This window comes from Chenggangzhangella methanolivorans (assembly GCF_019797865.1).
Classification (GTDB): Bacteria; Pseudomonadota; Alphaproteobacteria; order Rhizobiales; family Methylopilaceae; genus Methylopila; species Methylopila methanolivorans.
The window spans coordinates 2,986,556-3,212,704 of the sequence record NZ_CP081869.1 but is presented as its reverse complement, the minus strand read 5'-3'; the positions used below and the strand labels follow the sequence as shown (position 1 = coordinate 3,212,704).

At 69.3% G+C, this 226,149-nt stretch carries 179 protein-coding genes, 1 tRNA gene, 53 pseudogenes and 1 other annotated feature (2 of these 234 only partly in view); of the genes and pseudogenes, 115 read left to right on the top strand and 118 right to left on the bottom strand.

Translation table 11 applies throughout. From position 1 onward, the window contains the following. Positions 1–99, top strand: the final stretch of a protein-coding gene (locus K6K41_RS16830; protein ID WP_261401461.1) for a hypothetical protein. The gene continues 228 nt to the left of window position 1, outside the view; only the last 99 of its 327 coding nucleotides appear in the window; the start codon falls outside the window, past its left edge; it ends in the stop codon at positions 97–99. A gap of 159 nt (positions 100–258) precedes the next feature. Here K6K41_RS16830 and xoxF5 read toward each other — a convergent pair. Both xoxF5 and K6K41_RS16820 read right to left on the bottom strand, forming a co-directional pair. Continuing rightward, a pseudogene (gene xoxF5, locus K6K41_RS16825) lies at positions 259–2,018 on the bottom strand (lanthanide-dependent methanol dehydrogenase XoxF5). A 478-nt stretch (positions 2,019–2,496) separates the two neighbouring features. Continuing rightward, on the bottom strand, positions 2,497–3,606 hold the full coding sequence (locus K6K41_RS16820) for a calcium:cation antiporter (RefSeq protein WP_261401460.1): 1,110 nt from the start codon (positions 3,604–3,606) through the stop codon (positions 2,497–2,499). A 280-nt stretch (positions 3,607–3,886) separates the two neighbouring features. Between K6K41_RS16820 and K6K41_RS16815 the strand changes: the two genes are divergently transcribed. Beyond that, complete coding sequence (locus K6K41_RS16815; RefSeq protein ID WP_261401459.1) at positions 3,887–4,378, top strand: DUF6790 family protein; 492 nt, start codon at positions 3,887–3,889, stop codon at positions 4,376–4,378. A 19-nt stretch (positions 4,379–4,397) separates the two neighbouring features. Here the strand turns inward: K6K41_RS16815 and K6K41_RS16810 are convergent, their stop codons facing one another. The 4 genes and pseudogenes from K6K41_RS16810 to K6K41_RS30545 form a co-directional block, all read right to left on the bottom strand. Continuing rightward, the gene (locus K6K41_RS16810) at positions 4,398–5,459 is read right to left on the bottom strand and encodes an alpha/beta hydrolase (RefSeq protein ID WP_261401458.1); all 1,062 of its coding nucleotides are present in this window, start codon (positions 5,457–5,459) and stop codon (positions 4,398–4,400) included. 109 nt (positions 5,460–5,568) lie between these two features. Further along, on the bottom strand, positions 5,569–6,477 hold the full coding sequence (locus K6K41_RS16805; protein ID WP_261401457.1) for a LysR family transcriptional regulator: 909 nt from the start codon (positions 6,475–6,477) through the stop codon (positions 5,569–5,571). 37 nt (positions 6,478–6,514) lie between these two features. Next, positions 6,515–7,144 carry a substrate binding domain-containing protein gene (locus K6K41_RS16800; RefSeq protein WP_261401456.1) on the bottom strand — a complete coding sequence of 210 codons (630 nt, stop codon included), beginning with the start codon at positions 7,142–7,144 and terminating at the stop codon, positions 6,515–6,517. 160 nt (positions 7,145–7,304) lie between these two features. After that, a pseudogene (locus K6K41_RS30545) lies at positions 7,305–7,463 on the bottom strand (helix-turn-helix domain-containing protein); the annotation flags it as partial. Between the two features lie 129 nt (positions 7,464–7,592). Here K6K41_RS30545 and K6K41_RS16790 point away from each other — a divergent pair. The 15 genes and pseudogenes from K6K41_RS16790 to K6K41_RS16730 form a co-directional block, all read left to right on the top strand. After that, on the top strand, positions 7,593–8,051 hold the full coding sequence (locus K6K41_RS16790) for a hypothetical protein (RefSeq protein WP_261401454.1): 459 nt from the start codon (positions 7,593–7,595) through the stop codon (positions 8,049–8,051). Positions 8,052–8,233: 182 nt separating this feature from the next. Continuing rightward, positions 8,234–9,214 (top strand): HlyD family secretion protein, encoded by a 981-nt coding sequence (locus tag K6K41_RS30005; RefSeq protein ID WP_346433435.1) that lies wholly within the window; start codon positions 8,234–8,236, stop codon positions 9,212–9,214. Continuing rightward, positions 9,187–9,492, top strand: coding sequence for a hypothetical protein (locus K6K41_RS29565; protein WP_487308357.1), 306 nt, complete (start codon positions 9,187–9,189; stop codon positions 9,490–9,492). Before K6K41_RS30005 ends, K6K41_RS29565 begins: the two co-directional genes overlap by 28 nt. Beyond that, entirely contained in the window at positions 9,489–11,105 is a 1,617-nt protein-coding gene (locus tag K6K41_RS16780) for a DHA2 family efflux MFS transporter permease subunit (RefSeq protein WP_378145506.1), read from the top strand. The genes K6K41_RS29565 and K6K41_RS16780 overlap by 4 nt, the downstream gene beginning before the upstream one ends. Positions 11,106–11,149: 44 nt before the next feature. After that, positions 11,150–11,419: a hypothetical protein gene (locus K6K41_RS16775; RefSeq protein WP_261401453.1), complete on the top strand. Its 270-nt coding sequence runs from the start codon at positions 11,150–11,152 to the stop codon at positions 11,417–11,419. A 149-nt stretch (positions 11,420–11,568) separates the two neighbouring features. Next, positions 11,569–12,539, top strand: a pseudogene (locus K6K41_RS16770) (aliphatic sulfonate ABC transporter substrate-binding protein). A gap of 19 nt (positions 12,540–12,558) precedes the next feature. Then, positions 12,559–13,368: pseudogene (locus K6K41_RS16765) on the top strand (ABC transporter permease); the annotation flags it as partial. A 24-nt stretch (positions 13,369–13,392) separates the two neighbouring features. After that, positions 13,393–14,154, top strand: a complete 762-nt coding sequence (locus tag K6K41_RS16760) for an ABC transporter ATP-binding protein (RefSeq protein ID WP_261405763.1) — start codon at positions 13,393–13,395, stop codon at positions 14,152–14,154. A gap of 203 nt (positions 14,155–14,357) precedes the next feature. Further along, the gene (locus K6K41_RS16755) at positions 14,358–15,086 is read left to right on the top strand and encodes a response regulator (protein WP_261401452.1); all 729 of its coding nucleotides are present in this window, start codon (positions 14,358–14,360) and stop codon (positions 15,084–15,086) included. Between the two features lie 41 nt (positions 15,087–15,127). Continuing rightward, a pseudogene (locus K6K41_RS30540) lies at positions 15,128–15,328 on the top strand (hypothetical protein); the annotation flags it as partial. A gap of 121 nt (positions 15,329–15,449) precedes the next feature. Then, positions 15,450–16,013: pseudogene (locus K6K41_RS16750) on the top strand (TackOD1 domain-containing metal-binding protein); the annotation flags it as partial. Between the two features lie 20 nt (positions 16,014–16,033). Then, a pseudogene (locus tag K6K41_RS16745) lies at positions 16,034–16,369 on the top strand (PAS domain-containing protein); the annotation flags it as partial. Positions 16,370–16,527: 158 nt separating this feature from the next. Further along, complete coding sequence (locus tag K6K41_RS16740) at positions 16,528–18,798, top strand: PAS domain-containing hybrid sensor histidine kinase/response regulator (RefSeq protein WP_261401451.1); 2,271 nt, start codon at positions 16,528–16,530, stop codon at positions 18,796–18,798. 133 nt (positions 18,799–18,931) lie between these two features. After that, entirely contained in the window at positions 18,932–19,996 is a 1,065-nt protein-coding gene (locus K6K41_RS16735) for an MASE1 domain-containing protein (protein ID WP_261401450.1), read from the top strand. Beyond that, a pseudogene (locus K6K41_RS16730) lies at positions 19,953–20,840 on the top strand (sensor histidine kinase); the annotation flags it as partial. The gene K6K41_RS16735 and the pseudogene K6K41_RS16730, both read left to right, overlap by 44 nt. Positions 20,841–21,400: 560 nt before the next feature. Here the strand turns inward: K6K41_RS16730 and K6K41_RS16725 are convergent. The 13 genes from K6K41_RS16725 to K6K41_RS16665 form a co-directional block, all read right to left on the bottom strand. Beyond that, complete coding sequence (locus tag K6K41_RS16725; protein WP_261401449.1) at positions 21,401–22,054, bottom strand: response regulator; 654 nt, start codon at positions 22,052–22,054, stop codon at positions 21,401–21,403. Positions 22,055–22,173: 119 nt separating this feature from the next. Further along, a complete protein-coding gene (locus K6K41_RS16720; protein ID WP_261401448.1) occupies positions 22,174–23,277 on the bottom strand; it encodes a hypothetical protein in 1,104 nt (367 codons plus the stop codon). A gap of 198 nt (positions 23,278–23,475) precedes the next feature. Further along, positions 23,476–23,793, bottom strand: coding sequence for a hypothetical protein (locus K6K41_RS16715; RefSeq protein WP_261401447.1), 318 nt, complete (start codon positions 23,791–23,793; stop codon positions 23,476–23,478). Between the two features lie 154 nt (positions 23,794–23,947). Then, positions 23,948–25,057: a glycosyltransferase family protein gene (locus tag K6K41_RS16710; RefSeq protein ID WP_261401446.1), complete on the bottom strand. Its 1,110-nt coding sequence runs from the start codon at positions 25,055–25,057 to the stop codon at positions 23,948–23,950. A gap of 5 nt (positions 25,058–25,062) precedes the next feature. After that, on the bottom strand, positions 25,063–25,710 hold the full coding sequence (locus tag K6K41_RS16705) for a hypothetical protein (protein WP_261401445.1): 648 nt from the start codon (positions 25,708–25,710) through the stop codon (positions 25,063–25,065). Then, on the bottom strand, positions 25,707–26,159 hold the full coding sequence (locus K6K41_RS16700) for a hypothetical protein (protein ID WP_261401444.1): 453 nt from the start codon (positions 26,157–26,159) through the stop codon (positions 25,707–25,709). Before K6K41_RS16700 ends, K6K41_RS16705 begins: the two co-directional genes overlap by 4 nt. Positions 26,160–26,264: 105 nt before the next feature. Next, positions 26,265–26,735 carry a hypothetical protein gene (locus K6K41_RS16695; RefSeq protein ID WP_261401443.1) on the bottom strand — a complete coding sequence of 157 codons (471 nt, stop codon included), beginning with the start codon at positions 26,733–26,735 and terminating at the stop codon, positions 26,265–26,267. A 3-nt stretch (positions 26,736–26,738) separates the two neighbouring features. Then, a complete protein-coding gene (locus K6K41_RS16690) occupies positions 26,739–27,821 on the bottom strand; it encodes a GDP-mannose 4,6-dehydratase (RefSeq protein ID WP_261401442.1) in 1,083 nt (360 codons plus the stop codon). Positions 27,822–27,892: 71 nt separating this feature from the next. After that, on the bottom strand, positions 27,893–28,369 hold the full coding sequence (locus tag K6K41_RS16685) for a hypothetical protein (protein WP_261401441.1): 477 nt from the start codon (positions 28,367–28,369) through the stop codon (positions 27,893–27,895). Beyond that, a complete protein-coding gene (locus tag K6K41_RS16680) occupies positions 28,366–28,557 on the bottom strand; it encodes a hypothetical protein (RefSeq protein ID WP_261401440.1) in 192 nt (63 codons plus the stop codon). The genes K6K41_RS16685 and K6K41_RS16680 overlap by 4 nt, the downstream gene beginning before the upstream one ends. A gap of 212 nt (positions 28,558–28,769) precedes the next feature. After that, entirely contained in the window at positions 28,770–29,417 is a 648-nt protein-coding gene (locus K6K41_RS16675; protein ID WP_261401439.1) for a hypothetical protein, read from the bottom strand. Continuing rightward, entirely contained in the window at positions 29,414–30,424 is a 1,011-nt protein-coding gene (locus K6K41_RS16670) for a glycosyltransferase family protein (RefSeq protein ID WP_261401438.1), read from the bottom strand. The genes K6K41_RS16675 and K6K41_RS16670 overlap by 4 nt, the downstream gene beginning before the upstream one ends. Positions 30,425–30,519: 95 nt before the next feature. Then, a complete protein-coding gene (locus K6K41_RS16665; protein ID WP_261401437.1) occupies positions 30,520–32,772 on the bottom strand; it encodes an ICP22 family protein in 2,253 nt (750 codons plus the stop codon). Between the two features lie 375 nt (positions 32,773–33,147). Here K6K41_RS16665 and gyrA point away from each other — a divergent pair. Further along, positions 33,148–35,804: pseudogene (gene gyrA / locus K6K41_RS16660) on the top strand (DNA gyrase subunit A). Between the two features lie 70 nt (positions 35,805–35,874). On the opposite strand, the gene K6K41_RS16655 reads toward gyrA, so the two are convergent. The 4 genes from K6K41_RS16655 to K6K41_RS16640 form a co-directional block, all read right to left on the bottom strand. After that, positions 35,875–36,978: a GSCFA domain-containing protein gene (locus K6K41_RS16655; protein ID WP_261401436.1), complete on the bottom strand. Its 1,104-nt coding sequence runs from the start codon at positions 36,976–36,978 to the stop codon at positions 35,875–35,877. Further along, positions 36,978–37,712, bottom strand: a complete 735-nt coding sequence (locus K6K41_RS16650; RefSeq protein ID WP_261401435.1) for a hypothetical protein — start codon at positions 37,710–37,712, stop codon at positions 36,978–36,980. The genes K6K41_RS16655 and K6K41_RS16650 overlap by 1 nt, the downstream gene beginning before the upstream one ends. A gap of 164 nt (positions 37,713–37,876) precedes the next feature. After that, positions 37,877–38,416, bottom strand: a complete 540-nt coding sequence (locus K6K41_RS16645; RefSeq protein WP_261401434.1) for a disulfide bond formation protein B — start codon at positions 38,414–38,416, stop codon at positions 37,877–37,879. A gap of 17 nt (positions 38,417–38,433) precedes the next feature. Beyond that, positions 38,434–39,015, bottom strand: a complete 582-nt coding sequence (locus tag K6K41_RS16640; protein ID WP_261401433.1) for a YqaA family protein — start codon at positions 39,013–39,015, stop codon at positions 38,434–38,436. A gap of 168 nt (positions 39,016–39,183) precedes the next feature. On the opposite strand from K6K41_RS16640, the gene K6K41_RS16635 reads away from it, so the two are divergent. Then, a tRNA-Leu gene (locus tag K6K41_RS16635) sits at positions 39,184–39,268 on the top strand. A gap of 545 nt (positions 39,269–39,813) precedes the next feature. On the opposite strand, the pseudogene K6K41_RS29560 reads toward K6K41_RS16635, so the two are convergent. Continuing rightward, positions 39,814–40,482, bottom strand: a pseudogene (locus K6K41_RS29560) (MFS transporter); the annotation flags it as partial. A gap of 95 nt (positions 40,483–40,577) precedes the next feature. Between K6K41_RS29560 and K6K41_RS16625 the strand changes: the two are divergent. The 6 genes and pseudogenes from K6K41_RS16625 (at position 40,578) to K6K41_RS16600 (ending at position 45,248) form a co-directional block, all read left to right on the top strand. Then, positions 40,578–41,036, top strand: coding sequence for a winged helix-turn-helix transcriptional regulator (locus K6K41_RS16625; protein ID WP_261401432.1), 459 nt, complete (start codon positions 40,578–40,580; stop codon positions 41,034–41,036). 82 nt (positions 41,037–41,118) lie between these two features. Further along, positions 41,119–41,613, top strand: coding sequence for a DUF3016 domain-containing protein (locus tag K6K41_RS16620; protein ID WP_261401431.1), 495 nt, complete (start codon positions 41,119–41,121; stop codon positions 41,611–41,613). A gap of 148 nt (positions 41,614–41,761) precedes the next feature. Next, positions 41,762–42,718, top strand: a complete 957-nt coding sequence (bioB, locus tag K6K41_RS16615; protein WP_378146068.1) for a biotin synthase BioB — start codon at positions 41,762–41,764, stop codon at positions 42,716–42,718. A 163-nt stretch (positions 42,719–42,881) separates the two neighbouring features. After that, a pseudogene (locus K6K41_RS16610) lies at positions 42,882–44,016 on the top strand (8-amino-7-oxononanoate synthase). Beyond that, positions 44,013–44,639 (top strand): dethiobiotin synthase, encoded by a 627-nt coding sequence (gene bioD / locus K6K41_RS16605; RefSeq protein ID WP_261401429.1) that lies wholly within the window; start codon positions 44,013–44,015, stop codon positions 44,637–44,639. Before K6K41_RS16610 ends, bioD begins: the two are co-directional and overlap by 4 nt. Positions 44,640–44,729: 90 nt before the next feature. After that, positions 44,730–45,248: a hypothetical protein gene (locus tag K6K41_RS16600; RefSeq protein ID WP_261401428.1), complete on the top strand. Its 519-nt coding sequence runs from the start codon at positions 44,730–44,732 to the stop codon at positions 45,246–45,248. A 55-nt stretch (positions 45,249–45,303) separates the two neighbouring features. Here K6K41_RS16600 and K6K41_RS16595 read toward each other — a convergent pair whose 3' ends face one another. After that, positions 45,304–46,023: a phosphocholine cytidylyltransferase family protein gene (locus K6K41_RS16595; RefSeq protein WP_261401427.1), complete on the bottom strand. Its 720-nt coding sequence runs from the start codon at positions 46,021–46,023 to the stop codon at positions 45,304–45,306. 169 nt (positions 46,024–46,192) lie between these two features. Next, positions 46,193–46,884, bottom strand: a pseudogene (locus K6K41_RS16590) (glutathione S-transferase family protein). 167 nt (positions 46,885–47,051) lie between these two features. Between K6K41_RS16590 and K6K41_RS16585 the strand changes: the two are divergent. From K6K41_RS16585 to K6K41_RS30530, 7 genes and pseudogenes are all read left to right on the top strand, one after another. Then, positions 47,052–47,922: pseudogene (locus K6K41_RS16585) on the top strand (undecaprenyl-diphosphate phosphatase). A gap of 43 nt (positions 47,923–47,965) precedes the next feature. After that, the gene (locus K6K41_RS16580; RefSeq protein ID WP_261401426.1) at positions 47,966–48,283 is read left to right on the top strand and encodes an ATP-binding cassette domain-containing protein; all 318 of its coding nucleotides are present in this window, start codon (positions 47,966–47,968) and stop codon (positions 48,281–48,283) included. Next, positions 48,280–48,390 (top strand): annotated as a pseudogene (locus K6K41_RS30535) (hypothetical protein); the annotation flags it as partial. The gene K6K41_RS16580 and the pseudogene K6K41_RS30535, both read left to right, overlap by 4 nt. Positions 48,391–48,526: 136 nt before the next feature. Further along, the gene (locus tag K6K41_RS16575; protein WP_261401425.1) at positions 48,527–48,682 is read left to right on the top strand and encodes a hypothetical protein; all 156 of its coding nucleotides are present in this window, start codon (positions 48,527–48,529) and stop codon (positions 48,680–48,682) included. Continuing rightward, a complete protein-coding gene (locus K6K41_RS16570) occupies positions 48,679–49,032 on the top strand; it encodes a TOBE domain-containing protein (RefSeq protein WP_261401424.1) in 354 nt (117 codons plus the stop codon). The genes K6K41_RS16575 and K6K41_RS16570 overlap by 4 nt, the downstream gene beginning before the upstream one ends. Positions 49,033–49,454: 422 nt before the next feature. Beyond that, positions 49,455–50,108, top strand: a complete 654-nt coding sequence (locus K6K41_RS16565; protein WP_261401423.1) for a glycosyltransferase family 61 protein — start codon at positions 49,455–49,457, stop codon at positions 50,106–50,108. Next, the gene (locus tag K6K41_RS30530) at positions 50,050–50,526 is read left to right on the top strand and encodes a glycosyltransferase 61 family protein (RefSeq protein ID WP_428978529.1); all 477 of its coding nucleotides are present in this window, start codon (positions 50,050–50,052) and stop codon (positions 50,524–50,526) included. The genes K6K41_RS16565 and K6K41_RS30530 overlap by 59 nt, the downstream gene beginning before the upstream one ends. 77 nt (positions 50,527–50,603) lie before the next feature. Here K6K41_RS30530 and K6K41_RS16560 read toward each other — a convergent pair whose 3' ends face one another. Then, positions 50,604–51,293: a class I SAM-dependent methyltransferase gene (locus tag K6K41_RS16560; RefSeq protein WP_261401422.1), complete on the bottom strand. Its 690-nt coding sequence runs from the start codon at positions 51,291–51,293 to the stop codon at positions 50,604–50,606. A 153-nt stretch (positions 51,294–51,446) separates the two neighbouring features. On the opposite strand from K6K41_RS16560, the gene K6K41_RS16555 reads away from it, so the two are divergent. Then, a complete protein-coding gene (locus tag K6K41_RS16555; protein WP_261401421.1) occupies positions 51,447–52,508 on the top strand; it encodes a class I SAM-dependent methyltransferase in 1,062 nt (353 codons plus the stop codon). Positions 52,509–52,579: 71 nt separating this feature from the next. Here K6K41_RS16555 and K6K41_RS16550 read toward each other — a convergent pair whose 3' ends face one another. The 3 genes from K6K41_RS16550 to K6K41_RS16540 form a co-directional block, all read right to left on the bottom strand. After that, on the bottom strand, positions 52,580–53,137 hold the full coding sequence (locus tag K6K41_RS16550; protein ID WP_261401420.1) for an HNH endonuclease: 558 nt from the start codon (positions 53,135–53,137) through the stop codon (positions 52,580–52,582). Positions 53,138–53,203: 66 nt separating this feature from the next. Next, positions 53,204–53,887: an alpha/beta hydrolase gene (locus K6K41_RS16545; protein WP_378146070.1), complete on the bottom strand. Its 684-nt coding sequence runs from the start codon at positions 53,885–53,887 to the stop codon at positions 53,204–53,206. A 2-nt stretch (positions 53,888–53,889) separates the two neighbouring features. Beyond that, the gene (locus K6K41_RS16540) at positions 53,890–54,570 is read right to left on the bottom strand and encodes a DNA-3-methyladenine glycosylase family protein (RefSeq protein WP_261401418.1); all 681 of its coding nucleotides are present in this window, start codon (positions 54,568–54,570) and stop codon (positions 53,890–53,892) included. 174 nt (positions 54,571–54,744) lie between these two features. Between K6K41_RS16540 and K6K41_RS16535 the strand changes: the two genes are divergently transcribed. Further along, positions 54,745–56,022, top strand: coding sequence for an NAD(P)/FAD-dependent oxidoreductase (locus K6K41_RS16535; RefSeq protein ID WP_261401417.1), 1,278 nt, complete (start codon positions 54,745–54,747; stop codon positions 56,020–56,022). A gap of 11 nt (positions 56,023–56,033) precedes the next feature. Here K6K41_RS16535 and K6K41_RS16530 read toward each other — a convergent pair. After that, positions 56,034–57,672: pseudogene (locus K6K41_RS16530) on the bottom strand (DNA translocase FtsK); the annotation flags it as partial. On the opposite strand from K6K41_RS16530, the gene K6K41_RS16525 reads away from it, so the two are divergent. From K6K41_RS16525 to K6K41_RS30525, 4 genes and pseudogenes are all read left to right on the top strand, one after another. Beyond that, positions 57,589–57,894 (top strand): hypothetical protein, encoded by a 306-nt coding sequence (locus tag K6K41_RS16525; protein ID WP_261401416.1) that lies wholly within the window; start codon positions 57,589–57,591, stop codon positions 57,892–57,894. The pseudogene K6K41_RS16530 and the gene K6K41_RS16525 sit on opposite strands and share 84 nt — an antisense overlap. A gap of 23 nt (positions 57,895–57,917) precedes the next feature. Then, the gene (locus K6K41_RS16520) at positions 57,918–58,538 is read left to right on the top strand and encodes a hypothetical protein (protein ID WP_261401415.1); all 621 of its coding nucleotides are present in this window, start codon (positions 57,918–57,920) and stop codon (positions 58,536–58,538) included. A 681-nt stretch (positions 58,539–59,219) separates the two neighbouring features. Then, a pseudogene (locus K6K41_RS16515) lies at positions 59,220–60,299 on the top strand (DUF1800 domain-containing protein); the annotation flags it as partial. Continuing rightward, positions 60,296–61,548: pseudogene (locus tag K6K41_RS30525) on the top strand (DUF1501 domain-containing protein). The pseudogenes K6K41_RS16515 and K6K41_RS30525, both read left to right, overlap by 4 nt. A gap of 50 nt (positions 61,549–61,598) precedes the next feature. Here the strand turns inward: K6K41_RS30525 and K6K41_RS16505 are convergent. The 15 genes and pseudogenes from K6K41_RS16505 to K6K41_RS16435 all read right to left on the bottom strand — a co-directional run bounded on the left by K6K41_RS16505 (position 61,599) and on the right by K6K41_RS16435 (position 74,197). After that, positions 61,599–61,769, bottom strand: coding sequence for a hypothetical protein (locus K6K41_RS16505; protein ID WP_261401414.1), 171 nt, complete (start codon positions 61,767–61,769; stop codon positions 61,599–61,601). Between the two features lie 39 nt (positions 61,770–61,808). Continuing rightward, a pseudogene (locus K6K41_RS30520) lies at positions 61,809–61,877 on the bottom strand (hypothetical protein); the annotation flags it as partial. A 1,396-nt stretch (positions 61,878–63,273) separates the two neighbouring features. After that, positions 63,274–63,468, bottom strand: a complete 195-nt coding sequence (locus K6K41_RS16495; RefSeq protein ID WP_261401412.1) for a hypothetical protein — start codon at positions 63,466–63,468, stop codon at positions 63,274–63,276. A 94-nt stretch (positions 63,469–63,562) separates the two neighbouring features. After that, positions 63,563–64,443, bottom strand: a pseudogene (locus tag K6K41_RS16490) (3-hydroxybutyryl-CoA dehydrogenase). 153 nt (positions 64,444–64,596) lie between these two features. Beyond that, positions 64,597–65,541 (bottom strand): electron transfer flavoprotein subunit alpha/FixB family protein, encoded by a 945-nt coding sequence (locus tag K6K41_RS16485; protein WP_261401411.1) that lies wholly within the window; start codon positions 65,539–65,541, stop codon positions 64,597–64,599. Positions 65,542–65,725: 184 nt separating this feature from the next. Then, positions 65,726–66,475: an electron transfer flavoprotein subunit beta/FixA family protein gene (locus K6K41_RS16480; protein ID WP_261401410.1), complete on the bottom strand. Its 750-nt coding sequence runs from the start codon at positions 66,473–66,475 to the stop codon at positions 65,726–65,728. Between the two features lie 201 nt (positions 66,476–66,676). Beyond that, positions 66,677–67,168 carry a rhomboid family intramembrane serine protease gene (locus K6K41_RS16475; protein ID WP_261401409.1) on the bottom strand — a complete coding sequence of 164 codons (492 nt, stop codon included), beginning with the start codon at positions 67,166–67,168 and terminating at the stop codon, positions 66,677–66,679. Beyond that, positions 67,098–67,415, bottom strand: coding sequence for a rhomboid family intramembrane serine protease (locus K6K41_RS16470; RefSeq protein WP_261401408.1), 318 nt, complete (start codon positions 67,413–67,415; stop codon positions 67,098–67,100). Before K6K41_RS16470 ends, K6K41_RS16475 begins: the two co-directional genes overlap by 71 nt. Before the next feature lie 120 nt (positions 67,416–67,535). Continuing rightward, a complete protein-coding gene (locus K6K41_RS16465) occupies positions 67,536–68,099 on the bottom strand; it encodes a cob(I)yrinic acid a,c-diamide adenosyltransferase (RefSeq protein WP_261401407.1) in 564 nt (187 codons plus the stop codon). A gap of 10 nt (positions 68,100–68,109) precedes the next feature. Further along, positions 68,110–68,298, bottom strand: a pseudogene (locus K6K41_RS16460) (twin transmembrane helix small protein); the annotation flags it as partial. 39 nt (positions 68,299–68,337) lie between these two features. Beyond that, on the bottom strand, positions 68,338–68,646 hold the full coding sequence (locus tag K6K41_RS16455; protein WP_261405762.1) for a TspO/MBR family protein: 309 nt from the start codon (positions 68,644–68,646) through the stop codon (positions 68,338–68,340). Between the two features lie 382 nt (positions 68,647–69,028). Next, a pseudogene (gene sbmA, locus K6K41_RS16450) lies at positions 69,029–70,293 on the bottom strand (peptide antibiotic transporter SbmA). A 95-nt stretch (positions 70,294–70,388) separates the two neighbouring features. Beyond that, entirely contained in the window at positions 70,389–71,477 is a 1,089-nt protein-coding gene (locus K6K41_RS16445; protein ID WP_261401406.1) for a DUF1963 domain-containing protein, read from the bottom strand. Positions 71,478–71,519: 42 nt separating this feature from the next. Further along, complete coding sequence (locus tag K6K41_RS16440; protein WP_261401405.1) at positions 71,520–73,199, bottom strand: acyl-CoA dehydrogenase family protein; 1,680 nt, start codon at positions 73,197–73,199, stop codon at positions 71,520–71,522. Positions 73,200–73,258: 59 nt separating this feature from the next. Continuing rightward, complete coding sequence (locus tag K6K41_RS16435) at positions 73,259–74,197, bottom strand: DMT family transporter (RefSeq protein ID WP_261401404.1); 939 nt, start codon at positions 74,195–74,197, stop codon at positions 73,259–73,261. A 158-nt stretch (positions 74,198–74,355) separates the two neighbouring features. On the opposite strand from K6K41_RS16435, the pseudogene K6K41_RS16430 reads away from it, so the two are divergent. Both K6K41_RS16430 and K6K41_RS16425 read left to right on the top strand, forming a co-directional pair. Continuing rightward, positions 74,356–75,311, top strand: a pseudogene (locus K6K41_RS16430) (YihY/virulence factor BrkB family protein). Between the two features lie 121 nt (positions 75,312–75,432). Further along, positions 75,433–75,853 (top strand): annotated as a pseudogene (locus K6K41_RS16425) (OsmC family protein). Between the two features lie 72 nt (positions 75,854–75,925). On the opposite strand, the pseudogene K6K41_RS16420 reads toward K6K41_RS16425, so the two are convergent. Next, positions 75,926–76,353, bottom strand: a pseudogene (locus K6K41_RS16420) (L,D-transpeptidase); the annotation flags it as partial. Positions 76,354–77,067: 714 nt separating this feature from the next. Between K6K41_RS16420 and K6K41_RS16415 the strand changes: the two are divergent. Then, complete coding sequence (locus K6K41_RS16415) at positions 77,068–80,826, top strand: hypothetical protein (RefSeq protein ID WP_261401403.1); 3,759 nt, start codon at positions 77,068–77,070, stop codon at positions 80,824–80,826. Here the strand turns inward: K6K41_RS16415 and K6K41_RS16410 are convergent. Continuing rightward, positions 80,742–81,917 (bottom strand): EscU/YscU/HrcU family type III secretion system export apparatus switch protein, encoded by a 1,176-nt coding sequence (locus K6K41_RS16410; protein WP_261401402.1) that lies wholly within the window; start codon positions 81,915–81,917, stop codon positions 80,742–80,744. The genes K6K41_RS16415 and K6K41_RS16410 overlap by 85 nt on opposite strands. Before the next feature lie 144 nt (positions 81,918–82,061). Here K6K41_RS16410 and K6K41_RS16405 point away from each other — a divergent pair, with 144 nt between their 5' ends. Beyond that, positions 82,062–82,856 (top strand): tetratricopeptide repeat protein, encoded by a 795-nt coding sequence (locus tag K6K41_RS16405; RefSeq protein ID WP_261401401.1) that lies wholly within the window; start codon positions 82,062–82,064, stop codon positions 82,854–82,856. Positions 82,857–82,867: 11 nt separating this feature from the next. Here K6K41_RS16405 and K6K41_RS16400 read toward each other — a convergent pair whose 3' ends face one another. The 8 genes from K6K41_RS16400 to K6K41_RS16370 all read right to left on the bottom strand — a co-directional run bounded on the left by K6K41_RS16400 (position 82,868) and on the right by K6K41_RS16370 (position 89,024). Continuing rightward, on the bottom strand, positions 82,868–83,335 hold the full coding sequence (locus K6K41_RS16400; protein ID WP_261401400.1) for a hypothetical protein: 468 nt from the start codon (positions 83,333–83,335) through the stop codon (positions 82,868–82,870). 37 nt (positions 83,336–83,372) lie between these two features. Further along, positions 83,373–84,692 (bottom strand): type II and III secretion system protein family protein, encoded by a 1,320-nt coding sequence (locus tag K6K41_RS16395; protein WP_261401399.1) that lies wholly within the window; start codon positions 84,690–84,692, stop codon positions 83,373–83,375. 183 nt (positions 84,693–84,875) lie between these two features. Continuing rightward, on the bottom strand, positions 84,876–85,553 hold the full coding sequence (locus tag K6K41_RS29550; RefSeq protein ID WP_315855045.1) for an FHIPEP family type III secretion protein: 678 nt from the start codon (positions 85,551–85,553) through the stop codon (positions 84,876–84,878). Then, entirely contained in the window at positions 85,466–86,995 is a 1,530-nt protein-coding gene (locus K6K41_RS16390) for an FHIPEP family type III secretion protein (RefSeq protein WP_315855044.1), read from the bottom strand. The genes K6K41_RS29550 and K6K41_RS16390 overlap by 88 nt, the downstream gene beginning before the upstream one ends. After that, on the bottom strand, positions 86,992–87,372 hold the full coding sequence (gene sctY, locus K6K41_RS16385; protein ID WP_261401398.1) for a type III secretion apparatus assembly chaperone SctY: 381 nt from the start codon (positions 87,370–87,372) through the stop codon (positions 86,992–86,994). Before sctY ends, K6K41_RS16390 begins: the two co-directional genes overlap by 4 nt. Further along, positions 87,369–87,713, bottom strand: a complete 345-nt coding sequence (locus K6K41_RS16380; RefSeq protein WP_261401397.1) for a hypothetical protein — start codon at positions 87,711–87,713, stop codon at positions 87,369–87,371. Before K6K41_RS16380 ends, sctY begins: the two co-directional genes overlap by 4 nt. A gap of 87 nt (positions 87,714–87,800) precedes the next feature. Then, a complete protein-coding gene (locus K6K41_RS16375) occupies positions 87,801–88,694 on the bottom strand; it encodes a SctD/MshK family protein (protein WP_261401396.1) in 894 nt (297 codons plus the stop codon). Between the two features lie 153 nt (positions 88,695–88,847). Next, the gene (locus K6K41_RS16370) at positions 88,848–89,024 is read right to left on the bottom strand and encodes a hypothetical protein (protein WP_261401395.1); all 177 of its coding nucleotides are present in this window, start codon (positions 89,022–89,024) and stop codon (positions 88,848–88,850) included. A 407-nt stretch (positions 89,025–89,431) separates the two neighbouring features. Between K6K41_RS16370 and K6K41_RS16365 the strand changes: the two genes are divergently transcribed. From K6K41_RS16365 to K6K41_RS16270, 20 genes and pseudogenes are all read left to right on the top strand, one after another. Beyond that, positions 89,432–90,124: a type III secretion protein gene (locus tag K6K41_RS16365; RefSeq protein WP_261401394.1), complete on the top strand. Its 693-nt coding sequence runs from the start codon at positions 89,432–89,434 to the stop codon at positions 90,122–90,124. 1 nt (position 90,125) lies between these two features. Further along, positions 90,126–90,353 carry a hypothetical protein gene (locus K6K41_RS16360; protein ID WP_261401393.1) on the top strand — a complete coding sequence of 76 codons (228 nt, stop codon included), beginning with the start codon at positions 90,126–90,128 and terminating at the stop codon, positions 90,351–90,353. A gap of 191 nt (positions 90,354–90,544) precedes the next feature. Next, a complete protein-coding gene (locus K6K41_RS16355; RefSeq protein WP_261401392.1) occupies positions 90,545–90,856 on the top strand; it encodes a hypothetical protein in 312 nt (103 codons plus the stop codon). Positions 90,857–90,869: 13 nt separating this feature from the next. Next, positions 90,870–91,664 carry a type III secretion system inner membrane ring lipoprotein SctJ gene (gene sctJ, locus K6K41_RS16350; protein ID WP_261401391.1) on the top strand — a complete coding sequence of 265 codons (795 nt, stop codon included), beginning with the start codon at positions 90,870–90,872 and terminating at the stop codon, positions 91,662–91,664. Further along, on the top strand, positions 91,661–92,005 hold the full coding sequence (locus K6K41_RS16345) for a hypothetical protein (RefSeq protein ID WP_261401390.1): 345 nt from the start codon (positions 91,661–91,663) through the stop codon (positions 92,003–92,005). The genes sctJ and K6K41_RS16345 overlap by 4 nt, the downstream gene beginning before the upstream one ends. A 45-nt stretch (positions 92,006–92,050) precedes the next feature. Beyond that, a complete protein-coding gene (locus K6K41_RS16340; RefSeq protein ID WP_261401389.1) occupies positions 92,051–92,296 on the top strand; it encodes a hypothetical protein in 246 nt (81 codons plus the stop codon). Further along, positions 92,293–92,895, top strand: coding sequence for a FliH/SctL family protein (locus K6K41_RS16335; RefSeq protein ID WP_261401388.1), 603 nt, complete (start codon positions 92,293–92,295; stop codon positions 92,893–92,895). The genes K6K41_RS16340 and K6K41_RS16335 overlap by 4 nt, the downstream gene beginning before the upstream one ends. A gap of 89 nt (positions 92,896–92,984) precedes the next feature. Beyond that, positions 92,985–94,270 (top strand): annotated as a pseudogene (locus tag K6K41_RS16330) (FliI/YscN family ATPase). Next, entirely contained in the window at positions 94,267–94,743 is a 477-nt protein-coding gene (locus K6K41_RS16325; protein WP_261401387.1) for a type III secretion system stalk subunit SctO, read from the top strand. Before K6K41_RS16330 ends, K6K41_RS16325 begins: the two are co-directional and overlap by 4 nt. Continuing rightward, positions 94,740–95,789 (top strand): type III secretion system cytoplasmic ring protein SctQ, encoded by a 1,050-nt coding sequence (sctQ, locus tag K6K41_RS16320; protein WP_261401386.1) that lies wholly within the window; start codon positions 94,740–94,742, stop codon positions 95,787–95,789. The genes K6K41_RS16325 and sctQ overlap by 4 nt, the downstream gene beginning before the upstream one ends. Continuing rightward, a complete protein-coding gene (gene sctR, locus K6K41_RS16315; protein WP_261401385.1) occupies positions 95,782–96,441 on the top strand; it encodes a type III secretion system export apparatus subunit SctR in 660 nt (219 codons plus the stop codon). Before sctQ ends, sctR begins: the two co-directional genes overlap by 8 nt. Before the next feature lie 4 nt (positions 96,442–96,445). Continuing rightward, on the top strand, positions 96,446–96,715 hold the full coding sequence (locus K6K41_RS16310) for an EscS/YscS/HrcS family type III secretion system export apparatus protein (protein WP_261401384.1): 270 nt from the start codon (positions 96,446–96,448) through the stop codon (positions 96,713–96,715). 9 nt (positions 96,716–96,724) lie between these two features. Then, positions 96,725–97,534, top strand: a complete 810-nt coding sequence (gene sctT, locus K6K41_RS16305) for a type III secretion system export apparatus subunit SctT (RefSeq protein WP_261401383.1) — start codon at positions 96,725–96,727, stop codon at positions 97,532–97,534. Between the two features lie 127 nt (positions 97,535–97,661). Beyond that, positions 97,662–99,968: a hypothetical protein gene (locus K6K41_RS16300; RefSeq protein WP_261401382.1), complete on the top strand. Its 2,307-nt coding sequence runs from the start codon at positions 97,662–97,664 to the stop codon at positions 99,966–99,968. A 261-nt stretch (positions 99,969–100,229) separates the two neighbouring features. After that, positions 100,230–101,312 carry a putative sodium/potassium/calcium exchanger gene (locus tag K6K41_RS16295; protein ID WP_261401381.1) on the top strand — a complete coding sequence of 361 codons (1,083 nt, stop codon included), beginning with the start codon at positions 100,230–100,232 and terminating at the stop codon, positions 101,310–101,312. Then, a complete protein-coding gene (locus K6K41_RS16290) occupies positions 101,312–101,572 on the top strand; it encodes a hypothetical protein (RefSeq protein WP_261401380.1) in 261 nt (86 codons plus the stop codon). Before K6K41_RS16295 ends, K6K41_RS16290 begins: the two co-directional genes overlap by 1 nt. A gap of 462 nt (positions 101,573–102,034) precedes the next feature. Then, positions 102,035–103,432: a hypothetical protein gene (locus tag K6K41_RS16285; RefSeq protein ID WP_261401379.1), complete on the top strand. Its 1,398-nt coding sequence runs from the start codon at positions 102,035–102,037 to the stop codon at positions 103,430–103,432. A gap of 229 nt (positions 103,433–103,661) precedes the next feature. After that, positions 103,662–106,304, top strand: a complete 2,643-nt coding sequence (locus tag K6K41_RS16280) for a hypothetical protein (RefSeq protein WP_261401378.1) — start codon at positions 103,662–103,664, stop codon at positions 106,302–106,304. After that, on the top strand, positions 106,301–107,380 hold the full coding sequence (locus K6K41_RS16275) for a hypothetical protein (RefSeq protein ID WP_261401377.1): 1,080 nt from the start codon (positions 106,301–106,303) through the stop codon (positions 107,378–107,380). The genes K6K41_RS16280 and K6K41_RS16275 overlap by 4 nt, the downstream gene beginning before the upstream one ends. Before the next feature lie 177 nt (positions 107,381–107,557). Then, positions 107,558–110,461, top strand: a complete 2,904-nt coding sequence (locus K6K41_RS16270) for a hypothetical protein (RefSeq protein ID WP_261401376.1) — start codon at positions 107,558–107,560, stop codon at positions 110,459–110,461. Here K6K41_RS16270 and K6K41_RS16265 read toward each other — a convergent pair. The 15 genes and pseudogenes from K6K41_RS16265 to K6K41_RS16190 all read right to left on the bottom strand — a co-directional run bounded on the left by K6K41_RS16265 (position 110,412) and on the right by K6K41_RS16190 (position 123,764). Next, entirely contained in the window at positions 110,412–111,116 is a 705-nt protein-coding gene (locus tag K6K41_RS16265; protein ID WP_261401375.1) for a lytic transglycosylase domain-containing protein, read from the bottom strand. The genes K6K41_RS16270 and K6K41_RS16265 overlap by 50 nt on opposite strands. Positions 111,117–111,314: 198 nt before the next feature. Further along, positions 111,315–111,926, bottom strand: coding sequence for a LemA family protein (locus tag K6K41_RS16260; protein ID WP_261401374.1), 612 nt, complete (start codon positions 111,924–111,926; stop codon positions 111,315–111,317). A gap of 72 nt (positions 111,927–111,998) precedes the next feature. Then, positions 111,999–112,688: a tRNA (guanine(46)-N(7))-methyltransferase TrmB gene (gene trmB / locus K6K41_RS16255; protein WP_261401373.1), complete on the bottom strand. Its 690-nt coding sequence runs from the start codon at positions 112,686–112,688 to the stop codon at positions 111,999–112,001. 184 nt (positions 112,689–112,872) lie between these two features. Further along, the gene (gene metK, locus K6K41_RS16250) at positions 112,873–114,045 is read right to left on the bottom strand and encodes a methionine adenosyltransferase (RefSeq protein ID WP_261401372.1); all 1,173 of its coding nucleotides are present in this window, start codon (positions 114,043–114,045) and stop codon (positions 112,873–112,875) included. Positions 114,046–114,173: 128 nt separating this feature from the next. Next, positions 114,174–114,581, bottom strand: a complete 408-nt coding sequence (locus tag K6K41_RS16245; RefSeq protein WP_261401371.1) for a helix-turn-helix domain-containing protein — start codon at positions 114,579–114,581, stop codon at positions 114,174–114,176. A gap of 140 nt (positions 114,582–114,721) precedes the next feature. Continuing rightward, positions 114,722–116,312, bottom strand: a pseudogene (gene lnt, locus K6K41_RS30515) (apolipoprotein N-acyltransferase). A 26-nt stretch (positions 116,313–116,338) separates the two neighbouring features. After that, positions 116,339–116,668, bottom strand: coding sequence for an HlyC/CorC family transporter associated domain-containing protein (locus K6K41_RS16230; protein ID WP_261405760.1), 330 nt, complete (start codon positions 116,666–116,668; stop codon positions 116,339–116,341). Between the two features lie 79 nt (positions 116,669–116,747). Further along, positions 116,748–117,080 (bottom strand): annotated as a pseudogene (locus tag K6K41_RS16225) (CBS domain-containing protein); the annotation flags it as partial. 255 nt (positions 117,081–117,335) lie between these two features. Then, positions 117,336–117,683 (bottom strand): rRNA maturation RNase YbeY, encoded by a 348-nt coding sequence (ybeY, locus tag K6K41_RS16220; protein ID WP_315855230.1) that lies wholly within the window; start codon positions 117,681–117,683, stop codon positions 117,336–117,338. 186 nt (positions 117,684–117,869) lie between these two features. Beyond that, positions 117,870–118,828: pseudogene (locus K6K41_RS16215) on the bottom strand (PhoH family protein). Between the two features lie 152 nt (positions 118,829–118,980). Then, positions 118,981–120,322 (bottom strand): annotated as a pseudogene (miaB, locus tag K6K41_RS16210) (tRNA (N6-isopentenyl adenosine(37)-C2)-methylthiotransferase MiaB); the annotation flags it as partial. 311 nt (positions 120,323–120,633) lie between these two features. Beyond that, positions 120,634–121,961: pseudogene (gene mnmE, locus K6K41_RS16205) on the bottom strand (tRNA uridine-5-carboxymethylaminomethyl(34) synthesis GTPase MnmE). A 399-nt stretch (positions 121,962–122,360) separates the two neighbouring features. Further along, positions 122,361–123,083: a L,D-transpeptidase gene (locus K6K41_RS16200; protein ID WP_261401369.1), complete on the bottom strand. Its 723-nt coding sequence runs from the start codon at positions 123,081–123,083 to the stop codon at positions 122,361–122,363. 220 nt (positions 123,084–123,303) lie between these two features. Beyond that, positions 123,304–123,402 (bottom strand): annotated as a pseudogene (locus K6K41_RS16195) (peptidoglycan-binding domain-containing protein); the annotation flags it as partial. Then, on the bottom strand, positions 123,399–123,764 hold the full coding sequence (locus tag K6K41_RS16190) for a hypothetical protein (RefSeq protein WP_261401368.1): 366 nt from the start codon (positions 123,762–123,764) through the stop codon (positions 123,399–123,401). The pseudogene K6K41_RS16195 and the gene K6K41_RS16190, both read right to left, overlap by 4 nt. A gap of 438 nt (positions 123,765–124,202) precedes the next feature. Here K6K41_RS16190 and K6K41_RS16185 point away from each other — a divergent pair, with 438 nt between their 5' ends. Beyond that, a complete protein-coding gene (locus tag K6K41_RS16185; protein WP_261401367.1) occupies positions 124,203–124,853 on the top strand; it encodes a TetR/AcrR family transcriptional regulator in 651 nt (216 codons plus the stop codon). Here the strand turns inward: K6K41_RS16185 and K6K41_RS16180 are convergent. After that, the gene (locus K6K41_RS16180; protein ID WP_261401366.1) at positions 124,826–125,011 is read right to left on the bottom strand and encodes a hypothetical protein; all 186 of its coding nucleotides are present in this window, start codon (positions 125,009–125,011) and stop codon (positions 124,826–124,828) included. The two genes, K6K41_RS16185 and K6K41_RS16180, sit on opposite strands and share 28 nt — an antisense overlap. Here K6K41_RS16180 and K6K41_RS16175 point away from each other — a divergent pair. The 5 genes and pseudogenes from K6K41_RS16175 to K6K41_RS16155 all read left to right on the top strand — a co-directional run bounded on the left by K6K41_RS16175 (position 125,010) and on the right by K6K41_RS16155 (position 127,860). Continuing rightward, positions 125,010–125,543, top strand: coding sequence for an AbrB family transcriptional regulator (locus K6K41_RS16175; RefSeq protein WP_261401365.1), 534 nt, complete (start codon positions 125,010–125,012; stop codon positions 125,541–125,543). The two genes, K6K41_RS16180 and K6K41_RS16175, sit on opposite strands and share 2 nt — an antisense overlap. Beyond that, on the top strand, positions 125,543–125,860 hold the full coding sequence (locus K6K41_RS16170) for an AbrB family transcriptional regulator (protein WP_261401364.1): 318 nt from the start codon (positions 125,543–125,545) through the stop codon (positions 125,858–125,860). The genes K6K41_RS16175 and K6K41_RS16170 overlap by 1 nt, the downstream gene beginning before the upstream one ends. Continuing rightward, positions 125,799–125,993: pseudogene (locus tag K6K41_RS16165) on the top strand (AbrB family transcriptional regulator); the annotation flags it as partial. The gene K6K41_RS16170 and the pseudogene K6K41_RS16165, both read left to right, overlap by 62 nt. A gap of 138 nt (positions 125,994–126,131) precedes the next feature. Next, entirely contained in the window at positions 126,132–127,346 is a 1,215-nt protein-coding gene (gene rlmN / locus K6K41_RS16160) for a dual-specificity RNA methyltransferase RlmN (RefSeq protein ID WP_378145622.1), read from the top strand. 34 nt (positions 127,347–127,380) lie between these two features. Continuing rightward, complete coding sequence (locus K6K41_RS16155; RefSeq protein WP_261401363.1) at positions 127,381–127,860, top strand: hypothetical protein; 480 nt, start codon at positions 127,381–127,383, stop codon at positions 127,858–127,860. 403 nt (positions 127,861–128,263) lie between these two features. Here the strand turns inward: K6K41_RS16155 and rplS are convergent. Both rplS and trmD read right to left on the bottom strand, forming a co-directional pair. Continuing rightward, positions 128,264–128,676, bottom strand: a pseudogene (rplS, locus tag K6K41_RS16150) (50S ribosomal protein L19). Positions 128,677–128,754: 78 nt separating this feature from the next. After that, entirely contained in the window at positions 128,755–129,474 is a 720-nt protein-coding gene (gene trmD, locus K6K41_RS16145) for a tRNA (guanosine(37)-N1)-methyltransferase TrmD (RefSeq protein ID WP_261401362.1), read from the bottom strand. Between the two features lie 150 nt (positions 129,475–129,624). On the opposite strand from trmD, the pseudogene K6K41_RS16140 reads away from it, so the two are divergent. Together K6K41_RS16140 and hmuQ are read left to right on the top strand one after the other, a co-directional pair. Then, positions 129,625–130,131 (top strand): annotated as a pseudogene (locus K6K41_RS16140) (N-acetyltransferase family protein). 129 nt (positions 130,132–130,260) lie between these two features. After that, positions 130,261–130,590, top strand: a complete 330-nt coding sequence (gene hmuQ, locus K6K41_RS16135) for a heme-degrading protein HmuQ (RefSeq protein WP_261401361.1) — start codon at positions 130,261–130,263, stop codon at positions 130,588–130,590. 197 nt (positions 130,591–130,787) lie between these two features. On the opposite strand, the gene K6K41_RS16130 is transcribed toward hmuQ, so the two are convergent. Continuing rightward, on the bottom strand, positions 130,788–131,945 hold the full coding sequence (locus K6K41_RS16130; protein ID WP_261401360.1) for a winged helix-turn-helix domain-containing protein: 1,158 nt from the start codon (positions 131,943–131,945) through the stop codon (positions 130,788–130,790). Positions 131,946–132,036: 91 nt separating this feature from the next. Between K6K41_RS16130 and K6K41_RS16125 the strand changes: the two are divergent. Further along, a pseudogene (locus K6K41_RS16125) lies at positions 132,037–132,739 on the top strand (orotate phosphoribosyltransferase). Positions 132,740–133,075: 336 nt separating this feature from the next. Here K6K41_RS16125 and rmuC (K6K41_RS16120) read toward each other — a convergent pair. Together rmuC (K6K41_RS16120) and rmuC (K6K41_RS16115) are read right to left on the bottom strand one after the other, a co-directional pair. Further along, positions 133,076–133,549 carry a DNA recombination protein RmuC gene (rmuC, locus tag K6K41_RS16120; RefSeq protein WP_261401359.1) on the bottom strand — a complete coding sequence of 158 codons (474 nt, stop codon included), beginning with the start codon at positions 133,547–133,549 and terminating at the stop codon, positions 133,076–133,078. A gap of 97 nt (positions 133,550–133,646) precedes the next feature. Continuing rightward, positions 133,647–134,114, bottom strand: a pseudogene (gene rmuC, locus K6K41_RS16115) (DNA recombination protein RmuC); the annotation flags it as partial. A 196-nt stretch (positions 134,115–134,310) separates the two neighbouring features. On the opposite strand from rmuC (K6K41_RS16115), the gene def reads away from it, so the two are divergent. From def to truA, 3 genes are all read left to right on the top strand, one after another. Continuing rightward, positions 134,311–134,898: a peptide deformylase gene (gene def / locus K6K41_RS16110; RefSeq protein ID WP_261405758.1), complete on the top strand. Its 588-nt coding sequence runs from the start codon at positions 134,311–134,313 to the stop codon at positions 134,896–134,898. Positions 134,899–135,062: 164 nt separating this feature from the next. Further along, positions 135,063–135,980: a methionyl-tRNA formyltransferase gene (gene fmt / locus K6K41_RS16105; protein ID WP_261401358.1), complete on the top strand. Its 918-nt coding sequence runs from the start codon at positions 135,063–135,065 to the stop codon at positions 135,978–135,980. A gap of 188 nt (positions 135,981–136,168) precedes the next feature. After that, on the top strand, positions 136,169–136,930 hold the full coding sequence (gene truA / locus K6K41_RS16100) for a tRNA pseudouridine(38-40) synthase TruA (protein WP_261401357.1): 762 nt from the start codon (positions 136,169–136,171) through the stop codon (positions 136,928–136,930). Positions 136,931–136,946: 16 nt separating this feature from the next. On the opposite strand, the gene K6K41_RS16095 is transcribed toward truA, so the two are convergent. After that, positions 136,947–137,330 carry a RidA family protein gene (locus K6K41_RS16095; protein WP_261401356.1) on the bottom strand — a complete coding sequence of 128 codons (384 nt, stop codon included), beginning with the start codon at positions 137,328–137,330 and terminating at the stop codon, positions 136,947–136,949. A gap of 242 nt (positions 137,331–137,572) precedes the next feature. Continuing rightward, positions 137,573–138,178, bottom strand: a complete 606-nt coding sequence (gene leuD / locus K6K41_RS16090; RefSeq protein ID WP_261401355.1) for a 3-isopropylmalate dehydratase small subunit — start codon at positions 138,176–138,178, stop codon at positions 137,573–137,575. A 96-nt stretch (positions 138,179–138,274) separates the two neighbouring features. On the opposite strand from leuD, the gene K6K41_RS16085 reads away from it, so the two are divergent. Further along, positions 138,275–138,985 (top strand): hypothetical protein, encoded by a 711-nt coding sequence (locus K6K41_RS16085; RefSeq protein ID WP_261401354.1) that lies wholly within the window; start codon positions 138,275–138,277, stop codon positions 138,983–138,985. Positions 138,986–138,991: 6 nt separating this feature from the next. On the opposite strand, the gene grpE is transcribed toward K6K41_RS16085, so the two are convergent. The 6 genes from grpE to K6K41_RS16045 all read right to left on the bottom strand — a co-directional run bounded on the left by grpE (position 138,992) and on the right by K6K41_RS16045 (position 147,416). Beyond that, a complete protein-coding gene (gene grpE / locus K6K41_RS16080) occupies positions 138,992–139,651 on the bottom strand; it encodes a nucleotide exchange factor GrpE (protein WP_378146072.1) in 660 nt (219 codons plus the stop codon). 79 nt (positions 139,652–139,730) lie between these two features. Further along, the gene (pbpC, locus tag K6K41_RS16075; RefSeq protein WP_428978603.1) at positions 139,731–141,776 is read right to left on the bottom strand and encodes a penicillin-binding protein 1C; all 2,046 of its coding nucleotides are present in this window, start codon (positions 141,774–141,776) and stop codon (positions 139,731–139,733) included. Between the two features lie 438 nt (positions 141,777–142,214). Further along, positions 142,215–142,565 (bottom strand): alpha-2-macroglobulin family protein, encoded by a 351-nt coding sequence (locus tag K6K41_RS16070; RefSeq protein WP_261401352.1) that lies wholly within the window; start codon positions 142,563–142,565, stop codon positions 142,215–142,217. A gap of 1,880 nt (positions 142,566–144,445) precedes the next feature. After that, positions 144,446–144,697, bottom strand: a complete 252-nt coding sequence (locus K6K41_RS16065) for a hypothetical protein (protein ID WP_261401351.1) — start codon at positions 144,695–144,697, stop codon at positions 144,446–144,448. Further along, positions 144,694–145,980: an MG2 domain-containing protein gene (locus K6K41_RS30510; protein WP_428978528.1), complete on the bottom strand. Its 1,287-nt coding sequence runs from the start codon at positions 145,978–145,980 to the stop codon at positions 144,694–144,696. The genes K6K41_RS16065 and K6K41_RS30510 overlap by 4 nt, the downstream gene beginning before the upstream one ends. Beyond that, positions 145,977–147,416 carry an alpha-2-macroglobulin family protein gene (locus K6K41_RS16045; protein WP_261401350.1) on the bottom strand — a complete coding sequence of 480 codons (1,440 nt, stop codon included), beginning with the start codon at positions 147,414–147,416 and terminating at the stop codon, positions 145,977–145,979. Before K6K41_RS16045 ends, K6K41_RS30510 begins: the two co-directional genes overlap by 4 nt. A 149-nt stretch (positions 147,417–147,565) precedes the next feature. On the opposite strand from K6K41_RS16045, the gene K6K41_RS16040 reads away from it, so the two are divergent. From K6K41_RS16040 to K6K41_RS16030, 3 genes are read left to right on the top strand one after another with little or no spacing between them, the layout of a single operon-like run. Next, the gene (locus K6K41_RS16040) at positions 147,566–149,374 is read left to right on the top strand and encodes a hypothetical protein (RefSeq protein ID WP_261401349.1); all 1,809 of its coding nucleotides are present in this window, start codon (positions 147,566–147,568) and stop codon (positions 149,372–149,374) included. Between the two features lie 54 nt (positions 149,375–149,428). Beyond that, on the top strand, positions 149,429–149,590 hold the full coding sequence (locus K6K41_RS16035; RefSeq protein WP_261401348.1) for a hypothetical protein: 162 nt from the start codon (positions 149,429–149,431) through the stop codon (positions 149,588–149,590). Positions 149,591–149,638: 48 nt separating this feature from the next. Then, positions 149,639–150,262 carry a 2-hydroxychromene-2-carboxylate isomerase gene (locus tag K6K41_RS16030; RefSeq protein WP_261401347.1) on the top strand — a complete coding sequence of 208 codons (624 nt, stop codon included), beginning with the start codon at positions 149,639–149,641 and terminating at the stop codon, positions 150,260–150,262. A gap of 16 nt (positions 150,263–150,278) precedes the next feature. Here the strand turns inward: K6K41_RS16030 and K6K41_RS16025 are convergent, their stop codons facing one another. Beyond that, entirely contained in the window at positions 150,279–151,322 is a 1,044-nt protein-coding gene (locus tag K6K41_RS16025; RefSeq protein ID WP_261401346.1) for a fatty acid desaturase, read from the bottom strand. A gap of 366 nt (positions 151,323–151,688) precedes the next feature. On the opposite strand from K6K41_RS16025, the gene K6K41_RS16020 reads away from it, so the two are divergent. Further along, the gene (locus tag K6K41_RS16020) at positions 151,689–153,515 is read left to right on the top strand and encodes a monovalent cation:proton antiporter-2 (CPA2) family protein (RefSeq protein WP_487308375.1); all 1,827 of its coding nucleotides are present in this window, start codon (positions 151,689–151,691) and stop codon (positions 153,513–153,515) included. Positions 153,516–153,681: 166 nt separating this feature from the next. Continuing rightward, positions 153,682–153,737, top strand: a sequence feature (sul1 is cis-regulatory element that is thought to sense ions involved in sulfur or methionine metabolism; They are found in Alphaproteobacteria). A 71-nt stretch (positions 153,738–153,808) separates the two neighbouring features. Continuing rightward, positions 153,809–155,286, top strand: a pseudogene (locus tag K6K41_RS16015) (SulP family inorganic anion transporter). 21 nt (positions 155,287–155,307) lie between these two features. Here the strand turns inward: K6K41_RS16015 and apaG are convergent. After that, positions 155,308–155,739: a Co2+/Mg2+ efflux protein ApaG gene (gene apaG, locus K6K41_RS16010; protein WP_261401344.1), complete on the bottom strand. Its 432-nt coding sequence runs from the start codon at positions 155,737–155,739 to the stop codon at positions 155,308–155,310. Between the two features lie 274 nt (positions 155,740–156,013). Between apaG and K6K41_RS16005 the strand changes: the two genes are divergently transcribed. From K6K41_RS16005 to K6K41_RS15990, 4 genes are all read left to right on the top strand, one after another. After that, on the top strand, positions 156,014–157,147 hold the full coding sequence (locus K6K41_RS16005; RefSeq protein ID WP_261401343.1) for a TRAP transporter substrate-binding protein: 1,134 nt from the start codon (positions 156,014–156,016) through the stop codon (positions 157,145–157,147). Between the two features lie 176 nt (positions 157,148–157,323). Beyond that, positions 157,324–157,938, top strand: a complete 615-nt coding sequence (locus K6K41_RS16000; protein WP_261401342.1) for a TRAP transporter small permease subunit — start codon at positions 157,324–157,326, stop codon at positions 157,936–157,938. A 23-nt stretch (positions 157,939–157,961) separates the two neighbouring features. Further along, on the top strand, positions 157,962–159,278 hold the full coding sequence (locus K6K41_RS15995; RefSeq protein WP_261405756.1) for a TRAP transporter large permease: 1,317 nt from the start codon (positions 157,962–157,964) through the stop codon (positions 159,276–159,278). Positions 159,279–159,391: 113 nt separating this feature from the next. Further along, on the top strand, positions 159,392–159,574 hold the full coding sequence (locus K6K41_RS15990) for a hypothetical protein (protein WP_261401341.1): 183 nt from the start codon (positions 159,392–159,394) through the stop codon (positions 159,572–159,574). A gap of 76 nt (positions 159,575–159,650) precedes the next feature. On the opposite strand, the gene K6K41_RS15985 is transcribed toward K6K41_RS15990, so the two are convergent. The 4 genes from K6K41_RS15985 to K6K41_RS15970 form a co-directional block, all read right to left on the bottom strand. Further along, positions 159,651–160,640, bottom strand: coding sequence for an Hsp33 family molecular chaperone (locus K6K41_RS15985; RefSeq protein WP_261401340.1), 990 nt, complete (start codon positions 160,638–160,640; stop codon positions 159,651–159,653). A gap of 204 nt (positions 160,641–160,844) precedes the next feature. Further along, positions 160,845–161,405, bottom strand: a complete 561-nt coding sequence (locus K6K41_RS15980) for a 2'-5' RNA ligase family protein (protein ID WP_261401339.1) — start codon at positions 161,403–161,405, stop codon at positions 160,845–160,847. 207 nt (positions 161,406–161,612) lie between these two features. Beyond that, on the bottom strand, positions 161,613–162,545 hold the full coding sequence (argF, locus tag K6K41_RS15975) for an ornithine carbamoyltransferase (RefSeq protein ID WP_261401338.1): 933 nt from the start codon (positions 162,543–162,545) through the stop codon (positions 161,613–161,615). Further along, positions 162,542–163,714 carry an aspartate aminotransferase family protein gene (locus K6K41_RS15970; protein ID WP_261405755.1) on the bottom strand — a complete coding sequence of 391 codons (1,173 nt, stop codon included), beginning with the start codon at positions 163,712–163,714 and terminating at the stop codon, positions 162,542–162,544. The genes argF and K6K41_RS15970 overlap by 4 nt, the downstream gene beginning before the upstream one ends. A gap of 451 nt (positions 163,715–164,165) precedes the next feature. On the opposite strand from K6K41_RS15970, the pseudogene K6K41_RS15965 reads away from it, so the two are divergent. Next, positions 164,166–164,719, top strand: a pseudogene (locus K6K41_RS15965) (GcrA family cell cycle regulator). Between the two features lie 63 nt (positions 164,720–164,782). Here K6K41_RS15965 and zwf read toward each other — a convergent pair. Both zwf and K6K41_RS15955 read right to left on the bottom strand, forming a co-directional pair. Beyond that, positions 164,783–166,242 (bottom strand): annotated as a pseudogene (gene zwf, locus K6K41_RS15960) (glucose-6-phosphate dehydrogenase). Between the two features lie 113 nt (positions 166,243–166,355). Beyond that, positions 166,356–167,663: an MFS transporter gene (locus K6K41_RS15955; protein ID WP_261401337.1), complete on the bottom strand. Its 1,308-nt coding sequence runs from the start codon at positions 167,661–167,663 to the stop codon at positions 166,356–166,358. A 219-nt stretch (positions 167,664–167,882) separates the two neighbouring features. Between K6K41_RS15955 and cyoA the strand changes: the two genes are divergently transcribed. The 8 genes and pseudogenes from cyoA (at position 167,883) to K6K41_RS15915 (ending at position 174,742) form a co-directional block, all read left to right on the top strand. Then, positions 167,883–169,043, top strand: a complete 1,161-nt coding sequence (gene cyoA, locus K6K41_RS15950) for a ubiquinol oxidase subunit II (protein WP_261401336.1) — start codon at positions 167,883–167,885, stop codon at positions 169,041–169,043. 4 nt (positions 169,044–169,047) lie between these two features. Beyond that, positions 169,048–171,054, top strand: coding sequence for a cytochrome o ubiquinol oxidase subunit I (gene cyoB, locus K6K41_RS15945; RefSeq protein WP_261401335.1), 2,007 nt, complete (start codon positions 169,048–169,050; stop codon positions 171,052–171,054). Between the two features lie 4 nt (positions 171,055–171,058). Then, positions 171,059–171,706, top strand: a complete 648-nt coding sequence (cyoC, locus tag K6K41_RS15940; RefSeq protein ID WP_261401334.1) for a cytochrome o ubiquinol oxidase subunit III — start codon at positions 171,059–171,061, stop codon at positions 171,704–171,706. Continuing rightward, positions 171,706–172,146 (top strand): cytochrome o ubiquinol oxidase subunit IV, encoded by a 441-nt coding sequence (gene cyoD / locus K6K41_RS15935; RefSeq protein ID WP_261401333.1) that lies wholly within the window; start codon positions 171,706–171,708, stop codon positions 172,144–172,146. Before cyoC ends, cyoD begins: the two co-directional genes overlap by 1 nt. 85 nt (positions 172,147–172,231) lie before the next feature. Continuing rightward, positions 172,232–172,921, top strand: a complete 690-nt coding sequence (locus tag K6K41_RS15930) for an SURF1 family protein (RefSeq protein ID WP_261405754.1) — start codon at positions 172,232–172,234, stop codon at positions 172,919–172,921. Further along, positions 172,896–173,111 (top strand): hypothetical protein, encoded by a 216-nt coding sequence (locus K6K41_RS15925; RefSeq protein WP_261401332.1) that lies wholly within the window; start codon positions 172,896–172,898, stop codon positions 173,109–173,111. The genes K6K41_RS15930 and K6K41_RS15925 overlap by 26 nt, the downstream gene beginning before the upstream one ends. A gap of 258 nt (positions 173,112–173,369) precedes the next feature. Further along, positions 173,370–174,215: a sensor histidine kinase gene (locus K6K41_RS15920; RefSeq protein WP_261401331.1), complete on the top strand. Its 846-nt coding sequence runs from the start codon at positions 173,370–173,372 to the stop codon at positions 174,213–174,215. Further along, positions 174,205–174,742 (top strand): annotated as a pseudogene (locus K6K41_RS15915) (response regulator transcription factor). The gene K6K41_RS15920 and the pseudogene K6K41_RS15915 overlap by 11 nt, the downstream one beginning before the upstream one ends. Before the next feature lie 150 nt (positions 174,743–174,892). On the opposite strand, the pseudogene K6K41_RS15910 reads toward K6K41_RS15915, so the two are convergent. Continuing rightward, positions 174,893–176,359: pseudogene (locus K6K41_RS15910) on the bottom strand (helicase HerA domain-containing protein). A gap of 304 nt (positions 176,360–176,663) precedes the next feature. Between K6K41_RS15910 and K6K41_RS15905 the strand changes: the two are divergent. Then, a pseudogene (locus K6K41_RS15905) lies at positions 176,664–178,116 on the top strand (amino acid permease). Positions 178,117–178,226: 110 nt separating this feature from the next. On the opposite strand, the gene K6K41_RS15900 reads toward K6K41_RS15905, so the two are convergent. The 11 genes and pseudogenes from K6K41_RS15900 to rpmB all read right to left on the bottom strand — a co-directional run bounded on the left by K6K41_RS15900 (position 178,227) and on the right by rpmB (position 189,782). Next, the gene (locus K6K41_RS15900) at positions 178,227–179,204 is read right to left on the bottom strand and encodes an HpcH/HpaI aldolase/citrate lyase family protein (RefSeq protein ID WP_261401330.1); all 978 of its coding nucleotides are present in this window, start codon (positions 179,202–179,204) and stop codon (positions 178,227–178,229) included. 112 nt (positions 179,205–179,316) lie between these two features. Beyond that, positions 179,317–182,083, bottom strand: a pseudogene (locus K6K41_RS15895) (phosphoenolpyruvate carboxylase). Positions 182,084–182,204: 121 nt separating this feature from the next. Beyond that, complete coding sequence (gene sucD, locus K6K41_RS15890) at positions 182,205–183,104, bottom strand: succinate--CoA ligase subunit alpha (protein ID WP_261401329.1); 900 nt, start codon at positions 183,102–183,104, stop codon at positions 182,205–182,207. 21 nt (positions 183,105–183,125) lie between these two features. Beyond that, entirely contained in the window at positions 183,126–184,475 is a 1,350-nt protein-coding gene (gene sucC / locus K6K41_RS15885; RefSeq protein ID WP_261401328.1) for an ADP-forming succinate--CoA ligase subunit beta, read from the bottom strand. Further along, positions 184,447–185,073: pseudogene (fchA, locus tag K6K41_RS15880) on the bottom strand (methenyltetrahydrofolate cyclohydrolase). The gene sucC (K6K41_RS15885) and the pseudogene fchA overlap by 29 nt, the downstream one beginning before the upstream one ends. Then, positions 185,073–185,939: an NADP-dependent methylenetetrahydromethanopterin/methylenetetrahydrofolate dehydrogenase gene (locus K6K41_RS15875; RefSeq protein WP_261401327.1), complete on the bottom strand. Its 867-nt coding sequence runs from the start codon at positions 185,937–185,939 to the stop codon at positions 185,073–185,075. The pseudogene fchA and the gene K6K41_RS15875 overlap by 1 nt, the downstream one beginning before the upstream one ends. A 42-nt stretch (positions 185,940–185,981) precedes the next feature. Continuing rightward, a complete protein-coding gene (locus K6K41_RS15870) occupies positions 185,982–186,242 on the bottom strand; it encodes a hypothetical protein (RefSeq protein ID WP_261401326.1) in 261 nt (86 codons plus the stop codon). Next, on the bottom strand, positions 186,239–187,180 hold the full coding sequence (locus tag K6K41_RS15865; protein WP_261401325.1) for a D-2-hydroxyacid dehydrogenase: 942 nt from the start codon (positions 187,178–187,180) through the stop codon (positions 186,239–186,241). Before K6K41_RS15865 ends, K6K41_RS15870 begins: the two co-directional genes overlap by 4 nt. A 122-nt stretch (positions 187,181–187,302) precedes the next feature. After that, positions 187,303–188,512, bottom strand: a pseudogene (locus K6K41_RS15860) (aminotransferase class V-fold PLP-dependent enzyme). Between the two features lie 325 nt (positions 188,513–188,837). Next, positions 188,838–189,396: pseudogene (locus tag K6K41_RS15855) on the bottom strand (queuosine precursor transporter). A 74-nt stretch (positions 189,397–189,470) separates the two neighbouring features. After that, the gene (gene rpmB / locus K6K41_RS15850) at positions 189,471–189,782 is read right to left on the bottom strand and encodes a 50S ribosomal protein L28 (protein WP_261401324.1); all 312 of its coding nucleotides are present in this window, start codon (positions 189,780–189,782) and stop codon (positions 189,471–189,473) included. A 289-nt stretch (positions 189,783–190,071) separates the two neighbouring features. Here rpmB and K6K41_RS15845 point away from each other — a divergent pair, with 289 nt between their 5' ends. The 10 genes and pseudogenes from K6K41_RS15845 to K6K41_RS15800 all read left to right on the top strand — a co-directional run bounded on the left by K6K41_RS15845 (position 190,072) and on the right by K6K41_RS15800 (position 200,646). Next, positions 190,072–190,983, top strand: a complete 912-nt coding sequence (locus K6K41_RS15845; RefSeq protein ID WP_261401323.1) for a DUF3108 domain-containing protein — start codon at positions 190,072–190,074, stop codon at positions 190,981–190,983. A gap of 2 nt (positions 190,984–190,985) precedes the next feature. Continuing rightward, positions 190,986–191,318 (top strand): hypothetical protein, encoded by a 333-nt coding sequence (locus K6K41_RS15840; RefSeq protein WP_261401322.1) that lies wholly within the window; start codon positions 190,986–190,988, stop codon positions 191,316–191,318. Between the two features lie 223 nt (positions 191,319–191,541). Next, positions 191,542–195,009, top strand: coding sequence for a helicase-related protein (locus K6K41_RS15835; RefSeq protein WP_261401321.1), 3,468 nt, complete (start codon positions 191,542–191,544; stop codon positions 195,007–195,009). 82 nt (positions 195,010–195,091) lie between these two features. After that, entirely contained in the window at positions 195,092–195,415 is a 324-nt protein-coding gene (locus K6K41_RS15830; RefSeq protein WP_261401320.1) for an RNA-binding S4 domain-containing protein, read from the top strand. Between the two features lie 287 nt (positions 195,416–195,702). Further along, positions 195,703–196,389: a carbonic anhydrase gene (locus K6K41_RS15825; RefSeq protein ID WP_261401319.1), complete on the top strand. Its 687-nt coding sequence runs from the start codon at positions 195,703–195,705 to the stop codon at positions 196,387–196,389. Positions 196,390–196,489: 100 nt separating this feature from the next. After that, positions 196,490–197,002: pseudogene (locus tag K6K41_RS15820) on the top strand (SulP family inorganic anion transporter); the annotation flags it as partial. A 97-nt stretch (positions 197,003–197,099) separates the two neighbouring features. Next, positions 197,100–197,966, top strand: a complete 867-nt coding sequence (locus tag K6K41_RS15815; protein ID WP_315855043.1) for a SulP family inorganic anion transporter — start codon at positions 197,100–197,102, stop codon at positions 197,964–197,966. A 76-nt stretch (positions 197,967–198,042) separates the two neighbouring features. Next, positions 198,043–198,381, top strand: a complete 339-nt coding sequence (gene fdxA / locus K6K41_RS15810) for a ferredoxin FdxA (protein ID WP_261401317.1) — start codon at positions 198,043–198,045, stop codon at positions 198,379–198,381. Positions 198,382–198,713: 332 nt separating this feature from the next. After that, positions 198,714–199,301 carry a CarD family transcriptional regulator gene (locus K6K41_RS15805; protein WP_261401316.1) on the top strand — a complete coding sequence of 196 codons (588 nt, stop codon included), beginning with the start codon at positions 198,714–198,716 and terminating at the stop codon, positions 199,299–199,301. Between the two features lie 465 nt (positions 199,302–199,766). Further along, positions 199,767–200,646: pseudogene (locus K6K41_RS15800) on the top strand (RNA polymerase factor sigma-32). A 185-nt stretch (positions 200,647–200,831) separates the two neighbouring features. Here the strand turns inward: K6K41_RS15800 and K6K41_RS15795 are convergent. Then, positions 200,832–202,247, bottom strand: a complete 1,416-nt coding sequence (locus K6K41_RS15795) for a hypothetical protein (protein ID WP_261401315.1) — start codon at positions 202,245–202,247, stop codon at positions 200,832–200,834. An 81-nt stretch (positions 202,248–202,328) separates the two neighbouring features. Then, positions 202,329–203,621 carry an adenylosuccinate synthase gene (locus K6K41_RS15790; RefSeq protein ID WP_261401314.1) on the bottom strand — a complete coding sequence of 431 codons (1,293 nt, stop codon included), beginning with the start codon at positions 203,619–203,621 and terminating at the stop codon, positions 202,329–202,331. A gap of 221 nt (positions 203,622–203,842) precedes the next feature. Between K6K41_RS15790 and K6K41_RS15785 the strand changes: the two genes are divergently transcribed. From K6K41_RS15785 to K6K41_RS15765, 5 genes are all read left to right on the top strand, one after another. After that, positions 203,843–204,706: a VOC family protein gene (locus K6K41_RS15785; RefSeq protein ID WP_261401313.1), complete on the top strand. Its 864-nt coding sequence runs from the start codon at positions 203,843–203,845 to the stop codon at positions 204,704–204,706. Between the two features lie 260 nt (positions 204,707–204,966). Then, positions 204,967–205,176: a cold-shock protein gene (locus K6K41_RS15780; protein ID WP_261405753.1), complete on the top strand. Its 210-nt coding sequence runs from the start codon at positions 204,967–204,969 to the stop codon at positions 205,174–205,176. 119 nt (positions 205,177–205,295) lie between these two features. Then, a complete protein-coding gene (gene rpsU, locus K6K41_RS15775; protein ID WP_261401312.1) occupies positions 205,296–205,541 on the top strand; it encodes a 30S ribosomal protein S21 in 246 nt (81 codons plus the stop codon). A 47-nt stretch (positions 205,542–205,588) separates the two neighbouring features. Further along, a complete protein-coding gene (locus tag K6K41_RS15770) occupies positions 205,589–205,984 on the top strand; it encodes a VOC family protein (protein WP_261401311.1) in 396 nt (131 codons plus the stop codon). A gap of 74 nt (positions 205,985–206,058) precedes the next feature. Continuing rightward, positions 206,059–208,077 carry a hypothetical protein gene (locus K6K41_RS15765; RefSeq protein WP_261401310.1) on the top strand — a complete coding sequence of 673 codons (2,019 nt, stop codon included), beginning with the start codon at positions 206,059–206,061 and terminating at the stop codon, positions 208,075–208,077. On the opposite strand, the gene rpoH is transcribed toward K6K41_RS15765, so the two are convergent. Together rpoH and K6K41_RS15755 are read right to left on the bottom strand one after the other, a co-directional pair. After that, complete coding sequence (rpoH, locus tag K6K41_RS15760) at positions 207,971–208,858, bottom strand: RNA polymerase sigma factor RpoH (RefSeq protein WP_261405752.1); 888 nt, start codon at positions 208,856–208,858, stop codon at positions 207,971–207,973. The genes K6K41_RS15765 and rpoH overlap by 107 nt on opposite strands. 202 nt (positions 208,859–209,060) lie before the next feature. Then, entirely contained in the window at positions 209,061–210,062 is a 1,002-nt protein-coding gene (locus K6K41_RS15755; RefSeq protein ID WP_261401309.1) for an RluA family pseudouridine synthase, read from the bottom strand. Between K6K41_RS15755 and K6K41_RS15750 the strand changes: the two genes are divergently transcribed. The 6 genes and pseudogenes from K6K41_RS15750 to K6K41_RS15725 all read left to right on the top strand — a co-directional run bounded on the left by K6K41_RS15750 (position 210,061) and on the right by K6K41_RS15725 (position 216,297). Then, positions 210,061–210,447 (top strand): DUF6476 family protein, encoded by a 387-nt coding sequence (locus K6K41_RS15750; RefSeq protein ID WP_261401308.1) that lies wholly within the window; start codon positions 210,061–210,063, stop codon positions 210,445–210,447. The genes K6K41_RS15755 and K6K41_RS15750 overlap by 2 nt on opposite strands. Before the next feature lie 162 nt (positions 210,448–210,609). Next, positions 210,610–211,323, top strand: a complete 714-nt coding sequence (locus K6K41_RS15745) for a hypothetical protein (RefSeq protein ID WP_261401307.1) — start codon at positions 210,610–210,612, stop codon at positions 211,321–211,323. An 80-nt stretch (positions 211,324–211,403) separates the two neighbouring features. Beyond that, on the top strand, positions 211,404–212,054 hold the full coding sequence (locus K6K41_RS15740) for a hypothetical protein (protein ID WP_261401306.1): 651 nt from the start codon (positions 211,404–211,406) through the stop codon (positions 212,052–212,054). A 504-nt stretch (positions 212,055–212,558) separates the two neighbouring features. Beyond that, positions 212,559–213,887 carry an HlyD family secretion protein gene (locus K6K41_RS15735; RefSeq protein WP_261401305.1) on the top strand — a complete coding sequence of 443 codons (1,329 nt, stop codon included), beginning with the start codon at positions 212,559–212,561 and terminating at the stop codon, positions 213,885–213,887. Between the two features lie 42 nt (positions 213,888–213,929). Then, positions 213,930–215,568 (top strand): annotated as a pseudogene (locus K6K41_RS15730) (DHA2 family efflux MFS transporter permease subunit). Positions 215,569–215,799: 231 nt separating this feature from the next. After that, complete coding sequence (locus K6K41_RS15725) at positions 215,800–216,297, top strand: DUF2059 domain-containing protein (protein WP_261401304.1); 498 nt, start codon at positions 215,800–215,802, stop codon at positions 216,295–216,297. Between the two features lie 141 nt (positions 216,298–216,438). Here K6K41_RS15725 and lpdA read toward each other — a convergent pair. The 9 genes and pseudogenes from lpdA to sucC (K6K41_RS15680) all read right to left on the bottom strand — a co-directional run. Continuing rightward, positions 216,439–217,835 (bottom strand): annotated as a pseudogene (gene lpdA / locus K6K41_RS15720) (dihydrolipoyl dehydrogenase). Positions 217,836–217,894: 59 nt separating this feature from the next. Continuing rightward, positions 217,895–218,913 (bottom strand): annotated as a pseudogene (locus K6K41_RS15715) (DUF4241 domain-containing protein). A 189-nt stretch (positions 218,914–219,102) separates the two neighbouring features. Beyond that, positions 219,103–219,354, bottom strand: a complete 252-nt coding sequence (locus K6K41_RS15710) for a hypothetical protein (protein WP_261401302.1) — start codon at positions 219,352–219,354, stop codon at positions 219,103–219,105. A 32-nt stretch (positions 219,355–219,386) separates the two neighbouring features. Continuing rightward, positions 219,387–219,743, bottom strand: coding sequence for a hypothetical protein (locus tag K6K41_RS15705; protein WP_261401301.1), 357 nt, complete (start codon positions 219,741–219,743; stop codon positions 219,387–219,389). 16 nt (positions 219,744–219,759) lie between these two features. Then, positions 219,760–220,629 (bottom strand): annotated as a pseudogene (gene odhB / locus K6K41_RS15700) (2-oxoglutarate dehydrogenase complex dihydrolipoyllysine-residue succinyltransferase); the annotation flags it as partial. Positions 220,630–220,734: 105 nt separating this feature from the next. Next, positions 220,735–221,020: pseudogene (locus tag K6K41_RS30505) on the bottom strand (biotin/lipoyl-containing protein); the annotation flags it as partial. Between the two features lie 226 nt (positions 221,021–221,246). Continuing rightward, positions 221,247–224,198: a 2-oxoglutarate dehydrogenase E1 component gene (locus tag K6K41_RS15690; RefSeq protein WP_261401299.1), complete on the bottom strand. Its 2,952-nt coding sequence runs from the start codon at positions 224,196–224,198 to the stop codon at positions 221,247–221,249. 218 nt (positions 224,199–224,416) lie between these two features. Further along, positions 224,417–225,301 (bottom strand): succinate--CoA ligase subunit alpha, encoded by an 885-nt coding sequence (sucD, locus tag K6K41_RS15685; protein ID WP_261401298.1) that lies wholly within the window; start codon positions 225,299–225,301, stop codon positions 224,417–224,419. A gap of 15 nt (positions 225,302–225,316) precedes the next feature. Next, a protein-coding gene (gene sucC / locus K6K41_RS15680; protein ID WP_261401297.1) for an ADP-forming succinate--CoA ligase subunit beta crosses the window boundary here: on the bottom strand, positions 225,317–226,149 show its 3' portion. It continues 346 nt past the right edge of the window; only the last 833 of its 1,179 coding nucleotides appear in the window; its start codon lies off the right edge, out of view; the stop codon is at positions 225,317–225,319.

The following is a 226,149-nucleotide window of genomic DNA, read 5'->3' as shown; positions in this document are numbered from 1 at the left end:
CTCCAGCTCGAGCGCGTCTATTTCCTCGGCGCGCCGACGTTCGGGCCGTCCGACCCCGAGGACAAGGACGGCCAGGGATCGGGCGGCGACGAGCGCTGAGCGCTCGCGCCGACCGCGAGGGCGCGCGGGCGAAAGACCGACGACGCAAAAAGGCGGGCTCTCCACGAGCCCGCCTTTTCAAGTTCCGGCCCTGGGACGATGGAGCGGCCCCAGGGCGCAGCGGCGGCGAGCGGACCGGCCGCTCGCCGCCTGTAAGCGTCAGTCCGTCGGCAGCGTGAAGACGGTGAGCTGGCCGCCGAGAGCGGTGTACTGCGACAGGGCCGCATAGCCGCCGACCGCGCCGAGGCCGTCGGTGGAGTTGGTGAGGCCGGCCGCAAGGCCGATGCCCGCCCAGCCGCCGACGCCCGAGAGCACCGCGACGTACTGCTTGCCCTTGTGCTCGTAGGTCATGACGTTGCCGATGATGCCCGACGGGGTCTTGAACTTGTAGAGTTCCTTGCCCGACTTGGCGTCGACGGCCTTCAGGTAGCCTTCGAGCGTGCCGTAGAACACGATGCCGCCGGCGGTCGCGAGAGCGCCCGACCACACCGAGAACTGCTCCTTGTTCGACCAGACGATCTTACCCTTCTTGCCGTCCCAGGCGATGAAGTTGCCCATGCCGCCGTGCGAATTCGGGGCCGGGTACATCGACAGGGTCGCGCCGACGTAAGGCTGACCGGCGGTGTACGAGACGCGGAACGGCTCGTAGTCCATGCAGACGTGGTTGGTCGGCACGTAGAACAGCTCGGTCTCCGGCGAGTAGGCCGCAGGCTGCTGGTCCTTGGTGCCGAGCGCCGCCGGGCAGATGCCCTGGCTGTTGGTGTCTTCGCCGTTCTGCTCGGTCGAGTACTTGGCCACGACGAGCGGGCGGCCGTAGGTCTTGGACGACTTGTCCATGTCGACCTTGGTGGCCCAGTTCACGACCGGATCGAACTTCTCGGCGACCAGCAGCTCGCCCGTCGCGCGATCGAGCGTGTAGCCGAAGCCGTTACGATCGAAGTGCGTGAGAAGCGGGCGCTCCTTGCCGTCGATCTTCTGATCCGTGAGGATCATCTCGTTGACGCCGTCGAAGTCCCACTCGTCGTGGGGCGTCATCTGGTAGACCCACTTGGCGACGCCCGTGTCAGGGTCGCGGGCCCAGATCGTCATCGACCACTTGTTGTCGCCGGGGCGCTGCTTCGGGTTCCAGGTCGAGGGGTTGCCCGAGCCGTATAGATCAGGTTGAGCTTCGGGTCGTAGGAGTACCAGCCCCAGGTCGTGCCGCCGCCGATCTTCCACTGGTCGCCTTCCCAGCTCTTCAGCGACGAGTCCTTGCCGATCGGCTTGCCGTGCTCGGTCGTCTTCTCGGGATCGACCAGAAGGTCTGTGTCGGGGCCGACGGAGTAACCGCGCCACGCCTTCGAGCCGTCCTTGAGGTTGTAGGCCGTGACCGACCCCTGGACGCCGAACTCGCCGCCCGAGATGCCGACGATGACCTTGTCCTTCACGGGAAGAACGGTCGCAGTGTTGGTCTCGCCCTTCTTCGGGTCGCCGTTGACGACCGACCACTTCTTCTGGCCGGTCTTGGCGTCGAGCGCGACGACCGTCGTGTCGGCCTGGTGCAGGATGATCATGTTGTCGGCGTAAGCGAGACCGCGGTTGACGGTGTCGCAGCACATCACCGGGATGACGGTCGGATCCTGCTTCGGCTCGTATTTCCAGACGATCTTGCCGCCGTCGTCGAGGTTCAGCGCGAACACGTTGTTCGGGAACGGCGTGTGCACGTACATCATGTTGCCGATGACGAGCGGCGAGCCCTCATGGCCGCGCAGCACGCCGGTCGAGAAGGTCCAGGCGACCTGAAGCTTCTTGACGTTCTTGGCGTTGATCTGGTCGAGCTTGGAGAAGCGCGTGTTCGCGTAGTCGACCGTCTGCAGCGCCTGCTGCTTGGGATCCTTCGTGATTTCGAGAACGCTGTCATTGGCGAGGGCCGGAGCCATCGCCGCTGCGGCGGCGCTCGCGCCAAACGCCAATCCCAGGCTGATCGTCTTGAACCGGTTCACCGGCGACCTCCGATTTGCTTATTATTTTTCAAACCGCGATGGAACTTCTCGCGACGGCGCGACTATGAGGATGTCGAAATAAGAGGTCTACTGATTTATTTCTTATTATTCTTCAGATTCAACGAAAGGTCTATTAGACGTGAATAATAAGTTTTTGAGATTATACTGACCCGAGGGAACGGCGCCGGCGGCTACCGAGCCGGCGCAGCGCTCTCATCCGGCCGTCCGGCGCAGGAGAGCGGCTGCGGCTCGACTTGGCATTCGTCCGGCGCGACAGGCGCGGGCGCCCGCGGCGCGCTCGCGCAGGCGGAGAGCGACAGAACGCCGAGCGCGACGGCGAGGACGGCCGCAAGGCGAGACCGCGCAGGCGCGCGGGATCGGGCGAAGGCCGGGCGGCCGCCGTCTCCCACGGCCCTCACGGCACGACGATCAGCATGAGATAGGCCACGAACACGACGAGATGGACGAGGCCGGTCAGCACGATCGTGCGCCCGGTGCCGAAGCTGATGACGCTGACCGCGAGCGTCAGGAACAACAGCACGGAGTCGCCCTGCCCGAGCCCGAGCGTCAGTTCGCGGCCGGCGATCATGCTCACCACCGCGACCGTCGGGATCGTCAGGCCGATGGTGGCGCAGGCCGACCCCAGGGCGATGTTGATGCTGCGCTGAAGCTCGTTGCGCCACGCCGCGCGGATGGCCGAGACGCCCTCGGGAAGCAGCACCAGGGCTGCGATCAGCGCGCCGATGATCGCGTCCACCTGGCCGACCTGGAGCGCGACGAGCCCGTGCTCGACGCCCGAGGCGACGTGTTCGGCGAGCAGCACGACGCCGATCAGGCCGGCGAACAGCATCACGAGGCTGACGACGATGTTGGTCTGCCTGGCCGGATGGTGGGCGTGCTCCGGCCGGGCCACCAGATCCTCGACGAAGTCGTCGCGGTGGCCGATCGTCTGCGCGAACACGAAACCGGCGTAGAGCAGAACCGCGAGCACGCTGACGAAGCCGAGCTGGGCGGCCGAGAAAGTGCCGGGCGCGGTCGTCAGCGTGTAGTTCGGCAGCACGAGCGTAAGAATGCTGAGCGCCGCCAGCACCGACAGCAGTGCGCTGGTGCCCTGGCGCTTGAACTCCTGATGGCGGTGCCGCCAGCTGCCGAGCACGAGACAGGCGCCGACGAGACCGCTCGTCACGATCATCACCGTCGAGAACACCGACTCGCGGGCAAGCGTGGGGTTGTTCTTCCCCTGCAGCATCAGCGAGACGATGATCGAGACCTCGATGCTTGTGACCGCGACCGTCAGCAGCAGCGTGCCGTAAGGCTCGCCGATCCGGTGCGCGACGCTTTCGGCGTGGTGCAGCACCAGGAACACCGTGAAGAACAGCATCCCGGCGGCGAAGACGTAGACCAGGATCGTCAGCGGCAGCGAATGGACCGCGTCATGGAGGTCGAAGATCGCCAGCGCCGCGCCGACGAGCAAGGCGGCGACCGGCGCCCCGTAGAACATGGCCGACTGCGCGCGGGTGGTCATCGGCGATCCTGGACTGGCTTTTTCCGGAGAACTCGAAGGCGCTTCACGGGCGCCTGCGACCGTGAAGAGAACACCGAAACGTTACGCCCCGGTCACCAGCGCGCATCGCCGCGACGTCAAGTTGCATTCGCGCCGCTTCGGCCGCGCGCGACAGGCTGAAAATCGCGGATCCTGGGCCCTCGACCGGGGAATACGGGAGAAACGCTCTGGCCGCCCGTCGCGCGCCGCGGCAGGATGCCGATCCCTGCTCCAGACAGGTCCCGAACCCGGATCACTCGCGATGATCGCAGACGCGATACGCCTGGCCCTCTCGAACGTCCCGCTCCTGATGTTCGTCGCCGCCATCGTCCTCGCGCTCGCGCGGCGCGGGCCGGGCTCGACGGCCGAGCGCCTGCTCGCCTGGCTGCTGCTGCTCGCGGTCGGCATCGACTCGCTCTGGGCGGGCGTGTTCCACGTGTTCTTTCCCGAGGTCGCGCGCGCGGCGATCGGCTGGGGCGCGAGCCCATTCCAGTACGAGATCGGGGTGGCAGACATCGCGCTCGGGGTCGTGGCGATCGCGTCCTTCTGGCGGAGCCCGCCGTTCAAGAGCGCGGTCGCGCTCTACGCCATCGTCTTTTATGTCGGCGTCATCGTCGGCCATATCCGGGAGGCGGTCACGCATGACGACTTCGCGCCGGACAATTTCGGCCTGCTGCTCGCGCTGACCGCCTTGCGGGCGATCCTGCTCGTCGGGCTGCTGCTTGCGGTCAGGACGCGGCCCTCGGCGGCCTGACGGTTTCGACCCGAAGGCCTCACCGCCGCGCAGGCGTCGCCGGCGAGATCGAGGCCTGGGTCATGTCGAACAGGAAGGTCCCGGCCTTCGAGGCGAGGCTCGAGCGCGCGCCGAGCTGCGCCCTCAGCTTGGGATAGACAGCCGCCATCGCGGCGTAGCGGTCGTGGCCCAGCCCGCCGGCGTTGGGAGCCTCGGAGATGTCGATCACGCTGACGTCGTATTTTCGCGCGCCCGCCTGCACCCTCGGATCGTCGACGTCGGCGTTTCCGACGCGCCGCCGCTCGCCCGCGAGCGCGCTCGACAGCGACAGCGCGCCGTCGTCTTTCGAGGTCATGACCACGAGCGGCTTCTTAAGCCGGCCGACCGCCTCGAGCTGCTCGACGAACAGGTCGACGTCGATGTCGGGGGCCGCCATCACCACCTGGTCGAGCCGGTCGAGCGTCCGGCCGCGACCCGAAAGCCTCAAGGTGCGCAGCGACTCCATCACGAGGTTCGACCCCATGCTGTGGCTGAACACGATGACGCGGCCCGTCCGTTCGGCCGCAAGGCCGTCGAGCACGCGCGCGAGGCCGTCGCGCGACATGGTCGAGGCGTCCCGGTCGGCCACATAGCCGGTCGGCGAGGCGGCCGAGGGCCAGGCGAACAGCACCGCGGCTCCCGCCACATGGGAGTCGGCGGAGAGCTGCGCGCGACGGAAGAGCGACTCCTCGAAGGTGTAGTTGTAGCCGTGGACGAAGACGCCCGTGGCGCCCGTCCGCGAGCCGCGCGAGGCCGCCGCCGCCTCCCTGAAGAAGGTCGCCTCGTCGATCCGGCGCGCCTCCACCACCGCGAAGCTCTTCGCGGCGTCCGCGCGCGCGTCTCCGCCGGCGCTCTCCACGTCCCCCGGCTTGTGGCCGGGCGGAACCGAGACGACGTAGCGGGCGAAGGCGAGCTCGTGGGACCGGTCGGCGCCGAACGAGATCGGCGAGACAGGGTCCGGCTTGCGGGTGGTGGCGACGAGCACCGGAACGAGCCGCGCGCCGGCGAGCACGGCTGCGGCCGCGAGCGCCGCGATCCATCCTGCGATCAGACGTCCGCGCACGCCCCCCGGCATACGATCCCCCAACTCACCGCCGTTCGGGCCGCGACCCCGCGCGCCGGCGCCATCATGGCACAGCCGATCGACCGTTGAAGAAGTTTCGGCCCGCCCGTCAGGTCCGGGCGTCGACCTCGAAGCTCATGGCGGCCGCGGCGCGTATGAGCGCGCAGAAGGCCGTCACGGACCCCGGCGCGTCGTCGCGGGTCATGATGACGAAGCGCCGGTCGGCGGGCTCGGGCAGGCCGTGCCCCGCCGCGAGTTCGGCCACTCCGGGGGCGAGCTTCAGCGCCTGGGGCAGCGGCAGCACGCCGAGACCGGCCTGCAAGGCGCTCTCCGCGGTGGCGAGGCTGAAGGTCTCGACCGCGATCCGCCAGCTCCTGCCGGCCGCCGCCAGCGTCTCGATCGCGACGTTGCGCAGGAAGCCGGGGCCCGAGACGCCGGCATCCGCCGGCGGGACGATCAGCGGCACCGGATCGGCGACCGGCAGAGAAAGGCCGCGGCGCCCGAACCAGACGAGCTTCGCCGACCACAACGGCTCCGCCTCGGGAATGCGCGGATCGGCCACCAGCACGCAGGCGTCGACCCGCCCCTCCCTGAAATCGGAGACGCTGCGGTCGAACCCGACGCAGGAGATCCGCAGCTCCACCTCCGGATGTTCTTGCGCGAACAGCCACAGCACCGTGGGCAGCGCCGTCCGGCTGAAGTCCTCGGTGAGCGCGATCCGGATGATCTCCGTCCGCGCGCCGCCGCGCAGATGGCGGCGGAGATCCTCGGTCAGCGACACCATCGCGCGGACGTAGATCATGATCGCCTCGCCCTCGGGCGTGAGCGCGACGCCGCGCGAGGACCGCCGGAACACCGGACGCCCGATCCTCGCCTCGAGCCGCCGGATCTGCTGGCTGACCGCCGGCTGGCGCACGCCGAGCGCCGCGGCGGCCGCGCTGAAGCTGTTCGCCTCGGCGATCGCGAGCAGCGTGCGGATCTGGTCGCGCTCGATCAGCGGGCCGTCGTCAATCGGCATGGCCAGGGTCGGTCTCCGGGCGTGTTCCAGTCTTGCTTCAGGCGTCGCCGTTCTTCGCGCCGCTCGCCCTGGCGATGGTTGCGCGCAGGAAATCGAGGAAAACGCGGATGCGCGGGGGGAGATGCCTGCGGTTCGCGTAGCAGATGTAGAGCGAAATCTCGTCGCACCAGTAGTCCGGAAGGCAGGCGACCAGCCGGCCCTCGGCGATGTCCCTCTCGATGTCCCACTCGGCTTTCAGCCCGACGCCGCGCCCGGCCAGCACCCAGTCCTGCATCACCTCGGTGCTCGTCGTGGTCAGCCGGCCCTTCACATGGATCGTGCGGATCCTGCCGTTCTCGCGAAAGCTCCAGTGGTCGAACGGCTTGCCGTCGATGAAGAGCCGGATGCAGTCGTGGGCGAGGAGGTCGTCGGGAACCTTCGGCTCGCCGTGGCGCGCGATGTAGTCCGGCGAGGCGATCACCAGGCGGCGGCTGCGCAGGGCGCGCGTCACCACCATGTCGGCGCCGGTCGGCGGCAGCACGCCGAGCACGACGTCGACGCCGTCGCGCACCGGATCGAAGATCGCGTCGGCGAGCACCAGCTGGATCTCGATGTTCGGATAGCGCTCGCTGAAGGCCGCGACGACCTCGCTCAGCACGTTGCGGCCCCAGTGCAGCGGCGCCGTCACGCGCAGATGTCCGCCCGGACTGTCGAGGCCCTGAACGACCTCGGCCTCGGCGTCCCTCGATGTCGTCGATGATGCTGAGGCAGCGCTCGTGGAAGAGCGCGCCCTCCTCGGTCAGCTCGAACCGGCGCGTGGTGCGCGTCACCAGGCGGATGCCGAGGCGGCTTTCGAGCGCGCCGAGCCGCCGGCTCATCGCGGCGGGCGAGGTCTCGAGCTGGCGCGCCGCCGCCGACAGGTTTCCGGCCGCCACGATCGCCGCGAACAGACGGATGTCGCTCACCTCGTCGGTCACGGGCGCGGCCTCGTATGGGTTCGCCAGCATTACGCATGGCGCAAAGCTGCTTGTCGAGCCGCGCGCCTACTCCCTGGCGCGGCCGAAGCCCAAGTGAGGTTCAAGGAAACGAAAGGTCCCGCCCCGCGGCGCGGCCGACCGAAACGAAGGGAGCCGACCATGGCCCTGCTTCAGGTCCTCAGTCCCTGTCCCAAGACGCGCAACGCCCCGGCGGTCTTCCGCCCCTCCCCGCGCGGACGTCCCTGCGAGGCGGTCCGGCGCGCCTGCCGGCACGCGCAGGCGCCCGCGCCTTCGGTCGAGAGGCAGGGCGAAAGCGACCTGCTGCGGCGCCTGGCCGGTCCGGCCGTCGTCATCGTGGCGGCCCTCGCCGCCGTCTTCGCCGTCTGGGCCACGGTGCTGAAGCCGATCGAGGTCGCGGCCGACGCGCTCGGCGGGATGTTCGAAGTCGTCGCGCCGGACTCGCCCGAGACGCCGCAGCTTCGTCTCGCTCGCGCCGAGCGCGATTTCGGCGCCGCGACCTCGAAGGCGGCGCGCAGCTCTGCGGCGTCGGACCGCGCGGAGGCCGCGCGGCGGCTCACGCTGATGGAGGCGGCGAGGGACGCGGCGGCGCAGCCCTAAGCCCTCGGGCGAAGCGGGAGACAACGCGCTCGCGGGCGTTCGGTTCGTGCGCTCAGCGCAAAGGTGCTTCACGAGCCCGGCGCCTACAGGCCGGCGTGCGACGCAGCAGATGACGGCTCGCTGATTTCGTCGGGGCATGACGTTCGAGCGGGGATGGGATCACGCGAAGGAGGAGCATCGCCATGGACAGCGACCTCGAGACGCGCATCGACGACCGCCAAGGCAAGGACCTCCGTAAAGGAGGCAAGGACCTCCACAAGATCTTCGACGTGGAGCGCCCAGGCGACGAGACCCGGGCCGAGGCCTCGCCTCCGCCAAAGGACAAGAAAAGTCCCGACGCCGACCCGCGCCGGAGCGACGACGGCGGCGAGGCTCCCGAGCGGAGCGACGGCTCGCGGACCGGCAAGACCGGCGGCCTCTCGCGCGGCCGCAAGATCCTGCTGGGCTCCGCGGCCGCATTCGCGATCGCCGTGGTCGCGGCCGGCGGCGCGCTCTACTACGCGCACTATGTGGCGCCGTACGAGACCACCGACGACGCCTTCGTGGACGCGCGTTCGTTCTCGATCGCGCCCAAGGTCGCGGGCTACGTCGTCGGCGCGCCGGTGACCGACAACCAGCATGTCGAGGCCGGCCAGACGCTGTTCGACATCGACCGGCGCGACTACCAGATCGCGCTGGAGCAGGCCGAGGCGCAGGTGCAGTCGGCGCAGGCCGCGATCCAGAACTACGACGCCCAGATCGAGGCGCAGAAGGCGCAGGTCCAGGGCGCGCAGTCCTCGGTCGAGCAGGCCGAAGCGGCGCTGAAGTTCGCCCAGCAGGACGCAGACCGCTATTCCGACCTCGCCAAGAAGGGCTACGGCACGGTCCAGAACCAGCAGTCCACCACCTCGACGCTGCAGCAGCGCCAGGCGGCGGCCGACCAGGCGAAGTCCAGCCTCGCGGCGGCCACGAGCCAGATCAAGACGCTGCAGGCGAGCCGCGAGAGCGCGGTCGCCGATCTCGCCCGCGCCCGGGCCCAGCGCGACCAGGCCAAGCTCAATCTCGACTACACCCACGTGGCCGCGGCCCAGTCCGGCCGCCTCGTGCGGCTCACCGGCGCGAGGGCCAGTACGCGCAGGCCGGCCAGAGCCTTTCGATGTTCGTGCCCGACGAGATCTGGGTGACGGCGAACTTCAAGGAGACGCAGGTCGCCGACATGCGGCCCGGCCAGAAGGTCGACGTCGAGATCGACGCCTATCCGGGCCGCAAGGTCACCGGTCATGTCGACAGCGTGCAGCCGGGCTCGGGCACCGCCTTCAGCCTGCTGCCGGCCGAGAACGCCACCGGCAACTACGTGAAGGTGACGCAGCGCATCCCGGTCAAGATCGTCGTCGACGACTGGCCCAGGGACGTCGCGATCGGACCCGGCCTCTCCATCGTGCCGGCGGTGAGGGTGAGGTGAGCGACGTCGCAGCCGCCGACGGCGGCCGCGAGCCCGAAGCCGCGAAGGACGCGACGGTCGGGCTCGCCTCGTGGGCGATCGCGGGCGTGGTGGCGCTCGCGACCTTCATGGAGGTGCTCGACACCACCATCGCCAACGTCGCGCTTCGCTACATCTCCGGCGGTCTGGCGGTCGGGCCCGACGAGGCCTCCTGGGTCGTCACCAGCTATCTGGTGGCGAACGCGATCTCGCTCACCGGCTCGAGCTTCCTCGCCAAACGCTATGGCCGAAAGGCCTTCTTCATGGCGAGCGTGTCGCTGTTCACCGTCTCGTCGATCGCCTGCGGCTTCGCCTGGAGCCTCGAATCCCTGCTGCTGTTCCGCGTGCTTCAGGGGCTCGGCGGCGGCGGCATGGCGCCGCTCGCCCAGTCGATCCTCGCCGACGCCTTCCCGCCCGCCAAGCGCGGGCAGGCCTTCGCGCTCTATGGCATCGCCGTGGTGGTGGCGCCGGTGGTCGGCCCGACGCTCGGCGGCTGGCTCTCCGACAACGTCTCCTGGCACTGGTGCTTTCTCATCAACGGCCCGGTGGGCGTGATCGCGCTCGGCCTGATGTGGTGGCTGCTGGAAGATTCGAAGGCCGCGGTCGCGGAGCGCAAGCGCCTCAAGTCCGAAGGCGTGCGCTTCGACGTGGTCGGCTTCCTGCTGGTCGCGACCTTCCTCGGCGCGCTCGAGGTGGTGCTCGACGAAGGCCTCCGGGACGACTGGTTCGACTCGCGCTTCATCATCGCGTTCACGGCGATCGGCGCCGTCGCCTTCGTCGCCATGATCCCGTGGTGCCTGAGGGCCAAGAACCCGGCGGTCGACTTCCGCCTGCTCGCGACCCGCCAGTTCGCCTCCTGCTTCGTGGTGATGCTCGCGACCGGCGCGATCCTGATCGCCACCACCCAGTTCATCCCGCAGATCGTCCAGGAGCAGTACGGCTATACGGCGACGCTCGCGGGCCTCGTGCTCGCGCCCGGCGGCGTCGTGACCGTGATGGCGATGATCACGGCCGGCCGCGTGTCCTCGAAGGTCCAGCCCAAATGGATGATCGCGGCCGGCGGCGTGGCGATCGCCTACGGCATGTACAGCCTGACCTATCTCTACAACGACACGACCTACTGGTACTTCGTGGTGTCGCGCATCTTCGTCGGCGCCGGGCTGCCCTTCGTGTTCCTGTCGGTGACGGCGGCGTCCTACTACGGCATCCGCCCCGACCAGACCGACCAGGCCTCGGCGCTCATCAACATGGCGCGCAACGTCGGCGGCTCGATCGGGGTGTGCGTGGCGCAGAACACGCTGGCGCATCGCGAGCAGTTCCACCAGTCGCGGCTCGTGGAGCACGCCGACCCGTCGAACCCGGCCTATCAGGAGGCGCTGCGGCGCGCGACCGAGCTGTTTTCGACCCACGGCGACCCGGCCTCCGCGCAGAGCCGCGCCATGGGCTGGATCGCCGACCAGGTCCAGACCCAGGCGGCGCAATTCGCCTATATCGACGTGTTCTGGACGCTCGCCTTGATGGCGATCAGCGTCGCGCCGCTCGCGATGATCCTGAAGTCCGTGCCGCTCGGCGGCGCGCGGCCGGCGGCCCACTGAGCCGCGCTCCGTCGGCGAAACCGCAGGCGCCGCTCGGCCGGAAGGTGATCGGCGCCGTCAGGCTGATCTGCTTGTCCGGGACGCTCGCCGGAATGTCCGGAAGCCACCGCGAGGCGCGGCGCACGATCGCGCAGATAACGCTGCCGCTCACCGCCTGCGCGCTCGCGTCGACCGCCGGCAGCATCGCCGGCGACGCGAGCGCCAACGCCGCCGCCTTGATCTTCATCACGTCGGGCCTCGACTGCGAAAGCCGGCGCCGTCCGCCGGAGCCGTCGACGGGCGCCGCGCCGCCCCGGCCGGCGCTCGCAAGTTAATGATATCAAATTTATAGAATGAGTTGACTCAATCTGGCGTTCCAGTGGACAACAGGCGCCTCGCTGCGGCGCCGCATCGGCGCGGCCGTCGCAGATCGGCAGCCCAGATCCCATTGGCCAGAGCCATGGCTCATGATCGGAGTTCTCCAATGACCGCCTTCAGCCGGCGCGGCCTTCTCGCGGCCGCGGCGCTTCTCGCCTTCGGCCTGTTCGACACGGCGCGCGCGCAGCCCTCGGAGATCCGGCTCGACTGGCGACCTACAGCCCGGTGTCGATCGCGCTCAAGGAGAACGGCTTCCTCGAGAAGGCGCTGGAGGCCGACGGGATCAAGGTGCGCTGGGTGCAGTCGCTCGGCTCTAACAAGGCGCTCGAATTCCTCAACGCCGGCTCGCTCGACTTCGGCTCCTCGGCGTCCGCCGCGGCGCTCATCGCGCGCATCAACGGCAATCCGATCAAGTCGATCTACGTCTATTCCCGCGCCGAATGGACCGCGCTCGTCACCAAGCCCGACAGCGGATCGCGAGCGTCGTCCCGATCTCAAGGGCAAGCGCGTCGCGGTCACCCGCGGCACCGACCCGCACATCTTCCTCATCCGCGCGCTCGCCCGCGAAAAGCTCTCCGACAAGGACGTGAAGCTCGTGCTGCTCCAGCACGCCGACGGCGGCTCGCGCTCCAGCGCGGCGACGTCGACGCCTGGATGGGCCTCGACCCGATGATGGCCTCCGCCGAGCTGCAGGACGGCGCCAAGCTCGTCGTCCGCGATCCCTCGCTCAACAGCTGGGGGGCGCTCAACGTCCGCGAGGCCTTCGCGGCCGAGAACCCGGCGCTCGTCGACAAGGTTCTGGCGGCCTACGACCAGGCCCGCAAATGGTCGCTCGCCAATCCCAAGGAGCTCAACGCCCTGCTCGCCAAGGCCGCCAAGCTTCCCGAGGACGTCGTCGCCCTCCAGCTCGAGCGGACCAAGATCGCCTACACGCCGATCAGCGACGACGACGTCGCGGCGGTGACGGCCGCGGGCGAGGCGCTGTCGGCCGCCGGCGTGCTTCCGGCGACCGCCGACGCCGCCAAGGCGACCGGCGAGCTGATCGACCGCCGCTTCGACGCCAAGTTCGTCAACTGAGCCCGGAGGCCGACAGCCGATGAGCGACTTCGCCCTTTCGCCCGCCGGCCGAAGGCTCGGCCTCCCGGCCTGGCCGAAGGGCCTGAAGGCCTCTCACGCGCTGCTCGGCCTCGCGTTGCCCGTCGGGGCGGCGCTGCTCTGGGAGGCGCTGGTGCGTCTCGGCGTCTCGGACGGGCGGCTCGTCGCGCCGCCGAGCCGGATCGCCGAGACGCTCGTGGCGCTGTGGAAGAGCGGCGACCTTGCGCTGCACCTCTGGACCACCGGCTGGCGGGTCGCGATCGGCTTCGCCATCGGCGTCTTGGCCGGCACCGGCCTCGGCGCGCTCGCCGGGGCCTCGACGCTCGCGCGCAGGCTGATCGACCCGACGCTGCAGGGGCTGCGCTCGGTGCCCTCGCTCTCCTGGGTCCCGCTCTTCATCCTGTGGCTCGGCATCTTCGAACCGTCCAAGGTCGCGCTCATCGCCGTGGGGGTGTTCTTCCCCGTCTATCTCGGCGTGCTCGGCGCCATCGCCTCGGTCGACCGCAAGGTCATCGAGGTCGGCCGCATCTTCCGCCTGTCGCGGTTCGCGCTCGTGCGCCGCATCCTGCTGCCCGCGATCCTGCCCTCCTACGTGCTCGCGCTGCGCGCAGGGCTCGGGCTCGGCTGGATGTTCGTGGTCGCGGCCGAATTCATGGGCGCGTCCGAGGGGCTCGGCTATCTGCTGGTCGACGGGCAGCAGCTCGGCAAGCCTGACCAGATCGTGGCCTGCATCCTCGTCTTCGCGCTCGTCGGCAAGATCACCGACGGGCTCATCGTGGCCGCCACCGCGCCGCTGCTGCGCTGGCAGGACGTCGAGCGTCGGGAGACTGACGCGATGTCGCTGTCGATCCATGAGGTCAGCAAGAGTTTCGGGGGGCCGCTCGTCCTCTCCCGCGTGTCGCTGCCGGTCGAAAGGGGCGGCATCCTCGCCATCGTCGGCGGATCCGGCTGCGGCAAGAGCACCCTGCTGCGCCTCGTCGCCGGCCTCGACGCCCCGAGCGCCGGCGAGATCTGGCTCGACGGCGCGCGCGTCCTCGCCCCGCGCGAGGAGATCGGCCTCGTGTTCCAGGAGCCACGGCTGTTTCCCTGGCTCAACGTGCGCGACAATGTCGGCTTCGGCCTCGCGGACCGCCCGCCCTTCGAGCGCCACGACCTCGTGCATCAGGCGCTCGAACGCGTCGGGCTATCCGACCGCGCCGACGCCTGGCCGCGCGAGCTCTCCGGCGGGCAGGCTCAGCGCGTCGCGCTCGCCCGCGCCATCGTGGCGCGCCCGAAGGTGCTTCTGCTCGACGAGCCGTTCTCCGCCCTCGACGCCATCACCCGCGCCGACCTGCAGGACCATCTGCTCGAGCTCTGGCAGGCCTATGGGCTGACCGTGGTGCTCGTGACCCACGACGTCGACGAGGCCGCCTATCTCGCCGACGAGGTGGCGGTGCTCGCCGCGCGCCCGGGACGGCTTTCCGCCTCGATCAGGATTTCGGAGCCGCGGCCCCGCACGCGCCGCTCGCCGGGCCTCGAGGACGAGGCGCGCAAGATCGCCGCCGCGCTCGACGCCGCCATCCGCGACGGCGCGCGCAAGGCTTCCGCCGCCGGATGACGACGGCCTAGGCCATCATGGCCGCGAAGCGCGGCGCGGGCCTGTCGGAGCGCGAAACGAAGACGGTCGAGACGCTCGGCGGCTCCGCCGGCCGCGGAGCCGGCCAGACGGCCTAGACCGCCCCCGGACAACCCTCACGAAGCCGTTAACCATTCGTTAACCGGTTCGGCCGAACCGTCGCGTGCGATTGTTTGGGGCACGTGATGTCGCGTCGAATTCTTCTGGTCGAGGACGACGGCGTCACCGTCGACGTGGTCGCGGGCCTCCTGGCCGCGAAGGGCTTTGACGTGGACGTCGCGACCGACGGCGTCAGCGGCGTCGAGAAGCTCTGCAAGGGCGGCTACGCGCTCGCCCTCATCGACTATCACCTGCCCGAGATCGACGGCTACGCCTCGGCCCGCGTGATGGGCCAGATGCTCATCGAGAGCGAGCGCCCGAAGCTCGTCGCGCTCACCGCCGATCCCGCGAGCCTCAAGGCCCGCGGCGACGTCGCGGCCGTGTTCGACGCGTTGCTGCCGAAACCCTTCGAGCCGAAGAAGCTGCTCGCCCTCGTCGAGGAGCTGATCCGCGATCCCGGTCACGAGCTCGCGGTCGACGCCGCCCGGCAGGCCTGGATCGGCCTCGGCCTGTTCGACCGCCCGCGCGCCTTCGCGGTTCCGCCCGCCACGCCCGCCCAGGCGCTCGCGCTGCGCGACTATTTCGAGCTCGTCGACGACCTGCGCTCGGCCGAGGCCCTGCTCCTGCTCGACGCCGCGCGCGTCGACGCGCTCGCGGCCGTGCGCCGTCAGGGCGCGGCGCATCTCATTCCCGCCATCGACCTCACCGGCGCGCGCGCCGCGAGCTCGACGCCTCGTTCCGCCCCAACGATCCTGCCTCCTGGAGCGGCGTCGCCGACGCGCTGCGCGCCTTCTGCGCCCGCGCCGAGACGCTGACGGTCGCGGCCCGCTGCTCGGCCGAGGCTGATCTGCGCCTCATGGCCCAGCTCCACGTCTCGGGACGCGCGCTGGAGCCGACGCCCGATCCCGCCGAGCGGCTGCTGTTCGTCTACCAGGGCGGGCTTGGCGAGGCGGCGGTCAAGACCGCCGAGCGGCTCGTCGCCCGCGGGCTGATGGCGAAGAATTTCGCCGAGCGCTTCCATGTCTGCGAGGGCTGCGCCTCGCATCGCCTCAACGTGCGCGAGGAGTGCGGCTGCTGCCGCTCGCCCGACATGCGCGCCGTGAAGCTCCTGCGTCACCCACCGCTGCGGCGCGGTCGCGCACGAGGACGACTTCCGCGCCGGCGGCTGGTTCGCCTGCCCGAAGTGCGAGCAGATGCTCAAGCGCTATGGCGAAGATTATTCACGCGCCGGCGAGGCCCTGCGCTGCGGCGCCTGCGGGGCCGCGAACGGCGAGGCGGCGATCGGCTTCCTGTGCCTCGACTGCGGCGCGCACGCCGACTCCGCCGCCACGCCCACCGAGGACGTCCACGCCTATGCGCTGACGTCCGCCGGGACGCGCCTGCTGACGTCCGGCGACGCCGACGCCGCTGCGCCCCGCGCGGCGCGCGCCGCCGCGGTCCGCTTCGCCGAGAACGGTCGCAGCGCCGTGCTTGCGGAGCTGCGGTTCCGCACCGCCGAGCGCGTGATCGCGGCTCAGGGCTGGGACGCGTTCGAGACGCTGCGGCGGCTCTTCCTCGAAAACCTCGCGGTCGCGCTCGGCGAGGACGCGCGCCTGCTCGAGAGCGGCGAGGTCAGCTACCTGGTCGTGCCGGACATCGCTCCGGAGGACTTCGCCGCCGTGGAGGCCGCGCTGGTCGCCCGCTGCGCCAAGGGACCGGCGAGCGCGCTCGGGCCGCGAATCTCGATCCTCGAAGCCGCCTGAGGCGGGGAAGGCGTCGCGTCATGGGGCTGCTGTCCTCGCTTCTGTCGGGCCGCGCCGAACCCACGCCTCAGCCGACCGAGGCCGAGGCCCTGCTCGCCCTCGTCGAGCAGGTGGCGGAGGTCGGCCACTGGCGCGTCGAGCTGCCCTCGCGCGCGCTCGTCTGGTCGCCGGAGATCTTCCGGATCTATGGGCTCGAGCCGCGAGGAAGCGCCCCCGACATCGCGGACGCGATCGCCGCCTATCATCCCGACGACCGCGCCGAGGTCGCGCGCGTCATCGACCACGCCATCGAGACCGCGACCGCCTTCGACTTCGGGCTTCGGCTCTACCGGCCGGACGGCGAGCTGCGTCACGTCGTGTCGCGCGGCTTCTGCGAGGTCGACGGCGAGGGCCGCGTCGCGGCGCTGTTCGGCGTCATCATGGACGTCACGCGGCAGAAGCGCGCGCCGAGCAGATCGCGCGCGAAAGCGAGGCGCTCTACCGCCTGCTCGCGGACGCGGCGACCGACATCATCATGCGCTGCGACCTCGACACCACGCGGCGCTACGTCTCTCCGGCCGCCCGCGACGTGCTCGGCTACGACCCCGCCGAGCTCGTCGGCACCAGCCCGCTCGACGACGTCCATCCCGACGACCGCGTCCGCCTCGAGCGGATGTTCACCAAGCTGCAGGACGGCGAGGCGCGGACGGCCTCGATCCGCCATCGCGCCCGCCGCCGGAACTCCTACGTCTGGATCGAGGCCTCGTACCGGATAGTGTGCTGCGGCGCGGGCGGAAAGACGAGCTTCGTCGCGACCGTCCGCGACGTCTCGGAGGGCGTCGCGGCTCAGTCGGCGCTGCGCGACAGCGAGGCGCGCTTCCGCGTGCTCGCCGAAAACGCCAGCGAGCTGATCATCCTTGGCCATGACGACGGCCGCCTCTCCTACATCTCGCCGGCCTCAGAGCGCCTGCTCGGCTTCACGCCCGCCGAGCTCGGCGCGATGAGCCTCGCCGACTACGTCCATCCCGACGACATGGAGCAGTTGCTCGCCGCCACCGGCCGGCTCTCGCGCGGGGCGGCCGAAGTCTCGGTCGTCTATCGCGCGCTCCACAAGACGCGCGGCTGGATCTCGGTCGAGGGCGGCTTCCGCCGCATCCCGAGCGCGACCGGCGACGAGCCGACGATCGTGGCGACCTATCGCGACGTCTCCGGGCGCATGCGGCAGGACGAGGCGCTGCGCCACGCCAAGGACGCGGCCGAGACCGCCCGCGCCCAGGCCGAGGCGGCGAGCCGCGCCAAGAGCGACTTCCTCGCCTCGATGTCGCACGAGATCCGCACGCCGCTGAACGGCATCCTCGGCTACACCGACCTGCTGCTCGAGGAGGATGGCCTCGACGCCGGCCACATCCGTCTGGTCGAGCGCATCCAGAGCGCCGGCGCCGCGCTCCTGACGGTCGTCAACGACATCCTCGACTTCTCCGAGATCGAGAGCGGCAAGGTCGAGCTCGACCCGCGCTTCATGCTGGAGACCCTCGTCGACAACACGGTCTCGATCGTGCGCGGGCAGGCGACGCACAAGCGCCTCGCGCTCGAGGTCGAGGTCGATCCCGCCGCGCCGCGCGCGCTCATCGGCGACCAGGACCGGCTGAGGCAGGTGCTGCTGAACCTGCTCAACAACGCCGTGAAGTTCACCCCGTCGGGTTCGGTGACGCTGTCGGTCGAGCAGATCGGCGTCAGCTCCCGCGGCGCGCGCCTGCGCTTCGCCGTGACCGACACCGGCATCGGCATTCCGCACGAAAAGCGCGCGCGCCTGTTCGAGCGCTTCAGCCAGGTCGACGGCACCATCCGCCGCGAATTCGGCGGCAGCGGGCTTGGCCTCGCGATCTCCAAGACGCTGGTCGAGCTGATGGGCGGCGACATCGGGGTCGACAGCACGCCCGGCAAGGGATCGCGCTTCTGGCTCGAGGTCGCGCTGCCGGTGGCGGGCGAGGCCGAGCCGGCCGCCGCCGGCCGCGCGACGCTCTCGAAGAGCGAGAACCCCGCCCACATCCTGCTGGTCGAGGATCTGGAGCTCAACCAGGAGCTCGCGGTCGCGGTGCTGAAGAAGGCCGGCCACACGGTCGACGTCGTCTCCGACGGCGCGCAGGCCGTGCACGCCGTCCAGCACGGCCGTTACGACCTCGTGCTGATGGACGTGCACATGCCGGGCATGGACGGGCTCACCGCCACCGGCCTCATCCGCGCGCTCGACGGCCCCGTCCGGGCGATCCCGATCGTCGCGATGACGGCCAACGTCCTGCCCGAACAGATCGTGCGGTTCCGCGCCGCCGGCATGGACGACCACATCGGCAAGCCCTTCAAGCAGGCCGAGCTTTGCGCCGCGGTCGAGCGCTGGGCCGGCGCGATCGTCGAGGAGGACGCCGAACCGTCCGACGCTGGCCCCTCGGCCCCCGACCCGCTCGACTGGACGCAGTTCGGCGAGCTGACGAGCCTCCTAGGCGACGCCTCCGCGCGCGGCCTCCTCGCCAAGCTCGAGGTCGAGATCGGAACCCGGCTCGGCGACGCGAGCCTCGCGCGCGGCCGCGGCGACGCTTCGAGCCCGGCGCCTGCGCATGACGACCTCGCGAAGGACGGGCTCGCGGGCGACGCCCATGCGATCGTCTCGGCCGCGGGCCTCATCGGCTTCGGCGATCTCTCCCGCGCCTGCTCGGAGCTGGAGCGCGCCTGCCGCAACGCCGACCCGACCGAGAACGCCGTCGACGCGGTGCGGACCGAACGCGACCCGCGTCTTCGCGCGGCTGCGTGAGCTCGCCGCCGAACCGGGACTGTCGCGCCACGCCTCCGCCTCGAGCGCCGCAGCGTGACGCCGTTCGGGACCCGGTTTCCCGAACGCCTCGATCGCGCGGCGGCCGGCCGTCACGCTGGCGCTCGCCGCGCTGGTGGTGTTCGCCACGGCTTACGGCGGCATCGAGTTCACCCGCGGCACGGCGCGCGTCGCGGCGATCTGGCCCGCCAACGCCGCGCTGCTCGTCATCATGCTGAGCCTCGGCGCCGGCCGCGCGCGCATGCTGGGGCTTGCGGCCGCCGGCTATCTCGGTTTCGCGGCCGCGAACTTCGCTGCGGGCGACGGTCTCGCGATCTGCCTCGGCCTGCCGGTCGCAAACCTCGTCGAGGTGATGATCTGCCGCGCCGCGCTCATGCGCTTCGGCGACCATGACCTCACCCGCCCTCGCGCCTTCGCGATGTTCTGCGCGGTCGCGGCTGGCCCGGCGTCGCTCGCCTCGTCGCTGACGGCGGTCGCGCTCTTCGCCGTCGTCGCCCCGTCGACGGCGCTGTCCTCCTTGTTCTGGGACTGGTACGCGGCCGACGCGCTCGGCCTCGTGACCTTCACGCCGCTGTTCTGGTCGATCGCCACGCGCTCGGTCGAGATCTCCCGCAAGAGGCTGCCCGCAGCCGCGCTGACCGCGGCGGCGTTCTGCGCTTTGCTCGCCGCGATCTTCGTGCAGAGCACCTATCCGGTCCTGTTCCTCGTCTATCCGGCGCTCATCGTCGTCGCCTTTCAGTTCGGCTTCGGCGGCGCGGCGGTCGCGCTCGTCGTCACCGCGACGGTCGCGGTCGTCGCCACCTCGAACGGCCATGGGCCGCTGTCGCTGATGCGCGGCACGCTCAGGGAGCAGATCGCGATCCTGCAGATCTTCGTCGCGGTCAGCGCCGCGATGAGCCTTGCGGTCGCCTCCGTCCTCGCAGAACGCGAGAAGCTCAATCGGCAGCTCCGCGCCGCCAAGACCGCGGCCGAGGCCGCCGAGGACCGGCTGCGCGAGAGCGAGGCCCGCTACCGCCTGCTCGCCGAGAATTCGAGCGACGTGATCGCGCTGAGCGGCGCGGACGGACAAGTCGACTACGTCGCCTTCGGTCGCCGAGCTTCTCGGCTATCCGCCCGAGACCTTCGCGTCGCTCGGGCTCGGGGCGCTCCTGCATCCCCAGGAGCGGCAGGGCCTGCTTGAGAGCCTGCGGGAGCTCGGACCGGAGCGGCCGAACCTCACCAAGGTCCTGCGCCTGCGCGGCGCGGCCGGCGGCTGGCTCTGGGTCGAGGGCGCGTTCGCCTTCGTGCCGGACGCCCGCGGCGCGAAGACGCTCGCGGTTCTGCGCGACGTCGGGGAGCGCAAGGCCTACGAGGCTGAGCTCGAGGACGCCCGGCGCGCCGCCGAGGACGCGCTGCGGGTCCGGAGCGAATTCCTCGCCACCATGAGCCACGAGCTCCGCACCCCGCTCAACGGCATTCTGGGCTTTTCCGAACTGCTCATCGAAAGCGGCGAGCTGCGCTCGGCCGAAGGCCTGCGCTACGCCCGCCACGTCGAGACGTCGAGCCGCGCGCTGCTCGCGATCGTCAATGACCTGATGGACGTCTCGCGGCTCGAGGCCGGCGCCGTGGAGCTCGACCCTCAGCCGTTTTCGCTGCGCGAGCTCGTCGAGGGCTGCGCCGCGATGCTTCGGCGCGAGGCGGATCGCAAGGGGCTGGCGCTCGTCGTCGAGGTCGCCGACGACGCGCCCGACCGTCTCGTCGGCGACGACGCCCGGCTGCGCCAGGTGCTGATCAACCTGCTGTCGAACGCCGTGAAGTTCACCGACGCCGGTTCGGTGACCCTGCGCGCCTCCTGCGCGGCGGACGGCGAGGCCGCCGCCGTGCTCTGCGTCGTGGTCGAGGACACCGGCATCGGCGTGCCGGACGACAAGCGCGACCGCCTGTTCAAGCGCTTCAGCCAGGTCGACCAGACGACCTCGCGCCGCTACGGCGGCGCCGGCCTCGGCCTGTCGATCTGCAAGAGCCTCGCCGACCTGATGGGCGCCGACATTTCGCTGGCGAGCCGGGAGGGCGAAGGCAGCGTCTTCACGCTCTCGGTGCGGCTCGCGCTCGGCGCGCCCGAGCCCCTGCGCGGGACGACGCCCCGACTGGCGCTCGCCGCGGCGCCCTCGCGGCGCGGCCATGTCGCCGAGGCCCGGCCGGCCGAGCCTTCGGCGCGCACGCTCGCGGCGGACGATCCCGAGCTGCTGCACCAGCCGACGCTCGACGAGCTCGTGGCCTTTCTGGGCGACCCCCGGCGGGGCCTTCCTCGACCGCCTCTCCGACCAGATGTCCGCCGCCTTCCGCGCTCCGCCGCGCAGCCGCGAGAACCTGCCGGAGCTGCGCTACGAGGCCCTTGCGCTCGCCTCGACGTCCGGCATGCTGGGCTTCCACCGCCTTCAGGCCGCGTGCCTCTCGCTGGAGATCGCGATCGACCGCGGGCGCGGCGAGATCACGGCCGACGCGCTGCTCGCCTTCGCGCAGGCGCGGCTGGCGCGCGACGCCTCGGGACCGGCGCTCGCGGCGGCGCGCGCCGCGCCTCCGCTGCGCGCCGCAGGCTGAGTTCTCAGCCGGCCGCGCGGCGGTCGAGCCCGAACCGCGCCGCGGCCTCCACCGCCTCGCTCCGCCCGCCGACGCCGAGCGCGCGGAACAGTCCGGCGAGATGGATCTTCACCGTCCCGAGACCGAGCCCGAGCGCGCGGGCGATCTCTTTGTTGGACTGATTGTCGATGAGAAGCCGCAGCACGTCGTGCTGGCGTTCGGTGAGCGCGGGCGGGCGGCCAAGCGGCGCAAGGCCCCGCGCGGGCGTCAGTTCCGCGATCGAGGCCGGCAAGAAGATCCGCCCCGCGACGATCTCCGCGAGCGCCGCCTCCATCTCGCCAAGCGGCAGCGTCTTGGGCACATAGCCGTGGACCCCGGCCGCGAGCGCCGCCAGCATGTCCTCGCGCCGGATCGAGCCTGAGACCACCGCGGTCTTCATCGCCGGATGGGTTTCGCGCACCGCCTGCAGGCTGAAGGCGTCCTTGACCCCCGGCATGTCGAGGTCAAACAGCGCGAGCGCGACGCCCTCCTCTTCGCCGAGCCGTTCGAACGCCTCGTCGAGCGAGGCGGTCTCGACCACCCGCTCGAAGCCGAGCCGGCTCTTCAGCAGCGCCGAAAGCGCGGCGCGCGGAAGCTCGTGGTCATCGGCGATCACCGCGATGCGTGGCGCTCTCTCCAAGCCGTCCTCCGGGGGCGGCGAAGACCCTTGCGACCATCCCGATGCGGCCGGCGCGCCCTGACGCTCTGTAACACGAGAGGGGCCTGCGCGCTGTTCGTCGCCTAGGCGAGCGCCGTCGCTCAGACGGCCGCGAGAGGCTCGTCGATCGCGAGCCGCTCGCGCGGCTTGCGGCCCTGCGACCGGCCGACCGTGAGATAGTGCAGCAGCGGGTTCTCCACGCCGCCCTCGCCGCTCTCGAGATAGAAGGCGGGATCGAAATAGATGCTCGGCTTCAGCCCGTCCGGGGCGCCGTGGCGCAGATAGTGGAGCGCCGGATCCATCGCGAGCCGCGCCGCCTCGCGATGCTCCATCAGATACCAGACGGCGTCGAACAGGGGGCTGCTGCGGATGAGCTCAAGCGCGCGCGCCTCCTCCGGCGTGACGTCGGGTCCGCGGCGGGGCGCTTGCCGGACAGCCGTGGCCGCCGCGACCGTCCCGCCGAACAGCGGTCCCGCAAGCGCGACGTCGACGAAGACCGGCGCCGTTTCCGGAGCGCGCTCGCTGGCTCGCGCCGGAGCCTGAGGCGTCGTGGCAGGCCGCCGTTCGGCGCGCGCGACCGCCACGGCCTCCGCTTTTTCGTCCGAGAGCCTCATGACGAGCACGCCGGCGGCTTCGCCGAAGCGCACATAGTGCAGCAGCGGCGCGAGCCCGCGCTCGGCCGCGTCCGGATTGTCGTCGAGATACTGTTCGGCGTCGAAGGCGGCGGAGGGATGGAGCTGCTCGTCCAGCCCGTGGCGCACGTAGTAGAGCGCCGGATGCAGCCTGGATTTCCGCAGGTCCGAATAGGTCTTGCGGAAGAACTTCACGTCGAACAGCGGGCTCGCCACCAGCTGGGCCACGGCGCGGCGCTCTTCGCGGCGCAGCATGTCGGGGAAGCCTGCGCCGGCGAGATCGTCCTCGCCGATCGCCTTGCGGCCCGTCGCCTCGCCCTCGGTAAGGAAGTGGACCAGCGGGTTGTGGCCGGCCCGCGCGACGTCGATGTTGCTCGCCAGATACGCGGCGGACACGAAGCCGCGGCTCGGCGCGAGCCCGTTGCGCCCGCCGACGTTGAGAAAATGCTGGACGAAGTCGACCCTCTTCTTCGCCAGCAGATCAGGATCGACCTGCGTCGCGTACCAGCCCTCGTCGAAATAGGCGCTGTCCCGGACGAGCTCGTAATGCGGCGATTTCGGAGCGTTCTTCACAGACAGTCCATCCCCCGGAGCGCCGCCCTTGCGCGTCAGACCGAGACGACCTTCAGCACGTGGCCGCGCTCGGTGCCGTTCGGCACGCTGACGGTCCAGGTCTTGAAGTGCGGCAATGACTCTCGACGCTCCGGTCGAGCCTGCCCGTCGCGAAGTCGAGATAATAGCGGTTCGCGTCGCCGGGATACACCACTGCGCTCAGACCGGAAGGCGTGATGACCAGCCCGCCGATCGGGTTGTTGCCCTGGTGATGCGGCACCAGGCTGTCGACGTTGGGCGGATGACGACGTCGGGCAGGCACATGACCTCGACCGAGTTGGCGTCGTCCCATCCGCTCATCTTGAGCGGAGCCTTCTCCTTGGATCCGGCGAAACGGACCATCTTCAACTCGCCGCTCGGCAGCGCCGCCGCGAAGGCGACGAGCGTCTCGCCGCTGAAGCGAACAAGGCAGACGTCGCCCGCGGCCAACTCCCCGACCTCCTTTGCGAGGACGGGATTCTCAACGACCAAACTCATGGAACCGTCCCCTGAACACACTCTTCGCCGGACGCGCCCAGGCCGTCGCGCGGCCCGCCCGCCCCCCGGCCGTCTGGCGCGCCGCGTCAGCCTGAAGCCGGCGGTCAAACGCCTCTTCGCGCTTGCAGCATGGATAGAAGCCGATCCCCGCAACCTACGCAAGCACGGCGGCGACCTCGTCTGAGGGACGAGGAGCGGGACGCTCCTTCGACTTTTCCGCCGCCAGTTCGAAGATCTGCAGGATCTGGCGCTGGAGCAGGTCATGGCTGTAGTGCGAGGCGAGCTTCCGGCGCGCGCGGCCGACGACGTCCTGTCGCACGTCGTCGCGCAAGAGCCGCCTGATCGCGTCTCCCCATTCCGCCTCGCCTTCCGCGAGCAGCCCCGATCCGCCCGCGCAGGCCGAGGCGTAGACCGGCCCGTCCGAGGCCACGGTCGCGATGCCGGCGAAGCTGTACTCGACCCACTTGGTGTCGGCCTTGCAGTTGTTGAACACCGTGGGCTCGAGCGGCGCGAGGCCGACCCACCACCCAAGCGTGCAAAGCTTTGCGAGGAAGGCCGCGTAGTTCATGTGCGGCGCATGATGGCCGACGCGATCGCCGAACCGCGCGAGCTCCGGCGGGAACTTGATCGTCCCGTAGGTCTCGAAACGGAGCGTCGGGATCTCCTCCATCAGCCGCTCCAGAACCGGAACCACGAGCGCGAGATCGGCGGAGTGCCCCTCCGATCCCATGTAGCCGACGATCGGCGCGGCCGATGGCCGCGGCTCGCGCAACGCCGCAGGATCGACGCTGCAGTAGAGGTCGCCGGTGACCAGCGGCGCCTTGAGCCGATAGCCGGCGAAGGTTTCCGCAAGGCCATGGGTCGAGACGTAGATCACGTCCGCTGCGTCCATGTTGGACCGAAGCGCCGCCAACCGCTCGGGACGGGTATAGGCCTCGTATTTCTTCGGACCGATGTTGGTCGGCACGTTGAGCAGGTCGTCGTCGATGTGGAAGACGACCGGGATCCGGGCCTCGCGCGCGCGCTCGATCAGCGGCGCGCCGTCGGCGAGCGAGTAGCGCGACATCACGAGGATGTCGGGCCGGTAGTCCTCGTAGCGCCGGATCAGCGCCGCCTGGTCCTTGCCGTGCGCCTCGAAGGCGAGCGAGACCTCGCCGGCCGAGATCCGGTCCTGGAACGGCTGGAGAAAGCTGATGAGCTGCGTGGCTCCGACGGCGTCGGCCACGATGAAGATGCGGGTCGCCCCGTTGGTGATCTCGGCCATCGCGCTCACACCGCTCCGATCGGGCGCGCGCCCGCGGCGAAGCCCGCAGGCGCCGCATGCGGCCACGCCCCCCGCCGCCGCTCCGACGCCGAGGCCGCGGCGGCGTCGAGCGCCTCGCCGACGGAAGCCGCGCCGTCGTCCGGCGCGGACTCGAGCACCACGATGTCGGCGTCGCAACCGAGGAAGCGGGCGAAAGCCTTGTCGTCGGCGGTCAGGACGATCGCCAGATCCGCCGCGCCAAGGAGGAGGTCGAGGCTCGCCGCCCGTTCCGGAGCGTCGCCGAGCGCGGACGCCATGCCGGCTTCGAAGCGGCACACGAGAGCCGCGCCCGCGACCCGCGCGGCCCGCAGCGCCGCCGCCGCGACCTCGCCGCAGTCGGCGTCGCACGCCACCACCGCGAAGCCGCCGTCCTCGATCCGCGCCGCGAGATCCTCGCCAGCGCTCGCCTCGGAGTCGGCGGCGTAGCCGGCGGACGCCAGGACGCCGAGAAGCGCCTCCACGTCCTCGAAGGCGCCGACCACGAGCGCGGAACGTTCGGACGCGGACTCAGGTTCGTCGCCTGCGCGGAAGCTCGACAGCGCCGCAGTGGTCACCGGCGCGGCGTTCGCGAACAGCCGGGCGAAGCGGGCGTAGATCTCGTCCGGATCGATCACAATCTTGCGGCTTTCGAAAAAGCCCGCTGGCGCGACAGCGCCACCGTCGGCCGCATCGCGGCGTCGCGCGCGAAGGAGAGCCATTCCGGCAGGCTGCTGATCTCGACGAGGCCGGCGTAGTTGTCGACGTCCATTCCGCCGGACGGGTCCTGCCAGACGGCGGCCGGGACGCCCGCGAGCACGAAGTCCATCAGCACCGAGGAGGGCGCCGAGATCGCATAGTCGAAGTCGGTCAGGTCCATCGAGTAGATCGGCTGGTTCTGGATCACGACGTTGTCCGGCAGGTCGACGGCGTTTTTCAGCACGTACTGCCCGCCGGGGTGCGGCCTCAGATTGACGTCGATCCCATAGCCGCCGTAGTGGCGGCAGAACCGGGAGAAGAGGTCGAGAAAGATCACGTTGGTGTCGGCGCGCGCCTTGAGGCGCACCGAATGCAGGTTCTCGCACACGAGGCCGCCGGCGCCGGCCGGCGTGCGTGGCCCGCGAACGCCGCGTTCAGCACCGCGCTCGGGCCTGTGACGACGAGCTTGGACCGTTCCGATATCCGAGCGCAGTCAGCGTCTCGGGCTCTCGCACCAGCCGCACACGACGTCGGCCGCGAAGCGGATGTCGCGGCCGTGCGCGGCGTCATGCGCGCGGTTGTGCATGAAGCCGACGCACTCATAGCCGTGCTGCAGCGTGACCTTGAGGAAGCTCGACGGCGCGACGCGCAGCACGTTGTGGGTCTCGGCGTGCGCCGGAAGGTGGGACTCGCTCGCCGTGACGACGACGCCCGACTTGCCCTTCAGAACGGCGTAGGCGTCGAGCTCGCTCGCATAGACATGGACCGTCCCGTCGACCGCGGCCGCGATCAGCGCGACCTCGCGCGCCCAGGTCTTCTGCTTGTCGCGCTCCAGGAACTTGTCGGAGACGAGGAAGAGGATTTTGCGGCCGAACTCGCGCCGCGCCAGAAACGCCAGCGGCCGCAGGATATTGACGTCCTGCAGCAGGTTGAAGAGGAGGACGACGTGGGGCGTCGCGGCCATGGCTCAGATCCGCCCCGCGGCGCGCTCGACCTTCGCCCATTCGGCGAGCGCCGAAAGCCCTTCGGCGAGCGTGACCCGCGGCTCCCAGCCGAGCGTCTCGCGGGCCTTCGCGACGTCGCCGACCGCATAGCGCACGTCGCCGGGCCGGAACTTGCCGGAGATCCGGAGATCGTCAGGCGAGCGGCCCATGGCCTTCAGCAGGATCCTGGCGACGTCGACGATCTTGGCTTCCGAGCCGGTCCCGATGTTGATCGGGCCGTCGGGAACCGTCGCCGCCGCGCCCGCCGCCGCGAGCGCCGCCACCACGTCGTCGACGAACACGAAGTCGCGCGCGATATCGCCGTCCTCGTAGATCTCGAGGATCTTCCCGTCGAGGATCATCTTCGAAAATACCGACAGCACGCCCGTATAGGCGTTGTATAGGCTCTGGCCCGGCCCGTAGACGTTCTGAAACCGCAGCACGAAGACGCCGAGATCGGAGCCTTCGGCGCACTGCTTCAGCACATATTCCTGCATCAGCTTGGTGGAGGCGTAGACCGAGGCCGGCCGGGCCGGCAGCGCTTCGTCGGTCGGGCAAGGCTCGAGCGCCTGGCCGGCCTCGTCGGCCAGACCGAACCTGCCAGCCGCGAGATCGCCGGTCGATCGAGGCGGGGCGGAGACCACCCGCCCGTCCGCACCGCGCGCCGCGCCCTCGCCATAGACCGAGCGCGAGCTCGCCAGCACCACGCGCCGGGCTCGCGGCGCGAGCGCGCGCAGCGCTTCCACGAGATGGGTGCAGCCGAGCACGTTCACCGCGCAGTAGCGGGTCGGCTCGTCATAGGACTGGCCGGTGCCGGTCTCGGCGGCGAGATGGTAGACGACGTCCGGATCGGCCGCCCGGACGGCCTCGGACACGGCGGCCGGATCGCAGACGTCGCCCTTCCGGAACACGACGCTTTCGGGCCAGTCGGGGAGCTTCGGATCGGGCCCGTGGACCTGCGGATGCAGGTTGTCGAGCACGGTCACCCGGTCTCCGCGCGCCACGAGCGCGGCCGCGAGGCGAGACCCGATGAAGCCGGCTCCGCCGGTGATGAGCGCTGACGCCATGTTGTGCGACGGATCCTCTTAACTGACGCGGCGGCTGCGGCCGGCGAGACGGCGGTCAACCTGAAGCGGGGTCACGCGAGCGCCGGCTCCTCGCCGCCGTTCCGCGCCGCCGCGCGACGGCCGACGCCGGTCCACAGCGGCGAGACGAGTTCGGACACGGTGAGCCGCACCGGCCCGAAGAGTTCGGCGAGAAGATCGGCGACATAGGCCATGGTCGCGTCGTAGCGCATCGACGTCACGGCGAGCGAACGGCAGGCCGCGAGGTCTGAGGGATCGAACGGGCATGGCGTCGCGAGATCGCCGAGCCGGATCCGCAGGCTCGCGACGCCGAGCCGAGCCGGATCGAGGCCGAGCCGTTCCAGAGCCTCCGGCGCAAGCCTGGCCGCACCCGCCGGCGACAGCACGACCGCAGGATCGGCGCCGTCGTCGGCGACGAAACGCAGGTCGAACGGCAGACGCTGCTGGCTGAACGGGCTTGCGACGGACAAATGGCCGAGGCGCTGCGCGAGCGCATGGACCGGAGCCGGCGATTGCCGGCCATGGATCACGGCGGAAGGCTCGACGTCGCTGCGGCGGGCGCGGCCGGCCCAAGCGTCTCAAGGAATGCGGAGAGCCGGCCGGCCTCGACCTCCGCCTCGCCCCATTCGGCGAGCTTGCGGGCGAGCGCGCCGACCGTCTCGCGCCGGAGCGCGAGCGTTCCGGCCTCGAGATCGGAGATCAGCGCCCGCGTCTTCATAGACAAAGGGCTTGAGCTCTCCATAGAGCGGGTAGCCGGCCGAGAGCGCCTGCGCGCCGCCGGTCAGGGTGGTGACGGCCCGGTTCAGCGACTTCACGACGCTGAAGTTCTGGGCGCGCACCGGCAGGAAGCACAAGAGGCTGGAGGCGATCGACTCGGCCTCGAGCTCGGCGTCCACTCTTCGAGGTCGCAAGGCACGGGCAGCCGCGCGATCATCTCGAGGGCTCGACGTCGAGCGCCCGGCGGTTGGTGAGGATCGACACGCGCGGCCGGTAGCCCGCGCGCACGAAGTCGAGCAGCGCGCCGCTGAACGCGTGAAGGTCCGAAACGCCAAGCCGGAAATGCGGATTGTCGCCGATGCCGAACCAGGTGACGTCGATCCGCCGCGTCGACAGCGCGCGCTCCGCGTTCAGCTCCACGCGGCGCGCCACGGCCTCGGCGTCGAGGGCGATCGAGGCGTCGTGCATCACGTGGATCGGCAGCCTCGGCAGGATGCCCTTGAGCTTGTCGGCCATCAGCGGCGTCGAACACATCGCGAAGTCGAGCCGGGCCGCAAGCCCCCTCAGCCATTCGCGCAGATGGACGAAGCGGCTGTCGGCGACGTCGCTGTAGTAGTCGTCGAACACGTCGACGCCGACCCGCGCGCCGCGGCTGCGCAGGTCCTCGGCGAGCGCGACGGTGCGCGCGTCATGGCACTTGGAGAACACGAAGACGTCGGCGTCGCGCCCGCCCTGCCCCAGCGCCTCGATCGGCAGGAGCTCGAGCGCGTGGCCCGCCGCCTCGAGCCGCTCCGCGAGGCGGTGGTAGCGGATGCGCCCGCGGTCGCGAGCTGGCGCTCGTCGGGACGATCCGATCTTCATGACGCGAACTCCCGCACGACGGTCGCGTTGGCCGCGACGGCGGCCCGTTCCTTCGGCGAGACAGCGACCCTCACGGATGGCGGACGCTCCAGCCCTTCGCCGTAGCGCGCCACGCGGATCGTCGACACGCAGAGATTGCGCCGTCCGGCGAGCGTCTGGCGCAGCCCCCAGGCCGCCTCGCTTTCGTCGTCCGCCGGCGCCTCCGCCACGGCCTCGGCGCTCAGCACCGCGAAGTCGAGGACGTTCGCCGCCACCGGATAGACGGCGTTCGGGAAAGCCTGAAGGCTGTCGCAGGCGACGAGCGTGAGTTCGGTCTCGTCCGGCGCGCGGGCGGCTGCGGCGAAATAGCCGCCGCTCAGCGCCTCGATCGCGCCGACGCGCTTGGCCGCGTCCTCGTTGATCGCGACGCAGGCGGCCGAGGCGGTCCCGCCGGCCTCGGCAAGCGAGAGCAGGACCGCGAGCGTCGACGGATCGGGCGCGACGACGCCCGATTTCGCGACCAGCAGATAGGGCGCGCCGGTTTCGCGCGCGGCGGCGGAGACCTCAGCCCAGAACCCGCCTTCCGCCTCGCGCACGTCGGCGCGGCCAGGGAACGCCTTCTCGGCCGCGCGAGAGATTTCGTCCGCGTCGGCGGCGTCGTTCGTGAGCCTGATCGACACGCGGAAATCGGAGACGCCGGTCTGGCGAGACAGCGACTCGATCAGCCGCGTCGCCTCGGTCGTTCCGGCGCAGAACAGGATCGCGGCGAAGTCGGCCGACGTCCTGGCCGCCCGGATGGGCGCGTCGGGCGCGACAGGCCGGATCAGCGACGCGTCATGCGCCTTGACGAAGCGCCGGCGCCGGATCGCAAGCGTGGGACGGGGTCCCTCGACTTCCGCGTCGCCGTCTCCGAAAAGGACGGGGTAATCCAGCGGAACGCTCCGGCCCTGTGACGACAGGCAGCGGGCGTCGAGTTCGGGCGGGCGCACGAGCAGGCGCGCCTCGCCGGAGGGCGCGGCCGCGATCACGAAGGCGCCGCTTGCGCCGGCGGCTCCCGGCCCTCGAAGCCGCCGGGCGGCGAGCGCCGCAAGGCTCGGTATGGCGTCGGGCGGCAGACGCAGCGTCAGGCCCTGGCGAGCCCGGCCGCGCGGCGCGAGCGCCCGGCGCAGGTGATCCCGGATCGGATCGACGTCATCCTCGTCGTCGTCGAGCTCGACCGCGACGCCGAAGCGGCGGTCGAGCCAGCCGAGCAGCGCGTCCGAAAAGATCGGCTCGGCGCCGGTCCGGCGGGATCGACGAGGATCCGCGCGAGTGCGCCCGGCCCTTCGACCAGATCTGCGAACGCGGACTCGCTTGCGAGCGTCAGCCCCTCGACCGGATCCTGGCCTTGTCCGTCGGCGACGAGCTCGGCGTGATGAAGCCCGCCGCGCGCCAGCGACGGAAACGGCAGCAGGGCGAAGCCGACGATGCGGCCGCCCGGTTCCGACAGCGTCAGCAGGACCGGCTCGAGCGGCTCCAGCAGCGCGAGATCGAGGAGGCCGGGGCCGGCGGCGGGCAACAGGATCTCGCCGCAAAGCCTGAGCGCCGAGCGATCCCGGGGCGAGCCCTGGTAGCCGCGCGCGACGTGGCGCGATCCGTCGAAGCCCGCAAAGCCGCCGAAGCGAAGCCGCAAGGCGCCCGCGTCCACGAACCAGGCGTCGGACAGACGCGCCGGGCCGGACCGGAACGCCTGCGCGAACAGGCCGTCGCCGGAGCCGTCCGCGCCGACGCCGGTCTCGACCGGGTCGAGACCGGCGAGACGCGCATAGGCGGCGAGCGGCGCGAGCGAAACGCCGGCGGCCACCTGCCCGATGGGACGGCCCGCGAATGCGACGGCGTCGGGCAGACGTTCGGCTTGCGCGGCGCTGAGCCAGTCGACCGCCGGACCAGCGGCCGGACGCGAGGGCTCGGAAATGGACGCCGCGTCGGACGGCAGGCGCCCGGCGGGATCGGAGACGTCGAGCAAGGGCGAAGACGGGCGCCGGTCGCGGCGGCCTTCGGCGAGGAAATGCAGCACGGGATTGGCGCCCGCAGGCAGGGCCGGCCCCGCGCCGACATAGTATTCAGCGTCGAACAGCGCGCTCGGCCGCCGACGGCGGGGACCGCCGACCTGCAGATAATGCGCGGCCGGCGAGAGGCCCGAGCGGGCGACCTCCGGATAGCGCTTCACATACCAGGCGGCGTCGAACAGGCGCGTGCCAGCGAGCGCCGCGAGCGCTTCCTCGACCGGCATGTCGGCGCCGGCTTTTGCAGCCACGCGCACGTCGGCGGGAGCGGCCTTCGGAACGTCGACCGTGGGGACGGCGTCGGCGGGTTCGTCGACTCCCGGCGTCGGCGCGTCGGCCTCTGGCGCGAGCGGGGCCGCCGCTTCGGCCGCTGCGGGCTCGGTCGGTTCCGCGGCGGCGGGCTCGTCCGCTTTGGCAGGCGCGTCGAGCTCGGGCTCGTCCAGGCCCGGTTCTTCCGAACCCTCCTGTTCTGCGCCCAGCTCGTCCGCGTCATGGTCTTCGCTGGCGACGTCCACATCGACGTCGTCCGGCGTCTCCTCGGGCTCCGCGGCCGAAGGCGGCGCGTCGTCGACCAGCTCCGCAACGGAGCCGGTTTCAGTCTCAGCGACCGGGATTTCGTCCGACGGCTCGGAGACATCGGCGGCTTCGGTCGCAGCCTGCGGCTCTGCGTCATCGGCGGTCGACTGCCTGGCTCCAGAACGCGCGAAATGGACCAGCGGCGGCAGGCCGCTCTCGACCAGGTCCGGATTGTCCGCCGCATAGCGCGCGGCGTCGAAGTCGGCGCTCGGATTGGCGAGCGTCTCGAGGCCGTGGCGCACGTAGTGCAGCATCGGGTGCAGCCCCGAGCTACGCGCGTCCGGGTAGGTCTCGAGATAATAGGCCTCGTCGAAGCCGCCGCTGCGCGCGACCGCGGCGATCATGCGCTGGTCTCGGCGTCCGAGATTGGCGAGGCCGAGCCCCTCGAGATCCTGCCGGCGGATCGCGCGCTTGCCCGTGTCCTTGCCGGTTTTGAGGTAGTGCACCAGCGGATTGGCGCCGTTCCGGGCGACGTCGGGATAGAGCGCGAAATAGGCCGACGACACGAAGCGCGCGCTCGGCGACAGCCCGTTGGGCCCGCCCTCGACGAGAAAATGCCTCAGCGCCGAGCCGCCCTCGCCGAACTTCGGCTTGTAACGCTCGACATACCAGGCCTCGTCGAACAGTCCGCTGTCCTCGACCAGCCGCTCGTCCGCCTCGCTCGCAGTCGTCTTTTTCGCCACGCCCTGTCGCCACTCGCTCGCGACGCCCCGCCGCGGCATGCCGCCGCCGTCGCCCCGCGGCGCCGCAACCATGCGGCCGCGACAGTAGCGGGCGGCCTGCCGCGCCACACCTGCCGCCGCGTCGCGCCTGCTGCGCCGCGACATAAACCGGGTCGCGGCCTCCCGCGCGCCCGATTCGGCGCCGTCGCGTCCGATTCGGGGCAGAGAACCGAGACATCCCTGTGAAAAGCTGGGAGCTCCCTTGCAAGCCATTGAGATCGTTCGACGTTCCCGACCGCTCCGGCGACCGGCCCGCTGGCGTTCGACGCCAAGACGGTCTAGGGTCCGGGCCGATCTCAGATTGCTCTAGAAAGCGTGCCTCGACTTGGCTGATCCGAACGACCTGACCTCTGGCGGCCCCGCGGGCGCGAGCCTTCCGACGTTCGTCCCGTGTCGATCGCGGACGAGATGCGCCGCTCCTATCTCGACTACGCGATGTCGGTGATCGTCTCGCGCGCGCTTCCCGACGTGCGCGACGGCCTGAAGCCCGTGCACCGCCGCATCCTGTTCTCGATGAACGAGAACGGCTATTTCCCGGACCGGCCCTACCGCAAGTCCGCCCGCGTGGTCGGCGACGTCATCGGTAAGTACCACCCGCACGGCGACCAATCGATCTACGACGCGCTCGTGCGCATGGCGCAGACCTTCTCGATGCGCCTGCCGCTCGCCGACGGCCAGGGCAACTTCGGCTCGGTCGACGGCGATCCGCCCGCGGCGATGCGATACACCGAGATCCGCCTGGCCAAGCCCGCCATGGCGCTGCTCGACCACATCGACGAAGACACGGTCGACTTCCAGGACAACTACGACGGCTCCGAGCGCGAGCCGACGGTCCTGCCCGCGCAGTTCCCGAACCTTCTCGTCAACGGAGCCGGCGGCATCGCGGTCGGGATGGCGACCAACATCCCGCCGCACAATCTCGGCGAAGTGGTCGACGCCTGCGTGGCGCTCATCGAGCGTCCCGAAATGGAGCTCGAGGAGCTTCTCGATCGTGCCCGGCCCGGACTTCCCGACAGCCGGCCGCATTCTCGGCCGCGGCGGCATCCGCTCGGCCTATTCGACCGGCCGCGGCTCCGTAGTGATGCGCGCCAAGGTCGACGTCGAGGAGATCCGCAAGGATCGCGAGGCGCTGATCGTCACCGAGATTCCGTATCAGGTGAACAAGTCGCGCCTCATCGAGCACATCGCCGAACTCGTCCGCGAGAAGCGCGTCGAGGGCATAGGCGACCTGCGCGACGAGAGCGACCGCAAGGGCATGCGCATCGTGATCGAGCTCCGCCGCGAGGCGGTGGCCGACGTGGTGCTGAACCAGCTGTTCCGTTTCTCCGCGCTGCAGACCTCTTTCGGCTGCAACATGGTGGCGCTGACCGGCGGCCGTCCCGAGCTGATGACGCTCAAGGACATGCTCGTCGCCTTCATCGCGTTCCGCGAAGACGTCGTCTCCCGGCGCACCAAGTTCCGCCTCAACAAGGCGCGCGACCGCGCCCATGTGCTCGTCGGCCTCGCCATCGCGGTCGCCAACATCGACGAGGTCATCCGCCTCATCCGCACCGCGCCCGATCCCGCGACAGCGCGCGAAACGCCTGATGGAGCGCGACTGGCCGGCCGAGGACGTCGCCTCGCTCATCAAGCTGATCGACGACCCGCGCCACCGGATCAACGACGACGGCACCTACAAGCTCTCGATCGAGCAGGCGCGCGCGATCCTCGACCTGCGCCTGCAGCGTCTCACCGCGCTCGGCCGCGACGAGATCGGCGAGGAGCTCGACAAGCTCGCGGCCGAGATCGCCGATTATCTCGACATCCTGAGCAAGCGCGAGCGCGTGCAGGAGATCGTGCGCGCGGAGCTGCTCGACGCCAAGGCCCAGTTCGCGACGCCGCGCCGGACCGAGATCATCGAGTCCGAGGCCGACTTCGAAGACGAAGACCTGATCCAGCGCGAGGACATGGTCGTCACCTTCACGCATGGCGGCTACATCAAGCGCGTGCCGCTCGCGACCTACCGGGCCCAGCACCGCGGCGGCAAGGGCCGCTCCGGCATGGCGACGCGCGACGAGGACTTCGTCAGCCGCCTCTTCGTCGCCAACACCCACACGCCGGTGCTGTTCTTCTCCTCGCTCGGCCAGGTCTACAAGCTCAAGGTATGGAAGCTGCCGCTGTCGGCGCCCCAGGCGCGCGGCAAGGCGCTCATCAACCTGCTGCCGCTCGATCCGGGCGAGCGCATCACCACCATCATGCCGCTCGTCGAGAACGAGGCCGACTGGGCCAAGTACGACGTGATGTTCGCGACCTCGGGCGGCACCATCCGGCGCAACAAGCTCAGCGACTTCACCAATGTGAACCGCTCCGGCAAGATCGCGATGAAGCTTGAGGCCGGCGAATCCATCGTCGACGTGCAGATCGCGTCGGAAGACGACGACGTGCTGCTGACCACCTATCGCGGCCAGTGCATCCGTTTCCGCGTGACGGACGTGCGCGTGTTCAAGGGCCGCGATTCGGTCGGCGTGCGCGGCGTCACGCTCGGCGAGGACGACCGCGTCATCGCGCTCTCGATCCTGCGGCACTTCGAGGCGTCGCCTGACGAGCGCGTGGCGTATCTGAAGCGCGCCAACGCGGTGCGCCGCGGCCAGGGCGAGAGCGTCGCCGAGGACGCGACCGCGGACGCCGAGGCCGAAGCCGGCGCCGACATCGAGCTCGGCGCCGAGCGCTACGCGGCGATGTCGGAGGCCGAACAGCTCATTCTGACCATCTCCGAGAACGGCTACGGCAAGCGCTCGTCGTCCTTCGAGTACCGGGTCACCGGACGCGGCGGCAAGGGCATCGTGGCGATGGTGACCAACGACCGGAACGGCCCGCTGGTCGCCTCCTTCGCGACCGAGCATTCCGACCAGATCATGCTGGTGACGAACGCCGGCCAGACGATCCGCTGCCCGGTGGACAACATCCGCCTCGCAGGCCGCTCGACCCAGGGCGTGATCGTGTTCTCGACCGGCGACGGAGAGCGCGTCGTCTCGGTCGACCACATCGGCGAGGACGAGGCCGAAGAAGAGGCCGCGCCGGAGTGACGTGAAAAGGCCCGCCGGCGACGAGCGGGCCTTTTTGATTCTGGTCAGCGCGTTCCTTCGGCCTTCCGGCTCAGGTCTGGTCGAGCAATTGCTCGTCGCACAGCGCCTCGACCCATTGCGACGCGCTCGCATAGGCCGCGGCCGCTCCGGCGGCGGGCGCGAGTTGGGGCGCGGGCCTTTCCGACGGGATCGCCTCGACGCGGGACGCCTCGCTCTTCAGCGTCGCATGGGCCATGAAGACCTTCATGACATGGGCGACGCCCGCCTCGGTGACGTTGCGCAGATCCTCCGCGTAATAGGCGCCGCGGGCGCCTGGCCCCGTGATGATCTCGTAGGACGGAAAATACTGAACGTGCTCGTTTTCCTGCGCGAGCATCTCGGCCGCGACGCGCAGGACGGACTTCGAGTAGACGGTCGCCGACACGACGTTGCCGCCGGCCGCCGCGGTGGCGGCGAGCGGCACGGGCGAGACCGTCAGCATCACTCTGGCGCGCGGGTTCACCGACCGGAGCCCCTCGAGGAACTGGGACATGTCGGCGTGAACGTCGGCGAGGGTCTGGTTGTAGAACTCGTGGAGCGCCGGGTCGAACACGCCGCCCGAGACGCCGGGACAGATCGGAAAGACCGCCCCGTCGGCGCGCGAGCGCCAGCATTCGGTGAGGCCGAGCGTGAAGATCAGGACGTCGAGCTCGCTGAACATCCGCCGCACCGCGGACAGATGATAGGCGCGGTCGGCGCGCATCTCCGCCTCGTTCGCGAAGCCGCCCGGCTGGACCGTGGGGCGGAACGGATCGAGCGCGGAGCCGTCGCTCTCGATCCAGACGTCCTCCTGCGGCTCAAACGAACCATGGGCGCGACGAAACAGCTGGAGCAGCTGGCGGGCGGTGTAGACGTTGCCGAAGCGCGCCGAATAGACGCCGTACTGATGCGCGGCGGCGACCGGGCGCGGGGTCAGCGGATGGGCGTCCTCGGCGATGAAATAGTTGAGCCCGCTCGCGCTCAGATGCCGCGCGATATGCTGGGCGAAGCAGCTCCCCGACGTCGCCACCCGGGTTTCCGGACTGAGCTCGAGTTCGAAACGGCCGACCGGATCGATGTCGCCGGACGGCGCGTCGCGCACGGTCGCGTTCCAGAACGATTTCGCGGGCAGGCCGCGATAGGGATGCTCGCCCATCAGGCTCCTCGCGGGTGGCCGGCGATCTGGTCCAGCACGACGACGCCGTAGGCGGCGTTGGCGTGGGTGGCGTCGCGGCCATAATAGTCCCGCTTGAGAAAACCGGAAGGGTCCTTGGTGGCGTCCGGCGCCGGGACGAAGACGACGCCGATCTCGTCGCACAGGGCCTTGGTCATGCGCGACTGCAGCCGCCACAGCTTGCGCCGCAGCGCCGGCTTGCTCAGCCCGACGGTCGAGATGTCGAGCTTCTTGAAGTAGGTCTCGGCATGACTGAGGATGAAGGCGTCGTCGTCCTTGGGCGGCGGCGCTTCGAGATGGAGCACGGTCGCCTTTCCGCCGGCGAGCTTCTTGAGAAGCTTGCCGTCGCGCCCCCTCACGAAGCGCTCGAACGTCGCCTCCATGATCTTGACCGGGATCGCGCGCGCCTCGGGGTCGAGCGCCTCGTCGGGATCGCCGGGCTCGATGAAGTCGAAGGGTTCGGGATGCCGCATGAGGCCGAAGACGTTGAACTGATTGCCGCCGAGCACAGAGACGATCAGGTCGCCGGGTTGCGCCGCCGCCGCGATCTCCTCGAGCTCGCTCTCGGCGACGCCCTCGCGCAGAACGCCGTTCTTGATCTGCTGCAGGCGGTCGATCATCACCTCGCCGAGGTCCGCGCCGCCGCGCTTGGCGAAGCCGTCCTTGATCGCGATTGTGTGGCTGTCGCCGATGATCGTCGTTTTCGTGGTGCTCATTTCGTCGGCTGGTTCGTCAGCGCGGTCGATCGGGCCCGGAGCGAACCGTCTCGCCACAACCCAGGGAGGCGTTTGTCGTCATCAGATAAGCTGGGATCGACCAGCCGCGCAACGCCGCCCGGAAGCTGCGCGGGGTCAATGACTTCCGCGCCGAAGACGCCGCGTCAAGCCCCGCCTTGGGCGGCGCCCGGGCGTCGAGCGCCAAGAGCTGCGATCGCCGAGAGCGCCAGACAGATCAGAGCGTTCCAGCCCGCCAGCGAAATCCCCAGAATTCGGAACGCGGCGGCGTCGCACGGAACGATTCGGGTCGCGCGCATTTGATCGAGCAAACCGCCGGCGGCGGTCGGCGCGGCGTTCGCGCCCGCGCAGCTCGCAGGGCCCGGCCAGAACCCCCACTCGACCCCGGCGTGATAGGCGCTGAGGCCGGCTCCCGCGAGAAACAACAGGGCCGCAAGGGCGAGCGCGATCCGCGCGGGAGCCGGCGCGCCGCGCGTCGCGAGCAGCCAGGCGGCGAGCGCCAGCGGCGCGCCGAGATAATGCGGCCAGCGTCCCCACAGGCACAGCATGCAGGGCACGTAGCCGAAGCCGTGCTGCATCACGAGCGCTCCGCCGACGGTCGCGGCCGAGACGATCGCGACGACGAGCGCCGTGGCGGCGGGGGTCAGGCGGGTCGTCATGACGCCCGGCATGTCGGAATTCGGCATGGCTGTCGCGACCGCTGTCAGAACACGTATTTGACCAGCACGAAGCCGCCGACGATCACCACCAGCAACAGGATGGCGGAGAGTTCGAGCCGCTTCTCGATGAACTCGCGCACCGGCTCGCCGTAGCGCCTGAGCAGCCAGCCCACCGCGAGGAAGCGCAGGATCCGCGAGACGAGCGAGAGCGCGAAGAACAGCCAGATGTCGTATCCGGCGAAGCCCGACGTGATGCTGACGAGCTTGTAGGGAATGGGCGTCAGGCCCTTCAGAAGGATGATCCACAGACCCCACTGGGCGTAGGTGTCGCGGAACGCGTCCATCTTGTCGCCGTAGCCGTAGAGCTGGATGATCCACAGCCCCAGCGTGTCGTAGAGCAGCGCCCCGATGGCGTAGCCGACCATGCCGCCGAGCGTCGAGGCGAGCCCGCACATGATCGCGAGCCGATAGGCGCGCTCCGGACGCGCCAGCGTCATCGGCACGAGCAGGATGTCGGGCGGCAGGGGAAAGAACGAGGCTTCGGCGAACGAGACCCCGAAGAGCGCCGCGTCGGCCCTCGGACCCGCGGCGAGCGAGAGCGTCCAGTCGTACAGGCGTCGCAGCATGACTCAGACTTTCGGACGAACCGGCGCGAGCGGCCGCGCAAGATGCGGACGGGGGGAGACCAAGCGCCTTCCGCGCCGGAATGCAAGCCTGCGTCCGGGTCTTCGTCCGCGACATGGTCGCGAAGCCCTTTACGCAGCCGCGCCGGTCATGCGAATTCAGTCGCGCGTGCGGGTGTGGTGGAATTGGTAGACGCGCCGGACTCAAAATCCGGTTCCGCAAGGAGTGTCGGTTCGAGCCCGACCACCCGCACCATCTCTCTGCAGGCGGCTCCATGAGGCCGCGCTCCAGACGCAAAGCCCCGCAGCGCTGAAAGCCGCCCCGAGCCAGGCGACGCCCGTCCAGCCGGCGAGCGCGAAGACCGCAGTGGACGAGATCGCGCCGATACCGCTGCCGATCGAATAGAAGAGCATGTAGCCGCCGACGAGCCGGCTGTCGGCGGCCGGGAACGCCGCGACCATCAGGCTCTGATTCGTGACATGGACCGCCTGCACCGCGAAATCGAGCAGGACCACGCCCAGCGCGAACAGCGCGATCGAGCGGTCCAGAAAGCCTATGGGCAGCCAAGACAGGGCGAGCAGCGCCAACGCCGCGCCCGTGGTCGCTTGTCCGAAGCCGCGGTCGGCGAGCCGGCCGGCCTTCGCGGCGGCGAGCGCCCCGGCGAGGCCGGCGAAGCCGAACAGTCCGATCTCGGAATGGCTCAGCGAGAACGGCGGCGCGCCGAGCGGCAGCGCCATCGCGGTCCACAGGCAGCTGAAGCTTGCGAAGGCGAACAGCGCGATGAGGCCGCGGCTGCGCGGCAGCGGCTCGCGCAGGAACAGCGCGAGCGTCGATTTCAGGATTTCGCCATAGCTCTGCCGGGTCGCAGGCGGGCGACGCGGCAGCATGCGGGCGAGCAGCGCCGAAAGCGCGAGCATGAGGCCGGCCGAAACCAGATAGACCAGCCGCCAGCCGCCGAGATCCGCCAACGCGCCCGAGACGAAGCGGGCCGCCAGGATGCCCGTCACCACGCCGCTGGTGACGAGTCCGACGGCGCGCCCCTGTTCGCCGGGCGCCGCGAGCGCCGCCGCGAAGGCGACGAGCACCTGAACGACGACGGCGAGGAGCCCGACGAGGATCATCGCGCCGAGAAAGACCGGCGCGCTCGTGGCCGAACCCGCGACGAGCAGCGCGGCGGCGGACGCCATCGTCTGAACGATCACGAGCCGGCGACGATCAAGCCGGTCTCCAAGCGGCGCGACGAACAGGAGGCCCGCCGCATAGCCCGCCTGGGTGAGGGTCACGACCAGGCCGACGGTCGCAGGCTCGATCGCGAAGCTCTCCGCGATCGAGCCCAGCAGAGGCTGGGCGTAATAGACATTGGCGACCGCGACCCCGCAGGTCGCCGCGAGCAGGAGCAGCGTCGCGCGCGACGGGCCTTCGGCTTGTCGCCTGCGCGCGGCCCCGTCGGTCGAAAGAGCTCCGGCCATGTCCGTCCCCATTCCAGTCTCATAACGAGACCAGTTGCTGCGCGACAAGTCCAGTCTTATTTTGAGACTGAAATTGAACTCGAGGAGGGTCCGGGATGCGGCGCGTCAGTTTCGGGAGCGCGGACTGTCCGGTGGCGCGCGCCCTCGACGTGATCGGCGACTGGTGGTCGCTGCTGATTGTGAGAGACGCCTTCGACGGCGTCCGGCGCTTCGGCGCGTTCCAGAAAAACCTCGGCGTCGCCAAGGGAATGCTGGCGACCCGCCTTCAGGCGCTGGTGGAGGCCGGCGTGCTGGAGCTCGCGCCCGCCTCCGACGGCAGCGCCTACTCCGAATATGTGCTGACGGCGAAGGGCCGCGACCTGTTCGTCGTGGTCGCGGCGCTGCGGCAATGGGGGGAGGACCACCTGTTCGCCGCCGGCGAGCCGCGCTCGGCGCTCGTCGACGCGCGCGACGGCGCGCCGGTCGCCCGGCTCGAGGTCCGCGCGGCCGACGCGCGCCCCCTCGCCTTTGACGAGACCCGCGTCGAGAAGGCTCGGCCCGCAAAAGGAGCTTGAAGGGCCGTCGACGCGCGCCGAAATAAACGAGCGACTGAGGCGCGCGTCTGGCCGAGGCGCGCCATGATGCGAGGAACTCGCCATGAGGCGCATTCTGCTTGGGCTCGCCGCCGCGCTGGTCGCGGCCTCGCCTGCGGCGGCCGAGATCACCGTCCTCGCCCGACCGACCGGCGACGCCTCGTCGCTCGTCTGGCGCAGCGCCAGCGAACGCGAGGCGATGTACCGCCATCTTTCCCGCACGCTCATGCGGCTCGGCGAGCGCGACCTGCCGAAGAGCCAGAGGCTCGAGGTGAAAATCCTCGACGTGCGCCCGGCGGGCCAGTTCGAACCGTGGCGGGCCGGCGGCGCCGACAACGTCCGGATCATGCGCGACGTCACGCCGCCGAGCGTGAAGCTCAGCTACCGCCTCTCGGACGGCCGCCGCGTCATCGCTTCGGGCGAAGAGACGGTGACGGATATGAACTACCTCTGGGACGCCGCCGCCCGCTCCTCGCTCGGCTCGTTCCCCTACGAGACCGAGCTGATGCGCGACTGGTTCCGCGACCGCATCGTCAGGCTTAAGCCCGCGCGGGGCTGAGCGCGCCCTCCTCCTCCGCGTCCATCGGAGCGTTTCGCCCAGCCCGCTTTCCATGTATGCGGGTTGGTCATCGTCGGCGCCTGCCGGCGGCGAAACGACGGAACCGACCATGGCGTTTGCGGAACTGATCTCGACGGTGGAGCGCGCGATGACGCGCACGCACTGGACGCGCGAAGCCGCGAAGTCGCTCTACGCGCTGCCCTTCGCGGATCTGATGTTCGAGGCGCAGACCGTCCACCGCCGCCATTTCGATCCCAATCGCGTGCAGATGAGCCGGCTGCTGTCGATCAAGACCGGCGGCTGCGCGGAAGACTGCGGCTATTGCAGCCAGTCGGCCCGCATGCCCGGCGAAAAGCTCAAGGCCTCCAAGCTGATGGAGGTCGAACGGGTGATCGACGAGGCCCGCAAGGCGAGAGACGGCGGCGCGACGCGCTACTGCATGGGCGCGGCGTGGCGGAGCCCGAAGGACCGCGACATGGACATGGTCCTGGCCATGGTCGAGGGCGTCAAAGGCCTCGGCATGGAGACCTGCATGACGCTCGGCATGCTCACCCCCGAGCAGGCCCTCCAGCTCAAGGACGCCGGGCTCGACTATTACAACCACAACCTCGACACCTCGGAGCGCTATTACTCCGAGATCATCACCACGCGCACCTTCGCCGATCGGCTCGAGACGCTCGACAACGTGCGCTCGGCCGGCATGAAGGTGTGCGCAGGCGGCATCCTCGGCATGGGCGAGACGGTCGACGACCGCGTCGACATGCTGGTGACGCTCGCCAATCTCGACGAGGCGCCCGAGAGCGTGCCGATCAACATGCTGATCCCGATCCCCGGCACCAAGCTCGAGAACGCAGCGCCCATCGACCCGTTCGACTTCGTGCGCACCATCGCGCTCGCCCGCATCATGATGCCGACGAGCCATGTGCGCCTGTCGGCCGGCCGCACCGAGATGTCGGACGAGATGCAGGCGATGTGCTTCCTCGCCGGCGCGAACTCGATCTTCGTCGGCGAGACGCTCCTCACCGCCGACAATCCGGGCGAGGACCACGACGGCGCGCTGTTCCGCCGACTCGGCGTCGAGCCAGAGGCGCTCGGGGACGAGTGAAGCGGCGAAAGCCGACTGCGCGCTTCGAGACGCGCCTTCGGCGCTCCTCAGCATGAGGGATGTCGAGGGTGATGCAGCGCACAGGAAGACCTCATGCTGAGGAGCTTCGCGCAAGCGAAGCGTCTCCAAGCACGCAGTTCGTCTCTGCAGCGCGGACCTTCTGATGACCCGCCTCTCCCGCTTCGAGACCGCGCTCGAGGGCCTCTCCCGCAAGGATCGGCTGCGCGGCCTCGCGCCCCGCGAGGGCCTCGACTTCGCGTCCAACGACTATCTCGGCCTTGCGGCCTCCCCTCGCCTCGCCGAGGCCGTCCGCGAGGCGATCGGGCGCGGCGCTGTCGGGGCGGCAGGCTCGCGGCTCCTACGCGGCAACCATCCGGAGCACGAGGCGCTGGAGGCGGAGGCAGCCGCCTTCTTCGGCGCGGAGAAAGCGCTCTATTTCGGGGCGGGTTTCTCGGCCAACGTCGCTCTTATCCAGACGCTGCCCCAACGCGGCGACCTCGTCGTCCATGACGAGCTGATCCACGCCTCCGTCCATGACGGCCTGAAGGGCTGCCGCGCCGAGACCGTCGCCTTCGCGCACAACGACGCCGGCGCCGCCGAAGACGCGATCCGCGCCTTCCGGGAGCGCGGCGGGACGGGCGCGCCATGGATCGCGGCCGAGAGCCTCTATTCGATGGACGGCGACCGCGCGCCCGTCGCCGAGCTGATGGCGCTTGCGGAACGCAATGACGGCTTCCTGCTGCTCGACGAGGCGCACGCCACCGGCGTTCTGGGCGCCCGCGGGCGCGGCCTCGGGCGAGACCTTCGAGGGACGCGAGGCGCTCGTCTCGACCCACACCTGCGGTAAGGGGCTCGGCTGTTCGGGCGCGCTCGTGACGGGACCCGCGGCGATCGTCGACTTCCTCGTCAACCGCGCCCGCCCCTTCATCTACGCCACCGCGCCCTCCCCGCTCGCCGCCGCCGCCGTGCGCGAGGCGCTCCGCATGGTGGAGGACGAGCCGGCGCGCCGCGCGGCGCTCGCCCGCCGCGTCGCCATCGCCGAAGGCAAGCTCGCCGGGCTCGGCCTTCGAGGTTCTGGCTCGCACATCCAGCCCGTCATCCTCGGCCGCAACGCCCGGGCGCTGCGGGCGGCGCGCGCGGTCCGCGCCGCGGGCTTCGACTGCCGCGCGATCCGTCCGCCGACCGTGCCCGAGGGTACGGCGCGGCTCAGGATCTCGCTCACCCTCAACGTCGCCGAGGCCGACGTCGCCGCGCTGATCGACGCGATCGGCGCGCAGATCCAGGAGGAGGCCGCGTGAGCGCGATCGTCGTCACCGGGACCGACACCGGCATCGGCAAGACCGTGTTCGCCGCAGGGCTGACCGCCGCGCTCGGCGCGACCTACTGGAAGCCGGTCCAGTCGGGCCTCGAGGGCGAGACCGACAGCGAGACCGTGGCCCGGCTCGCGCGCCTTCCCCCGGAGCGCGTGCTGCCCGAAGCGTGGCGGCTGAGGACGCCCGCCTCGCCCCACCTCGCCGCCGAGATCGACGGCGTCGCGATCGACCCCGAGGCGCTCAATCCTCCCGCGGTCAACGGCCCGCTGGTGATCGAGGGCGCGGGCGGCCTGTTCGTGCCGCTGACGCGGGAGACGCTCACCATCGACGTGTTCGCGCGCTGGCGCCTGCCGGTCGTGCTCGTCGCCCGCACGGCGCTCGGGACCATCAACCACACGCTGCTGTCGCTCTCGGCGCTCAAGGCCCGTGGGATTCCCGTGCTGGGCGTCGCCTTCGTGGGCGAGGAGAACGTCGACTCCATCCGCGCGATCGCGACCTTTTCGGGCGCCAGGGTGCTGGGCCGGCTGCCGCCGCTCGCGCCTCTGTCGCCGCGCACGCTCGCCGAAGCCTTCGGCAAGGCGTTCCGCACGCGGGACTTCATCGCCTGACAACCCAAGATGGTACGTAGTCGCCCGAATGGCGACGAAACGGACTTTCATCCATCACGCGCTTGTCCTCTTCTCGGTCAGGAGCGTGCGATGCCGATTGGATCTCTTCGTTCAGCGGCTGCGGCCGCTTTGTGCCTCTGCGGGCTGGCCGCTTCCGCCGTCGCCGCGCCGGACGCGCCGCTTTCGGGACTGCCGATCCTGGTCGACGCGGCCGGCAAGGCGATCGGCCCCTATCTGCCCAACAATGCGGGCACGAATTCGGCGCTGATCTCGGTCGACAAGCGCATCCTCGCCGTTCCGGCCAACAATCTCGGCTTCTTCGAGGCGAGATACATCCTCTACTACAAGACCAAGAACTGCTCCGGCGAAGCGCTCATGAGCGCCAACACGCTGCCGCTCGCCGGCATGCAGAAGGGCGTCCTCTACTACCCTGCCGAAGAACGCGTCGAACCGAAGATCAAAAGCCGGAACGAGTTCGTCCCGAACATGGGCATGTCGCCCTGCGGTCTCATCCAGACCACCGGAGGATCGTTCGCGAAGGTGAAGACGCTGAAAGTCGACGAGCTCGGCTTCAAGGCGCCGTTCTCACTGAAGACGACGCTGCCCTGATCGAAAGACGGCGACCGGGCGCGGGCTCAGAGCCCGCGCTTGGCCCAGCCGTCGGTCATCGCCACCCGCGGTCGAGATCGGCGGGGAAGTCGAGCTCGCTCCATTCCTTGCCTTCGATCGAACGCACGCCGACGACCTCGCCGTGATAGCGGGCGATGCCGTCGATGGCGGACAGATACCAGCGCTTCAGCCCGTCCTCGGAGCGCAGCAGGCGCTCGATCTCGGCGACGAAGATCTTGGCGCCCTCATCGGTGAAGCGCAGGCATCCGATCGACTCGCCGGTGACGAGGTCGAGCGGCAGCGTCTTGCCGATCGCGAACAGCCGGCCGTCCTTGTCGCGCACCTTCATGTCGTCGCTGTCGTAGTCGCCCTTGCGGTCGATCGTCACCGTGATGGGCGCGACCGGCGGATCGGCCAGAACGGCCTTCGAGATCTCCGGCTCGATCAGCGTGTCGCCGTTCAAGATCAGGAACGGCTGCTTCATCTCGTGGCGCGCGATCCAGCAGCTCGCCAGATTGTCGGCGAGTTCGAAGAACGGGTTGTGGGTCGTGCGCAGGCTGACGCCCGACAGCTTGATGGCGTCGAGCGCCGCGTCGACCTTGGCGGCCTCGAAGCCCGTCACCACCACGATCTCGGTGACGCCGGCGGAGGCGAGCGAGCGAACCTGCCATTCGAGCAGCGGCTTGCCCGAGAACGGGATCAGACACTTCGGGGTCTCGGCGGTCAGCGGCAGAAGGCGGCGCCCCTGGCCGGCGCTGAGGATGATGGCTTTCACTTGGCTGTCCTCCGGATGTCCAGGCGGGCGCGAACTGCGGGCTTCGAGACGGCTCTCCGGGCTTCCTCGGCATGAGGACCGTTTGCGCATCCTCCACGCTCCTCATGCTGAGGAGCGCGCCGCAGGCGGGCGTCTCGACGCACGCAGTTCGCCTTCCCTGGAACCGACTTCAGAAATCAAGATCCGCGTAATGCGGCGCGGGGGCGGTGCCGGGAACGGTCTCGCCCAGCAGCGGACGGAAGGACGGACGCGACTTCACCCGCGCGTACCAGTTGCGCGCCGTCTCGTCCTCCTCCCAAGGCACGTCGCCGAGATAGTCGACGACGGAGAAATGGGCGGCGGCCGCGAGATCGGCGTAGGTCAGCCGGTCGCCCGCCAGCCAGCGGCGCTGGCGGATGAGGTAGCCGACATATTTGAGGTGGTAGCGGATGTTGGCGCGGCCGGCGCGGATGGCCGCCATCTCGGGCGCGCCGCCGCCGAGATTGGTCGGCATGAAGCGCTTGTAGATCTTCTCGGTGACGAGGTGGCTCGAGACCTCCTCGAAGAACTTGCGGTTGAACCAGTCGGTCAGCCGGCGGGTCTCGACGCGGTCGCGGGGCGAGTCCGGCAAGAGCCGCCGGTCGCCGAGCGCGAGGCCACGGGTCTCGTCGAGATATTCGGCGATCACGTCGGCGCCCGGCACGGAAGGCATCGAGGCCTCGACCAGCACCGGGGTGGAGCCCGCTGGGTTGAGCGTCAGGAACGGTTCGCGCCGCTCCCAGATCCGCTCTTCGACCAGATCCGCCTCGAGCCCGTATTCGCTCATGACGAGGCGCACAAAGCGCGAATGCGGGCAAGCGGGTGGTGGTAGAGGATCGCCATGGATGCCGGGGGGTCTCGCGGCGCTCGGAGAAAGTGTGGCCGGCGCGCGTCGCACGCGCGCGGAACGCCGCGGTTGAGATGGCGCGGCGCGGGCGCCCCGTATAGAACCGCACCGCCCGCGCGACAACACCGAATCGGCCGCGGGCCCTCGGGGGAGACGGGGCGCGATGGATCTGCACCAACTGTTGGAAGCCGCCCTGCTCGGCGTCGTCGAGGGGCTGACCGAGTTTCTGCCGGTCTCCTCCACCGGCCACATCCTGCTGCTCGGCCATTTCCTCGGCTTCGAGTCCGCCGGGAAATCCTTCGAGGTGCTGATCCAGCTCGGGGCGATCCTCGCGATTCTCGCGGTCTATTCCGGCAAGCTCATCAACATCGCGATCCGCCTGCCGCACGATCCGACGGCGCGGCGTTTCGTCATCGGCGTGCTGGTCGCCTTCCTGCCCGCGGCCGTCATCGGCGCGGCGCTGCACGGCTTCATCAAGACGGTGCTGTTCGAGAGCCCGATGACGATCTGCGTCGCGCTCATCGTCGGCGGCCTGGTGCTGCTGTGGGTCGACATGCGCCACCAGCCGCAGTCGATCCCGGTCGGCGCGACCGACGGCCCCGCGCATGGCTGGACAGGCGCCACAGGCGGCCGTCGCCTATGACGACGCGATGCAGTTTCCGCTGCGCATGTGCCTCGTCATCGGTTTCTGCCAGTGCCTCGCGATGATCCCGGGCGTCTCGCGCTCCGGCTCCACCATCGTCGGCGCGCTGCTGCTCGGCGCGAGCAAGCGCGCGGCGGCGGAGTTCTCGTTCTTCCTCGCCATGCCCACCATGGCGGGCGCGTTCGCCTACGATCTCTACAAGAACCGCGACACGCTGAAGTTCGACGACCTCGCGCTTGTCGGCGTCGGATTCGTGTGCGCCTTCATCGTCGCGCTCATCGTGGTGCGCTTCGCGCTCGACTTCATCTCGCGCCACGGCTTCGCGCCCTTCGCCTGGTGGCGGCTGATCGTCGGCGCGGCCGGCCTTGCGGGCCTCATGGTCTACGGGTGACGATGAGGTGAGGCCGCGTTCGGCCCGCTGGAGCCTTTGACGCTTGGCCGCGATCGTCGTCACCCACGTCACCCGAACCCTGAGAGGCGGCCGCAAGGCGCTCGACGACGTCTCGTTCGAGGTCCCGGCGGGGTCCTCCTGCGCGCTGATCGGCCCGGCGGGCTCCGGCAAGTCGACGCTCCTGCGCCTCATCGCGCGGCGCGAGAAGCCGGACGCCGGCGTGATCGAGATCGGCGAGGACGTCAGCCAGTCCTGGCGGATCGGACGGCCCGAGCTCGCCGAACTCGTCGATCCGGACGCGCTCGAGCCTGGACGCAATCTCTATGACAACATCGTCCGGGGCTCGGCGCCCGCGGCCTGAAGCGCAGGGACGCGCAAGAGGCCGCCCTGCGCGCAGCCGACGCCTTCGGCCTCGGCCCATCGCTCGCCCGCCGCGCAGGCCGAGTCTCCTCGGGCGAACGGGCGCGGACCGCGCTCGCGCGCGCCTTCGCGGCCCGGCCGGCGGCTTTGCTGTTCGACGAGCCGTTCCGCGGCCTCGACGCCGCCGAGCGCGCGGCGCTGCGCTTCAAGCTCGCGGCGCTGGCGCGAGACCGGCGCGGCCGCGGTGTTTTCGCTGCAGGACCAGGCCGAGGCGCTGGCGCTCGCCGACAGCCTCGTGCTGCTCGACGGCGGCCGGGTCGTCGCCGCGGGCGGCGCCGACGAGCTCTACGCCCGCCGCCGACGTCGGCCGCCGCGCGCCTTCTCGGGCCCTCGCCCATGAACCTGCTTCCCGTGCGCGCCGAGCGGACCGGCCTGTCGCTCGAGGACGGCACGCATCTTGGCGGCGCAAGCCTGCGGACCGGCTTCGTCTTCGCCGTTCTCGGCGTGCGGCCCGAGGATCTTTTCGCGCCGGGCGAGGGCTCTCTGCCCGCCGCCGCGACGTTTCCCGTCACGGTCGAACTCGCGGCGCGCGCGGGGCGCGAAACCCTCGTGCACGGGCGGGTCGGAGCGTTCCCGTTCCTCGCGCGGCTCACCGGGCCGGTCGATGTTCCGGCCGTCGGCCCTCTCACTCTCGGCGCCCGTCGCGAAAGCCTGCATCTCTTCGACGCGGCGACAGGCGCGCGGCTCTAAGGCGCCCATTGGCGGAAGGTCGCGGTTTTTGGAACAGCTATAAGCTCGTATCCTCGGCTGGCTTCGAAAGAGCAGAACGGTGACGTGCGATGGCATGGGAACCGAAGCCGGAAGTCGTCGAGGTGATGGCGCGCTGGCTCTATCGGAAAGAACATCCCGACGTTCTCGATTAGGAAGCGGACGAACAGGCGGCCGCGCCGAAGCGCCCGGCCTCAACCTCGAAAGACAAGGACGTGCGCACTGATTATGAGGCGCGCGCGCGGCAAATGCTGATCATCGCACGCTCAAACAGCGGCAGCGGCGGGTAGCTGCGGTGCCCCACAAAGGGGGCGGTGCTTTACTCACCGATCATCATCAGCCTATCAGTGACACTAGCAGGCCGGCGGCGCGCCTGCCTTTCGCGTTTTCTGGCGACCTGATCAATGAAGCTTTCGAATGAGTCTATTCGTAACAAAATAAATCGAGGCCAACTTTCCTTTATCGGCTTCGATCAGAAACGGCTTCATAAGCGACTTGAACGAACTCAGAACATCATTGGTCGACCGGAGCGCCGCACCCTTAATTTTGCGCTCGCAGCCAAGAATTCACAATGCCTGCATTCCGAGGATGGCGCACGCCTTGATTATACCGGACGAATAATCATACCGAGCGGATCACTTATTCCAGACGACACGAAAACGACTCTGTTTCGGAAGGCCTACGCTTACTCTCCGGAACGGATATCGACGGACACAGAGTTGGAGATTCACGAGCCGGTTGTTTTCGGCGGCGCTATGATCCATCATTTCGGTCACTTTCTAACCGACACGCTCTCGCGGCTTTGGATCCTTCGGGAACTTCCGCCCGAGATAAGAATTGTCTTTCTGACCCACGCCGGCCAGACGCTCGATTTCTTCCTGAAGCGCGCTTGGATACGCGATACGCTTTCAGCCTTCGGCATCAATCATGAAAGAATTATACTCGTTGATCGTCCAACTATATTTCGTAATATTATTGTTCCTCAACCTGCCATAGAACATGCATTCCGCATCTACAGCGCTTATACCACCTCCTACGAATGCTGCAGAGCGATTTGAGACAGCTTCCGCAAACGGACCGTATATCTACCTGTCTCGATCTATGCTCGCCTCCGATCCTCGCGGATGCCGATCCGACGAACAGGCGCTTGAGCAACGTTTGGCGGCGAACGGTTTCAAGATTCTTCACCCAGAGACCATGACAATCGCCGAACAGGTTTCAACCTTCAGGTCTGCTTCCGTCGTCGCCGGAATGATTGGCTCTGCATTTCACAACAGCCTATTTGTCGAAAACCCTAATCTACAGATAATATACCTCGCGGAAGAAAATATTTATGAACGATATCTTATCATAGACGGGGCGAAAATGTACAAATCCACTTATGTCAATTGCATACAAAGCGCTCGATTGGGATCCGAGCTAGTAAGAACTCTCGACGTCAATTCAGCATGTCACGAAATATTCGAGCGGATCTAAAAAACACAAAGTGAGATCCGCTCGCCGTTTACATGCACCTTCCGAGAGGCGTCGTCCCGAGTGGGCCGATAACCGTGTTAAAGCTTAGGCTTTACAGCCAGCCTCGGCTCGCCCCGATCCACGGAAGTCGACCTCCGATGACGGCCTCGCTCAAATACGACAATACTATCATAAACGTGGATCGAAATTGTATTCTTTGTAAACTGATCTACACCGCCCGAGTAATTATATCCGTTCAGCGCGTCGATCTTATTTTTGCAGTATTCGATAAAGGTGCCTGGAGCACGAAGCCCACCACCGTAGCGCTCTACGTAGCTCGTGTGCGTATCCTCGACTAAGTAAACGCCCTCTGGCGTCAAACGATTATATAAATGCTCGATGGTCACAACCTGATGATCATTGATATGACTTCCATCATCCAAAATAACGTCGAACGGGCCGAATTCCTCGCAAATCTCATCAAGAAACGCCGTGTCGGCTTGACTCCCGATCCTTACGTAAATCTGGTCCTCTTCAAACTCCTTGCATTTTTCGGCGATATCGACTCCCACGATCGTGGCGTACGGCCCAAGATATCGTTTCCACATCTGCAGGGAACCACCACGATTGACGCCAATCTCCAACATCGTAATCGACCTGTTCTGAAACCGGGCGACATGCCGCTCATATACGGGAATATACTGCGTCCATTTCTGAACACCGCGGCCTTCATGTGTCAAAAATTGCTCCCAAAGAGACATCGCTCTATAGATCCCCTCTGCTTCCACGGGAGATTATCAATATATCTGACGCCTGGCAACAACGAGACCTTTCGCCGCGCGCCTCTTAGAAGCGCGCGATCAAGACGTCGCTTGACAGTCGCGTCACTCTCCTGATGGATCGCTAATCACGGTCGTTCTGGCAAAATGCGGAGCCGTTGCATGAACTTGTTTGAGTTAATTCGCCGTAAGGATCGGAATGCGCTCGTCCGTGGCGAGGTCAAGGCCGTCACCAAGGCGCTGAACGGTCGCAAATGGTTTGGTGTATCCCTTGCCAGTGGAAGCGAAGTCCGAATTCCAAACGCCTCCCGGTTTTTTACTCTGCGGGGATGGCCTGATTTCTGTGGTTGGCATTCGCACGGGTCTTCATTGAGTCCTGATTTAGAGGTCGGTTTTGCTTTGCAGGGAACTGAGGCTTTGATCAGCTCGACCGAGATTCGCAGCGGAACAAGGCTTGTCCCGCTGTTCTTAAACTGGCCGAAGAGCGGGGAATTGGCTGTCGACCTTGTCATCCGCACGACCAAAGCCGAAGAGCCTTCCGACACGGTATTCGTGGCCACTAGCCGCGCCCTTTCACGGGACTGGCTTTACGCGCTCGCAAAAGGACGGGGCGTTGAAATCGGACCGGGACCAGTTCCGCAGATCCTGCCGGCTGACGACGTTCAAGTCTCCTATGTCGAACAGATGCCTCCGGCGGAATGGAGTCGGCTTTACAATCAAGGTGGCAAGTATCCGGAGAATCCAGAACTATGGGACTCATATGTTGTTGGCGATGCCTGCGATCTCCCAGTAGACGACAAATCTCTTAACTTCATTTTCGGTAGCCACGTTTTCGAACATCTTGCGAACCCATATGGGCATCTGCAACGCTGGCATCATAAGTTAAAGTCGGGCGGGCGCATTCTTTGCGTTATTCCCGACCTTTCCGGCACGAAAGACGCGGTGCAGAAGCCAAGTACGCCTGCCGAATGGGCGTCTGAATTCGAACGGGCGATCTGGGAGCCGACGATAGACCATTATGTCCGCCACATGCATCGTAAAGCAGACGATCCACGGCTTCAAAAAGCAATATCAGACAAAGAGTCGATCCATGTGCATTACTACACTAACAGCAATTGCCGTGAGCTGATGGATTGGGCCTGCGCCGAAGGCGGCTTTGCGAAATTTAGCCTCAACTGGACCGCGAACACCAAGGATTTTCACTTCATGCTCCAAAAGGCATGAGCTTAAATTCGACTGGCCAGCAGACTGTAGAACAGCCCTGGCTAGAGCCTGTCCTGCCCGAACGCCCGCCCTTACGGCTCGAGCTCGCTGTCCCAGTAGAGATAGTCGATCCAGCTGTCGTGGAGGTAGTTGGGCGGGAACAGCCGGCCGTTGCGGTGCAGGTCGTGCACCGTCGGCGGGAACGGCTCCTGGGCGGGATGCATGCCGCAGTCGGCCGGCATCTGGCCGCCCTTTTTCAGATTGCAGGGCGAGCAGGCCGCGACGACGTTCTCCCACGTGGTCAGGCCGCCCCTCGACCGGGGGATCACGTGGTCGAAGGTCAGATCCTCGCGCGTGCCGCAATACTGGCAGGAGAAGCGGTCGCGCAGGAAGACGTTGAAGCGGGTGAAGGCGGGATGGCGCGCCGGCTTCACGAAGGTCTTCAGGCACACGACGGACGGCAGCTTCATCTGGAAGCTCGGCGAGGAGACCCGCCGGTCGTAATGCGAGAGAACGTTCACCCGGTCGAGAAAGATGGCCTTGATGGCGTCCTGCCACGACCACAGCGACAAAGGGTAGTAGCTGAGCGGACGGTAGTCCGCGTTGAGCACCAAGGCCGGACACGCTTCAGGCGACACGACGACCGTCACCGCGCACTCCTCATCGGCGCGCCGGCGCATCGGCCTGCGCTTGAGGAATAATCTATCTGTTGTGCGTCAGCCTTGTGAAGATGCTCGAAGACTTGTCCTCCGCGGTTTGAGCGCGCTCGCCACGAAGGCCGCGCCCTGGCGCAAGCCCTCGCCGTCGATGCCGTGGCCGAGCCCCGGCGACAGATGCCACTCTACAGGAATTTCAGCCGCCGCAAGCCCGTCTGTCGCGGCGAACAGCGCATCGACCGGAATGACGTCGTCGCGCTCTCCGTGGATCAGCAGGATCGGCGGGCGGCAGGTCGCCTCCTCCTTCAGCGCCTCCGGGCTCACCAGCATGCCCGAGAAGCCGATGATGGCGGCGGGCGGCGCCTTGCGGCGCAAGCCGGCGTGCAGCGCCATCATGGCGCCCTGGCTGAAGCCGATCAGAACCAGGCGGTCGTCGGAGAGGCCGTGGCGGGCGAGCTCGGCGTCGAGGAAGGCGTCGAGCGTCGGGCGCGCGGCGATCACGCCGCGACGGCGCTCGTCGGGGTCGCGGAACGTCAGCGGAAACCACTGGCGTCCCGTCGGCGCGGCCATGCAGCGCTCGGGCGCGTGAGGAGACACGAAGGCGACGTCGGGCATCGCCCTGCGCCATTCCGCGCCGATCGCGATCAGGTCGTTGCCGTCCGCGCCGAAGCCATGGAGAAACACGACGAGCGCCTTCGGGACTCCGGAGGCGGGGGCGAGGCGCGGGCCGTCGATCGTCGGCAGGCTCATGTCGTCTCCTCGGCGCTTTCCGGCCGGTTGGGGGCTGGCGCGGCGTCCCTGCCGCCGCGCTTGCGCAGGTAATAGGCCCACAAGAGCTGCGCGGCCACTCCCCGTAAAGGCCGCCAGCGTTCGGCGATGCGTTCGGCTTGCGCGCGGTCGGGGCGCGCCTCCAGCGCGAACGCCTCTTTCATCGCCGCCTGAACGGCCACGTCGCCGCCCGGAAAGGCGTCGGCCCGGCCGTGGGCGAAAAGCAGGAACACGTCCGCCGTCCAGGGCCCGACGCCCGAAATCGCGACGAGGCGCGCCCGCGCCTCGTCCTCATCGAGTCGGCTGAGCGCCGCGATGTCGAGCCCGGCGTCGACCGCCGCGCAAAGCGCCCGAACCGTCCGGAGCTTGACCCGCGACAGGCCGGCGGCGCGGAACGTCTCGTCGGGCGCGGCGGAAAGGCTCGCATGGTCGATGACGCCGAGCGCCGCCTGCAGGCGGCCATGGATCGCGCGCGCGGCCGCGACCGAGATCAGCTGCGAATTGACGATCCAGACCAGCCCGGCGAGGTCGGCGGTCAGCGTGCGGAGCGGCGGCTCGGCGGCCTCCCGGCGCAGCGCGGCCATGCGCGGGTCGAGCGCGCAGAGCGCGTCGAGCGCTGCGTCGAGCTCAGGCTTTGTGAGAATCCGGTCGGTCGTCACGGCGACGCGACGCTAGCGCGCGCGCCCGACGAATTGAAGCCGCCAGCCTTGCGCAGCTTGGCGAACGAGGTCCGGCCGCCGACTCAAGCGGCGCGCAATTGGGCGCCCGGCGAGGTTCCCCGCGGCCGCCGCTCTGCTAGATCTGTCGGCGCCCCTCAGAACGCAAAGGCCCGAATGGCCGATTTCCTCCCCGCCCGCTCCTATTACGCAGCCGCCAATCCCGCCCCTGCTTCCCGGCCTCCGCTGGAAGGCGCCGTCCGCGCCGACGTCGCGATCATCGGCGCCGGCTTCACCGGTCTGTCCGCCGCGCTTCACCTCGCCGGGGCGGGGCTCAAGGCGGTGGTGCTCGAACAGGCGCGGATCGGCTGGGGCGCCTCAGGGCGCAACGGCGGGCAGCTTCACACCGGCCAGCGCCACGATCAGGACGAACTCGAACGCGTGGTCGGGCTCGACGACGCCCACAAGCTCTGGGACATGGCGGAGGACGCCAAAGCGCTGCTGCGCGGACTGATCGACCAGCACGACATCGCCTGCTCGCTCGAGACCGGGCTGATCCACGTAGATCATAAGCCGGCTTTTGTTCGCCATTCGCACGCCTACGCCGAGAAGCTCGCGCGCGACTACGACTACCCGCATGTGGAGCCGCTCTCGCGCGAGGAGCTTTATGAGCTGGTGAAGAGCGAGGGCTATCACGGCGGGTCGATCGACCGTCGCGGCGGGCATCTCGATCCGCTCGCCCTCGCCTACGGGCTCGCGCGCGCGGCGGAGACGGCGGGCGCGACGATCCACGAGGGCGCGCGCGTGAGGCGCCTGACGGGCGGCGCCCGGCCGACGCTCGAGACCGAGCGCGGCGAGGTTTCGGCCGAGGCCGTGCTGATCTGCACCGACGGGCTGCTCGAAGGGGTTGAGGCGACGGTCGAGTCCCACGTCATGCCGATCGCGAACCACATCGCGACCACGGCGCCGCTGGGCGAGCGCCTCAACGACGTGCTGGCGAGTCGCGCCGCGGTTTCCGACAGCCGCTTCGTGGTGCGCTATTTCCGGCCGACGCCCGACGGGCGGCTGCTGTTCGGCGGCGGCGAGACCTATTCGACGACCCTGCCGCCCGACGTCGCGCCGATCGTGCGCCGCCACCTGCTCGAGGTGTTTCCGCAGCTCGCCGACGTGCCCATCGAGCACGCCTGGGGCGGGGTGCTGGGCGTCACGCCGACGCGCCAGCCCTTCGTGCGCTCGGTCGCCAGGAACGTGTTCGCGGCGGCCGGGTACTCCGGCCAGGGCGTGCTGCTCGCGCCGATGTTCGGCCGGATCCTCGCGGAGGCCGTGCAGGGCCGGTTCGAGGGCTTCGACCTTCTGTCGCAGCTGCCGGTCCCGTCCTTCCCGGGCGGGACATGGCTCAGGAAGCCGATCCTGGTGGCCGCCATGAGCTATTTCGCGCTCAGGGACCGGCTGTAGAAACGAGACGCTTACCGCTCGCGGAAGATCTCGCGCTTGCCGGCGTGGTTCGCCGGTCCGACGATGCCTTCGTTCTCCATCCGCTCCATCAGCGAGGCGGCGCGGTTGTAGCCGATCTGCAGGCGGCGCTGGATGTAGGAGGTCGAGGCCTTCTTGTCGCGCAGCACGACCGCGACTGCCTGGTCGTAGAGGTCGCCCGACTCCTCGCCGAAGTCGCCGGCGTCGAACACCGCCGCGTCGTCGCCCTCCTCGGCGGCGCCCGCCGCCTCCTCTTCGTCGGCCGTGACGGCGTCGCAATATTCAGGGCGCCCTTGCGTCTTCAGGTGGTCCACCACCTTCTCGACCTCGGTGTCGGACACGAACGGCCCGTGGACGCGCACGATGCGGGCCGCCGCCGGCCATGTGCAGCATGTCGCCCTGACCGAGGAGCTGCTCGGCCCCCATCTCGCCGAGGATCGTGCGGCTGTCGATCTTGGACGTCACCTGGAAGGAGATGCGGGTCGGGAAGTTGGCCTTGATCGTGCCGGTGATGACGTCGACCGACGGGCGCTGGGTCGCCATCACGATGTGGATGCCGGCCGCGCGCGCCATCTGCGCCAGGCGCTGGATCGCGCCCTCGATCTCCTTGCCGGCCACCATCATCAGGTCGGCCATCTCGTCGACGATGATGACGATGTAGGGCAGCTGGGTGAGGTCCATGACCTCGTCCTCGAACACGCCCTGGCCGGTCTCGCGGTCAAAGCCCGTCTGCACCTGCCGCGTCACCGTCTCGCCGCGCGCCGTGGCTTCCGCCGCCCGGGCGTTGAAGCCGTCGATGTTGCGCACGCCGAGCTTCGACATCTTGCGATAGCGGTCCTCCATCTCGCGGACCGCCCATTTCAGCGCGATCACCGCCTTCTTCGGGTCGGTGACGACGGGCGTCAGCAGGTGGGGGATGCCCTCATAGACCGAGAGCTCCAGCATCTTCGGGTCGACCATGATGAGCCGGCACTTCTCCGGGGCGTGCCGGTAGAGCAGCGACAGGATCATGGTGTTGATCGCGACCGACTTGCCCGAGCCCGTGGTGCCGGCGACCAGCAGGTGAGGCATCTTGGCGAGATCGGCGATCACCGGCTCGCCGCCGATGGTCTTGCCGAGGCAGACCGGCAGCTTCATCGGCGAGGATTCGAAGCTCTGGTCCTCGAGCAGTTCGCGCAGGTAGACGGTCTCGCGCTTGGCGTTCGGCAGCTCGATGCCGATGACGTTGCGCCCCTCCACCACCGCGACGCGGGCCGCGGTCGCGCTCATCGAGCGGGCGATGTCGGAGGCGAGCGCGGTGACGCGAGACGACTTCACGCCGGGCGCCGGCTCGAGCTCGTAGAGCGTGACCACGGGGCCGGGATTGGCGTCGATGATCTCGCCGCGCACGCCGAAGTCGGCGAGCGTCTGCTGCAGCTTCACGGAGTTGCGCTCCAGCGCCTCCTCGGAGAGCTCGGGAGACGGCTCCTCGGTGGCGGCGGGCGTCAGGAGCTCGAGCGACGGCGGCTCGTACTCGAGCGTGACGGGCGGCCGGGCCGAGGCGACCGCGTGCTGGCGCACCGCCGGCTCGACGCGGTTCGCCGCGGGCGCGGACGGCTGGACATGGACGACCGGCGCCGGCTGCGGCGCGTCGACGTTCTGGCGCTGGCGCTCCGCGCGGGCGGCGGCGCGGGCTTCGGCCGCGAGCAGCGGCTTGCGGGCCGGGACGACAGGCGCAGGGACGACAGGCGCAAGGACCGGCGCGGGTTCGACGGCGACGGGCGCCGGCGCCGCGACCGGCGCGGGAGGCTCGACGCTCTGCGTCTGCGCCGCCCCAGCCGAAGGAGGCGCGATAAGTCACCGGCGCGAAGCTGACGAAGGGCTGGCCGAGCGAGCCCGTGAAGCGCGAGCCGACGATCTCGGCGAGCGGCTCCGGCTCGGGCGCGGGCGGCGCGAGCGGGACGTTGTCCTGGTCGACCGGCGAAACCGACAGCTCGCCCACATGGATCGTCTCGGCGAGGCGCTGGATGGTGAGCGGGGCCGGACGGCGCACGACGCGCGCGGCGCCTGGAAACGCCATGCCGGCGATCGCGTCGGCGGCCGCCTCGGGCTCGATCGGCTGCTCGTCCTCGGGCTCGCCCGCGACGCGGTTGCGGCCGCGCAGGATGCTGTCCGGGGTGCGGGTGAAGCGGGTGTTGGGGCCGCTTGCGAACGGCTTCAGCCAGCTCGGCGTCTCGCTCGGCTCCGGCAGCGCCGAGACCGGGCGCTCGACGGTGGCCGACAACGCCTCGTCCAAGCCCGCAAGCCCTGCGCGGCGGGCCTGGAGGACATGGTCGGGCGTGCGGACCGAGCGCACCTCGGACGACGCCGCGGGGCGGTTGGAGGGCTGGCCCCCGCGCGTCGCGTTCGAATCGTCGGAGGCGGGCGGACGGCCTGAAAAACGCATGATCGAAGAACCCCGGAGCCGGGCGGATCCGCCGCCCTGTCGCGCGCTCTCAGTAAGCCGCCGTCAGCGTTAACGAAGGGTGGAGCGGACCCGGTTTTCCCCACCTCAGGGTCCCCCTCGCCGGACCGCTCGACCGCGCGCGTTCGTGAACGCAGGGGCGGACCTCAGGGCGCGTTTGAAGGCGCAAGACCAAGGCTTCGGGCCACGATCGCGCGAGCGACGTCGCGGTCAGCGTCGAACGGGTCTAAACTCGGGAAACGTCGATCGACGCTGTCCCCCTCGAACCGGCGGAGCGCTCGCGCATGACGACCGACCCCCGCGACCTTTCGGCGCTCAACGCCTTCGCCCGCTTCGGCCTTGGACCGAAGCCCGGAGACCTGCGCCGCGTCGCCTCCGATCCGCGCGGCGCGGTGAAGGCTGAGCTGATGAGGCGCGACGTCGCGCTGCTCCCCGACCCCTATCTCGACTCGACCGAGGAGATCGCCCGCTCCTTCATCGAGCGGAAGACGCTGCGCCGCATGCGCAACGGCCGCGAGCTGAAGGGCCGCCGCGAGACGGTGGCCGAGATGATGCGCGCCGAAGGCCGGCTGCCCGCGGAGAAGCCCAAGCCCGTCAGGGCCTCGCCGGACGACGGCGGGATGGCCGGGAACGACATGGGCGGAAACGACATGGGCGGCGGCAAGAAAGGCGGCCGGCGCGACGACAAGGTAGAGCCCATGACCAACATCCCCGACCCCGCCAAGTCGCCGATGCCGGACGAGATCGACGCCCGGATCGTGCGGGCGCGCAACTGCGACATCGGCTTCGTGGAGCGCTGGTGTCGTTCTGGGGAGACCATTTCACCGTCTCGTCGAAGGGCGGCAAATATGTCGGCTGGCTCGGCGGCGCCTATGAGCGCGAGGCGATCCGCCCGCATGCGCTCGGCCGCTTCTCCGACCTGCTGCTCGCGGCGAGCCGTCACCCGGCGATGCTGATCTATCTCGACCTCGACGATTCGCGCGGGCCGAACAGTCCGGCCGGCGGCAAGAAGGGCAAAGGCTTCAACGAGAACCACGCCCGCGAGCTGCTGGAGCTCCACACCGTCGGGGTCGACGGCGGCTATACGCAGAAGGACGTCACCTCGCTCGCCTACGCCCTCACCGGCTGGCGGACGGTGCGGCGGCCGAAGGCGGAAAATCTCGGAGGCTACGAGTTCGACTCCGACGCCCACGAGCCCGGCGCGCAGACCGTGCTGGGCAAGTCCTATCCCGACACGGGCGCGGAGCAGGGCGCGGCGATCCTCGCAGACCTTGCGAGAAAGCCCGCCACCGCCCGCCACGTCGCGCGGCGCGTCGCGGTGGCGTTCGTCTCGGACGATCCGCCGCCGGGGCTCGTCGCCCGCCTCGAAAAAAGCTTCCGCGACACCGACGGCGACCTCAGGGAGCTCGCGCTCGCGCTGATCTCGTCCGACGAGGCCTGGAGCGCGCCTCGCACGAAGATGCGCTCGGCGAAGGAGTTCGTGTTCGCCTCCGCCCGCGCGCTCGAGCGGCCCGACACCAAGCTCCTGATCAAGGGCCTCCAGGCGCTCGGCCAGCCGATGTGGGGCGCGCCCTCGCCCAAGGGCTTCTCGATCTACGGACGGGACTGGATCGCCCCGGACGCGCAGACCAACCGGCTCGACCTCGCGGTCGACCTCGCCGAGGAGCACGGCCCCCGCATGGATCCGAACGCGCTCGCCGACGACCTTCTGGGCGACGTCATGAGCGACGAGACCAGGACCGCGGTGAAGCGGGCCGGCTCGCGCGAGCAGGCGCTCGCCCTTCTGTTGATGTCGCCCGAAATGCAGCGGAGATGAGCATGACCGACGCCTCCCGCCGCGCCGCCTTTCGCGACGCCCTCGCCTGCCCTGACCGCCGCGGCTTCCTGATCGGCGCGAGTTCGCTCACTGCCGCGCTGATGATGCCGAAGATCGCAAGCGCCGCCCGCGCGCGCGACCCGAGGCTCGTCGTCATCGTGCTGCGCGGCGCGATGGACGGGCTCTCCGCCGTGCCGCCTGTCGGCGACGCCGCCTATGAGGGTTTGCGGCCCGACATTTCGCTGAAGCTCGCGAGCCAGAAGGGCGCGGCGCTGCCCCTCGAAGGGCCGTTCGCGCTGAACGGCGCGATGACGCGCTTCCACGGGCTTTACAAGTCCGGCCAGGGCCTCGTGGTGCACGCGGCCGCGACCGGCTATCGCGACCGCTCGCATTTCGACGGGCAGGACGCGCTCGAGAACGGCACGTCGGCCGCCAAGGCCGTCGACACCGGCTGGCTCAACCGCGCGGTTGCGGCGATGCCTTCGGCCGGGCAGGTCAAGCCGATCCGCGGCCTCGGCATCGGGGCGAACGTGCCGCTGATCCTGCGCGGGCCCTCGCCTACCATGACCTGGGCCCCGCCCCGCCTCGACGCCGCCAAGGTCGACACGATCGATCGGCTCGCCGCGCTCTACGCCGCGCGCGACCCCGAACTCGCCAAGGCCTTCGAGGCGGGCGTCGAGACCGACCGCCTCGCGCTCGCCGGCATGGCGGACGACAAGTCGGCGCCGGGCCTCAGCCGCCTCCAGCAGAATTTCGTGGCGCTCGCGCAAGGCTGCGCGCGGCTGATGGCCGACGACGAGGGGCCGCGCGTCGCCGCGCTGTCGTTCGACGGATGGGACCCCACACCAAGGAGGGCGCGGCCACCGGCCGCCTCGCCGGCCTCCTCGGCGGCCTCGACGTCGCGATCGACACCCTGCGCACGGGCCTCAAGGACAAGTGGAAGGAGACCGCGGTCGTCGTGGTCACCGAGTTCGGCCGCACCGCCCATGAGAACGGCGCCGACGGCACCGACCATGGCACCGGCACCGCCGCCTTCCTCGCCGGCGGCGCGGTGAAGGGCGGACGGGTCATGGCCGACTGGCCGGGGCTGAAACCCAATGAGCTGTTCGAGAACCGCGACCTCGCGCCGACCACGGATCTGCGCGCCGTGCTGAAGGGCGTTCTGGCCGACCATCTCGGCGTGCCGGCCGGCGTGCTGACCGAAAAGGTGTTTCCGGGCAGCGAGACGGTCACGCCGGCCAAGGGCTGATCGCCTGACGGCCGGAGCGGCTGAGGCCGCTCCGCCTCGTCGCGCGAGCCTCAGTCCAGCGCCGCCGACTGGTCGGGAGCGCTTGCGGCCTTCTCCAGCTTCGCGACGCATTTCTTGGCGTTGGTCTCTTTCAGCGCCGGCAGGATGCGCGGCAGCGGCCCGATCGCGGTCGAGCGGTCGCCGCCCTGCTTGACGCCGCCCTTGATCAGCGCCTTGCGCATCGCGCTCGGGCTGAGCGGATCGAGCTTGCAGGCGAGGCGCACGCCCTGGATCGCGATCGCGGCTCCCGTGACGATCGGCGTCGCGCTCGAGGTCCCGCTGAAGCGCACGGTGTAGCGCTGCCGCTCGTCTGCAGGGTTGAACAGATCGCCATCCTGTGGTGACGACGTTCTGCCCCCAGCCCTGCACGTCGACGCGCGAGCCGTAGCTCGAGAACGACAGCCGCGAGCGGTCCGTGGAGGAGCCGGCTCCGACGATGATGGCGCCGGAGTCGCGCACGTTCCGGTCGAATTGGCCGGCGCATTCCGGCGCGTCGAGATTGACCGCGCCGTTGCCCGCGGCCGCCAGCACGATCACGCCGCGCGCAGTCAGCGTCGAGACGGCGTCGAACACCTCCTGGAGCGTCTCCAGCGGCCCGTAGCGGTTCTGGCTCGTCGGGTAGCCGCAGACCCAATATTGTTTGCTCGATGATCAGCACGTCGCCGCGTCGCAGCGTGCCGCCCGCCGCGACGATGGCGCGGGACGGCGAATAGTTCGACTCGACGGTGTTGGCCGGAGCCACATAGGCGGTCGCCTTCGGCGCGATCCCCGTGACGCCGTATTTGTTGTCCTTGCCCACGATCTCGCCGAGCACCGCGGTGCCGTGATTGGCGTCGTTGAAGGGATCGCGCGGGGTGTCGCCGCCGGTGATCACCCGATCGGCCGGGATCTCGAGATCCTCGTGGTCCAGCCGCCAGCTGTATTCGAGGTCGACGACCGGATTCCCTCGCCCTCGCCGCCCGGATACTTCTTCGACGACAGCGCGCCGACGCCGAGCTTGTTGTTCTTGAGGTAGCCCTGGTCCTTGAAGAATTTCGGCGTCTTGGGCGCGATGTCGACCGGCAGCGGCGCGGGGAACCGGCGCGGGGGCGGCGAACTCGACGAAGGGCAGCGCGTTCAGGCGATCGGCGACGGCGGCGGCGTCCGATCCGGCCGGCAGCGACAGCGTGAAATAGAGGTTGAGGTCGGCCATCTGGCGGCCGCTCTCAGCCTCCGCCTCGGCGCGCTGGCTGTCGAGCGTGGCCTCGGGCAGGGAGTGGAGCCGCTTGAGGTTCGCGTCTGAGACGCCGAGCGTCGCGAGCGCCGCCTTGAGCGCCGAGGCTTCGCCCGACGACAGACCCGAGAGGCCCGCGCTCTGGACGCGGAGCCGGCGGCCTTCGCGGAACTTGACGGTGACGCGGTCGCTCGCGCCCATGGCGCGCATCGACTGGTAGCTTTGCTTGGCGACCGGCGCGCGGGGCGCGAGCTCTGCGGCGACGCCCGGTCCCGCCGCGATCACGGCGAGCGCCATTGCGCCAAGCGTGGCGTGAAGCTTCATCGACGTCCCCGCCCCTATTCGCTCCGGTCGTCACGGACCGGAGCGGCAGCTTGACCTTGGCGTCCGCGCCGTCAACTCACGACACGCGGATGCGTAGTCTTACTTATGGGACAGAGGCGGCCGCAGAGCGCGGCCCAGGGGCCGGCAGGTCAGGCGAGCCGATCGACGGTCCCGCCGACGCCGGCCTGGTTCAGCGCCTTGGTGGTCTCGGCGGACTGCGTGACCATGTCGGCGATCATCTGCTGCTGCTGGTTCGCGATCTTGAGAGCCGCGATCTGGAAACCGTCGCGGGTCTGGCTGGCGTTGGATGCGACCGCGCTGGCGGCGAGGGACGAGATCTCCATGGGCGCTTGGCCTCCGGTTGGATCGGACGCCGCGACCATAACCGCCGCTTCTTAAGCTTTGGTCAATGTGATCGATCGATTGCGAGAGACCGGCCTAACGGGTCGGGACCGGGTGTTCGCCGCGATAATCGTAGAAGCCGCGCTGGGTCTTGCGGCCGAGCCAGCCGGCTTCGACATATTTCACCAGCAGCGGGCACGGCCGGTACTTCGGATCAGCCAGGCCCTCATGCAGCACCTGCATGACCGAGAGCAGCGTGTCGAGGCCGATGAAGTCGGCGAGCTGGAGCGGTCCCATCGGATGGTTGGCGCCGAGCCGCATCGCGGTGTCGATGGCGTCGACCGAGCCCACGCCCTCATAGAGCGTGTAGATCGCCTCGTTGATCATCGGCAGCAGGATGCGGTTGACCATGAAGGCCGGAAAGTCTTCGGAGACCGCGACCGTCTTGCCGAGCTTGTCGATCAGGTTCTTGGCGTAGTCGAAGGTCTCGTCTTCGGTCGCGATGCCGCGGATGAGCTCCACGAGCTGCATCAGAGGCACCGGATTCATGAAATGGATGCCGATGAAGCGCTCGGGCCGATCGGTCGAGGCGGCGAGCCGAGTGATCGAGATCGACGACGTGTTGGTCGCCAGCATCGTCTCGGGCTTCAGCAGCGGACAGAGCTCGGTGAAGATCTTGCGCTTCACCTGCTCGTTCTCGGTCGCGGCCTCGATCACGATCTCGCACTCGTCGAAACCCTTCAGGCCTCGACCGGATGGATGCGGCCGAGCGCGGCCTTGCGGTCCGCCTCGGTGATGGCGCCCTTGCCGGTCTGACGCTGCATGTTGCCGTCGATGATCTTCAGGCCGGCCTCGGCCTTCTCCATCGAGACGTCGCTCAGCACGATGTCGAGGCCGGCGAGCGAGCAGACATGCGCAATGCCGCTGCCCATCTGGCCGGCGCCGATCACGCCGATCTTGCGAATGTCGTCAGCCATGTCTTTCGCCATCTGCGGCCCGTGGGCCGCCTCCGTTGCATGCCAGTCGAAAATGAGCGCCGATCTTACGTACTGCGGCGCACAAAGCCAGCGCCGCCGGCCCTCACCCGACCAAAGTCGGCCCGCGAGCCAAGCCTGCGGGCCGTCCGCCGCTTACCTGCCGACCTTCTTGAGCTCTTCCTGCAGCTCCGGCACCGCCGTGAAGAGATCGGCCACGAGGCCGTAGTCGGCCACCTGGAAGATCGGGGCCTCCTCGTCCTTGTTGATCGCGACGATGACCTTGGAGTCCTTCATGCCGGCCAGATGCTGGATCGCGCCAGAGATGCCGAGCGCGACGTAAAGCTCCGGCGCCACGACCTTGCCGGTCTGGCCGACCTGCTGGTCGTTGGGCGCGTAGCCTGAGTCGACGGCGGCGCGCGAGGCCCCGATCGCGGCGCCGAGCTGGTCGGCGAGCGGCTCGATCACTTCCTTGAACTTTTCGGCCGACCCCATGGCGCGGCCGCCCGAGACGATGATCTTGGCCGATCCGAGCTCCGGACGGTCGGACTTGGTCAGCTCCTCGCCGACGAAGCTCGAGATTCCGGGATCAGCCGCCGCGGCGACGTCCTCGATCGAGGCCGAACCGCCCTCGCCGGTCGCCTGGAATGTGGAGGTGCGGACCGTCACCACCTTCTTGGGCTCGGAGCACTTCACCGTCTGGATGGCGTTGCCGGCGTAGACCGGGCGCTCGAAAGTGTCGGGCGACACGACCTTCTGGATGTCTGAGACCTGCATCACGTCGAGCTTGGCGGCGACGCGCGGCAGGATGTTCTTGCCCGTGGTGGAGGAGGAGGCGACCAGCGCGTCGTAGCCGTCCATCAGGCCGAGGATCAGCGCCGCGAAGGGCTCGGCGAGGCCGTGGGCGTACTGGTCGCCGGAGGCCACCAGCACCTTCTCGACGCCCTCGAGCTTGGCGGCGGCCTCGGCCGCCCCCTTCGGGCTCTTGCCGGCCACCAGAATGTGGACCGGGGTTCCGATCTCCTTGGCGGCGGTCAGCGCCTTCACGGTCGCGTCGCCGAGCGTGTCTTCGTGATGATCCGCGAGCAGCAGGGTCGCCATCACTTGGCTCCTTCGAGACATGTGGCCTGCATCGGCCGAGTGCGTGCTTCGAGACGCCGTCCAGCGGACGGCTCCTCAGCATGAGGGGCGTGGATGGATGGCAGGCTCACACCGTCCTGATGCTGAGGAGCCCGCGCGAGCGGGCGCCTCGAAGCACGCAGTCGGTCTGGCCCAGCCAGAGCCATCAGATCACTCCGGCTTCGTTCTTGAGCTTGCCCACGAGTTCGGCCACCGAGCCGACCTTCGCGCCGGCCTGGCGCTTGGGCGGCTCCTCGGTCTTCACGACCTGGAGGCGGGGGCTGAGGTCGACGCCGAGATCGGCCGCCGACTTCTCGTCGAGCGGCTTCTTCTTGGCCTTCATGATGTTGGGCAGCGAAGCGTAGCGCGGCTCGTTGAGGCGAAGGTCGGTCGTGACGATCGCGGGAAGATTGAGCTTCACGGTCTGCAGGCCGCCGTCGACTTCGCGCGTGACCGAAACGCTGTCGCCTTCCGGAGCGACCTTCGACGCGAAGGTGCCCTGCGGCCAGTCGAGCAGGGCGGCGAGCATCTGGCCCGTCTGGTTGCAGTCGTCGTCGATCGCCTGCTTGCCCATGACCACGAGGCCGGGCTGCTCCTCGGCGACGATCTTGGCGAGCGCCTTGGCGACGCCGAGCGGCTCGGTCGGGCCGTCGACCTTCACGAGGATCCCGCGGTCCGCGCCCATCGCGAGGCCGGTGCGGATGGTCTCCGCCGCCTGCGCCGGGCCGACAGAGACGACCACGACTTCCGTGGCCTTGCCCGCTTCCTTCAGGCGCAGAGCCTCTTCGACCGCGATCTCGTCGAACGGGTTCATGGACATCTTGACGTTGGCGAGCTCGACGCCCGAACCGTCGGATTTCACCCGGATCTTGACGTTGTAGTCGACCACTCGCTTGACGGGGACGAGAACCTTCATCGCGGCGTTCACCTCGGGAGACTGGCGTCGCGCGAGCCGGACAGGCGGGCGACGGGCGGGCGAATTGCGGGCGCCTGATAGATAGGCGGCCAAGCGCGGCGGACACTATTGTCCGGCCCCGACCTTCGTCAACGCCGAGTGTGCAGTGCGAAAAGGTCCGAAGGTCTTAGTCGAAAAGACGGATCGGCCGCCGGAAGGCGTTCAGGCGGGCTCCTGGCCCGTCCGCTCGCTGCGGCGCTGGATGCGGGCGCGCAGATCGTGATCGAACAGGCGCACGTCCGGGCGCTTCAGCGCCACGACCAGCACCGCGCCGGTGACGAAGCCGCCGACATGGGCCCACCACGCGACCTGGCTCTCGCCGGCGATCAGCGCGTTGCCGGCCTGGAACACGACCCAGGCCCCGATGATCCAGAAGGCGCGCAGCCTCAGGGGCAGGCGGTAGAACAGCAGCACCCAGACCTTCACCTGCGGGTGCAGCATCACATAGCCGGCGACCACGCCCGCCACGACGCCCGAGGCCCCGACCAGCGGGGCGTCGGGGTTCTGGGCCCCGACCGCATGGGCGATCCCCGCGCCGACCCCGCAGAGCAGCAGGAAGACGACGTAGCGGAGATGGCCGAGGTCATCCTCCACATTGTCGCCGAACACCCACAGGAACAGCATGTTGCCGGCAAGGTGCAGGAAAGCCGCCATGCAGGAACAGCGACGTCACGAGCGTCGTCCAGGCCGGCGCGACTTCGTAGCCCGCAGGCAGCACGGCGTCGCCGAACAGCACGCTCGGGATCAGTCCGAGCGAGACGACCGCGCCGGCCCGCTCCGGGCCGAACCAGCCGGACTGGAACACGACGTAGATCAGCGTGCAGGCGGCGAGGAAGCCATAGGTCACCCACGGCCGCTTGATGCGGCGCACGGGGGCGTCGTCCAGAATGGGGACGAACATCGGCGCTTCGTCTCGCTGGCGTGGGTCGCGCGCCCGCGCGCCCTTCTCAGACCAATGACTATGACGACCGGGCCGTGGAACTCCAAGGCCCCGCAGGACGACGCTGGAGCGATCGTTCGCTCAGCGTGTCTTTCCGGGCGCCCAAAGCACGTCGCCGGGGCCGAGATTGGCGACGCGCGCGGCGACGAACAGGAAATCGGAGAGCCGATTGACGTAACGCTTGGCCGCTCCCGACACCGGCTCGCGCTCGGCGAGCGCGGTGACGAGCCGCTCGGCCCGGCGCGCGATGGTGCGGGCGGCGTGGAGATGGGCGGCGAGCGGCGTTCCCGCCGGCAGCACGAAGGATTTCAGCGGCTCGAGCCGGGCGTTCAGCGCGTCGATGTCGGCCTCGAGCCGCGCCACCTGGCTGTCGACGATGCGCAGCGGCTCGTAGCCGAGGTCGCTGCCGTCATCGAGCGTCGCGAGGTCCGCGCCAAGGTCGAACAGCTCGTTCTGGACGCGCGCGAGGATCTCGTCGGTCTCGGGGTCGGCGTGGAGCCGCGCGAGGCCGATCGCGGCGTTGGTCTCGTCGACCGTTCCGAAGGCCTCGATGCGCAGGTCGTGCTTGGGCCGACGCGGGCCGACGGCGAGCCCCGTGGTGCCGTCGTCGCCGGTGCGGGTGTAGATCTTGTTGAGCTTCACCATCAGGGCCGGATCCCATCACGTAGAGGGTCGCCATGATCACGACGATGGCGACGAACTGCAGGATCACGCGCCAGCGCATCAGCTTCTGGGACGTGTTCTGGTCGCCGCCGCGCATCATGTTGATCAGGCCGAGGATCAGCACGATCGCCACCGCGCCGATCGCGATCGGCACCAGAATTCCCGACATCGCAGAAGCCATTGGCAGGATCCGAATGCGCCGGCCGCGCGGAAGGCCGCGTCAGCCGTTGAGACTGAGGATGGCGGCGTTCAGCACGGCCGCGAACGCCACCCAGGCTGCATAGGGGCAAAGCAGCGCCGCCGCGACCCCGTCGATCGGACGAAACGCGGCGATGGTCCAGAGAATCGATACGAGGAAGGGGACGATCTCGATCATCCCCAAGAGCGGCGACTGGGCGGCGAAGAAGGCGAACGACCAGCCGACGTTCAGCGCCAGCTGGACCGCGAAGGCGGCGAGCGCCCGCCGCCGCGCCGCGCCCTCGCCCAGCATCGCCACCCGCCAGAGCGCGAAGCCCATCAAGGCGAACAGGATCGACCAGGCGATCGGAAAGGCGGCGTTGGGCGGCGTGAACCAGGGTTGGCGAGCCCCTCATACCAGGGCGCGAGGTTCGGGACGGTGGCGATCGAGCCGAGCCGGGCGGCCAAGAAGCTGAGCGCGAGCGCGCCCAGCAGGACGAGCAGCGAGCGCGGAGACAGCGGAGGATGCGGGGCGCTGCGGGCGTGGTCATCGCGAAAATATAGGGCGGCGGTTCGCGTGCAGGGAGGCGGCCCTTGTTCCGGACGTGATCCGGGACAAGGAACCGATGCGCCTTCCAGACGTCGCTCAGACGGCCGCATCTTTCCTCGACCGGCGTCGGCTCTGGGTCCCGGATCAAGTCCGGGACAAGAGGGAGAGTTGGTCCCCTTTCCCCTCAGGTCGTGACGCCCTCGGCGGTCACCTCGGCCTCGGGGTTCTCCTTGTCCTGCTTCGGCGGCTCTTCGCCATAGATCATCGCCTCGAAGCCGCGCAGACGCTTGTAGACCGACATCAGCTCGACGATCGTGGTCCAGGAATTGACGAGATACTGGAACGAGTTGCTGACCTGATTGAAGGCGCCGGCGATCTGCTGGAAGATGCCGACGAGATCTTGCCCGCCACGATGGTCGGGGCCAGCGCGACATAGATCAAGATGTTGTCGGTCTGCAGATAGACCATGCGCGCGACGTTAAAATACATGTAGTGGAAATAGAGCGTGAAGTAGTTTGTTCGGACGTTGCTAAACAGCTCCTTCACGGTCGGCGGCTGCGCTCGGTCAGCATGGTCCTCGCCATAGACCAGCTCCTTGCGGTAGGCCGCCTCGACGCGCTGGTTACGGAATTCAAGGCCCGGCAGCTTGATGCCGACAAGCGCCAGCAGACCGGTGCCGAACGCCGCCCAGGCGATCGCGAGGAACACCAGCGGATAGGGAATGGCGCCGACGATCGGCAATTCGGAGACGTGGCTCGACAGGCCCGCCAGCACCGGCAGGAAGGCGATCAGCGTCATCACCGCGTCGATCAGGCTGACGCCGAGCGTCTCCATCTGGGTGGAGAAGCGCATCGTGTCTTCCTGCACGCGCTGCGAGGCGCCTTCGACGTTCCGCGCCTTCGGCCAGTGCGACATGTAGAAGTCGTTCATCGCGGTCCGCCAGCGGAAGATGTAGTGGCTGACGAAGAACCGCATGAGCACGTAGACCACCACCGCGACCAGCGCGATGCTCATGAACTGGTAGATGCCGGTGTAGAATTCCTCGATGCCGACGGGGCGGGTCTTGGCCATCGCGGCCTGGATCATGTCGAAGAACGGCCCGCGCCAGTCGTTGATCGCGACCGATACCTGCACCTGGAAATAGGTGACGAAGATGATCAGGGCCGAGCCGAGGATCGACCAGGCGGCCCAGGGGTGGGGCCGCAGCGTCATCCACGCTCCGGCGAAGATCGCGACGGCGACGGCGTAATAGACGTAGAACCAGAGGAACGGCCCGGTGACGAAGGTTCCGGGCCCGATGATCGGGGCTGCGTCCGGCGCGGGATAGGCGAAGATCGCCCGGCCCCACCCCTCGCCCCCCGCGTACCACGTCCCGATCGCGATCGCGGTCCAGATCGCGACCGAGAGGAAAAACGTCCGGGTCGGGTTGGGGAAGAAGGACTGGAACATCGAACGCGTCCGCCTCGTCTTTCGGAAAATCAGGCGCGAGCGTTAGACCCGGCGGCCCGGCTCCGCAAGTTACGGCCGGGTAAGGCGGAGCGACCTCAGTCCATCTGATAGGTCCAGCCGGACGCCTCGAAGCGGCGCGCCGCGAGGTCGTCGGCCCTGATCATGTGATAGGTCGTGCCGTCGCCCTTGCCGTCGGAGCCCATGCGGCGCGTGCCGCCGTAGAATTCGCCCGCATAGGCGAAGATCTGCCGCCAGTCCGTCTTGCCGGGCGTCGTGATCCTGACGCCGTCCATCTCGGTCTCGACGTCGCCCTGGATCGGGTGCGGCCAGCCGCCGAGCCGGTCGCCGAAATAGCTCGCCTGCGGCGGATTTTCTCCATGGCCCGAGAAGTCGGGCGCGGCGGGCGCATACTCGCCGTCGCCCGACTGGAACCAGTTCCAGATGCGGCTCCATTCCGGCCCGCCCTGGGGAAAGGCGAACTTCCAGTGGTGCGGCACGGAGAAGGCCGAGAACGGAACCAGCGTCTCGGCCATGTCGAGGGTGGCCCACGGCGTATCCTGCCCGAGGCCGTAGCTGCCGCAGAGGTCGACATGGGCCACAAGGCTCTCGGGCGGCGGCCGCCGCTTCAGCGCCTCGCGCGGGACGTCGTGCCAGAACAGCGCCGGGGTCTCGGCGAGGTCTGAGTCCGTGACGTCCTCGAAGACGCTGAGGAGGCCAGTGCGCGGGAGATCGGCGTCGAAGCCGGGTTCGGAGGCCATCGCCGCCAGATCGATCTGGCCGACGAAGGCGAGCGGGAACGGCTCGCCGAAGGCGCGGGCGCGCGCGTCTCCCGCCGTCTTGAGCCGGTCGATCTCTTCGCGCGGAATCCGCCGCTGATGGGGCTCGAGCGGGCCGTCGACCTGCTTCTCCCATTTCGCGGCCGTGTCGCGCGCGAAGTCGAGCGCCCGCCTCGCCCGCTCGGCGGCGTCCGGATAGGGCCCGCGCGTTGGCCAGGCGAAGCCGTCCGGCAGGTCGGGGACGCCGCCCATCTTGCTGGCGGCGACCGGCAGGCCGTCGTCCTGCGCCTGCACGCGCAGGAACAGGATCACGGGCTTGACGGAGCGCGCGATGGCGTCGGCGTAGGTCGGGAGCTTGGCCCGCCAGAGCGAGGCCTTCAGGTGTTCGACGGTCCGATAGGCGGTCATGGAGAACCGTCTAGCAGACCGCCGCCAGCGTCAAAATGACGATCAGGCGCCGCCTTCCAGCAGGCGGCGCGCGATGACGTGCGCCTGGATCTCGGCCGCGCCCTCGAAGATGTTGAGGATGCGGCTGTCGCAGAGCACGCGGCTGATTTGATATTCGAGCGCGAACCCGTTGCCGCCGTGGATCTGCAGCGCGTTGTCGGCCGCGGCCCACGCCACGCGGGCGGCCAGCAGCTTCGCCATGCCGGCCTCGAGGTCGCAGCGGTGATCCTTGTCCTTCTCGCGCGCGGCGAAATAGGTGATCTGGCGCGCGATCTGCACCTCGACCGCCATCATGGCGAGCTTGTCGGCGACGCGCGGGAAATCGGCGAGCGGCTTCTTGAACTGCACGCGCTCCTCGGCGTAGCGCAGGCCGATGTCGAGCGCCGACTGGGCGACGCCGACCGCGCGGGCGGCGGTCTGGATGCGGGCGCTCTCGAAGGTCTTCATGAGCTGCTTGAAGCCCTGGCCCTCGACGCCGCCGAGCAGGTTCTCGGCCGGCACCTCGAAGCCGTCGAAGCCGATCTCGAACTCCTTCATGCCGCGATAGCCGAGCACCTCGATCTCGCCGCCCGACATGCCCTTGGCCGGGAACGGATCCTCGTCGGTGCCGCGGGGCTTCTCGGCCAGCAGCATGGAGAGGCCGCGATGGCCGGGCTCGTTCGGATCGGTGCGCACGAGCAGCGTCATCAGGTCGGCGCGGACCGGATGGGTGATCCAGGTCTTGGCGCCGTTGACCCGATAGGTCTCGCCGTCGCGCACCGCGCGGGTCTTCAAGGACGCGAGGTCCGAGCCGGTGTTGGGTTCGGTGAAGACGGCGGTCGGCAGGATCGAGCCGTCGGCGAGCTTGGGCAGGTACTTCTGCTTCTGCTCCTCGGTGCCGCCGCCGATGATGAGTTCGGCCGCGATCTCCGAGCGGGTGCCGAGCGAGCCGACGCCGATATAGGCGCGCGAAAGCTCTTCGGAGACGACGCACATCGCCTCCTTGCCGAGGCCGAGGCCGCCGTATTCTTCTGGAATCGTCAGGCCGAAGACCCCGAGCTCGGAGAGCTTCTGAACGGTCTCGAGCGGGATGTAGCTGTTGGCGAGATGCCAGGCGTGGGCGTAGGGGATGACCTCGGCTTCCGCGAAACGGCGCATCTCGTCGCGGAACTGGCCGTGGGTCTCGTCGAGGCCTGAGTCGCCGAAGCCGAAGCGGCCGTCGGCCTTGCGCATCAGCTCCACGAGCGCGGCGCGCGCCTCGGGCGTTCCGCCGTCGGCGATGAGGTCGGCCGCCGCCTCGCCCAGGATCTCGGCCGGACGGCCGGGGGCGAGGCCGAGATCGCCCGCGCGGACGATTTCGCCCTGGTTCATCGGCACGCCGCCGATGAGCTGCGCGAGATATTCGGCGGCGCCGACGCGCAGCACCAGCTCCTCGATGTCGCCGTAGCGGCCTTCCTGGGCGAGGCGCTCGGACCAATGGTGCAGCTCGCGCAGCGCCATCCGGTAGGTCGCGAACCATGCGAGGCCGTGGCCCGCGCGCTGCTCGCGGTCGAGCGCGGCCGAATCGATCCGGCCGTCCTTGAGGACTTTCCGGCGGACCGCGTCGGTGGCTTCGCTCAGGAGTTTGTCCAGCGCCGGCAGCACCTGTTCGAGGCGGGCGGCCGGCGTTTCGGCCGCGGAGGCGGCGGCGGGCTGGGCGGTCATGAAGCAGTCTCCGGAGTCGCGCGCACGGCTCCGACTTCACGCGCATAACGCGCAATCGATCAGGCGGGCCGACGAAAAGTTTCGGCCGCATCCTCGTCATCCGGCGGGTTCGCCGCAATGCACCCTTCGGCGGACGCGGGCCGTCCGGTTCCGTTCGCGAGCACGACGCCGACCGCCGCGAGCGCCATGCCGGCGATCTGGATCACGCTCAGCGTCTCGCCGAACATCGCCCAGGCCTGCAGCGCCGCGACCGGCGGCACGAGATAGATCAGCGCCGCGACGCGCGACACCTCGCCGCGTTCGATCATGACGAGCATCAAGGTCACGGCCGCGATCGACAGCACCAGCACCGACCAGGCGAGCGCCCCGAAGGCTTCCGGCGTCGCGTCGAAGCGGAACTCGCCGAAAAGCGCGATGGCCGGAACGGTGACGATCAACGCCCCGACGCATTGCGCCGGCGCGAGCGCCTTCAGGTCCATGCCGGCGAGCGCGCGCTTCTGGTGCAGCGTCGCCGCCGTGACCGCCACCATCGCGAGCACGTTGACCGCGAGCGGAAGCCCGAGCGGAAGCCCGCCCGCGAGCTTCGGCGCGACCACGAGCGCGACGCCCGCGAAGCCGAGGCCGACGCCGCCCCAGCGCGCCGCGCTCAGCCGTTCGCCAACGAGCGGCCCTGCGGCCAGCGCCGTGAACAGCGGCTGGAGCGCGGCGATCAGCGCCGAGATCCCGGCCGGCACGCCGTGGGCGATCGCCCACCACACGCCCCCGAGATAGACGCCGTGCAGCATGACGCCGCTGAGCAACGCATGGCCCCAGAGCCTCAGGGTCGCGGGCCAGCGCGCGCCAAGCAGGAACGCCGCCGGAACGAACAGCGCGAGCGCGCCGAGATAGCGCAGCGCGAGGAACGCCAGCGGGTCGGCGTGCGGGACCGCGTATTTGCCGACGATCCAGCCGGTCGACCAGATCACGACGAACACGACGGCGATGAGGGGAACCTGCATGGGCGGTGCTCGAGACAATCGCCGGAGACGAACTGCGCGGGTTTGCGCCCGCGCGCGCGCCGACGCAACGCCTTCCGTGATGGCTCGATCAACGCGGCTCATGGATCGAGCCGCCCGCCGCCCAAAATCCGTGCGAGCGTCCGGACTCCTCCTTGGCCATGATCGCGCTACCTTTTCGCCACATGACGTCTCGGCCCTACGCCCTGTTCCGGAAGCTCATGCCGCTGACCTTCGACGTGCTGCGGCGCTTCGAGGCCCATTACGGCTGGGCGATCGCCGCGCATGTCGCGATGTCGGCGCTGCTCGCGATCTTCCCGTTCCTGATCTTCGTCACCGCGCTCGCGGCCTTCCTCGGCGCGGGCGACGCCTCGGCGTCGATCGTCCACCTCATCTTCGACACCTGGCCCTCGGGCGTCGCGGGGCCGCTCGCCGGCGAGGTCGACAAGGTGCTGAACACGCCGCGCGGCGGGGTGCTCACCGTCGGCGTGCTGCTGACGCTCTGGTCACGTCTTCGGCCGTGGAGTCGCTGCGGATCGCGCTCGGCCGCGCCTACGACTCGCCGACCTCGAAGCCCATCTGGCTGTCGCGGCTGCAGAGCATGTGGTTCGTGGCGCTCGGCGCCTTCGGCCTGGTGATGGTCGCGGTGTTCATCGTCGCCTGGCCGATCCTGTGGGGCGTCGCGCTCACCTACATCTCCAACTACTTCCCTGAATACGCCGCCCAGTTCGTCTCCTACGAATTCATCAGCGACGTCGCCCGTTACCTGCTGACCATCATCGTGGTGATGGGCGGGCTCACGCTGACCCATCTGTGGCTGCCCGGCGGACGGCGGACGATCGCGCAGGTCATGCCCGGGGTCGCCCTGACGGTCGGGTTCTGGATCCTGACGGCGACCGGCTTCTCGATCTACCTGTCGCATTTCGCCAACTACGCATCGACCTATGCCGGGCTGGCCGGCGTCATGACCGCGATCGTGTTCCTGAACGCGAGCGCCGCGATCTTCATTCTCGGCGCCGAGGTCAACGCGGCGGTGATGGCGCGCAGAAAGATCCGCGCTCAGGCCGGCGCCGAGGACGCGCTCTCGCATCTCGGCGCGGACATGAAGACCGCCTGAGCGCAAACCGGATTTCGCGCACTCGATTTTCCGGGGGCCTGACGCCCGCCCCGCGACGCCCTATGTCGCGGTCGAAGCCGCGACCGAGCGGCGCAACCAAGACTTCCGAGGAGACTGGCTCATGAAGCGCACCGGCAGCGCCGTCTGGAACGGCACCGTCAAGGAAGGATCGGGCAAGATCTCGACCGAAAGCGGCGCGCTTTCGGACCTCAATTATTCCTTCAAGAAGCGCTTCGGCGACGAGAAGGGCACCAACCCCGAAGAGCTGATCGGCGGCGCACGCCTCCTGCTTCTCCATGGCGTTCTCGCTGATGCTCGGCGAGGCGGGCTTTCCGCCGGACGAGATCAAGGCGTCGTCCGCGGTCTCGATCGAGCAGCAGGGCGGCGGCTTCACCATCACCACGATCGATCTCTCGGTCACCGCCAAGGTGCCGGGCATCGACGACGCCAAGTTTCAGGAGATCGCCAAGAAGGCCAAGGAAGGCTGCCCGGTCTCCAAGGTACTGAACGCGACGATCAACTTCGAGGCGTCGCTGGCGTAAGTCCGGGGCGATCGTTCGGCGCGCTCGTCCGACGATGCGGCGGGCGCGCCGGGCTGCGTCAAAGCAGGCGGCTTAGAGCACCACCACGCGCGCGCCGACCGGACGCGGTCGTAGAGGTCGATGACGTCCTCGTTGCGCATGCGGATGCAGCCCGACGACACCCGCTCGCCGATCGTCTCCGGCTCGTTCGAGCCGTGGATGCGGTAGAGCGTGTCGCCGAGATAAAGCGCCCGCGCCCCGAGCGGGTTTTCGGGTCCGCCCGCCATGTGGACCGGAAGGTCCGGCCGGCGCGCCAGCATGTCGGCCGGCGGACGCCAGTCCGGCCATTCGCGCTTGGCGGAGACGCGCTGGACGCCTTTCCACTCGAAGCCCTCGCGGCCGACTCCGACGCCATAACGGATCGCGCGGCCGCTCGCCCCGACAAGCGTCAGCGTGCGCGCCCTGGTGTCGACGATAACGGTGCCGGGCTTCTCGGCGCCCGCATAGGCGACCTCCTGGCGCGGCGTCTCGCGCACCTTCAGGCTGCGCTGCAACGCGACCGGCGTCAGGCGGTCCGCGCCGGGATGCGCGCGCACCCATTCGGGCGCGCGGACATAGACGCCCGAACGCGTGGAGCGTCCCTCGGTGGTCGCGCGGCGGCCGAGATGGCCGTCGCCCACGGGCCCGACATAGACCTCGTCGGGCGCGAGCCGCGGCGAGCGGTGGTGCCGGCCATAGAGGAAGTTCACGTAATCCGAGCCGATCGCCGCGTGGGTCTCGTCGTGGTCGACATGCTGGGGCGGCGCGTCGGCGTCGAGCGTGACGGGAAAGTCCCGCCGGTTGAGCTGATCGATCTGGGACGGCGTCGCGGGCGCGATCTCCGGCTTGCCGTCGCGCCAGCGCTCGGCGCGCGAGGTCCTCTCCTGCGCGAGAACGGGCGCTGCGGCCGAGGCGAGTGCGAGCGCGGCGACTGCGAGCGCGGCGACCTTCATTCCCGGCATCTCCCGAATCTCCCGCAAGGCGTTCACGACGCCAGACGTCCGACACTCTGCCACATATTGGCCTACCGCACAGTTTCGGCGAGGCGCCTGCGGCGCCGTTTCCGCCGAAGCCGTTGCCCGAAGGCCTCGTCGAAAGCCCGCGCCGATTAAGGGTTGTGGCCTCTGTCCCGGTCATGCAGAGTGCGAAGTGCGCGATCGATCACCAAGGTGTGAGCCTGAAGGGGAGACGCTGGCATGAACTTTCCGGTGGGAACTCCGGTCTACACCCCTCCGCCGCCTCCGCCGCGCACAGCAGAACAAAGACGCCTCGACCAGGCGATCGCGGCCGCCGCCGCAGACCGAAGCGCAGCCGGCGGATCCGGCGAGCTCGGGGTCGGCGAGATCCCGCATCCGATCCAGGTCGGCGACACCATGACCGGCGTGTCAACCACCTATGACTCCCCTCTGCCCGGCCTCATCGGGGCCAACCCGCAGGTGAGGGATCCCAACCTCATCTATCCGGACCAGGTGCTGTTCGTTCCGACCAGCGACGGGGAGGTCGTCGAACAGCGCACCGACGTCCAGGAGGCCGAACAGGCCGACGCCGCGGTCGAGTCCTACGAGGAGATACAGCGTGACCCGCAGTCGAGCCCGGGCGACCGCAAGATGGCGGCGATGGAGCTGCCGACGGCGCGCAGCAACGCCTCCGCGCGATGGACCGAGGTGCGCTCGGGCGTCGAGGAAGAGCTCCGCCATGTCGGGGCCGCCTCGACCTTTCCGGTCAACGACAAGGTGCAGGACGCGCTCGCCGACATTCGCGCTCGCGCGCCCGAAAGCGACGGCTTCCAGCGGGAGGTCGACGCCGCTTTCGAGACCGTTTCGGCCGAGTGGCGCGAGAACCGCACGACCGGAGACCAGCTCGAACAGCTCGTGGGCGACGCAAGGCGGCAGGACGAGGCCGTCCGCTCGCTCGAGGAGACGCTCGCCTCGCCGGACCTCGGGCCGGAGCGGCGCCTCTACCAGATGGAGCTCGGCGACGCCCGCTCGGCGGCGTCGCAAAACTGGGGCCTCGTCGAGGACGCGGTCGGTCGCGAGCTGACCCATGCGGGCGGCGCCGGCCTCTTCCCGGACGAGGCGGCGCGGCCGACGCTCGAGGCCCTGCGCGAGCTCTATCCGAACGACGCGCAGTTCCAGGAGCAGGTCACCGACGCGCGCGAGACGCTCGGCGAGGCGTGGCGCGCGGCCGGCACCACCACGCCGGAGCTCGCGGGGCTGGTCGAGAACTACCAGTCGGCCCGCAGCAACCTTCAGTCGCTGGAGGAGTTCGCCGCGAGCGGCGAACCGGGCGCGCGCAACATCGCCCGCGCCGACATTCCTGACGCCCAAAGCCAGCTGAGCACGACGCGCAGCGAACTCTCGCAGGAGATCCAGGGGACGCTGCGCACGCTCGGCGAGGGCAAGCCCTATCCGGAAGAGGCGATGCGCGCGACCTACGACCAGCTGCGCGCGCGCCTGCCGAACGACCCGGATGTCCGCGAGATCGCCGACGAGGCCTGGACGTCGGTCACGGAAGAATGGGCCCAGCAGGGCTGGACGCGCGAAACGCTCGGCGCGGTCATCGGCGAGTATGAGGATTACGCCGGCGCCCAGCGCTCCGTCGAGGCCGCGCAGGACGCCGGCCCCGCGGGCCGCGCCGACGTGCCCGAACTCCAGCGCATCGCAGGCGAGCGCCGCGGCGAGGCGGTGGACGAGGCGCGCGAGCAGATCCAGGCGGCCGCCGACGCCGTGCCGGAAGAGCAGAAGGAAGAGGCCGCCGTCGCGCGCGCCATGCTCCTGTCCAATCACGGGCCGCAGGACGAGGCCTATCAGCAGATCGTCGCCGACGCCGTCGACGAGGTGCTAGTGACGCCGCGGGTCGAGGCCGTCGAGGCGGCCTATGAGGAGGGCGGCGCTTCGGCGGCCGCGGCCGAACTCGCGGCCCAGACCGAGGCCGTCTCGCCCGAGACCGCGTCGCGGGTCGTGGAGGGCTCCTCGTCCACGATCGACCGCATCGCGCAGGACATCGGCGCCGGGACCGCCGACTATGACGGCGGCGTCGAGACCGGCCGGACCTATGCGGATCTCGCCATCGCGACCGACAAGGCCTCGCAGGCCGCGGACGGCCAGGAGGTCGTCGACGGCGTCGCGGAGGCGATCGCGGAGCACGTCCCCGACGAACTCATGGTGGGGTTCGACTATTCCGAGGGCGCGCGGCTCTCGGTGATGGAGGGCGGCGGGGCCGCGCTGTCGCTGTCGCTCGCCAACGCCTTCAAGGCCAAGGGGCAGAACGACAACGCGATGATGATGCTGGGCTCGGTCCAGGGCGGGCTGCGCGAGCTCCAGTATCAGTCCGAGGAGGCGGTCAAGGACTTCCAGGAGGCGACCGCCGTGCCGGTCCAGCTTCAGCGCGACTGGGGCGGGATCATGTCGCCGGAGCAGGCCGAGGCCGCGATGGCGGGCTATGTCGAGCAGAACCCCGAGGTGCTCGAGGACTTCAACCGCACCTATGGGCGGCTTGAGGAGCTGGGCTACGCCGCCGAGCGCACCATGCTGACCCTCGACGACGAGGCGCTCGCGAGCGTCGACGGGATTGAGACCGCCGGCGAGCTCAAGGACCTGCGCGACGAAATCGTCAACGACGACAACGTCACGTTGGTCCGCGCCGAAAGCGAGCCCGCCCGCACCGAGGTGATCGAGCAGGTCATCCGCGAGGAGACCGAACGCATCGTCGCCGAGGAAGAGGCGGCGGGCCAGGTCGGCGAGGGAGAGGACGGAGCCTCCGCGCCCTCGCTGCCCAAACAGGCGCAAGGGTCGCTCAAGGAGCTCGGCAACTCGCTGATGGTGGTGTCCTCCGCCTCGGCGGCCGCCGACGCCGCCGACGTCAGCGCCAATCCGCGCGTGACGCCGCTCGCAGCCGTCGACGACTTCTTCGGCTCCGGCCGCGCCGTGTCGCTCGAGCCCACGAAGGTCACCAACTTCGGCGGCGCCATGAACGGCCTCGGCGCGGCGTTCAATGGACTTGCGGCCTATTCGGCCTTCGACACGCTGGCGAGCGGCGAAGGCGCGCTCGGCGACCGGGTGAAGGCGGTCTACTACAGCACCGGCGTCGCCAAGGAAGCGGCCGAGGGGCTGGCCTTCATGACGTCGCGCGGCTGGCTCGGCCGGGTCTCGGCGAGCCCGGCGGCGCAGCGGCTCGCGACCTCCGTGCTGCCGAGCATCAACAGCAGCGCGTCGGGCCTTGGCCACATCACCCAGCAGCCCGGCTGGATCAAGTTCGGCACTTTCGTGAAGACCGCGGGCGCGCTGATCGACGCCGGCTACGCGATCGACTCGGTGGCGAACGGCGACTATCCGGCCGCCGGCCTCTACACGGCGAGCGCGGCGGGCGGCGGCCTCATGACCCTTTCGGGCGTCGGGGCGATCGGCGCCTGGGGCGGGCCGGTCGGCGCGGGCGTCGTGCTGGTGGCCGGCGGGGCGCTCTATTTCTACAAGGACGCCAAGGAGAAGGCGAAGTTCGAGGAGCCGTCGCGCGAGTATCTCGAGGCCGCGGGTCTCGACCCGGACCTCGCCGAAAAGCTCGCGAACTATTCCGACAGCGACGGCACGCCCGCCGGACCCGGCATCGCGGCGACGATCCGGCAGTTCGGGGTCGACCCCGGCACGATGATCGACACGCTGAACGGCATGTCGACCGAGGAGATCGAGGTGATCACAGAAGCCGCCCATACGGTGACGCCGAACGACCAGGGCGACTTCCAGGTGACGGCCGAGAACGACTACGAGGTCTGGGGGCCGGAGGGGAAGGATCCGCAGTTCGGCGGACACTACCTCTACGACCCCGACAACACGCGCTATCGCGGCGAGTACGGCGCGAGCACGGCCGGCGTCACCTACCTGACCGATCCCAATCCCCGCAGCCTGACCGCGCTGCGCGACATGGCGCGGGCCGCGACCGGCGAGCAGCCGTTCGGCTGACGCTCAAGCCCTCGGATCTCGGGCCGCGGACGCCTGCGGCTCAGATCAGCTGGGCGGCGACGAGAAGGTCGGCGACAGGCTGGAACTCCGTGTCCGGCACCGGCTCGCCGATCGCCGCCTTCTTGAGGATCGCCTCGGCGAGCGGGCCGTCGTCGACGACCGGGATGCCGAGCAGGTTCGCCTCCGACATCAGCACGTTGGCCTGCTTGCCCTCGGCGCGGCACACCACCGCCGGCACCGGCGTCTCGCCGCGCACGAAGCGCAAGCCCACCACCACCCTTGCCGGTCCGCCCGATGAGCAGCGTCGCGTTCTTGACGCCGACCTTCACCGACCCCGCCCCGACGAGCTCCTGGCTGCGCTTCCTGCGCTCGCGCCGGATCATGGGGTCGCCCTCCATGTCTTTGAACTCGCGCTTGGCCTCGGTCTTGGTCATGCGCATGTCGCGCAGGAACAGCTGGCGCTGCAGCAGCACGTCGATCGCCCCGACGACGAAGAACACGATGATGGCCGTGATGACGATCGGCTGCAGCAGCTTGACCGACGTGTCGTACACGCAAGGCATGCCGCAGGACGGCGACTGCATCAGCGCCTGAAGGCCGATGGCGAACACCGCCACGAAGGCCCCTGCGAGCGCCACGACCTTGACGATCGACTTCAGGAGCTCGACCACGCTGCGCATCGAGAACACGCGCTGCAGCCCCTTGGCGGGATTGATGTTGTCGAAGTTTGGCCGGATCGGCTCGACCGAGAACACGAAGCCGCGCATCACCACCATGTTGGCGAGGATCGCGGCCCCGGCCACGATCGCGAGCAGAGGCGCGACCACGCTGATCATCATCGCCGAGACCACGCCGAACACGCGCGGGACCAGGGAGGCGAAGTCCTGGACGTAGACCTGCCCGGTCAGCTCCATCAGCTCGCTGACGCGCGACAGAAAACCCGGATAGGCGGCGATGACGTAGAGCGTCGCGGCGAACAGCGCGAAGGCGGCGACGAGATCCTGGCTCTTGTTGACCTGCCCCTTCTTGCGCGCGTCGTCGAGCTTCTTGCGCGAGGCCGGTAACGATTTTTCTTCGCTGGTGTCGTTCATCGCGTCTCGGAGCCCGGCGAGCAGAACGGATGATCACTTTAGCGTTCGGCGTCGACGAGGTCACCCGTCGGATCGCTCCGGCGGTTCCTTGGCCTCTCGAATTCATGTAGGTGTCGAGGCGCGGCAAGGTTCGGGGACATCGCGATGAAGCGCACGGGCGTCGTGCTTGTTCTGTGTTCCGTCGCGGCGCTCGCCGGCTGCAAGACGACGTCGCCGACGGCCGAGGTCGTGGGCACGCCGGAGGAAGCGCGCCTCGTGCAGCTTGCGCGCGACATCGAGGCTCGCGGCGAGCCCGGAACCGCGGTCGCGCTCTATGCGCGCGCCATCGAGGCGTCGGGCGGCTCGGCGGCGGCTTACGTCCGGCTCGGCGACGCGCAGGCGAAGGCCGGCGACCCGGACGGCGCCCGCGCGGCCTATCAGGAGGCGCTTTCGCGCGACCCGAAACACCCGGGCGCCCTGCTCGGCGTCGGGACGGCGGACCTCAACGCCGGCGCGGCTGAAGCCGCGGCGCGGCGGCTCTCGGAGGCCGCGCCGCTCGTCAACACCGCGACCGCCTACAACCGCCTCGGCGCGGCCTATGTGATGGAGGGTCGGGCCCAGGAGGCGGCCGCGGCGTTCCAGAAGGCGCGCGCGCTCGATCCGTCGAACATCGACATCGCGGGCAATCTCGCGCTCGCGCAGGCGCTTGCGGGCCAGACCGAGGCCGCCGTCGCCGGCATGCAGGCGGCCGCCCAGTCGCCCGCCGCGAAGGGCCGCCACCGTCGCAATCTCATCGTGGTCCTGTCGCTCGCCGGCCGTTACGACGAGGCGCAGGCCGTCTCGGTTCCGGACATGAGCGCCAAGCAGAAGATCGATCTTCTGGCGCGCGTCCGCAAGCTGCAGACGATCAGCGACCCGGTGGCGCGGGCGCGGGCGGTCGGACTGGTGGCGAACGCCTGACGCCGGCTCCGTCAGCGTCCGGTCGTCGTCTCGCCGCTGACCGACCCGCCCGAGAACACCTGCGTCCCCGACGAATATTCGCTGTTGAGCCTGCCGCGGCGCTCGTCGTCGCCGGCGCCGTCGATGTAGCGGCGCGCGGCGCGCGCGGAAGGCGCGGCCATCGAGGGTCCCGGCTCGCGGCCGCGCTCGAGATCCTCCTCGCGCTCGGCCATCTGCTGGAGGTTGACCGCGTTGGCGCAGCCCGACGGCAGGTACATGGGGTCCGGCGCGGTGTCGGGCGTGACGCAGGCGTCCGGCAGCAGCGCGGTCTGGCGCGCGCGGCCCGCCTGGTCGTAGCCCTTGCGCACCTTCCCGTCCGCCCCGCCGTCGGCGAGCGTGACGCGGCTGTAGCCCGGCGAATAGGCGTTGGGCGCTTCCGGGGCGCAGGCGGCGAGCGACAGCAGGGCGGCCCCGACGGCTACCGGGCGGAGGATGGCCATGCGGGTCTCCTGTGCCATGACGTGCGGCCTCATCTCGTCAGTCCACCACGAAGCCGTAGGCCCCGTTCTGGGCCGGCTTCTTGCCCGAGGGGCGTCGCGGCACGGCCGCGGCGCCGGTCGGACTGTCGAGCGGGGTCTTGAGCGACTTCTCCGACACCGGCTTCACGAGATAGGGCGTGATCAGGATCACGAGCTCGGTCTCGTTCTTCTGGTAACGGGTCGACTTGAACAGTTCGCCGAGCACCGGCACGTCGCCGAGCACGGGGAAGCGGTCGAGATCCTGCGTCATGTTGCGCTGGAACAGGCCCGCGATGGCGAAGGTCTGGCCGCTCGCGACCTCGACCGTGGTGTCGGCGCGGCGCACCTGGAGGGCCGGCACCTGGATGTTGCGCAGCGTGATCGCGCCGGCGTTCGAGAGGCTCGACACCTCCGGCCGCACCTGCAGCGCGATGCGCCGGTTCGGCAGCAGCGTCGGGGTGAACAGCAGCGAGACGCCGAACTGCTTGTACTGGATGCCGATCTGGTCGTTGGCGACCGGCACAGGCACCGGGATCTCGCCGCCCGCCAGGAAGCTCGCGGTCTGGCCGGTGATGGCGGTGATGTTGGGTTCGGCCAGAACCGTCAGCACGCCGTTGCGCTGAAGCGCCTCGAGCAGCACGTCGATGTTGACGTTCTTGGTGTGGAGCCCGAGCCCGACCCGGTAGGAGCCGTTGGTGAGCCCCCGGCCGCCGCCCGCGCCCGAGCCGTTCATGAGGCCGAAGGAGAACGAGCCGGGATTGGCCATCGCGTCCCAACTGACGCCGTAGGCCAGCAGGTCGTTGCGCGACACTTCGGCGAAGCGCACGCGGATGTTCACCTGCTGGGTGCCCTGGATGACCGTGTTGTTGATCGGCGGCGAGCCCTGCGGCGCGAAGCTCTCGGCGACGGCGGCGGCGTCCATCGCCTCGCCGACGTTGCGCACCGGGCCGGTCGCGACCGGCTTGGCGCCGAACATCTTGATGGTCATGGCGGTGGTCGGCTGGACCGCCCGCGCCGCCTCGTTGGCGGGCCGCGGATCGGCCGTCACCTGGATCTGCATCGACCCGCGCATCGACTGGTCGGGCGAGAGCGCGATCAGGTTGGTGCGGCCGATCTTGGTGGCGTAGAGATAGACGACGCCGGGCGATACGACGCGGACGTCCGCGATCTGGGTGTCGGCGACGAACACCGATTCCGCCGGCTGGTCGAAGCGCAGGATGCGGCCCTGCCCGGCCGGAACGACGATCGGCTGGCCGGCGTTGGCGTCGACCTCGATCTGCTGCGCGGAGAGGCGCGCGCCGAAACTCTCGACGCCCGTCAGTGCGATAGCCAGAAGCATGACGCTTCCAAGACGGCGCAGAACCGCACCTGCCTGTCTCATTCGTCCCCCGACGAAGCCGTCCCGGCGAGGCCCCGAGGGCCGCGCGGCTTCCGAATTTGCTGATCCCTCAAAGGGATTCACGATGAAACGCTAGCACGCCGAACTGTGGCGCGCCTATCACACGCGGTACTTTGCAACCGATCATTCGGCCGCGATCTGGGTCTCGCCGCGCCGCTGCCTCGGCGTCGCGGCCGCGATCGAAGCGAGCGCCTGAACGCTGAACTCCGGCGCCAGCTCCTGATAGGACAGAACCGGCAGGTCGATGTCGTTGCGCGCCAGCAGGTTCCGCACATGGCGGCGCACGTCCATGGAGACCAGGACCGCCGGCGAGACGTCGCCCGCCGACGCCTCGTAGGCCGTGCGGATCTGCCCGATGATTGAGCGCGAGACGTCCTCGGGCAGCGACAGCAGGCTTCCCACCGCGGTCTGCCGCACCGAGGAACGGATCTGGTCCTCGACGGGGCGCGCCAGCACATAGGCCGAGATCACCCGGTTCATCTCGGCGTGCCGGTAGCAGATCTGCCGGGCGAGCGACGTCCGAACATATTCGACCAGCATCACCGGGTCCTGCTCGCGCGGGCCCCATTCGACCACCGCCTCGAGGATCGAACGGAGGTTGCGGATCGGCACGTCCTCCTCGACGAGGCGGCGCAGGATGTCGGAGATCTTCTGGAGCGAAGCGACGCGCTGGGCTTCCTTCACGAGGTCGGAGTAATCCGCCTCCATCCGGCTCAAGAGCTCCCTCGTCTCCTGGATGCCGATGAAATGGGCGGCGTATTTCCGCAGCGTGGCGCCAAGCGCCTCGGCGAGCGCCTCCACCGGGCCGCGAAGCCGATGCCCGCCTCGGACATCGCCGGGACATGGCGCTGCTCGACCCAGTGGGCGGGCTTGCGCCGGAACAGCGGCGCATGGGTCGCGTAGGGCACGTTCATGAGGTCGAGATGGACCGGCTCGTCGCGTAGCAGGACGTGGCCGACCAGGATCTCGCCGTCCGAGACCGGAACGTCCTCGAGGTCGATGCGGAAGCGGTTGGGCTCGGCGGCGCGGTCGATGCGCAGCTCGACCGCCGGCGGATCGACGCCGAGATCCTGGAACAGATCCTGACGGGCGCGTTCGACGAACTGCTTGAACTGCTGCATCGGGACTGCGACCGACAGCTCCGAGCCGACCCAGGTCGTGACGCGATAGCGCGAGCCGGAAGCGACTTCGGAGAAGGCGACGTCCTCCGGCTCCTCGCGCTCGTTCGGCAACACGTCGTAGACCGGCGGCGCGTCCTTGGCCTGTTTGCGGCGATGGAGAAGCCAGGCGCCGCCCGCAAGCGCCGCCGACAGCGCGAAGAAGACGAGCGTCGGGAAGCCCGGCACCAGGCCGGCCCCGAAGGAGAGCGCGGAGGCGAGACCGAGCGCGCGCGGGTCCGCCACGATCTGGCGGGTGATCTCAGTGCCGAGATCGACATTGTCCTCGGAGGTGACGCGCGTCACCACCGTGCCGGCCGCGACCGACACCAGCAGCGCCGGGATCTGCGCGATCAGGCCGTCGCCGACCGTCAGCAGTGAATAGGCGTGGCCGGCCTCGCTGAACGACATGCCGCGCTGAACCATGCCGATCAGCAGGCCGCCCACGAGGTTGATCAGGACGATCACCAGCCCCGCGATGGCGTCGCCCTTCACGAACTTCATGGCGCCGTCCATCGCGCCGTAGAGCTGGCTTTCGCGCTCCAGCCGCCGCCGCCGGCTCGCAGCCTCCGACTTGTCGATGTCGCCGTTCCGCAGATCGTTGTCGATCGCCATCTGCTTGCCGGGCAGCGCGTCGAGCGAGAACCGGGCCGCGACCTCCGCCACGCGCTCGGCGCCCTTGGTGATGACGACGAACTGAGCGACCGTGATGATCGTGAACACCACGAGGCCGACCACGACGTTGCCCGCGATCACGAACTCGCCGAACGCCTGGACGATCTGGCCGGCGTCCGCCTCGACCAGGATGAGGCGGGTGATCGCGATCGACAGCGCGAGCCGGAACAGCGTGCCGAGCAGAATGACGGACGGCAGCGACGAAAACTCGACCGGGCTCGAGATGTAGAACGCGACCACGAGCACCAGCAGGCTGAACACCATGTTGATGCCGATCAGCACGTCGATCATCCCGGTGGGCAGCGGGATGAAGATCATGACGATCGCGAGCATCATGAAGGCCGCGACGACGACGTCCGACCGCCGCGACGCCATCACCGCGACACGCTGAAGTCCGCCGAGCGCCGTCATGTGGGCTCCTTCTCGCGCGTCTCGACGTCGGCCCGCGGCTCGGGCTCGGCGTTGCGGTCGACCACATAGTCGCGAAAGGCCTGCCGGGCCTCGATCTTGCGCCCGCCCGCCCACAGGGCGCGGCTGCGCAGCAGCGCGAGCGGCGACGACAGGCCGCCCTCGATCTCCGCGACCCGGTCGATCACGGCGAGCGCCCTGTCGCCCGCCCCGGTCGCGATGAAGGCCGCGGCCAGCGTCTTCAGGACGCCGGGATCGTCCGGGGCGATCCGCGCGGCGATCAGCATCAAGGCGAGCCCGCGCCGCTCCTGGCCGTGCTGGCCGTAGATGTAGCCGAGGGAATGAAGCAGTTCGGCGGCTTCACGCGGCAGGACGCTCATCCCACCTCCGCGGCGGCCGTGATGCGGTCCTGGAGATCGCGGTGGCGCTCGGCCTCCTCCTCGATGACGAGGGCCGCGATCTGGCGCGCCTCCTCGTCGACGTCGAGATCGGGAAGCACTTCGGCCAGGACGTGATCGAGGATGTCGAGATAGCGCGCGCTCTGGAAGATCCCGCTGTCGGCGATGCGGGGCATGACGAAATCGGCGATCTCGGCATGCAGCGAGCCGGCTTCGCGGAACCCACGGCCGCGATAGCGCGTGCGCAGGATCGCCTCGAAGGCCTCGACCTGGGCGCGCGTCGCAGGATCGGTCGCGCGGCGCGCCACCTCCTGAAGCGCCACGTCGAGCCTCTGTCCGGAAATTCGTCGTTCAGGCGTCAGCGCCAATGCCGAAATGTCCTCCCGCAGACGCCGGGTTCGGGTCCGAGCTCAGTAGCTCAGGGTCATTTCCTCGCCGGCCTTGGAGACCACGACCTTGTCCTGGCGGACCTCTTTCAGCACCCAACCGTCGCCGAGCGTCGCGCCCGCGTAGCGGCGCTGGCCGTCGGCGGTGACGACATAGGGCGAGGGGCCGAACCAGATCGCCTGCAGCTGGATGCGCGGGCGCGCCTGCGCGGACTTCGCGCCGATCTCGCTCGCGAGCACATACTGCCCGCCATAGGTCTCGTCGAACCAGCGCTGCGCGGCGGCCCAACGGGGCTTCGCGACGTCCTCGATCGCGCCCTTGGCGACGATGCGGTCGCCGACCGCCTCGATCGTCACGCCGTCGACGCCGGCGGACGCGACTCGTTCGCGCAGCGCCGCGACCGGATCGTCCGGCTGCGCGCCGGCGACTGCGGACGCCGCTTCGGGATTGGAGGGGCGGGCGTCGGTCGCGGCGTCGCCGAAGCCGGCCTGGGTCGCCACGATCGAGCCGACGAGCAGCAGCGCCACGCAGGCGACCGCCGCCATCGGCGGCTGCAGCCACGGGGCCGGCTTCTGGAGGCCTGCGAGCCGAATGACGCTCGCGCCGATCCGGATGTCGGCCGGCAGCCTGACGCCGGCGCCCTGGCCTTGGGGAATCTCGAGCCCGTCCTTCAGCCCGACAGGGCCGCCCTGGGCTTCGATGAAGAGCTTTCCGCGCTCGAACTTCAGCGCCGCATGGGTCTCGGCGACGTCGCGGTCCGACAACACGATGTCGGAGTCGGGCGACGAGCCGATCCGGCATGTCGGGGCGTCGAGCGGAAGCACCACCCCGCTGTGCGGCCCGGCCGTGATGTTGAGCAGCGCGACGGCCGAATTCGGGGCCGCGGCGCGATGTGAGGAGGCCACGTCTTGAGCCATATCGCTTCGTCTCCTTGGCGACGCTGGCGGCTCGCCGGCGGATGAGGCTTGGTGCGGCGGTCCGGGGAACGGTCCGCCCTGTCATGATGCGCCGGCAGGGGGCCGGCGCGGCGGTCCGGGGCGTCGAGCCGCCCCGGACGCTTCGCGTGAAACTTAGTTCTGCGGACGCTGCTTGGCGGCGTCGAGCTGGGCTTTCAGCTCCGTGGTCTTTTCGGTGACCTCAGCCGACAGCGAGATCGCCCGGTTGAAAGCCTCTTCCATCTTGGCGATCGCGCCTTCAGCTCCGCCGCTGCCGCCGGCGCCGACGCCTCCCACTCCAACTTCAGGCATCTTCGTCTCCTGTTTGCCGAAACGATTGCTCGGGAGTCCGCCCGCGAAGCAGCGGCCTCCTCCGGTCGCCGGCGCTGGCCAAAAAGCCCGCATTCGCAGACTGGCGCCCGCTCGACGACCTAGTGATCACTTGACAAAGAATATGGCCATTTAATGGCTGATTGTGATTAGATGCCACGAAAGTACGATTAGCCAGATACAGATACAGGATATGACGACATCCAATGAAATAATTTTGTCATCACCTGAAGGGTAACGAAAGCACAAGCGACTTCGGCAGGCTCAACTAAGCCTGCTAAACAAATCATACGCCACGCGAATTCAGTCTTTGTCACATTTGCGCCGCTTTTTATACGGCGTATAACGATCACGACGTTGATCCGATCACGGACCGATCACAGCCGCTAATGCTCGCCATTGTAAGGGAAAATACGTACTCGTCGACCCCCCGGGCGCCAAAGCGCCTCACGGGAGCGGCATCTGCGTGCCTCATCGGCCTTGCGGCCGCCTCGTTCTGCTGGTCGGCCGCGCGAGCCGCGCCGAGCCCCGTCTGGGCTGCCGCCCCTTACCACTACGTCGTCGTCGACCAGGACGTTCGCGGCGTTCTGACCGAGTTCGGCCGCAATGTCGGCGTGCCGGTCGTGCTCACCGACAAGGTCCGCGGCCGCGCCCGCGGCGAGATCAAGGCCGCGACCGCCGGAGAATTTCTTCGAAAGATCTGCGAGGCCCAGGATCTCACCTGGTATTTCGACGGATCGATCCTGCATGTGAGCGCCGACGAGGAGTTCGCGACCCAGGTCATCGACGTCGGGACCGTGGGACCGCAGGCGCTCGAAAAGGAACTGGACCGGCTCGGCGTGCGCGACGAGCGCTTCGCGGTCCGCGCCACGGGCTCGAGCACGCTCGTGGGCGTGTCGGGCCCCCCCGCCTTCCTGGCCGTCGTGCGGGAGACCGCCGAACGCATGAAGCCGCCGCCCCGCGTTTCGGGCGACGATCCGCGCGTTCGGGTGTTCCGCGGCGGCGCCCAGGCGGAAGTCGTGCGCACCCCGCCCTCCACGGACGGCGGCCAGTCGCCGAACGCATCAGCGAAGGAGAATTGACATGGCGATTCCCCCGATCAGCGCCGCTTTGCCCGCAGCGTCAGTCGCCAGCGACGTCGCGAGCGGCGACTTCGCCGGCGCGCTCAACAACGCGCTCGGGCTCGGCGGCGGCGCCGACGCCAAGCTCGAGGAGATGATCACGCAAGGCTCGGTCCAGATCATGGGCCAGATGATGATGCGTCACGCCGGCGAGATCCTGAACGAGGCGATGGCCGACGACGAGGGCTGATCGCCCCGCCGTCGTCCTGAAGCGAGCGGAGACAGACACGTCATGACGCCTTCTATCGCCCCCGTCGGCGCGGCTCCCGTTCCGGCGACGCCCGCGACGGCGCCGTCCGGCATCGACCTCTTCGAATATCTCGCCAGCGTGAACCCTCGGGCACGCCCGCGGCCCCGAGCCCGGGCCAGCTCGGCGGCGCGATGGTGGAGAACCTGACCGGCTTCCTGGAACGGAGCCAGTCGCTCAGCTCCCGCGCCCAGTCCCTGACGAGCCGCGCGCCCGACGCGCCCGGCGCGACGCTGGTGCATCGCGGATCGGACGCGCAGACGGTGTCGCCGCAAGCCTTCGGCGCCGCCCCGCGGCCCGAGCGGCAGCCGGTGAACGGCGATCAGATGGACAAGGTGATCCAGTCGCTCGGCATGATGTTCGACTACTCGATCGAGACCCAGATGGTGGTGCGCGGCACCACGCAGGTCTCCGGCGCCGCCAACACGCTGCTCCGCGGACAGTGACGGGAGGAGCCTGATGGCGCTCCGATCCGTGCTGAAGACCGGCCGGCTGGCGCTTGCTCTTGCGGGCGCGCTGCTGCTCGCGGCCTGCGACACCGACCTCTACACCAATCTCGACGAGCGCGAGGCGAACCTCATGGTCGCCGCGCTCATCGACCGGGGCATCCCGGCGAGCCGCGTCGTCGAGAAGTCCGGCAAGATGACCATCACGGTCGACAAGGACCGCTTCGCCGAAGCCGTGAAGACGCTGAACGACGCGGGGCTGCCGCGCGAGCGCTTCGCCAATATGGGCGAGGTGTTCAAGCGCGACGGCCTCGTGGCCTCGCCCGTGCAGGAGCGGGCGCAGATGATCTACGCGCTGAGCGAGGAGCTCTCGCGCACGGTCTCCGAGATCGACGGCGTGGTGTCGGCCCGCGTCCATGTCGTGCTGCCCGAGAACGACCCGCTGAAACGCGACGCCGCGCCGTCTTCGGCCTCGGTGTTCATTCGCTACGACCCGTCGATGAAGCTCAACGAGCTCCTGCCGCAGATCAAGACGCTGGTGGCGAACGGCATCGCGGGCCTCAGCTACGACAAGGTCTCGGTCACGCCCGTCGCCGTCCCGACCGCCAAGCTCAACGAGAGCGCCAGCCCGACCCCTTACGTCAGCGTGATGGGGATCTGGGTGCATCAGGAAAGCGCCGGCCGCCTGATGTGGATGCTGCTCGGCCTCGCGGCGATCGCGATCGTCGCGGCCGCGGCGCTTGCGGCGCTGCTCTGGCGCAACCGCAAGCCCACGCTGAAGCTCCAGCCGCTCGTGCCGGCCAAATGAGCGCGGGATCGAACGAGACCGCGGCGGACGTCTGGGGCCGGTTCGTCCGGACGCCCTCGCTCGGCGCGCATCCGGCCTGGATCGCCGGCATGTTCGACGGCGCCTTGCCGCTCGAAGCCGCCGGGCGGCTCGCCGCCCATCCGCGCTTCGCCTCGCGCGTCTCGAGCCTGATGGCGGCGCGCCATGGCTTCGGCGACATCGACGCGCCGGCCGAGCCCGCCGACCAGGCGATCGCATTGTCCGACAGCCAGACCCTCGGCACGATCATCCGGCGCGCGGGCGCCGTCTGCTGGGCCGACCGATCGCGCGCGAGATCCGCGCCCCGGAGGTCGCGGCGCTGAAGTCGGCGCTCGGGGAACGCCTATCAGGCCGCGCTCGCGCATCGCATGGAGGCGTTTTCGCCGGCTGCGCTCGGCGTCACGCAGGACGAGATGCGCGCGCTCGGCCATGCGGCGCTCGCCGCCGCGGCGATCGGCGCCGGCCGCGCCTGTCTCGCCGCCTGGCTCGAGCAACAGCCCAGAGGGGTCGCGGACCGCGTCTCCCTTCGCTTCGACCCGCAGGACGCCCTGCCGGAGCCGCAGGACGCGCATCGCGCCTATGGACCGGGCGTCGTCCGTCTGGTGGCCGGATGAGCGAAGCGCCGGCTTCCGCCCTTCCGAGGACCCCGCCCGGCCCCATCCTGAAGGCGGAGCAGGCGCAGGCCTGGATCGACGGCTTCTCGTTCCGCGACGAGTCCCGGCGCGAAGCCGAGGCGCTCAAGGCCGACACGCAGCGGGCCTATGACGAGAAGCGCGCAGAAGGTTTCGAGACCGGCCGCCGCGAAGGCGCCGGAGCCTCCGCCGAGCTGCTCGCCGCCACGAGCCGCGACGTCGACGCCTATCTCGGCGGGCTCGAAAGCGAGATCGCCAAGCTCGCGCTCTCGATCGTCACGCGCGTGGTGGGCGAACGCCCTCCAGCCGATCTGGTGTCGCGTCTCGCGCGCGAGGCGCTCGCCGGTTTCCGGCGCGACCAGCGCCTGACGCTCACCGTCGCGCCCGACAATTTCGACGAGGTCCGGCGGCGGCTCGGCCTCGACGAGCCGGGTTTCGCCGAGCGCGTGACGCTGTCGACCGATCCGGCGCTCGGGCCCCTCGACTGCCGGGTCGCGAGCCCGTTCGCGACCGTCGACGCCGGGCTCGACGCCCAGCTCGACGCGGTGCGGCGCGCGCTTTCGGGCGGAGACGCCGCATGAGCGCGGCGACCGACGCGCAAAGGAGCGACGTGCAAGGGACCGGCGGCGCCGATCGGCTCTCGGCCATCCTGCCGGGGCTGAAGGGCCGCATGCGGGTCGCCGATCCCCGCCCCGTCCGCGGTCGGGTGAAGCGCATCCTCGGGGTCGTGGTGCACGCCAGCGTGCCCTCGGTCTCGATCGGCGAGCTCTGCCTGCTGCGCGACGTCCGAACGGGGCGCGAGGCGGCCGCCGAAGTGATCGGCTTCCAGGACTCCGAGGCGCTCCTCACGCCGATCGGGGATCTCACCGGCCTCTCGACCGAGGCGGAGGTGATCCCGACCGGCCGGGACCTGAGAATTCCGGTCGGGCCGGGCCTGCTCGGCCGGGTGATCTCGCCGCTCGGCGAGCCGCTCGACGGACGGCCGCTCGATCCGGCGCTGACGCCTGCGCGCCGTCCGGTCCACCGCGAGCCGCCCTCGGCGCTCGACCGCGACCTGATCGACAAGCCGATCCAGCTCGGCGTGCGGGCGATCGACGGACTGACGACGCTCGCCCGCGGGCAGCGCGTCGGCGTGTTCGGCGAACCCGGCGTCGGCAAGTCCTCGCTGCTCGCCAGCATCGTCAACGGCGCCGAGGCCGACGTCATCGTGGTCGGGCTGATTGGCGAACGCGGCCGAGAAGTGCGCGAATTCGCCGAGCGCCAGCTCGACGCCGCGGGCCGCGCCAAGGCGGTGCTCGTGGTCGCGACCTCCGACCGGCCGGCCATGGAGCGCGTCAAGGCCGCCTATGTGGCGACCGCGATCGCCGAGCATTTTCGCGACGAGGGCAAGAGCGTCCTGCTGCTAATGGACAGCGTCACGCGCTTCGCCCGGGCCCAGCGCGAGATCGGGCTCGCCGCCGGCGAACCGCCAACGCGGCGCGGCTTCCCGCCGTCCTTCTTCGCGGCGCTGCCGCGGCTGCTCGAACGCGCCGGCCCGGGATCGGCGGCGGATCGATCACGGCGCTCTACACGGTGCTGACCGAAGGCGACGGCACGCTCGATCCGGTCGCCGAGGAGACCAAGGCGATCCTCGACGGCCACATCGTGCTCTCGGCCGAACTCGCGCAGCGCAACCATTTTCCGGCGATCGACGTGCTGGCGAGCCGCAGCCGCCTGATGGAGACGGTCGCGACGCCCGAGCACAAGGCGGCGGCCGCCCGCGTCCGCGCGCTGCTCGCCCACTACCGCGACGTCGAGCTGCTCGTGCGGGTCGGCGAATACCGGGTCGGCTCCGACCCGCTCGCCGACGCCGCGATCGCCCGCAAGCCCGCGATCGACGCCTTTCTGGCGCAGACCTTCGGCGAACGGGAAGCCATGGCCGGAACCATCCGCCGGCTGAAGGAGGCCGCCCAGTGAGACGGGACGACGACCTCTCCCGGCTGATCGCGCTGCGCAAGGTCAGGCTCGACCGCGCCGTGGCCGCCGCCGCCGAACGTCAGGCCGCCTGCGAGGCCGCGCGCGCCCGTCTCGACGCGGCGAGCGCCGAGGCCGCCCGCCAGGGCGAACGCCGGATCGCGCGCGAGGACGCGTTGCTCGAACGGCTCGCGATGCGCCCCCTGACGTCCGGCGAGATCGGCCGCGCCCGTGACGCGCTCGCGCATCTGGAGCAGGAGGGCGCCGAGCTCGACCACGCCGAGCAGGAGGCCCGCAGGTCGCTCGCCCACGAGACCGAGCGGCGCGCCGAGGCCGCGCGCGAACGCCTGCGCTTCGAGCGCGAACGCGACAAGCTGCTGACGCTTGCGCGCGAACGGTCCGGAGCCGCGCTCCGCCGGGCGGAGCTGCTGGCCGAACTCGACGCCGACGACGGACGGGGGAGCCGCCCCCGTTGACGATCCCGATCTCCGCGACCGCCCCGGCCGGCGACTGGCTCCCCCATGTCGCCGCGAGCGATCTCGCCGGGCTGAACGCCATTCACCGCCGCCGCGGGCCGATCCGCATCACGTTCCGCGGCGCGCCCGCAAGCCTTTTGGTGGTTCCCTTCGACGCCGCGGCGCAGTTCGACGGGCCGGCGTTCCGCGTGACGATCGGGGGCGCGCATGGGCTCGCGCGGGCGCCGCAGACGCTCCTCGACGACCTGCTGGCGCCGCTCGGCCTGCTCAGGCCGCCCGCGGAGCTCGCGCCGGAAGCCGCGGCGCTTCTCATCGAATTCGCCCTCGCCGACGAGGTCGCCCAGGTTGAGGCCGCTGCCGGCGGTCCTTCGTCGATCGACGCCCGCGTCGACGGCGCGATCGGCCCGGACGCCCATCGGGTTTCGCTGCTGTTCAAGACGCAGGGCAAGGCGCACCGGATCGCGCTCTGGCTCGACCGCGACGGGCTGGCGCGGCTCGGCGCCGCGCTCGACCGCGCCGCCGCTCCGGCCGCCGACGTCGCAGCCGGGATCGCGATGCCGGTCCGGGTCTGCATGGGCTGGGCGGGAGTGAAGTTCTCCGACCTCAAGGGCCTGTCGCGCGGCGACGTGATCCTGGTCGAGAGCGGCCGGGAGATGGCGGGGCCGATCGCGGTCGTGGCCGATCATCTGGCGATGCGTCTCACGGCCTCGTCTGGACGTCTCGCGGCGGCCGCCGTTCCGGTGAAGCTGCGCGGATCGCATTGGGAGTGGTGCATGGAAGGAAATGACGGCGACGGCGCCCGCGCCACGGTGGCGGACGCCGAGATCGACGCGCTCCCCGTGAAGCTCGTGTTCGAGCTGGGGCGTTCGGAAATGCCGCTCGGAGACGTCCGGCGGCTCGCGGCCGGCTCCGTGGTGCCGCTCGCGCGCGCGCTCGACGAGGCGGTCGACATCATGGCCAACGGCAAGCGGATCGGCCGCGGCAGCATCGTGCGGATCGGCGACGCCGTCGGGGTCCGGGTCGAGCGCCTGACCGCGGATGAGTGACTTTCAGCCCAATCTCGTCGCGATCATCCTTCTGGTCTCGACGATCGGGCTCATTCCGCTCGCGGTCGTCACGCTCACGGCGTTTCTCAAGATCTCCGTGGTGCTGTTCCTGATCCGGAACGCGCTCGGGGTCCAGCAATCGCCGCCGAACCTCGTGCTCTACGGCATCGCGCTGATCTTGAGCGTCTACGTCACGACGCCGCTGATCGGCGAGATCTACCAGCGCTTCGAGAACGCGCCGATCGACCTTCAGTCGGTCGACGGGCTGAAAGCTGCGGCCGAACATGTCCGCGAGCCGCTGAAGGCGCATCTGCTGCGCTTCGCGTCGGAGCGGGAGCGCGAGTTCTTCCTGAAGTCCACCGAGGCGGTCTGGTCGGAGGAAGCCCGCCAGGGCCTGCGCAACGACGACCTGGTGGTGCTCATCCCCGCTTTCGTGTCCTCGGAGCTGACGCGCGCCTTCGAGATCGGCTTCCTGCTCTACATCCCGTTTCTGGTGATCGACCTCGTGGTCGCGAACGTCCTGATGGCGATGGGCATGATGATGGTGTCGCCGACGCTCATCTCGATCCCGCTCAAGATCTTCCTGTTCGTCGCCGTGGAGGGCTGGTCGCGGCTGATGCACGGGCTGATCCTCAGCTACGGCGGAGGCTGACGCGATGGGCGGGGATCTCATCGTCTCCCAGCTCAACGGCGCGCTACTGACGACGCTGCTGATGTCGGCGCCGGCGCTCGGCGCCGCGATCGTCGTCGGGCTCGGCGTCGGGCTGGTGCAGGCGCTGACGCAGATCCAGGACCAGACGCTGCCCCAGGCCGTGAAGCTCGTGGTGGTGATGGTGGTGCTGATCCTGGTGGGGCCGCTGCTCGGCAGCCAGATCCTCGAGCTCGCGCGCCAGAGCTTCGACCAGTTCCCGATCGTGACGCGCTGAGCCCGCGGAATGATCGAGGCCACCGACTCTCTTCTGGCCTTCCTCTATCCGATGCTGATCGCGACGGCGCTCGCGACCGCCCGCGCCATCGGCATGGTGATGATCACGCCCGCCTTCACCCGCACCGGCGTCACCGGCCTGCTGCGCTCCTGCATCGCGGTCGCGATCGCAGCCCCCATGGTGCCGCCGACCTTCGACCAGATCAGCCTTCTCCAGGGCCTCTCCACGCTGACGGTCGTCGGCCTGATGGTGAAGGAGGTGGTGATCGGCGCGCTGATCGGCTTCGTGTTCGGCATCCCGTTCTGGGCGGCGGAGACGGCCGGCGACATCGTCGACCTCCAGCGCGGCACCACCGCGGCGCAGCTCGTCGATCCGAACGCGATGTCGGAGTCCAGCATCACCGGCACGCTGTTCTCGATCGTGGCGGTGGCGATCTTCTTCACGAGCGGCGGGCTGGGGATCCTCGCCGACGCGGTCTACCGCAGCTACGAGCTCTGGCCCGCCTCGAGCTTCCGCCCGGTGGTCTCGCAGGCCTCGGGTCTGGCCCTGCTGAAGACGCTCGACGGCCTCATGCGCATCGCGGTGCTGCTGGTCGCGCCCATCATGGTGGCGCTCCTCATCGCCGACGTCATGCTGGGCTACCTTTCGCGGCTCGCGCCGCAGATCCACGTCTTCGACCTCTCGCTCGCGGTCAAAAACCTCCTCTTCGCCTTCCTGATCGTAGTTTACGCGATGTTCCTGGCTCCCTCGCTCATGCGGGAGATCGGGGGGCTGGCCGGCGGATTCGATCTCCTGCGCTCTCTCGCCGAAGGCCGCTGAGCGTCGAAAACACGGCGAAAAGTGATCGATCGGCCACAAAATGGCCCCATAACGGCCCGAGCCTCGGAAACGGCGCGACGCCGCCATCCGCCCGCAAAGCCTCAAGCCGGACGCGAAGGACGGCGCGATGTCGCTGATCGGAAGTGTCTCAGGCCTCCTCGGGTCGCTGACCCATTCGCTCCAGCAGGGCGGCGACCGCAACGCCACGACCGCGCTGCGCAACGCCGGCGAGGAGCAGGAGACCGACCGCATCGCGCGCATGCGCCGCGAGTCCGAGGGATCCGACCGCCAGCAGGGACGCACCGCCGACGCCGCCGCCTTCGACCGTTCGGTCAATCGCGGCGCCGAACAGGGCGCCGGCGTCCGTCCCTCCGCGACCGGGGCGGCGGCCCGCGCGGAAGCGCCCGGCGCCGCGCCGGACCTCGCCGGCCCCATGCGGGACGCCCCGTCGATGCGCGCGGCCGATGGTTTCGGCGGACGCCAGCAGCCCGGCGAAACCGGCGCCGTCGCGCGCGGTCCCGTGGCGGACGCCGGCTCCCCGGCCCGGCTCGACGCAACGCGCACGGCGACCCCGGGCCGCGGACCGGAGATCGGACGCGGACCCGAGACCACGGCGGCCCCCGCGACGCAGACGCCCGCCCGGACGAGCGCCGCGCCCCCCGCCTCCCTGCCGGCCGGCCCGGCCTCGCCGCCCCAGCAGTCCGGCCCCGCCAACACCCTCGCGCAACCGCCCGGGGGACAGGCGCCCGCTGCGCAGCCGCCCGGCGCATTGCAGCCCGCTGCGCAGCTGCCCGCCGCGCTTGTGCAGACCGCGACCCAGGCCGCAGCGGCTGCGACGCAGATCGCGGCGAACGCCGCCCAGCTGAACCCTGCAGCCCCTGCGCCTCCGGGCGCTGCGGCGGCCCAGGCGGCGCCGGGCGCCCAACTCGCCCAGCCGACCGGCGCGACGCCGACGTCCGGCCTGACCTCCCAGCCTGCGATCGCCATCGGCGTCCAGCCGGGCGGACCAGCTTCCGGCCTCCAGCAGCCCGCCGCTCCGCCGAGCGGCCTCAACGTCTCCGGCCCCGCGTCGTTGACGCCGCCTCCGCAGGCGCCCGTCACGATGATCGGCCACGCCTCGATCGTGGCGGCGGCGCAGGCGCAGGGCGACTCCGCCTTCTCCGCGGTCGCCCCCATCGTCGCGGCCTCGGCGCGAAGCGCGGGCGAGAGCGTCGTCTCCCGTCACGTCGCCACGATCGCCCAGACCGAGCGCACCGAGGGTCCGGCCGGGGCCACGAGGGAGTTCCGGGCGCGGGCGCGCGATCTTCCCTTTGGATCCGCGGCCGAGATCTCCAAGGGTTCGCAGCCGACGCTCGAGCGCGCCGCCAGGACGCTGTCGAACGGCGGCGCGGCGGTCGAGCGGATCGAGGGCGTGGCGGGCATGCTCGAGAAGGGCGCGCCCAACGCCGCCAAGATGTTCGCCGACCTCGCCTCCGGACTCGACGCCGGCGCTGCCGACGGCCGCGGCGCGCATGTCGCCCGCGATGTCGCCCAGACCATCGCCAATGGCGAGCGCATGACGCCTGAGCGCATGATCGCGTTCGGGCAGGGCGTCGCCTTCGGCACCGGCGTCGCGCTGCCGATCGCGCTGGTCGACGCCTATCGCGGCCGCGGCGACGGCGAGACCGCGGACCAGATCGCGACCGCGATCCTCCAGGGCTTCGGAAAACTGCTGCGGCGCGTCGGCGACGCGGTCGCGGCGCTTGCGCGCCGGGTCGGGCCGATCGGCTTCGACTGGGCGGCGTGGCGCGCGTCCGGCCTCGAGGGGCAGGACATCGAGAAGAGGTTGCGGGCGCGCCTTTCGGGCTCGCTTGGCCTGCTCGAGGAGATCGACGCCGCGCTCGAGGCGGTCGACGCCGCCGGCCACGACGCGCTCAACGCGCTCGAGCGCCTGCGCCGCTGGAGCGGAACCTCGCCCGGCCTGCGCGACGCGATGAACGCCGCGGCCGCGTCGCCTGAGCTCGTTTTCGCCATCGCCCAGAGCGTCGGAGCCCAGCACGTCGTGGTGCAGATCGTCGTGCCGGGCCATGACCGCGAGCCGCCGGAGCGCGCCGACGCGCCGTTCGACCGGGAGGCCGCGCGCCGGTTCTACGCCGCGCTCGGCTTCGATCCGGACGCCGCCGAAATGCTCGCCCAGGTGACCCTCGTGCGTCACACCGAGGTGCTGATGGGAGGCGGCTGGATGCGCGCGCGCCGGACGCGCGACCGCACGCAGGAGGCAGCCTTCGCCCGGCTCGTCGCCTATCTCGAGGGCCGCGGCGTCCCGGCCAACCGCCACATCGAGACCATCACCTTCGCGGATCTCGATCCCGACGGCGAGCGGCCCGAGACGTTGACGGGCGCGCCGCTGATGCGCCGGCTCGAACTCGATCTCACGGCCCGCCACGTCGATTGACGGCCGTCGGACGCAGCGCCGGTCGCCGGCTAAGAATAAAAGTTACTGATCAACGACAATTTCGTTGATTTTGACGGCGCTTCCAAGCAACATCGCCTCGTTCCTCACTGCGACGGGCCTCAGTATCAGAGTTTAGTTCCCAACGCGGGCGCAATCCGGCGCCGCGCGGCAGGGTTCACGTGCCCGTCATAAACGGCTCATCTGGCCTTAAGCCTCCATAGAGGCGCCGGGAGCCGCAGACCGCTGATGGGAGACGTCGGAATGTCTGTTGAAAGCGTGTTCAGGTCGATCGCCGGGGCCGATTGGGATCGAACCCAGGGGGGCGGCCTGTCGGGCGACGAATTCAAGGCCTTCCTCGGCCAGGAAGCAGGCGCGGACAGCCGCTTCAACAGCGCCGAGTTCAGGGAGGCGTCCTCGCGGCTCGGCCTCTCCAGAGAAGACTCCGACGCCGTCATGGAGGCCTTCGGCAAGGACGGCGAGCTGCCGGCCGACCGCCTGCAGGAGCTGCTCACCCGCTCGGCCGGCTCCGATGGAGCCTTCAATCTCGATGAGCTGAAGGGCGGCCTCGAGAGCCTCGTCGAACGCGCCAAGACCCGCAACGAGGAGGCGGACGAGGCGCCCTTCGCGGAGTTTGGACGCGACGCAGGCGCCGACGAGCAGATCGACGACGGCGAGTTCAAGGCGATGGCCGAGAAGGCCGGCATCAGCGAGGAAGACGCCGGAAAGGCCTTCGAGAAGGCGGCCGGCGCCGACGGCAAGCTGTCGAAGGAAGAGTTCGAGGAGGCGTTCGGCAAGGGCGACGTCTCGGAAGGCCAGTTCAAGAAGGGCGTCGACGAGCTTAACGGCGTCGAGGAGCCGTTCGCGAAGTTCGCCCGCGAGGCCGGCGCCGACGAGCAGATCGACGAGAGCGAGTTGAAGGCCACGGCCGAGAAGGCCGGGATCAGCGAGGAGGACGCCGGCAAGGCGTTCGAGAAGGCCGCCGGCGCCGACGGCAAGCTGTCGAAGGACGAGTTCAAGGAGGCGTTCGGCGACAGCCAGGTCTCTGAGGACGAGTTCAAGCAGGGCGTCGAGGATCTCAACAGCGACGACGAGCCCGCCGCCTCCTTCGAGCGCGACGCCGGCGCCGACGGCGCGATCGACCAGGCCGAGTTCACGGCGCTCGCCGAGCGGGCCGGACTTGACGCCGAACAGGCCGAAAAGGCGTTCGAGAAGATCGCCGGGGCCGACGGCAAGATCTCCCGCGAGGAGTTCGAGGCCGAGGGCGGACTGGGCGCCGGCGAGCTGTCCAAGGACGAGTTCGCGTCCCGCGTCGAAGAGCTGGCGCAGGAAGACGCCGCCGGCTGATGAGGCTTGGCGCGGGTTCGATCGGAGCCCGCCTCGCCTGCGCGGCGGCCGCCGTCTCGACCGGCGGCTGCGCGCTGTCGCCCGGCCAGGAGGGGATCCCGATCGTGCCCATCGTCATGATGGCCGCGGGTCTCGCCTTCCTGGCCTACGGCGTCACGCTGACGCCGGCCTATCGCCGGCGCTTCCAAGACGCGCCTCCGGCGGCCGATCCGGAGTCCGGGTCCGCCGGACGCCAGCCCCCAGACCAGGAGACGCGATGAGGCCGAGCCGACAGGCTGCGGCGCCCGCCTCCTATATCGAGGACTTGCCTGCATGCGCGTCGGTCAGCAGTTCCTGAGCCCGTCTCCCTCGCCCGGCTCCCCGGGGCCGGTCGACGCGCAGGATCTGTTCCTCGCAATGCTGCGGCGCTCGGGCGCCGGGAACCGTGACGGCCAGCAGCGCGAGCACAGCGAGGCGGTCGAGGACAGCGTCGCGGACGGCTACGATTTCCAACAAGGACGAGGTGAAGGCCAAGCTCGAGGAGACCCTGCTCGGCAAGGACGACCAGGACACCCGCTTCCTCGACTACATCCAGGACCTGAAAGCGCAAGGGCTGGGGCATGCGGCCCAGACCGAGATGTCGTCGCTGATCCAGAGCCTGACGCTGCTCGATCCCGAGAAGGGCAAGCTCGCGGCCCAGACCATCCAGAAGGACGCGCTGACCGCCGACCTCAACGAGCTGGGTGGGCGACCCGGGCAAGGTGTCGGAGGCCAACAAGGATCTCGCCACCAAGGACCTGTTCGGCCTCCTGAAGGGCATCATCAAGTCCGAGACCTTCGACGTGCCGCGCCGGACCGTCGAGACCATCGACAAGTTCATGAACGAGTTCCTGGCCGGCAAGACGGACTCGAAGAAGGTCGTCGAGGCGATCACGGAAGCCGCCGACGCCGCCAACGCCAATGGCGGCAAGCTGAGCCAGGCCGATCTCGACCGCTTCTCGGCCTACGTGCCGGTGAAGGACCGCGAGGGCCTCTCGGGCCTGCTCGGGACGCTCAGCACCAACGGCGTGCTCGGCTCGCTAGGCGGCGGCGTCTCGCTGTTCTCAGGCGTCTATCAGCTCGTCGGCGAGGGCGGAAAGCTCGCCGACAGCCCGACCGAGCGCCTCGCGGTCGCCAAGGACTTCATCTCCTTCGCCGGCGCCTCGTCGCACTTCATCCGCACCGGCGACGCGATCATGGAGACGCTCGGCAAGGGCGGGCTCGTCCAGACGCTCGGCCTCGACAAGTCGCTGCCGGAGATCTGGGGCAAGCAGGGGCTCTGGGGCGGAGAGATCGAGAAGGTCCAGACCGCGCCCGGCGGCGGGCTGCCGGAAATCCCGGGCGGCGTCGCGGACGAGTTCCGCAGCCAGATGGGGACCGAGATCAACCGCATCTTCGCCGACGCGCAAGGGTCGACGCCCGACGGCCCGCCCAAGAGCGCGCCCGGCGTCAGCGACGACATGTATGACGGCATCGCCAAGATGTTCGACGACGAGGCGGCCAAGGCCGGCGCGGCGTCGGATCCCTCGCGCTCGGCCAAGATCGCGGGCTCGACGGTGAAGGTGCTCGGCGCGCTCGCCGACGGCGCCGCGGGCGTCGCCGACCTCGTTCTGGGCGCGCTCACGATCAAGTCCGGCGTCGAGAGCGGCAGCGCGCTGACCAAGGCGCAGGGCGCGCTGCAGGTGGTGAGCGGCGTGGCGGGCGGGGCCGCGGGCGCGATCGGCATCGCGGGCCTGTTCGGAACGCTCGCGCCGGCGCTCTCGGCCGCGAGCGGCCCGCTATTCCTCGTCGGCGCGGCGCTCGCCGGCATCGGGGCGATCATCGGCTTCTTCGTCGACCACGAGAAGAAGCAGAAGGCGACCGACGCCGAAGGCCAGTGGTTCAAGGATCTCGCGAATGACGGGCTGCTGCAGGACGACTGGGGCGACAAGGTCGAATACGCCCGCTACTCGATCCACCACTATGGCGGCCGCATCGCGCCCGAAGACGTGAGCCTCTACGAGTTTCAGCAGGACGAGTGGGACCATTTCCGCAACACCCCCCAGGAGGACGGATCCTCCTCCAACCGCCTGAACGAGGACCTCCACAAGGAAGTCGCCTGACGGGCCGAGACCCCGGGGCGGCGCGGGTCCGAGAGGCCATCGTCGCTCCGGTCGAGACGAGAGAGACGCGACCATGGCGTTCGAGGAATTTTTGACCGGGCCAACCCCGCCGGCGCCGATCCAGGTCCTTCCGCCGCCGCCGCCGCCACCACCCCCGCCGCCGCCTCCGCCGTCGCCTGAGTCGCAAAGAGCCTTCAACGCCGGCGTCCAGCTCGCCGAGGAGCGCCGCATGATGCGCGGCGGACCCGCCGATCTGGTTCCGGCGGCCCCCGACATCAGGCCGACCGAAGTGCCGCGCGCGGTCGCCCCCGGCGACACGCTGACCGGCATCTCGCGCACTGCGAACGCGCCGGTCGGCGGCACGATCGCCAACAACGCCCAAATCCAGAACCCCGACCTGATCCGGCCGCCGGAAGTCGTGCTGGTCCCGACCAGCGACCCGGCCACGATCAACACCCGCACCCAGGTCGCGACCGCGGAAGCCGCCGACCGCCGGGCCGCGGTGTTCGACCGGACGCCGACCGCCCGCATGCTTTCCGAGGACAGGGCCGCCGTCACCGAGGCGCGGACCAACGCACGGGACGCCTGGACCACCGTCGAGACCGGCGTGGCGGGCGAAATCCGCCAGGCGGGCGAGACCGCGCGGTTCCCGGTCGACGAGACGACGCGGCCGACCGTCGAGGCCATCCGCGCCCGGGTTCCGGAGAGCCCGACCTTCCAGGAGCGCGTCACCTCCGCCAACCAGACCGTCGACCGGGAGTGGCGAGAGACCCGCGCCACCGGCGCGCAACTGCAGGAGCTGACCGATGCGGCGCGCCAGCGCGACGCCGACCTCGCGAGCCTCAAACGGAGCGCCATCGATCCCGCGCTCACGCCGCAGGAGCAGCGGATCGCGCGCGACGACGCGGTCGCGGCCCGCGCCCTGTCCGACGAGGCCTGGGGCGGCGTCCGCGACGCGGCCCAGCGCGAGCTCACGCTGTCGGGCGGCGCAGAGCCCTTCGCGGACCGGACGGCGGCGCCGACGCTCGACGCCATCCGCGCCACCAACCCGAACGATCCGCGCTTCCAGCAGGCGGTGACCGAAGCGGCCGATGGCTCCGAGGCGGCCTGGCGCGCCGACACCACGACCTCGACCGAGCTTTCGGCGCTCGCCACGCAGGCGAGCGACGCCGATCAGGAGCTGACGGCGCTGCAGACCGAGATCACGAACCCCGATCCCTCGGCCCCGACCCGCAGCCCGATCGCGACGCTAAGCGCGCTCAACGCAGCCGAACAGAACGCCGACGGCGCGCGTCAGAACCTCGAGACGGAGCTGACGAGCGGCCTGTTGGATCTCGGCGAGGGCGAGGCCTATCCGGAAGAGACCACGGTCGAGCGCTACGACCTGCTGACGCAGGAGCTGCCTGAAAATCCGACGGTCGAGCGGGCCGTGGCGGACGCCCGCGAGGGCGCGGTCGAGACCTGGCGCGCCCAGGGCGTGACCCGCGACACGCTCGGCGTCGTCGTCTCCGAATACGAGCAGGCGCGCGACGCGCAGGCGGCGCTCGACGCCGCCCGCGCCAGCGCCGACCCGGCCGACGCCGCGCGCATCCCCGAGCTCGAGGCCGCGGCCGCGCGCGAGCTCGGCGAGGCGGACGCCGAGGCCGAGCGCCAGATCCAGGGCGCGCATGACGCGGTCGAGCCCGAGATGGCGGTGACGGCCGGCGTCACGCGCGCCGCCACCATGCAGACGCTCGGCCTTCAGGACGAGACCTTCCAGGCCGGCGTCGACGAGGGGCTGACCGCGGTCGTGATCGACCCGCGCGTCGAGGCGGTGCGCGACGCCTATGGCGCGGGCGGACCGAACGCGGCGGTGGACGCGGCGGCCGAGCTCGAACGGGCCACCAGCCCGGATCTCGGCGTGCCGCCCGAGATCGCGCGGCGCGTCGTGGACGGCTCGCTCCCGACGATCCAGAGCATGGGCCGCGATCTCGGCGACCGCATCAGCTGGACGCAGGGCGGTCCCGGCGGAGACAATCAGTCGATCCAGTCGTCCCCCGCACGGCGCGAGGTCTTCAGCAACATCGCGCTTGCGACGGACCGCGCTTCGCTCGCGGTCACGGGCGGTCCCCAGACGACGCGCTCGGTGGCGCAGGCGATGGTGGACGGCGCGCGCGGCGGCGCCTTCGCGAATGGCGGGGACTACAGGGAGCTCGCAGCCCTTGCGATGGAGGACGGCGCGGGCGCCGGGCTCCAGGTCGCGATGGCGGGCGTGCTTCACGAGCGCGGCGACGCCGACGGCGCGACGAATGTCGTGGAAGGCGTTGCGGAGGGCTTCGAGCGGCTGCGCGAAACCGCCACCGAGCGGCTCGACGAGTTCCGTCAGGTGGCCGACCCGCTTGTGACGGTCCGTCAGGACTTCAACGACCTGATGACGCCCGAGCAGGCCGACGCGGCGACGGAGCGCTATCTCCAGGAGCATCCGGAGTTCGTCGCCGGGTTCGACGCGGCCTATGAGGCGCTTGCGGAGGCCGGCGCCGACATCCAGCGCGCAGCCTTCACGGCGAACGACCCCGCGCTGGCGCCGCTCGCAGGGATCGAAGGCGTGCGCGACCTCCGCGACGCCCGCAACGGCGCGGTCAACGATCCGGGCGTCGCCTCGGTCGTGAACGAGAGCCCGGAGGCGAGGAGCGAAGCGGTCCATCGCACGCTCGTGGCGGAAGCGCGCGCGATCGCGGACCCGAACGCGATCGTCAATCCCGGCAGTTCGTCAACGCCACGCGCGGCGTCGCCAAGGAGGCGTTTCAGTCGATCATGGGAGCGGCGCTCTCGGATCCGTCGCGGCTCGTCGGCCAACACGGCGCCGGCGGCCTCGCGACAGTCGCGCAGATGACGAATCTGGCGGACCGGGTGCCTTTCCTGAGCAACGGCCCCGTGACGGCGGACGTCCGTCGCACGTCCTACACGGGCGGCTTCCTCAACGCGGGCGGAACGGTCGCAGGCGGCGTCGCGCTCTGGCAGACGATGAACGCCTTCGCGAGCGACAGCGGCAGTTGGCGCGACGCCCTGAGGGGCGGCTTCCTGGCGGCGGGCGTCGGGCATCAGGCGGCGGAGCTCAGCGGCTTTCTCGCCAACCAGCCCGCGGGCCGCGCGGCGCTCCAGAGGCTCGGCTTCAGCATGCCGGGCGTCGACAGCTACGTCGCCTCGCTGCTTCCGCGCACCAATCCGCGGGTTCCGGCCGACACGATCACGGACGCGCTTCCGAAAGGCGTCGCGCGACCGGTCGGAACGCAATTCTACGACCAGCCCGGATGGGTGCGCGCATCGTCGTTCCTTCGCGCTGCGAGCGTCCTCGTCGACGGCGCTCTCCTGGGCGACGCGATCGCGCGGGGAGACAACGCCGAAGCGTTCATCTTCGGCGTGAGCGCGACGGGCGGCGCGGTCGTGCTCGCCGCCGGCGTCGGCTATGGCGGCGCGGCCGCCGGGCCGATCGGCGCGGGGCTCATGCTGGGCGCCGGCATCGCCCTGACGGTAAAGCGCGATTTCGACGCGCAGCGCCGCTACGAAGGCGCGGCGGCCGATTATCTCGAGACCGCAGGGCTTTCGCGCGAACAGGCGGAGGCGCTCGCCGACTATGATCGCTCCGGCCACGTCTCCGCCGGGCCGGCGATCGCGCAGGCGATGGAGGCGGGCGGGCTCGATCCGTCCACCTTCCTTGACACGGCCCGTGACCAAAACCTCGATCCCGAGGGGCTGAGCGATCTCGTTTCGGCCACCCACGAGATGGAGCCTCTGGAGGGTTCGGAAGGCGCGGAGGTCTATTCCGACCGTCTTGCGCCAGACGACCGCGAGCGCGACAGGGTCGGCCCCCGCGGCGTGGTGATCCGAGCGCCCGAGGTCCAGGATCTCGCCGACCTCCGCGAGCATGCCGAAGAGATCTACGGACGCCCGGTCTTCGGCGTCGGATGAATGATGATCGGCGGCCGTTTCCGAAGGCGGCCGCCGACGCCCGCAGGAGAGGAGACCGCGGGAGCGAAGCCGCAACCTGCGGCGTCAACCGCATGAAAATCCAAAATCCCCGGTTCCCGACGCGGCTATATCGTCATACGATCACAAAGACGTCACGCGATCGCCCAGGAGGATTTCATGACGCTTTCGGTCCCAGGTTCCGTCCCGCCCGGATCCACGACGCCGGAAGAAGCGCCTCCGACAACCGATCCGGCATGGGACGCCGCGCTCGTCAACGCCCAGGCGGCGCCGCCCCCGACGGAGGACGCCCCGCCGGCTGAAGCCGAGGCCGAGGGGCAGGAGCCCGAGACCGATCCGACCTCGATGAGCGAGAGCGAGATCCGGGACGAATACGACATCCCCGACTTCGCCGGCGACGGCGTCCTCGACATCAAGGTCGAGGGTGACACCACGGTCGCGACCAAGGCGACCGAGGACTTCGTCCAGGGCCTCCGCGACGACCTCGAAAGCGGCAAGATCGAGAAGGGCTCGGACGAGGCCAAGCTCCTCGACCTGATCGACGCGCAAGGGGCGATCGACAACGGCTACGACCTCTACGGCTACGCCGAGGAGATCCAGACCGGGGCCGGCACCTATCGCGAGAGCCAGGATTCCCCGACCCATCTGAACGGCCTCGACGTCAAGGAGATGGTCGACGAGAAGAAGGTCGCCGAAGGCATCTCCGAGCTGATGGGCAAGGAGGGCATCGCAAAGCGCTACGACGACGCGCTGAAGGCGACGATCGACGGCGTTCCGTCAGAAGCCCTCGACGGCATCAAGTCCAAGACCATGGAGGGCCTGTTCAAGGACGGCGAGCCCAACACGGCGTTCGAAGACTACGTCATCGACATGAAGGAGAAGGCGACCGCGGCGGGCGACGAGGAGCTCGCCGACAAGATCGACAAGGAGGTCGGCAACTACTTCGACGCGCTGAACTACTTCGAGCCTGAGAAATTCGCTGATCGGAAACAGCAGTTCGATCAGAACATGATGACGCATCAGCTCGACGAGTATGTGTCCGACCCCGAGTCGATCGACCCCGAAAACCTCGACGCCGGGCTTCGCGCCACCGTCGACGTCTGGCAGTCGGCGATCAACGGCGGGCTGCAGATCGCCGACAAGGGCAGCAAGGCCTACAAGGAGGCCGAGGCGCTCAACGCCTACTTCAAAGACTTCGCCGACATGTCGAAGAACCTCAGCGCGGAGGACAGCGCCAAGGTCAACATGGCGTTGCGCAGCGTTTGGATGGACCTCAAGCCCGTCGGCGGCGGGCCCCTGTCGGAGAGCGACCAGGCCCGTCTCAGGGAGATCTCCGACAAGGTCATCGGCGAGAAGCTCGACAGCCTCTCCACCGACGACCGCAACGCCTTCCGCAAGTTCGTGGACGGGGGCGCCAAGACCGGCACGTTCGGCGCGCTGACCGGGACGATGGGCTTCGTCAGCGCGGGCGTCCAGCTCTCGAACGGCGGCTGGAGCGAGATGACGAGCGACGAGCAGATCGCGGCGGTGCGCGATCTCGTCGGCGGCCTCAGCCAGGCGAACGACTTCTCGAAGTTCGGCTCGAACCTCGTGAACCTCGGCACAAAGTCCGACGCGACCGCCTGGCTCGGCCTGCTCGACGACAACTTCCCGGACATCTGGAAGGGCGAGTCGAAGGTCGACTCCGAGATCGCCAAGGGCGTGACCAAGGAGATCAACACGGCGTCCGACAAGCTGGCGAACAGCGACCTCGGCCTCGACCTCGGCAATCTCAGCGAGGACGACAAGAAGGAGTTCGACAAGGCGCTCGAAAAGCTCGGCGACAAGATGGGCGATGCGCCCGACGCCTCCACGGCCAAGAAGCTCGGCCGCACCTTCGTGCGCTTCATGGGCGGCGCCGGCCTCGACGTCACCGGCGGCGTGATGGACATCGTGACCGGGGTGCGCACGCTGCAGAAGGCGGACACCGAGCTCGAAAAGGCGGGCGCCGGCCTTTCGATCGGCGGCGGCTCAGCCACCACCGCCATGGCGACGATGAACACGATCAAGATGTTCGCGCCGAACGGCTCGAACCTCGCGGCGCGCCTTGGCGGCAATATCGGCGCCCGCGTGGTTCAGGGGCTCGCGATCGGATCCCGCGTGCTTGGGCCGGTGCTCGGCGTCGCGGGCGCGGTGTTCGGCATCGCGGGCGCGCTCATCGCCGAAGCCGTCGCGCATCAGAAGATGCAGAAGCTCACCGACAGCCAGGGCGAGTTCTTCGGACGCCTCGCCGACCAGGGCGTCGCCGCCGGCGACTGGGGCGACAAGCTCGAATACGCCCGCTACGCCAGCTTCATGTATGGCGGCCGCGACGCGCCGGACGACCGGTCGATGTTCGACTTCCAGGCCGAGGAGTGGAAGCACTTCCAGGAGACCGAAGGCGAGCGCGGCAGCTCACTCAACCGGCTCGCCCCCTACCTCCACGTCGACAGCAATCTCAACGAGAAGAACCTGTTCGAGAAGTATCTCGCAGGCCAGACCTCGCGGCCTGGCCCGCGCGGCTACAGCTTCGAGACCGACGACGCCCGGCCGTGGGACGACACCGACATGGAGGCCGGCACCGAAGGACTCGAGGGCGACAAGGGCTACATCTCGACGTCGGACTACTACCGGATCAACGTCGGGCGGGTCTACGACGCCAAGTTCTACGACGACCACCGCAAGGACCTCGACGTGATCGTCGACCGCTGGGACGACTGGAACGGCTCGGACTCGATCGTCAGCGAGAAGGACCTCAACAAGATCGTCGAGGAGACCGACAACGACGACGAGCGCAACGCGGCGCAGTTCCTGTTGAACAACGCCGACTTCCGCCGCGCCGTCGACGGCATCCGCGAGAGCGGGAACCAGGACACCAAATCAGCTCCAAGGACCTCAACGCGTGGCTCGAAATGGTCACGACGAACGTCTCGGTCTGAGCGAGGCGCCCGCCGTTCCGCGACGGCGGGACTGACGGCGGGCCGGCGACAGCCGCTTAGCGCTTCGCCATCCGCATCTTCCAGCGGCGCTCGATCTTGGCGTTGAGCGCGGCGATGCGGGTCTCGTGGCGCTCCCAGAAGCGGGCGTTGTCGGAGGCCGTATGACGCCCCGGCCGCCAGCCGAGATAGGGGCCGGCCTTGCGCGTCGTGGTCTTCGGCTGGTCGCCGTCGATCTCGCGGATCGCCACCACCTCCGGCGCGACGCCGTCGGCGAGCGGGGATCCGAGCCGGGCGAGATAGGCCTTGGCGCGCAGGCAATAGGTGGCGGACAGCGGCGACATCGTCTCCGCGCCATGGCCCGCGCGGTATTTCATCAGCGCGCGGCAGAGATCGCCATTGGCGAGCTTCCAGGCCTTCGCGAGATAGCGCACCGCGAAGCGCGCATTGGTCTCGGGATCGAACAGCGCCAGCGCCCCGCCGTCATGGCCGAGCATCTCGGCGGTCGCGGGGCGGATCTGCATCAACCCGATCTCGCCCACCGCTCCCACGGCGTCCGGCCGGAACCCGGTCTCGACATGCGCCACCGCCTCGGCGACCTCGGGCGGAAGCCCGCGGGCCGAAGCCTCGCGGCGCACGATGTCGACATAGCTCTGGCGCTCCGAGACCCCGTGGGGCACCTCGAGCGGGCGCGGCGCGTCCTGCGCGTGGGCGGTCGGAAGCCAGGCGAGAAGCGCGAGCGCGAGACCGATCGTTCGTGTCATGTCGCCCTCGCGGCATCGTCGCGAGCGAGACTAGCGGCGAAAGCTGAACGATGCGCTGACGCCGGGCGAACCGCCGGCCGTCATCCCGGCCTTGAGCCGGGATCCGGGAACTCGGTCGGTCCGAGATTTGTCCGACGGGCTCGGCGCGTCTGAATCCCGGCTCTTCGGCCGGGATGACTGTCGAGCGCGCCCCTGCCGCTAGAAGCTCACCTTCGGCGCGCCCTGGTTTTCCGGCGCGGTCTCGAACGTCGCCATCGGCTTGGCCTCCGGATAGAGGAAGCCTGCGATCCACTTGCCCGGAATGGTCCTGAGCTCGGTGTTGTAGGCCTGGACCGCCTGGATGTAGTCGCGCCGCGCCACCGCGATGCGGTTCTCGGTGCCCTCGAGCTGGGACTGGAGCGCGAGGAAGTTCTGGTTCGACTTCAGGTCCGGATAGTTCTCCGAGACCGCGAGCAGCCGGCCGAGCGCGCCCGAAAGCTGGGCCTGGGCCTGCTGGAACTGCTTGACGGCTTCGGGGTCGGAGAGCTTCGAGGCGTCGATGGTCACCTGCGTGGCCTTGGCGCGCGCCTCCACCACCTCGGTCAGCACCTTCTCCTCCTGGCGCGCGAACCCCTTCACGGTCTCGACGAGGTTCGGGATCAGGTCGGCGCGGCGCTGATACTGGTTCTGCACCTCGGACCAGCGCGCCTTGGCCTGCTCCTCCAGCGTCGGAACGTTGTTGACGCGCCGCCGGCGAGCGAGACCGCAAAGCGCGAGAAGCGCCGCAAGGGCGAAGAGCCGGCGGAACGGCGCTGAAAGGGCGATGGCCATGGAGTCCTCCCGGGCGGCTGGCGGCGAAGAGGGTCGATTTGCGCAGGCGAATGTCAAGGGCGGGCGCGTCGATCAGGTCCGGCGGAACGCCAGATAGGTTCCCCGCCGGCCCTCGCGGATCGCCTTGCGCTCGTAACGGGTGCCGGGCCAGCCGGCGAACGGCTCGCGCCAGTCGGCGGGGCGCTCCGCGGTCCAGACGAAGTCGGGCGAGCGCGCGACATGCGCCAGCGTCCAGGACACATAGGTGTCGATGTCGGAGGCGAAGCGGAACAGGGAGCCGGGCTTCACGACCCGGGCGAGGCGGGCGAGGTTGCGGTCGTTGACGAAGCGGCGCTTCCAGTGGCGCGTCTTCGGCCACGGATCGGGATAGAGCAGGTCGACGCCCGTGAGCGAGGCCTCCGGCAGCCGGTCGAGCAGCAGCGTCGCGTCGTCGCCGAAGAGGCGCACGTTCTTGAGGCCAAGCCGCTCGACGCCCGCCACGCCCTTTGCGAGGCCGTCGAAGAACGGCTCGACCCCGATGAAGCCGACGTTCGGGGCCTCGCCGGCGCGATGAAGCAGATGCTCGGCGCCGCCGAAGCCGATCTCGAGCCGGACCTCGCCGACGGGAGAGTCGAACAGGTCCGTGAGGTCGGTCGGGAGCGTTTCAGGGTCGACGGACAGACGCGGCAGCGCGTCGGCCATCGTCTCGGCGCGGCCCTTGCGAAGCTGCTTGCCGTGGCGGCGGCCGAAGAACGAACCGTCGTAGCGGGGGGCTTCGGTCATCGGGGGCGTCTTGTGGAGATGCTGGCGGATCACGGGGTTCCGCCGCCGTCATTCCGGCCGAAAAGCCGGGATCCAGATCCGCGACGGGTCCGCGAACATTTGCGATGTCGACGTTTCCGGATCCCGGGTCAAGCCCGGGATGACCGCCGGCGCGCAGCTCGCCCGGCGGTCAACCGTTCTCGTGTCAGGCCAGCGCCGACTTCAGTTCGTCGACGAGGTCGGTCTTCTCCCAGGAGAAGCCGCCGTCGGCGTCGGGCTCGCGGCCGAAATGGCCGTAGGCCGCGGTGCGGGCGTAGATCGGCTTGTTGAGCGCGAGATGGGTGCGGATGCCGCGCGGAGAGAGGCTCATGACCTCGCCCAGCACCTTCTCGAGCTTGGCCTCGTCGACGCGGCCGGTGCCGTGCAGGTCGACATAGATCGACAGCGGCTCGGAGACGCCGATCGCGTAGGAGAGCTGGATCGTGGCGCGGTCGGCGAGATCGGCCGCGATCACGTTCTTGGCGAGGTAGCGGGCCGCGTAGGCCGCCGAGCGGTCCACTTTGGTCGGGTCCTTGCCCGAGAAGGCGCCGCCGCCGTGCGGGGCCGCGCCGCCGTAGGTGTCGACGATGATCTTGCGGCCGGTGAGGCCGGCGTCGCCGTCAGGGCCGCCGATCACGAACACGCCGGTCGGGTTCACGTGCCAGACGGTCTCGTCGGAGATCCAGCCCTCGGGAAGGGTCTCGCGGATGTACGGCTCGACGATCTCGCGAATGTCCTTCGACGACTGGTTCTCGTCGGTGTGCTGGGTCGAGAGCACGATCGAGGTGACGCCGACCGGCTTGCCGTTGGCGTAGCGCACCGTGACCTGGCTCTTGGCGTCCGGGCCGAGCGTCGGCTGCTCGCCCGAGTGGCGCACTTCGGCGAGGCGCTTCAGGATGCCGTGCGAGTAATGCAGCGGCGCCGGCATGAGGCTCGGCGTCTCCTTGCAGGCGTAGCCGAACATGATGCCCTGGTCGCCCGCGCCCTCGTCCTTGTTGCCGGAGGCGTCGACGCCCTGCGCGATGTGCGCGGACTGGGCGTGCAGATGGCAGGCGATGTCGGCGTTCTTCCAGTGGAAGCCGTCCTGCTCGTAGCCGATGTCCTTGATGGCGGCGCGCGCCGCCTCGATCAGCTGCTCCTTGGTGATGGAGTCAGGACCGCGCACCTCGCCCGCGATCACGACGCGGTTGGTGGTGCAGAGCGTCTCGCAGCCCACGCGGGCTTCCGGATAGGCGCCGAGATAGATGTCGACCACCTCGTCGGAGATGCGGTCGCTCACCTTGTCGGGATGGCCCTCGGAGACGGATTCAGACGTGAAAAGATAGTCGGCGCGGGCCAAAGGACGTTCTCCCCTCGATCGGCCGAACGACGGAAACGTTCGGTCTTACGAACGATGATTGTCATCCCAGAAGGGCGGAGCAGGGTCAAGCGGTTGCGCGCGTTCGCCGCAACCGCGAAGCCGGCGGATCAGTTGGCCGGCTGGTCCGCGAGGGCGGCGACGAGGTCGACGATCTTGCGCCGCACCTTGGGATCGGAGATCCGCACGAAGGATTTGTTGAGCTGGAGGCCTTCGGTCGTGGTCAGGAAGTCGACCACGTAATCCGACCCCTGGGATTCGCCGAAGCCGCCGGCCTTGATCTCGGAGCCGGGAGCGTCCTCGAAGAAATAGGACACTGGCACGCCCATGACGGTCGAGATCTGCTGCATCCGGCTCGCGCCGATGCGGTTGGTGCCTTTTTCGTATTTCTGGATCTGCTGGAAGGTGATCCCGAGCGCTTCGCCCAGTTTTTCTTGGCTCATGCCAATCAAGACACGCCTCATTCGTACCCGAGAACCGACGTGCTTGTCGATCGGGTTGGGCGTTTTCTTAATCATCAAGTTCTCCTCGCAACCTGATCGTGCGGCGTCGCCCCGCCGAAGATCTCCTCGTCCAGACGCCCGCGCGAACAGGCCGCGGGCGCAACCCGCGCCGCCCTGCGGCATGTGGCGTACATGGTCATTTCGTCTAAGCCTTGTCAAACGCGAGATCGTCTTGCGAAGACAAGACACAGAAAAACGACCGGGAAAGCCAAATGAAGCAAACCATGGGTCGCGACGAACACCGTCGACTCAATCGGAAGAGGCAGCAACGCGTCGACGACGCGGCGTTCGCCGAGTTTCGCCGCGGCGACGATTCTGCCGTGTGAATCGACGATCGACGAGATCCCGCCATTCGCCGAGCGCACCATCGGCAGGCCCTGCTCGATCGTGCGGACCCGCGCCTGGGCGGCGTGCTGATAGGGGCCGGGCGTGCGCCCGAACCAGGCGTCGTTGGTGACGTTCAGCAAGAAGTCGGGCCGCTGGTCGCCCTCCACCTCCTCGGGAAAGATCGCCTCGTAGCAGATCAGCGGCCGGAAGCGCTTGCCGTCCGGCAAAGCGATCACCGCGCGCCGGTCGCCGGTGGCGAAGCCGCCGCGCTGGCGGGTGAGCGCCTCGAGCCCGATCGCCTCGAGCGCGGACTGGAACGGCAAGTATTCGCCGAACGGGACGAGGTGGATCTTGTCATAGGTGCCGCGGATCGAGCCGTCGTCGCCCACGACGTGGATCGAGTTCCAGAAGTCCGCCTCGCCGGACTCGTCGGGCCGGCGTTCGCCCCGCACCGAGCCGGTGACGAGCGCGGCCCCGGGCGCGAGGCTCGAGCCGATCCGGGCGAGCGCGTCGGGCGTGCGGGAGAGCATGAAGGGGAAGGCGGATTCCGGCCACACCACAAGGCGCGTCTGAGAAGCCGCGGTGGCGCGGGTCCTTCGCCTCGTCGGTCAGCGCCATATAGGCGTCCATGATGGTGTCGCGGGCGCTGTCCTGGGACTTCATGTCCTGCGGGATTTCGGGCTGAAGCACCCGGACGTCATCTTCTCGTCGAAGGCCGCAGGCGACCACGCGAGCCGCGCCGCGCCGAAGCCCGCCAGCGCGACGAGCGTCGCGAGCGCTGTGACGAGATATGATTTCGCCGGCTTAGGATCGGCGAGCAGCGCCGGCGCGGCGAAGATCGCGAGCGCCAGATAGGTCAGCCCCTCGACCCCGATGACCGAGGCGAACTGGCCGAACCACGCCTGGTCGGCGAGCGCATAGCCGAAGGAGTTCCAGGGAAAGCCTGTGAAGACATGCCCGCGGGCGAGTTCGCCGAGCCCGAGCGCGGCCGCGAAGGCGAGCGCGCGCCGACAACCCGGCGTCCAGATCAGGCGCGCGAAGGCGAAGGCGGCCGCATGGAAGATCGCAAGAAGCGCCGGCAGGCCGGCGACCGCGAACGGCAGCAGCCAGCCGAACACGTCGGCGTCGACGAGAAACGCCGAACCGATCCACCAGAGGCCTGCGAGGAAATAGCCGAAGCCGAACGCGAAGCCGATCGCGGCCGCCGCGCGCGCTGCTCCAGCGGCTTGGTCCCGACGCGCCGTCGATCAGCCAGACGGCGACCGGAAAGGTGACGAACAGCACCGGCCAGGCCGAAAAGGGCGGCATGGCGAGCGCCGACAGCGCGCCGGCCGCGAGCGCGATCGCGGCCGACATGCGGCCTCGCGCGAGCGTCACTCGGGCGGCGAAGGCGGAGACCGACTCGAGAATGCGGCTCATGCCGGGCCCCGGAACGCGCGAGAACGTCAGGCCGCGTCGGCGGCGTCTCCCGGCCTATCCGATTCGCCGGCCTCGCGCTCGGGCCCTGCGGCGATCCCGACTTCGATCACGCGCCTCGGATCGGCCGCGCGGACCGTGAGCCGGTGGCCGCCCGGGCCCTCGATCTCGTCGCCCTCGGCCGGCACGCGGCCGGCGAGCGTCACCACGAGGCCGCCGCGTGTCGACTTCGTCCTCGAAGGCCGCGACGTCGAAGCTCGGGCCGACGGCCTCGGCCACCTCGTCGAGCGGGGCGCGCGCGTCGGCGATGAAGCCGCCGTCGCCGTCGGCGCGGATCGAGGCCACCGCCTCGTCGTCATGCTCGTCCTCGATGTCGCCGACGATCGTCTCGACCAGATCCTCGATCGTCACGAGACCGTCGACGCCGCCATATTCGTCGACCACGAGCGCGAGATGCTGGTGCATCGACTGCATGCGGGTGAGCAGGTCGGTCGCGGCCATCGAGGGCGGGGCGAAGATCACCGGCCGCACCACGTCGCAATCGGCGATGCGGGCGCCGAGATCGACGGCGGCGGCGTTGAATTCATGAGCCGCGCCCTGCGCCCCTTGGGCGAACAGCGCGAGCGCGTCCTTCACATGGACCATGCCCTTTGGCTCGTCGAGCGAACCGTTGTGCACCGGCAGCCGGGAATGGCCGCCTTCCGCGAAGGTGAGCAGAAGCTGGCCGAGCGTGTCCTCGGACACCGCGACGATGTCGGCGCGATGCACCATCACGTCGTCGACGCGGGTGCCGCGCAACGCCAGAACGTTGCGCAGCAGCGCGCGCGCCGAGACCGAAAGGTCGTCGGCGTCGCCCTCGAGCGCCTCGGCGATGTCGTCGCGGGCGGTCGGATGCGTCCCGAGCCCGACGAAGTCCCGGAGCCGTTCGAACCAGTTATCCCTGATTTCAGGTTCGGCGATGAGAGCGGCGCCGGGGCGCAATGGTCGGTCTGTCGAAGACATCTGGTCCGTGCGGATCGGGTCTGGTCAGGTCAGCGCGTCGAGCGCGTAAGGGTCGGGAACGCCGAGGCGCGCGAGCGCGCGGGTCTCGAGCGCCTCCATCTCCTCGGCCTCGTCGTCGTCGAGATGGTCGTGGCCGAAGAGATGCAGCACGCCGTGGACGACGAGATGGGAGACGTGGTCGGAGAGGCTCTTGCCCTCCTCCCGCGCCTCGCGCTCGACGGTCTCGAAGGCGAGGATGACGTCGCCGAGCATCGGCGCGTCTGCCGTCTCGTCGGGCTCGACGGCGGGGAAGGTCAGCACGTTGGTGGGGGTCGGCTTGTCGCGCCATTCGCCGTTCAATTCGGCGACGCGCGCGTCGTCGGACAGCGTCACGGCGAGTTCGGCGTCGGGAAGCGCTTTCAGCTTCGCTTCCGCGAAGGCCGCGACGACCGCGGCCGCGACGACGGCTCGGCTTGCGGAAGAGCGTCCCAAAGGTCTGTGTCGCGCACGGTCTCGAGCGCGACGGGAGTAGATCGGTCCGGGCTCATGGCTCGTCGTTCAAGGTCTTCTTGGCCGCGCTCAAACTTTCGGGCTCTGGTGCGCGCCCTCATAGGCTCGCACGATACGCGCGACCAACTCGTGACGTACCACGTCCTGCGCTGAAAATCGCGTGACGCCGACGCCTTCGACGTTTTCGAGCAGGCCGATGGCCTCGGCGAGGCCCGACACCTGGCCCGGCGGAAGGTCGATCGGGTCGGGTCGCCGGTGATGATCATGCGGCTGTTTTCGCCAAGGCGCGTCAGAAACATCTTCATCTGCATGGACGACGTGTTCTGCGCCTCGTCCAGCAGCACCACGGCGTTTGCGAGCGTGCGGCCGCGCATGAAGGCCAGCGGCGCGATCTCGATCATGCCCGAGGTCATGCCGCGCTCGACCTTTTCGGGCGGCATCACGTCATAAAGCGCGTCGTAGAGCGGGCGGAGATAGGGATCGACCTTCTCCTTCATGTCGCCGGGCAGGAAGCCGAGCCGCTCGCCGGCCTCGACGGCCGGACGCGAAAGGATGATGCGGTCGGCCTCGCCGCGCTCGATCAGCGCCGCGGCCCAGGCGACGGCGATGTAGGTCTTGCCGGTGCCGGCGGGGCCCGTCGCGAAGCAGAGCTCGTGCTTGCCGAGCGCGCGGATATAGGCGTCCTGGGCTGCGGTTCGCGCAACGATGGTCTTCTTGCGGGTCGAGACCTGCGCGAAGCCGGGCCGGGCGAGATCGCCCTCGGCGGGCGGAAACAGCGACCCTTGCGAGAGCGTCATGCGGATCGCGCCGTCGACGTCGCCGAGCGCCACCTGCTCGCCGCGGCGGACGCGGTCATAAAGGCTCTCGAGCACCTTCTTGGCCTGTTGGCAGGCGTCCGCCGGGCCGCGGATCGCCACGTGATTGCCCCTGACCGTCGCCTCGACGCCGAGCCGGCGCTCGAGGAAGGCGAGGTTCTGGTCGTGGCTGCCGAACAGGCTCGAGGCGTGCCGGTTGTCCTCGAAGGCGATGGTGACTTCGGCGGGCGACGCCTCGGTCCCGGGCGAAGCCCGGCTTGCGCGGCCGGGCCGCGGCGCTTGCGCTCTTCAAGGGGTCGAAGCCCCGCACATTTGTCTCCGCCGTCAAGCGGTGGCCTCCGCGAGCTGTGGAATTGCTCCGCGCGCGCGCCCGCGGGCGCGGCGAACAGGCTGTTGGCGCCGGCGCCCGTCACGTCGACTTCGACGAGGTCTCCGGGGGCGGCGTCGCAACTCTCGATCTGGACCGGGATGAGGTAGGGCGAGCGCCCGCCCATCTGGCCGGGATGGCGTCCGGCCCGCTCGACCAGCACCTCGAGCCGGCGTCCGACCAGCGAGCGCTGGAACGCGGCCTGCCGCTCGGAGATGCGCGCTGAAGCCTGGCGAGCCGCTCGCTCATGACCTCGTCGGGCACCTGCCCGGCGCGGCCGGCCGCGGGGGTGCCGGGCCGCGGCTGTATTTGAACGTGAAGGAGGCCGCGTAGTCGGCCGCCTCGACGATCGCCATCGTGGTCCTCGAAGTCTGCGTCGGTCTCGCCGGGGAAGCCCACGATGAAGTCGCCCGAAAGCGCGAGATCGGGCCGAGCCTCGCGGATGCGGCCGATCAGCTCGACATACTCCGCGCCGGTGTGCCGCCGGTTCATGGCCTTGAGGATGCGGTTAGAGCCCGACTGCACGGCAGGTGCAGATACGGCATCAGCTTGGGCAGGTCGCGATGGGCCGCGATCAGGTCGTCGCCGAAATCGCGCGGGTGGCTCGTGGTGTAGCGCAGCCGCGCGATCCCATCGATCTCCGACAGTCTTTCGAGCAGGCGCGCCAGCGTCCATGGCCGCCCGTCCGGACCTTCGCCGTGATAGGCGTCGACGTTCTGGCCGAGCAGGGTGATCTCGCGCACGCCCGAACCGGCGAGACGCTCCGCCTCGCCGAGCACCTGGGCGACCGAACGCGAGACTTCAGCGCCGCGGGTGTAGGGCACGACGCAGAAGGTGCAGAACTTGTCGCAGCCTTCCTGCACCGTGAGGAACGCGGAGACCGCAGGCGCGCGCGCCGGCCGCATGGCGGGCCTGGCGAGCGCCTCGAACTTCTTCTCGACCGCGAATTCCGTGTCGACCGGCCGCTCGCCGGCGCGGGCCTTGGCGATCAGCTCGGGCAGGTTCTGGTAGCTCTGCGGCCCGACCACGAGGTCGACGATGGGCGAGCGCTTGAGGATCTCGGCGCCTTCGGCCTGCGCGACGCAGCCCGCGACCGCCACGATCGGCCGGCGTCCGGCCTCCTGGGCTGCTTTGCGGATGCGGCCGAGCTCCGAATAGACCTTCTCGGCCGCCTTCTCGCGGATGTGGCAGGTGTTGAGCACGATGACGTCGGCGTCGTCGGCGCTCTGCGTCGTCGAGAAGCCTTCCGCGCCGAGCGCGTCCGCCATGCGGTCCGCGTCGTAGACGTTCATCTGACAGCCGTAGGATTTGACGAAGAGCTTTTGGGTACGGGCTGTCATTCGGCTCTGCGGGTCGGTCCTTCAGGCTGGCGCGGGCGTCATCGCGCCGTTCGACCCCAAAGCCTTAACCTGAAACGCATGACGAGAGAATAGCGCCGGCGCCGCTCGTCACAGGCGTGGGTGAAGTGAGACAGCGCAAGTTTATGGAAAGCGCGGCGCTCGCCCCCTCCCCGTCCTCCGGACGGTCCCCCTCCCGCGTCTTCGACAGGGGAGGATCCGCGCACGATGCGCCGCGCCCTCTTGATCCTCCTCTGCGCAGCGGAGGAGGGGGACCATCGCGATAGCGATGGGGGAGGAGGCGAACGCCGCCCTCACTTCCCGATGCAGAACGACGAGAACACCCGCCCCAGGACCTCCTCCACCCCGATGCGGCCGGTGATGCGGCCGAGTTCGGCGGCGGCGGTTCGCAGGCGTTCGGCGAGAAGCTCCTCGGGCAGCGCGCTCCACCGTCCCAGCGCCGCGTCGAGCTCGGCCGCGACGGCGCGCAGCGCGTCGCGATGACGGGCGCGGGTGAGGCCAGGGGCCTCGGCCGTCCCGAGCGCCGTCGAGGCCGCTCGCCCCAGCGCTTCAGCGAGTTCGTCGAGCCCCTCGCCGGTCTTTGCGGACACGCGGCGGCGATCGTCGGCCGGTCCGGACGCGAGATCCGCCTTGCCGGCGATCCGCCACAGTTCGCGAGCCTCGATCGCCGGCGGCTCCTGCGGCGCGGCGGCGTCCTCGAGCCAGAGCACGAGATCGGCCGCTTGGCCTTGCGCCTCCGCGCGGCGAACCCCCTCGCGCTCGGCGAGATCCTGCGCGTCCCGAAGTCCGGCGGTGTCCGCCACGACCACCGGGTAGCCGCCGAGATCGAGCCGCGCCTCCAGAACGTCGCGGGTGGTACCGGGCGCTTCCGTGACGATCGCGATCTCGCGCCGCGCGAGCGCGTTCAGAAGCGACGACTTTCCGGCGTTCGGCCGTCCCATCAGCGCGACCCGGAACCCCTCGCGCAGGCGCTCGGCCCGGGTGTCGGCGAGCGCGGCGGCGATCTCCTGCGCGAGCGCCTCGACGTCTTGGCGGGCCGCGGCGCGCGTCTCTTCCGGGACGCCGTCCTCGTCGGAGAAATCGATCCCGGCCTCGACCAGCGCCATCGCGCCGACGAGCCGTTCGCGCCAGCCCTCGACGAGCGCCGACAAGGCCCCCTCGCTCTGCAGGATCGCCTGCCGGCGCTGGGCCTCGGTCTCGGCCTCGAGCAGATCGGCGAGCCCTTCGGCTTCGGCGAGGTCGAGACGCCCGGCCGCGAAGGCTCGGCGGGTGAACTCGCCGGGTTCGGCGGCCCGCAGTCCCGGCAGCGCGAGCAGCGCGTCGAGCGCCGCCGCCACCACCGCTCGGCCGCCATGGAGATGGAGTTCGGCGAGATCCTCGCCGGTGGCCGACGCCGGACCCGGGAACCAGAGCGCGAGTGCGCGGTCGATCAGCCTTTCGTCACGCGGGTCGCGCAACGCCCGAAGCGCGGCGCGGCGCGGTTCGGGCCGCCGTCCCGCGAGCGCGTCGAGCGCCTCGCCGGCGGCCGGACCCGACACGCGGATGACCGCGATCGCCGCGCGCCCGGCGCGGTCGAGACGGCCGCGATGGTGTCGCGGGAGGGAGAGAGCCGATCGTTCATGCCGAATAGGCTGTGACGGTTTGGAGAGCCTCGCGCCAGCCCCCTCCGCCGCTTCGCAGGGGAGGATCCCCGCACGGATGGCAGCGCCTTCCTTGATCCTCCTCTGCGAAGCGGAAGAGGAGGACCATGGGCGAAGCCCATGGTGGAGGAGGCTGGAGCCGCGTTTTCCGGCGGCCGACAGCTTTACGCCCGGGCACCCCACCCGACCCCGCAGTCGCGGGGCCGCCCTCCCCTCTGCGAGGGAGGGAAAAACGAGCGGGGGAGACGCGCGTTCTTATCGAGGCGCCGTCACATCCCACCCTTACAAAGCCCAAAAAGTCGGGACAGCATTCGGACGACGTCACGTTCTGAAACCGATCCCGGCTCGGCCTCCGGCCGCCCGGGATGACGCTTCGTCGCTCACCGCATCGACTGGCGAACCCGCGGCGCTTCGGGCACGAGGCGCGGGGCCGGCAGCGGGTCCATCCCGCGCGGGCGCTCCTCGACGACCGGCGCCGGTTCGTCGAGCGGGGCGGACTCCCGGCCGAAATCCTCGACCAGCGCGCGGCCCCGCTCGGGCGCCGCCGGCACCTCGGCCATCGGCTCGGCGTCGGGCGCGACCATGCCCTCCGGCTCCTGGAAGTCCACCTTGACGCCCGGAGACACCATGCCGGCGAGTTCGCGCGCGTCCCAGTTGGTCAGGCGCACGCAGCCATGGCTGTTGGTCTTGTCGATCTTGGACGGCTCGGGCGTGCCGTGCAGGCCGTAGGTCGGCTTGTCGAGCCCGATCCAGGTCGCGCCCACCGGGCCGTTGGGTCCCGGCGGCAGGCGAAGGGCCTTGGTGTTGGTCCCCTGCACGAAATTGACCTTCGGCCGGTACCAGTAGTCCGGATTGAGCGCGATCGCCTTCACCGCGTGGTGGCCGGTGGGGGACGGCGTGTCGGACGAGCCGATGGTCGCCGGATAGGCCACGATCAGCCGGTCCTGCGCGTCGTAGCCGCGGAGCTGCTTGCGCGCCTTGTCGGCCACGATGTGCGCGACCTTGGCCTTCAGCGGCTTGCCGACATTGGCCACCACGACGTCGACGCCGGCCTCGGCGAAGGTGACGTCGGGATTGAGGCGACGAAGAAAGGCCTCGTCCATGGAAGCGCTCGGCCAGCATCTCGGCGGCGTCGCGGTAGGACAGGCCCGGGAGCGCGGCCTGCTCGGCGTAGTCGTGCGGCATCGTCGGCACGAAGGGCCCGGCGACGTCCTCGGGCGTGATGGTGTAGGAGGCCAGAACCGGCTCGGCCGAGGTCGCTTCCAGCGCGGCCCACATCTCGGCGTCGATGACGCCGGTGACCGCGTGGCCCTTCATCTCCTGAAACGCCTTCACGGCCTTGACGACGTTGTCGCCCGCAAGGCCGTCGATCACGCCCGGCGAGGCGTTATTGCGGTCGAGCAGGACCTGCAGCTTGATCATGCGCGGGTCGGACTGCTGGCCCTTCGGATAGGGTCCTTGGTGAACACGGCGTCGTTGGCGAGCGTGATCAGCAGGTCGACCGGATAGCCGGCCGGCTGCGGGCTTGCGGCGCGGCGCGGCGCGGGGGCGTGCTGGGCGGGCGCGGCCGGCGCCGCGACCGGGGACTGAGCGGGAACGACGGGCGCCTGGTCGATCGCGCCGGTGTAGTCGACGTCGCGGACGCGGGCGCGGCGGGACTCTCCCGCCTCATGGGTCTCGCGCGACAGCAGGCCGCCGATCAGGTCGAGCGGCTCGGCGGTCGCGGGGCTCGCGCCCCCGATCGCGAACAGGGCCACGGCGATCCTCGAAAGTCGGCTCGTCATGGGCGTCGGTCCTCCGTCAGCGCGAGCCTTTTCGCGCCGGCAGGTCCGACAATCGCCCGACAAGGTAAACAAATTCCCGCCCCGCGCGAGGCGCGCGGCGTGCTCCGCGCCGCGATCCAGCAGGTCGACGGCGCGCGCCCACGTCGAAGTGATCGACGCCCTCGCGCGCCGGGAAGACGAGCGCGACGACGAGCGCGGGCATGATCGCGACGTTCGCCGCGGCGCCGATCTGGATCGGACCGCCGCCCGCCCCATATTGACCGAACGGTTCGGTCAATCGCATTATGCGCCGAAGATCCGTGCTTTGGGTTCGATCGCGCGCCTGCCCGGCGAGACGCCGCCCTCGCTGGCTTCGTTGCCGGCCTGCGCCGGATCGGCGAGATCGGGACGGCCAGTTCGAAGGAGTGACGCGCGGGCTCGCCCGCGCATCGAGACGAGATGCAGACCACGTTGGAAAAATCGTCCTCCGTCGAAGACGCGCTCGACAGCGCGAAGCGCCGGCAGGTGCTCGACGGCGCGCGCCAGGTGTTTCTGGCCCACGGCTTCGACGCCGCCTCGATGGGCGAGATCGCCAAGGCGGCCGGCGTGTCCAAGGGCACGCTCTACGTCTATTTCGAGAGCAAGGAAGAGCTCTTCGCCGAGCTCGTGAAGCGGCAATGCGCGCTCACCGCCGAGCGGCTGTTCGAGCTCGACGCCGACAATCACGACGTCCGCGAGGTGCTGCGGCGGCTCGGCGAGAGCTTCATCCACGCCATGATCGAGCCGAGCCACGTCTCGACCGTGCGCATGGTCATCGGCTCGGCGGAGCGGCGCCCGGAGATCGGCCAGCTCTTTCTCGACGCCGGTCCGCGCGCCGGGATCAAGCGGCTGTCGGTCTGGCTCGCCGCGAAGGTGGCGCATGGCGAGCTCGACATCGACGACGTCGAGGTCGCGGCCGCGCAGTTCCTCACCATGTGCCACTCCAAGGTGATGATGCCGGTCCTGATCGGCGGCGAGGCTCCGCCCCCGCCCGAGCGCCTCGCCTATCTGGTGGAGCGCGCCGTCGAGGTGTTCATGCGGGCCTACGCGCCTGCGGGACCGCAAGGCTGAGCGGCGAAATCGGCGTTGACCTTGCCGCCGCGAAGGCCGATGTCGCGCCCCATGAACGTTCGCAGCCGCCCGAAACTCCCGAAATGCTGAAGATCTGCCGCGATCTCGTCCTGACGTTCGGCGTCGCGGCGCTCGGGGCCGTTCTTCGCGATCGGCATGCCGGCGCCGGCGCTCGTCGGCTCCGTGGTGGTGACGAGCGCCGCCGCGCTCGCAGGCTTCGTGCGTCCGATCCCGCGCAAGCTGCGCGAGGTCGTGTTCGTGGTGCTCGGCGCCTCGATGGGCTCGGCTGTGACGCCCGACACCATCGAGGGCGTGATGAAGTGGCCTGGCAGCATGGTGGCGCTCGGGCTCGCGGTCGCCGCCATGGTGGCGGTCTCCTACCTCACCTTGCGCCGCGGCTTCGGCTTCGACCGCACCACCGCCTTCTACGCCTCCCCGCCCGGCGCGCTGTCGGCGATCCTCGTCATGGCCTCGACGACGGGCGCCGATATGAGCAAGGTCGCGGTGGTGCAGGTGTTCCGCGTGTTCGTGCTGGTGGCGGCGGTGCCTGCGGTCGTGACGATGACGGGCGCGCAGCCGGCCGTCGTCCACAGCCTGCCGCAGGCCGGCGCGCTGATGACCGCCGCGATCCTCGCGCTCGCCGCCGTCGGGGCCACGGTCGCCTATGTCATCCGGCTGCCGGCGGGCTGATGATCGGGGCCTTCATGGCGAGCGCCGCCGCGCATGCGACCGGGGTCATCGGCGTGAAGCTGCCCGACGTCGTGACGCTGCCCTCCTTCGTCGCGCTCGGCGCGATCGTGGGGACGCGGTTCTCGGGCCTGAAGCCGCGGGACATTCTGGCGCTGCTGAAGCCGACCGTCGCGTCCTTCCTCGCGGTGACGGCGCTCGCTCGTCTTCTCCTTCGGCGTCGGCTGGGCGCTCAATCTTCCGGCCGCGCAGGTCTTCGTCGCCTTCGCGCCCGGCGCGCTCGAGGCCATGATGCTGACCGCCTATCTGCTCGGCCTTGATCCGGCCTATGTCGGGGCCCATCACGTCGCGCGCTTCATCGCGCTGTCCTTCGCGGTGCCGATCGTCGCGCGCCTCATCGGCGCGGCGGCGGCGCGGCCCGACAAGTCTCCGCCCGTCGACGAAGACGTGTGAGGCGGAAGAGGAACTGTCCGCCGATCTGAAGCCTGAACCGGAAGCGTCTCACAGGCGGGTTCGCCTGAAGGCCGCTTCGTGCTATGTCCCGGCCACAAACGGCCTGAAGGCCCAGACTTCGACCTGTCTCCAGACCCCATGACCAACCTCGACATCGCCCATAGCAGCCGGCCGGCCCCGACCGTCGCGCCCGTCGCGGAGCCCGCGGCGAAGCCCTCGCTCGTCGGGATGACGCGCGCGCGGCTCGGCGAGGCGCTCGTCGAGGCGGGCGTGCCCGAGCGGCAGGTCAAGATGCGGTCGGCGCAGCTCAACCACTGGCTCCACAATCGCGGCGCGACCTCGTTCGACGCGATGACCAACGTCTCCAAGGATCTCCGCGCGGCACTCAGCCAGCGCTTCACGCTCGAACGCCCCGAGATCCTCACCGAGCAGATCTCCAAGGACGGCACCCGCAAGTGGCTGCTGCGCCTGCCCGCCCAGGGGCCGCGCCAGCGCCCGGCGGACGTCGAGGTGGTGTACATCCCCGAAGAGGGGCGCGGCACGCTCTGCGTCTCGAGCCAGGTCGGCTGCACGCTCACCTGCACGTTCTGCCACACCGGCACGCAGGTGCTGGTGCGCAACCTGACCGCGGCCGAGATCGTCTCGCAGCTCATCGTGGCGCGCGACCGGCTCGGCGACTGGAACGCGGCCGCCCCGGACGGCGCGGTGGTGCCGACCGACGGCGGGCGCTTCGTCACCAACATCGTCTTCATGGGCATGGGCGAGCCGCTCTACAATCTCGACTCCGTGCGCGACGCCATCGAGGTGATGGCGGACGGCGAGGGCCTTGGCATCGGCCGCCGCAAGATCACGGTCTCGACCTCGGGCGTCGTGCCCGAGATGCGGCGCCTCGGCGAGGAGACCGGCGCGCAGCTCGCGATCTCGCTCCACGCGGCGCGCGACGAGCTTCGCGACGTCATCGTGCCGATCAACCGCAAATACGACATCAAGACGCTGCTCGAGGCCTGCCGGACCTATCCGGGCGCCTCGAACGCGCGCCGCATCACGTTCGAATACGTGATGCTGAAGGGCGTGAACGACAGCCCGGCCGAAGCGCGCGAACTCGTGCGGCTGCTCGCGGGGCTCCCCGCCAAGATCAACCTCATTCCTTTCAACCCCTGGCCGGGCTCGCCTTACGAGTGCTCGGACTGGGAGACGATCGAAAAATTCTCCGAGATCGTGTTCCGGGCGGGCTACGCCAGCCCCGTGCGCACGCCGCGCGGCCGCGACATCTCGGCGGCCTGCGGCCAGCTCAAGTCCGAGTCCAAGCGGCTCCGGGCGAAGGAGCGGGAGGCCATGGAGGCCGCTGAGTGATCGGCGTCCCGCGCATGCGCGACCGGACCGCCGCGTGAACGCCGACCGCGTGCTCGCGCGTCTCGCCGCCCGGCTGATCTTCGCGCCGCTCGGCTTCTGCTGCGGCGTCGTCGCGGGCTTCGTGTTGCTCGCGCTTGTCTCCGCCGAGCATTTCGACGCCATGTCGCTGTTTCCCGAGGACGTCATGATCCTCGGCTACGACCTCTCGGTGAACGCGCTTACGGTGATGCTGCTGTTCGCCCCGCTGATGGGCGCGCCCGCGATCGTCGCGGTGCTGATCGCCGAGATGTTCTCGATCCGCTCCTGGATCTATCACGCGGCGGCCGGCGCGGGCGCGGCGCTGATGCCGTGGTCGCTCGCGCCCACGAGCTTCGAGGGTCCGGCCTTCACGGCGCCCGAGATCCTCGCCGCAGGCTTCGTGGGCGGACTGACCCACTGGCTGATCGCCGGGCGCAGGTCGGGGCTCGGAGATCTGGAGACCGCTGCGGCGGACTCTGGAGACAAGCGCGGCTGAGCCGCAGCCCCTCATCCCGGGCTTGACCCGGGATCCAGAACCGACGCCGCAGCAGGATCTGGATCAAACGCCTCGGTTCTGGATCCCGGCTCTGCGGCCGGGATGACGACGAGGATCGCGCGCGAAACCGCAGCCCTTTGAGAACCGACGCGCCGGAACCACAGCCCTTCATCCCGGGCTTGACCCGGGATCCGGAACCGCCCCCGCGGCAGGATCTGGATCGAACGCCTCGGTTCTGGATCCCGGCTCTTCGGCCGGGATGACGGCGAGGATCGCGCGCGAAACCGCAGCCCGTCATCCCGGGCTCGACCCGGGATGACCCCAACGGCTCGCCGTCCATCGCGCAAACAAAAACGGCGCAGCTCGCGCCGCGCCGTTCGAAACACTGGCAGGAAGCAGAAGCTTACTCGGCGGCGGCCGCCGCAGCCTTGCCCTTCGGGGCAGAACCCTTCTGGCTCTTGTCCTGCTTCTCGACGATGCGGGCCGACTTGCCGCGGCGATCGCGCAGGTAATAGAGCTTGGCGCGACGGACCTTGCCGCGGCGCACGACCTTCACGCTGTCGATGAGCGGCGAGAAGAACGGAAACACGCGCTCCACGCCTCGCCGTAGGAGATCTTGCGGACCGTGAAAGTCTCGTTGAGACCGCCGCCGGACTTGGAGATCACCACGCCCTCATAGGCCTGAACGCGGACGCGCTCGCCTTCCTTGACCTTGACGTTGACCGTCACGGTGTCGCCGGGAGCGAAGTCCGGGATCTCGCGCTTGGAGGTCACGGCCTCCATCTGCTCGCGGTCGAGCTGTTCGATGATGTTCATAGCGTTATGTCTCCGCGTCTCCCGCGAAACGCGGGACGCACGAGAAGTTTCAGGGGAATCTCGTGATCGGCGGGTCTCCTACTCGGTTTCTCGCCGTTTGTCGACGCCTCCTGTAATGGATGCGACATATTTCGCCCAGAGGTCGGGCCTGCGCGCGCGCGTCGCCTGCAGAGAGGCGAGCCTGCGCCAGCGCGCCGTCGCCTTGTGGTCGCCCGAGACGAGCTCCGGCGGCACGCTGCGGCCCTCGAACTCCCGCGGCTTCGTGTAATGCGGGTGCTCGATCAGCGGCGCCTCGAAACTCTCGCTGTCGCCCGACGCCTCGTGGCCCATGACGCCGGGCAGCAGCCGCACGCAGGCGTCGAGCAGCAGCTGCGCCGCCGCCTCCCCGCCCGACAGCACCACGTCGCCGACCGAGACCTCCTCCAGCCCCCTCGCCTCGATCACCCGCTCGTCGACGCCCTCGAAGCGTCCGCAGACGATCACGACGCCCGGGCCGCTCGCGAGTTCGCGGATGCGCGCCTGGGCGAGCGGCGTTCCGCGCGGCGTCATGAGAAGCCGAGGACGGCCGTCGTCGCCGCCTGCATCGAGCGCGGCGGCCAGCACGTCGGCGCGCAGCACCATGCCGGGGCCGCCGCCCGCCGGCGCGTCGTCGACGGTGGCGTGGCGGTCGATCGCGTGCGCGCGGATGTCACGGGCGTCGAGCGACCAGGCGCGGCCGAGCGCCCGGCCGGCGAGCGCGTGGCCGAGGACGCCCGGAAACATCGCCGGGTAGAGTGTGAGGACTGCGGCGCGCCACATGGGTTCGGGGGTCGGCTTTCACGCGAAAGGGAACTTGGCGGGCCTCTATCGCCCGAAGCTTCCGCGTCGTCCACAGCATGGCGGGGCGGCTTTGTCCTCCCTCACGATTTCGACGCTTGTCGACGCGCGGGACCGGCTTACTCTCTCCATGTGAGCACGGCAGCAGCGATCGAGATCCGGCCTGCAAGCGCGGCGGACGCCGCATCGATCGCCGACGTTCACGACGCCGCCTGGCGCAACGCCTATCGCGGCCTCATCCCCGGACGAGAGCTCGAGCGTATGATCGAGCGGGCGGCCCCTCCTGGTGGTCGGGCGCGATCCGCCGCGGCAGCCGGCTCAATCTTTTGATGTTCGGCGGCGAGACGGTCGGCTACGCCTCGTCGGGCCGCAACCGCGCCTCGACGCTCGCGGTCGGCGGCGAAGTCTACGAGCTTTACCTCAAGCCCGAATATCAGGGTCTTGGCCTCGGCCGGCGCCTGTTCAATTCGGCCCGGCAGGACCTTGCGGCCCGCGGCCTCTCGGGCGCCGCCGCCTGGTCGCTCGCCGGCAACGACCCGGCCTGCGGCTTCTACGCCCGCCTCGGCGGCAAGCTCGCGGCCCGCGGCGTGGAGCTTCGGCGACGTGACGCTCGAGAAGTTCGCCTACGTCTGGCGCTGACCGCGCGTCTCGAACTCGTCCAGTCTGATCCCGTCGCCGTGAGGCGCCCTCGCTTCGCGGTCTGGTCGCTGGCGAGCCGCCATGCTCCGCGCTAGACCTTCGCGCCAACAGCTTTTCGAGGATGCGCCCATGTTCGTCGCGATGAACCGCTTCAAGGTGTTCAAGCCGGAGGCCGAGGCCTTCGAGACCGTCTGGCGCGAGCGCGACCGGCACCTGAACGAGGTCCCGGGCTTCGTGGAGTTCCACCTGCTTAAAGGCCCCCCCGACGACGAGACAGTGCTCTACGCCTCTCACACGATCTGGCGCTCGCGCGGCGACTTCGAGGCCTGGACGAAGTCCGAGGCCTTCCGCAAGGCGCACGCCTCGGCCGGCTCCAACAAGCCGATGTATGCCGGCCACCCGCAGTTCGAAGGTTTCGAGGCGGTGCTGGTCGAGAAGAAGGAGCGCGAGGCGGCCTGAGGACGCTCCCGGACGGTTCGGGCCTGGATCAGCCGCCTGCGCGCTTCGAGACGCCTGCCGAAGGGCAGGCTCCTCGAGCCATGAGGATCGTTGGAGCACGCCAAAACCCAACTGACCGGAACCACAAGCCTTTCTCATGCTGAGGAGCCGTCCGCGAGGACGGCGTCTCGAAGCACGCAGTCGGGTTCAGCCGAGCCTCAGTCGTCCGCGAGCTGAAACCGCTCGAAGCGCCCGAGCTCATCCTCGATCGCCCGCCTCAGCTCGCCGGTCTCCCCGGCGATCCACGTCCATTTCTGGATCAGCAGCTTCTTGGCCTTGCGATCCGTCTTAAGGTCGAGCGCGGCGACGATCCGGTCGCCGGCGAGCACCGGCAGCGCGAAATAGCCCAGCACGCGCTTGTCGGCCGGCGCATAGGCCTCGAAGCGGTGCTCGTAGCCGAACAGCGCCGCGAGGCGCTTGCGCTGGATCACCAGCGGGTCGAAGGGCGACAGGATGTGAACGCGTCCCGGATCGACGTCCGGCGACGGCGCCTCCAGATCCTTGGCGTCCGCCCAGAGCGCCGGCGCCTTCGCGCCCTCCATTTGGATCGGAACGAGCGTCCGGCGCTTCACGCCCGCCTCGATCAGCGGCGCGACGCCGGCCTTGGCCTTGGCGTCGCCGTAGCAGATCGAATCGAGGCTCACGAGGCTCTGGGCGCGCAGACCGCGGGCGAGCAGATACTGCGCCGTCTGCGCGTCGCTCGCCGGCCGCGGGCGGCGCTCCCAGCCGAAATGGCGGGCCGCGATCTCATAGGTCTTCAGCATGCCGTCGCGCCGGCTGATCGCGAGATCGCCGGCGTAGAAGCCGAAGCGCAGCGCGCCCTTGGACGGTTTCCGGCTGCCCCAGGGATGGGTCTTCTCCACCAGCACATCGTCGTCGATGTCGCGGATCGACAGCGCGCCCTCACGGCGGATGCGGGCGAGCAGCGCGGAGTAGGCGCGCGCGTCGGTCTCAGCCGCAAACGCCTTGGCCGGGTTCGCCCGATAGGCCTCCATCGCGCGGATGAAGAAGCGGAAGTCGGCGGTCGGCACATAGGACAGCGCATGCGTCCAATATTCGAACACCGACTTTTCATCCGTCTGCGCGGCCGCAAGGTCCGAGCGCCGGTACGCCGGGATGCGGCTGTAGAGGATGTGGTGGTGGCAGCGCTCGATGACGTTGATCGTGTCGATCTGGACATAGCCGAGATGTTCCACCGCCCGGCGCACGGCCTGCGGTCCCTCGCCGAACGGCGTCGCCTCGTCGAGCCGCTGCGCGCGCAGCCACATCGCGCGGGCGCGCAAGACGTCGATGGTCACGGGCTTGGCCTTCGCCATGGAGAACCTCGCGGGCTGGTTCAGGAGAGGCGTGACGACGCCCGCGGTCTAAGCTAACGCTGCGCCCCGGACAGACGACCCGGAGACCGCCATGATCGAGCCCGCCACCCTTCCCGCCCGCGATGCCATCGGCCGCCGGGTGGCCCGCATGATGCTGGAAGTCGGCGCGATCCATGTGCGGCCCGAAGAGCCGTTCATCTTCACCTCCGGCTGGGCGAGCCCGGTCTACACCGACTGCCGCAAGCTGATCTCCTATCCGCGGCTCCGCCGCCAGCTCATGGACGACGCCGCGGCCACCATCCTGCGCGAGGCCGGCTATGAGAGCCTCGACGCGGTGGCGGGCGGCGAGACCGCGGGCATTCCCTTCGCGGCCTGGATCGCCGACCGGCTGATGCTGCCGATGCTGTATGTGCGCAAGAAGCCCAAGGGGTTCGGGCGCAACGCCCGCATCGAGGGCGCGGGTCGAGGACGGCAAGCGCACCATTCTCGTCGAGGATCTCGCGACCGACGGCGGCTCCAAGGTCGCGTTCTGCGAGGCGCTGCGCGAGGCCGGCCAGATCGTCGAGCACGCCTTCGTGGTCTTCCACTACGGCATCTTCCCCGAAAGCCGCGCCACGATGGAGCGGATCGGCGTGAAGCTCACCGAACTCGCGACCTTCTGGGACGTGCTCGCGGTCATGAAGGAGGACGGCAAGGTCGACGCCAGCAAGCTCGCGGACGTCGAGTCGTTCCTGAACAAGCCGGCGGAATGGTCGGCGGCCCATGGCGGCAAGTCGAGTTTTGGAGACAAGTGACGGCGTCGCGCCAATAGGCGCGGCGGCGTCATCCCGGCCAAGCGCAGCGCGAGCCGGGATCGTCGTCCAGATAAGGCGTTCTTCGTTAATGGCGCCGCCGGCCCCCTCCACCGTCCTGCGGACGGTCCCCCTCCCCCGCTAACGCAGGGGAGGATCGGCGCACGAAGCGCCGCGCCTTCTTGATCCTCCTCTGCGAAGCGGAGGAGGGGGACCATCGCGAAAGCGATGGTGGAGGAGGCGCGGCGGCGACGTCTCACTCTCGCGAGCGCTAAGACCGCCCTCTTCCGGAGCACGATCCCGGCTCGCGCTGCGCTTGGCCGGGATGACGCCTCTGCCCTACTCCGCCGCCTCGCGCCGCAGCGGATTCGGCAGCGCCTGCGGGCCTTCGCCGAGCTCCATCTGCTCGAGCCTAAGACCCCGCCGCGAAATCTTGTCGGTCGAGATCGCGATCTGGTCGAGATCGCCCACCACCTGCCCGAAATGGGCCTTCAGCTTCTCCACCCGCTCGCCCACCCGGCGGACGTCGTCGAGCAACCGCCCGACCTCGGCCTGCAGGAGATGCGCCTGCTCGCGCATCGCGGCGTCGCGCGTCAGCCCCTGCACCACCTGAACCGCGAGCATCAGGAGCGACGGCGAGACGATCAGCACCCGGGCGCGATGGGCCCGGGCCACGACATCGTCGAAGCGCTCGGCGAGCTCGGCGTGGATCTGTTCCGACGGCACGAACAGCAGCGCGACGTCCTGGGTCTCGCCCGCCAGAAGATACTTCTGGCTCACGTCCGAGACGTGCTTGCCGAGATCGGCCCGCACCTTCGCTTCCGCCGCCTTCACCGCCTCCGGGTTTCTCGGCGACGCGCAGGCGCTCGAAGCCCTCGAGCGGAAACTTGGCGTCGACCGCAAGGCCGCGCGGGTCGCCCGGCAGGCGGATGATCGCGTCCGGCCGCACGCCCGTCGAGAGCTGCGCCTGAAAGGTCACCGCGGACGGGGGAAGCGCGTCCTTGAGGATCGCCTCCATGCGGCCCTGCCCGAAGGCGCCGCGGGCGGGCTTGTTGGCCAAAATGGCTTTCAGGTCCGTGACCTGCCCCGCGAGCGCGCCGATCGAGGCGCCGGCGGCGTCGATCACGGCGAGCCGGGCCTCGAGCTTCTTGAGCTGCTCGGCGGTCGCCTCGCCATTGGCGCTCAGCCCGTCGCCGACCCGCTGGCCGACCGCGTCGAGCCGCTCGGCCACCCCGCGAGCGAGGTCCGACTGGCGCTGGCCGAGCGCGGAGGCGAAGGCCTGCAGCCGTCCCGCGGCTTCCGCCTGAAGCCGTTCGATCGCCGCGAGCCGCTCCTCGGCCTCCCGCGCCTCGCGCCGTCGCGCGGCGCTTGAAGACATCAGCGTCAGCAGCACGAGCAGCAGCGCGCCCACCGCCGAGGCGGCCGCGAAGGCGAGGACCTCGGCGGTCGAAACCGGGTGGCCGGAAAGCGTGAAAAGGACGTCGCTGGTCATGTCGGGGCAAGCATCACAGGGAACAAATTAAGAACATGTTGACGCCCGCGCCGCAAGGCCTTAGTCGCGGGCGTCCTTTCCCATCGAACAGGTCGCGACCTCATGGCCGCCGAAAAAACTCGTCTACCTGCCCGACCCGAAGCTGCGCCGCGTCTCCGCGCCGGTCTCGCGCTCGGACGCCGAGCTGAAGGCGCTGGTCCAGACCATGTTCGACACGATGTACGACGCCGCCGGCATCGGGCTCGCGGCGATCCAGATCGGCGTCGAGAAGCGCGTGGTGACGATCGATCTCGCGGGCAAGGACGAGGAGCCGCAGCCGCTGGTGCTGGTCAATCCCGAGATCGTCACCGTGTCGGACGAGCTCTCGGTCTATGACGAGGGCTGCCTGTCGATCCCGGACTATTACGAGGAGGTCGAGCGCCCGGCCAAGGTTCTGGTGCGTTATCTCGACGTCGAGGGCGAGACCCGCGAGCTTGCGGCCGAGGGGCTGATGGCGACCTGCGCGCAGCACGAGATCGACCATCTGAACGGCGTGCTGTTCATCGACCACATCTCGCGCCTGAAGCGCGACCGGGTGGTGAAGAAGTTCGAGAAGGCCCGGGCGATGGGCGAGCTGCCGAGCTTTCCCAAGCGCGGCCGCGGCGGCGAGCCGGACGGCGACGAGGGCTGAGCGGCCATCGAGCGCCCGGCGCGGGAGACGCCGCCGTAGTCCCGGGCTTGACCCGGGACCCAGAACCGAAACGGTCGGCCGGTTTCGGCAAGGCCGGCGTTCATAGATCCCGGCTCTTCGGCCGGGATGACGGCTGAGGTCTCCGCGACTCCAAGGATCAAGCGATGCGCCTCGTCTTCATGGGAACGCCCGACTTCGCGGCCCCCGTCCTCTCCGAACTGGTCGGCCACGGCCATGAGATCGCAGCCGTCTTCACCCGCGCGCCGAAGCCCGCCGGGCGGCGCGGCATGGAGCTGACCAAGACGCCCGTGCACCAGCTCGCCGAAGGCTTCAATTTCCCGGTCTACACGCCGAAGACGTTCCGCGATCCCGAGACCATCGCGGCGTTCCGCGACCTCGAGCCGGAGGCCGCGATCGTGGTCGCCTACGGGCTGATCCTGCCGCCCGAGGCGCTCGCCGTCCCGCCAGCCGGCTGCCTCAACCTCCACGCCTCGCTGCTGCCGCGCTGGCGCGGCGCCGCGCCCATCCAGCGCGCCGTGATGGAGGGCGACGCCGAGACCGGCGTCATGGCGATGCGCATGGAGGAGGGTCTCGACACCGGCCCCGTGGCGATGGCCGAGCGCCTCGCCATCGGCCCGGACGAGACGTCCGGCGAGCTTCACGACCGGCTGAAGACCGTGGGCGCCGACCTGATGGCCCGCGCGGTCGCCGCGCTGGGCAAGGACGCGCTGTCGTTCCGCGAGCAGGCGGCGGACGGCGTCACCTATGCGGCCAAGATCGAGAAGGCCGAGGCGCGGATCGACTGGGCGAGCCCGGGTGCGGAGGTCCATGACCGCATCCGCGGCCTGTCGCCCTTCCCCGGCGCCTGGTTCGATCTTGGCGGAGAGCGCGTGAAGGTCCTGCGCTCGACGCTCGCCGACGGCGCCGGCGCGCCCGGCGAACTGTTGGACGAGCGCCTCACCGTCGCCTGCGGATCGGGCGCGGTGCGGCTTCTCGAGGTCCAGCGCGCCGGCAAGGGGCCGGTCCCGGCGGCGGCCTTCCTCAACGGCGCGCGTCTCGCGCCCGGGACGCTGCTCGGCTGATGCGGACGCCCCAGACCCAAACACGGCGTCTCCGCCCCCTCCCCCTTGTGGGGAGGGTAAGGATGGGGGTGGCCCAGAACAGAGCGACCCCGTCGCGCGCAGAGCGCCGTCGCCCTTTTCGCCTCTTTCGGACCCCCCCCCCACCCCCGACCCCTCCCCACAAGGGGGAGTGGGGAAGGAAGGGGCTGATGCCGCGCTACCGGCTCATCATCGAATATGACGGCGGCCCCTTCGTCGGCTGGCAGCGGCAGGCCAACGGCGCGTCGGTGCAAGGCGCGCTCGAAGCCGCCATCGCGGCCTTCGCGCATGAGGCGGTGACCGTGAAGGGCGCCGGCCGCACCGACGCCGGCGTCCACGCCTCGGGCCAGGCGGCGCATGTGGACCTGACGAAACCGATCCGCCCCGACAAGCTGCGCGACGCCGCAAACGCCCATCTGCGCCCCGCGCCGATCGCCGTGCTCGAAGCCGAGGAGGTCGCGGACGATTTCGACGCGCGCTTCTCGGCGATCCGCCGGCACTACGTCTACCGCATCGTCGACCGCCGCCCGCCGCTCGCGCTGATGGCGGGGCGGGCGTGGCGGGTGCCCAAGCGCCTCGACGTCGAGGCGATGGACGCGGCCGGCAAGCGTCTGCTCGGCCGCCACGATTTCACGACCTTCCGCTCCGCCGCCTGCCAGGCGCTGAGCCCGGTGAAGACGCTCGACCGGCTCGACGTCCTGCGCGAGGGCGAGAGCGTGCTGATCTTCACCGACGCGCGCTCGTTCCTGCACAACCAGGTGCGCTCGATAGCGGGCTCGCTCGTCGAGGTCGGGCTCGGCCGCTGGAGCGCGGACGACATGGGCGACGCGCTCGCGCGCGCGGACCGCGCCGCCTGCGGCCCGGTCGCGCCGCCCGACGGCCTCACGCTGGTCCGGGTGGATTATCCGGAGGCGGAGAGCCCGCCCGTCTGACGGGCGCGGCGCGCCTTCAGCGCCTCAGCCGCGCCAGAACCTCGATCTCGATCTTCATCTCGGGCTTCAGCAGGGCGCAGAGAATGGTGGTGTTGGCGGGACGGATCTCGCCGAAGATCTCGCCCGTGACCTTGAAGAGGTCGGCGGCGCCGTCCGCGTCGACGAGATAGTAGCGGGTCTGCACCACGTCCTCGAAGGTCGCGCCGGCTTCTTTGAGCGCCTTCTCGATCGTGGCGAAAGCGTTGCGGGCCTGCGCCTCGACGCCCTCGGGCATCGACATCGAGACATAGTCGTAGCCGGTGGTGCCGGAGACGAAGACGAGGTCGCCGTCGACCACGGCGCGGCTGTAGCCCGCGGACTTCTCGAAGGGCGAGCCGGTGGAGATCAAGCGGCGGGTCATCTTGAGCCTTCTTGCGGAAGAGAGTGGAGAGGTCAGCGTCGGCCTCCTCCACCACCCTGCGGGTGGTCCCCCTCCTCCGCTCACGCAGAGGAGGATCAAGAAAAGGCGAAGCGCGTCGTGCGCGTATCCTCCCCTGCGAAGCGGGGGAGGGGGACCGCTTTAGCGGTGGAGGGGGCCCGCGTTATGGCCGGAACACGATTCCGGATCGGCCCGATGGACCGTCCGGAATGACGTCGCGCGGCTCACGCCCAGGGGCGGTCGGCCGCGAGCTTGTCCTCGAAGGAGGAGATCGTGTCGGCCTTCTGCATGGTGAGGCCGATGTCGTCGAGGCCTTCCAGCAGGCAGCGCTTGCGGAAGGGATCGATGTCGAACCTCACCACGCCGCCGTCCGGGCCGCGGATCTCCTGGGCTTCCAGATCGACGGTGAGGCGCGCGTTCGCGCCGCGCTCGGCGTCGTCCATCAGCTTGGCGTGGTCTTCCGGCGTCACGATCACCGGCAGAATGCCGTTCTTGAAGCAGTTGTTGTAGAAGATGTCCGCGAACGAGGTCGAGATTACGCAGCGGATGCCCTTGTCGAGCAGCGCCCAGGGCGCGTGCTCGCGCGACGAGCCGCAGCCGAAATTGTCGCCCGCCACCAGGATCTGCGCGTCGGCGTAGGCCGGCTTGTTCAGCACGAAGTCCGGGTTCTCGCTGCCGTCGGCGTTGTAGCGAAGCTCGGAGAACAGACCTGCGCCGAGCCCCGTGCGCTTGATCGTCTTGAGATACTGCTTCGGGATGATCATGTCGGTGTCGATGTTGATCAGCGGCAGGGGCGCTGCGACGCCGGTCAGCGTGGTGAAGCTCTGCATTGCTCGTTCTCCTGAAGCCGCACGTCTTGCTACCGCGCGCGTCCGAGGTCAACCTCGCGCCCCGCTCACGACCGCTTCGGACGCCGCGCCGCAGATATGATCTTCTCGATCCACATTCCCAAGACCGCCGGCACCAGCTTCCGCCACGCGCTCGAGGCGCGCTACGGCGACGGGCTCGCTCTCTATTACGGCGTGCTCGACCCGAAGACGACGGACGGCCTGCGCGTGCGGCGCGAGGAGCTCGCCGAGGCCGCCGCGAGGCTGCCCGAGCGCGGTTTCGAGGTGCTGCACGGCCATTTCCACGCCGCCCATGTCGCGCCGCTGGTCGAAAGCCCGTCGCAGGTCTGGACCTGGCTGCGCGACCCCGTCGAGCGGACCTTGTCGCATTATGAATTCTACCGGCAGGAGCCGCTGGAGCTGAAGGCGCTGGCCGACCGGGTGAAGTCCGGCGACGTCGGCCTCGGCGCCTTCGCCCGGACCAAGGAGATCCAGGAGATCCAGAGCCGGTTCCTGAAGGGGCTCGCGCTCTCCGAGCTCGGCTTCGTCGGGATCTCGGAGCATTTCGAGCTCGGGCTCTCGCTGCTCTTCGGCGAGGACGCGCCCCAGCTCAAGCGGCGCTACAACACGACCGACCGGGACGACCCCGTGCCGGACGGAAAGCGCGACAGGATCGCGGCCGCGAACATCCGCGACATGCAACTCTACGCCGAGGCGCTGCGGCTCTTCGTGGCCCGCGTCGCGGCCGGCAAGGCGGCCGCCCCGACGCGTCCGGGCCTCGTCGGCCGCCTGTTGCGGCCGGCCGGCTGAGGCGGCTCAGGCCGACCTGTCGACGCCCGGCGTCGCAGGGGCCGGCTTCGGGCCGCCGCGCGCCACGCCCACCATCGCGGGCCGAAGGATGCGGTCGCCGATCATGTAGCCGTCCTGCATGACCTGGACCACCGTGCCGGTCGGCACGCTTGAGTCCGGCGCCTCGAACACCGCCTCGTGGCGATGCGGATCGAACAGCTGGCCGTGCGGCGCGAGCCGCGTGACGCCGTTCTTCTCGAGCGCCTTCAGAAGCTCGCGCTCGGTGAGCTCGACGCCCTGCAGGAAGGCGGTGAGCGCGGGATCGGCGCCGTCGTCGACGGATTCGTCGTCGGGCTTGCCGGGCGCCGCGGAGTCGATCGCGCGGCGCAGATTGTCGGCGACGGCGAGCAGGTCGCGGGCGAACGCCGTGTTGGCGTAGCGCTTGGCGTCCTGCGTCTCGCGCTCGGTGCGGCGGCGCAGGTTCTCCATCTCGGCGTGGGCGCGCAGCAAACGGTCGCGCAGATCCGCGACCGCGGCTTCGAGCTCGGCGGTCCGGTCCGGCGCGGGGGCCGCGACCTCGGGCTCGACGCCCTGGTCTGCGCGCTGCTCCTCGGTGAGGGCCTCGGCTGCGGTCGCGTCGGTCTCGGCCGTGCGGCTTTCGGTCTTGGGCGTGTTGTCGGCCGACATCGGATCCGGCATGAGCGGCTCTGGTCCATCGCTAAGGGGGCTGGAAACGTGCCGGATATCAGGCGCGGGGGCGCAAAAATCAAGCCGTGACGGACGAGCCGTCACTCGATCCGCACGCTCGACGAGCGCTCGCGCCGGTCGCGTCCATCACGGTGACGCGGGCGAAGCCGGGACCCGGCGCGCTCCAGAACGCCTCGCGGCGGCGCTCCGGCGGCAGCGGGCGGCCGTCGACGAGCCAGCGGAACGGCGCCACGCCGCCCGCGGCCTTCAGCGACAGGTCGCCGCCCGCAAGCTCCACCCGCGCGCCGTCCGGCGGGAAGGCCACGGCGAGCGGCGCGGCCTCGCGGACGCCCGCCACGGGAAGCGGCGCGCCAGCGGGACGGAAACGCTTCAGCGGTTCGGGAAGATCGGCGAAGGCGAGCAGAGCCGATTGAGGCGCCGGCGGCAGCGGCGCGACGCCCTCGCCGATGCGCGCGAAGGCGTCGAACAGGATCGGGGCCGCGGCGTCGCGGCCGACGAGCCCCGCGCTCGAGGCGCCGTCCGGCCGCCCGGCCCAGACCGCCACCACGCGGCGGCCGTCGAAGCCGACCGCCCAGGCGTCGCGATAGCCGTAGGAGGTGCCGGTCTTGAAGGCGAGCCGCCCGCCGAGCGCGGCCTCGGGCGGCGGGCTCTTCAAGAGCGCCTGCGCGACGGCTGCGGCGGCCACGGGATCGCAGAGCCTGCGGCCGGGAGACGCCGGGTCGGCGAGATCGGCGGGGTCGATCGCGAGCGGAATGGTCGCGCCGCCGCGCGCAAGGCCGGCATAGAGCGTGGCGAGATCGACGAGCCGGATCCCGACGCCGCCGAGCGCGACCGCGAGCCCCGGGGTTTCGCCCGCGGGAAGCGCCAGCGGCCCGCCCGCAGCGCGAAGCCGCGCGGAAAACCGCGCCGGGCCGACCGCGTCGAGCAGCGCGACCGCCGGGATGTTGAGCGAGAGCGCGAGCGCCTGGCTCGCGCTGACGGTGCCGTGGAAGCCCTCGTCGAAATTGCGCGGCGCGTAGTCGCCGAAGCGCGACGGCCGGTCCTCGATCAGCGTCGCGGGGGCCGCGACGCCGTTCTCGAAGGCGAGCGCGTAGATGAAGGGTTTGAGCGCCGAGCCCGGCGAGCGGATGGCGCGGGTCTGGTCGAGCGCGCCGGCGCGGGTGGCGTCGAAATAATCCGCCGAGCCGACCGAGGCCTCGATCGCGCCCGTCCTGTGGTCCACGGCCACGATCGCGACCGAGAGGCCCGGCCCGAGCGAGCGCGCCCGGTCGCGCGCAAGCTCCTCCAGGGCGCGCTGGAGATCGCGCCGGACGGTGAGGCGCGCGACCCCGCCGGCGCCCACGCGCCGCGCCGCGGCCTCCGCCGCGTGGGCCGCAAGGTTCGGGAAGTCGCGCCGGGCGTCGGGGACCGGTTCGTCGCGGGCGTAGGTCGCTTCCGCCGTCGTGATCGCGCCTGCGGCCGCGAGCCTGTCGAGCACGCGATCCCGCGCGCGCTTGGCCGCCGCGGCGTCGCGGTCGGGCCTGCGGGTTTCGGGCGACTGCGGGATCGCGACCAGCAGCGCGGCCTCGGCGATCGAGAGCCGCGCCGGCTCCTTGCCGAAGAAGGCGAGGCTCGCGGCCCGCACGCCCTCGAGATTGCCGCCATAGGGGGCGAGCCGGAAATAAAGGTCGAGCACCCCCTCCTTGCCGACCCGCCGTTCGAGCGCGAGCGCGGCGCCGGCCTCGCGCCACTTGCGGGTCAGCGTCCTCGAGCGATCCGGATTGAGCAGGCGCGCGACCTGCATGGTGAGCGTCGAACCGCCCGACACCACGCCGCCATGGCGCGCCGCCTGAAGCGCCGCGCGAACCGCCGCCACCGGATCGACCCCCGGATGGGCGAAAAACCGTTTGTCCTCATAGGCGGTAAGGAATTTCAGGAAGCGCGGATCGACCTCGCTGCGCGCCACCGCCAGCCGCCACGCCCCGTCGGCCGCCGCGAAGGGGCGCAGAAGCCGCCCGTCGCGGTCGTTGACGAGGGTCGAGAGGAGGCTTGCGCGGCCGGGCTCGGGCGCGGGTACGAGGCGAGCGAGATCGCGGCGCGGAGCCGGCGACGAGAGCTGCGACAGCCGCGCAGCCGGCGATGCGGATCAAGAGGCGGGACATCTCAGCCTCCCTCCCCTGGGACAGGGGAGGGTAAGGGTGGGGTGGGGTGGGCCCCAGAATGGAACGGCGCCGCGCTACGCCCAGCCACCCCACCCGTCACGCCGCTTCGCGGCGCGCCTCCTCCCCTCTGGGAGGGAGGGAGAAAAGCGGTTGATCCGGCCGCCATGGTCTGAAAAGGCGGCGGCGCCGGCCCCCTCCACCGCTTCGCGGTCCCCCTTCCCCGTCCTGCGGACAGGGGAGGATCCGCGCACGAACGCCTGCGCCTCCTTGATCCTCCTCTGCGAAGCGGAGGAGGGGGGCCACCCGAAGGGTGGCGGTGGAGGCCAGCGGCGCCCTTTCCGGAAGACGATCCCGGATCGGCCGACGGGCCGTCCGGGATGACGCGCTGGCCAAGGCCCGGCTCATTTGGCCGCCGTCACCTCGACGACGCCCGCGCCCGTGCGGGCGAAGCGATCGGCGCGGTACATGTCCTCCACCGTCGCCGCCGGCTGGGCGTAGCGCCCGGGCGCGACGGCCCTCACCACATAGGCCGCCGAGTAGGTGGAGGAGGCCTCAGCGCCCCGGTCGAAGGCCGCGATGAAGCGGTCGTCGCGGAACTCGGAATGGACCGCCTCCGGCTCCTCGCCCAACATCGAGAGCGCCGGGAGCTTGGCCGAGCTGACGAGCTCCGGATTGTCGATCTCGAAGCCGGCAGGCAGGCGATCGACGACGAGGACGCGGCCCGGGCGGGGCTCCGGTTCGGTGACGGTCACCACCACCACGAGCCGCGTGTTCTGCGCGACCGAGGACGTCGACCTCGACGCCCGCGGTCGTGTAGTAGCGCCGCTCGAGATGGAAGCCGGCCTCGGCCGCAGGCTCGGGCGTCAGCGGCGCTCCGCGGACGGTCACCACGGCCTCGAGCGGCGTCTGTCCGGCGTTCGCCACCGTCACCGGCTTCGCGCCGAGCGCCGCGCCCGAATAGGTCTCGTCGAGCGCGCCCTTCTTCGCCGCCCCGTCGACGGTGAGCGCGAGGTCGGCGCTCTGGCCCTTCAGCGCGCGGGCGGCGAGCAGCAGCCAGGCGTTCTCCTGCGTCGTCAGATACGGCCGGTCGCGCCGCGCCTGCCCGATGCGCCGGAGCGCCGCGGGCGTCACGGCGGCGTCGATCCGGTTCTCGGCGCCGAGCGCCACGATCGCGGCCTGGTCGCGCAGGACCGAGCCGAAATCGGAGCGGGCGGCGTCGTCGGGCGCCGCGATCTCGGCGGCCGCGAAGGCCTTCGAGGCCCGCGCGAAATCGCCGGTCTGGGCGAGCGCCGCCCCGATCTCGGCGCGCGCGAGCGGGCTCGCGAACTCCTCGATCTTGACGTCGGCGAGGTAGCGCAGGTCGCCGAGCAGCGCGCGGCCGTTCTTGGCGAGCACATAGTGGGCGTAGGCGAGGTCGCTCTCGGTCTGGTCCTGACGCAGGCCGATGGCGTTGCGCAGGTTGTCGAGCGCGGAGGCGAAGGCCCGATCGGGCACCGCGAAGCCCGCGCCGCGGGCGCGGCCGAAAACGTCGGCCACGTAAGAATCGAGCCAGAGGTCGCCCCCCTCGGCCGACCAGAGGCCGAAGGAGCCGTTGGAGTCCTGACGCGCGAGGATGCGGGCGATCATCTCGCCGGCCTGTCGCTTCACCTCGTCGGGCGAGACGCCGGCGACCTGCGACGACATGCCGAGCTCCGAGCCGTAGACCAGCGCGAGCAGGCGGCTCGAGAGCTGTTCGGAGCAGGCGTAGGGGTAACCGTCGAGCGCGAGCTTGAAGGTGGCGGCGTCGAGCGCGCCGGGCTTGCCGACCGAAAGCGCGACCGAGCCGGTGCCCGGAACGATGTCGGCCAGCATGTCGCGCGACACGGTCACGCCCGCGCCCTTGGCGAGCGCGATGACGTTTCGGCGCACGACCGGCGAGGTCTGCGGCTTCGTCTCGAGCGCGAGCGCCTGGACGTAGGCGCGCCCGTCCGGCCCCTTCACCGAGACTTCGACGCGGCCGGCGCCCACGCCCTTGGCGGCGAGCGGAACCTCGACGGCGGCGCGCGCCTTCTGGGCGAGCTTCACCGTCTTCGCGCCGCCCTCGATCGCGAGCGGCCCGGAGACCGCGACTTGGACCTGATGGTCGCCGGCCGGGCCCGAGACGTTGTCGAGGTCGAGCCGCAGACGCGAGCGGTCGCCGTCTGCGAGGAAGCGCGGCAGCGCGGCCGTCACGACGACCGGATCGGCGACCACGACGTCCCGAGCCGCGTGGCCGAGCTTCTGGCCCGACCATGCGACGGCCATCAGTTTCACGGTTCCGTTGAAAGGCCGGGATCTCGAACGGCGCGGAGACAAGCCCGTCGGGGCCGACCTTCACGATGCCCGAGAACAGCGCGAGCGGGGCCTGGGTCGGGGTGTCCTGCAGGCCGCCCGAGCCCGCGCCGTCGCCGCCCGAGCGGATCTTGCCCTTGGCGGCCGTCATGCCGTCGATGAGCTGGCCGTAGAGGTCGCGGATCTCGGAGGCGAGCTTGCGCTGGCCGAAGACCTCCGTGTCCGGGGCCGGCGGCTTGTAGCCCGTGAGGTTGAGGATGCCGACGTCGACGGCGGCGATCGTCACATAGGCCTGCTCGCCCTGCGCGACGTTCGAGAGTTTTCAGGCCGACGTCGAGCGTGCGGCGCGGCTCGATCCGCTCGGGAACGTCGATCGCGACCCGACGGTCTTTTCAGCCGCGTCGATCTGGGCGTGCGCGACGCCGACCGCGCGGCCGGGCATGCGGCTCGCCTTGGCGTCGAGCGGGCGGTGGACGAACGCCACCACATAGGCGCCCGGCCGCCATGCGTCGGAGACCTTGAAGCTCGCGGTCGCGCCGTCGGCTGCGACGTCGACGATCTTCTGGTCGATCACGCCCCCGAGGCCACGACGAGCACGGTGGCGCGGCCTGCGAAGCGCGAGCCGAGCCGCACCGTCGCGGTCTCGCCCGGCCGGTAGGTCGGGCGGTCGAGCGCGACGTCGAGCAGGTCCGGCGTGTCGGCGGAAGCGGCTGCGAAATAGCCGGCGTCGAACGCGACGCTGGCGGCCGGCCCCTTGGGATCGGCGCTCGCGACCTCGAGCCGGTAGCGGCCATAGTCGACCTTGGCCTCGACCTTGCCCGGCGCGTCGGCCGCGACGTCCAGCTTGCCGTCGGCGACCCGGCGTGTGCGGGTGACGGTCTCGAAATTCCAGCGCCCGTCGGTCGCGTACCACTGGTAGCTGGTCTCAAGCCGCACGAGCTGCCAGCTTAGGCCTTGCGCGGCGGCGGGCTTGCCGTCCGCGCCCGCGAGCCGAACGTCGAACTTCGCCACCTCGCCGTTTCCGAGCGCGCCCTTGAAAGCGGGGCGAACGCCGATGCGCGCGCCGGTGGCCGCCACGGGAAGCGTCAGAGTGCGCTCGAGCGTGCGGCCGGAGGTTCGGCGAGACGCAGCGCGACCGTCGCCTCGAGCGGGCGCGTCGCGTCGGGAAGCTCCGGCTGGGCGACGCGGACGTCGGCGTGGCCCTTGGCGTCGGTGCGGCCGAGCCCGTCGAGCGGGGTGCGGACCGGGGCGACAGTCTCGTCCGAGAGGCCGAACTGATAGCCCTCGAAGCCCGCCAGGCCGCCGTCGCGCGCCTTCACCGTGACCTCGCCCTCGATCGCGAGGTCGCCGGCCGGCGCGCCGTAGAGCCAGCGTCCGTCGACCGAGACCGTGGCCCGACGCCCCGAGCTCGGCGGCCTTCGAGGCCACCGTCATGTCGAGCTTTTCTGGCACGTAGTCGGCGACGAGGAAGCTGGTCTCGCCGATGGGCTGGCCCTTGGCGTCGGCGAGCGCCTCGACGCGCCACGTGCCGCCCATCGCCTGATCGACCAGCGCCACGTCGAGCGTGCGCCCGCCGCCGCCGGCGTCGACAGTGACGACCCGCCGGTCCTCGACGCCGTCGGGGCGCTTCACCACCAGCGTCAGCGGCAGGCCCTCGACGCCCGCGCCCTTGTCGTCCCGCAAGAGCGCGGTGAGATGCACGGTCTCCTTCGAGCGGTAGACGCCGCGCTCGGCGAAGAGCTGGGCGTCGAGCGGGCCGGGCGCCGCGCGGCCGCCAACGCCGCGGTCGGAGAGGTCGAAGCCGGGCTTGGTGAGGTCGAGGAAGCCGTAGTCGGCGCCCGCGGAGGCCGCGATCATCGCCGGGCCTGGCCGCCGGTCCCGCGCGCAAGGCCCGGCTCGAAGGTGACGAAACCGTCGGCGTCGGTCGCCTTGGTCGCCAGCACCTCGTTGTTGCGGGCGATGAGCCTGAGCTCGACGCCCTTCAACGGCGCCGCGGAGGCGAGCGAGCGCGCAAACGCCTTGACGCCGTCGGTTCCCGAGACGGCCGTGAGGCCGAGATCCGAGACCACGAACCACTGGGTGGCGCGCGAGTCCCACGGCTCAGCCTCGGTCTCGCCCTTCGGCCGCGCCGACATGACGTAGACGCCGGGCTTCAGGTCCGGCACGGCCTCCTGCACGGGGAAGGCGGTGACGACGTCGGCGTTCTGGCGACGCTCGACCGCGAGTTCGCCGGAAAAGATCATCGCGCCCTGGTCGTCGCGGAGCTTGTCGAGCTCCTCGCCGTCGAGCTGCTTCTGGAAGTCGCCGGAGGTGACCGCCTGGGCGAGGCTGCGGTCGTTGATGCGGTAGACGTCGACGAGCGCGGCGTCGGCGTTGACGGTGACGACCGGCACGCCCTGCTGGCCGGTCGAGGGCAGCACGTAGTTGCGCCCCGTGAACCGCGCCGCGGGCTTGCGGTCGCGGACGTAGATCCGGAAGTCCTTGTTGGCGGGAAGCGTCTCGTCGACGTTCGACGGCAGGCCGGCGCGGATCGTGAGGTCGTAGGTCTCGCCGTGCTTCAGGCCGTCGACGCAGATCTGCTGCGCTTCCGCCGTCACGGCCGGCTGGTCCACGCCCTTCAGCGCGACGAAGGGCGAGAAGTCGACGCGGCCCTTGGCGAGATCTTCCGAGAACTGGACGCAAGCGCGCGGCGCCGCCGCGTCGGCGTCGATCGAATAATCGAGCGCGCGAAAACCGTGCTCGGCCCGCAGCGTCGCGTAGGTCGCGCGGGCGTCGGCGTTGTCGGCGAGCGCAAGGCTCGCCTTCAGCGCGTCGATCGCCGGGCGCCAGTCCTCGCTGGTCGCGAGCGCGTTGGAGAGCACGGCGAGCGCGCGGGCCTTAGTCTTGGCGTCGGGCGAGACCTGATAGGCCTGCCACGCGGCGCCGACCGCTTGGCTCCGAAGGGTTTCCTTCTCCGAATAGTCGTCGGTCTCGACCTTGGTGAGCGCGACCGAGAGGTTGCGCCAGGCCTGCTCGTTCCTCGGATCCTTGCCGGCCGCGAGCGCGAAGGTCACAGAAGCCTCCCGCCAGCTCGAGGAGCGGATTTGGGCGACGCCCTGCTTGACGAGCTCGGCGACCGGCCGCGAGTCCCCGCCGGCCTCCCGCTTCAGCTTGGCCTCGAGCTTGAGGCCGCTCTCGGAGGCCGTCCGATTCTGGAAGCCTGCCGCCGTCTGCGCCGAAAGGCCCGGAGCTGCAAGAAGCGACGCCGCGAGCGCCAACGCTCCGACCGCGTGAGAAAACCGAAGACGCGCCATCGCCATTTCCCCCGCGCCCGATCTGCGCCGGGCGCTCGACGATAGCTCCGCGGCGTCCTGGGCGGAACGAGTTTCTTGCGCGTTCACGGCTTCGCAAGGCCCGCCATGCGAACCTCCCTCGAGGCATGTCTCAACGAGGCGGAAACGGGATGGCGATGACCGAGGCTTCGGCGCGCGCGACGGGCGTCGGCGCACGCCCCGCGCTGTTCGCCGACGCGGGCTGGCCGCTCGTCGTCTTCATCTGGGCGGTCTACGCCGCGGCGACGGCGTTCTCCGCGTTTCCGACCGTCGTCGAGCAGCTCTCGACCGACGACGCCATGCGGCTCGTCGAGGTGCGGGACCTCCTCGCAGGCCAGGGATGGCTCGACCTCGTCCAGCATCGCCTTAACCCGCCGGACGGCGTGACCATGCACTGGTCGCGGGTGATCGACCTGCCGATCGCGGCGCTGCTCGCAGGCTTGCGGCTCGTCGTATCCGAGGATCTCGCGACGCGGCTGACGATCACGATCTGGCCGCTCATCCTGTTTCTGCCGGCGCTGCTCGCCGCGGCCTCGGCCTGCCGGACCCTCGCCGGGCCCGCCGCCGGCGCCATCGGCGCATTCATGATGGTGATGTCGCCGGGCGTCGCCTCGCGCTTCCAGCCCGCCTCGATCGACCATCACGGCGCGCAGATCGCGCTCGCGCTGCTGCTGCTCGCCTGCGCCATGCGGCTCGACAGGTCGGTCCGGGCAGGCGTCGCCGGGGGCCTCGCCGCCGCGCTGATGATGGCGATCGGCATGGAGACCGCTCCCCATGTCGCGGCCGCCGCCGCGCTCGTGGCGCTGCGCTGGGCGGCGTCCGACGACGCCGACGAGCGCGCCGGGCGCGGCGTCGCCGCCTTCGGGCTCAGCTTCGCGGCCGGAACCTTCGGCGTCGCGGTCCTGACGCTCTCTCCCGAAAGCTGGCTCGCGCCGGTCTGCGACGCGCTCGGCGTCGGGCATATCGCTGTCGCCACGCTCGGCGGGCTCGGCCTGGCGGCGGCCGTGCGCTACGCGGGACCGGGCCGGATCGCCCGCTTCGCGGCGCTCGGCCAGGTCGGGGTCGCGGTCGCGGTCGGCCTGCTGATCGCCTCGCCCAACTGCCTCAACTCGCCCTACGGCGCCCTGCCCGAGCAGCTCAAGACCGGCTGGCTCGACAAGGTGCAGGAGGCGCAGAACATCGCCGCCTCCTCGATCGCCGAGCCGACCGCCACCCTCGCCATCGGCCTGCCGCTGTTCGCGCTGGTGGCCGTCGCGATCTGGGCCGTGATCGCGGCCCCGCGCGAGAACCGCTGGCCGGTCGCCATCGCGGCCGCGATGTGCGCGGCCTCGGTCGCCGTCACCTGCTGGCAGATCCGCGGCGCGAGCCTCGCCTTCGCGCTCGGCGGCGTGCTGCTTCCGCTCGCCGTGCTCGCGATCGGCCGGACCGGCGGGCGGCTCAGGACGGTTCTCGCGCTCGTCGCCTTCAGCCCCGCGACGCTTGCGCTCGCAGGGCTCGGCGTCGCCGACATCGCGGGCCTTCCCGCGATCCGCGACGGCGGCGCGATGGGCGGCATGTGCCGGTCCGCCGACTACCGGGCGCTCGCGGCCAAGGCGCCGCAGGGTCTCGCCCTCAACACGATCGACGTGGGCCCGGCGCTTCTCGCCCACACCGGCCTGTCGGTCGTCGGCGCGCCCTATCACCGCAATGTCGACGGGCTGACGGCGGCGCTCGACGCCTTCGGCGGCAGCGAGGAGACCGCCCGCTCGGTCGCCCTGTCGCGCGGCGCCGCCTTTGTGGTGGTCTGCGCGACCGACGGCGGCGTGACCCCTTACGCCGAGGAGAACCCCGGCGGCTTCTCGGCGAAGCTGCTGTCTGGACCCGCGCCCGCCTGGCTCGAGCCGATCGATCTCGGCCCGGACGCCAAGCTCAAGGCGTGGCGAGTCCTCCGCGGGCGCTGAGCGCTCTTCGCCAAGGCTCTTGCGCGCTCTCCGCGGGCCGCTAGTTTCGCCGCCATGGCCTCCGACGCGTCCAGCAAGTCGAACCGAACCGCCGAGACGCAGGCCCGCGAGGCCGAGCGCAGGAAACGGCTCGCCGCCGCGCTGCGCGACAATCTGAAACGCCGCAAGGCTCCGGGAGCGGAGCCGCCCGCCGCCGCCGACGAACCGAAGACCTGATCACCAGCCTGCGGGCGTCCGCCCGTCCCAACCGCCGCGAGGACCGCCATGCCGCGTCGCGTCGATGTCTATTTCTCCGTCATGTCCCCCTGGGCCCATCTGGGCAACGTCCCGTTTCTCGCAGTCGTGCGGAGACACGGGCTCGAGGTCGCGTGGCGGCCTGTCCCGCTCGGAGAGCTGTTCGCCGAGACCGGCGGCCTGCCGCTCGCGAAGCGCACGATCGAGCGGCGCCGCTATCGCGACGTCGAGCTCTCCCGCTGGTCGCAAAAGCGCGGCCGGCCTGTGAAGCTGCGGCCCGCCCATTGGCCGTTCTCGCCCGCGCTCGCCGACCGCGCGGTCATCGCGGTCGCCGCCTCGGGCGAGGATCCGGCGGATTTCGTCGTCCGCGCCGGGCGGGGCGTCTGGGAGGAAGACCGCGACCTCGCCGCCCGCGAAACGCTCGCCGAACTGCTTCTGGCCTGCGGCCACAACGCCGAACGCGTGCTGGCGCGCGCCGAAAGCGAGGAGACGGCGGCCGCCTATCAGGCGAATTTCGCCGCGGCCCGGGCGGCGAGCGTCTTCGGATCGCCCACCTATGTTCTCGACGGCGAGGTCTTCTGGGGGCAGGACCGCATCGACCTGCTGGACGACGCGCTGGCGAGCGGCCGGCGACCCTACACGGCGTCGGAGTGAGGCCTCGGCCGCAGCGTCACGCCGGCCGGGCGGCGCGGGAGCTTGCGTAAAACTCCCTGAAGGAAATCAGCCTCTGGCTGGTTTCATCCCACAGCGTCAGGGGAACGCACTTCAGGCTCTCCCACAGCGTCAGGCGGCCGATGTCGCGGAGCTCGGGAAACTCCCGGAGCACTTCCGGCAAGCGGTAGAACGGGATTCGGCTCGACAGATGGTGGACGTGGTGGATGCCGATGTTCGCCGTCAGCCAGCTGAGCGGCGCGGGCATGTGATAGTAGGAGCTGCCGTAGAGGGCCGCTTCCGAGGCGTTCCATTCGTCGTTCTTGCTCCAGTGCGTCCGGTCGAACTGGTGCTGGACGAAGAACAGCCACACGCCGATCGTGGCGGCGAGAACGACGATCGGCAGCTGGATCATGAAGAACGTCGCGGGCCCGACCGCCCACGCCAGCAGCGCCGCAAGGACGAGGATCGCGGCGTTGGTGGTCATCGTGCTCACCCAGAGCGCCCGGCCGCTGCGCATGAAGCCGACCGGCAGGCGGCCCTGAAGCAGGAAGACGTAGCTCGGTCCGATCCCGAACATCACGAGGGGGTTGCGGTAGAGCCGATAGGCGAGCCGCTTCAGGCCCGGTAGCGCGCGATATTCGTCGACCGTCAGCGTGTCGATGTCGCCGACCCCACGGCGGTCGAGGTTGCCCGACGTCGCGTGATGGATCGCGTGGCTTCGCCGCCAGTGCTCGTAGTCCGTCATGGTGAGCACGCCGACGACGCGGCCGACCCAGTCATTGGCTTTGCGCGTCGCGAAGAACGATCCGTGCCCGCAATCATGCTGGACCATGAACAGACGAAGGAGAAGCCCGGCCGCGGGAGGGATCAGCAGCGCGTAGAGCCAGCCGAGCTCATAGCTCAGCGCGATCGCCATGGCGGCCCACGTCGCCGCGAACAGGACGACCGTCAGGCCGAACTCGAACGCGCTGCGGAGCGTGTCCGGCGTCTGGAACGCGCGCAGGGATCGCCTCAGTCCGTCCGCGTCGACGCGTGTTATCTCGATGTCGGCCGCAGCCATGCCGCACTCGCTTTCGGGGCGCCAAGACGATCGGCGCGGAACCGTTTCATTCAGATTGCACGCCGCTTCCGGCGCAGCTTGGCGGGCAGGCGAGCCTTTCGGCGCCAGCGTGACTCGCGCGGCCAGCCCTATCACACTCTCGACCGGCGAATAGGATCGTTTCGTCGAAGCGGCAGGCGGCGCGACTATACCTTTTGCTTGCGCGGCAACGGCGCCGCAGGGCGCCGGGCGCGGCGCCTCTCTTGCCTGAACGGAGACGCCGTCCGACGCCGCTTCAGCAATTTGTGATCGACCCAGATCGCTTCTGGGGCGGAAGACGATCGCGTCGTAAGGGAAAGCGTCGGGACCAGTTAGTCGGGGAAAATGCTGATGGCGGCCGCAGGCCAAAGCGAACTTGTTCAGGTGGTGGCGTTGCTGGGAGCCGGCGTCGTCGCCGTGCCCATCTTCAAGCGGCTCGGCCTTGGCTCGGTGCTCGGCTATTTCGCCGCCGGCCTCGTGATCGGGCCGTTCGGCCTGAAGCTGTTTTCCGATCCCGCCACCATCCTGCACATCGCCGAATTCGGCGTGATCATGCTGCTGTTCGTGATCGGGCTCGAAATGCAGCCCTCCCGGCTGTGGGGGCTGCGGCGCGAGATCTTTGGGCTCGGCGCGGGGCAGGTCGCCGCGAGCGGCGCGCTGCTGACGCTCGCGGGCTATCTCTCGGGCCTCGACCTGAGCGTCGCCTTCGTCGCCGGAATGGGCTTCGTGCTGTCCTCGACCGCGGTCGTCATGCAGATGCTGGACGAGCGCGGCGAGACCTCGACGGCGCAGGGGCAGAAGGCCGTCTCGATCCTTCTGCTCGAAGACCTCGCCATCGTGCCCCTGCTTGCGATCGTCGCCTTCATCGCGCCGGCGGGAGCCGCCGAGACCTCATCGGACCGCGTGCTCGAGATCGGGATCGCGATCGGCGCGATCGCGGGGCTCGTGCTCGCCGGCCGTTATCTGCTCAACCCGATGTTCAAGATCCTCGCCAAAGCCCAGGCCCGCGAGGTGATGACGGCGGCGGCGCTGCTCGTCGTGCTCGGATCGGCGCTGCTGATGGCGCTCGGCGGCCTCTCGATGGCGATGGGCGCGTTTTTGGCCGGCGTGCTGCTGTCGGAATCCACTTTCCGCCATCAGCTCGAGACCGACATCGAGCCGTTCCGCGGCATCCTGCTCGGCCTGTTCTTCCTCGCCGTCGGCATGTCGCTCGACCTGTCGGCGATCGCCGCGCACTGGCCGACGATCCTGGGCTTTACGGCGCTGTTCATCGCGGTGAAGTCGACGGCGATCTTCGGCGTCGCCCGCGCGCTCGGCTCTTCGAACCGCGAGGGGATCGACCGCGTCGCGCTGTTCGCGCAGGGCGGCGAATTCGCCTTCGTGCTCTACTCGGCCGCCGCCGCGGTCGGGATCATGGACGCGCCCACCAACGCGATCTTCACCGCGGTCGTGATCCTGTCGATGGCGCTGACCCCGCTCACCGCCCTCGCGCTGAAGCGCCTGATGCCGCCGGCCAAGCAGTCGCTCGACGGCGTCGACGCGGCCGAGGGGCTCACCGGCCAAGTGCTCGTCATCGGCTTCGGCCGCTTCGCGCAGGTGGCGAGCCAGTCGCTGCTCGCGCGCGGCTTCGACATCTCGATCATCGAGACCGACGTCGAGATGATCGAGGCGGCGGCGACCTTCGGCTACAAGGTCTATTACGGCGACGGAACGCGGCTCGACACGCTCCACGCCTCGGGCGCCGGCGAGGCGGGCGCGATCCTCGTCTGCGTCGACAAGCAGGAGACGTCGGAGAAGATCGTCGAGCTCATCAAGGCCGAGTTCCCGATGGCCAAGCTCCTGGTGCGGGCCTTCGACCGCGGCCACGCGATCGACCTGATCCGGACCGGCGTCGACTACCAGATCCGCGAGACCTTCGAGTCGGCCATGACGTTCGGCGAGGCGGCCCTGGTCGCGCTCGGCGTGCCGGAGGACGAAGCCGCGGAGATCACCGAGGACGTCCGCCGCCGCGACGTCGAGCGCCTCGACCTGCAGGTCGCGGGCGACATCCATTCCGGGCTCGACCTCCTGAAGGGCAACGCCCCCGTGCCGACGCCGCTCACCAAGCCGCGCAAGGAAGGCAAGATCATCGACCAGAAGCCCGCCGGCGCGGAGGCTCCGGCCCCCGCGGTCTGAGCTTCGGCGCAGCGGCCTTCGGGCGGCTCCAGCGTCCCGGGTCGGTCGGCCGGCTCTCGTCTCCATCTGCGAGCGGGAGCCGGCGAAGACCATCGTCGCGGAAATCCGAGAGCGGCGAATTTCGCGTTGCAGCGCAGCATTCCATCTGCATAGATGGCCTTACTCGCTCGGACCCGGTGCAAGCCCGGGTGGCTCTTCCGGCCGCCGATCCGCCGGACCACGCAATCGACCCCATGAGCTTTAACGCCCCCGCGCTCCGCGGCGGCGAGCGCTCGCGTCTTGCGGAAACCTCCATGTCTCAAACGTCTCCCGCAGCCGGCCGGCTGTCGCGCGTTCGCGCCGACGTCCTGTCCGGCCTCGTGGTCGCCATCGCGCTGATCCCGGAGGCGATCGGCTTCTCGGTCATCGCCGGCGTCGATCCCAAGGTCGGCCTCTACGCCTCGGTCGTGATCGCGATCGTCATCTCCATCGTGGGCGGCCGGCCCGCGATGATTTCGGGCCGCCACCGCCGCCACGGCGGTCGTCATGACGCCGCTCGTGAAGGAGCACGGCGTCGAATATCTGTTCGCCGCCACCATCCTGATGGGCGTGTTCCAGATCATCGCGGCTGCTGAAGCTCGGCCGGCTGATGCGCTCCGTGTCGCAGTCGGTGATGACCGGCTTCGTCAACGCGCTCGCGATCCTGATCTTTCTCGCCCAGCTTCCCGAGCTCGTTCACGTCACGTCCGCGACCTATGCGCTGATCGCGCTCGGCCTCGCCATCATCTACGCGCTGCCGGGCTCACCACCCGCGATCCCGTCGCCGCTCGTCGCCATCGTGGTCCTGACGGGGCTGACCGGATGGCTCGGCCTCGACGTCCGCACCGTCACCCATTTCGGCGAGTTGCCGTCGACGCTTCCGGGCTTCGGACTTCCGCAGGTTCCCCTCACCTTCGAGACGCTTCGGATCATCGCGCCCTTCGCGCTGACGCTTGCGGCCGTAGGGCTGCTGGAGTCGCTGCTGACCGCACAGATCGTCGACGACATGACGGACACGCCCTCATCGAAAAACCGAGAATGCCTCGGCCAGGGCGCGGCCAACATGGCCTCGGCCGTCTTCGGCGGCATGGGCGGCTGCGCGATGATCGGCCAGTCGGTGATCAACGTCTCGTTCGGCGCGCGCGGGCGGCTCTCGACCTTCACAGCCGGGGCCTTCCTGCTGATCCTCCTCGTCCTGCTTCAGGACCTGCTCAAGCTCGTTCCGGTGGCGGCCCTCACCGCCGTCATGATCATGGTGTCGCTCAACACCTTCCAGTGGGGCTCGCTGAAGCGGCTCGCCACCAATCCCTGGCCGTCCTCGGTCGTGATGCTGGCGACCGTCGCGACCGTGGTGGCGACCCACGATCTCGCCAAAGGCGTGATCGTGGGCGTGCTGCTGTCGGGCGTGTTCTTCGCCGGGAAGGTCTCGCGCCTCAACCGCGTGACCTCGTCACTGTCGGACGACGGAAGGACGCGGACCTACCGCGTCGCCGGCCAGGTGTTCTTCGCATCCGCCGGCGCCTTCGCGGACGAAATCGATCTTCTCGAGGACGTCGACCGACTCGTAATCGAAGTCTCGGCGGCGCATTTCTGGGATATCTCGGCAGTCGCCGCGCTCGACCGCGTCGTGATCAAGGCGCGCAGCCGAGGCCTCGAGGTCTCGGTCGTCGGCCTCAACGAGGCGAGCGCCACCATGGTCGAGCGGTTCGGCGAGCATGACAAGGAGAGCGCGGCGCCGCGGCCGGCCCACTGACGCGGTCCGGCGCGACGACCTTCAGTGCAGCGTGCGGCGCGCGAAGGGGCTTTCGAGCGCGAACGCCGGGATCGCGACGTCGAAGGGCTGACCCGCGTCCGTCATCATGTGGTAGTCGCCGACCATGATGCCGGAGGGCGTCGGCAGCGGCGCGCCGCTCGTATAGGTGAAGGACTGGCCCGGCCCCAGCGTCGGCTGCTCGCCGACGACGCCCGGCCCCCGCACCTCCTCGGTGCGGCCGCGCCCGTCAGTGATGCGCCAGTGCCGCGCGATCAGACGCACGGTCTCGGCGCCCTCGTTCACGATCTCGACCGTGTAGGCGAAGACGTAGCGGTCCTCGGCGGGCTCGGAGTCCGCCGGCAGGAAGCGCGGCGTCACCGTCACCCGGATCGCCCGCGTGATCGCGGTCCAGCAGTGCTCTTCGGCCTGGGGTGCGGCGGGCGTCTCGGACATGGTCCGCAGAGCTTAAGCGCCTGAAACAGCAAGGCGTCAAGCCGACGAAGCCGCGGCGATACTCGCAGATGTGATCGACGCCGGGCGCAACTGGCGTGTGGCGCGCCAAAATCGGCTTGATCGGCGTCGAGCGCTCGCATTTACTTGATGAGGGCCAGCAAACGACAAACGACGACCGGCCCGAGGAAACGCAAACGCGCCCACGAAAAGAAGGCGCGTAAACACGCCGCTGCGCTCAACAAAAGGGCCCGCGCGCGACCAAGGGGAGACTTCCGTGAACAGCAGCGAAGACCCGCCGCTCCCGGCGGCAGAAGCGTCGAATTCCGGCCGGCGTAAGTTTCTCGCAGGCGCCGCCGTGGCGGCTGCGGGCCTGTCGACGCCGAGCGTCGTCCGCGCCCAGGCGGCGGTGCGGCTGAAGTTTCAGTCCACCTGGCCCAACAAGGACATCTTCCACGAGTTCGCTTCGGACTTCGTGAAGCGCGTCAACGAGATGGGCGCCGGCCGCATCCAGATCGAACTGCTGCAGGCGGGCGCCGTGGTGCCGGCCTTCCAGCTGCTCGACGCGGTCTCGACCGGCGTGCTCGACGGAGGCCACGGCGTCGCGGCCTACTGGTACGGCAAGAACAAGTCGTTCTCGCTGTTCGGCACCGCCCCGCCCTTCGGCTGGAACGCCAACCAGCTCCTGTCCTGGGTGCGCTACGGCGGCGGCCAGGAGCTCTATGACGAGCTGACCCAGCAGGTGCTGAAGCTCAACATCCGCGGGTTCCTGTCGGGGCCGATGCCCACGCAGCCCTTCGGCTGGTTCAAGAAAGAGCTCGACGGCCCGGAGGCCTTCAAGGGCCAGAAGTACCGCACCGTGGGGCTCGGGGCCGACCTCGCCAAGGAGATGGGCGCGGCCGTCACGATCCTGCCGGCCGGCGAGATCGTGCCCGCGATCGACCGCGGCCTGATCGACGGGGCGGAGTTCAACAACCCGTCGTCCGACAAGGTGCTGGGCTTCCCGGACGTGTCGAAGGTCTACATGGTCCAGAGCTACCACCAGGCGCTGGAGTGTTTCGAGATCCTCTTCAACAAGAGGAAGTTCGAGGGGCTTCCGGCCGAGGTGCAGGCGATCGTCAAATACGCCGCGGAGGCGGCCTCGGCCGACATGTCGTGGAAGGCGCAGGATCGCTACTCGAAGGATCTCGAGGCCATCAAGGCGGCGGGCGTCAAGGTGATCCCGACGCCGAAGTCCATTCTCGAGGCGCAGCTGAAGGCCTGGGACAAGGTGATCGCCAACACCCAGGACCCCTTCTTCCAGAAGGTCATCGAGAGCCAGAAAACCTTCGCCAAGCGCGTCGTCGGCATGACGCGCGAGATGGAGGCCCCGCGCGACCTCGCCTACGAGCACTTCTTCGCTCAGGCGTAAGCGACAAGAGGGCGGCCGCCGTCTGACGGCCGCCCCTTCATCCAGCCTGTCATGTCCGGCGCAGCGGGGCATTCACGACCTGGACGCAAGGCGCAGCGCCCTGCGGACACGTCGTGGACGCCCGCAAGGCGCGGGCATGACGGCTGAGGTTCCAGCGTCCGCGTCGGGGAAAGCGCATGCAAAGCTGGCTTCTGGCCGTCGACCGCTTCAACGCGGCGATCGGCAAGTTCTTCGCGTGGTCGATCGTCGTCCTGACCTTCATCATCACCTACGAGGTCGCGTCCCGACGCATCTGGGGGCAGCCGACCACCTGGGCGTTCGACGCGAGCTACATGCTCTACGGACTCCTGTTCATGTCGGCGGGGGCCTACACGCTCTCGCGCAACGGGCATGTGCGCGGCGATTTCCTCTACCGGCAGTGGAGCCCGCGCGTGCAGGCGGGGCTCGATCTCGCCCTCTACATCCTGTTCTTCTTCCCCGGCATCCTGGCGATGGTTTACGCCGGCTTCTGGTTCTTCGAGCTCTCCTACGAGACGCAGGAGACCAGCTCCTTCTCGCCCGACGGCCTGCTGCTGTGGCCGTTCAAGATGATCATCCCGATCACCGGCGTGCTGATGGCGCTGCAGGGCGTCGTCGAGGTGCTGCGCTGCTGGATCTGCTTGCGGACCGGCGAATGGCCCCAGCGGCAGAGCGACGTCGAGGAGACCGAGAACCTCATTCTCGCCGAGGCCGAGGCCAACCGCGTCAAGGTCGATCCCTCCAAGCTCAACGTCGACGAGGCCAAGCTGTGAGCGCGTATATCTCCGATCCCGCCATGGGCGTGATCATGCTCGCGCTGTTCGTCGCGCTGCTGATGCTGGGCTTCCCGATCGCCTTCACGCTGATGGCGCTCGGGGTCGGCTTCGGCTTCTACGCGATGGGCGACACGGTGTTCCAGCTGTTCGTCCAGCGCACCTATTCGGTCATGTCCTCCGACGTGCTGATCTCGGTGCCGCTGTTCCTGTTCATGGGCTACCTCGTCGAGCGCGCCAACATCCTCGACCGGCTGTTCCGCTCGATCCAGCTCGCGGCCGGCGGCCTTCCCGGCTCGCTCGCGATCGCGACGCTCGCGACCTGCGCGCTGTTTGCGACCGCGACCGGCATCGTCGGCGCGGTGGTGACCCTGATGGGGCTGCTCGCCTTCCCCGCGATGCTGCGCGCGGGCTACGACACCAAGCTTTCGGCCGGCGTCGTCTGCGCGGGCGGGTGCCTCGGTATCCTGATCCCGCCGAGCGTCATGCTCATCCTCTACGGCGCGACCGCGGGCGTCTCGGTGGTCAAGCTCTACGCCGCCGCCTTCTTCCCCGGGCTGATGCTGGCCGGCCTCTACATCGTCTACGTGGTCATCCGCGTGCTGCTGAACCCCTCGCTCGCCCCGAAACTGCCGCCCGAAAAGCGCGCCGACAGCTATCTCGCGGTGATGTGGGCGCTCCTGACTTCGTTCATGCCGCTCGCGCTGCTGATCTCGGGCGTGCTCGGCGCGATCATCGGCGGTTTCGCGACGCCCTCGGAAGCCGCCGCCATCGGCGCCATGGGCGCGATGGTGCTCGCGGTCGCCTATCGCCAGCTCACCTTCAAGAAGCTGCAGGAGTCCGTTTACCTGACGGCCCGAGCCTCCGCGATGGTGTGCTGGCTGTTCGTCGGCTCCTTCGTGTTCTCGGCCGTGTTCGCCTATCTCGGCGGACAGTCGGTGGTCGAGAATTTTATCATTGGGCTCGATCTCACGCCGATCCAGTTCCTGATCCTGACGCAGGTGATCATCTTCATTCTGGGCTGGCCGCTGGAATGGACCGAGATCATCGTGATCTTCCTGCCGATCTTCCTGCCGCTGCTCAGCCACTACAACATCGACCCGCTGTTCTTCGGGATCCTGGTCGCGCTGAACGTTCAGACGTCGTTCCTGTCGCCGCCGGTCGCGATGGCGCCCTTCTACCTCAAGGGCGTCGCGCCCAAGCACGTGACGATCAACGAGATCTTCGCCGGCGTGATGCCGTTCCTCGCCATCGTGCTGTTCTCGATGGTGCTCTACTACACGTTCCCGGCAATCGGCCTCTGGCTCCCGAACTACCTCTATGGAGGCGGAGCGGGCTAACCCGGTGGAGGGATCCTTCGCCGGGAACCCAATATCGAGATACGACGTTTGACCTCTTGCATAATGGTGCAATGCAGCGTTGGATTATGCGTTGCGGCAAGAGGCGTGAGACGATGGCGTTTGTGGTCCAGTGGACCCCGATCGGTCCTGAAATGTCGGTCAGTCTGTCGACCTCCGAGGAGGTCGCGGAGTTGATGCGCGAACTCGAGGCGCCCGGCCGGGCGCTCGACATCCGCATCGTCGAGGAGGGCGAGCCTTCAGCGGCGGGCGCGCCGAAACCGACGGCGTCGCGCTAGAGCACAATCGCTTCGGAAAAACGCTTCGTCATGCCTCGGCTTGTCCGGGCATGACGCGACGGCAGGCGCGCGGACGTCAGCCGATCTGGACTTCGCCCGTGCCGTCCGGCGCCTCGCGGTCGATCTCCGCCACCTCCTCGACCGAAAACCCGTAGCGCGACGAGCAGAAGTCGCAGGTCACCTCGATCGAGCCGTCGTCGGCGCGCATGTCGCGGCGGTCCTCGGCGGTAAAACTCTTCAGCATTCCGAGCACCCGCTCGCGCGAGCAGCGGCAGGCCTCGCGCACGCCACGGCTCTCGAACACGCGGATCTCGCGCTCGTTGAACAGGCGAATGAGCAGTCGCTCGGGCTCGAGCGTCGGGTCGGTGAGTTCGTGGTCCTCGACGGTGCCGACGAGCGACTGCGCCTCGACCCAGGCGTCGTCCTCCTCCTGATCCGCCGGCTCGACGCCGTCCGGCGCGTCGCCCGGATCGAGATCGGCGACCCGCATGCGCTCCGGCGCCTCGGGCAGGAACTGCACGAGCATGCCGCCGGCCCGCCAGGCATGGGCGTCGCCAGGCTTCAGGCTCTCGGCGACCGCGAGACGCACCTTGGTCGGGATCTGCTCGGACTGCCGGAAGTAGGCGTGGGCCGCGTCCTCGAGCGTGCCGCCGTCGAGCGCGACGACGCCCTGGTAGCGCGACATCTCCGGCCCCTGGTCGATCGTCAGCGCCATGTGGCCATGGCCGAGCAGCGCGCCCGCGCCGCGCACGTCGTAGAGCCGCTCCTTGTCGAAACGCGCGCAGGCCCGCACGCGATCGGGCGCCTCGAAGTCGACCACCAGCATGCCCACCGGCCCGTCGGAGCGGGTCTGGAGCTGGAAGCGCCCTTCGATCTTAAGCGCGGAGCCGAGCAGAATCGTCAGCGCCACGGCCTCGCCGAGGAGCTTTGAGACCTGCGGCGGATAGGCGTGGCGCTCGATCACAGCGTCGATCGAGGGGCCGAGCCGGACCACGCGCCCTCGGACGTCCAGCGCCTCGATCTGGAACGGCAGGATGCGGTCGTCGCCGTCCTCGCGGAGGCTCATGGAAGCTTGCTCTGTCATGATCGCAGCTATGTAGGCGAGGAGGGCGAGAAGCGGAAGACGTCGCGGCGACAGGCTGGATTGTTCAGGCGCGACGGCGGCCGGCTCCTTCTCCCGCTTGCGGGAGAAGGTGAGGATGAGGGCGAGCGGCGAAATCTCAGAATGGGTGCGTCCGCTTGGGAAGCGCTTCTCCAAGACGCGGAAGCGCTATCGTCCCTCACCCTTACCCTCTCCCGCAAGCGGGAGAGGGGCGGAGACGGCGGTGAACTCGAAACCCGCTTCATGTTCCCACGGGCCGCCGAGGTAGCGCCAGAGATCGAGACCCGGGCTCTTGAACGCGCTCGGCGAAAAGTCCGGCGACAGGTTGGACAGCAGAGCCTTGGCCTCGGCGGCCAAGACCTTGTTCTGGACGGTGACGTGGAGGCGGCTCTTCCCTCGGTCCTGCGGCGTCAGCCAATCGCGCCAGTCCTGCGCGAGGTCGCGACGGAGCGCGTCCGCGGCCGGCGAGGCCAGTCGAAACGCGACGCCGCGCCCGATGAGGTAGGGCGCCTCGACCTTGACTTCTGGGGGCGGCGTTCCTTCGGCGAGGCGCGAGAGCCGAAAGACGATCGCCGAAAGCGCGTCGCCCGGCAGCTTGTGAAACAGCGTGACGTGAGCGGCGAGGAAATTCCGCTCAGGCGGGAAGTACATCGCGCGCAGGGCGTCGAAGCGGGCCTGACGGTCGGCGTCGAGGCGCAAAGTGAGGATGAGCGGGGCAGGATCGGTCATAAGCGCCGAGACGATCAGTGCGTGCTTCGAGACGCCGCCCCCGGCGGCTCCTCAGCATGAGAACCGTCGAGGAGAGCACAAGAGGAGCCGCCAACCGTCCCCATGCTGAGGAGGCCCGCAAGGGCCGTCTCGAAGCACGCAGTCGGGGATCCAATGCACGTTGTTGCGTCTCGTCCCGGCTCACGTCCGGGACGAGAGCACGGCGCCTTACGCCACCGCCCCAAAGCACCAGGCCAGCACGCCCTTCTGGGCGTGGAGCCGGTTCTCCGCCTCGTCGAACACCGCCGACTGGGGACCGTCCATCACCGCGTCGGTGACTTCCTCGCCGCGATGGGCGGGGAGGCAGTGCATGAAGATCGCGTCTTTTCCGGCGCGGGCCATCATGCGCTCGTCGACCCGGTAGGGAGTGAGCAGGTTGTGGCGGCGCTCCCAGTCGGCGTCGCCCATCGAGACCCAGCTGTCGGTGATGACCGCGTCCGCGCCCTCGACCGCCTCTTCGGGCGAGCGCCCGACGATCACGTCCGCGCCCTGGTCCTTGGCCCAGGCCACGAGGTCGGCGCGCGGCTGCAGCTCTTCGGGCGTCGCGATCGCGAGCTGGAAGTCGAAGCGCGCGGCGGCGTGCATCCAGGAGGCCAGCACGTTGTTGAAGTCGCCCGTCCAGGCGATGCGGCGGCCCTTGATCGGCCCCTTGCGCTCCTCGAAAGTGAGGAGGTCGGCCATCACTTGGCAGGGATGGGAGCGCTTGGTGAGGCCGTTGATGACCGGCACGGTGGCGTAGGTCGCGAGCTCCACGAGCTGATCGTGGTTCAGCATCCGGATCATGATCGCGTCGACGAAGCGGGAGAGCACCCGCGCGGTGTCGGCGATCGCCTCGCGCTCGCCAAGCTCGATCTCCTTGCCGGTCACCATCACGGGCTCGCCGCCGAGCTCGCGGATGCCGACGTCGAACGACATGCGGGTGCGAAGGCTCGGCTGCTCGAACACCATGGCCACGACCTTGCCGGCGAGCGGCTTGTCGCCCTCGGCCGCGGGCGTGCGCCGGCGGGCCTTGATGTCGCGGCCCGCGTCGAGCATCGAGCGGAGCGACCCTTGCGAGAAATCCGACAGGTCGAGGAAGTGGCGCAGTCCGCCGGCGGTCATTCTGCGGCGCTCCGCTGTTCAAGCTTGGAGAGACCCGCCTCGAGCCGGGACACGGCCTCGTCGAGTTCGGCCTCGGTCACGATCAGCGGCGGGATCAGCCGCACGACGTTGTCGCCGGCTCCGACCGTCAGGAGCTTGGCGTCGCGCAGCGCGCCCGCGACCTCGGTGTTGGGCACGCGGCATTTGAGGCCCGTGAGCAGGCCCTCGCCGCGCACGTCCGCCAGCAGATCCGGATGGCTGTCCACGACGCCCGCAAGCTTCTGCTTCAGCAAAAGCCCCATGCGGCTGACGTTTTCGAGGAAGCCCGGCTCCAGCACGACGTCGAGAACGGCGTTGCCCACCGCCATGGCGAGCGGATTGCCGCCGAAGGTCGAGCCGTGAACGCCGGCCGTCATGCCGTCGGCGGCCTCGCGGGTGGCGAGGCACGCGCCCAGCGGAAAGCCGCCGCCGATGCCCTTGGCGAGCGCCATCACGTCGGGGGTGACGCCCGAATGCTCATGCGCGAACAGTTTTCCGGTGCGCCCGACGCCGGTCTGGACTTCGTCGACCACCAGCAGCAGATCGTTGTCGTCGCAGATCTGGCGGAGCGCCCGCATGGTCGCGGGCGGGACCGCGCGCACGCCGCCTTCGCCCTGCAGCGGCTCGACCAGCACGCCCGCGGTCTCCGGCCCGATCGCGGCCTTCACGGCCTCAAGATCGCCGAACGGAACCTGGTCGAAGCCGTCGACCTTGGGTCCGAAACCCTCAATGTATTTCTGCTGCCCGCCCGCGGCGATGGTCGCCAGCGTCCGGCCGTGGAACGCGCCCTCGAAGGTGATGAGGCGATAACGCTCGGGCTGGCCGTTGTGCGCGAAATGCTTGCGCGCGAGCTTGATCGACGCCTCGAGCGCCTCCGCGCCCGAATTGCAGAAGAACACGACGTCGGCGAAGGAGGCCTCGCACAGTCGCTGCGCCAGCCGCTCTCCGCCCGGGATCCGGTAGAGGTTCGAGACGTGCCAGACGGCCTCGGCCTGAGTCTTCAGCGCCTCGACGAGATGCGGATGCGCATGGCCAAGCGCGTTGACCGCGACGCCGGAGCCGAAATCGAGATAGCGGTCGCCGTTCTCGGCGATCAGCCAGCAGCCCTCGCCTCGCTCGAAGGCGAGCGGCGCACGGGCGAAGACGGGCATGAGCGCGGACTGGTCGGACACGGGCGTCACCTCGACGGGCGGTCCTCGCCGCCCCCTTTTCGACAGGGGCCGCGGCGCCAGGCCGCGGCCGAAAAAAGAAAAGAGCCGCTCCAGCCGGGGCGGCCCTTCCTGCGCGCGGGATAATCGTGAAGCCAAGGGCCGCTGTCAATCGTCCAGCGCCTTCAGGTCCTTGAGGCTTGACGCTCAAGTCCCGATCAGGGACGCCGCCGACGCGGCCCGGACCAACCACCTGGGGAAAACCCCAGTGTTGCATTCCGGACTCTTTACGCTGAGTCGGGCCCTATCATAGTTTACCGAGCGTTAAGCACGACGGGTCGTGCAGAGGTTCGTAACCCAACGAATCAGGCGGCGAAGCGTCCGGACGCCCGAAAGGCCGCTCGGCGAGGGACGTCGGATTCCGCGGGTGGACTTCGACCGAGCGGAGGATCCCATGCAGTGGACCGATGAGCGCGTCGAACTGTTGAAGAAGCGCTGGCCGAAGGCCTGAGCGCCAGTCAGATCGCGGCCGAGCTCGGCGGCGTCACCCGCAACGCGGTCATCGGAAAGGTGCACCGGCTCGGCCTGTCGGGCCGCGCCAAGGCCCCGACATCGACCGTCTCGCGGATGCGCCCGAAGCCCGCGCCGGCCGCGAACCAGCCGCGCCGGCCCGTCTCGGCCCCGGGTCAGGTCCATCGCCCGACCTACGCCACTCAGGGCGGCGCAGCGCTCGCCATGTCGGCGGCCCCCGCGCCGCGCCCGACTCCGGCTCCCCGCATCGTGCCGATCGAGGTCGTCGAGACCGAGTTCGTGTGCGAACGCGTCACCATCATGGAGCTGCGCGAGAACATGTGCCGCTGGCCGCTCGGCGACCCGAGCCAGCCCGAGTTCCGCTTCTGCGGCGGACGCTCGACCCCGGGCACGGCCTATTGCCCGCACCACGCCGGCATCGCCTATCAGCCGGTCAACGACCGCCGCAACCGCCGGGTCTCGGTCCCGACGCACTGAGATTGCCGCGACTTTCGAGCCGGCGCGCCCGATCGGGCGCGCCGGCTTTTTCATGTCCGGACTTCAGGCCTCCGGCTTCACCCGCCAGGCCCGCTCGAACGGCAACCGCCACGCGTGGGGCGCCACCAGCTGGTGGATCGACTTCGGCCCCCACGAGCCAGGCTCGTAGAGCCTGACAGGCGGCGGCGTCTCGAGCAGCGGCGTCGAGACCTCCCAGAGCCGCTCGATGCCCTCGGCGGTGGTGAACAGCGTGTGGTCGCCGCGCATGGCGTCGAGGATCAGCCGCTCATAGGCCTCCAGCACGTCGCCCACGAGCCCGGTGTCGCTCATCGCGAACTGGAGCGAGAGCTTGTCGAGCTTCATCCCCGGACCCGGCCGCTTGCCGTAGAACGACAGCGACACCTTCGAGGCGTCGGCGAGGTCGAAGGTGAGGTGGTCGGGCCCCTGCGCGCCGACGCCGGATCCGGCCGGAAACATGCTCTTGGGCGGCTCGCGGAACGCGATCGAGATGATGCGGCTTCCTTCGGCGAGGCGCTTTCCGGTGCGCAGGAAGAACGGCACGCCGGCCCAGCGCCAGTTGTCGATCTGGCATTTGAGCCCACGAAGGTCTCGACGTCGGACTCCGGATCGACGCCCTCCTCCTGGCGATAGCCGCTGTACTGGCCGCGCACGACGTTGGCCGGATCGAGCGGCGCCATCGAGCGGAAGACCTTGTTCTTCTCCTCCGAGATCGGCTTCGGCTCGAGCGAGGTCGGCGCCTCCATGGCCATGAAGCCGAGGATCTGGAACAGGTGCGTCACCACCATGTCGCGGAACGCGCCGGTCTGCTCGTAGAAGCCGGCGCGGCTCCCGAGACCGAGCGTCTCGGGCACGTCGATCTGGACGTGGTCGATGAAATTGCGGTTCCAGATCGGCTCGAACAGGCCGTTGGCGAAGCGGAACGCCAGGATGTTCTGCGCCGGCTCCTTGCCGAGGAAATGGTCGATCCGGAAGATCTGGCCTTCGGAGAACACGCGGTGGAGCTGCGCGTTGAGGTCGATCGCGCTCGCGAGATCGGTCCCGAACGGCTTCTCCATGATGATGCGGGCGCCCTCGACCAGCCCGGCGTCCTTCAGCATCGAGACCGCCGACAGCGCGGCTTTCGGAGGAACGCTGAGATAGTGCAGCAAGCGCGCGTCCGCGCCGAGCGCCTCGCCCGCGCGGCCGACCGCGGCCTTGAGCGCCTCGGGACCGGCCGAGATCGGCACGTAGTCGATCAGCTCTGCGAAGGCGCTCCAGTCCGCCTCGCCGACCTTGCGGGTCGCGAACTGGTCGAGCGAGCCCTTGGCGATCCCGAGAAAACCGTCGCGGTCGAGCTCGTCGAGCGAGACGCCGACGATCCGCGCGCCCGGCAGAAATCCGGCCTTGGCGAGATGGAACAGTCCGGGGATCAGCTTGCGGCGGGCGAGGTCGCCGGTCGCGCCGAACAGCGCCACGACTTGCGGGTGCTTCGGCCCGACGCCTGGAGGAATTTTCCTGGACATGCCCGCGCCCCCATGTCGGGGCGCCGTCCCGTGAGACGCCCGCGGAACATAAGGCTAGGGCGGCGTCGCAGGTTTTGCGGCGCCGCCCGCTGTCGCAGGCCTTGGGGAGAAGCTCAGTCGTTCACCACCAGCTGGCGGTTGAGGTAGAGCGAGAGCAGCGTGCACACCGCGCCCGACAGCAGGTAGAGGCCGACGAAAGCGAGGCCGAACTTCGACGAGACGCTGAGCGCCACGAGCGGCGCGAAGCCCGCTCCGATCAGCCAGGCGAGGTCGGAGGTCAGCGCCGCGCCGGTGTAGCGGTACTTCGAAGCGAAGTTCGAGGTAAGCGCGCCCGACGACTGGCCGAGCGCGAGGCCGAGCAGCGTGAAGCCGATCAGGATGAAGGCGACGTCGCCGGCGTAGCCCGCGCCGAGAAGCGCCGGGATCATGAAGCTGAAGATCGCGATCAGCGTCGCGGCGACGCCGATCAGCGTGCGCCGGCCGATCTTGTCGGCGATCACGCCCGACGCGACGATCGCCGCCGCGCCGAAGCAGGCGCCCAGAATCTCGATCGGCAGGAACTCCTTGGCGGTCACGCCCTGGAAGAGGGTGACCCAGGAGAGCGAGAAGATCGTCACGAGGTGGAACAGCGCGAAGCTCGCGAGCGGCGCGAAGGCGCCCAGGATCACGTTCTTCCACTGGAAGCGCAGCAGCTCGAACACGTTTACGGGCGCGAGCTGGCGCGTCTCGAACTGCTGCTCATAGGCGTCGGAGAGCACGAGGCGAAGCCGCGCGAACAGCGCCACCACGTTGATCGCGAAGGCGGTGAAGAACGGATAGCGCCAGCCCCAGTCGAGGAAGTCCTCGACCGAGAGGACGCTCACGAAGAAGGCGAACAGGCCCGCCGCCATGATGAAGCCGAACGGCGCGCCGAGCTGCGGCATCATCGCGTACCAGCCGCGCTTGCCGGCCGGGGCGTTGAGCGAGAGCAGCGAGGCGAGGCCGTCCCATGCGCCGGCGAGCGCGAGGCCCTGGCCGATGCGGCAGATCGCCAGGATGACCACGGCCGCGACGCCGATCTGGCCATGCGCGGGCAGGAAGCTGATCGAAGCGGTCGACGAGCCGAGCAGGAACAGCGCGATCGTCATCTTCACGCCGCGGCCGTGCTCGCGGCCGATCCACATGAACAGCACCGAGCCGAAGGGACGCGCCACGAAGCCGAGCGAGAAGATCGCGAAGGAGTAGAGCGTCGCGTCGAGCGGGTTCGAATTGGGGAACAGCAGCGCCGGGAACACCAGCACCGAGGCGATGCCGTAGACGAAGAAGTCGAAGAACTCCGAGGTGCGCCCGATGACCACCGCAAGCGCGATCTCGCCGGGCGAGATCTTGTGATCGGCGTGGGCGCCTTCAGCGCCGGCCGGCAGGGCGACGTCGTGGCTCATCTCGTCACATGCTCCTTCGCGAGCGGAACGGTCCCTCTTGCGGGACCGCCCGCATCGGACACAATGCCTCCGCAACCGCCGCGGTTCAAATCCGATTGCTTTCGCGCGCGGATGTCTAATGCGGTGGACGCATCGCCGCCGATAGGACAAACCGTCCAATGTCGGTCGAAGGTCGAAAAGGCCTAGTCCGGCGTCGACGCCCCAAAGCCCGTTCGAACCATGGGTCCGCCCGTGCGCGCATTCAAGCTCCTTGCCCTCCTGCCGCTCTCGCTGCTGCTCGCCGGCTGCGAAATGGTGGTGATGAATCCATCCGGCGACATCGCCGTCCGACAGCGCGACCTGATCCTGGTCTCGACCGCGCTGATGCTGCTGATCATCATTCCGGTGATCGCGCTGACGCTGCTGTTCGCCTGGCGCTACCGCGCCTCGAACAAGGAAGCGAAATACGATCCCGACTGGCACCACTCGACCTCGCTCGAGGTGGTGATCTGGGCGGCGCCGCTCGTCATCATCATCGCGCTCGGCGCGATCACCTGGGTGTCGACGCATCTGCTCGACCCCTACCGCCCGCTCGAGCGGCTCGACGCCAATCGCGCCATTCCGGAGAACGTGAAGCCGCTCGAGGTCCAGGCGGTCGCGCTCGACTGGAAGTGGCTGTTCTTCTATCCCGAATACGGCGTCGCGACCGTCAACGAACTCGCGGCTCCGGTCGACCGGCCGATCACCTTCAAGCTCACCTCCTCGACGGTGATGAACTCGTTCTACGTGCCCGCGCTTGCCGGCATGATCTACGCGATGCCCGGCATGGAGACGAAGCTCCACGCGGTCATCAACAAGGCGGGCGACTACGAGGGCTTCTCGGCGAACTACAGCGGCGCCGGCTTCTCCAACATGCGCTTCCGCTTCCACGGCCTCGACGACGCCGGCTTCGACGCCTGGATCGCAAAGGCCAAGGAGGCCAACGCCACGCTCGACCGCGCCGGCTACACCGAGCTCGAGCAGCCGAGCATCGCCGACCCGGTGAAGCGCTGGTCGGCGGTCGAGGACGGCCTCTACGACGCCGTCCTCAACCGTTGCGTCGACCGCGCCAAGATGTGCGTCAAGGACATGATGGCGGCCGACAAGCGCGGCGGCGGCGGACGCGAGGGCGTCAACAACGTCATCGCCTTCGAGCAGACCCGCCCCGACGGCACGACCGCAAAGAAGCGCTTCGTCTCGGCCGTCTCCTGCACCACCGACGCGCCGCGCGACGGCCTCACCGTCGAAGCGCCGCTGCCGGCCCCGCTCGGCCGCCGCGCCGACGCCTCCTCGACCACGGCCGTCGCCTTCGCGCGCGCCGAAGACACTTCCGAGCGGCCCTCCGCCCGCAGCCCCGAGTGACGCCATGACGCCCGCACCGACCTCAGAAAGCGTGCTGTTCGGCAAGCTGACCTTCGCCGCGCTTCCGTTCCACGAGCCGATCCTGATCGCGACCTTCGCCGCGGTGGCGATCGGCGGCGTCGGCGTCCTCGGCGCCATGACCTACTACCGCGTCTGGGGCGTGCTCTGGCGCGACTGGCTGACCTCGATCGACCACAAGAAGATCGGGATCATGTATGTGGTCCTCGGCCTCATCATGCTGCTGCGCGGCTTCGCCGACGCCGTCATGATGCGCATTCAGCAGGCGATCGCGCACGGCGGCGCCGAAGGCTACCTGCCGCCGCACCACTACGACCAGATCTTCACCGCCCATGGCGTGATCATGATCTTCTTCGTGGCGATGCCGCTCGTCACCGGCCTCATGAACTACGTGGTGCCGCTGCAGATCGGCGCGCGCGACGTCGCCTTCCCCTTCCTGAACAACTTCTCGTTCTGGATGACGGCGGGCGGCGCGATCCTCGTGATGGCCTCGCTCTTCATCGGCGAGTTCGCGGCGACCGGCTGGCTCGCCTATCCGCCTCTGTCGGGGATCCACGCCTCGCCAGGCGTCGGCGTCGACTACTACATCTGGGCGCTGCAGATCGCGGGCGTCGGGACGCTGCTCTCGGGCGTGAACCTCGTCGCCACCATCGTGAAGATGCGCGCGCCCGGCATGACCATGATGCGCATGCCGGTGTTCACCTGGACCGCGCTCTGCACCAACGTGCTGATTGTCGCCGCCTTCCCGGTGCTCACCGCAGTCCTGGCGCTGCTCAGCCTCGACCGCTACGTCGGCACCGCGTTCTTCACGAACGACTTCGGCGGCAGCGCCATGATGTACGTGAACCTGATCTGGATCTGGGGCCACCCGGAGGTCTACATCCTGATCCTGCCGGCCTTCGGCATCTTCTCCGAGGTCGTGTCCACCTATTGCGGCAAGCGCCTCTTCGGCTACGCCTCGATGGTCTACGCCACCGTCGTCATCACGATCCTGTCCTACCTCGTGTGGCTCCACCACTTCTTCACGATGGGGTCGGGCGCGAGCGTGAACTCGTTCTTCGGCATCACGACGATGATCATCTCGATCCCGACGGGCGCGAAGATCTTCAACTGGCTGTTCACGATGTATCGCGGCCGCATCCGCTTCGACGTTCCGATGCTGTGGACCATCTCGTTCATGGTGACGTTCGTCATCGGCGGCATGACCGGCGTGCTGCTCGCCGTGCCCCCGGCCGACTTCGTGCTGCACAACTCGCTGTTCCTGATCGCGCACTTCCACAACGTGATCATCGGCGGCGTGCTGTTCGGCCTGTTCGCCGGCATCACCTACTGGTTCCCCAAGGCCTTCGGCTTCAAGCTCGATCCGTTCTGGGGCAAGGTCTCGTTCTGGTGCTGGACGATCGGCTTCTACATCGCCTTCATGCCGCTCTACGTGCTCGGCCTGATGGGCGTGACCCGCCGCATGTCGAAGTTCGAGGATCCCTCGCTCCAGATCTGGTTCGTGATCGCGGCGCTCGGCGCGGCGCTCATCGCGGCCGGCATCGCGGCCTTCCTCTGGCAGCTCTTCGTCAGCTTCCAGAAGCGCGAGAGCCTGCTGGACGTCACCGGCGATCCCTGGGACGGCCGCACGCTCGAGTGGTCGACCTCCTCGCCGCCGCCCGCCTACAACTTCGCGTTCACGCCGGTCGTCCATGACCTCGACGCCTGGCACGACATGAAGAAGCGCGGCTACGTGCGGCCGACCGAGGGCTTCATCCCGATCCACATGCCGAAGAACACCTGGGCGGGCATCGTCCTCGCCGGGATCAGCGTCGTGTGCGGCTTCGCCCTCGTGTGGCACATCTGGTGGCTCGTCGCCGCGAGCTTCGCGCTCCTGCTCGCGACCGTCATCCTGCACACCTTCAACTACGCCCGGGACTTCCACATCCCGGCCTCGGAGGTGATCGAGACCGAACGCGCCCGCACCCGCCTCCTCGCCAGCGCCAAGGCCTGACCCGATGACCGCGACCACCTTCGAAGCCGCCCACAAGGACGCGGCGCTTGAGAAGCCGGACGACGGCCGGGTCTTCTTCCTGAAGACCGAGCACCACCCCGAGAACGGGACGCTGCTCGGCTTCTGGATCTATCTGATGAGCGATTGCCTCATCTTCGCGGTCCTGTTCGCCTGCTACGGCGTGCTGGGCCGCAACTACGCCGCCGGCCCTTCGGGCAAGGACCTGTTCGACCTCGGGCTGGTGGCGCTCAACACCACCTTCCTGCTGTTCTCGTCGATCACCTACGGCTTCGCCATGCTGGAGATGGCGAAGAACCGGGTCGGCACCACGCTGTTCTGGCTCGGCGTCACGGGCGTGTTCGGCGCGGCCTTCCTGGGCGTCGAGCTCTATGAGTTCCACCACCTGATCCACGAGGGCGCGACGCCGCAGCGCTCGGCCTTCCTGTCGAGCTTCTTCGCGCTCGTCGGCACGCACGGCCTGCACGTCACCTTCGGCATGATCTGGCTCGTGACGCTGATGTTCCAGGTCGCGCAGCGCGGCCTGATCCCCGAGAACCGCCGCCGCCTGCTGTGCCTGTCGATGTTCTGGCACTTCCTCGACGTCGTCTGGATCGGCGTCTTCACCTTCGTCTATCTGATGGGGACGCTGTGATGGCGACGCACGCCGAGACCCCCGCGCACGACGCCCACGGCCATGGTCACGGCCACGACGACCACCACCATGAGGGCGGCGGCCATCACGGCACGATGCGGGACTATGTGACGGGCTTCATCCTGTCCGCGATCCTGACCGCGATCCCGTTCTGGCTGATCATGGGCGACGTGTTCCGCTCGCCCACCACCGCCGCGGTCGTGGTCCTGCTGTTCGCGGTCGCGCAGATCTTCGTGCACATGATCTACTTCCTGCACATGAGCCCGAAATCCGAAGGCGGCTGGACCATGCTCGCCATGATCTTCACCGTGGTTCTGGTGGTGATCACGCTCGCGGGCTCGTTCTGGGTGATGTTCCACCTGCACGCCAACATGACGCCGGGTCTCCATGAGATGAACGGCACGACCCCGCTCGTTCAGCCCGAGAACGGCGCGAGATGAGCTCCCCGGCGCTCGCGGCCGTTTCGCCGTCCGCGACGACGCGAGCGCCGGCCGGCGGCCGCGATCGGCGGCCGCGCTCGCCGCGATCGGCCTCGCGGCGCTTGTCATCTTCGGCGGGTTCGTTTCGCTGGGCGTCTGGCAGCTCGAGCGCCGCGTCTGGAAACTCGACCTGATCGAGCGCGTCGACGCCCGCATCCATGCAGCGCCCGTCGCCGCCCCGGGTCCGGCGGAATGGCCCGAGACCTCCGCCGACCGCGACGCGTATCGCCGCGTGATCGCCGCGGGCGCGTTCATTCCCGGCAAGACCGCGCTGACCCAGGCCGTGACCGAACAGGGCGCGGGCTTCTGGGTTCTGGCCCCCCTCAAGACCACGCAGGGCTTCACCGTGCTGGTGAATCGCGGCTTCGTGCCCGCGGACAAGCGCGGCGAGGCCGAGGCGATGACGCCCGCCGGGCCTGTCGCGGTGACTGGGCTCCTGCGCGTCTCCGAACCCGGCGGCGGCTTCCTGCGGGCCAACGACCCCGGCGCCGAGCGCTGGACATCGCGCGACGTGGCGGCGATCGCCGCCGCGCGCGGGCTCGAAGGCGTGGCCCCTTACTTCATCGACGCCGACGCGACGCAAAATCCCGGCGGACTGCCCGTCGGCGGCCTCACCGTGGTCTCGTTCCGCAACAGCCACCTCGTCTACGCCCTTACCTGGTTCGCTCTCGCCGCGATGGTCGCGGGCGGGGCCGCGATCCTGTTCGCCCATGAACGCGCGCTTCGACGCCGCTGACGCGCCCGGCGCCGCACGCGCCGACGACGCCGCGATCCGCAAGAACATGCTGCAGCTCGTCGAGCTGCGCTGGATCGCGGTGGTGGGCCAAGTCGCGACCATCGCGCTGGTCGTTTCGGCATGGACATCCGCCTGCCGCTCGTCGCCATGGGACTGGTGGCCGCGAGCCTCGTCGCGCTCAACCTCCTGACCCTGTCGCGCCTTCGCTGGCGCGCGCGCGCACCAACGCCGAGCTCTTCGGCCAGCTCGCCTTCGACGCGCTCGCGCTCACCGCCCAGCTTTATCTGAGCGGCGGGGCCACCAATCCGTTCGCGTTTCCTGTTCCTGCTGCACGCGATGCTGGGCGCGGTTCTGCTCGAGGCCTGGTCGGTCTGGGCGTCGCGATCACCGTCACGGCTTTCGCCTTCCTCACCGCTATCACCTGCCGCTCATCCTGCCCCAAGGCGGCGTGGAGGAGCTGTTCCGCCTGCATGTGCAGGGCATGGTGGCGTGCTTCGCGCTCAACGCGGCGCTGCTCGTCGTTTTCGTCGCGCGCATCGGGCGGAACCTGAAGCAGCGCGACGCGCGCCTCGCGGCGCTGCGCCAGCGCGAGGCGGAGGAGGACCACATCGTTCGCATGGGGCTGCTGGCCTCCGGCGCCGCCCATGAGCTCGGAACGCCGCTCGCGACCCTCGACGTCATCCTGAGCGACTGGCGGCGCATGCCCTCCTTCGCCAAGGAGCCTGAAATCCTGGACGAAATCGCCGACATGCAGGCCGAGGTGCGTCGCTGCAAGTCGATCGTCTCCGGCATCCTGCTGTCGGCCGGCGAGGCGCGCGGCGAGGCTCCGGAGGCCACGACCGTGCGCGCCTTCCTGGCCGAAGTGCTCGACGACCGCCGCTCCGCCCATCCCGGCACGCTGATCGAGTTCGTCGAGCGCATCGAGGAGGACGTTCCGATCCTCGCCGATCCCGCGCTCAAGCAGGTCATCGCCGTCGTCATCGACAACGCTGCGGAAGCCTCGCCCGAAAAGGTCACGGTGACGGCGGTGCGCGAGGACGACCTGCTGGCGCTGCGCGTGCTCGACCGGGGCCCGGGATTTTCGTCGCAGGTGATCGCGAACCTCGGAAAGCCTTATAACTCGACCAAGGGTAAACCTGGCGGGGGGCTCGGACTGTTTCTCGTCGTCAACGTGATGCGCAAGCTCGGCGGCGCGGTCGCGGCGGCCAACCGGGAGGCCGGCGGCGCGATCGTGACGCTGACCCTGCCGCTCGCGACGCTTGCGATCGAACCGGAAGACGCCGATGCCGCCTGAACGCCTGCTGGTGATCGTCGACGATGACGAGAAATTCGCCAAGACGCTGAAGCGCTCCTTCGAACGCCGGGACTACGAGGCGTTGACCGCCGGAAGCCTCGAAGAGCTCAAGGTCCTGATCGCGACGCGCACGCCCGGCTACGCCGTGGTGGACCTGCGCCTCTCGGGCGGCGCGTCCGGCCTCGCCTGCGTGCAGGCGCTGCACGCGCATGATCCCGACATGCTCATCGTGGTGCTGACCGGCTTCGCCTCGATCGCGACGGCCGTGGAGGCGATCAAGCTCGGGGCCTGCCACTACCTGGTCAAGCCCTCCAACACCGACGACATCGAGGCGGCGTTTCAGCCGGGCCGCGGGCGACGTCGACGCCCCGCTTGTGGTGCGGCCGACCTCGATCAAGAACCTCGAATGGGAACGCATCCACGAGACGTTGATGGAGACAGGCTTCAACATCTCCGAGACCGCTCGGCGGCTCGGGCTGCACCGGCGGACGCTGGCGAGGAAGCTCGAGAAGCAGCGGGTGAAGTGAAGGGCTAAGACGGAGTGCGTGCTTCGAGACGCCTTGGCTGTTCGCCAAGGCTCCTCAGCATGAGGACCGTTTGGACGCTGAAACATCCCTCATGCTGAGGAGCGGCCCGAGGGCCGCGTCTCGAAGCACGCAGTTCGTTTCAGCCTTCGCTCACCCCACCCGCGCGAGGCCCACGCCCCCCGGGGCCGTGCGCCAGCCGAGGTCAGGCAGCGTGACGATGCGCGCGCCCTTGAGGTCCGTCGCGGTCTGGATGAAGCCGCGCTCTTCCATGTAAGCGAGCAGCCGCCGGGCCCGACCGGAAGAGCGCGTGCCGTAGGCGCGGGCGATGTCGTCGTCCGACGGGCACGGGGATTCGCCCAGCGCGGCCTTGGCGATCAGCAGGAAGACGCCGCGCATGTCTTCGGGGAGCGAGGCGGCGATGAGCGTCGCCTGGCTCCAGTCGTCCTCGGTCGCCGAGCCTTGCTCGACGCCGGCCTTTGCGAGCGCCAGCGCCTTGCGGAAGCGCGGCAGGTCCGGAGCCTCGCCGGGTAGCCGCGCGATGCGGCAGCGGACGAGAAAATCCTGATAGAGCATCGCGACCGGCTGAAACCCGGCGTCGGGCTCCTGCATCATCTCGGCGATGATCTTTGCGATCGTCTCGTCGCGCTCGGCGCCGGCGAAGAGATCGGACGGCGCCGGCGGCTCGGCGTCGCGGCGGGCCTGATCGATCTGCGCCATGACGTCCGGCGCGGCCGGACGCGGCGCCACGCGCGCCGGGCTGCTCGTCGGCGCCGGCGCGGAATATGAGGCCGGCGGCGTCCTCGACCGCGGTTCCGGGGAGCGGCGTCAGCTTCGGGCCTCCGCCGCGCGCAACCGTCTTCACCGCGCCGATCTTCACCGGTTCGGGCTTGCGGCCGATCGCCGGCCCGATCGAGACGAAGCGCCCGCGCTCGAGATTGCGGAAGGTCTCGGCCTGCCGGCGCTCCATGCCGAGAAGATCGGCGGCGCGCGCCATGTCGATGTCGAGAAAGGTGCGGCCCATCAGGAAGTTCGAGGCCTCGGCCGCGACGTTCTTGGCGAGCTTTGCGAGGCGCTGCGTGGCGATGACGCCCGCGAGCCCGCGCTTGCGGCCGCGGCACATGAGGTTGGTCATGGCGGCGAGCGACTGGCGGCGCGCCTCCTCGTCGGCGTCGCCCGAGGCGGCCGGCGCGAACAGCTGCGCCTCGTCGACCACCACTAGCATCGGGTACCAGAGGTCGCGGTCGGCCTCGAACAGCCCGTTGAGGAACAGCGCCGCGGCCCGCATCTGACGATCGACCTCGAGCCCCTCGAGGTTGAAGATCACCGACACCCGATGGCGCCGCACCCGGTCCGCGATCTGGACGAGCTCCTTCTCGCAGGCGGCCGCGTCGATCACGACATGGCCGAAGACATCCGCGAGCGTCACGAAGTCGCCCTCGGATCGATGACGCATTGCTGCACCCAGGGCGCGCTCTGCTCGAGCAGGCGCCGCAGCAGATGCGATTTTCCCGAGCCCGAATTGCCCTGCACCAACAGGCGCGTCGCGAGCAGCTCCTCGAGGTCGAAGGCCGCCGGCTGGCCGTTCGCCTTCTGGCCGATGTCGATCGCGATGGTCATGCCGTTCCCAAAACGCGCCGGCCCGCCCGCACGACAGGCCGCGAAAGACCCTGTCTGATCAGGGCTCGAGAGTCCAAGCGCAGCCGCAGCTTGTCCCCAAGAAGCGCCTCATCGGTCGCCATGCCGCGGCGGCGATGACGAAAGAGTGACATTTTTCTGAAACTTCGCGCCATTCGCCCGGCCCGCGCCTTGCTTTCGAACTCCTCGGGCCAATGATCGAAAGACCAGCGCGCAGATTGCGCTGAGAAATCACGCACATCCCTGCACGCGCGTGCCCGCCACGCGCCTCCGTGGAGGACCGGGAATGAACGCGTCGACGCTGACCATCCGCAAGAAGCTCGAAGATCTCACCGGCGACGAGGACGGCCATTCGCTCTCCAAATCGCTGAACGCGTTGTCGATCGTCGCGATCGGCATCGGCTGCATCATCGGCGCAGGCATCTTCGTGCTGACCGGCACCGCGGCGGCGAAATACGCCGGCCCCGGCATCATGCTGTCCTTCGCGCTCGGCGGCGTCGCCTGCGCGTTCGTCGGCCTCTGCTATGCGGAGCTCTCGGCGCTGATCCCGGTCTCGGGATCGAGCTACACCTACACCTACGCCACGCTCGGCGAGTTCTTCGCCTGGATCATCGGCTGGGACCTCGTGCTCGAATACGCCATGGGCGCGGCGACCGTCTCGGTCGGCTGGTCGGGCTACATGGTGTCGATCCTGCGCGACCTCGGCGTCTTCCTCCCGCCTCAGCTGACCAACTCGCTCGGCGCCACGGTGAAGCTCGCCGACGGTTCGGAGGCGACCGGCATCTTCAACCTGCCGGCCGCGCTCATCGTGATGACGCTCACCTTCCTGCTGGCGCGCGGCACGAAGGAGTCAGCGCGGCTCAACACATCATGGTGGTGGTGAAGCTCGCGGTCGTGGTCGGCTTCATCGTGATCGGCGCGTTCTACGTCGACACCTCGCACTGGGCCCCGTTCATCCCGGAAAACAAGGGCGAGTTCGGCGAGTATGGCTGGTCGGGCGTGCTGCGCGGCGCGGGCGTCGTGTTCTTCGCCTATATCGGCTTCGACGCGGTCTCCACCGCGGCCTCGGAAGCCAAGAAGCCCCAAACCGACATGCCGATCGGCATCCTCGGCTCGCTCGCCATCTGCACCGTGCTCTACATCCTCGTGGCCGCGGTGCTGACGGGTCTGGTGCCTTACGCCGACCTCAACGTGCCGGACCCGATCGCCAAGGGCGCGGACGCTGTCGGCATGGGCTGGTTCTCATGGCCGATCAAGATCGGGGCGATCGCGGGCCTCACCACCGTGATGCTGGTGCTGCTCTACGGCCAGAGCCGCATCTTCTTCACGATGTCAAGGACGGCCTGCTGCCGCCGGTGTTCTCGAAAATCCACGAGAAATACGACACGCCCTATGTCAGCCAGTACATGATCGGCGGCTGCGTGGCGCTGATCGGCGGCCTTCTGCCGATCGGGCTTCTGGGCGAGATGGTGTCGATCGGCACGCTGTTCGCGTTCATCCTCGTCTGCGGCGCGGTGATCTATCTCCGCCGCAGCGAGTCCGACGCGCACCGCCCCTTCAAGGTTCCAGGCGTTCCCGTGATCCCGATCCTCGGCATCCTGTTCTGCCTCGCGCTGATGGCGGGGCTGCCGCTCGACACCTGGATCCGGCTCATCGTCTGGATGGCGATCGGCTTCGTGATCTACTTCGCCTACAGCCGCCACCATTCGACGGTGCAGAAGCAGGCGGGGACGGCGTGAGGTTCTTCGCCGGAACATAAGAAAAGGCCGGGATCGCTCCCGGCCTTTGCTTTGATGCGAGGCTTCCTGAACCTCAGTCGTGGATGCCTCGCTTCGCCGGGCATGACGGCTCAGGCGGCCGCCTTCATCGCGTCGGCCTTGTTGATCAGCGCCTCGGCCATGCGGATCGACGCGATGTCGATCAGGCGGCCGTCGAGCGAGACCGCGCCCTTGCCGGCCTTGGCGGCCTCTTCCATCGCCACGAGGATGCGGCGGGCCTTGGTGACTTCGGCTTCCGACGGCGTGAACACGTCGTTGGCGAGCTCGATCTGCGAGGGATGGATCGCCCACTTGCCCTCGTAACCCGCGGAGGCGCAGCGACGCGCCGCCGAGAGGTAGCCGTCCGGATCGGAGAAGTCGCCGAACGGGCCGTCGACCGGGCGCAGGCCATAGGCGCGGCAGGCCACCAGCATGCGCTGCTGGGCGAACAGCCACGGGTCCTGCCAATGGGTCTCGCGGTTTCCGGCCTCGTCCTTGTCGGTGAGCACGGAGTAGTCCGGGTTCACGCCGCCGATGACGGTCGAGCGGGTCCGGCAGGAGGCGGCGTAGTCCGCGACGCCGAACGACATGGCCTCGAGCCGCTTCGACGAGGTCGCGATCGCCTCGACGTTCGCCATGCCGAGCGCGGTTTCGATCAGAACCTCGAAGCCGATCTTCTTCTCGCGCTTGATCGACTGCTCGACCTGCGTGGTCAGCATGTCGACCGCGTAGACGTCGGCCGCGACGCCGACCTTCGGGATCAGGATCATGTCGAGGCGCGGGCACTTCTCGACGATGTCGATGACGTCCCGGTACATGTAGTGGGTGTCGAGACCATTGATGCGGATCATCATGGTCTTGGTTCCCCAGTCGATGTCGTTCAGCGCCTGGATGATGTTTTTCCGCGCCTGCTCCTTGTCGTCCGGAGCGACCGCGTCCTCGAGGTCGAGGAAGATCACGTCGGCGGCGGACTTGGCCGACTTCTCCATGAAGGTCGGGTTGGAGCCCGGCACGGCGAGTTCCGAGCGGTGCAGGCGCGGAGTGGCCTGCTGGATCAGGGTGAAGCTCATTGGTCGTCTCCTCGTCGTTCGGTTCTTGATTGGTTCAGCCAATCGGGCGCTTAAGGACGGCCTTTAGGGCGGCGTCCCGCGGCGCGCAATTCGGCCTTAGAAGGTCATCGCGTCACCCCGTCGCGCCGAAGCCGACCGAGATGCAGTTGATGGAAAGCAGCAGCGCCGACTTGATCTCGTCGCGCTTGAACTCGTCGGTCTCGCCCCGGTAGAGGCGCAGCAGTTCGACCTGCTCGCGGCTCACCTGGTTGATGACCGGCAGGCGCTCGGCGAGGCGCTCGCGGAACGCGGGGTAGCGGAACGCGATCTCGCCGCCGCCGGAGACGCGCAGGCACATCTCGCAGGTGAGCGCGTATTCGGCTTCGATGAGGCCGAAGACCTCGTCACGGGTCTTCTGGTCGGGCGCGAGCTTCGAATATTCACGGGCGATCGAGAGATCGACCATCCGCAGCGTCTTCTCGACCTCATCGAGGATGAGCCGGAAGGGCTTCGATTTCTCGAACATGCGCTTCAGCAGCTCTTCGCCCTGCTCGCCCCGCACCTCGATGAAGTTCTTCAGCCCCGAGCCGATGCCATACCAGCCGGTGATGATGTGCCGGTTCTGCGCCCAGGCGAAAACCCAAGGAATGGCGCGCAGGTCCGAAAGCGAGCGCGCGCCGAAGCGGCGGGCGGGACGCGAGCCGATGTTGAGGAGCGCCAGCTCGTCGAGCGGGCTCGCGTTCTGGAAATATTCGACGAAGCCGTCGTGATTGATGAGCTGCGTGTAGATCGCGCGCGAGGCGCCCGAGAGCGCCTCCATTGCGTCGTCGAACTCCGCCTTCCAGGGCTGGACGTCGCGCATCGACAGGAGCGCGTGCTCGAGCACGGAAGCCGCGGTCAGCTCCATCTGGTAGGCGGCGGTGCCGCGGTTGGAATATTTGAACGAGACGACCTCGCCCTGGTCGGTGACGCGGTACTGGCGGTTGATCGAGCCCTGCGGCAGCGCCTCGATGGCGCGGGCGGTCGGCGCGCCGCCGCGCGACACCGAGCCGCCGCGGCCGTGGAAAAAGGCGATCGGCACGCTGGCCTGCTCGCCGACCTCGGTGAGCTTGGCCTGCGCCTTGTAAAGCTCCCAGTTGGACGCGAAGTAGCCGCCGTCCTTGTTGCTGTCCGAATAGCCGACCATCACCTCCTGGAAACCGCCCTGCCAGCGCACCGAGCGGCGAACCAGGGATCGCCAGCAGCTCTTTCATGATGGCGGGGGCGGCGCGCAAATCTTCGATGGTTTCGAACAGCGGCACGATCGGTAGCTGGCAAATCTCCACGCCCGGGCTGTCCAGATAGATCCGGGCTTCCTTGGCCAGCAGATAGACGCCGAGGATGTCGTTCACCGAGCGCGTCATCGACAGGATAAAGCAGCCGACCGCCTCGCGGTCGATGCCGGCCCGCATCTCGCCGACGAGCGCGAAGGTCGCGAGCGTCTCCCTGCTCTCTTCGGAGAGCTTCGGCAGGTCACGGAGCTTGGTGCGCGGCTTCGACAGCTCGGCGGTCAGCCAGGCGCGCCATTCGGAGCTTTCGAGATCCGGCGCCTCGTCCGGCTCGCCGCCTTCGATCGAGGCCCAGATCTCCTTCAGCGCGTTGGTGGTGCGCGTCGAGTTCTCGCGGATGTCGAGGTGGCAGGTGGAGAAGCGGAACAGCTCGACCATGCGCCGCACGGGACGCACCTGATTGACCGCGAGCGAGCGGCAGTCGCCCTCGATCAGCCCGTGCTCCAGGGTCTTGAGATCGCCGATGATCTGGTCGGCGTCGGCGTACCAGGCGCCGGGCAGGATGATCGGCTCCTCCTTGTTGCGCTCGATCGTGGCGTCGAGCTTGCGCAGGACGCAGGTGAGGAACTGGCGGAAGTGTTCGCCCGGGTTCCGCGCCGCGATCGCCTCGCCGTCGCCCGACTGGTCGAGCAGCGCCTTCAACTCCTTGCGAAACGCGACCGGCGTCGGCAGCACGCGCTCGGTGATCGACAGGTGCTTGCCGAGATCCGAGATGCGGGTGCGGAAGCGGCGCATCGAGGCGCGCGCGTTGCGCTTGAGCGTGGTGCGGGTGACGTCATGGGTGACGAAGGGGTTGCCGTCGCGGTCGCCGCCGACCCAGCAGCCGAACTGGAAGAAGGGCGGCGCCTCGAAATTGTCGTCCGGATAATGCTCGGCGAGCGAGGTCTCGAGCGAGGTCAGCACCTCGGGCAGCATCTCGAACAGGCTCTCGTCGAAGAAGTGCAGCGCCCACGAGACTTCGCGCACCACCGTCGCCTTTTCGAGCTGCAGCTCGCCGGTGAGGAAGATGAGTTCGATCTGGTCGCTGAGGTCGTTCACCAGCGCGTTGCGCTCGCGCTCGGTCCAGCGCGGCAGCTCGAGCTCGAGCAGCAGCAGATAGATCTTGCGGAGCTTCTCCAGCACCGTGACGCGCTTCGACTCCGTCGGATGCGCCGTGATGGTCGGGCGGATGCGCAGGCCCTTCAGCATCGTCTGCACTTCGGCGGCCTTGACGCCCGCGGCCGCGGCCTGCGCCAGAACCTTCGAGAAGGTGCCGTTGACCTCGGCCCGGCCGTGATTGCGCTCCGCATGGCGGCGGCGGCGCATCGCGGTGTTCTCTTCGACGATCGACAGCAGCCGGAACCAGATCCCCTGAAGCTGAAGCGCGCGGCTCATCAGCTCGGGCGTCAGCTTGGCGATGTCCGCCTCGCCTTTGAGCACCCGCTCGAGCTGCGGCTCGTGGCGGCGGCAGATCTGCAGCAGGGCGTGGAACAGGATTTCGGTCGCGGCGGTCGGCTCGGTGCCGGTGATCACCGGCGGCTCGAACGGGGCGGCCTCTTCGACCGGCGGCGCTGCTTCGGCGAGCATCGTCATCGCTTCACTCCACGGCTTTTCGGGCGGGCCGCCGACGCGGGCGCCCGGGGGGCGGGACGTTCGATGACCCGGCGCGGCGGTGGTCCGGAGGCCGCCGCGCCGATCGGACGGGCGGGCGGCCTCAGGCGGCCTTGCGGGTCTTCCCGAGCACTTCAGCAACCGTCGTGCCAAACGAGCCCGGGTCGGGGGCGACGGTCAGGCCGTATGACCGCATGATCTCGGCCTTCTCGGCGGCGCTGTCGCCGGTCGCCGAGATGATCGCCCCGGCATGGCCCATGCGCCTGCCCTTCGGCGCCGTCAAGCCCGCCACGAAACCGATCACGGGCTTCGAGAAGTTCTCCTTGATCCAGGCCGAAGCCTCGGCTTCCTGCGGGCCGCCGATCTCGCCGATCATCAGAACCGCATGGGTGTCGGGATCCTCTTCGAAGAGCGCGAGATGGTCGAGGAACGACGAGCCGTTGATCGGATCGCCGCCGATGCCGACCGAGGTCGAGATGCCGATGCCGAGCGCCTTCATCTGGGAGGCGGCCTCGTAGCCGAGCGTGCCGGAGCGCGAGATCACGCCGACATTGCCCTGCTTGTAGATATGGCCCGGCATGATTCCGAGCATCGACTTGCCCGGCGAGATGATGCCGGCGCAGTTCGGGCCCACCACCATGGTGCGCTGGCTCTTCGGGTACCGGTAGAGGTAGCGCTTCACGCGCATCATGTCCTGCGCCGGGATGCCGTCGGTGATCGAGCAGACGAGCTTTAGGCCCGCATCCGCCGCCTCCATCAGCGCGTCGGCCGCGAAGGGCGGCGCCACGAAGGTGATCGAGGTCGTGGCTCCGGTCTCCTGCACGGCTTCCTTGACCGTGTTGAAGACGGGCAGGCCGAGATGCGTCCGCCCGCCCTTTCCGGGCGTCACGCCGCCGACGACGTTCGAGCCGTACTCGATCATCTCCTTGGCGTGGAACGTGCCCTTATCGCCGGTGACGCCCTGCACGATGATCGGGGTCTTTTCGTCGATGAGAATGCTCATGGTCGTGTCCTCCCCTGTTCCTCAGGCCGCGTTCTTCTTGACGCCCTGGCAGGCGGCGACGGCCTTGCTCGCGGCCTCCGACAGCGTGTCGGCGGTGATGAGGTCGAGCCCGCTCTCGCTCAGGATCTTCTTGCCGGCCTCGACGTTGGTGCCGGCGAGCCGAACGATCAGCGGCACCTTCATGTCGACTTCCTTCGCCGCCTGAACGACGCCCTGGGCCACCCAGTCGCAACGGTTGATGCCCGCGAAGATGTTGACCAGGATCGCCTTCACGTTCTTGTCCGACAGGACGAGGCTGAAGGCGGTCGCGACGCGCTCGGGAGAAGCGCCGCCGCCGACGTCGAGGAAGTTCGCGGGGCTGCCGCCGGCGTGCTTGATCATGTCCATGGTGGCCATCGCGAGACCTGCCCGTTCACGATGCAGCCGATCTCGCCCTCGAGCCCGATGTAGTTGAGGCTGTGCTCGGCGGCTTGAGCCTCTCGCGGATCGGACTGCGAGGGATCGTGCATGTCGGCGACGTTGCGGCGCCGGAACAGCGCGTTGTCGTCGAACGACATCTTGGCGTCGAGCCAGCACCCGGTCGTCCTTGGTGACGACCAGCGGGTTGATCTCGAGCATCTGGCAGTCGGTGTCGCGGAACGCCCGGTAGGCGTTCATGATCGTCTTCACCGCGGCCGAGACCTGCTTGATGTTGAGGCCGAGCCTGAAGGCGATCTCGCGGGCTTCGAACTGCTGGAGGCCGACCGCGGGCTCCACCACCACCTGGATCAGCGCCTCGGGATTCTTCTCGGCGATCTCCTCGATCTCCATCCCGCCCTCGGTCGAGGCGATGACGCGCACGCGCTCGGCCTTCCGGTCGAGCACGTAGCCGAGATAGAGCTCGCGATCGAAGGGATCGGCGACCTCGATATAGACCCGCTGGACGGGCTTGCCCTCGGGGCCCGTCTGCTTGGTCACGAGCTTCTTGCCGAGCATGCCCTTGGCGGCGTCGCGCACCTCGTTATAAGTGCGGCAGAGCTTGATGCCGCCGGCCTTGCCGCGGGCGCCGGCATGGATCTGGGCCTTGACCGCCAGTAGGATCCGCCGAGCTCCGTGGCCGCATAGACCGCCTGGTCGGGACTGAACGCCACGGCGCCCTTCGCGACGGCCACTCCGAACCCCGAAAGCAACTCTTTCGCCTGGTACTCGTGAACGTCCATCTCGGCCTCCTCTGGTATTCAGTATGTCTGAATCTCTTGTCTTGCTCCGAAAGCAATTCTTATACGCCGGCGATCGTCCGGTCAGTCCCGACTTTCGTAAAACGCCTGATGAATCAGACTGATCGGACGATCGATCCAGTCGATCAGCCGAGCTTGTCCTTGACCACGCCATAGATCAGCTTGGTCTCGCTCCGCGCCTCGGAAAGCAGCTCCTCGAGCTCCGCCAGCCGCTCCTCGGCGAAGTCGCGGTCCTTGATCGACTTGGCGTTGACGCGCACGTTGAGCGCCGCTCATCAGCCCGGCATAGGCCGACTGCACCGCGACGCCGGCGTCCGACACCACGTTGAGATTGCCCTTATGGGCGACGACCTTCGACAGTTTGACGACCTCGGCGCAAAGCCGCGCGCATTCGAGCGGCACGTCGGTCGCCTCCTTCAGCGCCGCCTGGATCTTGGCGGTGCGGGCGGCCTTCTCGTCGTCGGTCTCGCCCTTCGGCAGGCCATAGGCCCCCATCACGGCGTCGAAGGCCTTCACGTCGTCGCCGATCGCGGTGGTGAGCTCGGCCCGAAGACGCTCGGACTCCGCCAGCACCTCCTTCAGCTCGGCTTCGACCTCGACATATTTCGGCTTGCCGATGGTGAGGTTGCAGACCATCGAGACGAGCGCGGCGCCCATCGCGCCGGAGATCGCGGCCGCGCCCCGCCGCCGGGCGTCGAGCGCTCGGAGGCGAGGTCGTCGAGGAAAGCGCCGATGCTTTGCGTCTCGGCCATCACGCCATCTCTTTCGCGAGCGCGTAGATCTCGTCGGCGTCGAACGACTGGTCGGCGGCCTCGAACAGCTTGCCGATCAGCGTGCGGTGGAGCTTGAGCTTCAGACCGCCGAGGCCGAGCGCGCCGATCGCGAGCTTGCCGTGGCGCTCCTTGGCCTTGTCCATGGCGTCGATGCCGCCGATGCCGAGCGGGGGCTGGGCGTTGTAGTCGACCAGGATCTCGATCGACTTCTCGTTCTTCCAGACGTCTTCGGCGAGCAGCTCGAGGCCGATGGCGCCGGCCGAGAACACGAGGTTCGCGCCAGCGACCGCCTTGGCGCGGTCTTCGCCGGACTTGGCTTCGATCGCCTCCACCTTCACGCCGAAGCGCTTCTCGATGTTGTCGGCGGCCTTCTGGGCCTTGTCCAAAGCGCGGCCCACGACAGCGACGGTCGCGCCCTCCTTGCCGAGCATCGCGGCGGAGCGCATGCCGACCGGACCGGTGCCGGCCAGGATCACGGCGCGCTTGCCCTGAACCGAGCCGCCGGCGGCTTTGACCGCGAGCGCGACGCCGGCGGCGGCGGTCGTGTTCGAGCCGTTGGAGTCGAGCATGGTGGAGACGCGGAACGGGCCGAAGAAGCGCTTCTGGACGGCGTCGTAGACCGCCTCGCCGGCCGCCATGTCGCCGCCGCCGACGAAGATCGCGGTCGACTGCTTCTCCTTGCCGCCGCGGGTGTAGATCGTGCCGTCCACATAGGCGCCGACGTTGTCGGGCGTCACGCCGCCGTAACCGGTGATGTGGTCGGCGCCGCCGTCATAGCCCACCACCACGTCGAAGACGCTCGGGGTCGGGTCGGTGTCGAACTGGAAGAGCAGCTTCTTGGTCATCGCCTGTCCTTGGGGCCCTTGCGGCCTCGCTTGTGCGGGCCGCTACGGCCCTCGGGGCCCGTCTTCGGAGCCCGCTGGTGTTCCTAAATCTCCGGCCGGCGGGATGTCAGCCGGCCGTTTCGCGTCCTGCTCGCCGGCGGATTGCGCGGCTGCGGAGGCGGCAAGCGCGCCCGCGACATACGGGCGATCCGCGTCGGACTGCGGGGCCGCGGCGTCGTCGCCCCGGCCCGCGTTCTCGATGAACGCGTTCTTCAGCGCCGCGAGGTCGGCCTCGCGGCGGCGTCCGCGCTCAGCCTCCGTCATTCGACGACGTTGGACGGCTTGCCCGCCACGAAGTTCTCGACGTTGTCGATGAGCTGGTCGGCGAGGATCTGCATCGCCTCCTTGGAGGCCCAGGCGACATGCGGCGTCACGATCAGGTTCGGCAGGTCGGCGTCGCACAGGATGTTGCCGTCCTTCGGAGGCTCCTGCGCCACGACGTCGAAGCCTGCGCCGCCGATCTCGCCGCTCTTCAGCGCCTCGAGCAGCGCCGCCTCGTCGACGAGGCCGCCGCGCGCCGTGTTGATGAGAAGCGCATGCTTCTTCATCTTCTTGAACTGCTCGGCCCCGAACATGTTCTTGGTGTCGGGCGTCAGCGGCACATGGATGGTGATGGCGTCCGACTGGGTCAGCACGGTCTCGAAATCGACCAGCCCCTCCTGCGGGAAGACGTCATAGGGCAGGATCTTCATGCCGAGCGCTTCCGCGCGCTTGCCGATCGACTTGCCGAGCGCGCCGTAGCCCACGATGCCGAGCGTCGAGCCGGCGATGTCGTAGATCGGATAGTCGAAGTAGCAGAACTGCGAGGACTTGTTCCAATCGCCGCGCTTCACCGAGTTGGCGTAGGGCACGATCGCGCGGCGCAGCGAGAACAGCAGGCCGATGACGTGCTCCGGCACGGTGTTGAAGGCGTAGCCGCGGATGTTGGAGATCGTGATCCCCTGCTCCTTGGCCTGCTTCTTGTCGACGATGTCGGTGCCGGTCGCCGCGACCGCGATCAGCTTGAGCTTCGGAAGCTGCTTCAGCGTCTCGGCGCGCATCGGCACCTTGTTGATCAGCGCGATGTCGGCGTCCTTGAGACGCTCCACAATGTCCTCTGACGTCCAGGTCGAGTCATATTCGACGTAGTCGTGCTCGAAATTCGGACGGCGGACGTTGGCGTCGACGCTCTCGCGGTCGAGAAAGACGATCTTGCGGCTCACGGCGTTTCCCCGGTGTTGGGCCGCGGGTTGGCTCCCGCGGCCAGGTCGTGATGGCGGACATTATGGCGCGCGCGCAGCCCGTGGCACACTGGCGTGCCACGGGCTGCTGAACTTTCGCGCGATCAGGCCGCCTTGGGGGCCGGCTCAGCCTTGGCGAGCGGGTTGTCGCGCAGATATTCCTGCGCGGCGCCGACGCCCGAGCCCCGCTTGGATCTTCACGCCGTTGTCGAGCATCGACATCTCGGCGCCCGAGAGCGCGCCGAGCAGCATAAGCTCGTTCAGGTCGCCGATATGGCCGATGCGGAACACCTTGCCGGCGACCTTCGAGAGGCCCGCGCCGAGCGCGAGGTTATAGCGGTTGTACGCGTGGCTGATGATCTTGGCGGCGTCGATCCCTTCCGGAGCCAGGATCGCCGACACCGTGTCGGAGTGCCAACGGGGCGACTTCGCGCAGAGCTTGAGGCCCCAGGCGTCGACGGCCGCGCGGGTCGCCGAGGCGAGCACGTGGTGGCGGTGGAAGATGTTCTCCAGACCCTCGTCCTCGATGCACTGAAGCGCCTCGCGCAGGCCGTGCAGCAGGGGCGTGGCGGGCGTGTAAGGGAAGTAGCCCGAGGGGTTGGTGTTGATGTGGTCCTGGAAGTCGAAATAGACCTTGTTGAGGCCCGCGTTCTTGCGCACGCCCAGCGCCTTCTGGCTGACGCAGACGAAGCCGAGGCCGGCCGGGAGCATCAGGCCCTTCTGGGAGCCCGACACCGCGCAGTCGACCTTCCATTCGTCGAAGCGGAAGTCGATCGAGCCGAGGCCCGAGACCGAGTCCACGAACAGCAGCGCCGGGTGGCCGGCGGCGTCCATCGCCTTGCGGATCGCGCCGATGTTGGAGGTGACGCCCGTCGCGGTCTCGTTGTGCACGACCATGACGGCCTTGATCCGGTGCTCCTTGTCCGCGACCAGAGCCTCCTCGATCTTCTCCTCATGGGCGCCCGTGCCCCATTCCTCTTCCTGGACGACGACGTCGAGGCCGAGGCGCTGGGCCATGTCGGTCCAGAGGTGGGAGAACTGGCCGAAGCGCGCGGTCAGCACGCGGTCGCCGGGGGCGAGCGTGTTGGTGAGCGCCGCTTCCCAGCCGCCGGTGCCGGAGGACGGGAAGATGAAGACCTGGCCGTCCTTGGTCTTGAAGACCTTCTTCAGGCCCTCGTAGAGCGGCTTGGTCAGCTCCGGGAAGATCGGAGAACGGTGGTCCTCCTGGCTGACCACCATGGCGCGGAGAACCCGCTCCGGAACGTTGGTCGGACCGGGGACGAAGAGAAAATTGCGACCGGGGCGTCTCGCCATGGTTTCCTCCTTTGGAGCCTTCTTGGCCGGCAAGATAGCCGGTGCGTTAAGTTTGACTATGCGACAGCTAGTCACGGATTTTGAAAAACTGAAACCTTCAGACATTCTGTCTCAAGGTTTCAGGCCGGTTGTTCTCCCGCCCGATCTGATCGCCTACTTGTCTATAATCGCTTGATAGAACGCGTCTATCTAACTGATCTTGCAAGGACGTTCGGCGCGCAGTCGGCGTCTGGCGCACCATGAGCCTTTTGGCGCGCGAGTTTCGACCGATACTTTTGGATAGGTCCAGGCTGAGAGCGTGCTCAGCGGCGCAGGACGGGCGGCGTCAGCGGGCCGTGGAGACCCGCTCGAACGGGCGCACGACGCCCATCAGCGCGCCGTAGGGCGCAAGCAGAAGCCCGGCGCCGACAGCCTTCACGACGAAGTCGAACACCGCGAGGCTCAGCCACAGCGGAACGACCGCGAGGCCAAGCAGAGGCGTGGCGCCCGACATCGCCGGATCGCCCCAGAAAGCCAGAGAAAAGAACAGGAACGTGTCGAGCAGGGAACCGAGCAGGCTCGCGACCAACGGCGCGCGCCACACACGTTCCGCGGCGCAGCTTCGCGAACACCGAGACGTCGAGCAGTTGCCCGAGCAGGAAGGCGGTTCCGGACGCGAGCGCGATGCGCGGGGTCGCGAGCATCAGCGAGAGGACGACCGCGATCGCGAAGCCCGCATAGACCGCGCGACGCGCGGCCGCAGGCCCGAAGCGGCGATTGGTGAGATCGGTGACCAGGAACGCGACCGGATAGGCGAACGCGCCCCAGGTCAGCTTGTCCTCGAGGCCCGAAATGGTCACGGGATGCTGGACAAGAACGTTCGACGCCGCGACGAACAGGGTCATCGCGGCGACGGGCAGGATCAGATCCTTGAGCGATGCGGCCGGGGGCGCGGCCCCGCGATCCGCGTCGGCGTCGATCAGGACGCCGCCTGCTGCTCGGAGCCGGTCTCGGCGCCAGCCTTGGCGATCTTGCGCTTCAGCTCGCGCGCGCCCTGGCTGAGGTCGGTCTCGGAGGCCTTCGTAAGGAAGGCGTCGAGGCCGCCGCGATGCTCGACCGAACGCAGGGCGTTGGCCGACACGCGCAGGCGCACCGACTGGCCGAGCGCTTCGGAGATCAGCGAGACCCGCACGAGGTTCGGGCGGAAGGTCCGCTTGGTCTTGTGGTTCGAATGGCTGACCTTGTGGCCGACGAGGACGGCCTTGCCGGTCAATTCGCAACGCCGCGACATGGGGCGTACTCCTGAAAGTCGTTTCGCCGTCCGAAGACGGCGTCTGGCGTCCGTTCCGGCCGGAACCGGACGGGCGCGCGCCCGCGGACGGTGAATGAGAAGGCGGCGCTATAGATGAGCGCGGCCGCGCGGTCAAGGAAGCTTGCGGACGCCGGCCGCCGAAACTGCTGTTCGCGGCGGCTTCCGCGCGCCTTGGGAGAGCCTCACAATGGACCGAATCAGCGGTACGCTGCCGTCAAAGATCAGCGGCCGGCCGATCCTGGCGCCGCATCGTCAGTCGAAGAGCACCATGCAGTTCGCTTTCCCGGCCGCAAGGCCCCGCCATCGGCGCGTCGCCGCGACGCTCGCTTTCATGGCGGCGCTCGGCCCCGCTTTCGCCCTCCCCGCCGCGGCCGAAACCCGCGTGCGCGCCCGCTACGCCGTCTCGGTCGCGGGGTTCGACATCGGAACCGCCACGATGCAGACCGGCATCGGCACGTCGACCTACGACATCAATCTCAGCGTGCGCATGAGCGGGCTCGTCAAGTTCATCACCGGCGGCAAGGCGGCGGCGACCTCTCGCGGCTCCTACGGCGAGGCGCGGGTCGTTCCGGCCGCCTACGCCATCAACACCCGCGCCAAGGACAAGGGCCAGGTCATCCGCTTCGCCCTCGCCGGCGGCTCGGTGCGCCAGCTCTCGGTCGAGCCGCCGCCGAAGCCGAACAGCAACGTCATTCCGGTGACGGAGGCCGACAAGCGCAACATCGTGGATCCGCTGAGCGCCGTCATGATGCCGGTGTCGGGCGGCGGAGACCCGCTCTCGGAGAAGGCGTGCGACCGCACGCTGCCGGTGTTCGACGGCCGCCAGCGCTACGACGTCGCGCTGCGCTACGACCGGATGGAGACGGCCAAGCCCGACACCTCCGAAAACGCCGACCCCAACGCCAAGGGCAACTACGAGGGCAAGCTCGTGGTCTGCCGCGCGAGCTACAAGGCGATCGCCGGCCACCGTCCCGACAAGGACAACGTGAAGTTCATGGAGAACAACAAGGAGATGGAGGTCTGGATGGCGCCCGTGGCCGGCACGCGCGCGCTGATGCCCTGGAAGATCTCCGTCCGCACCCAATACGGGCTCGCGGTGATCACCGCGACCTCCTTCGTGGTCGACGAGGGCAAGGTCGGACAAGGCAAGGCCGGCGGCGGCAAGGGCGTCGATCTCTAGAGATGACGGGCGGCGGGGCTGATCAGACGAAGACCCGCCGGATCCGCAAATGGGCGATGACCCCGAGCGTCTGGCAGGCGCTGGCGCTCCTCGCCTGCGCGGCGCTCGCGGCCTGCGGCGAGGCCAGCCCGTGGACGGCGCTCGTCGTCGCGCCGCGCAAGGACGTGGCCGGACAGCCGGAATCCGTGGGACTGTTCCGATCGCTCGAAGACTGCCGCGCCGCGGCGGTCGCCAAGCTCGCCGAGCGCGGCTGGAGCGGCGACGGCTCCTACCATTGCGGATACCGATGCGAGCCGCATCGGGACGCCTTCGTCTGCGAGAGCATGCAGCGCTAGCGTCAGGAATGCTAGTCGAGGCGTTCCGGCCCCGGCTGGGCGCACGAGCGAGGTCCGCCGCCACGTCGGAGACCCTTAACGAAGCGTTTCGGCTAAACCCTTGGAACGAATCAGGAATCGACCCCGGGTCGTCGATTCGCCCCGTGTTCGTTCCGCGGCCGTTCGCGAAATCGCGGCTTATGTCGCATCGCCTCGCGCCGGACCGCCGGTTAAGGAACGGTGCATGACCGACGTCGCCGAGCTTGCGCCGGCCCCCGCCTCCGAAATTCTCGCCCCCATGCGCGGCCGGGGCGTGACGGCGGTTCTCGGCCCCACCAACACCGGCAAGACCCATCTCGCCATCGAGCGCATGGCGGCGCACGGCTCTGGCCTCATCGGCCTGCCGCTGCGCCTGCTGGCGCGCGAGGTCTATGGTCGGCTGGTCGAGAAGGTCGGGGCCGAGAAGGTCGCGCTCGTCACCGGCGAGGAGAAGATCAAGCCGCAGGGCGCGCGCTTCTGGGTCGCGACCGTCGAAGCGATGCCACGCGACCTCGACGTCGATTTCGTCGCGATCGACGAGATCCAGCTCGCCGCCGATCTCGACCGCGGTCACGTGTTCACCGACCGCCTTCTAAACTTGCGCGGACGCTACGAGACGCTCGCGCTCGGCGCAGCCACCATGCGCCCGCTCGTCGAGCAGCTTTTGCCCGGCGCGAACGTCGTCACGCGGCCGCGGCTCTCCAACCTCGTCTTCGCCGGCGAGAAGAAGCTGTCTCGCCTGCCGCGCCGGACCGCGATCGTGGCGTTCTCCTCCGAGGAGGTCTACGCCATCGCCGAGCTTATCCGCCGGCAGCGCGGCGGGGCCGCGGTGGTGCTCGGCGCTCTGAGCCCGCGCACTCGAAACGCCCAGGTCGCGATGTATCAGGCGGGCGACGTCGACTACCTGATCGCGACCGACGCCATCGGCATGGGACTCAATCTCGACGTCGACCATGTGGCCTTCGCGGGCGACCGGAAGTTCGACGGCCACCAGTTCCGCCGCCTCAATCCGTCCGAGATGGCGCAGATCGCCGGCCGGGCCGGGCGACATTTGAGGGACGGCAGCTTCGGCACCACCGGACGCTGCCCGCCCTTCGAGCCGGAACTCGTCGAGCGGCTCGAAGGCCACAAGTTCGAGAGCGTCAGGGTGGCGCAGTGGCGCAATCGGGCGCTCGACTTCTCGAGCGTCGAGCGGCTGATCGACAGCCTATCGCGGCCGCCCGCGGAGGCCGGCCTCACCCGCGCGCCGGACGCCGACGACCTCAAGGCGCTCATGAGCCTCGCGCGCCAGCCCGAGATCCGGGACGCCGCACGCGGCGCGCGCGCCGTGTCGCTGCTCTGGGACGTCTGCCTCGTTCCGGACTACCGCAAGATCGCGCCGACGCAGCACACGGAACTTCTCGCCGACCTCTATGGTTTTCTGGTCCGTTTGGGTAAGGTTCCGACCGACTGGTTCGCGCGGCAAGTCGCCGTCACGGATCGGACGGACGGCGACATCGACACATTGTCAGCCCGGATCGCGCATGTCAGGACGTGGACATTCGTCGCGAACCGGCCCGACTGGCTGGACAACCCGGAACATTGGCAAGGGGTGACCCGCGCCGTCGAGGACAGGCTCTCCGACGCGCTTCACGACAGGCTCGCCCAGCGTTTCGTCGACCGGCGCACGAGCGTGCTCATGCGCCGCCTCAGGGAAAATGAAAGAATGGAAGCGGAAATCGACAAGGACGGCGGCGTCAAGGTCGAGGGGCACCATGTCGGGCGCCTCGCCGGCTTCCAGTTCGCGCCGGAGATTTCCGGCGATGGGCCGGACGGCAAGGCGCTGCGCGCCGCCGCCGCCAAGGCGCTGAGCGGCGAGATCGAGACGCGCGCGAACCGCTTCGCCAACTCCTCCGACGGCGACATCGTGCTGGCGGCCGACGGCGCCGTGCGATGGCAGGGCGAGCTCGTGGGCCGCATTGCGAAGGGCGACAAGACGCTTGCGCCGAAGATCCGCGTCTTCGCCGACGACCAGCTGACGGGGACCGCGCGCGAGCAGGTCGACAAGCGTCTCGACCAGTGGCTGCGCGCTCATGTGACGAAGCTGCTCGGGCCGCTCGCCGCGCTTGAGACCGCCGAAGACGTCACCGGGGTCGCGCGCGGAGTCGCGTACCAGCTTGTGGAGGAGCTCGGCGTGCTCGACCGGGCGCGCGTCGCGGAAGAGGTGAAGGGCCTCGACCAGACCGCCCGCGCGGCGCTGCGCAAGCACGGGGTCCGGTTCGGCGCGCATCACATCTATCTGCCGCTGCTGATGAAGCCCGCGCCGCGCGCGCTCGCGGCCCAGCTCTGGGCGCTGACCCACGACCTCGACACGGACTCCAATGTCGGGGACGTGGCGCATCTCGCCGCCGCGGGCCGCACGTCGATGCCGGCCGACCCGCAGATCGACAAGGGCGTGTATCGCGCGCTCGGCTACCGGGTCTGCGGAGCGCGGGCGATCCGCGTCGACATTCTCGAGCGCCTCGCCGACCTCATCCGCCCCGCGATCGCCTGGAAGCCCGGCCAGCCCGGAACCCCTCCCCCCGGCGCGACCGACGGCTACGGATTTACGGTGACGGTCGCCATGACGTCGCTCGCCGGCTGCTCGGGCGAGGACTTCGCCGCGATCCTGCGCGCGCTCGGCTACCGCATGGAGCGCAAGCCCAAGCCGGCGGCTCCGGAGCCTGCGGCGGCGGCCGCGCCAGCCGCCGAGTCGACTGCGGAAGCAGCCGCGGGCGAGATCGCCGAGACGGTCGAGACCTCCGTTCCGGATTCCGGAACGATCGACGCCTCCAGCGAAGCCGTCGATGCGGCTCCTGCCGAGGAACCGGCCGCTGAGGCGGTGGAGTCTGAGACTGCGTCAGCGGAAGAACCCGCCGCGGAGTCGGCGCCCGTGGCCGACGCCCCGGTGTTCGACGCAGCGGAAGACGCGCCCGCCCTGCTCGATCCCGCCGCGTCGGACGACATCGCGATCGAGACCGCCGCCGAAGCCGTCGAGGAGGCGGCTCCCGGCGCCGAGCCGACTGCAGAAGCCGCTGAAGCCGTCGCCGAAGCCAGCGTCGAGGCCGCCGAGGAGGCCGCTCCGGACGCCACGGCCACGCCCGCGGCCGACGCCGCGGCGGTCGAGCCCGAATTCATCGAGGTCTGGCGTCCCGGCGGCTTCGGCCGTCGCGAGCAGCGTCCCGGTCGCGACAACCGCCGCGGTCCCGGCAGGCCCGGCGAGCCGCGGCCCGAGGGCGAGGCGCGCCCCGGTGGACGGCCGGGCGGCGATCGCCGGCATTCCGGCCCCCGCGCCGGCGGAGACCGCGGCCCCCGTCAGGGCGAACAGAGGACTGGCGACCAGAAAGCTGGCGAGCAGCGTTCCGGCGAGCCCCGCCAGGGCGATCAGCGCGGCGAGCGGAAGTTCGGCGGCCGTCCAGGCGGGACGGGTCGTCCCGGCGGCGAGGGACGCCCGGGCGGCGGCGACCGCCGCGGTCCGCGGCCAGAACGCGGCGACCGCGGCAAGCGCGGGTTCGACGGCCCGATGCAGGCCGGGCCTAAGCGGCCCGAGCGGGCGCTCGATCCAGACTCGCCCTTCGCCAAGCTCGCGGCGCTGAAGGCTCAGCTTGAAGGCAAGGGGCCGGGCAAGGGCAAGGGGCCCGACGGCGACGCCTGAGCGGGGCAGTCGAAGAACTGGCCACGACTCAGGGGCTTCGCCTGCCTCGCCGCCCACGACCTCGGCGCGCGTCGACGTCTGGATGTGGCGCGCGCGGGTGGTCAAGACGCGCAGCCTCGCCGCGAAGCTTGCGCAGTCCGGACATGTGCGCCTCAACGGGCGGCGGATCGACGCAGCCGGCCGCGCCGTGCGGGTCGGCGACGTCCTGACGATCGCGCTCGATCGATCCGTTCTCGTCCTGGAGATCGTCGATCTTGGCGAGCGGCGCGGCCCTGCGGTCGAAGCCCAAATGCTCTACCGCAATCCGATGCGCGCGATTGATCCTGCGTCGCACAATACATTGCGCGCGTTTTATTTCTGCAGTTTTGACATTTCCGCGCCTTATTCATCGCGCCTGAGCAGTTGATTCGCACACATTTCGGCCACGACCTTCTCAATGAGTTTTAATCGGACCTTCAACGCGCCTTAATGAGAAGTTGTTAAACTGCGGACACTGACAGTTTGGTTTCCGTGTGGCACAACTACGTTCAGTCGCAGATCTGTGATCGCTCATTACGCAGCGGTGCTCATTTTTTAGTTTGTCACGAGCGCGTGAGTTCGGTTGTCAGCCGATCATTTTCGGCAAACTCTCATCATGCCTTGTGCAGTGCGGGAACACTTCACGACCATCCAAACCCTCTCAAGGAGCCGCAAATGGCCGACATCATCCACGCCGCGTCGCGTTTTCAGGGCGAAGTCTTCAGCCGCGACAGCGCTCTCTACGAGCGTCTTGCCCGCGAAGGACAGAGCCCCCACGCCCTCGTCATCGCCTGCGCCGACAGCCGCGTCGCGCCCGAGCACCTCACTCAGGCGCGCCCCGGCGAGATCTTCGTGACGCGCAACGCCGGCAACATCGTGCCGCCCTTCGCCCAGATGAACGGCGGCGTCTCCTCCGCCATCGAATACGCCGTGGTCGCGCTCGGCGTGACCGACATCGTGGTCTGCGGCCACTCCTGCTGCGGGGCCATGAAGGCGCTGCGCAACCCCGCCAGCCTCGAGCCGATGCCGAACGTCGCCGCCTGGCTGAAGCACGGCACCGCCGCCCAACGCATCGTCTGCGAGGCTTATCCGGCCGACATGGACGAGGACGAGGCCGTCAAGGCGCTCGCGCTCGAGAACGTGCGCGTGCAGATCGACCACCTGCGCACCCACCCGTCGGTCGCCGCCAAGCTCGCCCGCGGCGAGCTGCGCCTCCACGGCTGGTATTTCGAGATCGAGACGGGACGGATCCTCGCGCTCGACGGAGACGCCAACGAGTTCCTGCCGATCATGGGCGACGACGCGCCCGTGGCGGTCGCGCCGGCGCCTCGCGCCTCGACCCTCTCCGTCGCGGCCGAATAAGGAGAGCTCCCATGAAAATCGGACCTGTCTCCGCCGGCTTGCCGGCCACCCTTTCGCGCGACCTTCTGAGCCGGATCTGCCGGCCTCCATCGTGGTCTTCATGGTCGCGATTCCGCTTTGTCTCGGCATCGCGCTCGCGTCGGGCGTCCCGGCCGAGCTCGGCATCATCTCGGGCGTCGTCGGTGGCGTTCTCGTCGGCCTGATCGGCGGCGCGCCGCTGCAGGTGTCCGGCCCGGCCGCCGGTCTCGCCGTCATCATCTTCGAGATCGTGCGCGAGCACGGGATCGCGGCGCTCGGGCCCATCGTGCTCGCCGCCGGCGCGATCCAGGTCGTGGCCGGCATGCTCGGCCTCGGCGCGTGGTTCAAGGCGATCTCGCCCGCCGTGGTGCACGGCATGCTCGCCGGCATCGGCGTGCTGATCGTCGTCGTCCAGCTCCACGTGCTGATCGACGCCGCGCCGCTCCCCAACGCGCTGCAGAGCCTCATCGCGATTCCGCAGGCCTTCGGCGACGTCGTGAGCCTGTCGACGCCGCAGGGCGCGACCGCGCTCGCGGTCGGCCTCGCCACCATCGCGGTGATGCTCGGTTGGGAGAAGTTCCGGCCGGCCAAGCTGAAGGTGCTGCCCGGCGCGCTCGTCGGCGTCGTGGCGGGTTCGGCCATCGCCGAACTGCTGGCGCTGCCGATCAAGCACGTCGCGGTCCCCCGAGGACGTGTTCGCCAACGTCTTCGCGCTGCCGGGCCTGTTCGAGTTCGGCCAGCTGGCGAGCCCGAGCGTGCTTCTGGCAGCCCTTGTGATCGCCGTGATCGCGAGCGCCGAAACGATGCTGTCGGTCGCCGCTGTCGACAAGATGCACGACGGGCCGCGCGCGAAGTACAATCGCGAGCTCGGCGCGCAGGGCGTCGGCAACGCCGTCTGCGGGCTCTTCGGCGCGTTGCCGATGACGGGCGTGATCGTGCGCTCCTCGGCCAATGTGCAGGCGGGCGCCAGATCGCGCTGGTCCGCGATCCTGCACGGGCTGTGGCTGCTCGCCTTCGTCGCGGCGCTGCCGCAGGCGCTTGAGCTGGTGCCGACGGCGGCGCTCGCGGGCATTCTGATCGTCACCGGCTGGCGACTGATCCAGTTGGAGCACGCCCGCGGCCTGTTTCAGCGCCACGGCGCGCTGCCGGCGGCGGTGTGGGCCGCGACGCTGATCCTTGTCGTGGCGGTCGATCTCCTGACCGGCGTCCTCGTCGGCCTGGCGCTCGCGATGGTCGAGATCGTGCCGCATCTCAGGAAGCGCTATCTCGTCGTCCATACCGGCGAGGAGAAAGACGGCTCGGTCTCGGTCCGCCTCGCGGGCTCGGCCACCTTCCTGCAGCTGCCGCAGCTCGAGAAGGCGCTGGCGGACGTGCCGGCGGGCACCGACGTGAAGCTCGAGACCCGCCGACTCGACTACATCGACCACACCACGCGCGAGATGCTGACCGAATGGGCGGACCGCCGGTCGAACGGCGGCGGCGCGCGCGTCCACCTCGAACGACCCTCCGCGCGCCACGAGGAACGGCTCGCGGCGGCGCTCGCTCAGCCTGAAAGGTAACCCCTCGTTGCGCCGGGACCCTTGCGCGGTCCCGGCGCCTTCGCTACGTCGAGCGTCTTGAGTACGGGAGACGCCGATGACCTACGTGGTCACCGATAACTGCATCCGCTGCAAATACATGGACTGCGTCGAGGTCTGCCCCGTCGACTGCTTCTATGAAGGCGAGAACATGCTCGTCATTCACCCCGACGAATGCATCGACTGCGGGGTGTGCGAGCCGGAATGCCCGGCCGAGGCGATCAAGCCGGACACCGAGCCTGGGCTCGAATCTTGGGTTAAGCTTAACGGCGATTACGCCCGCACGTGGCCCAACATCACCATCAAGCGCGACCCCCCGGACGACGCCAAGGAGTTCGACGGCAAGACCGGCAAGCTGGAGACGTATTTCTCTCCGGAGCCCGGCGAAGGCGACTGACGCGGCCTCTGGGCTGCGCCGCCGGGCATGCGCCGTCAACCGCGCTCTGATTGATTTTTAAGACCGTTCGTGTTACATACGACACAACGGTCGAACACGACGCCGCACCGTCCGTCCTGTGACGGAATCTTTCGGCACTCATTCTGGAACAAGCGATTTTCCGCAGCCGACGGCGTCGGACGGGAAGCCTCTTGCGCTGTCGAAAGACTTGAACGCCCCTCGCCGCGGGCGCTCGCCTTGCGCGCCTTCCGACCGGAGCGCCGGCCCTTTTGGCCGGATCAAGTCGATGCTCCGGACGCTTCTGTCCGGCGCGGCAAGGAGTGCGGACCGGCATGACCACCAAGAAAACGTCGCAGGGCAAGCAGGGCTTCAAGACCGGAGAGCACGTGGTCTACCCGTCGCACGGCGTCGGCCGCATCGTCGCGATCGAGGAGCAGGTGATCGCCGGGCATACGCTCGAGCTGTTCGTCATCAACTTCGAGAAGGACAAGATGACCCTGCGCGTTCCCGTGGCGAAGATTTCTTCGGCCGGCATGCGCAAGCTTTCCGAGCCGGACCTCGTCGCCAAGGCGCTCGAGACGCTGACCGGCCGCGCGCGCGTGAAGAAGACCATGTGGAGCCGCCGCGCCCAGGAATACGAAGCGAAGATCAACTCCGGCGACCTCATCTCGATCGCCGAGGTGGTCCGCGACCTGTTCCGCGCCGACACCCAGCCGGAGCAGTCCTACAGCGAGCGCCAGCTCTATGAGTCGGCCCTCGACCGCATGATGCGTGAGGTCGCGGCCGTCCAGAAGCTGTCGGACATCGAGGCCCAGAAGCTCATCGAGGCCCAGCTCGCCAAGGGCCCGCGTCGCGGCAAGGCCGAAGAGGCCGAGGCCGAGGCGGACTCCGAGGGCGAGGCCCAGGACGAGGCGGCCTGACAAGACCCCTCTTTCTTCGAACGACGAAGCCCGGCGCCTGCGCCGGGCTTTTTCGTTTCAGCTCCCGGCGCGCGATCGACACAGCTTGCGCCTTGCCGCCACCGCATCGTGGCGACGAGCGCCGATCGGTCGGGCCGTCGCTCGCATATCTGTCAGCCGACCTCGCCGTCATCCGCGCCGAAGAGGCGGAATGGGGCGTCTGACTCCCAGCTGATGGGCGGTCGACGAAACCAGCCGCCGGACCGGCGTTGCGTTCGGCGATCTCCGACTGCGCGGCGTCTTGACCTTGACGTTCGAAAATGACGGTCGACGTGTGGGTCGCATCCCGACGCCGACAAGGCCTTGAAACGCTTGATCACGAAACCGTGATCGCGATTCTCCATTTTTCGTCCGTCCTTTTTGGCTCCCCGCGCGTTGGAGATGGGTGAACGTCGTCCACCGGCGGCGTCCGAGGGGAGTTGCAAAATGTCCCAAATGGCCGGCGTCCGCCGTCGTTTCGTTCGCGCCGCGATGGAGGCGCCGTTTCTGGAACGGGACGAAGAGCATCAGCTCGCCGTGCAATGGAAGGACGACAAGGACGAGCAGGCGCTGCACCGACTGGCCGCCGCTCATATGCGGCTGGTGATCGCGATCGCGGCCCGCTTTCCGTCACTACGGCCTGCCGATGCCCGACCTCATCCAGGAGGGACATGTCGGACTGCTGGAGGCCGCCGCCCGCTTCGAGCCGGAACGCGAGGTGCGCTTCTCCACCTACGCCACCTGGTGGATCCGCGCCGCGATCCAGGACCACATCCTGCGCAACTGGTCGATCGTGCGCGGCGGCACCAGCTCCGCCCAGAAGGCGCTGTTCTTCAATCTGCGCCGCCTGCGCGCCCGCCTGTCCAAGAACGGCGAGCCCATGGCCCCCGGCGTCCTGCACGGCAAGATCGCCGAGGCCGTCGGCGTTTCGGTGAACGACGTGGCGCTGATGGATTCGCGCCTGTCCGGTCCCGACATGTCGCTCAACGCCCCGATGATCGACAGCGACCCGAACTCCTCCTCCGAACGCGTGGATTTTCTCGTCGACGGCGCGCCGCTGCCCGACGAGACGGTCGGCGACTCGATCGACACCGAGCGTCGCGTGCGCTGGCTCCGCGCCGCGCTCAGCGTGCTGAATGAGCGGGAACTGAAGATCGTGCGCGCCCGCCGCCTCGCCGAAAGCGCCGTGACGCTCGAGGCGCTCGGCGAAAAGCTCGGGATCTCCAAGGAACGCGTCCGCCAGATCGAGAACCGCGCGCTGGAAAAGCTCCGCCGCGCGCTGGTCGAGCGCCATCCGCAGGAAGCGATGGGCGTCGCCGCGCACTGACGGACCGGCGGCCCGACGCCGCACAGGTTTAAAAGCCCCGGTCGCCGCAAGCGGCCGGGGCTTTTTCATGCGCGCGTCCGGTCCTTCGGAAAAGCGGAGGCTTCTCCACCGTCGTCCCCGAAGACCCGGGATGGCGGCTGAACCGCCCGTCTCGCGATCGTCAGGCGACGAAACGGCGCCAGGCTTCAGGGATTGGCGGGCGGCGCTGGCGAGGTGGAGGCGCTGCGCCAGGCCGAAAAGGCCTCCTGGAACGCCTGCGAGCCCGGCGTGCCCTTCTCAAGCGTCAGCACGGCGCGGCGGCCGTTGTCGTAGAGGATCGGGATGTCGATCCAACCGCGGTCGCGCAGCAACTGCTCGTTCACCGAGCGCTCGGTGTCCATGTTCGACAGGCCGATCAGAAAGAAGCCGCTCGTCACCCGCACCGACAGGCCGGAAACCGCCGCGCCGCGGGCCGCCTCGTCGGCCTTCATCAGCACGCCCGGCACGTTGGAGATGCCCGCGTTCGGGAAGTCTTCCGGCAGGGTGAACTGGATCTCGATCGTGTGGCTCGCCGGCAGCGTCGCGTCGGCGTTGCGGCGGATCGTCAGCGTCGCGCGCAGCTTGCGGCCCGGGATGTCGATGTCGCCGCGCAGCGCGGTCTCGAGCGCCTGGTCAGGGCCGCCGCTCACCGATTCGGTGCGCCACGTCACCGTGCCCTGCGAGGCCTCGCCGGACTGCTGGTTGGGCCCTTCCTCGTAAAGAACCGCGCGCTGGGCGACCAGCGGACCGGCCTGGCCGGCGTCTTCCTGCGCCGGCTGGGCGGGCGTCGCCGGCTGGGCCGCGGGCGCGGCCTCGCTCGGCGGCGGCGCGGTCGGCTCGGGGGCGCGGGCGACGTCCTGCTCGGGCTGGGCCGCGGGCGCGGACGGCTCCGCCTGCGGGGCGGGCGTCTCGGCGCCGTCCTGCGTCAGGCGGTCGGAGGCCTTCTCATCGCTCGTCGCGGCGGGCGGCTCGGACGTCTGCGGACGCTCGGCCGTCTGCTGCGTGGACGGGGTTCCGCCCCCGAACAGCGCCGCGATCTGGCCGCGGGCGGCGAACAGCCCGGCGCCGACCGCGATGACGGCGAGCGCCGCGATCGCGACCATCGGCCCGGAGCGCTTCGTCCCCTGCTGGTCGCGCGCGGCGGCGCCGGACTGGATGATGGGGCGCCCGTCGGCGCGCACGGAGGGGCGCGACTGGGCCGGACGGTCGGCGGCGGCATCCGGCGCGGGCTTTTCGCGGCGTGGTTCGGGCTTCGGCGCGGTGGAGGCGGAGGGCCGCGCCTCCGCCGCGTTGGCGGGCGGCGGCGGAGCGGAGGGGCGAGGCGGCGGAGCCGGGGCGCGCGGCGCGGCGGGAGCCGCGGCGGCGGACGCAGGCGCGCCGGCCCCCGTCTCGATCCGCCGGATCGCCTCTTCGAGCTGCGACTGCTCGCGACCGATGTCGTCTTCCGACAGCGGCGGCTCGATCGCCCTTAGCTGACGCGTGATGGCCGCCCGCGCGCGTTCATAGACGGCGCGGCGCGCTTCGGGCGTGTTGTTCTCGAGTCCCGCGACGGCGCGCGAGAGGACTGGGAAATAGTCGGCCATAGATCACGACATAAGCCAGCGCCCGCTCTGCGTCGAGGGCGAGAAAGCCACGGGGGTCAGGGTATTCCCGAAGGTTTTTCTTCAGTCCTCGAAGGGATCGGCGACGAGGATGGTGTCTTCCCTTTCCGGCGAAGTGGAGACGAGCGTGATCGGACAGCCGATCAGCTCCTCGACCCGGCGGACATATTTGACCGCCTGCGCCGGCAGCGCGCCCCAGGAACGGGCGCCCGCGGTGGTGCCCGACCAGCCTTCGATCGTCTCGTAGATCGGGCGGATCCTCGACTGCGCGCCCTGGCTCGCGGGCAGCCGGTTGATGGTCTGGCCGTCGAGCTCGTAGCCCACGCAGACCTTGATCTCGGACAGCCCGTCGAGCACGTCGAGCTTCGTCAGCGCGATGCCGTCGATGCCGGAGATGCGCGCCGTCTGGCGCAACGCCACAGCGTCGAGCCAACCGCAACGGCGCGGGCGGCCCGTCACGGTGCCGAACTCGTGACCGCGCTCGCCCAGGCGCCGGCCGATCTCGTCGGTGAGCTCGGTCGGGAACGGCCCCTCGCCGACGCGGGTGGTGTAGGCCTTGGCGATGCCGAGCACGTAGCCGACCGCGCGCGGGCCGAGGCCCGAGCCCGTCGCCGCCTGGCCCGCGGTGGTGTTGGACGAGGTCACGAACGGATAGGTGCCGTGGTCGACGTCGAGCAGCGCGCCCTGCGCGCCTTCGAACAGGATGCGCTGGCCGGCGCGCACGCGCTCGTCGAGGATCTCCCACACCGCCTCGACGTAGGGCAGCACCTTGGGAGCGGCGCTCGCGAGTTCTTCGTAGATCGACTCGCGGGTGAGCTCCTCAAGGCCGAAACCGCGGCGCAGCGCATTGTGGTGGCTGAGCAGCCGGTCGATCTTCGGGCCGAGCGTCGGCAGATTGGCGAGGTCGCGCAGGCGGATGGCGCGGCGGCCGACCTTGTCCTCATAGGCCGGGCCGATGCCGCGCTTGGTGGTGCCGATGCGGGTGCCCTCGTTGGAGCCCTCGCGCAGCGCGTCGAGCTCGCGATGGACCGACAGGATCAGCGTGGCGTTGTCCGCCACCTTGAGGTTCTCGGGCGTGATGGCGACGCCCTGGCCCTTCAGCTTCTCGATCTCGCTCGCCAGCGCGTGCGGGTCCACCACCACGCCGTTGCCGATGATCGAGAGCTTGTCGGGCCGCACCACGCCCGAAGGCAGCAGCGAGAGCTTGTAGACGTTCTCGCCGATGACGAGCGTGTGGCCGGCGTTGTGGCCGCCCTGGAAGCGCACGACGACGTCGGCTTTCTCCGACAGCCAGTCGACGATCTTGCCCTTGCCCTCATCGCCCCACTGGGCGCCGACGACCACGACGTTGGCCATGCGACCTCACCTTTCACGCAGCCCCTTCAGGGCGCGGACAATAAAAAACCCCGGCGGGAAGCGCCGGGGTCTTCCCGCGGCTTGCTAAAGGATCGGCGGGTGAGTGGCAAGGCTTCGACGGCGAGACTGCATGCGAAGACTTGCGTCGGCCGTTTCGCCGTTGCGGCGGCGGCCGCCAATCCCGATCTCTGCGGTCCGAACGGTCCCCCCGAGGTTCCCAGATGTCTCAAGACGCCGCGCCGCTTCCAGCCCTCTCGCTCGAGCTTGCGGAGCTCGCCGTCTCCGACCTCGCGCGCTCGGCCGGGTTCTATGAGCGGGCGGTCGGCCTCCGGCGTCTTCGCGAGACCGCGGACATGGTGGAGCTCGGCGGCGAAGGCGGGCGCCCGATTCTGCGGCTGACGGAAAGCCGCGACGCCCGGCCGAAGCCCGCGGACGCCGCCGGCCTTTTCCACGTCGCCTTCCTGCTGCCCGACCGCGCGGCGCTCGCCACCGCCTTCGCGCGCCTCGCCAACGCCGGCCTTCTCACCGGCGCCTCCGACCATCTCGTCAGCGAGGCGATCTATCTCGACGACCCCGACGGCCTCGGGATCGAGATCTATCGCGACCGCCCGAAGTCCGAATGGCCCTACGCCGACGGCCGGCTGAAGATGGCGACCGAGCCGATCGACCAGCGCGGCCTCGTGGCGGAGCTTGCGCGCGACGCAGCCCTCGACGCGCCGGCGCCGGCGGCGACGACCGTGGGGCATCTGCATTTCCAGGTCGGCGATCTCGACGAGGCGCGCGCCTTCTGGGTCGACGCGGTCGGTCTCGAGCTCATGACCACCTATCCGGGCGCGCTGTTCATGAGCGCCGGCGGCTATCACCATCATGTGGCCGCCAATGTCTGGCGGTCGCGGGGACGCAAGCCCGCTCCCGAGGATTGCGCCAGGCTCGCCTCCTTCGAGGTCACGATCCCGGCCGGGACGCTCGCCACGACGGCGACGAGGCTCGACGCAGCGGGAGTCGCGTTCGAAAGGCGCAGCGAGACGTTGCTCGCCCGCGAGCCGTCCGGCGCGATCGCCGTCATGCGCGAACCGGCGCGATGACTTCAGCACCAGGCAACAAATTTTCCAGAAACCGCGTTCAATCCGGCCCTAACCGTCACAACGGCCTTGGAAAATTGGACTGACTCCAAAATTGTAGACGGATTTATCGTTTGCAAAACTCGCCGTGAGGAAATAAATGGCTCTCATCGATTTTGCTGGCTGGTTGCAGCGTCGACAACAGACGCTGAAGATCTCTTTCAAATTCGGTTGAACGACGCGGGCGTTCCGCGCCGAAAATTATCGCCTTGAAAGGGCTCATCATGCCGGTCGGCACGGTCAAGTTTTTCAACGTCCAGAAGGGTTACGGCTTCATCGCCCCGGAAACCGGCGGCGGGGACGTGTTCGTCCACATTTCCGCGGTCGAGCGCTCTGGGCTGCACACCCTCGTCGAGGGTCAGAAGGTCTCGTTCGAGGTCGTGCAGGACAAGCGTTCCGGAAAGAGCGCGGCCGAGAACCTTCAGGCCGAGTGATCGGCCTCACACATCTCGCGCATCAAGGCCGGGGCGATCCCGGCCTTTTTGTTTTTGCGCCGCCCGTTAGCGGCGCTGACGCCATGTCTTTCATTGATTTCAAAAAATAGGAGATTTCATTGCTGGTTCATGTCCGCGACAACAATATCGACCAGGCTCTCAAGGCGCTGAAGCGCAAGATGCAGAAGGAAGGCGTGTTCCGTGAAATGCGGGAGCGCCGCGCATACGAAAAGCCGTCCGAGCGACGCAATCGCGAAAAGGCCCAGGCGATCCGTCGGGCCCGGAAGCTCGCCAGGAAGGCGGCCCAGCGGGAAGGCCTGCTGCCCATGCCCAAGCCCAAGGTGAAAGCGGCCGGGCGCCGCTGATCCGGACGGACGAACCGACGGACGCCAGAGATGGTGGGGTCGAGGTCATGGCGACGGATCGCGACATGACCGACCCCGTCTCCCTGTCGGCCCCGATCCCGGTGCTGCGGATGTTCGACGTCGACCGGACCCGCGCGTTCTATCTCGACTTCCTCGGATTCGCGCTCGATTGGGAGCATCGGTTCGAGCCGGACCTGCCGCTCTACATGCAGGTCTCGCGCTCGGGCGCGACGCTCCACCTCAGCGAGCATCACGGCGACGGCTCTCCGGGCGCGGTCGTGTTCGTTCCGATCGTCGGGATCGAGGCGTTTCGCGACGCCCTGCTCGCGAAGGGCTACGCCTACGCCCGTCCCGGCGTCGAAACCGCGCCCTGGGGCCGCGAAATGACGATCGCCGACCCATCAGGCAACCGCCTTCGCTTCTGTGAGCGACGCAAAGCCTAGGCTGTCTCGCGCTTGTCACGTCCTTAAAATCGGTCTAGCGCTTGGCGACTTCTCAACAGACTTGGAGCGTCGTGATGGTTGCGCGTGATGGGCGTCCGACCTGCTTTATTCACATCGGACCTCCCAAGACCGGCAGCAGCACGATCTCCCATTTCGTGGAAGGCAACGCCGAGGCGTTCGCCGAACAGGGCCTCTACGTTCCCAAGATGCCCGCGCTGAAGGGCCGGCCGATGAACGGCCACGGCATCTTCGCCAATGTCGACGAACTCGACGCGCGCGGCGAGCTGAAGCCCGCAGCCAAGCTGTGGCCGGAACTCGAAGAGATCGCGTCGCAGGGCCGTCAGAACATCGTGCTGACGAGCGAATCCTTCGCGCATGCGTTCCGCGACGGCGTGGTCCTCGACCGGATCCTCGCGTTCTTCGAGCGGCACGGCTACGCGGTCGTGATCATCGCCTATCTGCGCGACCAGCCGTCCTCGCTGAACTCGTCCTACGTCCAGAGCCAGAAGCGGCTCGTGAAGCGGATGACGTTCGAGGAGTTCGTCGACGAGGCGGCGCGCACCGGCAAGGTCGATCCGTGGCGCTATCTCGAGCACATCATCGACAATCCGCGGCTCACGCTTGACGCGGGCTGTTTCGAAACCGCGGTCAAGTCGGGCCTCGAGAAGGACATCTCCCGGCGCCTCGGCCTGCCCGACGAGTTCGAGCTCGCCTATCCCGAGGTTCGCAACCGCAACGCCGGCGCCAAGGCGGTGTTCGCGGCGCAGATGATCCTGCAGCAGATCGGCGACATCCGCGCTTCGAAACTTGCCGCCTACAAGAAGATCAACCGCCGCTTCAAGAGCCACTTCGAGGAGCGCGGCTGGACCGAGGCTCCTTATGTGGGCCTCGACCAGGATCTCTACGGCCGCATTCGAGACTACTACAGCGAAGGCAACGAACGGTTCGCGCAGCGCTTCTTCGGCGCGTCCTGGAAGGAGCTGTCGCCCGACCGCGACTACGCCAGGAAGGTGTTCGATCCGGCGACGGCCTCCGAGGAGGAGCTGGCGGAGATCGAGGAGGTCGTGACGGACATGGTCCGCATGATCCAGCGCCTCAACCGCAAGCAGCAGGCGGCCGCCGCGACCGCCGCCACCGCCGAGACCGACGCCGGCGCGCAGGCCATCGAAGACGCGCCCGATCCTCTCGAGGAGAAGACGCTCCGTGAGATGAAGCGAAAGCGCAACGCCCGCGCGGCGAAGGCCATGCAGATCATCGCCGAAGGCGAGCAGGCGGCGGAAGGGAAAGGCGACGCAAAGTCCGGCGGCGGCAAGGGACAGGGCGCCGGCAAGAAGGCCGGCCAGGGCGGCGCCGGCAAGAAGGCCGGCGGGGCCGGCAAGAAAGCCGGCCAAGGCGGGGCCGGAAAGGCCGGAGCGGGCAAAGGCGGCGCCGGGAAGGGCGCGGGCAAGGGCCAGAACAAAGGTCAGGGGCAGGCCGGGAAGACCGGCAAAGGCCAGGGCGGAAAGAGCGGCGGCGCCAAGACGCTGAACATGAAGGCGGGCGCAGGCGCCAAGGCTGGGGGCGCGGGCGCCAAAGCTGGGGGTCAAGGCCGGCTTGGCCAAGGCCAAGGGAGCCGACGCCGAAGGCGCCGGGAAAGCCAAAAAGGCCGGCGGCGACACCAAGGCTTCCGACCGGCCGCAGAACAAGGCTGCGGCGAAACAGGCCGGCGCCGGCGCCGCGAAGCGGTCGGCCGGCGGTCCGGGCAAAGCCAAGGGCGGGCCCGGAAAAACCCAAGCCGGACTTGGCAAGGGACCTGGCAGAGGACTTGGCAAGGGACTTGGCAAAGGGCCCGGCAAGGGCAAGAAAGCTCAAGCGGGCGAGTGACGCCTGCGGGCGCTTTCAGCGCCCATGGAAAGCGCCCCGGCGATTGCGAAAACGCCCGCGCGGAGACATCCGGCGCGGGCGTTCTTGTTCTTGTGCGCCGGACCCGCAAGCGGGTCCGGGCGATCACATCGCGTGGGCTTCGATCGCCGCGACGTTCTTGCGGACCGCGTCCTGAACCTTCTCGAAGGCCCGGACCTCGATCTGCCGCACGCGCTCGCGGGAGACGTTGAACTCGCCCGAGAGCTCCTCAAGCGTCAGCGGCTCGTCGGCGAGGCGACGCGCCTCGAAGATGCGCCGCTCGCGGTCGTTCAGCACCTGGAGCGCCTGGCCGAGCGCCGAGCGCCGGTTGTCGAGCTCCTGGCTGTCGGCCATGCGGGTCTCCTGGCTCTCGCTGTCGTCGACGAGCCAGTCCTGCCATTCCGAAGAGCCCTCGTCTTCGCGCAGCGGCGCGTTGAGCGAGGCGTCGCCGCCCAGGCGACGGTTCATGTCCACGACGTCGGTCTCGGTGACGCCGAGCTTTGTCGCGATCTGCTTCACCTGGTCGGGGCGCAGATCGCCTTCCTCGAAGGCCGAGATCTGGCTCTTGGCCTTGCGCAGGTTGAAGAACAGCTTCTTCTGGTTCGCGGTGGTGCCCATCTTCACGAGGCTCCACGAGCGCAGGATGTATTCCTGGATCGACGCGCGGATCCACCACATGGCGTAGGTCGCGAGACGGAAGCCCTTCTCGGGCTCGAAGCGCTTGACCGCCTGCATGAGGCCGACATTGCCTTCGCTCACGACTTCGCCAATCGGCAGGCCGTAGCCGCGATAGCCCATGGCGATCTTGGCCACGAGACGAAGGTGGGATGTGACCAGTCGATGCGCCGCGTCGCGGTCGCCATGCTCGCGCCAGCGCTTGGCGAGCATGTACTCTTCCTGCGGCTCGAGCATCGGGAATTTGCGGATTTCGTCGAGGTAGCGGCTAAGGCCGCCGTCGCTGACGAGAATTGGAAGTGCGGCTGACGCCATGATTCGCGCCTCCTTCGGCAAGGCCCCCGGCTTTCTGCGGCAGGCCCGGTTCGCGACCGCGGTAAGCCGATCGCTTGTGTGCACTATAACGCAATTCGCGGAATGCGCGCTCAGCGTTACGTGAGCGGCTGCCTTGCATCTCTGCATGATGGCTCACATGACGCCCCGCTAGCGTCATGCACGAAAGCTAACATCTTTTCCTGCGTTACGTTCCAAGCGCCTCAATCAATCCCGCGAGATCGGCGGGCGGCTCGCTTTCAAACATGAGCGTCTCGCCCGTGACCGGATGCGCGAAACCGAGCGTCGCCGCGTGCAGCGCCTGCCGGTTCAGCGCCTCGAGCGCGGCGCGCGCCGCGTCGGAAAGTCGCGAGGCCTTGGTGCGGTGGCCGGCGCCGTAGACCGCGTCGCCCAGCAGCGGGCTGCCGATCGAGGCGAGATGGACGCGGATCTGGTGGGTGCGCCCGGTCTCGAGCCGGCACTCGATGAGCCCCGCGCCCGCCTCCGGGTAGCGCTCCAGCATCTCCCAGTGGGTGATGGCCTCGCGGCCGTCCTGGCGGATCGCGATCTTCTCGCGGTTCTTCACGCTGCGTCCGAGCGGCGCGTCGATCGTCCCGCGCGGCCGGTCCGGCGGGCTCCAAGCGAGCGCGAGATAGGCGCGGACGAGCGGCCCGGTGCGGCCGTGGTCGGCGAACTGGGCGCTGAGCGACTTGTGCGCGGCGTCTGTCTTGGCCACCACCATCAGGCCGCTGGTGTCCTTGTCGAGCCGGTGCACGATGCCCGGCCGCGCCACCCCGCCGACGCCCGACAGGCTCTTGCCGCAATGGGCGATGAGAGCGTTGACGAGCGTGCCGTCGGCGTGGCCCGCCGCCGGATGGACCACGAGCCCCGCGGGCTTGTCGATGACGATGAGCTGCTCGTCCTCGAACACGACCTCGAGCGGAATGTCCTGCCCGACCGGCTCGGCGGGTTCGGGCGGCGGCACGTCGACGAAGATCTCGCCCGCGTTGATTTTGGCCGAGGGGTCTTCTAGCGTCCGGCCCGCCGCGCTGACCGCGCCCTGGCGCATCAGCGCCTGGATGCGGGCGCGCGACAGATCCGGCAGGCGGCTCGCGAGAAAGCGGTCGATCCGCTCTCCGACGTCCGCCTGTTCCGCCACCACGACGCGGCGGTCGACCGGCTCGTCCAGTTCGAGGAATTCGTCAGCCATGACGGCGCAGCCCCGTTCCCAATCGCCGTCGCTCGACGAGATCGCGGACGACGACGATCCCCGCATCCAGCAGGTCTATCGCCGTCTGCGCGTGCTCACGCTTATCGGCGCCCTCACCATGGGCGTGGGCTTCATGGCCGTGATGTCGGTGATCGCCTATCGGCTCGTCAAGTCCAGCCCCGGCGCGCAGGGGCCGGTCGCCGGCCATCTGTCGATCACGCCGGGCGCGAAAGTGCTGTCGACGGCGGCCGGCGACGGCAAGCTGCTGGTCACGGTCGAGGACGGCGGCCGCATCGTGATCCACGTGCTCGACGCCGCGACGCTGAAGGAGACAGGCCGTCTCGACGTCGCCCCGGGAGGTCCGGCGGCCGCGCCGATGCGATGAAAGCGACGCGCAGACAGCGCGAGACGGTATTTCGCTAGCTCGTTTAATGTATTCGCCTGTAGATTACTAGGAAAATTCCCCTATTATACGTAAAACTACGCATTGCTGATGGATGTTGTCGGCGGATAGCAGATCCGTGACAACATTCATCAGGGCCGCCTCGTGATCCGTCTGCTTCTCGCCGGCATGGCGCTTGTCTCCACCTTGGGCAGCGCCGCTGTTGCTCAAAGCTACCAGGCGTCGCGCGACTTCACTCGCGACAACCCGACCGGCGTCTGGCTGTTCGGCTATGGGACGGCGAGCTCCCGCAGCAGCCTCAAGCCGCTGCCGTTCCAGGAGAATTATCCGGAAGACGGTTTCGACGCGTTCTACACGCGCTACACCGTCAAGCGGGACGGGCCATTTCCCCCGCTCCATCGGGTCGGCGTCGGTCTCGGGCGCAACAGCGTGACGGTTGCTGGCGAAGACTCCGGCGTGCTTGCGCCCAACATGCTCGCCATGCTGTCGAGCCGAAGAGCCGGATCCTCCCCTGACACTTACGACACGATCGTCAGGTTCAAGGCTCCGGAGAGCGGCGTCTACGCCTTCGAAGGCTATTACGCGCTGATCGACGATCAGGCGGATCAAGGTTTCACGCCGCTGATCTATCTCGGCGGGCAGAACCTGTCGCGGGAGGCCTTCGGAAAGACCGGCTTCGTTCTGGCCGGGGAACCGGCGGATCCGGCCGCCCGGAAACTCGGCGCGACGAAAAACTTCAAGTTCAGCCTGAAGATGAAGAAGAACGCTCAGGTGTTCTTCAGCGTCCGGCATGCGACCCGGTACATCTACGCGAATGCGCGAGGCGTCGGTTTCGACGTGCGCGTGACGCCCCAATAGCCGCCGACGCCCTGAAACCGACGGCGCGCGTCCGAACCGCCGCGCCGGCCCCGCGCAGTCGCTCCGGAACCGACCCTTCCATGATCAAGCACCTGATCGGCGCCGCCGTCGCGGCCCTCGTCTCCTCCTCGGCCTTCGCGCAGGAGCCGAGCGACATCGCCAGCCGCGATTTCTCGTACGTCAACCCGAACACGATCTGGAAATACGGCACGGGCGTCGTGACCGACCGCCTCAGCCTGGTCCCGTTCGAGGGGCTCAAGGACAATTGCGAGGGCGCCGAAGCGTTCGACTGCTTCAGCGACGCCTTCGGCGCGCTCGGCGTGAACAGCCGCACCAAGGTCTCGGCGACGGCGACCTATGTGCTTCCGCTCAAGGATCTCATCCTCGTGCCAAAGGACGCCGCCAAGGACGTCATCGTGTCGTTCCGCGCGCCGCGGGCCGGAACCTACGTGTTCACGGGCTACTACCGGCTGCTCGGCGCGGCCCCGACGGGCGTCTCGCCGCGGATCTTCGTCGGCGGCAAGGAAGTGACCGCGGAGGCGTTCGGCGAGACCGCGCCCGTCCTGTCGGGCCCCGGCGGCGACCTGACGGTGAAGAAGGCGGGCCAGACGAAGACCTTCACCTTCACGCGCACGCTCAAGGCCTTCGACTTCGTCTCCTTCGGGCTGAACCCGAACGGCGACCCTGCGGGCGACGCCACCGGCTTCGACGTTTCGGCGACGACGCAGTAAGGGCCTGACGGCGCGCGCTCGCCGCGCGCCGGCCGCAGGCGACGCCCGGGGGACGGGCGAGCGTCTCCGTTGGGGGCGCCGCCTCGCCTATGCCCGGACGAGGCACCGCGCCGACGGGCGCATGGCCTCGCGACGTTCCGGCGTTTCGCCCGACCGCCTGAGCCGCTGGCTCGCGCGCGCCGCGCCGTCCCCACCGATATCGGCGCAGACGATGCGTGAGGAAGCGCTCGCGTCGCCCTCTCTGGCGACGTCCCGCCGCGCCGGAGATGGCGGGGAAAACCCAAACTTATCCGTCGTCGCTAACCAGCCGGCAAGGCTGACGCCCTACACTCGGCGAACTTATTGACCGAACGGTTCGGTCAGACCTTGCCGAGCGCATGGCGACGCTGTAAATGCTCATTGACCGAACGGTTCGGTCAATGACGTTTGCGACGTCGGGACGATCGAACCAAGGGTGGACTGCGACGCCGGCCTGAAGCCGGCGCGGGGGCCAGGAGCCTTGATGTGGCGATAGCTCGGACATCGCAGGCGACGGAAGAGACGCCGCGCCCGCGGCTGATTTCCTCCTCGCCGGACACGACCGCGGAGGTCGCGCCGGATCGGCATGAGGCGGAGACGTCCGAGGCCGAGCCGCAGTCGCGCGCCGCCCCCGAAACCCCCGCCGCGGCGCCTGGCGCCCCCGTCCAGACCCCTGACGCCGCCCCGGCGACCGACGCCGTGAAGCCCAAGCGCGGCCGCGCCAAAAAGCTCGTGCTGTCGGCTGTCCTTCTCGCCGCGCTCGCGGTCGCCGGCTCCTACGGCTACGACTGGTGGATCGACGGTCGTTTCCTGGTCGAGACCGACGACGCCTATGTGGGCGCCGACATGGCGACCATGGCCCCCAAGGTCTCCGGCTACGTGGCTTCGGTCGCGGTGACCCAGAACCAGCGCGTGAAGGCCGGCGACCCGCTCGTGACCCTCGACGCCGCCGACTACCGCCTCGCCCTTCAGGCGGCGGACGGCAAGATCGCGACCCAGCGGGCGACCGTCGCGCGCATCGACCGGCAGGTCGCGGCCTCAGAAGCGCAGATCCTTCAGGCGCGCGCGCAGGTCGACAGCGCGGCCGCCGACCGCGCGCGCGCAGCGGCCGATTTCGAGCGCGCCCAGACGCTCGCCAAGTCCACCTATGGCAGCCGGCAGGCGCTCGACCAGGCGACCGCCGACAAGGCCCGCACGGCCGCCTCGGTCGAGGCCGCGACCGCCGGCGTCACCGCCGCCGAAGCCAACCGCGACGTCCTCGCCGCGCAGAAGGCCGAGGCCGAGCATCTGCTCGACGAGCTCGGGACCGCGCGCGCCCAGCGCCAGCGCGACCTCGACGCGACCGTGATCCGCGCGCCCTTCGACGGGGTCGTGGGCAACAAGGCCGTGCAGGAGGGCGACTACGTCACCCCGGGCAAGCGCGTGATGGCGGTGGTGCCGCTCGACCGCGTCTATGTCGACGCCAACTTCAAGGAGACCCAGCTCGGCGAGATCGAACCCGGATCGAAGGTCCGGCTCTCGGTCGACGCCTATCCGGAGCACGACGTGACGGGCGTCGTGGACAGCCTCGCGCCGGCCTCCGGCGCGCAGTTCTCGCTGCTGCCGCCCGAAAACGCGACCGGCAACTTCACCAAGATCGTCCAGCGCGTGCCCGTGCGCATCCGCGTCGCGCCCGAGGACGTCGCCCGCGGCCGCCTCCGGCCGGGCCTCTCGGTGATCGCCTCGGTCGACACCCGAACCGCGCCGACGGACAGCTCGCAGACGAGCGCCGCCGACGCCCCCTCCAGCGCCGCGCCCTCCCCCGGGCGGCGCTGATCGACCCCCGCGTCCGATTTTCCGAAGATGAGCGGCGGCGCCATGAGCGACCGATCGACCGCCGATCTGGCCCGTGTCCCCCCAGGGCCGGCGGCCGGCTCTTCCTCCGGATCTTCGGGCGCGGGGAACCCTCCGGTCGAACCGCAGGTCACCGCCCGCAGGCTGATCGCGTTCTTCGCGCTCGTCTTCGGGATGTTCATGGCGATCCTGGACATCCAGATCGTCTCGTCCTCGCTCGCCGAGATTCAGGCCGGCCTCTCCGCCAGCCCTGACGAGATCTCCTGGGTCCAGACCAGCTATCTCATCGCCGAAGTCATCATGATCCCGCTCTCCGGGTTCCTGGCGCGCGCGATGTCGACCCGGGTGCTGTTCTCGATCTCGGCCTTGGGCTTCACGCTCGCCTCCGCGCTCTGCGCCACCGCCACGACGCTCCCCGAGATGATCACCTACCGGGCGCTGCAGGGCTTCATCGGCGGCGGCATGATCCCGACGGCGTTCGCGGCCGCCTACACCATCTTCCCGCGCCGCCTGCAGCCCGCGATCATGGCGGTGGTCGGCCTGACCGTGACGCTCGCCCCGACCATCGGCCCGACGGTCGGCGGGTACCTGACCGAGCTCATGTCGTGGCACTGGCTGTTCCTGATCAACATCGTGCCGGGCGCGGCCGCGACGCTGCTCGCCTGGACGCTGGTGGACTTCGACGAGCCCGACTACGCGCTCCTGAAGAAGCTCGACTATGTCGCGCTCGCCGCCATGGCGATGTTTCTCGGCAGCCTCGAATACGTGCTCGAGGAAGGCGCCAAGGACGACTGGTTCCAGGACGCGACCATCCGCACGCTGAGCGTCACGGCGGTCGTCGGCGGGGTTCTGTTCTTCTGGCGCAGCTTCACGGCCGAGACGCCGCTGGTGGACCTGCGGGTCTATCGCGACCGCAACTTCGCGGTCGGCTCGATCCTCACCTTCATCATGGGCATCGGCCTTTATGGCATGACCTATCTCTACCCGGTCTTCCTCGGCCGGGTGCGGGGCTACGACAGCCTTCAGATCGGCGAGACCGTGTTCGTGTCCGGCCTCTTCATGTTCCTCACCGCGCCGGTGGTCGGGATCCTGTCGCGCCGCGTCGATCCCCGCTATCTCATCGCCATGGGGTTCTGCGGCTTCGCGCTCTCCTGCGCGGACCTCACCTGGATCACGCGCGACTGGGCTTTCTGGGAGCTGTTCGTGCCGCAGGCGCTGCGCGGCTGCTCGCTCATGCTCTGCATGGTGCCGATCAACGTGGTGTCGCTCGCCACCATGCCGCCGCCGATGCTGAAGAACGCCTCGGGGCTCTTCAACCTGATGCGCAACCTCGGCGGCGCCTTCGGGCTCGCCTTCATCAACACCCCTTCCTCAACGAGCGGCAAGACCTCCACATGCTGCGGCTGCGCGAGCACGTGGTGTGGGGCCGGCAGGTCGCGAGGAGCGGCTTTCCTCCATGACGCAGAGCTTCTCGGGCCGCCTCGGCTCCGACGCGGAGCTCGCCGCGATCAAGCAGCTCGCCAATCAGGTGCGCAGCCAGGGGCTGGTGATGTCCTTCATCGACCTGTTCTGGGCGCTCTCGATCCTGTTCGTCGCGATCGTGATCCTCGTGCCGCTCGTGAAGCGCCCGCAGCTCGGCGCCGCCGCGCCGGCGGGTCATTGAGGCGGGACGGAGCGGCACGAGCGTCATCCCGGGCTTGACCCGGGATCCAGAACCGAGGCCGCGGCAGGAACTGGAGAAAACGCATCGGTTCTGGATCCCGGCTCTCCGGCCGGGATGACGGCGGAGGATCAACAGGCCCACGCGCCTTAGCCGCCTACGGGTTCCTACGGATCTGGACGAACGGCCCCGAAGCGCGCCTCATTGTTGCAGCGCACTCGGGGAGTTTCGTCGATGAAGCCGATCGGATCCGTCTTCGCCGCCGCGGTTCTGGCCGCGGTCCTCTGGCAGCCCGCCGCGGCGCAGGACGCCGAGGCGCTCGCGGTCGCCCGCGAGCTCGTGGCCGAGACCACGATGGACGGCATGGTGGGCGACATCGTCGCCCGCACCTGGCCCGCCATGGAGCCCGAAATCCGCCGGCAGCTGCCGGACGCGAGCGCGGAGGCGATGAAGGGCTTTCGCGCCGACTATGTGCGCATCGTCACCGAGCGCACCGGCGAATTGATGGCCGAGACGCCCGCGGTCTACGCCCGGCACTACACGGCCGAGGAGCTCCGCCAGCTCGTCGCATTCTACCGCAGCCCGGTGGGCCGCAAGTCGCTCGCCGTGATGCCGGCGATCGTCGGCGACATGGTCAAGATCGCGACCGCCCGGATGCCGATGGTGACCGCGGAGATCAACGAGGCGTTCCGCACGAAGATGCGCAAGAAGGGCGTCGAGATCCCGATCTGAGGCGGCGCTGCAGCGACCGCCGCCGTCATCCCGGCCTTGAGCCGGGATCCATGAACGCGACGCGTCCCGCTTTGTCGCAGGCGTCGCGGTTCTGGACGCCGGCTCTTCGGCCGGCATGACGGCGTTGCGTCGCTTCCGCCCTTACATGTGAATGGCGCGGCCTTCCACGGCGAGCGCGGCTTCCTTGACGGCTTCCGACAGCGTCGGATGCGCGTGGCAGGTGCGGGCGATGTCCTCGCTGGACGAGGAGAACTCCATCGCGACCGCGACTTCGCCGATCAGCGTGCCGGCGTCCGGACCCACGATGTGGACGCCCAGCACCTTGTCGGTCTTGGCGTCCGCAAGGATTTTCACGAAGCCGTCCGTGGTGCCGTTCGCCTTGGCGCGGCCGTTCGCCGTGAAGGGGAACTTGCCGGCCTTGTACTCGACGCCGTCCTTCTTGAGCTCCTCCTCGGTGCGGCCGACCGAGGCGACTTCCGGATAGGTGTAGACGACGTTCGGGATGACCTCGTAGTTCACATGACCGGATTTGCCGGCGAGCGTCTCCGCGATCGCCACGCCCTCGTCCTCGGCCTTGTGGGCGAGCATCGGGCCGACGATGACGTCGCCGATGGCGTAGATCCCGTCGACAGTGGTCTTGAAGTGGCCGTCTGTCTTCACCCGGCCGCGCTCGTCGAGCTCGACGCCGGCCTCCTTGAGGCCGAGGCCTTCGGTGAAGGGCGTGCGGCCGATCGCGACCAGCACGACGTCCGCCTCGATCTCCTCCGCCGCGCCGCCCGCCGCCGGCTCGATCTTGACCTTCAGGCGCTCGCCCGCCTTTTCGGCGCCGGTGACCTTGGAGCCGAGCTTGAACTCCATGCCCTGCTTGGCGAGGATCCGCTGGAACTGTTTTCCGAGCTCGACGTCCATGCCCGGAAGGATGCGGTCGAGGAACTCGACCACCAGGACTTCCGAGCCGAGCCGGCGCCACACCGAGCCGAGCTCGAGCCCGATCACGCCGCCGCCGACGACGACCAGCTTCTTCGGCAGGGTTTTCAGCGCGATCGCGCCGGTGGACGAGACGATCTTGGCCTCGTCGATCTCGAGGCCCTTGAGCTTGGCGACGTCGGAGCCCGTGGCGATCACGATCGCCTTGGTCTCGAGCGTCGTCTTCTCGCCGCTCTCGGGGCTGACCTCGACCTTGCCGGCGCCGAGAATCTTGCCCGTCCCGTGGAAGGCGTCGATCTTGTTCTTCTTGAGCAGGAACTCGACGCCCTTGGTGTTGCCGGCGACGCCCTCGTCCTTGAAGGCCATCATCTGCGAGAGGTCGAGTTCAGGCGCGGGCACCTTGATGCCCATCTTGGCGAAGGCGTGGCCCGCCTCCTCGAACAGCTCCGAGGCGTGCAGCAAGGCCTTGGAGGGGATGCAGCCGACATTGAGGCAGGTGCCGCCATGGGTGGCGCGCTTTTCCACGACCGCCACCTTCAGGCCGAGCGCGCGCGGATCGCGCAGACGTAGCCGCCGGGTCCGGTGCCGATGACGACGAGATCGTAGGCCATGGGTCTCTTTCGGTTCTTTCTGTCGAGGAATATGCGGCGCGGCTCTTCGGGTCCGCGCCTCATATAGGGTTCAGGGCGTCGGCTTCGCGCCCCCGGGAGGGGCGGAGGCGGGACCGTCGGAGGCAGGCGCGATCGCGCCCGCGTCCCAGCGCGCGAGCACGTCCTTGAGCGCGGCCGAAAGCTTCGGTGGCTGCTCGTTCAGGCCCTCGATCGGCTTCTCCAGAGAGCCTGCATAGTCCGCATAGGTGCGGAGCTCGAAGACGCGCGCGGTCTCGGCGTCGACCCTCGCGGCGCGCGCCATAGCGGATCAGGGTCTCGAGCGCCTTCGGCTTGTCGCCGCGCACCGCCTCGAGCGTCAGGGTCTCGCCGGTCTCGGGCGCGAAGGCTTCGGGCGTCGCGACGCCTTCGATGAGCACGGCGCGCAGCGCCGCCTCGTCGTCGCGCTGGATCGCCGCATGGGCCCGGCCGGCGGCCTCGCGCTGCTCCGGCGACATCGCCGCGACGCGGCGCTGCTGCAACGTGCGGCCGTCGCCGTCCTCCAGCACGCCGAAATCGGTGACGAGCGCGAGCGCTTGGCCGCTCTCGTCCTCGCCCCAATAGGTCGCGTAGAAGCCGTCGCCCCAGCCGCTGGAGAACACCGCGACGTTGGCGTCCTCGTCCTTCATGGGCAGGTGCATCGCGTAGTCGTCATTGTTGGCCGCGAGCTCGTCGGCGAGCACGCAGTCGTAATAGTTGTCGCACTTGGTCTCGCGGCCGCGCCAGCGCATCGCCCGCACCGCCTCGTGGTCCATGAAGGAGCCGAGGCCCGCGTCGACGCCATAGCCGAAGATCTCGCCGTCCTTGAGCTTCGTGCGTCCTGGCCGGGCGTGGTGGCGATCCGCCATCTCGCGATCTTGCCGGGCGCAAGCCGCAGCATCGCGAGCGCGACGCGCTCCTGCGCGAAGAACAGCGTGACCGGATAGCTGCCCGGCGCGACTGTGCGCCCGAACGGCGGATGATCGGGATTGACCAGGGGATCGGCCGCGATGATCCGGCCGGTCGGCGCGACGAGGTCGCCGATGGCCTTGGGCGCGATCATCCGCTCTTTCAGCGCCTCGGCGTCGAGGTCGACGACCGAGAGGTTGGCGGCCTGCGGGCCCTCTGCTGCGACCGCGGCCGCTGTCCCCGCGATGAGGGCGAGCGCGCCGAGCCAAAGTCGGACTGCCAGAAAAACGCTCAGGACGCTGCGATGCATGTTCGCCCCCGATCCCTCGAACCTTGTTCGCCCCTAAGCGCCGCCGGCCTGACGGAAATCGCGCCGCAACGCCTTGGCCTGGATCGCGAAGGTCCAGCGGTTGAGCACGAAGATCGCGATCGACAGGCCGACGAGCCAGGGCAGGATCTGGACGATCCCGTCGAGCGAGCGGCCGAAGTCCTTCAGGTCCACCACCATGACGGCCGCGACCACCACGAGGCCGAGGATCGCCATCACGGTCTGGCGGTCGAGCGTCTTCTTGCGCGCCGCCAGCGCGGCCGCCACGTCCGGCGCGTCGACTTCTGCGTCGGAGCGGGTCAGGCCGAGCCCCCCTGTTCGATGCGCCAGGTGGTGACAACGTCGGGATTGATCACGACCTCGCCCGTCGCTTTCAGCTTGTACTCGCCGGGATGGGCGTGGCCGAACCAGCCGGTCGCGGGCGGCATCACGAGGGTCTCGCCCTTTGAGCCGCCCTCGCACTCGATCGTGATGCCGGCTTGCGGATCCGCCGAGACGATCCGGCCGTGATACTGGCCGCTTCGCTCGCCGTCGCGACCGACGAAGGCGATCCCCACAAGCGCGTATTTGCCGACGAGCCAGTCGGCGGCCGCCTGGTCCCACGGCTCGGGGAACTCGGCCCCGGGCGACGGGACGAAGCGCGGCGGGCCCTCCATCGAGGCGCTCCCCTGCTTAGAGGTCCATCACCAGCCGGGCCGGATCCTCGAGGCTCTCCTTGACGCGGACGAGGAAGGTCACGGCCTCCTTGCCGTCGACGATGCGGTGGTCGTAGCTGAGCGCGAGATACATCATCGGCCGCACCTCGATCTTGCCGCCGATCGCCATCGGCCGCTCCTGGATCTTGTGCATGCCGAGAATGCCGGACTGCGGCGCGTTGAGGATCGGGGTCGACATCAGCGACCCGTAGATGCCGCCGTTCGTGATCGTGAAGGTGCCGCCCTGCATCTCCTCGATGCCGAGCTTGCCGTCGCGGGCGCGCTTGCCGAAGTCGGCGATCGTCTTCTCGACGCCCGCAAGGCCGAGCGTGTCGGCGTCGCGCACCACGGGCACGACGAGGCCGCGGTCAGTGCCGACCGCGATGCCGACATGGTAGTAGTTCTTGAAGATGAGATCGGTGCCGTCGATCTCGGCGTTGACGCTCGGCAGGTCTTTCAGCGCCTGGACCACGGCCTTCACGAAGAAGCCCATGAAGCCGAGCTTCACGCCGTGCTTCTTCTCGAAGGTGTCCTTGTACTTCGACCGCGCCATGACTTCCGTCATGTCGACCTCGTTGAAGGTCGTCAGCATCGCGGCGGTGTTCTGGGCGTCCTTGAGGCGGCGCGCGATGGTCTGGCGCAGCTTCGTCATCCGCACGCGCTCTTCGCGGCTGGCGTCGTCGGCCGGCGACGGCGCGCGGACCTGAGCGGGCGCGCTCGGCGCGGGAGCCGACGGCGCCTTGGCTTGCGCGCTGCCCTGGGCCGAAGCATGTCGCCCTTGGTCACGCGGCCGTCCTTGCCGGTGCCCTCGACCTTGGCCGGGTCGACGCCGGTCCTTCGGCGAGGCGGCGGACCGACGGCGCGAGGCCGGCGTCGGCCGGCGCGGATCCGCCGTTCGCCTTCGGCTTGGTCTCGTTCGCGGTGTCGGCGACGGGCTTGGCCGCCTCCTTCGAGCCGGCGGCGGGCTTGGCGTCGTCCTTCTTGGCCGGAGCCGCGCCGGCTCCGCCCTCCTCGATCGAGCCGAGCAGCGCGTCGACGCCGACCGTGTCGCCTTCGTTGGCCTCGATCTGGCCGAGCACGCCGGCGGCGGCCGGAACCTCGAGCGTGACCTTGTCGGTCTCGAGCTCGACCACCGGCTCGTCGGCCTTCACGGCCTCGCCGGGCTTCTTGAACCAGCGGCCGATGGTGGCCTCGGTGACGGATTCGCCGAGCGTCGGAACGCGGATCTCAGTGGCCATCAGCTCGCCCCCTTCGCGCGAAGGGGCCTCCCCTGTTCTTGAAGCGTCGCACCGGCGGCGCAGTCGGGTGCGTCGCCCGGCGGACGACGATCGGATTTTCCGGCCACGTCATAGACGATTTCATTCGAGGCCGGTCAGAAACTTCACGTGACGTCAGCTATGCCGCCGACGCAGCGCGCCAAGGGGCGCGCCGCCGGAACCTGCCCGCCGACGCCAACGCCCGGCGTCAGCCGAGCGCCTCGTCGAGGAACGCCTGAAGCTGCGCGAGGTGCTTCGACATCAGGCCCGAGGCCGTCGCGGCCGAGGCCGGGCGGCCGGCGTAGCGCGGACGCCGGTTCTCGGCCCCGATGTTGTTCAGCACCCACTCGATGTAGCTCTCGACGAAGAACCAGGAGCCCATGTTGCGGGGCTCCTCCTGGCACCAGACGACCTCGGCGTGCCTGAAGCGCCCGAGCTCGCTGACCGCGGCCTTCACCGGGAACGGATAGATCTGCTCGACGCGCAGCAGGTAGACGTCGTCGATCCCGCGCTTCTCGCGCTCCTCGAGCAGGTCGTAATAGACCTTGCCCGAGCACATCACGACGCGGCGGATCTCGGCGTCCGGCTTCAGCTTGACGACCGAGTTCGGATCGAGCTCGGCGTCGTCCCAGAGCAGGCGGTGGAACGAGGTTCCCTCGTCCATCATCGAGAGCGACGAGGTCGCGCGCTTGTGGCGGAGCAGCGACTTCGGCGTCATCAGGATCAGCGGCTTGCGGAAGTCGCGGACGAGCTGGCGGCGCAGGATGTGGAAGTAGTTCGCCGGCGTGGTGCAGTTGGCGACCTGCATGTTGTCCTCGGCGCACATCTGCAGATAGCGCTCGAGACGGGCCGATGAATGCTCCGGACCCTGGCCCTCATAGCCGTGGGGCAGCAGCATCACGAGGCCCGACATACGCAGCCACTTGCGCTCGCCCGACGACAGGAACTGGTCGACGATGACCTGCGCGCCGTTGGCGAAGTCGCCGAACTGGGCCTCCCACAGAGTGAGGGCGTTCGGCTCGGCGAGCGTGTAGCCGTATTCGAAGCCCAGCACGGCCTCTTCCGAGAGCATCGAGTTGATGACCTCGAAGCGCGCCTGATCCTCCGAGAGATTGGAGAGCGGCGTGAAGCGGCCCTCGTTCTCCTGGTCGGTCAGCACCGAATGGCGCTGGGAGAAGGTGCCGCGCTCGACGTCCTGGCCGGAGAGGCGCACCGGTCTGCCGTCGGTCAGCAGCGACGCGAAGGCGAGCGCCTCGCCCATCGCCCAGTCGATGCCCTCGCCGTCCTCGACCATCTTGCGACGGTTGTCGAGCAGGCGCTTCACCGTGCGGTGGACCGCGAAGTCGTCCGGCGCGGAGGCGATCTTGCGACCGAGCTCCTTCAGGCGCTCGATCGGAACGCCGGTCTTCCCGCGGCGCGGATCGTCATAGTCGCGCGTCGCCTTCAGGCCCGACCAGCGGCCGTCGAGCCAGTCGGCCTTGTTGGGCTTGTAGGCCTGGCCGGACTCGTACTCCGTCTCCATCCGGTCGCGGAACGCCTGGCGCATCTCGTCGACTTCGCCCGGCTTGATGACGCCGCCGTCCAGCAGGCGCTTGGCGTAGCTCTCGAGCGCGGTCGGATGGCTGCGGATGATCTTGTACATCCGCGGCTGGGTGAAGGCCGGCTCGTCGCCTTCGTTGTGGCCGAAGCGCCGGTAGCAGAACATGTCGATGACGACCGGCTTGTGGAACTTCTGCCGGAACTCGGTCGCGATCTTGGCCGCGAAGGTGACGGCCTCGGGGTCGTCGCCGTTCACGTGGAAGATCGGCGCCTCGATCATCTTGGCGACGTCGGACGGATAGGGCGAGGAGCGCGCCATGCGCGGCGCGGTCGTGAAGCCGATCTGGTTGTTGATGATGAAGTGGATCGAGCCGCCGGTCTTGTGGCCGCGCAGGCCCGAGAGGCCGAAGCACTCGGCCACCACGCCCTGGCCCGCGAAGGCCGCGTCGCCATGGATCAGCAGCGGCATCACCTTCACGCGGTCGACGTCGGTGTGCTGGTCCTGCTTGGCGCGCACCTTTCCGAGCACCACCGGATCGACGATCTCGAGGTGGCTGGGGTTGGCGGTCAGCGAGAGATGCACGGTGTTGCCGTCGAACTCGCGGTCCGACGAGGCGCCGAGGTGGTACTTGACGTCGCCCGAGCCCTCGACCTCGTCCGGGGTCCAGGAGCCGCCCTTGAACTCGTGGAAGATCGCGCGGTGCGGCTTGCCGAGCACCTGGGCGAGGATGTTCAGGCGCCCGCGATGGGCCATGCCGAACACGATCTCGCGCACGCCGAGCGCGCCGCCGCGCTTGATGATCTGCTCGAGCGCCGGGACGATGGACTCGCTGCCGTCGAGGCCGAAGCGCTTGGTGCCGGTGTATTTGACGTCGAGGAACTTCTCGAAACCCTCGGCTTCCACCAGCTTGTTGAGAATGGCCTTCTTGCCCTCGTTGGTAAAGGCGACGCCCTTGTCCGGCCCCTCGATGCGCTCCTGGATCCAGGCCTTCTCGGCCGGATCGGAGATGTGCATGAACTCGACGCCGAGCGTGCCGCAATAGGTGCGGCGCAGGATCGCGAGCATCTCGCGGACGGTCGCGTACTCCATGCCGAGCACGTGGTCGATGAAGATCTTTCGGTCCAGATCGGCTTCCGAGAAGCCGTAGGACGCAGGGTCGAGCTCCTCGCGCTCGGGGCGCTTGTCGAGCTTCAACGGGTCGAGGTCGGCGGCGAGATGGCCGCGGATCCGGTAGGCCCGGATCATCATCAGCGCGCGGGTCGAGTCGCGGGTCGCGGCCTGGATCTCGGCCTCGGAGACCGGCGCGCCCTTGGCCGCGGCCTTCGCCTTGACCTTGTCGCCGACCACGACCTCGATCCGGCCCCAGTCGCCGTCGAGCGCGGAGACGAGTTCGCCGTTCGCCGGGATCGGCCAGTTCGGCTTCTCCCAGGACGGGCCTTCGGCGGCGATCTCGACCGCGGCGGCTTCGTCGCCGAGCTCGTCGAAGAACGCCTTCCAGGCCGGATCGACCGAGGAGGGATCCTTCAGGTAGCGCGCCTGCAGATCCTCGACGTAGGCGGCGTTCCCGCCCCAGAGAAAGGATGTGCGCGAGAAACCTTCGTTCGCCGCCTGGCGTGACATGGGAAAAAGCCTTGAGATCGGATCGGTTGCTGGCGTTTCGCGCTGCAATATAGGCGCGGCGCGCTCGGATTAGAACGACGGAAATGCGAAATCAGCGTGGCGCCAAAGTCAGATTGGCTGAAAGCCTGCGTCAATTCGGCTGAATTTAGTCGATTCGAACGCAAAAGGGGACCGGCCTCGCGGCCGATCCCCTTCAAGCACCGACGCTGAGAAGAGCCTCAGCCCTTCAGCAATTCCACGAGCGTCTTGCCGAGGCGCGCGGGCGAAGGCGAGACGCGGATGCCGGCCTTCTCCATGGCTTCGATCTTGTCCTCGGCGCCGCCCTTGCCGCCCGAGATGATCGCGCCGGCATGGCCCATGCGGCGTCCGGGAGGGGCCGTGCGGCCCGCGATGAAGCCGACCGTCGGCTTCTTGCGGCCGCGCTTGGCCTCGTCGGCGAGGAACTGCGCCGCGTCCTCCTCGGCCGAGCCGCCGATCTCGCCGATCATCACGATCGACTCGGTGCGCTCGTCGGCGAGGAACAGCTCGAGCATCGAGATGAACTCGGTGCCCTTGACCGGGTCGCCGCCGATGCCGACCGCGGTGGTCTGGCCAAGGCCCTCCTGCGTGGTCTGGAACACCGCCTCATAGGTCAGCGTGCCGGAGCGCGAGACGACGCCGACATTGCCTCGGCTGAAGATGTTGCCCGGCATGATGCCGATCTTGCACTCGCCGGCGGTGACGACGCCCGGGCAGTTCGGGCCGATGAGGCGCGACTTCGAGCCTTCGAGAGCGCGCTTCACCCGCACCATGTCGAGGACCGGAACGCCCTCGGTGATGCAGACGATCAGCGGGATCTCGGCCGCGATCGCCTCGCAGATCGCGTCGGCCGCGCCTGGCGGCGGAACGTAGACCACGGAGGCGTCGGCGCCGGTGGCCTCGCGGGCTTCAGCCACGGTGTCGAACACCGGCAGGTCGAGATGGGTCTGGCCGCCTTTGCCCGGGGCCACGCCGCCGACCATCTTGGTGCCGTAAGCCACCGCCTGGGTCGAATGGAAGGTGCCGTTCTTGCCGGTGAAGCCCTGGCAAATGACCTTGGTGTTCGCGTCGATCAGGATGGACATCGGCTCAGTTCCCCTTCACGGCGCGACGATTTTCTGGGCAGCGTCGTCGAGGTCGTCGGCCGGCAGCACGTTCAGGCCGCTCTCGGCGATGATCTTCTTGCCTTCTTCGACGTTGGTGCCCTCAAGCCGCACCACCAGCGGCACAGAGAGGCCGACCGCCTTCACGGCCGCGATCACGCCATTGGCGATCACGTCGCACTTCATGATGCCGCCGAAGATGTTGACCAGAATGCCCTTCACCTGCGGGTCGGCGGTGATGATCTTGAACGCCGCCGTGACCTTCTCTTCCGAAGCGCCGCCGCCGACGTCGAGGAAGTTCGCCGGCTCTTCGCCGTAGAGCTTGATGATGTCGAGGGTCGCCATCGCGAGGCCCGCGCCGTTCACCATGCAGCCGATCGTGCCGTCGAGCGCGATGTAGGCGAGGTCATACTTGGACGCCTCGATCTCCTTCTCGTCCTCTTCGGTGAGGTCGCGGAGCTCGGCGAGTTCGGGGTGGCGATAGAGGGCGTTGGAGTCGAACGAGACCTTGGCGTCCAGCACCCGGATCTTGTCGTCCTTGGTGACGATCAGCGGGTTGATCTCGAGCATCGACATGTCGAGGCCGACAAAGGCCGCGTAGAGCTGGTCGACGAGCTTGGCGGCCTGCTTGGCGAGGTCGCCCTTGAGCTCGAGCGCCTGCGCGATCGAACGCCCGTGATGCGGCATGACGCCGGTGGCGGGGTCGACGGTGAAAGTGTGGATCTTCTCGGGCGTGTCGTGCGCCACGTCCTCGATGTTCATGCCGCCTTCGGTCGAGACCACGAAGGCCACATGGCCGCTCTCGCGGTCGACCAGCGCCGAGAGATAGA

What these genes read in the sequence shown, in the direction of transcription:
- K6K41_RS16030 (WP_261401347.1), top strand. Translation starts at nt 149,639, where the DNA reads ATGCCGCGTCGCGTCGATGTCTATTTCTCCGTCATGTCCCCCTGGGCC.
- K6K41_RS16365 (WP_261401394.1), top strand. Translation starts at nt 89,432, where the DNA reads ATGCTCGCCATTGTAAGGGAAAATACGTACTCGTCGACCCCCCGGGCG.
- K6K41_RS16680 (WP_261401440.1), bottom strand. Translation starts at nt 28,557, where the DNA reads ATGAAGACGCGGGCGCTGATCTCCGATCTCGAGGCCGGAACGCTCGCG.
- K6K41_RS15825 (WP_261401319.1), top strand. Translation starts at nt 195,703, where the DNA reads ATGGCCGACATCATCCACGCCGCGTCGCGTTTTCAGGGCGAAGTCTTC.
- K6K41_RS16645 (WP_261401434.1), bottom strand. Translation starts at nt 38,416, where the DNA reads ATGCCGAATTCCGACATGCCGGGCGTCATGACGACCCGCCTGACCCCC.
- K6K41_RS16405 (WP_261401401.1), top strand. Translation starts at nt 82,062, where the DNA reads ATGAAGCGCACGGGCGTCGTGCTTGTTCTGTGTTCCGTCGCGGCGCTC.
- K6K41_RS15835 (WP_261401321.1), top strand. Translation starts at nt 191,542, where the DNA reads ATGACCGACGTCGCCGAGCTTGCGCCGGCCCCCGCCTCCGAAATTCTC.
- K6K41_RS15990 (WP_261401341.1), top strand. Translation starts at nt 159,392, where the DNA reads ATGGCGTTTGTGGTCCAGTGGACCCCGATCGGTCCTGAAATGTCGGTC.
- trmD (WP_261401362.1), bottom strand. Translation starts at nt 129,474, where the DNA reads ATGTGGCGCGCCGCAGTCCTCACACTCTACCCGGCGATGTTTCCGGGC.
- K6K41_RS15770 (WP_261401311.1), top strand. Translation starts at nt 205,589, where the DNA reads ATGGCGACGGATCGCGACATGACCGACCCCGTCTCCCTGTCGGCCCCG.
- cyoD (WP_261401333.1), top strand. Translation starts at nt 171,706, where the DNA reads ATGGCGACGCACGCCGAGACCCCCGCGCACGACGCCCACGGCCATGGT.
- K6K41_RS15845 (WP_261401323.1), top strand. Translation starts at nt 190,072, where the DNA reads ATGCAGTTCGCTTTCCCGGCCGCAAGGCCCCGCCATCGGCGCGTCGCC.
- K6K41_RS16280 (WP_261401378.1), top strand. Translation starts at nt 103,662, where the DNA reads ATGATGCGCGGCGGACCCGCCGATCTGGTTCCGGCGGCCCCCGACATC.
- fmt (WP_261401358.1), top strand. Translation starts at nt 135,063, where the DNA reads ATGCGCCTCGTCTTCATGGGAACGCCCGACTTCGCGGCCCCCGTCCTC.
- K6K41_RS16740 (WP_261401451.1), top strand. Translation starts at nt 16,528, where the DNA reads ATGCGCTGCGACCTCGACACCACGCGGCGCTACGTCTCTCCGGCCGCC.
- K6K41_RS16465 (WP_261401407.1), bottom strand. Translation starts at nt 68,099, where the DNA reads ATGGTGAAGCTCAACAAGATCTACACCCGCACCGGCGACGACGGCACC.
- K6K41_RS16180 (WP_261401366.1), bottom strand. Translation starts at nt 125,011, where the DNA reads ATGCCGATCGCGAAGAACGGCCCCGAGCGCCGCGACGCCGAACGTCAG.
- K6K41_RS15765 (WP_261401310.1), top strand. Translation starts at nt 206,059, where the DNA reads ATGGTTGCGCGTGATGGGCGTCCGACCTGCTTTATTCACATCGGACCT.
- trmB (WP_261401373.1), bottom strand. Translation starts at nt 112,688, where the DNA reads ATGACCGAAGCCCCCCGCTACGACGGTTCGTTCTTCGGCCGCCGCCAC.
- K6K41_RS15875 (WP_261401327.1), bottom strand. Translation starts at nt 185,939, where the DNA reads ATGACCAAGAAGCTGCTCTTCCAGTTCGACACCGACCCGACCCCGAGC.
- K6K41_RS16445 (WP_261401406.1), bottom strand. Translation starts at nt 71,477, where the DNA reads ATGACCGCCTATCGGACCGTCGAACACCTGAAGGCCTCGCTCTGGCGG.
- K6K41_RS16495 (WP_261401412.1), bottom strand. Translation starts at nt 63,468, where the DNA reads ATGGAGATCTCGTCCCTCGCCGCCAGCGCGGTCGCATCCAACGCCAGC.
- K6K41_RS30510 (WP_428978528.1), bottom strand. Translation starts at nt 145,980, where the DNA reads ATGATCGCGGCCTCCGCGGGCGCCGACTACGGCTTCCTCGACCTCACC.
- sctY (WP_261401398.1), bottom strand. Translation starts at nt 87,372, where the DNA reads ATGAGCGTCCTGCCGCGTGAAGCCGCCGAACTGCTTCATTCCCTCGGC.
- K6K41_RS15900 (WP_261401330.1), bottom strand. Translation starts at nt 179,204, where the DNA reads ATGAGCTTCACCCTGATCCAGCAGGCCACTCCGCGCCTGCACCGCTCG.
- K6K41_RS16360 (WP_261401393.1), top strand. Translation starts at nt 90,126, where the DNA reads ATGGCGATTCCCCCGATCAGCGCCGCTTTGCCCGCAGCGTCAGTCGCC.
- K6K41_RS15830 (WP_261401320.1), top strand. Translation starts at nt 195,092, where the DNA reads ATGTGGCGCGCGCGGGTGGTCAAGACGCGCAGCCTCGCCGCGAAGCTT.
- K6K41_RS16570 (WP_261401424.1), top strand. Translation starts at nt 48,679, where the DNA reads ATGAACCTGCTTCCCGTGCGCGCCGAGCGGACCGGCCTGTCGCTCGAG.
- grpE (WP_378146072.1), bottom strand. Translation starts at nt 139,651, where the DNA reads ATGTCGGCCGACAACACGCCCAAGACCGAAAGCCGCACGGCCGAGACC.
- K6K41_RS16295 (WP_261401381.1), top strand. Translation starts at nt 100,230, where the DNA reads ATGTCTGTTGAAAGCGTGTTCAGGTCGATCGCCGGGGCCGATTGGGAT.
- K6K41_RS15740 (WP_261401306.1), top strand. Translation starts at nt 211,404, where the DNA reads ATGATCAAGCACCTGATCGGCGCCGCCGTCGCGGCCCTCGTCTCCTCC.
- K6K41_RS16085 (WP_261401354.1), top strand. Translation starts at nt 138,275, where the DNA reads ATGATCTTCTCGATCCACATTCCCAAGACCGCCGGCACCAGCTTCCGC.
- K6K41_RS15985 (WP_261401340.1), bottom strand. Translation starts at nt 160,640, where the DNA reads ATGAGCCTCCGCGAGGACGGCGACGACCGCATCCTGCCGTTCCAGATC.
- K6K41_RS16715 (WP_261401447.1), bottom strand. Translation starts at nt 23,793, where the DNA reads ATGAGTTTGGTCGTTGAGAATCCCGTCCTCGCAAAGGAGGTCGGGGAG.
- K6K41_RS16470 (WP_261401408.1), bottom strand. Translation starts at nt 67,415, where the DNA reads ATGTTCGTCCCCATTCTGGACGACGCCCCCGTGCGCCGCATCAAGCGG.
- K6K41_RS16755 (WP_261401452.1), top strand. Translation starts at nt 14,358, where the DNA reads ATGTCGCGTCGAATTCTTCTGGTCGAGGACGACGGCGTCACCGTCGAC.
- K6K41_RS15995 (WP_261405756.1), top strand. Translation starts at nt 157,962, where the DNA reads ATGGGCGTGATCATGCTCGCGCTGTTCGTCGCGCTGCTGATGCTGGGC.
- K6K41_RS16375 (WP_261401396.1), bottom strand. Translation starts at nt 88,694, where the DNA reads ATGGCTCAAGACGTGGCCTCCTCACATCGCGCCGCGGCCCCGAATTCG.
- K6K41_RS16505 (WP_261401414.1), bottom strand. Translation starts at nt 61,769, where the DNA reads ATGCGCAAGGCGCTGATCAAGGGCGGCGTCAAGCAGGGCGGCGACCGC.
- K6K41_RS16095 (WP_261401356.1), bottom strand. Translation starts at nt 137,330, where the DNA reads ATGACCCGCCGCTTGATCTCCACCGGCTCGCCCTTCGAGAAGTCCGCG.
- K6K41_RS15925 (WP_261401332.1), top strand. Translation starts at nt 172,896, where the DNA reads ATGAACGCGCGCTTCGACGCCGCTGACGCGCCCGGCGCCGCACGCGCC.
- sctJ (WP_261401391.1), top strand. Translation starts at nt 90,870, where the DNA reads ATGGCGCTCCGATCCGTGCTGAAGACCGGCCGGCTGGCGCTTGCTCTT.
- K6K41_RS16475 (WP_261401409.1), bottom strand. Translation starts at nt 67,168, where the DNA reads ATGGCGGCTTTCCTGCACCTTGCCGGCAACATGCTGTTCCTGTGGGTG.
- K6K41_RS30530 (WP_428978529.1), top strand. Translation starts at nt 50,050, where the DNA reads ATGCATTCCGCATCTACAGCGCTTATACCACCTCCTACGAATGCTGCA.
- K6K41_RS15785 (WP_261401313.1), top strand. Translation starts at nt 203,843, where the DNA reads ATGTCTCAAGACGCCGCGCCGCTTCCAGCCCTCTCGCTCGAGCTTGCG.
- K6K41_RS16415 (WP_261401403.1), top strand. Translation starts at nt 77,068, where the DNA reads ATGAACTTTCCGGTGGGAACTCCGGTCTACACCCCTCCGCCGCCTCCG.
- K6K41_RS16265 (WP_261401375.1), bottom strand. Translation starts at nt 111,116, where the DNA reads ATGACACGAACGATCGGTCTCGCGCTCGCGCTTCTCGCCTGGCTTCCG.
- K6K41_RS16695 (WP_261401443.1), bottom strand. Translation starts at nt 26,735, where the DNA reads ATGGCCGCGACGCCCCACGTCGTCCTCCTCTTCAACCTGCTGCAGGAC.
- leuD (WP_261401355.1), bottom strand. Translation starts at nt 138,178, where the DNA reads ATGCAGAGCTTCACCACGCTGACCGGCGTCGCAGCGCCCCTGCCGCTG.
- K6K41_RS16655 (WP_261401436.1), bottom strand. Translation starts at nt 36,978, where the DNA reads ATGGGCGAGCATCCCTATCGCGGCCTGCCCGCGAAATCGTTCTGGAAC.
- K6K41_RS16600 (WP_261401428.1), top strand. Translation starts at nt 44,730, where the DNA reads ATGCCGATTGGATCTCTTCGTTCAGCGGCTGCGGCCGCTTTGTGCCTC.
- K6K41_RS16200 (WP_261401369.1), bottom strand. Translation starts at nt 123,083, where the DNA reads ATGGACGAGGCCTTTCTTCGTCGCCTCAATCCCGACGTCACCTTCGCC.
- sctT (WP_261401383.1), top strand. Translation starts at nt 96,725, where the DNA reads ATGATCGAGGCCACCGACTCTCTTCTGGCCTTCCTCTATCCGATGCTG.
- K6K41_RS16535 (WP_261401417.1), top strand. Translation starts at nt 54,745, where the DNA reads ATGGCCGATTTCCTCCCCGCCCGCTCCTATTACGCAGCCGCCAATCCC.
- fdxA (WP_261401317.1), top strand. Translation starts at nt 198,043, where the DNA reads ATGACCTACGTGGTCACCGATAACTGCATCCGCTGCAAATACATGGAC.
- K6K41_RS15690 (WP_261401299.1), bottom strand. Translation starts at nt 224,198, where the DNA reads ATGTCACGCCAGGCGGCGAACGAAGGTTTCTCGCGCACATCCTTTCTC.
- K6K41_RS16310 (WP_261401384.1), top strand. Translation starts at nt 96,446, where the DNA reads ATGGGCGGGGATCTCATCGTCTCCCAGCTCAACGGCGCGCTACTGACG.
- K6K41_RS16410 (WP_261401402.1), bottom strand. Translation starts at nt 81,917, where the DNA reads ATGAACGACACCAGCGAAGAAAAATCGTTACCGGCCTCGCGCAAGAAG.
- K6K41_RS16440 (WP_261401405.1), bottom strand. Translation starts at nt 73,199, where the DNA reads ATGACCGCCCAGCCCGCCGCCGCCTCCGCGGCCGAAACGCCGGCCGCC.
- K6K41_RS15790 (WP_261401314.1), bottom strand. Translation starts at nt 203,621, where the DNA reads ATGGCCAACGTCGTGGTCGTCGGCGCCCAGTGGGGCGATGAGGGCAAG.
- K6K41_RS16335 (WP_261401388.1), top strand. Translation starts at nt 92,293, where the DNA reads ATGAGCGAAGCGCCGGCTTCCGCCCTTCCGAGGACCCCGCCCGGCCCC.
- K6K41_RS16185 (WP_261401367.1), top strand. Translation starts at nt 124,203, where the DNA reads ATGCAGACCACGTTGGAAAAATCGTCCTCCGTCGAAGACGCGCTCGAC.
- K6K41_RS16815 (WP_261401459.1), top strand. Translation starts at nt 3,887, where the DNA reads ATGATCGCAGACGCGATACGCCTGGCCCTCTCGAACGTCCCGCTCCTG.
- K6K41_RS16400 (WP_261401400.1), bottom strand. Translation starts at nt 83,335, where the DNA reads ATGGCCATCCTCCGCCCGGTAGCCGTCGGGGCCGCCCTGCTGTCGCTC.
- K6K41_RS16175 (WP_261401365.1), top strand. Translation starts at nt 125,010, where the DNA reads ATGCCGGCGCCGGCGCTCGTCGGCTCCGTGGTGGTGACGAGCGCCGCC.
- K6K41_RS16345 (WP_261401390.1), top strand. Translation starts at nt 91,661, where the DNA reads ATGAGCGCGGGATCGAACGAGACCGCGGCGGACGTCTGGGGCCGGTTC.
- K6K41_RS16820 (WP_261401460.1), bottom strand. Translation starts at nt 3,606, where the DNA reads ATGACCACCCGCGCGCAGTCGGCCATGTTCTACGGGGCGCCGGTCGCC.
- argF (WP_261401338.1), bottom strand. Translation starts at nt 162,545, where the DNA reads ATGACCGCCGGCGGACTGCGCCACTTCCTCGACCTGTCGGATTTCTCG.
- K6K41_RS16650 (WP_261401435.1), bottom strand. Translation starts at nt 37,712, where the DNA reads ATGAGCACCACGAAAACGACGATCATCGGCGACAGCCACACAATCGCG.
- K6K41_RS16025 (WP_261401346.1), bottom strand. Translation starts at nt 151,322, where the DNA reads ATGGCTGCGGCCGACATCGAGATAACACGCGTCGACGCGGACGGACTG.
- truA (WP_261401357.1), top strand. Translation starts at nt 136,169, where the DNA reads ATGCCGCGCTACCGGCTCATCATCGAATATGACGGCGGCCCCTTCGTC.
- K6K41_RS16435 (WP_261401404.1), bottom strand. Translation starts at nt 74,197, where the DNA reads ATGCAGGTTCCCCTCATCGCCGTCGTGTTCGTCGTGATCTGGTCGACC.
- K6K41_RS15750 (WP_261401308.1), top strand. Translation starts at nt 210,061, where the DNA reads ATGACGGCGCAGCCCCGTTCCCAATCGCCGTCGCTCGACGAGATCGCG.
- K6K41_RS15840 (WP_261401322.1), top strand. Translation starts at nt 190,986, where the DNA reads ATGACGGGCGGCGGGGCTGATCAGACGAAGACCCGCCGGATCCGCAAA.
- cyoA (WP_261401336.1), top strand. Translation starts at nt 167,883, where the DNA reads ATGGGTCCGCCCGTGCGCGCATTCAAGCTCCTTGCCCTCCTGCCGCTC.
- sucC (WP_261401328.1), bottom strand. Translation starts at nt 184,475, where the DNA reads ATGGCGTGGTCAAGGACAAGCTCGGCTGATCGACTGGATCGATCGTCC.
- rpmB (WP_261401324.1), bottom strand. Translation starts at nt 189,782, where the DNA reads ATGTCGCGGCGTTGCGAATTGACCGGCAAGGCCGTCCTCGTCGGCCAC.
- K6K41_RS15955 (WP_261401337.1), bottom strand. Translation starts at nt 167,663, where the DNA reads ATGAGCCACGACGTCGCCCTGCCGGCCGGCGCTGAAGGCGCCCACGCC.
- K6K41_RS16275 (WP_261401377.1), top strand. Translation starts at nt 106,301, where the DNA reads ATGACGAATCTGGCGGACCGGGTGCCTTTCCTGAGCAACGGCCCCGTG.
- K6K41_RS16665 (WP_261401437.1), bottom strand. Translation starts at nt 32,772, where the DNA reads ATGGTTGCGGCGCCGCGGGGCGACGGCGGCGGCATGCCGCGGCGGGGC.
- K6K41_RS15795 (WP_261401315.1), bottom strand. Translation starts at nt 202,247, where the DNA reads ATGGCCGACTATTTCCCAGTCCTCTCGCGCGCCGTCGCGGGACTCGAG.
- K6K41_RS16270 (WP_261401376.1), top strand. Translation starts at nt 107,558, where the DNA reads ATGACGCTTTCGGTCCCAGGTTCCGTCCCGCCCGGATCCACGACGCCG.
- K6K41_RS16485 (WP_261401411.1), bottom strand. Translation starts at nt 65,541, where the DNA reads ATGGCGACCCTGCTGCTCGCGGATCATCACGAAGACACGCTCGGCGAC.
- sctR (WP_261401385.1), top strand. Translation starts at nt 95,782, where the DNA reads ATGAGTGACTTTCAGCCCAATCTCGTCGCGATCATCCTTCTGGTCTCG.
- bioB (WP_378146068.1), top strand. Translation starts at nt 41,762, where the DNA reads ATGACGCGCACGCACTGGACGCGCGAAGCCGCGAAGTCGCTCTACGCG.
- K6K41_RS15755 (WP_261401309.1), bottom strand. Translation starts at nt 210,062, where the DNA reads ATGGCTGACGAATTCCTCGAACTGGACGAGCCGGTCGACCGCCGCGTC.
- K6K41_RS16555 (WP_261401421.1), top strand. Translation starts at nt 51,447, where the DNA reads ATGAACTTGTTTGAGTTAATTCGCCGTAAGGATCGGAATGCGCTCGTC.
- cyoB (WP_261401335.1), top strand. Translation starts at nt 169,048, where the DNA reads ATGACGCCCGCACCGACCTCAGAAAGCGTGCTGTTCGGCAAGCTGACC.
- K6K41_RS16760 (WP_261405763.1), top strand. Translation starts at nt 13,393, where the DNA reads ATGTCGCTGTCGATCCATGAGGTCAGCAAGAGTTTCGGGGGGCCGCTC.
- K6K41_RS16370 (WP_261401395.1), bottom strand. Translation starts at nt 89,024, where the DNA reads ATGCCTGAAGTTGGAGTGGGAGGCGTCGGCGCCGGCGGCAGCGGCGGA.
- K6K41_RS16045 (WP_261401350.1), bottom strand. Translation starts at nt 147,416, where the DNA reads ATGGCGCGTCTTCGGTTTTCTCACGCGGTCGGAGCGTTGGCGCTCGCG.
- K6K41_RS16390 (WP_315855044.1), bottom strand. Translation starts at nt 86,995, where the DNA reads ATGACGGCGCTCGGCGGACTTCAGCGTGTCGCGGTGATGGCGTCGCGG.
- K6K41_RS16355 (WP_261401392.1), top strand. Translation starts at nt 90,545, where the DNA reads ATGGTGGAGAACCTGACCGGCTTCCTGGAACGGAGCCAGTCGCTCAGC.
- K6K41_RS16480 (WP_261401410.1), bottom strand. Translation starts at nt 66,475, where the DNA reads ATGAAGGTTCTCGTCCCCGTCAAGCGAGTGGTCGACTACAACGTCAAG.
- K6K41_RS29565 (WP_487308357.1), top strand. Translation starts at nt 9,187, where the DNA reads ATGTTCGTGCCCGACGAGATCTGGGTGACGGCGAACTTCAAGGAGACG.
- K6K41_RS16340 (WP_261401389.1), top strand. Translation starts at nt 92,051, where the DNA reads ATGGAGGCGTTTTCGCCGGCTGCGCTCGGCGTCACGCAGGACGAGATG.
- K6K41_RS16395 (WP_261401399.1), bottom strand. Translation starts at nt 84,692, where the DNA reads ATGCTTCTGGCTATCGCACTGACGGGCGTCGAGAGTTTCGGCGCGCGC.
- rlmN (WP_378145622.1), top strand. Translation starts at nt 126,132, where the DNA reads ATGACCAACCTCGACATCGCCCATAGCAGCCGGCCGGCCCCGACCGTC.
- apaG (WP_261401344.1), bottom strand. Translation starts at nt 155,739, where the DNA reads ATGTCCGAGACGCCCGCCGCACCCCAGGCCGAAGAGCACTGCTGGACC.
- K6K41_RS16805 (WP_261401457.1), bottom strand. Translation starts at nt 6,477, where the DNA reads ATGCCGATTGACGACGGCCCGCTGATCGAGCGCGACCAGATCCGCACG.
- K6K41_RS15705 (WP_261401301.1), bottom strand. Translation starts at nt 219,743, where the DNA reads ATGGAGGGCCCGCCGCGCTTCGTCCCGTCGCCCGGGGCCGAGTTCCCC.
- K6K41_RS16690 (WP_261401442.1), bottom strand. Translation starts at nt 27,821, where the DNA reads ATGGCGTCAGCGCTCATCACCGGCGGAGCCGGCTTCATCGGGTCTCGC.
- K6K41_RS15780 (WP_261405753.1), top strand. Translation starts at nt 204,967, where the DNA reads ATGCCGGTCGGCACGGTCAAGTTTTTCAACGTCCAGAAGGGTTACGGC.
- K6K41_RS15805 (WP_261401316.1), top strand. Translation starts at nt 198,714, where the DNA reads ATGACCACCAAGAAAACGTCGCAGGGCAAGCAGGGCTTCAAGACCGGA.
- K6K41_RS15870 (WP_261401326.1), bottom strand. Translation starts at nt 186,242, where the DNA reads ATGACGGAGGCTGAGCGCGGACGCCGCCGCGAGGCCGACCTCGCGGCG.
- K6K41_RS16230 (WP_261405760.1), bottom strand. Translation starts at nt 116,668, where the DNA reads ATGACGACGAGGCGGTGGCCTCGATCCGCGCCGACGGCGACGGCGGCT.
- K6K41_RS15980 (WP_261401339.1), bottom strand. Translation starts at nt 161,405, where the DNA reads ATGACCGATCCTGCCCCGCTCATCCTCACTTTGCGCCTCGACGCCGAC.
- K6K41_RS16640 (WP_261401433.1), bottom strand. Translation starts at nt 39,015, where the DNA reads ATGCTGCGACGCCTGTACGACTGGACGCTCTCGCTCGCCGCGGGTCCG.
- K6K41_RS16260 (WP_261401374.1), bottom strand. Translation starts at nt 111,926, where the DNA reads ATGGCCATCGCCCTTTCAGCGCCGTTCCGCCGGCTCTTCGCCCTTGCG.
- K6K41_RS15970 (WP_261405755.1), bottom strand. Translation starts at nt 163,714, where the DNA reads ATGCCCGTCTTCGCCCGTGCGCCGCTCGCCTTCGAGCGAGGCGAGGGC.
- K6K41_RS16625 (WP_261401432.1), top strand. Translation starts at nt 40,578, where the DNA reads ATGCGGCGCGTCAGTTTCGGGAGCGCGGACTGTCCGGTGGCGCGCGCC.
- K6K41_RS16620 (WP_261401431.1), top strand. Translation starts at nt 41,119, where the DNA reads ATGAGGCGCATTCTGCTTGGGCTCGCCGCCGCGCTGGTCGCGGCCTCG.
- K6K41_RS16130 (WP_261401360.1), bottom strand. Translation starts at nt 131,945, where the DNA reads ATGGCGAAGGCCAAGCCCGTGACCATCGACGTCTTGCGCGCCCGCGCG.
- K6K41_RS15725 (WP_261401304.1), top strand. Translation starts at nt 215,800, where the DNA reads ATGAAGCCGATCGGATCCGTCTTCGCCGCCGCGGTTCTGGCCGCGGTC.
- hmuQ (WP_261401361.1), top strand. Translation starts at nt 130,261, where the DNA reads ATGTTCGTCGCGATGAACCGCTTCAAGGTGTTCAAGCCGGAGGCCGAG.
- K6K41_RS16190 (WP_261401368.1), bottom strand. Translation starts at nt 123,764, where the DNA reads ATGACGAGCCGACTTTCGAGGATCGCCGTGGCCCTGTTCGCGATCGGG.
- K6K41_RS30005 (WP_346433435.1), top strand. Translation starts at nt 8,234, where the DNA reads ATGGACAGCGACCTCGAGACGCGCATCGACGACCGCCAAGGCAAGGAC.
- K6K41_RS16300 (WP_261401382.1), top strand. Translation starts at nt 97,662, where the DNA reads ATGTCGCTGATCGGAAGTGTCTCAGGCCTCCTCGGGTCGCTGACCCAT.
- sucD (WP_261401329.1), bottom strand. Translation starts at nt 183,104, where the DNA reads ATGAGCATTCTCATCGACGAAAAGACCCCGATCATCGTGCAGGGCGTC.
- cyoC (WP_261401334.1), top strand. Translation starts at nt 171,059, where the DNA reads ATGACCGCGACCACCTTCGAAGCCGCCCACAAGGACGCGGCGCTTGAG.
- K6K41_RS16565 (WP_261401423.1), top strand. Translation starts at nt 49,455, where the DNA reads ATGAAGCTTTCGAATGAGTCTATTCGTAACAAAATAAATCGAGGCCAA.
- K6K41_RS16245 (WP_261401371.1), bottom strand. Translation starts at nt 114,581, where the DNA reads ATGATTAAGAAAACGCCCAACCCGATCGACAAGCACGTCGGTTCTCGG.
- K6K41_RS16675 (WP_261401439.1), bottom strand. Translation starts at nt 29,417, where the DNA reads ATGAAGATCGGATCGTCCCGACGAGCGCCAGCTCGCGACCGCGGGCGC.
- K6K41_RS16035 (WP_261401348.1), top strand. Translation starts at nt 149,429, where the DNA reads ATGGCCTCCGACGCGTCCAGCAAGTCGAACCGAACCGCCGAGACGCAG.
- K6K41_RS16000 (WP_261401342.1), top strand. Translation starts at nt 157,324, where the DNA reads ATGCAAAGCTGGCTTCTGGCCGTCGACCGCTTCAACGCGGCGATCGGC.
- sucD (WP_261401298.1), bottom strand. Translation starts at nt 225,301, where the DNA reads ATGTCCATCCTGATCGACGCGAACACCAAGGTCATTTGCCAGGGCTTC.
- K6K41_RS16170 (WP_261401364.1), top strand. Translation starts at nt 125,543, where the DNA reads ATGATCGGGGCCTTCATGGCGAGCGCCGCCGCGCATGCGACCGGGGTC.
- K6K41_RS16290 (WP_261401380.1), top strand. Translation starts at nt 101,312, where the DNA reads ATGAGGCTTGGCGCGGGTTCGATCGGAGCCCGCCTCGCCTGCGCGGCG.
- K6K41_RS16790 (WP_261401454.1), top strand. Translation starts at nt 7,593, where the DNA reads ATGGCCCTGCTTCAGGTCCTCAGTCCCTGTCCCAAGACGCGCAACGCC.
- K6K41_RS16710 (WP_261401446.1), bottom strand. Translation starts at nt 25,057, where the DNA reads ATGGCCGAGATCACCAACGGGGCGACCCGCATCTTCATCGTGGCCGAC.
- K6K41_RS16040 (WP_261401349.1), top strand. Translation starts at nt 147,566, where the DNA reads ATGGCGATGACCGAGGCTTCGGCGCGCGCGACGGGCGTCGGCGCACGC.